The organism is Pseudonocardia asaccharolytica DSM 44247 = NBRC 16224, assembly GCF_000423625.1.
GTDB lineage: Bacteria > Actinomycetota > Actinomycetes > Mycobacteriales > Pseudonocardiaceae > Pseudonocardia > Pseudonocardia asaccharolytica.
Genome location: NZ_AUII01000004.1, coordinates 1 through 230,686 on the forward strand (window position 1 = coordinate 1; position 230,686 = coordinate 230,686).

197 protein-coding genes, 7 pseudogenes and 2 riboswitches (1 of these 206 cut by a window edge) are annotated in these 230,686 nt (G+C 72.7%); of the genes and pseudogenes, 113 read left to right on the forward strand and 91 right to left on the reverse strand.

The genetic code is table 11. The features are described 5' to 3' along the window. The 4 genes from G567_RS0105995 to G567_RS0106010 all read right to left on the reverse strand — a co-directional run. Window positions 1-615: transposase (locus G567_RS0105995; protein WP_028929273.1), on the reverse strand; the 615-nt coding region annotated here is incomplete at its 3' end. Window positions 616-790: 175 nt separating this feature from the next. Then, window positions 791-1,051: a type II toxin-antitoxin system RelE family toxin gene (locus tag G567_RS0106000; RefSeq protein ID WP_037056061.1), complete on the reverse strand. Its 261-nt coding sequence runs from the start codon at window positions 1,049-1,051 to the stop codon at window positions 791-793. After that, window positions 1,048-1,296 (reverse strand): type II toxin-antitoxin system Phd/YefM family antitoxin, encoded by a 249-nt coding sequence (locus tag G567_RS0106005; protein ID WP_028929275.1) that lies wholly within the window; start codon window positions 1,294-1,296, stop codon window positions 1,048-1,050. Before G567_RS0106005 ends, G567_RS0106000 begins: the two co-directional genes overlap by 4 nt. 152 nt (window positions 1,297-1,448) lie before the next feature. Then, window positions 1,449-2,846 carry a dihydrolipoyl dehydrogenase family protein gene (locus G567_RS0106010; RefSeq protein WP_028929276.1) on the reverse strand — a complete coding sequence of 466 codons (1,398 nt, stop codon included), beginning with the start codon at window positions 2,844-2,846 and terminating at the stop codon, window positions 1,449-1,451. A 163-nt stretch (window positions 2,847-3,009) separates the two neighbouring features. Here G567_RS0106010 and G567_RS0106015 point away from each other — a divergent pair, with 163 nt between their 5' ends. Continuing rightward, window positions 3,010-4,701: an ABC transporter transmembrane domain-containing protein gene (locus tag G567_RS0106015; RefSeq protein ID WP_028929277.1), complete on the forward strand. Its 1,692-nt coding sequence runs from the start codon at window positions 3,010-3,012 to the stop codon at window positions 4,699-4,701. Then, a complete protein-coding gene (locus G567_RS0106020; protein WP_028929278.1) occupies window positions 4,698-6,470 on the forward strand; it encodes an ABC transporter ATP-binding protein in 1,773 nt (590 codons plus the stop codon). Before G567_RS0106015 ends, G567_RS0106020 begins: the two co-directional genes overlap by 4 nt. 10 nt (window positions 6,471-6,480) lie before the next feature. Here the strand turns inward: G567_RS0106020 and G567_RS0106025 are convergent, their stop codons facing one another. Next, on the reverse strand, window positions 6,481-7,428 hold the full coding sequence (locus G567_RS0106025) for a methionyl-tRNA formyltransferase (protein ID WP_028929279.1): 948 nt from the start codon (window positions 7,426-7,428) through the stop codon (window positions 6,481-6,483). Between the two features lie 200 nt (window positions 7,429-7,628). Here G567_RS0106025 and G567_RS27005 point away from each other — a divergent pair, with 200 nt between their 5' ends. From G567_RS27005 to G567_RS0106045, 4 genes are all read left to right on the forward strand, one after another. Next, window positions 7,629-8,963, forward strand: a complete 1,335-nt coding sequence (locus G567_RS27005; RefSeq protein WP_037056063.1) for a lysine N(6)-hydroxylase/L-ornithine N(5)-oxygenase family protein — start codon at window positions 7,629-7,631, stop codon at window positions 8,961-8,963. 65 nt (window positions 8,964-9,028) lie between these two features. Beyond that, a complete protein-coding gene (locus tag G567_RS0106035; protein ID WP_051232401.1) occupies window positions 9,029-10,048 on the forward strand; it encodes an iron-siderophore ABC transporter substrate-binding protein in 1,020 nt (339 codons plus the stop codon). Window positions 10,049-10,056: 8 nt separating this feature from the next. Beyond that, window positions 10,057-25,272 (forward strand): non-ribosomal peptide synthetase, encoded by a 15,216-nt coding sequence (locus G567_RS0106040; protein WP_051232402.1) that lies wholly within the window; start codon window positions 10,057-10,059, stop codon window positions 25,270-25,272. After that, entirely contained in the window at window positions 25,269-25,484 is a 216-nt protein-coding gene (locus tag G567_RS0106045) for an MbtH family protein (protein WP_028929282.1), read from the forward strand. Before G567_RS0106040 ends, G567_RS0106045 begins: the two co-directional genes overlap by 4 nt. Before the next feature lie 4 nt (window positions 25,485-25,488). On the opposite strand, the gene G567_RS0106050 is transcribed toward G567_RS0106045, so the two are convergent. Beyond that, window positions 25,489-26,697 carry an extracellular catalytic domain type 1 short-chain-length polyhydroxyalkanoate depolymerase gene (locus G567_RS0106050; RefSeq protein WP_028929283.1) on the reverse strand — a complete coding sequence of 403 codons (1,209 nt, stop codon included), beginning with the start codon at window positions 26,695-26,697 and terminating at the stop codon, window positions 25,489-25,491. A gap of 56 nt (window positions 26,698-26,753) precedes the next feature. Further along, window positions 26,754-27,155 carry a CopG family transcriptional regulator gene (locus G567_RS0106055; protein WP_028929284.1) on the reverse strand — a complete coding sequence of 134 codons (402 nt, stop codon included), beginning with the start codon at window positions 27,153-27,155 and terminating at the stop codon, window positions 26,754-26,756. Between the two features lie 406 nt (window positions 27,156-27,561). Here G567_RS0106055 and G567_RS31825 point away from each other — a divergent pair, with 406 nt between their 5' ends. Further along, the gene (locus G567_RS31825) at window positions 27,562-28,113 is read left to right on the forward strand and encodes a hypothetical protein (protein WP_051232407.1); all 552 of its coding nucleotides are present in this window, start codon (window positions 27,562-27,564) and stop codon (window positions 28,111-28,113) included. 191 nt (window positions 28,114-28,304) lie between these two features. On the opposite strand, the gene G567_RS0106065 is transcribed toward G567_RS31825, so the two are convergent. Both G567_RS0106065 and G567_RS0106070 read right to left on the reverse strand, forming a co-directional pair. After that, entirely contained in the window at window positions 28,305-29,111 is an 807-nt protein-coding gene (locus tag G567_RS0106065; RefSeq protein WP_028929285.1) for an alpha/beta fold hydrolase, read from the reverse strand. Beyond that, on the reverse strand, window positions 29,108-30,352 hold the full coding sequence (locus tag G567_RS0106070) for an LLM class flavin-dependent oxidoreductase (protein ID WP_028929286.1): 1,245 nt from the start codon (window positions 30,350-30,352) through the stop codon (window positions 29,108-29,110). Before G567_RS0106070 ends, G567_RS0106065 begins: the two co-directional genes overlap by 4 nt. A 243-nt stretch (window positions 30,353-30,595) precedes the next feature. Here G567_RS0106070 and G567_RS0106075 point away from each other — a divergent pair, with 243 nt between their 5' ends. Further along, a complete protein-coding gene (locus tag G567_RS0106075) occupies window positions 30,596-32,890 on the forward strand; it encodes a DUF262 domain-containing protein (RefSeq protein WP_028929287.1) in 2,295 nt (764 codons plus the stop codon). Here G567_RS0106075 and G567_RS27015 read toward each other — a convergent pair. The 4 genes from G567_RS27015 to G567_RS36820 all read right to left on the reverse strand — a co-directional run bounded on the left by G567_RS27015 (window position 32,869) and on the right by G567_RS36820 (window position 42,758). Continuing rightward, complete coding sequence (locus G567_RS27015) at window positions 32,869-34,143, reverse strand: sigma-70 family RNA polymerase sigma factor (RefSeq protein ID WP_161631671.1); 1,275 nt, start codon at window positions 34,141-34,143, stop codon at window positions 32,869-32,871. The two genes, G567_RS0106075 and G567_RS27015, sit on opposite strands and share 22 nt — an antisense overlap. Before the next feature lie 100 nt (window positions 34,144-34,243). Beyond that, window positions 34,244-38,998, reverse strand: coding sequence for a DEAD/DEAH box helicase (locus G567_RS27020; RefSeq protein ID WP_051232411.1), 4,755 nt, complete (start codon window positions 38,996-38,998; stop codon window positions 34,244-34,246). A gap of 21 nt (window positions 38,999-39,019) precedes the next feature. Continuing rightward, entirely contained in the window at window positions 39,020-41,707 is a 2,688-nt protein-coding gene (locus G567_RS31830; protein WP_028929288.1) for a hypothetical protein, read from the reverse strand. A gap of 259 nt (window positions 41,708-41,966) precedes the next feature. After that, a complete protein-coding gene (locus G567_RS36820) occupies window positions 41,967-42,758 on the reverse strand; it encodes a DUF4352 domain-containing protein (RefSeq protein WP_051232413.1) in 792 nt (263 codons plus the stop codon). A gap of 265 nt (window positions 42,759-43,023) precedes the next feature. Here G567_RS36820 and drmD point away from each other — a divergent pair, with 265 nt between their 5' ends. Further along, on the forward strand, window positions 43,024-46,200 hold the full coding sequence (gene drmD, locus G567_RS0106100) for a DISARM system SNF2-like helicase DrmD (RefSeq protein WP_028929289.1): 3,177 nt from the start codon (window positions 43,024-43,026) through the stop codon (window positions 46,198-46,200). Further along, window positions 46,197-50,438, forward strand: coding sequence for an Eco57I restriction-modification methylase domain-containing protein (locus G567_RS35405; protein WP_028929290.1), 4,242 nt, complete (start codon window positions 46,197-46,199; stop codon window positions 50,436-50,438). The genes drmD and G567_RS35405 overlap by 4 nt, the downstream gene beginning before the upstream one ends. Window positions 50,439-50,521: 83 nt before the next feature. Here G567_RS35405 and G567_RS27045 read toward each other — a convergent pair whose 3' ends face one another. The 3 genes and pseudogenes from G567_RS27045 to G567_RS37045 all read right to left on the reverse strand — a co-directional run. After that, complete coding sequence (locus G567_RS27045; protein WP_051232415.1) at window positions 50,522-51,814, reverse strand: HNH endonuclease signature motif containing protein; 1,293 nt, start codon at window positions 51,812-51,814, stop codon at window positions 50,522-50,524. A gap of 324 nt (window positions 51,815-52,138) precedes the next feature. Beyond that, the gene (locus G567_RS0106120) at window positions 52,139-52,525 is read right to left on the reverse strand and encodes a PIN-like domain-containing protein (protein WP_161631676.1); all 387 of its coding nucleotides are present in this window, start codon (window positions 52,523-52,525) and stop codon (window positions 52,139-52,141) included. 199 nt (window positions 52,526-52,724) lie between these two features. Next, window positions 52,725-52,919, reverse strand: a pseudogene (locus tag G567_RS37045) (hypothetical protein); the annotation flags it as partial. Between the two features lie 62 nt (window positions 52,920-52,981). On the opposite strand from G567_RS37045, the gene drmA reads away from it, so the two are divergent. From drmA to G567_RS0106190, 11 genes and pseudogenes are all read left to right on the forward strand, one after another. Further along, window positions 52,982-56,830: a DISARM system helicase DrmA gene (gene drmA, locus G567_RS0106135; RefSeq protein ID WP_028929293.1), complete on the forward strand. Its 3,849-nt coding sequence runs from the start codon at window positions 52,982-52,984 to the stop codon at window positions 56,828-56,830. Next, the gene (drmB, locus tag G567_RS0106140) at window positions 56,827-58,713 is read left to right on the forward strand and encodes a DUF1998 domain-containing protein (protein WP_028929294.1); all 1,887 of its coding nucleotides are present in this window, start codon (window positions 56,827-56,829) and stop codon (window positions 58,711-58,713) included. Before drmA ends, drmB begins: the two co-directional genes overlap by 4 nt. Further along, window positions 58,710-59,537: a DISARM system phospholipase D-like protein DrmC gene (gene drmC / locus G567_RS0106145; RefSeq protein WP_084795908.1), complete on the forward strand. Its 828-nt coding sequence runs from the start codon at window positions 58,710-58,712 to the stop codon at window positions 59,535-59,537. Before drmB ends, drmC begins: the two co-directional genes overlap by 4 nt. Then, window positions 59,537-61,504 carry an N-6 DNA methylase gene (locus G567_RS0106150; RefSeq protein ID WP_028929296.1) on the forward strand — a complete coding sequence of 656 codons (1,968 nt, stop codon included), beginning with the start codon at window positions 59,537-59,539 and terminating at the stop codon, window positions 61,502-61,504. Before drmC ends, G567_RS0106150 begins: the two co-directional genes overlap by 1 nt. 1 nt (window position 61,505) lies before the next feature. Further along, complete coding sequence (locus tag G567_RS0106155; protein WP_028929297.1) at window positions 61,506-63,050, forward strand: serine/threonine-protein kinase; 1,545 nt, start codon at window positions 61,506-61,508, stop codon at window positions 63,048-63,050. Window positions 63,051-63,069: 19 nt separating this feature from the next. Next, on the forward strand, window positions 63,070-68,943 hold the full coding sequence (locus tag G567_RS27050; RefSeq protein WP_037056072.1) for a DUF3320 domain-containing protein: 5,874 nt from the start codon (window positions 63,070-63,072) through the stop codon (window positions 68,941-68,943). A 20-nt stretch (window positions 68,944-68,963) separates the two neighbouring features. Next, window positions 68,964-69,170 carry a hypothetical protein gene (locus G567_RS0106165; RefSeq protein WP_028929298.1) on the forward strand — a complete coding sequence of 69 codons (207 nt, stop codon included), beginning with the start codon at window positions 68,964-68,966 and terminating at the stop codon, window positions 69,168-69,170. Window positions 69,171-69,520: 350 nt separating this feature from the next. Further along, a pseudogene (locus tag G567_RS32840) lies at window positions 69,521-70,408 on the forward strand (IS110 family RNA-guided transposase); the annotation flags it as partial. 215 nt (window positions 70,409-70,623) lie between these two features. After that, window positions 70,624-70,818, forward strand: a complete 195-nt coding sequence (locus G567_RS0106180; RefSeq protein WP_147201063.1) for a hypothetical protein — start codon at window positions 70,624-70,626, stop codon at window positions 70,816-70,818. Beyond that, window positions 70,776-71,108, forward strand: coding sequence for a hypothetical protein (locus tag G567_RS27055; RefSeq protein ID WP_051232417.1), 333 nt, complete (start codon window positions 70,776-70,778; stop codon window positions 71,106-71,108). The genes G567_RS0106180 and G567_RS27055 overlap by 43 nt, the downstream gene beginning before the upstream one ends. A gap of 3 nt (window positions 71,109-71,111) precedes the next feature. Beyond that, a complete protein-coding gene (locus tag G567_RS0106190) occupies window positions 71,112-71,465 on the forward strand; it encodes a hypothetical protein (RefSeq protein ID WP_028929301.1) in 354 nt (117 codons plus the stop codon). Window positions 71,466-71,613: 148 nt separating this feature from the next. Here the strand turns inward: G567_RS0106190 and G567_RS0106195 are convergent, their stop codons facing one another. The 5 genes from G567_RS0106195 to G567_RS0106220 form a co-directional block, all read right to left on the reverse strand. Continuing rightward, window positions 71,614-72,285, reverse strand: coding sequence for a Dph6-related ATP pyrophosphatase (locus tag G567_RS0106195; protein ID WP_028929302.1), 672 nt, complete (start codon window positions 72,283-72,285; stop codon window positions 71,614-71,616). A gap of 52 nt (window positions 72,286-72,337) precedes the next feature. After that, complete coding sequence (locus tag G567_RS0106200) at window positions 72,338-72,535, reverse strand: PIN domain-containing protein (protein WP_028929303.1); 198 nt, start codon at window positions 72,533-72,535, stop codon at window positions 72,338-72,340. Window positions 72,536-72,601: 66 nt separating this feature from the next. Then, entirely contained in the window at window positions 72,602-72,925 is a 324-nt protein-coding gene (locus G567_RS33970; protein ID WP_147201061.1) for a hypothetical protein, read from the reverse strand. 53 nt (window positions 72,926-72,978) lie between these two features. Further along, window positions 72,979-73,254 (reverse strand): type II toxin-antitoxin system RelE family toxin, encoded by a 276-nt coding sequence (locus G567_RS0106215; protein ID WP_028929305.1) that lies wholly within the window; start codon window positions 73,252-73,254, stop codon window positions 72,979-72,981. Continuing rightward, window positions 73,251-73,523 carry a type II toxin-antitoxin system Phd/YefM family antitoxin gene (locus tag G567_RS0106220; RefSeq protein ID WP_028929306.1) on the reverse strand — a complete coding sequence of 91 codons (273 nt, stop codon included), beginning with the start codon at window positions 73,521-73,523 and terminating at the stop codon, window positions 73,251-73,253. The genes G567_RS0106215 and G567_RS0106220 overlap by 4 nt, the downstream gene beginning before the upstream one ends. On the opposite strand from G567_RS0106220, the gene G567_RS27060 reads away from it, so the two are divergent. The 8 genes from G567_RS27060 to G567_RS27075 all read left to right on the forward strand — a co-directional run bounded on the left by G567_RS27060 (window position 73,522) and on the right by G567_RS27075 (window position 81,379). Continuing rightward, a complete protein-coding gene (locus G567_RS27060) occupies window positions 73,522-73,923 on the forward strand; it encodes a helix-turn-helix domain-containing protein (protein WP_147201060.1) in 402 nt (133 codons plus the stop codon). The two genes, G567_RS0106220 and G567_RS27060, sit on opposite strands and share 2 nt — an antisense overlap. Before the next feature lie 53 nt (window positions 73,924-73,976). After that, the gene (locus tag G567_RS0106230; RefSeq protein WP_028929307.1) at window positions 73,977-74,678 is read left to right on the forward strand and encodes a type I restriction endonuclease; all 702 of its coding nucleotides are present in this window, start codon (window positions 73,977-73,979) and stop codon (window positions 74,676-74,678) included. Window positions 74,679-74,905: 227 nt separating this feature from the next. Further along, the gene (locus G567_RS27065; protein ID WP_051232421.1) at window positions 74,906-79,369 is read left to right on the forward strand and encodes an AAA domain-containing protein; all 4,464 of its coding nucleotides are present in this window, start codon (window positions 74,906-74,908) and stop codon (window positions 79,367-79,369) included. 33 nt (window positions 79,370-79,402) lie between these two features. After that, on the forward strand, window positions 79,403-79,729 hold the full coding sequence (locus G567_RS27070; protein WP_084795910.1) for an HNH endonuclease: 327 nt from the start codon (window positions 79,403-79,405) through the stop codon (window positions 79,727-79,729). Window positions 79,730-79,897: 168 nt separating this feature from the next. Then, window positions 79,898-80,179, forward strand: coding sequence for a type II toxin-antitoxin system RelE/ParE family toxin (locus tag G567_RS0106245; RefSeq protein ID WP_028929308.1), 282 nt, complete (start codon window positions 79,898-79,900; stop codon window positions 80,177-80,179). A 12-nt stretch (window positions 80,180-80,191) separates the two neighbouring features. Beyond that, a complete protein-coding gene (locus G567_RS0106250) occupies window positions 80,192-80,494 on the forward strand; it encodes a HigA family addiction module antitoxin (protein ID WP_028929309.1) in 303 nt (100 codons plus the stop codon). 57 nt (window positions 80,495-80,551) lie between these two features. Then, entirely contained in the window at window positions 80,552-80,896 is a 345-nt protein-coding gene (locus G567_RS0106255) for a hypothetical protein (protein ID WP_028929310.1), read from the forward strand. 150 nt (window positions 80,897-81,046) lie between these two features. After that, window positions 81,047-81,379 carry a flavoprotein gene (locus G567_RS27075; protein WP_084795911.1) on the forward strand — a complete coding sequence of 111 codons (333 nt, stop codon included), beginning with the start codon at window positions 81,047-81,049 and terminating at the stop codon, window positions 81,377-81,379. A 282-nt stretch (window positions 81,380-81,661) separates the two neighbouring features. On the opposite strand, the gene G567_RS0106265 is transcribed toward G567_RS27075, so the two are convergent. Further along, window positions 81,662-84,166 (reverse strand): GmrSD restriction endonuclease domain-containing protein, encoded by a 2,505-nt coding sequence (locus G567_RS0106265; RefSeq protein WP_028929311.1) that lies wholly within the window; start codon window positions 84,164-84,166, stop codon window positions 81,662-81,664. Between the two features lie 114 nt (window positions 84,167-84,280). Here G567_RS0106265 and G567_RS27080 point away from each other — a divergent pair, with 114 nt between their 5' ends. Beyond that, the gene (locus G567_RS27080; RefSeq protein ID WP_211223857.1) at window positions 84,281-85,036 is read left to right on the forward strand and encodes an HNH endonuclease; all 756 of its coding nucleotides are present in this window, start codon (window positions 84,281-84,283) and stop codon (window positions 85,034-85,036) included. 30 nt (window positions 85,037-85,066) lie between these two features. After that, window positions 85,067-85,327: a TroA family protein gene (locus G567_RS31835; RefSeq protein WP_028929312.1), complete on the forward strand. Its 261-nt coding sequence runs from the start codon at window positions 85,067-85,069 to the stop codon at window positions 85,325-85,327. Between the two features lie 87 nt (window positions 85,328-85,414). Here G567_RS31835 and G567_RS36005 read toward each other — a convergent pair whose 3' ends face one another. Together G567_RS36005 and G567_RS36010 are read right to left on the reverse strand one after the other, a co-directional pair. Further along, complete coding sequence (locus G567_RS36005) at window positions 85,415-85,714, reverse strand: methyltransferase (RefSeq protein WP_161631672.1); 300 nt, start codon at window positions 85,712-85,714, stop codon at window positions 85,415-85,417. Continuing rightward, the gene (locus tag G567_RS36010; RefSeq protein WP_161631673.1) at window positions 85,711-85,851 is read right to left on the reverse strand and encodes a hypothetical protein; all 141 of its coding nucleotides are present in this window, start codon (window positions 85,849-85,851) and stop codon (window positions 85,711-85,713) included. Before G567_RS36010 ends, G567_RS36005 begins: the two co-directional genes overlap by 4 nt. A 56-nt stretch (window positions 85,852-85,907) precedes the next feature. Between G567_RS36010 and G567_RS36015 the strand changes: the two genes are divergently transcribed. Further along, window positions 85,908-86,105, forward strand: a complete 198-nt coding sequence (locus tag G567_RS36015; RefSeq protein ID WP_028929313.1) for a hypothetical protein — start codon at window positions 85,908-85,910, stop codon at window positions 86,103-86,105. 190 nt (window positions 86,106-86,295) lie between these two features. Further along, window positions 86,296-86,664: a carboxymuconolactone decarboxylase family protein gene (locus tag G567_RS0106290; protein WP_028929314.1), complete on the forward strand. Its 369-nt coding sequence runs from the start codon at window positions 86,296-86,298 to the stop codon at window positions 86,662-86,664. Window positions 86,665-86,669: 5 nt separating this feature from the next. Here G567_RS0106290 and G567_RS0106295 read toward each other — a convergent pair whose 3' ends face one another. Continuing rightward, window positions 86,670-88,637 (reverse strand): M13 family metallopeptidase, encoded by a 1,968-nt coding sequence (locus tag G567_RS0106295; RefSeq protein WP_245585562.1) that lies wholly within the window; start codon window positions 88,635-88,637, stop codon window positions 86,670-86,672. A gap of 102 nt (window positions 88,638-88,739) precedes the next feature. On the opposite strand from G567_RS0106295, the gene G567_RS33975 reads away from it, so the two are divergent. The 5 genes from G567_RS33975 (at window position 88,740) to G567_RS0106310 (ending at window position 92,075) form a co-directional block, all read left to right on the forward strand. Continuing rightward, complete coding sequence (locus G567_RS33975; RefSeq protein WP_154667126.1) at window positions 88,740-88,907, forward strand: hypothetical protein; 168 nt, start codon at window positions 88,740-88,742, stop codon at window positions 88,905-88,907. Beyond that, window positions 88,904-88,993, forward strand: coding sequence for a DUF2695 domain-containing protein (locus G567_RS37050; protein ID WP_373865885.1), 90 nt, complete (start codon window positions 88,904-88,906; stop codon window positions 88,991-88,993). Before G567_RS33975 ends, G567_RS37050 begins: the two co-directional genes overlap by 4 nt. 57 nt (window positions 88,994-89,050) lie before the next feature. Further along, window positions 89,051-89,596 carry a hypothetical protein gene (locus G567_RS0106305; protein WP_028929316.1) on the forward strand — a complete coding sequence of 182 codons (546 nt, stop codon included), beginning with the start codon at window positions 89,051-89,053 and terminating at the stop codon, window positions 89,594-89,596. Window positions 89,597-89,599: 3 nt separating this feature from the next. Beyond that, complete coding sequence (locus G567_RS37055; RefSeq protein WP_147200950.1) at window positions 89,600-89,671, forward strand: SEC-C metal-binding domain-containing protein; 72 nt, start codon at window positions 89,600-89,602, stop codon at window positions 89,669-89,671. Window positions 89,672-89,792: 121 nt separating this feature from the next. Continuing rightward, complete coding sequence (locus G567_RS0106310; RefSeq protein WP_028929317.1) at window positions 89,793-92,075, forward strand: helicase-associated domain-containing protein; 2,283 nt, start codon at window positions 89,793-89,795, stop codon at window positions 92,073-92,075. 111 nt (window positions 92,076-92,186) lie between these two features. Here G567_RS0106310 and G567_RS0106315 read toward each other — a convergent pair whose 3' ends face one another. The 5 genes from G567_RS0106315 to G567_RS0106335 all read right to left on the reverse strand — a co-directional run bounded on the left by G567_RS0106315 (window position 92,187) and on the right by G567_RS0106335 (window position 96,219). Next, window positions 92,187-92,447 carry a metal-sensitive transcriptional regulator gene (locus G567_RS0106315; RefSeq protein WP_028929318.1) on the reverse strand — a complete coding sequence of 87 codons (261 nt, stop codon included), beginning with the start codon at window positions 92,445-92,447 and terminating at the stop codon, window positions 92,187-92,189. Between the two features lie 60 nt (window positions 92,448-92,507). Beyond that, complete coding sequence (locus G567_RS0106320) at window positions 92,508-93,089, reverse strand: rhodanese-like domain-containing protein (RefSeq protein WP_028929319.1); 582 nt, start codon at window positions 93,087-93,089, stop codon at window positions 92,508-92,510. Further along, window positions 93,086-94,459, reverse strand: coding sequence for an MBL fold metallo-hydrolase (locus G567_RS0106325; protein ID WP_028929320.1), 1,374 nt, complete (start codon window positions 94,457-94,459; stop codon window positions 93,086-93,088). The genes G567_RS0106320 and G567_RS0106325 overlap by 4 nt, the downstream gene beginning before the upstream one ends. Window positions 94,460-94,563: 104 nt before the next feature. After that, window positions 94,564-95,352, reverse strand: a complete 789-nt coding sequence (gene arsM, locus G567_RS0106330) for an arsenite methyltransferase (protein ID WP_028929321.1) — start codon at window positions 95,350-95,352, stop codon at window positions 94,564-94,566. A gap of 33 nt (window positions 95,353-95,385) precedes the next feature. Continuing rightward, window positions 95,386-96,219: a helix-turn-helix domain-containing GNAT family N-acetyltransferase gene (locus tag G567_RS0106335; RefSeq protein WP_028929322.1), complete on the reverse strand. Its 834-nt coding sequence runs from the start codon at window positions 96,217-96,219 to the stop codon at window positions 95,386-95,388. A 206-nt stretch (window positions 96,220-96,425) separates the two neighbouring features. On the opposite strand from G567_RS0106335, the gene G567_RS0106340 reads away from it, so the two are divergent. The 4 genes from G567_RS0106340 (at window position 96,426) to G567_RS27090 (ending at window position 99,607) form a co-directional block, all read left to right on the forward strand. After that, window positions 96,426-97,628, forward strand: a complete 1,203-nt coding sequence (locus tag G567_RS0106340; protein ID WP_028929323.1) for an MFS transporter — start codon at window positions 96,426-96,428, stop codon at window positions 97,626-97,628. Between the two features lie 76 nt (window positions 97,629-97,704). Beyond that, entirely contained in the window at window positions 97,705-98,070 is a 366-nt protein-coding gene (locus G567_RS0106345) for an ArsR/SmtB family transcription factor (RefSeq protein ID WP_051232425.1), read from the forward strand. Continuing rightward, window positions 98,067-99,158 carry an ACR3 family arsenite efflux transporter gene (gene arsB / locus G567_RS0106350; RefSeq protein ID WP_028929325.1) on the forward strand — a complete coding sequence of 364 codons (1,092 nt, stop codon included), beginning with the start codon at window positions 98,067-98,069 and terminating at the stop codon, window positions 99,156-99,158. Before G567_RS0106345 ends, arsB begins: the two co-directional genes overlap by 4 nt. Further along, a complete protein-coding gene (locus tag G567_RS27090; protein WP_051232426.1) occupies window positions 99,158-99,607 on the forward strand; it encodes an arsenate reductase ArsC in 450 nt (149 codons plus the stop codon). Before arsB ends, G567_RS27090 begins: the two co-directional genes overlap by 1 nt. Here the strand turns inward: G567_RS27090 and G567_RS27095 are convergent. From G567_RS27095 to G567_RS37060, 6 genes and pseudogenes are all read right to left on the reverse strand, one after another. Further along, window positions 99,585-100,388: a hypothetical protein gene (locus tag G567_RS27095; RefSeq protein ID WP_211223858.1), complete on the reverse strand. Its 804-nt coding sequence runs from the start codon at window positions 100,386-100,388 to the stop codon at window positions 99,585-99,587. The two genes, G567_RS27090 and G567_RS27095, sit on opposite strands and share 23 nt — an antisense overlap. Window positions 100,389-100,486: 98 nt before the next feature. Then, window positions 100,487-100,903, reverse strand: coding sequence for a CBS domain-containing protein (locus G567_RS0106365; protein ID WP_161631674.1), 417 nt, complete (start codon window positions 100,901-100,903; stop codon window positions 100,487-100,489). A gap of 41 nt (window positions 100,904-100,944) precedes the next feature. After that, the gene (locus tag G567_RS0106370; RefSeq protein ID WP_028929327.1) at window positions 100,945-101,718 is read right to left on the reverse strand and encodes a ribosome hibernation promotion factor; all 774 of its coding nucleotides are present in this window, start codon (window positions 101,716-101,718) and stop codon (window positions 100,945-100,947) included. A 289-nt stretch (window positions 101,719-102,007) separates the two neighbouring features. Beyond that, window positions 102,008-102,274, reverse strand: a complete 267-nt coding sequence (locus G567_RS0106375; RefSeq protein WP_028929328.1) for a hypothetical protein — start codon at window positions 102,272-102,274, stop codon at window positions 102,008-102,010. 311 nt (window positions 102,275-102,585) lie between these two features. Further along, complete coding sequence (locus tag G567_RS27100) at window positions 102,586-103,335, reverse strand: sigma factor-like helix-turn-helix DNA-binding protein (RefSeq protein WP_307724122.1); 750 nt, start codon at window positions 103,333-103,335, stop codon at window positions 102,586-102,588. Window positions 103,336-103,429: 94 nt separating this feature from the next. After that, window positions 103,430-103,594 (reverse strand): annotated as a pseudogene (locus G567_RS37060) (hypothetical protein); the annotation flags it as partial. Between the two features lie 90 nt (window positions 103,595-103,684). On the opposite strand from G567_RS37060, the gene G567_RS0106390 reads away from it, so the two are divergent. Continuing rightward, window positions 103,685-104,050, forward strand: coding sequence for a DoxX family protein (locus G567_RS0106390; RefSeq protein WP_028929329.1), 366 nt, complete (start codon window positions 103,685-103,687; stop codon window positions 104,048-104,050). A gap of 6 nt (window positions 104,051-104,056) precedes the next feature. On the opposite strand, the gene G567_RS27105 is transcribed toward G567_RS0106390, so the two are convergent. The 4 genes from G567_RS27105 to G567_RS0106410 form a co-directional block, all read right to left on the reverse strand. Continuing rightward, window positions 104,057-104,386 carry a DUF3040 domain-containing protein gene (locus tag G567_RS27105; RefSeq protein WP_037056079.1) on the reverse strand — a complete coding sequence of 110 codons (330 nt, stop codon included), beginning with the start codon at window positions 104,384-104,386 and terminating at the stop codon, window positions 104,057-104,059. Window positions 104,387-104,679: 293 nt separating this feature from the next. Continuing rightward, a complete protein-coding gene (locus G567_RS0106400) occupies window positions 104,680-107,283 on the reverse strand; it encodes a cation-translocating P-type ATPase (RefSeq protein ID WP_084795916.1) in 2,604 nt (867 codons plus the stop codon). 142 nt (window positions 107,284-107,425) lie between these two features. Further along, window positions 107,426-108,877 (reverse strand): catalase, encoded by a 1,452-nt coding sequence (locus G567_RS0106405; RefSeq protein ID WP_037056081.1) that lies wholly within the window; start codon window positions 108,875-108,877, stop codon window positions 107,426-107,428. Window positions 108,878-108,939: 62 nt separating this feature from the next. Next, a complete protein-coding gene (locus tag G567_RS0106410; protein WP_051232432.1) occupies window positions 108,940-109,317 on the reverse strand; it encodes a Fur family transcriptional regulator in 378 nt (125 codons plus the stop codon). Between the two features lie 127 nt (window positions 109,318-109,444). On the opposite strand from G567_RS0106410, the gene G567_RS0106415 reads away from it, so the two are divergent. Then, entirely contained in the window at window positions 109,445-110,446 is a 1,002-nt protein-coding gene (locus G567_RS0106415) for a zinc-dependent alcohol dehydrogenase family protein (RefSeq protein WP_028929333.1), read from the forward strand. Window positions 110,447-110,464: 18 nt separating this feature from the next. On the opposite strand, the gene G567_RS0106420 is transcribed toward G567_RS0106415, so the two are convergent. From G567_RS0106420 to G567_RS0106455, 8 genes are all read right to left on the reverse strand, one after another. Next, complete coding sequence (locus G567_RS0106420) at window positions 110,465-112,006, reverse strand: hydrogenase large subunit (protein ID WP_051232434.1); 1,542 nt, start codon at window positions 112,004-112,006, stop codon at window positions 110,465-110,467. After that, a complete protein-coding gene (locus G567_RS0106425) occupies window positions 112,006-113,490 on the reverse strand; it encodes a proton-conducting transporter transmembrane domain-containing protein (RefSeq protein WP_028929335.1) in 1,485 nt (494 codons plus the stop codon). The genes G567_RS0106420 and G567_RS0106425 overlap by 1 nt, the downstream gene beginning before the upstream one ends. Further along, entirely contained in the window at window positions 113,490-114,152 is a 663-nt protein-coding gene (locus tag G567_RS0106430) for a hypothetical protein (protein ID WP_028929336.1), read from the reverse strand. The genes G567_RS0106425 and G567_RS0106430 overlap by 1 nt, the downstream gene beginning before the upstream one ends. 11 nt (window positions 114,153-114,163) lie before the next feature. Next, complete coding sequence (locus tag G567_RS0106435; protein ID WP_028929337.1) at window positions 114,164-115,111, reverse strand: respiratory chain complex I subunit 1 family protein; 948 nt, start codon at window positions 115,109-115,111, stop codon at window positions 114,164-114,166. Continuing rightward, complete coding sequence (locus tag G567_RS36585; protein WP_028929338.1) at window positions 115,108-117,126, reverse strand: proton-conducting transporter transmembrane domain-containing protein; 2,019 nt, start codon at window positions 117,124-117,126, stop codon at window positions 115,108-115,110. Before G567_RS36585 ends, G567_RS0106435 begins: the two co-directional genes overlap by 4 nt. Next, complete coding sequence (locus G567_RS0106445; RefSeq protein WP_245585563.1) at window positions 117,123-117,611, reverse strand: NADH-quinone oxidoreductase subunit B family protein; 489 nt, start codon at window positions 117,609-117,611, stop codon at window positions 117,123-117,125. The genes G567_RS36585 and G567_RS0106445 overlap by 4 nt, the downstream gene beginning before the upstream one ends. Window positions 117,612-117,675: 64 nt before the next feature. After that, the gene (locus tag G567_RS0106450; protein ID WP_028929340.1) at window positions 117,676-118,053 is read right to left on the reverse strand and encodes an ArsR/SmtB family transcription factor; all 378 of its coding nucleotides are present in this window, start codon (window positions 118,051-118,053) and stop codon (window positions 117,676-117,678) included. Between the two features lie 187 nt (window positions 118,054-118,240). Then, window positions 118,241-119,395, reverse strand: coding sequence for an acyl-CoA dehydrogenase family protein (locus tag G567_RS0106455; RefSeq protein WP_028929341.1), 1,155 nt, complete (start codon window positions 119,393-119,395; stop codon window positions 118,241-118,243). Between the two features lie 88 nt (window positions 119,396-119,483). Between G567_RS0106455 and G567_RS0106460 the strand changes: the two genes are divergently transcribed. Then, a complete protein-coding gene (locus G567_RS0106460) occupies window positions 119,484-121,661 on the forward strand; it encodes a SpoIIE family protein phosphatase (RefSeq protein ID WP_147200943.1) in 2,178 nt (725 codons plus the stop codon). Between the two features lie 104 nt (window positions 121,662-121,765). On the opposite strand, the gene G567_RS34765 is transcribed toward G567_RS0106460, so the two are convergent. Both G567_RS34765 and G567_RS34770 read right to left on the reverse strand, forming a co-directional pair. Then, window positions 121,766-122,080: a PASTA domain-containing protein gene (locus G567_RS34765; protein ID WP_161631675.1), complete on the reverse strand. Its 315-nt coding sequence runs from the start codon at window positions 122,078-122,080 to the stop codon at window positions 121,766-121,768. 47 nt (window positions 122,081-122,127) lie between these two features. Further along, on the reverse strand, window positions 122,128-122,427 hold the full coding sequence (locus G567_RS34770) for a hypothetical protein (protein ID WP_028929344.1): 300 nt from the start codon (window positions 122,425-122,427) through the stop codon (window positions 122,128-122,130). 293 nt (window positions 122,428-122,720) lie between these two features. Here G567_RS34770 and G567_RS36590 point away from each other — a divergent pair, with 293 nt between their 5' ends. Together G567_RS36590 and G567_RS0106480 are read left to right on the forward strand one after the other, a co-directional pair. Continuing rightward, window positions 122,721-122,852, forward strand: coding sequence for a hypothetical protein (locus G567_RS36590; RefSeq protein WP_261763818.1), 132 nt, complete (start codon window positions 122,721-122,723; stop codon window positions 122,850-122,852). A gap of 28 nt (window positions 122,853-122,880) precedes the next feature. Next, window positions 122,881-123,420, forward strand: coding sequence for a bifunctional nuclease family protein (locus tag G567_RS0106480; protein ID WP_028929345.1), 540 nt, complete (start codon window positions 122,881-122,883; stop codon window positions 123,418-123,420). A 17-nt stretch (window positions 123,421-123,437) separates the two neighbouring features. Here the strand turns inward: G567_RS0106480 and G567_RS0106485 are convergent, their stop codons facing one another. Both G567_RS0106485 and G567_RS0106490 read right to left on the reverse strand, forming a co-directional pair. Then, complete coding sequence (locus G567_RS0106485; protein ID WP_028929346.1) at window positions 123,438-124,871, reverse strand: amidase; 1,434 nt, start codon at window positions 124,869-124,871, stop codon at window positions 123,438-123,440. A gap of 500 nt (window positions 124,872-125,371) precedes the next feature. Continuing rightward, window positions 125,372-125,752 (reverse strand): VOC family protein, encoded by a 381-nt coding sequence (locus tag G567_RS0106490; protein ID WP_028929347.1) that lies wholly within the window; start codon window positions 125,750-125,752, stop codon window positions 125,372-125,374. Between the two features lie 61 nt (window positions 125,753-125,813). On the opposite strand from G567_RS0106490, the gene G567_RS0106495 reads away from it, so the two are divergent. Further along, window positions 125,814-126,584, forward strand: a complete 771-nt coding sequence (locus G567_RS0106495) for a TetR/AcrR family transcriptional regulator (RefSeq protein WP_186814185.1) — start codon at window positions 125,814-125,816, stop codon at window positions 126,582-126,584. A 108-nt stretch (window positions 126,585-126,692) separates the two neighbouring features. Here the strand turns inward: G567_RS0106495 and G567_RS36595 are convergent. After that, window positions 126,693-126,830: pseudogene (locus G567_RS36595) on the reverse strand (DUF2795 domain-containing protein); the annotation flags it as partial. 134 nt (window positions 126,831-126,964) lie between these two features. Here G567_RS36595 and G567_RS0106500 point away from each other — a divergent pair. From G567_RS0106500 to cobF, 3 genes are all read left to right on the forward strand, one after another. Beyond that, window positions 126,965-127,855 carry an aldose 1-epimerase family protein gene (locus G567_RS0106500; RefSeq protein ID WP_028929349.1) on the forward strand — a complete coding sequence of 297 codons (891 nt, stop codon included), beginning with the start codon at window positions 126,965-126,967 and terminating at the stop codon, window positions 127,853-127,855. A 101-nt stretch (window positions 127,856-127,956) separates the two neighbouring features. Further along, entirely contained in the window at window positions 127,957-129,747 is a 1,791-nt protein-coding gene (locus tag G567_RS31840) for an HNH endonuclease signature motif containing protein (RefSeq protein ID WP_051232436.1), read from the forward strand. A gap of 44 nt (window positions 129,748-129,791) precedes the next feature. Next, window positions 129,792-130,559, forward strand: coding sequence for a precorrin-6A synthase (deacetylating) (cobF, locus tag G567_RS0106510; RefSeq protein WP_028929350.1), 768 nt, complete (start codon window positions 129,792-129,794; stop codon window positions 130,557-130,559). 83 nt (window positions 130,560-130,642) lie between these two features. Here cobF and G567_RS0106515 read toward each other — a convergent pair whose 3' ends face one another. After that, complete coding sequence (locus tag G567_RS0106515; protein WP_028929351.1) at window positions 130,643-131,245, reverse strand: TetR/AcrR family transcriptional regulator; 603 nt, start codon at window positions 131,243-131,245, stop codon at window positions 130,643-130,645. 5 nt (window positions 131,246-131,250) lie between these two features. Next, complete coding sequence (locus G567_RS0106520) at window positions 131,251-132,048, reverse strand: enoyl-CoA hydratase/isomerase family protein (protein WP_037056086.1); 798 nt, start codon at window positions 132,046-132,048, stop codon at window positions 131,251-131,253. A gap of 411 nt (window positions 132,049-132,459) precedes the next feature. Here G567_RS0106520 and G567_RS0106525 point away from each other — a divergent pair. Then, a pseudogene (locus G567_RS0106525) lies at window positions 132,460-132,720 on the forward strand (DUF5709 domain-containing protein); the annotation flags it as partial. Between the two features lie 10 nt (window positions 132,721-132,730). On the opposite strand, the gene G567_RS0106530 reads toward G567_RS0106525, so the two are convergent. Next, complete coding sequence (locus G567_RS0106530; RefSeq protein WP_028929354.1) at window positions 132,731-133,144, reverse strand: SsgA family sporulation/cell division regulator; 414 nt, start codon at window positions 133,142-133,144, stop codon at window positions 132,731-132,733. 359 nt (window positions 133,145-133,503) lie between these two features. On the opposite strand from G567_RS0106530, the gene G567_RS0106535 reads away from it, so the two are divergent. Together G567_RS0106535 and G567_RS36600 are read left to right on the forward strand one after the other, a co-directional pair. Then, the gene (locus tag G567_RS0106535) at window positions 133,504-135,201 is read left to right on the forward strand and encodes an AMP-binding protein (protein WP_028929355.1); all 1,698 of its coding nucleotides are present in this window, start codon (window positions 133,504-133,506) and stop codon (window positions 135,199-135,201) included. A 2-nt stretch (window positions 135,202-135,203) separates the two neighbouring features. Beyond that, window positions 135,204-135,335, forward strand: a complete 132-nt coding sequence (locus G567_RS36600) for a hypothetical protein (protein WP_261763820.1) — start codon at window positions 135,204-135,206, stop codon at window positions 135,333-135,335. Between the two features lie 23 nt (window positions 135,336-135,358). On the opposite strand, the gene G567_RS0106540 is transcribed toward G567_RS36600, so the two are convergent. Next, complete coding sequence (locus G567_RS0106540) at window positions 135,359-135,997, reverse strand: flavin reductase family protein (protein WP_028929356.1); 639 nt, start codon at window positions 135,995-135,997, stop codon at window positions 135,359-135,361. Window positions 135,998-136,060: 63 nt separating this feature from the next. Here G567_RS0106540 and G567_RS36025 point away from each other — a divergent pair, with 63 nt between their 5' ends. Together G567_RS36025 and G567_RS36030 are read left to right on the forward strand one after the other, a co-directional pair. Next, window positions 136,061-137,056 carry a hypothetical protein gene (locus G567_RS36025; protein ID WP_245585564.1) on the forward strand — a complete coding sequence of 332 codons (996 nt, stop codon included), beginning with the start codon at window positions 136,061-136,063 and terminating at the stop codon, window positions 137,054-137,056. Beyond that, a complete protein-coding gene (locus tag G567_RS36030; RefSeq protein ID WP_028929357.1) occupies window positions 137,053-137,991 on the forward strand; it encodes a cobalamin biosynthesis protein in 939 nt (312 codons plus the stop codon). Before G567_RS36025 ends, G567_RS36030 begins: the two co-directional genes overlap by 4 nt. 19 nt (window positions 137,992-138,010) lie before the next feature. Here G567_RS36030 and G567_RS27120 read toward each other — a convergent pair whose 3' ends face one another. Next, on the reverse strand, window positions 138,011-138,883 hold the full coding sequence (locus G567_RS27120) for an SURF1 family cytochrome oxidase biogenesis protein (RefSeq protein ID WP_084795923.1): 873 nt from the start codon (window positions 138,881-138,883) through the stop codon (window positions 138,011-138,013). An 84-nt stretch (window positions 138,884-138,967) separates the two neighbouring features. Between G567_RS27120 and G567_RS0106560 the strand changes: the two genes are divergently transcribed. From G567_RS0106560 to cobT, 10 genes are all read left to right on the forward strand, one after another. Beyond that, window positions 138,968-140,485, forward strand: a complete 1,518-nt coding sequence (locus G567_RS0106560; RefSeq protein ID WP_037056160.1) for a cobyric acid synthase — start codon at window positions 138,968-138,970, stop codon at window positions 140,483-140,485. A 70-nt stretch (window positions 140,486-140,555) separates the two neighbouring features. After that, window positions 140,556-142,637 (forward strand): putative cobaltochelatase, encoded by a 2,082-nt coding sequence (locus tag G567_RS0106565; RefSeq protein WP_028929359.1) that lies wholly within the window; start codon window positions 140,556-140,558, stop codon window positions 142,635-142,637. A 50-nt stretch (window positions 142,638-142,687) separates the two neighbouring features. Then, window positions 142,688-143,302: a cob(I)yrinic acid a,c-diamide adenosyltransferase gene (cobO, locus tag G567_RS0106570; RefSeq protein ID WP_028929360.1), complete on the forward strand. Its 615-nt coding sequence runs from the start codon at window positions 142,688-142,690 to the stop codon at window positions 143,300-143,302. Window positions 143,303-143,322: 20 nt separating this feature from the next. After that, the gene (locus tag G567_RS0106575; protein ID WP_028929361.1) at window positions 143,323-144,297 is read left to right on the forward strand and encodes an aldo/keto reductase; all 975 of its coding nucleotides are present in this window, start codon (window positions 143,323-143,325) and stop codon (window positions 144,295-144,297) included. A gap of 88 nt (window positions 144,298-144,385) precedes the next feature. Further along, window positions 144,386-145,759, forward strand: a complete 1,374-nt coding sequence (locus tag G567_RS0106580; protein WP_028929362.1) for a cobyrinic acid a,c-diamide synthase CobB — start codon at window positions 144,386-144,388, stop codon at window positions 145,757-145,759. Further along, window positions 145,756-146,166: a cobalamin biosynthesis protein gene (locus G567_RS27125; RefSeq protein ID WP_037056089.1), complete on the forward strand. Its 411-nt coding sequence runs from the start codon at window positions 145,756-145,758 to the stop codon at window positions 146,164-146,166. The genes G567_RS0106580 and G567_RS27125 overlap by 4 nt, the downstream gene beginning before the upstream one ends. A gap of 65 nt (window positions 146,167-146,231) precedes the next feature. After that, a riboswitch (cobalamin riboswitch) is annotated at window positions 146,232-146,298 on the forward strand. Window positions 146,299-146,367: 69 nt separating this feature from the next. Continuing rightward, window positions 146,368-147,582: a uroporphyrinogen-III C-methyltransferase gene (gene cobA, locus G567_RS0106590; RefSeq protein ID WP_211223860.1), complete on the forward strand. Its 1,215-nt coding sequence runs from the start codon at window positions 146,368-146,370 to the stop codon at window positions 147,580-147,582. A gap of 8 nt (window positions 147,583-147,590) precedes the next feature. Continuing rightward, window positions 147,591-148,217 carry a histidine phosphatase family protein gene (locus G567_RS27130; protein ID WP_084795924.1) on the forward strand — a complete coding sequence of 209 codons (627 nt, stop codon included), beginning with the start codon at window positions 147,591-147,593 and terminating at the stop codon, window positions 148,215-148,217. Next, window positions 148,210-148,411, forward strand: a riboswitch (cobalamin riboswitch). Its footprint overlaps the gene before it by 8 nt. 32 nt (window positions 148,412-148,443) lie before the next feature. After that, the gene (locus G567_RS27135; protein ID WP_037056091.1) at window positions 148,444-148,905 is read left to right on the forward strand and encodes an SAM-dependent methyltransferase; all 462 of its coding nucleotides are present in this window, start codon (window positions 148,444-148,446) and stop codon (window positions 148,903-148,905) included. Further along, window positions 148,902-150,632, forward strand: a complete 1,731-nt coding sequence (gene cobT, locus G567_RS27140) for a nicotinate-nucleotide--dimethylbenzimidazole phosphoribosyltransferase (protein WP_037056093.1) — start codon at window positions 148,902-148,904, stop codon at window positions 150,630-150,632. Before G567_RS27135 ends, cobT begins: the two co-directional genes overlap by 4 nt. Here cobT and G567_RS27145 read toward each other — a convergent pair whose 3' ends face one another. Next, entirely contained in the window at window positions 150,633-152,021 is a 1,389-nt protein-coding gene (locus tag G567_RS27145) for a DNA polymerase IV (protein WP_261763821.1), read from the reverse strand. A gap of 41 nt (window positions 152,022-152,062) precedes the next feature. Beyond that, complete coding sequence (locus G567_RS0106610; protein WP_084795949.1) at window positions 152,063-152,659, reverse strand: DsbA family protein; 597 nt, start codon at window positions 152,657-152,659, stop codon at window positions 152,063-152,065. On the opposite strand from G567_RS0106610, the gene nhaA reads away from it, so the two are divergent. Beyond that, window positions 152,649-153,989 carry a Na+/H+ antiporter NhaA gene (nhaA, locus tag G567_RS0106615; RefSeq protein ID WP_028929365.1) on the forward strand — a complete coding sequence of 447 codons (1,341 nt, stop codon included), beginning with the start codon at window positions 152,649-152,651 and terminating at the stop codon, window positions 153,987-153,989. The two genes, G567_RS0106610 and nhaA, sit on opposite strands and share 11 nt — an antisense overlap. 14 nt (window positions 153,990-154,003) lie before the next feature. Here the strand turns inward: nhaA and G567_RS0106620 are convergent, their stop codons facing one another. Next, entirely contained in the window at window positions 154,004-154,711 is a 708-nt protein-coding gene (locus tag G567_RS0106620) for a 4'-phosphopantetheinyl transferase family protein (RefSeq protein WP_028929366.1), read from the reverse strand. Window positions 154,712-154,807: 96 nt separating this feature from the next. Further along, entirely contained in the window at window positions 154,808-154,996 is a 189-nt protein-coding gene (locus G567_RS33980; protein WP_147200946.1) for a hypothetical protein, read from the reverse strand. 209 nt (window positions 154,997-155,205) lie between these two features. Here G567_RS33980 and G567_RS27150 point away from each other — a divergent pair, with 209 nt between their 5' ends. Together G567_RS27150 and G567_RS0106630 are read left to right on the forward strand one after the other, a co-directional pair. Continuing rightward, a complete protein-coding gene (locus G567_RS27150; protein WP_037056095.1) occupies window positions 155,206-156,339 on the forward strand; it encodes an NAD(P)/FAD-dependent oxidoreductase in 1,134 nt (377 codons plus the stop codon). A 33-nt stretch (window positions 156,340-156,372) separates the two neighbouring features. Next, entirely contained in the window at window positions 156,373-157,575 is a 1,203-nt protein-coding gene (locus tag G567_RS0106630) for a cytochrome P450 family protein (protein WP_245585565.1), read from the forward strand. Window positions 157,576-157,585: 10 nt separating this feature from the next. Here G567_RS0106630 and G567_RS0106635 read toward each other — a convergent pair whose 3' ends face one another. The 3 genes from G567_RS0106635 to G567_RS0106645 form a co-directional block, all read right to left on the reverse strand. Then, window positions 157,586-158,224, reverse strand: coding sequence for a CoA transferase subunit B (locus tag G567_RS0106635; RefSeq protein WP_028929368.1), 639 nt, complete (start codon window positions 158,222-158,224; stop codon window positions 157,586-157,588). Beyond that, complete coding sequence (locus G567_RS0106640; protein ID WP_028929369.1) at window positions 158,221-158,967, reverse strand: CoA transferase subunit A; 747 nt, start codon at window positions 158,965-158,967, stop codon at window positions 158,221-158,223. The genes G567_RS0106635 and G567_RS0106640 overlap by 4 nt, the downstream gene beginning before the upstream one ends. Window positions 158,968-159,082: 115 nt before the next feature. Further along, window positions 159,083-159,724 (reverse strand): HAD hydrolase-like protein, encoded by a 642-nt coding sequence (locus tag G567_RS0106645; RefSeq protein ID WP_028929370.1) that lies wholly within the window; start codon window positions 159,722-159,724, stop codon window positions 159,083-159,085. 48 nt (window positions 159,725-159,772) lie between these two features. Between G567_RS0106645 and pcaB the strand changes: the two genes are divergently transcribed. From pcaB to G567_RS0106665, 4 genes are all read left to right on the forward strand, one after another. Continuing rightward, a complete protein-coding gene (gene pcaB, locus G567_RS27155; protein WP_037056096.1) occupies window positions 159,773-160,909 on the forward strand; it encodes a 3-carboxy-cis,cis-muconate cycloisomerase in 1,137 nt (378 codons plus the stop codon). Between the two features lie 4 nt (window positions 160,910-160,913). Further along, window positions 160,914-161,681 (forward strand): IclR family transcriptional regulator domain-containing protein, encoded by a 768-nt coding sequence (locus G567_RS0106655; protein ID WP_028929371.1) that lies wholly within the window; start codon window positions 160,914-160,916, stop codon window positions 161,679-161,681. Window positions 161,682-161,817: 136 nt separating this feature from the next. Next, entirely contained in the window at window positions 161,818-162,873 is a 1,056-nt protein-coding gene (locus G567_RS27160; protein WP_037056168.1) for a winged helix DNA-binding domain-containing protein, read from the forward strand. Between the two features lie 131 nt (window positions 162,874-163,004). Continuing rightward, complete coding sequence (locus G567_RS0106665; protein ID WP_028929372.1) at window positions 163,005-164,378, forward strand: FAD-dependent oxidoreductase; 1,374 nt, start codon at window positions 163,005-163,007, stop codon at window positions 164,376-164,378. 155 nt (window positions 164,379-164,533) lie between these two features. Here G567_RS0106665 and G567_RS27165 read toward each other — a convergent pair whose 3' ends face one another. Next, window positions 164,534-164,812: a hypothetical protein gene (locus tag G567_RS27165; protein ID WP_037056097.1), complete on the reverse strand. Its 279-nt coding sequence runs from the start codon at window positions 164,810-164,812 to the stop codon at window positions 164,534-164,536. Between the two features lie 289 nt (window positions 164,813-165,101). Between G567_RS27165 and G567_RS0106675 the strand changes: the two genes are divergently transcribed. Then, complete coding sequence (locus G567_RS0106675) at window positions 165,102-165,860, forward strand: SDR family NAD(P)-dependent oxidoreductase (RefSeq protein ID WP_028929373.1); 759 nt, start codon at window positions 165,102-165,104, stop codon at window positions 165,858-165,860. A gap of 152 nt (window positions 165,861-166,012) precedes the next feature. Here the strand turns inward: G567_RS0106675 and qcrB are convergent, their stop codons facing one another. The 4 genes from qcrB to ctaE all read right to left on the reverse strand — a co-directional run bounded on the left by qcrB (window position 166,013) and on the right by ctaE (window position 170,380). Then, window positions 166,013-167,713: a cytochrome bc1 complex cytochrome b subunit gene (qcrB, locus tag G567_RS0106680; RefSeq protein ID WP_028929374.1), complete on the reverse strand. Its 1,701-nt coding sequence runs from the start codon at window positions 167,711-167,713 to the stop codon at window positions 166,013-166,015. Next, window positions 167,710-168,849 (reverse strand): cytochrome bc1 complex Rieske iron-sulfur subunit, encoded by a 1,140-nt coding sequence (gene qcrA / locus G567_RS0106685; protein ID WP_028929375.1) that lies wholly within the window; start codon window positions 168,847-168,849, stop codon window positions 167,710-167,712. The genes qcrB and qcrA overlap by 4 nt, the downstream gene beginning before the upstream one ends. Continuing rightward, a complete protein-coding gene (gene qcrC, locus G567_RS0106690; RefSeq protein ID WP_028929376.1) occupies window positions 168,846-169,703 on the reverse strand; it encodes a cytochrome bc1 complex diheme cytochrome c subunit in 858 nt (285 codons plus the stop codon). The genes qcrA and qcrC overlap by 4 nt, the downstream gene beginning before the upstream one ends. 74 nt (window positions 169,704-169,777) lie before the next feature. Further along, window positions 169,778-170,380 carry an aa3-type cytochrome oxidase subunit III gene (ctaE, locus tag G567_RS0106695; RefSeq protein WP_028929377.1) on the reverse strand — a complete coding sequence of 201 codons (603 nt, stop codon included), beginning with the start codon at window positions 170,378-170,380 and terminating at the stop codon, window positions 169,778-169,780. A gap of 135 nt (window positions 170,381-170,515) precedes the next feature. On the opposite strand from ctaE, the gene G567_RS27170 reads away from it, so the two are divergent. Both G567_RS27170 and trpD read left to right on the forward strand, forming a co-directional pair. Beyond that, complete coding sequence (locus G567_RS27170; RefSeq protein ID WP_051232441.1) at window positions 170,516-170,989, forward strand: response regulator; 474 nt, start codon at window positions 170,516-170,518, stop codon at window positions 170,987-170,989. Then, window positions 170,982-172,031 carry an anthranilate phosphoribosyltransferase gene (gene trpD, locus G567_RS0106705; protein WP_028929378.1) on the forward strand — a complete coding sequence of 350 codons (1,050 nt, stop codon included), beginning with the start codon at window positions 170,982-170,984 and terminating at the stop codon, window positions 172,029-172,031. The genes G567_RS27170 and trpD overlap by 8 nt, the downstream gene beginning before the upstream one ends. A gap of 60 nt (window positions 172,032-172,091) precedes the next feature. On the opposite strand, the gene G567_RS0106710 is transcribed toward trpD, so the two are convergent. Then, on the reverse strand, window positions 172,092-172,370 hold the full coding sequence (locus tag G567_RS0106710) for an Lrp/AsnC family transcriptional regulator (RefSeq protein ID WP_028929379.1): 279 nt from the start codon (window positions 172,368-172,370) through the stop codon (window positions 172,092-172,094). A 158-nt stretch (window positions 172,371-172,528) separates the two neighbouring features. Beyond that, window positions 172,529-172,726, reverse strand: a pseudogene (locus G567_RS36035) (exonuclease domain-containing protein); the annotation flags it as partial. Between the two features lie 164 nt (window positions 172,727-172,890). On the opposite strand from G567_RS36035, the gene G567_RS0106720 reads away from it, so the two are divergent. The 3 genes from G567_RS0106720 (at window position 172,891) to G567_RS0106735 (ending at window position 177,200) form a co-directional block, all read left to right on the forward strand. Continuing rightward, window positions 172,891-174,291, forward strand: coding sequence for an NYN domain-containing protein (locus G567_RS0106720; RefSeq protein WP_084795927.1), 1,401 nt, complete (start codon window positions 172,891-172,893; stop codon window positions 174,289-174,291). A 672-nt stretch (window positions 174,292-174,963) separates the two neighbouring features. Then, window positions 174,964-175,974, forward strand: coding sequence for an NlpC/P60 family protein (locus G567_RS0106730; RefSeq protein ID WP_028929382.1), 1,011 nt, complete (start codon window positions 174,964-174,966; stop codon window positions 175,972-175,974). A gap of 80 nt (window positions 175,975-176,054) precedes the next feature. Beyond that, complete coding sequence (locus tag G567_RS0106735) at window positions 176,055-177,200, forward strand: glycosyltransferase family 4 protein (protein ID WP_028929383.1); 1,146 nt, start codon at window positions 176,055-176,057, stop codon at window positions 177,198-177,200. Window positions 177,201-177,206: 6 nt separating this feature from the next. Here G567_RS0106735 and G567_RS0106740 read toward each other — a convergent pair whose 3' ends face one another. Further along, complete coding sequence (locus tag G567_RS0106740) at window positions 177,207-179,036, reverse strand: AMP-dependent synthetase/ligase (RefSeq protein ID WP_028929384.1); 1,830 nt, start codon at window positions 179,034-179,036, stop codon at window positions 177,207-177,209. 134 nt (window positions 179,037-179,170) lie between these two features. Between G567_RS0106740 and G567_RS0106745 the strand changes: the two genes are divergently transcribed. From G567_RS0106745 to G567_RS0106765, 5 genes are all read left to right on the forward strand, one after another. Beyond that, the gene (locus tag G567_RS0106745) at window positions 179,171-179,563 is read left to right on the forward strand and encodes a polyketide cyclase / dehydrase and lipid transport (RefSeq protein ID WP_373865884.1); all 393 of its coding nucleotides are present in this window, start codon (window positions 179,171-179,173) and stop codon (window positions 179,561-179,563) included. Window positions 179,564-179,662: 99 nt separating this feature from the next. Next, window positions 179,663-180,100, forward strand: coding sequence for an SRPBCC family protein (locus G567_RS0106750; protein WP_028929386.1), 438 nt, complete (start codon window positions 179,663-179,665; stop codon window positions 180,098-180,100). A 49-nt stretch (window positions 180,101-180,149) separates the two neighbouring features. Then, window positions 180,150-181,409: an ArsA family ATPase gene (locus G567_RS0106755; protein ID WP_028929387.1), complete on the forward strand. Its 1,260-nt coding sequence runs from the start codon at window positions 180,150-180,152 to the stop codon at window positions 181,407-181,409. After that, window positions 181,406-181,789, forward strand: coding sequence for a hypothetical protein (locus tag G567_RS27180; protein WP_051232446.1), 384 nt, complete (start codon window positions 181,406-181,408; stop codon window positions 181,787-181,789). The genes G567_RS0106755 and G567_RS27180 overlap by 4 nt, the downstream gene beginning before the upstream one ends. Window positions 181,790-181,854: 65 nt before the next feature. Next, complete coding sequence (locus G567_RS0106765) at window positions 181,855-182,805, forward strand: ROK family protein (RefSeq protein ID WP_028929388.1); 951 nt, start codon at window positions 181,855-181,857, stop codon at window positions 182,803-182,805. Here the strand turns inward: G567_RS0106765 and G567_RS0106770 are convergent. After that, window positions 182,802-183,248 carry a hypothetical protein gene (locus tag G567_RS0106770; RefSeq protein ID WP_028929389.1) on the reverse strand — a complete coding sequence of 149 codons (447 nt, stop codon included), beginning with the start codon at window positions 183,246-183,248 and terminating at the stop codon, window positions 182,802-182,804. The two genes, G567_RS0106765 and G567_RS0106770, sit on opposite strands and share 4 nt — an antisense overlap. Before the next feature lie 223 nt (window positions 183,249-183,471). Between G567_RS0106770 and G567_RS0106775 the strand changes: the two genes are divergently transcribed. Both G567_RS0106775 and G567_RS0106780 read left to right on the forward strand, forming a co-directional pair. Further along, a complete protein-coding gene (locus G567_RS0106775; RefSeq protein WP_028929390.1) occupies window positions 183,472-184,203 on the forward strand; it encodes a lysophospholipid acyltransferase family protein in 732 nt (243 codons plus the stop codon). An 88-nt stretch (window positions 184,204-184,291) separates the two neighbouring features. Beyond that, window positions 184,292-184,804 (forward strand): polyadenylate-specific 3'-exoribonuclease AS, encoded by a 513-nt coding sequence (locus tag G567_RS0106780; RefSeq protein ID WP_028929391.1) that lies wholly within the window; start codon window positions 184,292-184,294, stop codon window positions 184,802-184,804. Here G567_RS0106780 and G567_RS36045 read toward each other — a convergent pair. Beyond that, complete coding sequence (locus G567_RS36045) at window positions 184,797-184,931, reverse strand: GPGG-motif small membrane protein (protein ID WP_222595659.1); 135 nt, start codon at window positions 184,929-184,931, stop codon at window positions 184,797-184,799. The genes G567_RS0106780 and G567_RS36045 overlap by 8 nt on opposite strands. A 195-nt stretch (window positions 184,932-185,126) precedes the next feature. Between G567_RS36045 and G567_RS0106790 the strand changes: the two genes are divergently transcribed. Beyond that, complete coding sequence (locus G567_RS0106790; RefSeq protein ID WP_028929392.1) at window positions 185,127-186,515, forward strand: class II 3-deoxy-7-phosphoheptulonate synthase; 1,389 nt, start codon at window positions 185,127-185,129, stop codon at window positions 186,513-186,515. Between the two features lie 55 nt (window positions 186,516-186,570). On the opposite strand, the pseudogene cds1 reads toward G567_RS0106790, so the two are convergent. The 5 genes and pseudogenes from cds1 to pknB all read right to left on the reverse strand — a co-directional run bounded on the left by cds1 (window position 186,571) and on the right by pknB (window position 190,221). Next, window positions 186,571-187,673, reverse strand: a pseudogene (gene cds1 / locus G567_RS27185) (L-cysteine desulfhydrase Cds1). Beyond that, entirely contained in the window at window positions 187,670-187,828 is a 159-nt protein-coding gene (locus G567_RS36050; protein ID WP_245585566.1) for an OsmC family protein, read from the reverse strand. Before G567_RS36050 ends, cds1 begins: the two are co-directional and overlap by 4 nt. After that, the gene (locus tag G567_RS36055; RefSeq protein WP_028929393.1) at window positions 187,825-188,073 is read right to left on the reverse strand and encodes a hypothetical protein; all 249 of its coding nucleotides are present in this window, start codon (window positions 188,071-188,073) and stop codon (window positions 187,825-187,827) included. The genes G567_RS36050 and G567_RS36055 overlap by 4 nt, the downstream gene beginning before the upstream one ends. 22 nt (window positions 188,074-188,095) lie before the next feature. Then, window positions 188,096-188,257 (reverse strand): S-methyl thiohydantoin desulfurase domain-containing protein, encoded by a 162-nt coding sequence (locus G567_RS37065; protein WP_084795950.1) that lies wholly within the window; start codon window positions 188,255-188,257, stop codon window positions 188,096-188,098. A gap of 206 nt (window positions 188,258-188,463) precedes the next feature. Continuing rightward, the gene (pknB, locus tag G567_RS0106810) at window positions 188,464-190,221 is read right to left on the reverse strand and encodes a Stk1 family PASTA domain-containing Ser/Thr kinase (RefSeq protein ID WP_037056100.1); all 1,758 of its coding nucleotides are present in this window, start codon (window positions 190,219-190,221) and stop codon (window positions 188,464-188,466) included. Window positions 190,222-190,288: 67 nt separating this feature from the next. Between pknB and G567_RS0106815 the strand changes: the two genes are divergently transcribed. After that, on the forward strand, window positions 190,289-190,654 hold the full coding sequence (locus G567_RS0106815; RefSeq protein ID WP_028929395.1) for an Rv2175c family DNA-binding protein: 366 nt from the start codon (window positions 190,289-190,291) through the stop codon (window positions 190,652-190,654). Here G567_RS0106815 and G567_RS0106820 read toward each other — a convergent pair. From G567_RS0106820 to G567_RS0106835, 4 genes are read right to left on the reverse strand one after another with little or no spacing between them, the layout of a single operon-like run. Then, window positions 190,623-191,603, reverse strand: coding sequence for a phytoene/squalene synthase family protein (locus G567_RS0106820; RefSeq protein WP_028929396.1), 981 nt, complete (start codon window positions 191,601-191,603; stop codon window positions 190,623-190,625). The two genes, G567_RS0106815 and G567_RS0106820, sit on opposite strands and share 32 nt — an antisense overlap. Continuing rightward, the gene (gene mptB, locus G567_RS27190; RefSeq protein ID WP_245585567.1) at window positions 191,581-193,221 is read right to left on the reverse strand and encodes a polyprenol phosphomannose-dependent alpha 1,6 mannosyltransferase MptB; all 1,641 of its coding nucleotides are present in this window, start codon (window positions 193,219-193,221) and stop codon (window positions 191,581-191,583) included. The genes G567_RS0106820 and mptB overlap by 23 nt, the downstream gene beginning before the upstream one ends. Next, a complete protein-coding gene (gene crtI, locus G567_RS27195) occupies window positions 193,218-194,810 on the reverse strand; it encodes a phytoene desaturase family protein (RefSeq protein ID WP_051232448.1) in 1,593 nt (530 codons plus the stop codon). The genes mptB and crtI overlap by 4 nt, the downstream gene beginning before the upstream one ends. Window position 194,811: 1 nt before the next feature. Further along, window positions 194,812-195,966 (reverse strand): polyprenyl synthetase family protein, encoded by a 1,155-nt coding sequence (locus tag G567_RS0106835; protein WP_084795931.1) that lies wholly within the window; start codon window positions 195,964-195,966, stop codon window positions 194,812-194,814. Window positions 195,967-196,062: 96 nt separating this feature from the next. On the opposite strand from G567_RS0106835, the gene G567_RS0106840 reads away from it, so the two are divergent. Continuing rightward, window positions 196,063-196,977, forward strand: a complete 915-nt coding sequence (locus G567_RS0106840; RefSeq protein ID WP_037056102.1) for a methylenetetrahydrofolate reductase — start codon at window positions 196,063-196,065, stop codon at window positions 196,975-196,977. Window positions 196,978-196,989: 12 nt separating this feature from the next. On the opposite strand, the gene G567_RS27200 is transcribed toward G567_RS0106840, so the two are convergent. From G567_RS27200 to G567_RS27205, 3 genes are all read right to left on the reverse strand, one after another. Beyond that, window positions 196,990-197,709 (reverse strand): LppM family (lipo)protein, encoded by a 720-nt coding sequence (locus G567_RS27200; protein ID WP_051232451.1) that lies wholly within the window; start codon window positions 197,707-197,709, stop codon window positions 196,990-196,992. A gap of 71 nt (window positions 197,710-197,780) precedes the next feature. After that, window positions 197,781-198,377 carry an N-acetyltransferase gene (locus G567_RS0106850; protein ID WP_028929399.1) on the reverse strand — a complete coding sequence of 199 codons (597 nt, stop codon included), beginning with the start codon at window positions 198,375-198,377 and terminating at the stop codon, window positions 197,781-197,783. Between the two features lie 521 nt (window positions 198,378-198,898). Further along, window positions 198,899-200,065, reverse strand: coding sequence for an IS110 family transposase (locus tag G567_RS27205; protein WP_245585568.1), 1,167 nt, complete (start codon window positions 200,063-200,065; stop codon window positions 198,899-198,901). 337 nt (window positions 200,066-200,402) lie between these two features. Between G567_RS27205 and G567_RS0106860 the strand changes: the two genes are divergently transcribed. After that, window positions 200,403-200,720: a hypothetical protein gene (locus G567_RS0106860; RefSeq protein ID WP_028929400.1), complete on the forward strand. Its 318-nt coding sequence runs from the start codon at window positions 200,403-200,405 to the stop codon at window positions 200,718-200,720. A 22-nt stretch (window positions 200,721-200,742) separates the two neighbouring features. Beyond that, window positions 200,743-201,246, forward strand: a complete 504-nt coding sequence (locus tag G567_RS27210) for an SAV_6107 family HEPN domain-containing protein (RefSeq protein ID WP_245585569.1) — start codon at window positions 200,743-200,745, stop codon at window positions 201,244-201,246. Window positions 201,247-201,253: 7 nt separating this feature from the next. Here the strand turns inward: G567_RS27210 and G567_RS0106870 are convergent, their stop codons facing one another. Next, window positions 201,254-202,141, reverse strand: coding sequence for a ParA family protein (locus G567_RS0106870; RefSeq protein ID WP_028929401.1), 888 nt, complete (start codon window positions 202,139-202,141; stop codon window positions 201,254-201,256). A 43-nt stretch (window positions 202,142-202,184) separates the two neighbouring features. Here G567_RS0106870 and G567_RS0106875 point away from each other — a divergent pair, with 43 nt between their 5' ends. Beyond that, a complete protein-coding gene (locus tag G567_RS0106875; RefSeq protein ID WP_245585570.1) occupies window positions 202,185-202,943 on the forward strand; it encodes a class I SAM-dependent methyltransferase in 759 nt (252 codons plus the stop codon). A gap of 202 nt (window positions 202,944-203,145) precedes the next feature. Continuing rightward, window positions 203,146-203,526, forward strand: coding sequence for a DUF3040 domain-containing protein (locus tag G567_RS0106880; protein WP_028929403.1), 381 nt, complete (start codon window positions 203,146-203,148; stop codon window positions 203,524-203,526). Window positions 203,527-203,567: 41 nt separating this feature from the next. Here the strand turns inward: G567_RS0106880 and G567_RS27215 are convergent, their stop codons facing one another. From G567_RS27215 to G567_RS0106895, 3 genes are read right to left on the reverse strand one after another with little or no spacing between them, the layout of a single operon-like run. After that, window positions 203,568-205,823, reverse strand: coding sequence for a transglutaminase TgpA family protein (locus G567_RS27215; protein ID WP_051232453.1), 2,256 nt, complete (start codon window positions 205,821-205,823; stop codon window positions 203,568-203,570). Further along, complete coding sequence (locus tag G567_RS0106890) at window positions 205,820-207,040, reverse strand: DUF58 domain-containing protein (RefSeq protein WP_037056103.1); 1,221 nt, start codon at window positions 207,038-207,040, stop codon at window positions 205,820-205,822. The genes G567_RS27215 and G567_RS0106890 overlap by 4 nt, the downstream gene beginning before the upstream one ends. Before the next feature lie 5 nt (window positions 207,041-207,045). Next, complete coding sequence (locus G567_RS0106895) at window positions 207,046-207,957, reverse strand: AAA family ATPase (protein WP_051232500.1); 912 nt, start codon at window positions 207,955-207,957, stop codon at window positions 207,046-207,048. 435 nt (window positions 207,958-208,392) lie between these two features. On the opposite strand from G567_RS0106895, the gene mraZ reads away from it, so the two are divergent. The 20 genes from mraZ to ileS all read left to right on the forward strand — a co-directional run. After that, window positions 208,393-208,824 carry a division/cell wall cluster transcriptional repressor MraZ gene (gene mraZ / locus G567_RS0106900; RefSeq protein ID WP_028929405.1) on the forward strand — a complete coding sequence of 144 codons (432 nt, stop codon included), beginning with the start codon at window positions 208,393-208,395 and terminating at the stop codon, window positions 208,822-208,824. 264 nt (window positions 208,825-209,088) lie between these two features. Further along, the gene (gene rsmH, locus G567_RS0106905; protein WP_028929406.1) at window positions 209,089-210,075 is read left to right on the forward strand and encodes a 16S rRNA (cytosine(1402)-N(4))-methyltransferase RsmH; all 987 of its coding nucleotides are present in this window, start codon (window positions 209,089-209,091) and stop codon (window positions 210,073-210,075) included. A 67-nt stretch (window positions 210,076-210,142) separates the two neighbouring features. Continuing rightward, a complete protein-coding gene (gene ftsL, locus G567_RS33990; protein ID WP_147200949.1) occupies window positions 210,143-210,868 on the forward strand; it encodes a cell division protein FtsL in 726 nt (241 codons plus the stop codon). Window positions 210,869-210,981: 113 nt separating this feature from the next. Beyond that, on the forward strand, window positions 210,982-212,718 hold the full coding sequence (locus G567_RS0106915) for a peptidoglycan D,D-transpeptidase FtsI family protein (RefSeq protein ID WP_245585571.1): 1,737 nt from the start codon (window positions 210,982-210,984) through the stop codon (window positions 212,716-212,718). Window positions 212,719-212,974: 256 nt separating this feature from the next. After that, window positions 212,975-214,540, forward strand: a complete 1,566-nt coding sequence (locus G567_RS0106920; RefSeq protein ID WP_028929408.1) for a UDP-N-acetylmuramoyl-L-alanyl-D-glutamate--2,6-diaminopimelate ligase — start codon at window positions 212,975-212,977, stop codon at window positions 214,538-214,540. After that, entirely contained in the window at window positions 214,537-215,982 is a 1,446-nt protein-coding gene (locus tag G567_RS0106925; RefSeq protein ID WP_028929409.1) for a UDP-N-acetylmuramoyl-tripeptide--D-alanyl-D-alanine ligase, read from the forward strand. The genes G567_RS0106920 and G567_RS0106925 overlap by 4 nt, the downstream gene beginning before the upstream one ends. Beyond that, window positions 215,979-217,049, forward strand: coding sequence for a phospho-N-acetylmuramoyl-pentapeptide-transferase (gene mraY / locus G567_RS0106930; RefSeq protein WP_028929410.1), 1,071 nt, complete (start codon window positions 215,979-215,981; stop codon window positions 217,047-217,049). Before G567_RS0106925 ends, mraY begins: the two co-directional genes overlap by 4 nt. Window positions 217,050-217,175: 126 nt before the next feature. After that, on the forward strand, window positions 217,176-218,555 hold the full coding sequence (murD, locus tag G567_RS27225; RefSeq protein WP_037056104.1) for a UDP-N-acetylmuramoyl-L-alanine--D-glutamate ligase: 1,380 nt from the start codon (window positions 217,176-217,178) through the stop codon (window positions 218,553-218,555). Beyond that, on the forward strand, window positions 218,552-219,889 hold the full coding sequence (gene ftsW, locus G567_RS27230) for a putative lipid II flippase FtsW (protein ID WP_084795934.1): 1,338 nt from the start codon (window positions 218,552-218,554) through the stop codon (window positions 219,887-219,889). The genes murD and ftsW overlap by 4 nt, the downstream gene beginning before the upstream one ends. Beyond that, window positions 219,886-220,971: an undecaprenyldiphospho-muramoylpentapeptide beta-N-acetylglucosaminyltransferase gene (murG, locus tag G567_RS0106945; RefSeq protein ID WP_051232457.1), complete on the forward strand. Its 1,086-nt coding sequence runs from the start codon at window positions 219,886-219,888 to the stop codon at window positions 220,969-220,971. The genes ftsW and murG overlap by 4 nt, the downstream gene beginning before the upstream one ends. 23 nt (window positions 220,972-220,994) lie before the next feature. Further along, on the forward strand, window positions 220,995-222,461 hold the full coding sequence (murC, locus tag G567_RS0106950) for a UDP-N-acetylmuramate--L-alanine ligase (protein ID WP_373865928.1): 1,467 nt from the start codon (window positions 220,995-220,997) through the stop codon (window positions 222,459-222,461). A gap of 176 nt (window positions 222,462-222,637) precedes the next feature. After that, entirely contained in the window at window positions 222,638-223,318 is a 681-nt protein-coding gene (locus G567_RS0106955; protein ID WP_028929413.1) for a cell division protein FtsQ/DivIB, read from the forward strand. Between the two features lie 201 nt (window positions 223,319-223,519). Beyond that, window positions 223,520-224,869, forward strand: a complete 1,350-nt coding sequence (ftsZ, locus tag G567_RS0106960) for a cell division protein FtsZ (protein ID WP_028929414.1) — start codon at window positions 223,520-223,522, stop codon at window positions 224,867-224,869. Between the two features lie 99 nt (window positions 224,870-224,968). Further along, window positions 224,969-225,691, forward strand: a complete 723-nt coding sequence (gene pgeF, locus G567_RS0106965; RefSeq protein WP_028929415.1) for a peptidoglycan editing factor PgeF — start codon at window positions 224,969-224,971, stop codon at window positions 225,689-225,691. A gap of 24 nt (window positions 225,692-225,715) precedes the next feature. Beyond that, window positions 225,716-226,456, forward strand: a complete 741-nt coding sequence (locus tag G567_RS0106970; protein WP_028929416.1) for a YggS family pyridoxal phosphate-dependent enzyme — start codon at window positions 225,716-225,718, stop codon at window positions 226,454-226,456. A 52-nt stretch (window positions 226,457-226,508) separates the two neighbouring features. Then, window positions 226,509-227,273, forward strand: a complete 765-nt coding sequence (locus G567_RS0106975) for a cell division protein SepF (RefSeq protein ID WP_028929417.1) — start codon at window positions 226,509-226,511, stop codon at window positions 227,271-227,273. 4 nt (window positions 227,274-227,277) lie between these two features. Continuing rightward, window positions 227,278-227,571, forward strand: a complete 294-nt coding sequence (locus G567_RS36070) for a YggT family protein (RefSeq protein WP_028929418.1) — start codon at window positions 227,278-227,280, stop codon at window positions 227,569-227,571. Between the two features lie 47 nt (window positions 227,572-227,618). Further along, entirely contained in the window at window positions 227,619-228,497 is an 879-nt protein-coding gene (gene wag31, locus G567_RS0106985) for a DivIVA-like cell division protein Wag31 (RefSeq protein ID WP_028929419.1), read from the forward strand. A 71-nt stretch (window positions 228,498-228,568) separates the two neighbouring features. Then, a complete protein-coding gene (locus G567_RS31850) occupies window positions 228,569-229,726 on the forward strand; it encodes a hypothetical protein (RefSeq protein WP_051232461.1) in 1,158 nt (385 codons plus the stop codon). Between the two features lie 374 nt (window positions 229,727-230,100). Next, a protein-coding gene (gene ileS / locus G567_RS0106995; protein ID WP_028929420.1) for an isoleucine--tRNA ligase crosses the window boundary here: on the forward strand, window positions 230,101-230,686 show its 5' portion. The gene runs 2,633 nt beyond the window's last position; the window shows 586 of its 3,219 coding nt (coding positions 1-586); it begins with the start codon at window positions 230,101-230,103; the stop codon falls past the right edge of the window.

Genomic DNA, 230,686 nt, shown 5'->3' on the forward strand with positions numbered 1-230,686 from the left:
GTCCCGGTCGGCGGCGTCCCGGTCGGCGGCGCGCAGCAGGTACTGGGCGGCCTGCCCGGTGCCGTGTGCCGCGTCCGGATCGACGGCCATCCTCGCCACCTGGTCACGCAGCCACTCGGCGCCGCGGTCGGCCTGCAGCGACGCGTTCGCCGCGATCTTCGACCCGTCGATCGCGACCGTGCCCAGCCGGGCCAGCCCGGCCGCCCGGCCCGGCCGCAGCACCCGGGCGGACACCTCGGTGAACGCCTCCAGGTGCGTCCGGCGGAACCGGGAGATCACCGTGTGGTCCGGGGCGTCCTGGGCGCAGAGCACCCGGAACGCCACGTCGGTGCCGCACAACCGCTCGATCGCCCGGCTGGAGCGCGGCCCCACCGCGTACGCGTAGCGCAACAGGGTGAGCAGCATGTCCGGGTCATACCCCGCCCGCCCGGCCGCGGTGCGCCGGTCCCGCCCGTCGCGCCGCCGCGCCGCCCGCTGGTGGACCGCCGCGGTGTCCAGCGCGGCCACCGTGTCGATCACAAACCAGGCCAGATGGCCCTCCGGCAGCCAGTCGGACATGTTCGGCGGCAACAGGAACTCCTGGTCCCGCACCACCGGCCGGTACCCCTTCGCCACCGGCCAAGCATCCCGGGAAGAGGGGTCCACAGTGGATAGACGCGCTGATTCGCCAACAGCCTCCCCATGCGGCGTATGTCCCATTCTTGGTGATCATTGAGTGGGCCGGCGTGGTCAGCGCGTGTGCGACGCGGTTCGCGTGAAACCAGCACACTCAGTGAAACCGAGGATCCCGTCATTTGTCGTAGACGTCGCGCCGGTGCTCGAGCGTCACCACGACAACCAGTAGCACGTCGTCAGCCACCGTGTAGATGATGCGGTAGTCACCGACGCGCACGCGGAGCCCCGGCCGCCCCTGCAGTGCGCGCGCCGCCGGTGGACGTGGGTTGCGTGCGAGCAGCGCGATGGCGCCTTGGATGCGACGGCGCACCTGCGGATCGAGCTTGCGGAGGGCCCTGACCGCGGCTGGGCGAAGCTCGATGCGGTACGCGTTCACTCCCAGCCGAGGTCAGCCTTGACCTGGTCCCAGGGGATGTTGGGGCCTTCCTCGTTCATCGCGGCGTCGAAGGCCGCGATGTCCTCGGCGTCCTCCAGCGCGGCCATCAGCTTCTCGTACCGTTCGGGGCTGACCAGTACGGCTGCGGGGCGGCCGTAGCGCTCAATGAACACCGCCTCGGTGCGGGCCGTTTCAACCGCTTCGGGCAAGTTGTCCCGCGCTGCGCTGATGTTCATGGTGACCATGACACAAGCGTACAACTCTTTTCACATCTCGTACAAGATCGGTGGTTTCATTGCGACTCCGCCAGCGTGGGTGAGCTGGCCTTCGCGGCTCTCCCATTGTCCGGGCCGGCCTCGCGATCACCCGGCATGGCCGGAGGGAGACTCCGTCATGATCAGCCGGCGAGGTCGCCCAGCGCGTCCTCGATGGCGCGGTGGAAGGTCGGGTAGGCGTAGATCATCTGCTGCAGCCGAACGGTGGGCACCTCGGCATGGACGGCGACGGCCAGCGCGCCGAGCACCTCGCCCCCGACCGGTCCGGCCGAGGTGGCGCCGACGAGCACACCGCGGTCGGCGTCCTCGACGAGCTTGATCAGCCCGTCGTTGCCGGCCTTGTGGATCCACCCCCGCGCCGACGAGGGGACGCGGGCCAGCCCGGTGCGCACCCGCAGCCCGCCGTCGCGGGCGGCGGCTTCGGTCAGGCCCACCGACCCCACCTCGGGATCGGTGAAGGTGACCCGCGGGACCGCGCGGTAGTCGGCGCTCTCCCCGCCGCCCTCCTCGTCGTCGCTGTGCGGATTCAGGATGTCGGCGGCGGCGATCCGCGCCTGGTACATCGACACGTGGGTGAACGCGCCCTGGCCGGTGACGTCCCCGACCGCCCACACCCGCTCGGCGGCGCGCATCCGCTCGTCGACCGGGATGGTGCGGGCCTGCTCGTCCAGCCCGACCGCGCCGACCCCGAGCGCGGCCAGGTCGGTGCCCCGACCGGTGGCCACCAGCAGCCGCCGCGCGGCCAGCACGTCCCCGTCGTCGAGATGCATGCGGAACTGCCCGGCCGCGTGCTCGACGCGCCCGGCGGACACCCCGGCGCGCACCGCGATGCCCTCGGCGGCGAACACCCCGGCGAGCAACTCCGACGCCTCGGGCTCGTCGGCGGGCAGCAGCCGCTCCATCGCCTCCACCACGGTCACCGCGGTGCCGAAGCGGGCGAAGACCTGGGCGAACTCGCACCCGACGGGGCCGCCGCCGAGCACGATCAGCGCGTCGGGTAGCTGCTCGACCGCCACCGCCTCCCGGTTGGTCCAGTACGGGGTGCCGGCCAGGCCCTCGATCGGCGGGGCGGTCGGCTCGGTGCCCGGGTTGAGCACGATGCCCCTGGTGGCGCGGACCACCCGCGTACCGTCCGCTGTGGACACGGTGACCTCGCCGGGGGCGGTGATGCGCGCCCGGCCGCGGACGAACCGGCCGCCGGCCTTCTCGAACCGTTCGACCGCGACGGCGTCGTCCCAGTCGTCGGTGGCCTCGGCGCGGATCCGGGCGGCGACCGGCGCCCAGTCCGGCCGCACCTGGGCCGACCCGGCCAGCTCGTCCACCCGGCGGGCCTCGGCGAGCGCGTCTGCGGCGCGCAGCATCATCTTCGTCGGCACGCAGGCGTAGTAGGGGCACTCGCCGCCGAGCAGCCGGGCCTCGACGCCCACGACGGCGAGCCCGGCCCGGGCCAGCCGGGTCGCGGCGTCCTCCCCGCCCGGGCCCATCCCGATCACCACGACGTCCACGGTCACGGCCGGCATGGGTTCCTCCCCGCTGCTCGGTTGCTGGTCCAGCGCACTCGCCTCCGGCGTCACGACGCGCCACGGTGCAGCTATCCCCGGCCGGGACCGTCCTGAAACTCGCCCCGGATCCGACCGCTCCCGACCCTCCCTGCCTCGCGCATGGTAAGGCTAACCTTCCTTCATGAGCTCGGAGACGATCACCGAGGGCTCGGTGCTGCGCGCATCGGTGACCTCGCAGGCGCGCTACGTCTGTCTTGCGTCGGTGTTTCTCATCGGCCACCAGACGGGTGAGGCCCTCGTCCCGGTCCTGGTCGGTGCGGTCATCGACAACGCGGTCACCACGGGCGACGCCGGCGCGCTGGCCTTCTGGCTGCTGCTGCTCGGCCTGGACTTCGCGATGCTCTCGTTCAGCTACCGCTGGGGCGCCCGGCGGTCCTGGCTCGCCGACGTGCGCGCCGACCAGCGGCTGCGGCTACGGGTGACCGGCCGGGTGCTCGATCCGCGGGGCGGGGCCGAGTCGGGCCGGCTGCCCGGAAGTCTCGCGACCATCGCGGTGGCCGACGCCAAGCGGGTCGGGGTGGTCAACTTCGCGCTCCCGCTCGGGGTGGCGGCGGCGGTGGCGACCGTGGTCGTGGCGGTCGCGCTGCTGCGGATCTCGCTCCCGCTGGGGCTGCTCATCCTGCTCGGCACCCCGCCGCTGCTTCTGCTCGTGCACCTGCTGGGCAAGCCGGTGGAGCGGCGCAGCGGTCCGGAGCAGGAGCGTGGCGCCCAGGCCGCCGGGGTGGCCGCGGACCTCGTCGCCGGGGTGCGTGTGCTCAAGGGCATCGGCGCCGAACCCGCGGCGGTCCGCCGGTACGTCACCACCAGCCGCGAGGCCCTGTCCGCCACCCTGCGCGCGACCCGCGCCCAGGCGGGATACCAGGGTGCGGTGCTGGCCGCGAACGGGCTGTTCCTGGCCCTGGTGGCGCTGGTCGGCGGGCGGCTCGCGATGCAGGGGGAGATCAGCGTCGGCGGGCTCGTCGCGGCGGTGGGCCTGGCCCAGTTCCTGATCGGCCCGCTGCAGATCTTCGGCTGGGTCAACGGCCAGCTTGCGCAGGGGCGTGCCTCGGCCGCCCGCATCGCCACCGTCCTGTCCGCGCCGACCGCGGTCGGCGCGGGTTCGCGTCCGGCTCCCGTCGAACCGCGCGGCGAGCTGCGGCTGCGCGCCCTGACGCACGGCCCGCTCGACGGGTTGGAGCTGGCCGTCCGGCCGGGCGAGCTGCTCGGAGTGGCGGCCGATCCACACGCCGCCACCGCCCTGCTGCGCTGTCTGGGCCGCGAGGCCGAGCCCGACGATGGGGCGATCGAGCTCGACGGCGTGCCGCTCGCGCAGTACACCCCGGCCGACGCCCGCCGCCTCGTGCTCGTCGCCACCCACGACGCCGAGCTGTTCGCCGGGACGCTGCGGGAGAACGTGCTGGCCGGGGCGCCACCGGGCCGGGATCCGGCGCCGGCCATGGCCGCCGCGCAGGCCGATCAGGTGGCCGGGGTGCTCCCGGACGGAATGGACACCGCGATCGCGGAGCAGGGTCGCTCGCTCTCGGGCGGCCAGCGGCAACGAGTGGCACTGGCCAGGGCGCTGGCCGCGGACGTTCCGGTACTGGTGCTGCACGACCCCACGACGGCCGTCGACGCCGTCACCGAGGCCCGGATCGCGGCCGCGCTGCGCGAGGTCCGCCGCGGCCGCACCACCATCGTGCTGGCCACCAGCCCGGCCCTGCTCGGTGTCGCCGACCGCGTCGTCGTGCTCGAGCGCGGCCGGCTCCGCGCCGAGGGCACGCACCACGAGCTGCTGCACGCCGACGCCGGCTACCGCGCGGCGGTGCTCGGATGACCGAACCCCCCGCCTCTGGTGCGCAACGCGACATCCTGCCGATCGCCTCGGCCCGGCGCACCCGCGCCGTGCTGGGCGAGCTGCTGCGACCCTGCCGGGTCACGGCGACGGCCGCGCTCGGTGCGCTGGCCGCGAGCGCGGCCGTCAGCCTGCTCACCGCGCCGCTGCTCGGTCGCATCGTCGACCTCGTCGTGCAGGGCGGGACACCGGACGCCGTCACCGGGCCGGTGCTGGTGCTCGTCGCGGTGGCGCTGGGACAGGGCGTGGCGGCGGTGCTGGGCATCGCCGGGATCGCGCGCGTCGGCGAGAGCATGCTGGCCACGCTGCGGGAACGGTTCGTCGCGCACGCGCTCGGCCTGCCGCTGGAGCGCGTCGAGGCCGCCGGCTCCGGCGATCTGAGCTCGCGGGTCACCTCCGACGTCACGCTCGTCGGCGAGGCCGTCCGGGAGGCGGTGCCGGAGTTCGCCCGCGCGGCACTCGTCGTCGCGCTCACCCTCGTCGGTCTCGCCGTCCTGGACTGGCGGTTCCTGCTCGCCGCGCTCCTCGCCGTCCCGATCCAGGCGCTCACCGCGCGCTGGTACCTGCGCCGGTCCGCCCCGCTCTACGCCGAGCAGCGGGTGATCGGCGGGGCTCAGCACCAGCAACTGCTCGACACCGTCAGCGGGGCCGCCACGGTGCGGGCGTTCGGGCTGGCCGCGGAGCACCGCGAGCGGGTGCGGCGGCGCTCCGAGGACGTCGTGACGGCGGCGCTGCGCGTGGTGCGGCTGCAGACCGGCTTCTTCGGCCGGCTCAACCTCGCCGAGTTCGTCGGCGCCGCCGCGGTGCTCGCCACGGGCTTCGTCCTGGTCCGCGCCGGTGCGGTGTCCGTGGGCACGGCGACAGCCGCGGCGCTGTACTTCATCAACCTGTTCAACCCGATCAACCAGGTGCTCTTCCTGCTCGACACCGCGCAGTCGGCCGCCGCGAGCGTGGCCCGGATCGTGGGGGTCGCCGATCTGCCGGCCGAGCACCAGCCCGAGCGGCCGGCCCGCCCGGTCGACGCGTCGGTGCGCGCCAAGGAGCTCGGGCACCGCTACGTGGCGGGCCACGACGTGCTCGATCGGGTGAACCTCGACGTGGCGGACGGCGAGCAGGTGGTGCTGGTCGGGGGCAGCGGAGCGGGCAAGACGACGCTGGCCAAGCTCGTGGCCGGGGTGCACCGGCCCAGCCGCGGCAGCGTCGACATCGGCGGCGTGCAGCTGTCCGAGCAGGGCCCGGCGGTGCTGCGGGAGACGATCGCGCTGATCACCCAGGAGGTGCACGTCTTCGCCGGGCCGCTCGCCGACGACCTGCGGCTGGCCCGGCCGGACGCCACCGAAGGTGAGCTGCTGGCCGCCCTGCAGACCGTCGGCGCCCGCGAATGGGCCGAATCGCTGCCGGCGGGACTCGACACGGTCGTCGGCACCGGGGGGCATCCGCTGACGGTCGTGCAGGCCCAGCAGATCGCGCTGGCCCGCCTGGTCCTGGCCGACCCGCCCCTCGCGATCCTCGACGAGGCGACCGCCGAGGCGGGCAGCGCCGGGTCCCGGGTGCTGGAGGCGGCGGCGCGGCGGGCGCTGGCCGGCCGGACCGCCCTCGTCGTGGCCCACCGGCTGACCCAGGCCGCGAGCGCGGACCGTGTGGTGGTGCTCGAGGCCGGGCGGGTGGTCGAGCAGGGCAGCCACGACGAGCTGGTGGCCGCCGGCGGCCGGTACGCGCGGCTGTGGGCCGCCTGGCAGGACGCGCGCTGACGCTGCTGTATCAGGGCCGGGCGGTGAGATATCCGCCCATCGTGCGGAAGTACTCCGTCGCCGCGTACTCCCGCCCGTCCTCGGTGCGCACCCGCTCGACGACCAGCCCGGGCTCGCGGCCGGTGCGCGCCCGCGGGCCCGCCACGATCACCACCCCGTCGCCCTCGCGGAAGAAGATCCGCCCCGGGGTGCCGCCGTAGGGCCGCTCGGAGACCCGGGCGGACAGGATGCGCAGCACCGCACCGCGGTGGTGGGTGAACGCGTTCGGGTAGGGATCGGACTGCGCGCGCACCAGGTTGGCGATGTCGCGGGCGGACCAGTTCCAGTCGATGCGGCTGTCCTCGATCGAGCGCTTGTGGAAGAAACTGGCCCGGGAACGGTCCTGCGGGAGCCAGTCGGTGCGCCCGGAGGCGAGGAGATCGAGCCCCTCGACCGTGATCGGCCCGAACAGCTCGAGGGTGTGGTGGAACAGGTCGGTCGCGGTGTCCCGGGGGCCGACGGGCACGGCCCGCTGCATCACGATGGCGCCGGCGTCGAGCTCGGCGTCCATCAGGTGCGCGGTCACCCCGACCTCGGTCTCGCCGTTGATGATCGCCCAGTTGATCGGGGCGAAGCCGGCGTAGGCGGGCAGCAGCGAGTCGTGCACATTGAGCGTGCCGTACCGCGGCAGGTCGAACACCTGCGGCGGGATCCAGGTGCGCCAGTTCGTCGCCACGATGACGTCGGGCTCGGCCTCCTTGAGACGCCGGTGCAGCTCCTCGTCGTCGGGCTGGGTGCGCAGCAGAACCGGCAGGTCGTGCCGCAGGGCCAGCTCCTCGACCGAGTCACCCCAGATCCGTTCGTAGGCGTGGTCGCTGGGCGGGTGGGTGACGACGAGGGCCACCTCGTGTCCCGCCTCGAGCAGCGCCGCGAGCGTGCGGTGCCCCCAGGTCTGGTAGCCGAACATGACGACGCGCATCGAGCAGGCACCCCTTCCGTGACGGATCGAGCGCACAGTTAAGCGAGGCTTGCCTCACTACACAAGGGGTGGAGACTGTGTCGCTCAGCGGAGCCGATCTCCGCCATCCGGGCTAGCTCACCGCCAAGTCTTAGGTTAGGGTGCCCTCTGCATTGGCAAGGGCAGGCTCATGCCTGATTCGGGTTGACGAGGGGACTGGTATGTCCGTCACGACACGCGCCGCATCGCCGATTCACGATCTCATCGGCGTGGGCTTCGGCCCCTCGAACCTCGCGCTGGCGATCGCGGTCGCCGAGGAGGAGCCGGCGGACGCCGGAACGGGGTCGGCGTTGTTCCTGGAGCGGCAGCCGCGCTTCGGCTGGCACCGCGGCATGCTGATCGACGACGCGACGATGCAGGTGTCGTTCCTCAAGGACCTGGTGACGCTGCGCAACCCGGCGAGCCGGTTCAGCTTCCTGTCGTATCTGCACAGCCGCGGCCGGCTCGTCGACTTCATCAACCACAAGAACCTCTTCCCACTGCGCGTGGAGTTCCACGACTACCTGGAGTGGGCCGCGGCGCAGGTCGGGGACCTCGTCCGCTACGGCCACGAGGTCGTCGGCGTGCGCCCGGTGACGCTTCGCGGGACGGTCGAGGGCTTCGAGGTGACCACCCGCGGCCCCGATGACCAGCTCACCAGCCATCGCGCCCGCAACGTGGTGTTCGGGCTGGGGCTGCGGCCCAAGCTGCCCGACGGCGTCTCGGCCGGGCCCCGGATCTGGCACAACCGCGACCTGCTCCGCTCGGTCGACGGACTCGGCGCCACCCGGCCCTCGCGGTTCGTCGTCGTGGGTGCCGGGCAGAGCGCCGCGGAGGTCACCGCATTCCTGCACCGGAGCTTCCCGGAGACGGAGGTCTGCTCGGTCTTCGCGCGCTACGGCTACAGCCCGGCCGACGACAGCTCGTTCGCGAACCGGATCTTCGATCCGGAGGCCGTCGATCACTTCTTCGCCGCGCCCGAGCACGTCAAGCAGATGATGGTCGACTACCACGCCAACACGAACTACTCCGTGGTCGACATCGACCTGATCCAGGACCTCTACCGGCGCGTCTACCAGGAGAAGGTGCTGGGACACGAGCGGCTGCGTCTGTTCCCGGCCTCCCGGCTGGCCTCGGTGGTCGCCGACGCGGACAGCGTCGCGGTCACCGTCGAATCACTCACCACCGGCGAGGTGACGCGGCTCGACGCGGACGTCGTCGTCTACGCGACCGGCTACCGCCCGGCCGACCCGCTGACGCTGCTGGGTGAGCTCGGGGCCGCCTGCCACCGGGACGACCAGGGACGACTGCGCGTCGAGCGCGACTACCGCGTCGTCACCGAACCCGAGGTGCGGGGCGGGATCTACCTGCAGGGGGGCACCGAGCACACCCACGGGCTGTCGTCCTCGCTGCTGTCCAACGCGGCGGTCCGGGCCGCGGAGATCCTGCGTTCGATCTTCGCGAACCGGCGGCGGGCGCTGCCGATGTCCCGCGACTCGCTCACCCCGGCGGTCTAGATCCACCTCCGCGCACGGCGGAGCGGTCCGCCGGAGTTCAACCCTGCCCGAAAGAAGGATGCACCATGTTTCCCACCCGAACCGCCCGCCGGGGCCTGGGGGCCGCGCTCGCGCTGCTCCTCGCCACGCTCCTGGCCGCCTGTGGCGGCGCCGAACCGAAGGTCGACGCCGCGGCCGACACCCGGACGGGGGCGTTCCCGGTCACCGTCGAGCACAAGTACGGGAGCACGACGATCCCCGCGCAGCCGCAGCGGATCGTCACCCTGGGCCTCTCCGACCAGGACGCGGTGCTGGCGCTGGGCCACAAACCCGTCGGGGCGGTCGCCTGGTTCGGCGAGGAGCCGTTCGGCAAATGGCCCTGGGTGCGGACGCTGTGGGGCGCCGCGCCGCCGACCATCGTCGGTGAGCGCGACGAGTACAACATCGAGCAGATCGCCGCGCTGAAACCCGACCTGATCATCGCCCAGTACTCGGGGATGTCGCAGACCCAGTACGACCGGCTCTCCGGAATCGCGCCCGTCGTCGCGCAGCCCAAGGGATTCGAGGACTACCAGGCGCCGTGGCAGGACATGACGCGCGCGATCGGCAAGGCGCTCGGCCAGGAGCAGAAGGCGGACGAGCTGATCGACGGCATCGCCGACCGGTTCGCGAAGATCCGCGCCGAGCATCCGGAGTTCGCCGGGATGACCGCCGTGGTGGCCGAGAACTACGAGCCGGGCCAGTACACGGCGTTCTCACCGAAGGACCCGAAGATGATCTTCATGTCCGAGATGGGCTTCACCATGCCGCAGGCCCTGCAGCAGTTCATCGGCACGAAGAACCTCGTGGACTTCAGCGCCGAGCGGCTCGACCTCCTCGAGGCCGACCGGCTGGTGTGGCTGACCGGTGACGCGGGGACCGAGCCGCGGATCAAGGCCGACCCGCTCTACCAGCGGCTGCGCGTCGCGACCGAGCACCGCGAGCTGTTCGTGCCCTACGACGTTCCCCCGATCGGCGCGGCCCTGTCGTTCAACACGGTCCTGAGCATCCCGTACGCCGCCGACCAGCTCGTTCCGCAGCTGGCCGCCGCCGGAAAGCAGCAGTAGGAGCCAGGATGCACGGCGTCCCGATCCCACCCGACGTCCCGGCCGGCGCCCGGCCACTCACCGCCGCCCAGGACGGCATCTGGCGGGGCCACCGGCTCGACCCGGACACCCGCCGCTACACGATCGGCTGGTCGGTCGAGCTGCGCGGCGCCGTCGACCTCGATCAGCTGGCCGCCGCCGTGCGCCGCGCCGTCGCCGAGGCGGACGCGCTGCACGTGCGGGTCGAGGCGCGGGACGGGACGCCGTACCAGCACCCGGGGCCGCCGGCCGGCGACCCCGAGGTGCTCGACCTCTCCGGTGAACCCGACCCGGCTGCCGCCGCCGACGCGCTGGTCCGGGCGGACCTGGCCGCGCCGCTCGATCCGGCCCGGCCCCCGCTGCACCGCCACGCGCTGCTGCGCCTGGCCCCGGACCGGGTGCGCTGGTACCAGCGCTACCACCACGTGATCATCGACGCGCACGGCGTCGCGGCGCTGACCGCGCGGGCGGCCGCGCTGTATGGCGGGCCGGGGAACGACACGCCGGACTGGTCGCTGGACCGGCTCGTCGCGCACGACCGGGCCTACCGCGGCTCGGACCGGCACGCTGCCGACGTCGCCCACTGGAGGGCGCTGCTCGCCGACCGCCCGCGGCCCGCGCGGCTCGTGTCGCTCACCGACACCCCGGACCGGCCGCGGCGGCGCACCGTGAACCTCGACGCCGACGCGACGGTCCGGCTCTCGGCGGCGGCCGCCGCAGCCGGCGGAGGCCTGTCGCGGCTGCTGATCGCCGCCGTCGCCGCCTACACCCACCGGGTCAGCGGCGCGACCGATCTGGTCCTCGGGCTGCCGATGTCCGCCCGCGACGCCGAGATACGCGGCCTGCCCGCGATGGCTTCGACCGTGCTGCCGCTGCGGCTGGCGGTCCATCCCGGGCTCACCGCCCGCGAACTGCTCGCGGCGGTGGACACCGCGGTCGGCGCGGCGGCGGCGCACGCCCGCGTCCCCGGCGAGGAGCTGGCCCGCGACCTCGGCCTGGCCGGCGGGCTGCGCGAGCTGGTCGGGCCGACGGTCAACGTGCTGCCGTTCGACCGCGACCTGGCGGTCCCGGGGCTGGACGTCGACGTCGTCAACCACGCGCTCGGCCCGGTGCACGACCTGGCCGTCGCGTTCGCGCTGCGGCCCGGCGGCCGGGGCCTGCGCATGCACCTCGACGCCGACGCCGCGGCCTGCGACGAGACCGCACTCGCCGAGCACGAGCGCCGCCTGCGCACCGTGCTGGACGCGCTCGCGGCGGACCCGGACCGGCCGCTGGGCCGGATCGACCTGCTGTCCGCCGCCGAGCGCGCGGACGTCACCGCGCTCGGCGTGGGCGAGCCACCCGCGGTCGAGGACGTGACCTGGCCCGAGGCGTTCGCCCGGCAGGCCGCCGCGACCCCGGACGCGGTCGCGCTCGTCTGCGCCGACGAGACCCTCAGCTACGCGGAGCTGGACGCCGCCTCCGACCGGCTGGCGCGGCTGCTGGCCGCCCGCGGGACCGGCGCCGAGGACGTCGTCGCCGTCGCGCTCCCGCGCACTGCCGAGCTGGTCGTCGCGCTGCTCGGCGTGCTCAAGGCCGGCGCGGCCTACCTGCCGCTGGAGCTCGACCACCCCGCCGAGCGGCTGGGTTACACGGTCGAGGACGCCGGTGCGCGCACCGTCCTCACCGTCTCGGGCGTGCTCGCCGACCTCCCCGGTGGGCCGGAGCCGATCCTGCTCGACTCCGCCGCGGTGCGCGCCGCGCTGGCCGCGCAGCCGCCCGGCCCGCCGCCGGTGCGGATCGCGCTCGACCACGCCGCCTACGTCATCTACACCTCCGGATCGACCGGCCGCCCCAAGGGCGTCGTCGTGTCGCACGACGGCGTCGGCGCGCTCATCGCGACGGCCGCGCGACGGCTCGGGGTGGACGCGAGCAGCCGCGTCGTGCAGTTCGCCTCCGTCGGCTTCGACGTGGCGGTATGGGACCTGGTGATGGCGCTGTCCACCGGGGCCAGGGCGGTGCTGGTGCCCGCCGAGCGCCGGGTCGCGGGCCAGCCGCTGACCGGTTATCTCGCCGCGCACGGCGCCACCCACATGATCCTGCCGCCGTCGCTGGTCGCGGCGCTGCCCGCCGAGGCCGAGCTGCCCGAGGGCGCGGTGCTGGTCGTCGGCACCGAGACCGTGCCCGCCGAGCTGATCACGCGCTGGGCCAAGCGGCTGCGGGTGATCGCCGCGTACGGGCTCACCGAGGCCACCGTGAACTCGACGCTGTGGGCGGCGGAACCGGGCTGGTCGGGTCCGGTGCCGATCGGCGTGCCCGACCCCGGCACGCGGTGCTACGTGCTCGACGCCGCGCTGTGCCCGGTCGGCGTCGGCGTGGAGGGCGAGCTGTACGTGGGCGGGCGCGGGCTGGCCCGCGGCTACCACCGGCGGGCGGGCCTGACCGCGGAGCGCTTCGTTCCCGACCCGTTCGCCGGCCCTGGTGCGCGGATGTACCGGACGGGGGACCGGGCGCGGTGGCGAACCGACGGGTCGCTGGACTTCCTCGGTCGGGCGGACGCCCAGGTGAAGATCCGCGGCCACCGGGTGGAACCGGGCGAGATCGAGAGCGTGCTGATGGGGCACCCGGACGTCGCGGCGGCGGCGGTCGTGGCCGTCCGCGACCACCGCGGGACGCTGCGCCTGGCGGCGCACGTGCTCCCGGCCGACGTCCTCGACCCTCCGGACCCGGAGGCGCTGCGTGGGCACGTCGCCGGACTGCTGCCCGAGCACATGGTTCCCGCCGCGGTCCTGCTGCGCGACGCGCCGCTGCCGCTGACCCCCAACGGGAAACTCGACCGGGCCGCGCTGCCCGCCCCGGACCGAACGGCGACGACCGCCCCGGGGGCGGCTGCGTCGACCCCGGCCGAGCGCGTCCTGGCCGGGCTGTTCGCCGAGGTCCTCGCGTTGCCCGCGGTCGGCGTGCACGACAGCTTCTTCGCCCTCGGCGGCGACAGCATCTCGGCGATGGCGCTGGTGGACCGGGCGCGGCGGGCCGGGCTGGAGATCACCCCGCGCGAGGTGTTCAGCCACCGCAGCGTCGCCGCGCTGGCCGCGGTGGCGCGTCCCGCGCACGGCCGCGATGCCGCCGTCGCCCCGTTCCGCCTGGCCGAGCCGACGCCGACGGAGCGGGCCGAATCCGCGGACGTCCTGCCGGTGACCCCGCTGCAGCAGGGGCTCTACGTCCACGCCCAGCTCGACGCCGGGCGCTACACCGCGCAGATCGCGCTCGACCTCGACGGCGACCTCGACGCCGCCGCGGTGCGCCGGGCCGCCCAGCGGCTGGTGGACCGGCACGACGCGCTGCGCGCCGGGTTCGTCCAGCGGGCCGACGGCCGGGTCGTCCAGGTGATCGCCCGCGGCGCCGCGCTGCCATGGCGGGCCCTCGACCTGAGCGACCGGCCCGAGCGGGCCGCGGCGCTCGCCGCGCGCGAGCGCGAACAGCGCTTCGACCTCGCCCGGCCCCCGCTGATGCGCGTCACCCTGCTGCGGCTCGGGGTAGCGCGGCACCGGCTGCTGCTCACCGTCCACCACATCGTGATCGACGGCTGGTCGATCGCGGTGCTGGTGCGCGAACTGCTGACCGGGCTGGACGGCGACACCGCGCTGCCACCCGTACCGCCGCTGGCGGCGCACCACGGCTGGCTGGCCGCGCGCGACCGGGCCGCGGCGCGCGCCGCGTGGCGCGCCGCGCTGGCCGGACTCGACGGTCCGGGCCGGCTGGTCCCGGTCGCGGCCGGCCCGGACGGACCGGTCGCCGAACACCGCGTCCTGCTTGCGGCCGAGCTCTCCGCCGGGCTGACCGCGCTGGGCCGGGCCCACGGGCTCACCCTCGGCACCATCGTCACCGGGGCGTGGGGCCTGCTGCACGGGCGGCGCACCGGCGGCCATGACGTCCTGTTCGGCACCGCGACCTCGGGCCGCGACGCCGCGCTCGACGGCGTCGACGCGATGGTCGGGCTGTTCGTCACCACGGTGCCGGTGCGGATGCGCTGGCGGCCGGCCGAGCCGCTGCGGGTCGTGCTCGCCCGGCTGCAGGACGAGCAGGCCGCGCTGCTCGACCACCGTCACCTCGGACCCGCCGAGATCGCCAGGGCCGCCGGGCTGGACGCCGGCGAGGAGCTGTTCGACACCCTCGTCGTGCTGGAGAACCAGCCGGCCCCTGCACCCGATCCGCGGCTGCGCGGGATGCAGGTGCGCGACACCACCCACTACCCGCTGACCCTGACCGTGCAGCCCGGTGCGCGCCTCGAACTGCGGCTGGAGCACGACCCGTCCCGGCTCGACGCGGCCGCCGTGGCGGGGCTCGGCGACCAGCTCGTCCGGCTGCTCACCGCGGTCGCGACCGACCCGGACACCCCGGTCGCGGCCGTGGACCTCACCGGCGACGTCCCGGCGCTCGCCGGGCCGGTGCAGGAGGTGCCGGACGCGACGCTGGCGGGGCTGGTCGCCGCGCAGGCCGCCGCGACCCCGGACGCGACCGCCGTGATCGCCGGGGACATCGAGCTCAGCTACGCCGAGCTGGACCGGCGGGCGGCGGCGCTCGCCGAGCGGCTGCGCGCCGCCGGGCTCGGCACCGAGGACGTCGTCGGCGTCGCGCTGCCGCGCTGCCCGGAGCTGATCGTGGCGCTGCTCGGGGTGCTGCGGGCCGGGGCGGCGTACCTGCCGCTCGACCCGGACTGGCCCGCGCAGCGCCGGGAGCTGATGCTCGCCGACTCTCGCGCGCGGGCGCTGCTGAGCACCGCGGACCCGGGCGGTGTCACGCTGGAGGAGCTGCGGCCCGGCCGCGGGCCAACGATCGGGACACCCGACCCCGACGCCGCCGCATACCTGATCTACACCTCCGGTTCCACCGGGCGGCCCAAGGGCGTCGTGGTGACCCATCACGCGATCGTCAACCAGATCGCCTGGTCGCAGCGCGAGTTCGGGCTCGGACCGGACGACCGGGTGCTGCAGCTCGCGTCGGCGAGCTTCGACACCTCGGTGTGGGAGATCTTCTGGCCGCTCGCGACCGGGGCGGCCGTCGTCCTGCCCGCCCCGGGGGCACACGCCGATCCGGTGCAGCTGGCCGCGGAGATCCGCCGCCGCGCGGTCAGCGTCGTGACGTTCGTGCCGTCACTGGTCGAGGGCTTCCTGCACACCGCCGAGCTGACGGCCGATCCGGGCTGGGCGGCGAGCCTGCGCTGGGCGTCCTGCGGCGGGGAGGCGCTCGGCGCCGACCTCGCGGCGCGGTGGCGGGCGCTCACCGGGGTGCCGTTGGACAACTTCTACGGCCCCACCGAGGCTGCGGTGCAGGTCACCTACTGGTCCGCGGACGTCGAGGACGGTGCGTCGAGGGGGTCGGTCCCGATCGGCGGGCCGGTCGCCAACACGGTGGTGCACGTGCTGGACTCCTGTCTGCGCCCGGTGCCGCCCGGCGCGATCGGCGAGCTGTACCTCGGCGGGGTCCAGCTCGCCCGCGGCTACCACCGTCGCCCGGGGACCACCGCGGAGCGGTTCGTCGCCGACCCGTGCGGGCCCGCCGGGGCACGGCTGTACCGGACCGGAGACCTGGTGCGCCGCGGCGCCGATGGGACGTTGGTCTACATCGGACGGGCCGACCAGCACGTCAAGCTGCGCGGGCACCGGATCGAGCTGGGCGAGATCGAGGCCCGGCTGGACCGGGAGGCCGGCGTCGAGCGCTCGGTCGTCGTCGTGCGCGCCGACGGCGCGTCCGCCCGGCTGGTCGGGTACGTGGTGCCGGCCGCCGGTGCCCGTCCCGACCCCGCCGGGCTACGCGCGGCGGTGGCCGCGTCGCTGCCCGCCGCGATGGTGCCCGACGCGATCGTCGTGCTCGATGCGTTGCCGCTCACCCCGAGCGGCAAGGTGGACCGCCGGGCGCTGCCCGCGCCGGCCGTGGCGAGACCGGCCGGCGCGGGCCCGGCCGCGCCCGTCCCGGTCGCGGGCGATCCGGTCGCCGTGCTCACCGGGATCGTCGGCGACGTCCTCGGGCTCGACGCGGTCGGCCCGGACGACGACTTCTTCGCCCTCGGCGGCGACAGCATCCTCTCGATCGCCGTCGCGAGCCGGGCCCGCGCCGCGGGGCTGCCGATCGGCCCCCGCGAGGTGTTCACCCACCGCACCCCCGCCGCCATGGCCTCCGGCCTCGTGAGTGAGAAGGTACGCCCTGGCGTGACTTCTCGCTCACGGGCGCGTGCGCACCTGCTCCCGGCCACGCACTGGCTGCGCGAGCACGGCGGGCCGGTCGAGCGGTTCACCCTGCCGATGCTGGTCGCGACACCGCCGGGCGTCTGCGCCGCGTCGCTGGCCGCGGTGCTGCAGGCCGTCCTCGACCACCACGACGCGCTGCGCCTGCAGCTGAGCCGGGCGGGCGGCGCCTGGGCGCCGCGCCTGCGCCCACCGGGCTCGGTGCGCGCCGCGGACCTGCTGCACCGGGTCGACGCCACCGGACTGGACCCCGCGGGGCTGCGCGCCGCGATCGGCACCGCGTTCGACGCCGCGGTCGCGCGGCTGGACCCCGATGCCGGGATCATGCTCGCGCCGGTGTGGTTCGACGCGGGCCCCGGACGTCCCGGGCGGTTGCTGCTGGCCGCACACCATCTCGCCGTCGACGGCGTGAGCTGGCGGATCCTGTTCGAGGACCTGGCGACCGCCTGGGTGGCCGTCGCCGCGGACCTGCCGCCGCAGCTGCCGCCGGTGGTGACGTCGCTGCTCGAGCACGCCGGCGCGCTCGTCGACGAGGCGGCGGCACCGCGGCGACTCGCCGAGCTGGAGCATTGGGCGGCCACCATGGCGCCGGGCGGCGAGCTGGTGCCGGGCGCACCGGCCGCGTCCGGACCGGTGCGGCGCCTCGAGGTGCGCCTCGATCCGCGGACCACGGCGGCGCTGCTCACGGCCGTGCCGGCCGGGGTGCGCGCCGATATCACCGACGTGCTGGTCGCGGCGCTGCGGACGGCGGTCTCGCGGTGGCGGGACGGAGCCGGCGACCTGCTCGTCGACATCGAGCGCCACGGCCGCGAGCCGATCGAGCCAGGGACCGACCTCGCACGCACCGTCGGCTGGTTCACCAGCGTCGCCCCCGTCCGGCTGGCGGCCGGGAGCACGCTCAAACAGGTCAAGGACGCGCTGCGCGCCGCCCCCGACCGCGGAATCGGCCACGGCCTGCTGCGCTATCTCAACCCGCAGACCGCCCCCGTGCTCGCCGCGGCCGGCGCACCCCAGGTGCTGTTCCACTACTTCGGTCGCTTCCCCGCCCCCGCGCTCGCCGACTGGCTCCCCGCGCCCGAGTCCGATGTGCTGGACGGGCGGGGCGGGCTGGGCCCCTCGCATCTGCTGGAGATCAACGCGGTCGCCGCCGAGACCCCGGACGGGCCGCAGCTGCGCGCCGCGTGGAGCTTCTCCGGCGCGCTGCAGGCCGACACGGTCGCCGCCCTCGCGCAGGGCTGGCTCGGCGCGCTGCGCGAGCTGGCCGCCGACCCGCCCCGCGGCCTCACCCCGTCCGACCTCGATCTGGTCGCGCTCACCCAGGACGAGATCGACCGCGTCGAGCGGCTCGGCCCGGCGCGGGTGGGCGATATCTGGCCGCTCTCCCCGCTGCAGGAGGGCATGTTCTTCCATGCCAACCTCCAGGCCGGGCTCGACGACGGCGACGGGCTCTACACCGGCCAGGACGTCTTCGACCTGCGCGACCGGCTCGACGCCGCCCGGCTGGGCCGGGCCGCCGCGGCGCTGCTCGCCCGCCATCCCGGCATGCGCGCCGGGTTCACCGGCGACGGCCTGCGCACCCCGGTGCAGTTCGTCGCCGAGGACCTGCGGATGCCGCTGGACGTCGTCGACCTGACCGGGCTGCCGCCCGACGAACGCGAGTCCCGCGCCGAGGCGCTGCTGGCCGCGGACCGGGCCCGGCCGTTCGACCTGGCCCGCCCGCCGCTCGCCCGGCTGCTGCTGCTGCGCCTCGGCGAACCCGGCGGGGACGTCGTGGACCGGTTGGTCGTCAGCCACCACCTGATGGTGTGGGACGGCTGGTCGGCGGGACTGTTCCTCGAGCAGCTGTTCACGCTGTACGCCCGGGACGGCGACGAGGCCGACCTGCCCCGCCCCGGCACCTACCGCGACCACCTGGCCTGGCTCGCCGGCCAGGACGTCGACGCGGCCATGGCGGCGTGGCGCGACGCCCTCGGCGGGCTCGCCGAGCCGACGCTGGTCGGGCCTGCCGGGACGGATCCGGAGCCACCGCGGCGGCTGCGCGCCGAGCTGCCGGAGGAACTCACCGAGGCGCTGCGCGCCACCGCCCGTCGCGCCGGGCTCACCCTGAACACGCTGCTCTCCACGGCGTGGGGGCTGGTGCTCGCAGCCACGCTGGGTCGCGACGACGTGGTGTTCGGGGCGACGGTCGCGGGCCGTCCCGCCGAGGTGCCCGGGGTGGAGAGCATCGTCGGTCTGTTCCTCAACACCGTGCCGGTGCGGGTCGGTCTCGACCCGGCCGAGCCGGTGCGCGATCTGCTGCGCCGCGTCCAGGAGGCCCGCACCGCGCTGCTGGCGCACGAGCACCTCGGGCTGGGCGAGGTGCAGCGCCTGGCCGGGCACGCCCCGCTGTTCGACACGCTGTTCGTCCTGCAGAACTTCACCGGCGACGACGAGCTCGCCGCCTTCCGCGACCGGTTCGGCATCGTGGCCTCCCGCACCGAGGACGCCACCCATTTCCCGCTCACCCTGGTTGTCACCCCGGGCCGGCGGTTGCGGCTGTTGCTCGTGCACCGGCCGGGTGCGGTCCCGCCGGCCCGCGCGCGGGCGGTGCTGGACCGGTTCGCCGTCGTGGCGCAGCGGCTGGTGACCGCGCTGGACAACCCGGTCGGCAGGCTCGATCTGCTACTGCCCGGCGAGCGGGTCGCCCCGCCCGGCACCACCTGTGACGTTCCCGACGCCACGATCGCGGAGCTGCTCGCCGAGCGCGCCGCGGCGCAGCCCGACGATCCCGCGCTGGTGTTCCGCGGCGCGACGGTGCGCTACGCCGAGCTGGACGCCCGGGTCAACCGGCTGGCCCGGCTGCTGCTGGCCCGCGGCGCGGGCCCGGAGCGGATCGTCGCGCTGGCGCTGCCCCGTTCGGTCGAGATGGTGGTCGCACTGTTCGCGGTGCTGCGCACCGGCGCGGCGTATCTGCCGCTGGATCTCGACCATCCGCGCGAGCGGCTCGCCGGCATGGTGGCCGACGCCGACCCGATCTGCGTCCTGACCATGTCCGGGGTCTGGCCGGGCGGCACCGACACCCGCATTGCGCTGGACGACCCGGCCGTCGCGGCCGAGCTGGCCGCGCTGCCGGCCGGCCCGCTCACCCCTGCCGAACTGGGCGGTTTCGCCCCCGGCGTCCCCGGCCGGCTCGACCATCCCGCCTACGTCATCTACACCTCCGGGTCCACCGGCAGGCCCAAGGGCGTCGTCACCCCGTACCGGGGCCTGACGAACATGCAGCTCAACCACCGGGCGGCGATCTTCGGCCCGACGATCGGACGGACCGGGGGACGGCGGCTGCGCATCGCGCACACCGTCTCGTTCGCCTTCGACATGTCGTGGGAGGAGCTGCTCTGGCTCGTCGAGGGCCACGAGGTCCACGTCTGCGACGAGCAGCTGCGCCGCGACGCCGAGGCGCTGGTCGGCTACTGCGCGGCGCACCGGATCGACGTGGTCAACGTGACCCCGACCTATGCCCAGCTGCTGGTCGAGGAGGGTCTGCTCGACGGGCCGCATCGCCCGCCGTTGGTGCTGCTCGGCGGCGAGGCGGTGGCGGAGTCGCTGTGGACGCGGCTGCGCGAGACCGGCGGGGTGGAGGGCTACAACCTCTACGGCCCCACCGAGTACACGATCAACACCTTGGGCGCGGGCACGTCCGAGTCGGCGACCGCGACGGTCGGGCGCCCGATCACCAACACCCGCGCCTACGTGCTGGACTCGCGGCTGCGGCCGGTCCCGCCCGGCACCCCGGGCGAGCTGTACATCGCCGGAACCGGCCTGGCCCGCGGCTATCTGGGTCGTCCGGGGCTCACCGCGGAGCGGTTCGTCGCCGACCCGTTCGGTGCGCCCGGCGGGCGGATGTACCGCACCGGCGATCTGGTGCGGCTGGACGGCCACGGGCAGCTGGACTTCCTCGGCCGCACCGACGACCAGGTCAAGATCCGCGGCTACCGGGTGGAGCCGGGCGAGATCGCCTCGGTGCTGGCCGAGCATCCCGGCGTCACCCAGGCCGCGGTCGTCGCGGCTGGGTCCGGGGCGTCGGCCCGGCTCGTCGGCTACGTCGTGGCCCCCGGGACGAACGGCGCGGCGGTGCCGGACGGCCTGCGCGCGCACGCCGCCGCCCGGCTGCCCGGCTATATGGTCCCGGCGGCGCTGGTCGCGGTCGATCACTTGCCGCTGACGGTCAACGGCAAGCTCGACGTCCGTGCGCTGCCCGCGCCCGATCCGGTCGCCCCGACCGCCTACCGGGCCCCGCGGACCCCGACCGAGCAGACGCTCTGCGCGCTGTACGCGGAGCTGCTCGGGGTGGAGCGGATCGGGCTCGACGACGACTTCTTCGCCCTCGGCGGCCATTCGCTGCTGGCCACCCGGCTGGTCAGCCGGGCCCGCGCCGCGCTGGCCGCCGAGCTGAGCCTGCGCGACCTGTTCGAGGCGCCGACCCCGGCCGAGCTGGCCGGACGGCTGGTCAGCGGGGCGGTCCGCCCGCCGCTGGTCTCCGCCCCGCGTCCGCAGCACCCGCCGCTGTCCTCGGCGCAGCGGCGGCTGTGGCTGCTCGACCGGTTGGAGGAGGGCTCGACGGCCTACCACTTCCCGCTGGTGCTGCGGTTGCGCGGCGAGCTCGACGTCGTCGCGCTGGCCGCGGCGCTGGGCGACGTCGCCGCGCGGCACGAGGTGCTGCGCACGGTCATCGGCGAGCGCGACGGCGAGCCCTACCAGCGGGTGCTCCCGCCGTCCCGCCCGCATGTCGCGGTCCGCGCGGTGGAGCCGGATGCGGTGGCCGAGGCGGTGGCCACCGAGCTGGCGCGGCCCTTCGATCTCGCCGTCGAGCCGCCGCTGCGGGCCACCGCGCTGCGGGTCGCCCCGGACGAGCACGTGCTCGTGCTGCTGCTGCACCACATCGCGACCGACGAATGGTCCGACCGGCCGTTTCTGCGTGATCTGTCCGCCGCGTACGCCGCCCGCCGCGCCGGTACCGCGCCGGACCTGGCGCCGCTGCCCGTGCAGTACGTCGACTACGCCCGCTGGCAGCACGCGCTGCTCGGCGATCCGGTCGATCCGGACAGCCTCGCCGCCCGCCAGCTCGCGTACTGGGGGCAGGTCCTGTGCGGCGCCCCCGAGGAGCTGGAGCTGCCCACCGACCGGCCGCGCCCGGCCCAGCCCTCGTTCCGCGGCGACGAGCTGGAGCTCGACCTGGACCCGGCCGTCTGCGACGGCCTGCGGCGGATCGGGCGCGCGGCCCGGGCGAGCATGTTCATGGTGCTGCACGCCGCGGTCGCGGCCCTGCTGCACCGGCTCGGGGCGGGCGAGGACGTCCCGCTCGGCGCTCCGATCGCGGGGCGCACCGACCCGGCGCTCGATGATCTCGTCGGGTTCTTCGTCAACACCCTCGTGCTGCGCGCCGATCTGTCCGGCGACCCCGGCTTCGCCGAGCTGCTCGACCGGGTCCGCGCGCTCGACCTGGCCGCGTTCGCGCACGCCGACGTGCCGTTCGAAGCGGTTGTCGAGCGGCTCAACCCGGCCCGGTCGAGCGCCCGCACCCCGCTGTTCCAGGTGATGGTCGGCTACCACTGCCGCTCCGGCGAGCCCACCGAGCTGGCGGGGCTCGACGTCGGCTGGGAGCCGGTGCCGGCGGGCACCGCCAAGTTCGATCTGGTGTTCGCGTTCACCGAGCAGACCGGCGGGGTCGACGCGGGCCGGATCGGCTGCCGCATCGAGTACGCCACCGATCTGTTCGAGCGGGCGAGCGTGCAGCGGCTGGCCGGACGGCTGTCCGCGCTGCTCGCCGCCGTGGCCGCCGACCCGCACGCGCCGCTGCACACCGTCGAGCTGCTCACCCCCGACGAGCGGGAACGGTTGCTGCACACGGTGAACGCCACCGACCGCCCGGTGCAACGGTGTTCGCTGCCCGAGCTGTTCGCCCGCCGGGTCGCCGCGGCACCCGACGCGTCCGCCGTCGTCGACGACCAGGAGACGATCGGCTACGCCGAGCTCGACGCCCGCGCCGGCCGGATGGCGGCGCTGCTGGCCGGGCGCGGGGTCGACGCGGGTGATGTGGTCGCGGTGGCGTTGCCGCGCCGCGCCGGGCTGGTGGCCGCGGTGCTGGGCCTGCTGCGGCTCGGCGCGGTCTGGCTGCCGCTGGACCTGGCGCATCCCGCCGAGCGGCTGCGCTACCTGCTGACCGACTCCCGGGCCCGGGTGCTGCTCACCGACACCGAGACCGCTCCCCGGGTGCCCGCGGTGGACGGGATCGCGACCGTGCTGGCCGACGAGCCCGGGCCGGGCGGCCCCGTCCGCGCCGGGTTCCCCGATCCCGACCGGCCCGCCTACGTCATCTACACCTCCGGCTCCACGGGTCGGCCCAAGGGGGTCGTCGTCCCGCACACCGGGCTGGCGAGCCTCGCCGCCACCGCGGTGGACCGGATGGGGGTGACGGCGGCCAGCCGGGTGCTGCAGTACGCCTCGGTCGGGTTCGACGTCGTGGTGTTCGAGCTGACGATGGCCCTCGCCGAGGGCGCGACGCTGGTTTTCGCCCCCGACGAGGTGCGCGTCGCCGGGCCCGTGCTGGCCGATTTCCTTGCCGCGCAACGGATCACGCATATGATCCTGCCGCCGTCGCTGGTGTCGGCGCTGCCGGCCGACTGCGCGTTGCCCGACGACGCGGTGGTGCTCGTCGGCACCGAGACCGTCCCGCCGGACCTGGTCGGGCGGTGGGCGGGCCGGCTGCGGCTGTTCGGCGCCTACGGCCTGACCGAGGCGACGGTGAACTCGACGCTGTGGCCCGCCGAGCCGGGCTGGGACCGTGCGGTGCCGATCGGCTGGCCGGACCCGAACACCACCGTCCACGTGCTCGACGCGCGGCTGGCCCCGGTGCCGCCCGGCGTGGCGGGGGAGCTCCACGTCGCCGGTGACGGGCTGGCCCACGGCTATCTGGGCCGGGCCGGGCTGACCGCCGAGCGGTTCGTCGCCTGCCCGTGGGGCCCGCCGGGGGCGCGGATGTACCGCACCGGGGACCGGGCGCGCTGGGGCGCGCACGGGCTGGAGCATCTCGGCCGGGTCGACGGCCAGGTCAAGGTCCGCGGCGTGCGGGTGGAGCTCGGCGAGGTGGAGGCGGCGCTGGCCGCGCATCCCGGTGTGGCGCAGGCCGCCGTGGTGGCCGACCGCGGCGCCGAGACGGTTCGGCTGGTCGGGTACGTCGTGCCCGCGGGCGGTCCGGTCGACCCGGCCGGGCTGCGCGCCCACGTCGCCGCGCGGCTGCCCGAGCACATGGTGCCCGCGATGGTCGTCGCGCTGGACGGCCCGCTGCCGCTCACCCCGAACGGCAAGCTCGACCGCCGCGCGCTGCCCGCGCCGGACTGGGGGGCGATGGCCGGTGACGCGGCGCCGGAGACGCCCGAGCAGGAGGTGCTGGCCGGACTCGTCGCGGCCGTGCTGGGGCTGCCCCGGGTCGGGGTGCGCGACGACTTCTTCGCCCTCGGCGGGCATTCGATGGCCGCGATGCGGCTGGTCGGGCGGATCCGCGGGGCGCTGGGCGTCGACCTGTCGATCCGCGACGTGTTCGACGCGCCGACCGTCGCCGGGTTGGCCGGCCTGCTTGCCGAGCGCGGCGCCGGCGGGGCACGCCAGGGCCGGGCGGCGCGGCCGGCGTTGACCGCGGGTGAGCGGCCCGAGCCGCTGCCGCTCGCCCCGGCCCAGCGGCTGCCGTGGGAGCGGCACCGGCGGCGCCGGACCTGGGACCATGCGCTCACCCTGCGCTCCGAGGACGGTTTCGACCACGCCGCGCTGGCCGCCGCCCTGGAGGATGTGGTGGACCGGCACGAGCCGCTGCGCACCGCCGTGGACGGCGCCGTGCAGCGGCCCGTCGCACCGCCCGTGCTGGAGGTGGCCGCGGTGCCCGCGGGTGGGCTGGACGCCCGGATCGCCGCGCTGGCCGCCGGGGAACCGGACCTGGCCGCGGGGCCGCCGCTGCGCGCGGTGCTGCTGGTCGAGGACGGCGGGGCGGAGGTACTGGTGCTCGCCATGCACTACCTGGGCGTGGACGAGTGGTCGGTGGTGCCGCTGTTCCGCGATCTGCACACCGCCTACGCCGCCCGGCTCGGCGGCCGCGCCCCGGACTGGGCGCCGCTGCCGGTGTCCTATGCGGACTACACCCGGTGGGTGCACGAGCTGCTCGGCGACCCCGGTGATCCGGACAGCCGCGCCGCCGGGCAGCTGGAGTTCTGGCGCCGCACGCTGGCCGGGATGCCTGCCGAGCTGGCGCTGCCTGTCGACCGGGCCCGTCCCGCGACGCCCACGGGGGCGGCGGGCGTCGTCGAGTTCGCCCTCGACGCCGGTCTGCACGCGCGGATCGACCGGCTCGCCCGGTTGAGCGGGACCAGCCTGTTCATGGTGGTGCAGGCCGGCCTGGCCACCCTGCTCACCGCCCGCGGCGCGGGCCCGGACCTCCCGCTCGGCGTGCAGGTCGCCGGTCGCACCGAGGAGGCGCTGGCCGATCTCGTCGGCTGCTTCGCCGGGACCGTGCTGGTGCGCACCGACACCTCCGGCGACCCGACGTTCGCCGCGCTGCTGTCCCGGGTGCGCGAGGCCGACCTGTCGGCGCTGGACCGCCACGAGGTGCCGCTGCCCGACGTGCTCGCCGTCGCGCCCCCGGTGCCCATCGGGGTCCCGTGCCCGCAGGTCCTGCTCGTGCACCACGAGCAGGCCCGGCTCGCCGACCTGGCCGGTGACGCGGGTGTGTTCGGCGCCGTCCCGCCGGCGGCCACGACGGCCGACCTCACGGTCGGCGTCTACGAACCGCCCGGCGACGGGCCCGTTCCGGCCGAGCTGACCTACGCCGCCGACCTCTGCGACCCCGGCACGGCGCAGCGAATGGTCGCCGACCTGCTCGCTGTGCTCACCGCGGCGGTGGCCGACCCGCACCGTCCGCTGACCGAGATCACCGATGTCCTGGGGAGGACCCCGTGACCAACCCGTTCGACAACCCCGACGGCCGGTTCCTGGTGCTGGTCAACGACGAGGACCAGCACTCGCTGTGGCCGGCGTTCGCCGAGGTGCCGCCCGGCTGGCGGCGGGTGTTCGGCGAGGACACCCGCGACGCCTGCCTGGCCTACGTCGAGGAGCACTGGACCGATCTGCGCCCGCGCAGCCTGCGCGAACGCACCCGGGCCGTGGGCTGATCCGTCAGCCCTGGCCGGCCGTGCGGGAGTGCCCGGCGAAGAACCGCACCATCTCCGCCGACGCGTCCGGCCCGTCCGGATCGGTGTAGGAGCCGCCCGTGGCGCCACCCGACCACGCGTGGCCCGACCCGTGCACCGTCCACTGCTCGGCGACCGTCCGCCCGGCACGTTGCACCTGCGTGCGGCTGTAGGACCGTCCTGCGGCCCCGTGTTCCCTGACCGTCGTGGCGGTGCCGGCGGGCGCGAACTGCTCGACGACCCGCGCCGCGTTGACCGGGCTGACCACGGTGTCGGCATCGCCGTGAAACGTGATCACCGGGACGGTCCGGGTGAGTGGCGGCAGCGCCAGCGGCCCCTGCCGCATCGCGGCGAAGGCTGAGACGAGGTCGCGGGCGGCGCCGTACCCCAGCCCGGAGTGCACACCGGCGGCGGCGAAGACGTCGGGGTGGGTCGCTGCCATGACCGCGGCCATCGCGGCGCCGGCGGAGAAACCGGCGACGTACACGCGGTCCGGGTCGGCCGGGTGCTCGGCGAGCACCTGTCCGGTGATGCCCGCGATCAGCGACGGCTCGCCCGCGCCGCGGCGCTGGTCGCCGGGCTGGAACCAGTTCCAGTAGCGGCCCGGGTTGGCGGAGGTGACCTGCTCGGGATAGACGACGAGGAAGGTGTGCTCCTCGGCCCGCTCGTTCATCAGAGTGGCGGCGGCGAAGTCGGCAGGTGTCTGCGTCCCACCGTGCAGCATGACGATCAGTGGCACCGGCTGTCCGGTCCATCCGCTGGGCACGTACAGCGTGTAGGGCCGCTCGCCCGCGGGCCCCCGGTAGGTGCGGGACAGCGTCTCGCCGGGCAGTATCGGTCCGGTCGGGACGGTCGGGGCGAGGTCCGGCAGGCCCGAGGCGAGACCGGTCAGGCCCGGGAGGTTCCGCAGGTCGGGCATCGTCAGGCGCGGCGCCTTCGTCAGGCCCGCCGGCGGCGCCGCGACGGAGGCCTTGGACGGCCGCGACGTCGGGCGGCGGCCGACCAGCCAGCGGAGGGCGGCCGGTGTACGGGCCGACGGGCCGGGCCCCGCCGAGCCGGCCCCGGGGCCGCGGGACCGGTCGTCGACGGGCCGGCCGTGCAGGGTGCGCTGGATGAGTGCGGTGGCCTCGGTGAGCCGGCCCTCGCGGGTCAGCCGCGTCGCCTCGGCCATCGCGGCCATTCGCTGGTGGTCCATGGCATCTCCGATCTCAGCGGGTGAAGCTCGGACAGGCGGCCGGATGGCCACGCTGCTCAGACGATGCGCGGTCCGAGGGCGGTCTTGACGGCGGCGCTGGCGCGGAAGGCGCCGAGTACCTCGACCGACGCGATGGTGGCGAGGGCCAGTTCGGGCGGGACGTCCTCGGCGATGGTCGCCAGGCCGAGCACGCGGACGTCCACGGTCCGCCCCGCCGTGCGCAGCTCCTCGAGGTCGCTCCGGGACAGATGCTGCGTTCCGAGAACGAGCGTCTTGCGGGCGACCGTCTGGTCGACGGCGGTGGCCCGGGTCGCGAGCTGCGCGCGGACCGCGGTGCGGATGAAGTCGGCCCGGTTGGTGTAGAAACCCTCCTGCACCAGCAGGTCGATCTGGCCCAGGTCGACGAGCCCGAGGTTCACGGTGATCTTCTCGGTCTTCTCGACATCGCCCCGCGCCACAGACCCTCCCCTTGCCATCCATGCACCATCCATATGGATGGTGCATGGATGGCTGTCTCCACGCAAGCCGCCGCCCCCGGAACCCCAGCACGTTATGGCTCCACAACGTTGGGCACCAGGCCCGCCACCGCGTTATGGAGCCATAACGTCGTCGAACCCGTGAATCCGCCGTCCCCCACAGCGCGTTATCGCTCCATGACGCGGGTAGGGGCGGGGCTCGTGCGGCGCGGCCGGTGACGATCGGGGGAGTGACCGGAATCCCCGCGCGTCCTCCGGGTGGCCGCTGTACGGGGGCGGCCTGCGGAGAGACGATGCACTGGGCGCACTGCGCTCGGGGGGACAGGAGACTCTGATCGTTTCTTTCGCACGTGGCACTGCCCGTCGGCTGGCCGGGGCCACCGCGGTCGTGCTGAGCGTCGTCGTCATCACCGCCTGCGGGACGTCGTCGCCGCCGGCACCGGCGCCGCCACCACCGGCGCCGTCGGCCGCGCCGACCCCGCAGGCGTCTGCCGACGACCTCAGCGCGCTGCTCATCCAGCCCAGCGACGTCCAGATCCCGGGCCTGTCCCGTCAGGGGGTCCAGCAGGTCGGGGAGGGCACCCTGCGCGGTGTGGCCACATTCTTCAGCACCGAGGACGGCACCCGCCAGCTGGGCGAGACGATCATCCTGCTGCCGGACCCCGAGGCGGCTAGGTCGGCGGTGCAGGGGGCCGCGTCGATGACCCAGCAGCAGCGCCCGGGCGCCACCATGTCGGCGGTGCCGGTCGGTGAGGGTGCGGTGCTGTTCACCGGCTTCGAGCATGAGGGGACGGCGTCCACGCTGCTGCTGTTCAACCAGGGCGTGGCCTCGGTGGCCATGGACTTCCGCGGCCCGGCGGGTGACCCGGTGCCGCCGGACGTGGCCACCACGGCGGGAGCGCGCCAGGCCGCGCTGCTGGCGTCGGGCCTGCCGCGCTGACCGCGCCTCAGGTTCCCAGAGGCGACGGCCGGCGATGTCGGCGCCGCCGCCACAGCTCGGCGCCTCGCGGAAGGCTTCCCGTATGGGTCGTGATGATCCGGCCCTCGCTGCGCTGCACCGTCTCCTCCTCGGCGGTCCTGTGCGTGAGGAGTGCGGGGTGGCCGCCGCGACGACCACCCCGCACAATTCCCCTATTCGGCCAGGAAGTCCGCGACCAGCCGCGCCACCTGCTCGGTCTGCTCGAGCTGCGGCAGATGCGCGGCGTCCCGGATCCGCTCCACCCTGGCCCCGCCGATCCGGGACGCGAACTCCTCGGCGTAGGCCGGCGGGGCCAGCCGGTCCTGCTCGCCCCACACGATGAGGGTGCGGGCCCGGATCCGGTACAGCCGCTTGTGCAGACCCTTCTCCGGGAACGGCCACATGAACTTCCCGGTGCAGGCCTGCGCCCAGGTCGCGGCGATGAGGGCGTCGGCCATCTGTTCCGGGTCCTCGGGCATCCGCAGGAACTCCTGCGCCAGCTCACCCTGCGGATCGGCGAAGGCGATCTCGACGACCTCCTGCGGGGTCATCTGCAGGAACTGGGCGACCGGGATGTCGTCGCGCCACAACCCGACCGGGCACAGCAGCACCAGCCGGTTGACCCGCTCGGGGTTGGTGGCGGCGATCTCGGCGCCGATCATGCCGCCGAACGAGTGCCCGACCACCGCGGGCGCGTCCAGGTCCAGCTCGTCGAACAGGTCGTAGTGGTGCAGGACCAGGTCCCACAGGTCGTCCACGGCCTTGATCGCGTCCGGGTCCCCGGGGGTGGTCCCGGGATGTTCCGGCGCGTAGACGGTGTTGTGCTGGGCCAGCGCGTCGAGGAACGGGTCCCACTGCAGTCCCATCGCGCCGTGCAGGTACACCACCGGCGGGCCCTGCCCCGCGACGAGTACGCGCGGGTTGACCTGGCCGCCGAGGGTGGCGACACGGCGTTCGGCGACTCCCGCGGTCGCCGTCATGACAGCTGCTCCTTCTCCTTGTTGCGCAGCCGCTCGGGCCACCACTCGTTCTCCCACGGCTCGTCGTCCCACAGCGGGCGCAGGTGGGGCAGCACCTGCTCGGCGAACAGGTCGATGTTGCGCATGGTCAGGTCGTGCGGCATCGAGCCGATCTGCAACAGGACCATGAGGTTGCCGATGTGCAGGTTCCGGCAGGCCTCGATCAGCTGTTCGCGGACCGTGGCCGGGCTGCCGGCGATGACGAACTGCTTGTCGACCAGCTCGCGGTAGCTGTACTGCTGGGCGGCCTCCAGCTCCTGGCCGATCTTCAACGTCAGCCCGGAACGAATGCCCTTTTCCAGGCTGCGGTAGTCCTGGTGCCCGGGTGGGCCGAAGTAGTGCAGCGGGATGTGCATGCACTTGCGGTAGAAGTACTCGCAGTGCCGGGCGTAGTCGCGTTCGGCCTGCGCGTCGCTGTCGGCGACGACGACGAGCTGCAGGAACCCGGCGCGGTACGGGTTCTGCTTGAGCCCGAACTGGTCCACGAACCGCCAGAACCCGGCCATCGTCTGCTCGGCGGCCTTGGCGCCGAAGTAGCTGAGGAAGCAGTAGCAGTGGTCGTTCTTGGCCGAGAACTCCCAGGTGCTGTAGCTGCCGGTGCCCGGCACCCAGACCGGAGGGTGGGGCTTCTGCACCGGACGCGGCCACAGGTTGACCTTGCCCAGCTTGGTGTACTTGCCGTTCCAGGCGAACATCTCCTGCGACTGCCAGGCCTTGAGGATGAGATCGTGCGCCTCGTAGTAGCGCTCGCGCTGCTCCACCGGCGTGATCCCGTAGACCTGGCAGGCGTCCATCGCCGTCCCCAGCGGCATGCCCGCGATCAGGCGTCCGCCGCTGATGCAGTCCAGCATCGCGTACTCCTCGGCGATGCGGATCGGCGGCTGCGTGGTCGGCAGCGTGGCCCCCATCTGCACGATCGCGACGTCCATACCGTTGGTCTCGCGGGCCAGCGCCGAGCCCATCAGGTTCGGCCCCGGCATGAAGCCGTAGGCGTTCTGGTGGTGCTCATTGACACAGATGCCGTCGAATCCGACTCGCGCGGCGTGGACGAGTTCGTCGAGGGTCCAGTTGTAGAACTGGCCGATGCGGTCGGGATCGGCGAGCTCGGGGAACGGCGGGTCCACCCATACCGACTTGTACCGGCGCTCGAAGTCGTCCGGCAGCTCGCGGTGCGGCATCAGATGGAACATCGAGACCTTCATGGGGCGTCCTCCAGCATGGATCCTGCTGTGTCGGCGCCGATGTCGAGATCGGGGCGGCACCCCGTTGGCGTCCTTGTGAGTGATCCAGATCACGCGGCGCCGTGTCACCGACCCTGCGCGGTGCGTCGGCGCTGGTCAATAGGCCAGGCGGGCGGCACCGGACGCGGACGTTGGGTAGGTGCGCGGTAACGGTGGGTGATTCGGTGCCGATTGGTAGGCAGCAGGCGAGGGAGAGCGACCGTCATGACGAAACTGAGCACGATCCTGGACCAGATCGACGCGGGATCGATGCTCCTCCCGGAGTTCCAGCGCGGCTATGTCTGGAACCGCGACCAGGTCCGGGGGCTGATGCGTTCGCTGTACCACGGCTATCCGGTGGGCGCGCTGCTCGTGTGGGAGACTGAGGGCACCGGCCAAGCCGTACGGGGAGGCGGCGCCGTGTCCGGTCCGAAGCAGTTGCTGCTCGACGGCCAGCAGCGGGTCACCACCCTTTACGGCATCGTGCGCGGACGGCCTCCGTCGTTCTTCGAAGGTGATCCCGAGGCGTTCGCGGGGCTGCGGTTCAACGTCGAGACCGAGGCGTTCCAGTTCCATGCGCCGGTGAAGATGAAGGACGACCCGCGCTGGGTCGACGTCACCGCGCTGTTCGTGGACGGCCCGGGGGAGACGTACGCGGTACTCTCCGCACATCCGGAGACGCGCGAGCGGTTCACCGACTACGTCGACCGGCTGCAGAAGGTCCGCAACATCGTCGAGCGGGTCTTCCACATCGAGGCCATCACCGGCGTGGACAAGACCGTCGACGTCGTCGTCGACATCTTCAACCGGGTGAACTCCGGCGGCACCAAGCTCTCCAAGGGCGACCTGGCGCTCGCGCGGATCTGCTCGGAGTGGGGCGAGGCGCGCCCGACGATGCGGCGCAACCTCGATCGCTGGCGCGATGCCGGGTTCTCGTTCACCGCGGACTGGCTGCTGCGCAACGTCAATGCGGTCGCCACCGGCCGGGCGCCGTTCTCGGCACTGGAGGACGTGTCGGCGGCCGAGTTCCAGGATGCGTTGAACGCGACGCTGCACCACGTCGACCACTTCTTGCGGGATCTCGCCGTGGGTCGGCTGGGCCTGGACCACGACCGCGTCCTGATGGGGCGCTACGCCGTCCCGGTGATCTCCCGGCACCTGCACAACTGCGGCGGCCGGTTCGCCGACGGGGCGGAGGCCGACAAGGCTCTGTACTGGTATCTCCACGCCGGGCTGCGCGGCCGGTTCGCGGGCTCCACCGAGACGTTCCTGGCCAAGGACCTCGAGACCGTCGACAAGTCCGGGATCGACGGCGTGATCGCCACGCTGGCCCGCATCCGCAAGGGCAACATGGCGGTCGACGCGCAGGACTTCGAGGGCATCGGCCGTGGCTCGCGGTCCTACCCGCTGGTCTATCTGCTCGCCCGGGTCACCGGCGGGCAAGACCTGATCACCGGGCTCCCGCTGGGCTCGGACGCCTCCGCGGTCCAGGTGCACGAGATCTTCCCCAAGCCGGCGCTGAACAAGGCCGGCTACAGCCGCGCCGAGGTCAACCAGATCGCGAACTTCACCTTCGTCACCCCGTCGTCGGCGATGCAGTTCGCCGACCTGGACCCCGCGGTCTACCTCGGCTCGCTCGACCCCGCCACCTGCCGCTCCCAGTACATTCCCGAGGACCCCGCGCTCTGGCGGATCGAGAACTATCGCGAGTTCCTCGCCGCCCGTCGGGAGCTGCTCGCCGCCGCGGCGAACACGTTCCTCGACGAGCTGCTGGCCGGCAGCCGCCCGTGGGTCCGCCCGCTGGAGGCCATCGCCGTCTCCCCGGAGTCCGACGAGTCCGACGCCCGCGCGGCGCAGCTCAAGGCACTGGTCGAAGAGCTGGCCGGGATGGGCTACGCGCAGCCGGTGCTCGACACCGAGATCGCCGACCCGGACACCGGACGGCCGCTCGCGGTGGCCGAGGCGTTCTGGCCGGACGGGCTGCAGGTCGGGCAGGGCGCGCCGATCGTGCTGGAGCTGGATCCGGAGGAGGCGGATCTCCCGCGGCTGGCGGAGCTGGGCTGCGAGGTGTTCACCTCCGTGGATGCGCTGCGCGGCTATGCGCTGCGGCGCAGTGAGACGGCCTCGGGCGTGCGCGACGTCGCGGTCGGCGTCGTGGCTCCCGGGCTGGCACCCGAGGGCGCGGAGCCCACCGACCTGGACGAGCCCGCCGAGGCGAGCGGCCCGTTCGACCGGGCCGTCCTGGAGGTGATCGAGCGCTGCCGCACCGAGCTGCGCTACAACCCGCGCTACTTCCGGGTGATGGTCACCCAGCACGGCGCGCTGGGCGCAGCGCGGCGGCTGCTCGCCGCACCGGCGGTGAGCGACGGGTTCGTGACGCTGTGGGAGCGGCAGCGGCTGGACCTGAGCGTCGAGTCGCTGGTGGTGGACGAGCGCTTCGCGCACCTGTTCACCGAGGAGGAGCGGGAGACTGCGCGCAAGCGGCTCGCGGACTTCGGTTACGACCCGGTGCCGGAGTGACGGCCGTCTTCGGAGCCAGGGATGCATCGTAGTTCGCGAAGCCTATGAACGAGCTTCTTGAGTGCCTTGGACTCGATCTGCCGGATCCGTTCCCGTGTCAGTCTGAGCTCGTTTCCGATGGCCTCAAGGGTCTGCGGTTCACTACCGTGGAATCCGAACCGTCGAACGAGTACCAGTGTTTCGCGCCCTGAGCATTCTGCGAATGCTGAACGAATATCGTCCGGGGTCAGTCCCCACAGGTTCGGAGTGTGGTCGTGGTGGTAGCGGTCAGCCAGTCCGTGGACCTCTTCCTCGCCCAACTCGTCAAGGACGACGTCGAACGGCACGGTGGAGGGGAGGCCGTGCAGGAGTATCTCGACATCCGCGACGGGCATGCCCGATTCGGCCGCGACCGCGGTGGTTGTGACCGGACGGCCATCTTGCTCCAGTCGTCGGACAGCACCCAGCGCCTTGTCCAGATTCTCGACCACGTGTACCGGATATCGGATGGTCCGCGACTGGTCCGCGATGGCGCGCGTCATGGCCTGCCGGATCCACCAGGTCGCATACGTGGAGAACTTGGTCTCCTGCTGATGGTCGAACTTCTGCACCGCCCGGATGAGCCCAAGGTTTCCCTCCTGCACGAGATCGAGAAGGCCAAGACCCCGACCTTGATATTTCCAGGCGATCGACACCACGAGGCGGAGATTGGCGCGCAGAAAGATGGCGAACGCTTTCCTGCCCTGGTCCACCAGCTCCCGTAGATCGTGTCGCTCGCTGGAGGACAGCTCGGAACACACCATACGCTCCTGGGCCAGGACGCCCGCTTCAATCTGCCGTGCGAGCAGCCCTTCCTCGGTAGCGGTCAGCAGCGGGTACCGGGCGGCCTGCGAGCGATACACCGCCAGGATGTCCAGGGCTGGCGGATCTTCGTCCGGGTCGTCGTCCGTGTCGTCCGGTTCCGGCCGGCTGGGCTCCACCGCGGTGGCACCGCGATCGTGGTGCATCGCAGGAACGGGAACGGCGGGACCGATGGGTCCCAGCCCGAGGTGGGCGAGTGAGATCTCGGAGGTGTCGAGCTCCTCGTCTCCGCGCAGCAACCGCACGCCTGTCCGGGGTTCGGTGCGAGCAGGCTCGGGGCGACCGAGCGGCGATCGGTGAGCCGCCTGCGCTGCCGCCTCGGCCAGTACCGGGGGGAGACCGACCCCGATCTCGGCGAGCTCACGCAGCAGCAGCGCGATCTCCGCAGGAGGGAGGCCGTGCACCTGCACCACCGTCGAGATCATCGGGAACGACAGCGGCCGGCGCCCTGCGGCCACCGTGAGTGCGTGCAAGGCCGCTCGGCGGGCGTGGGGGACGGGCAGGCCGGCCTCGTCAGCGGCTGGGACCGGTACCACCGGCGACCCTCTCCTCCGGCAGGGGGACGAGCCGGCCCAGCAGGTCGAGCGCGGCGCGCCGGGACAGTTCCTCGTGATAGCGCTGGTTGCGATAGGCCCGGAGACAGCCGTAGCAACTCGTCTCCGCGCCGCACTCGCACTGCGCGACGTGGGTGACCGCGGCGGCGACGACCTCGGTGAGGTGGTCCGCGACCCGCAGCGTGTTCCCCGCTCCACCCGGGGTCGTGTCGAACAGCACGAGCGAGGGCATGCCGTCGGCTCCACGGTGCACCGTCCCGTCGATGTCGTCCCGACTGATCTCCAGGGTCAGAGCGGCACCTTCGAGGAGCGCGTAGACGGCGGAGCGCAGGTGAGCCGGCGTGGCGCCGGCGGCGACTATGGGGTCGAAGAGAAGCTGGATGAAGTCGGTCTGGTAGCTGTGCGCGAGCGAGTGAATCTGCAGCGGTCCCCGGCAGGCCCCGTCCCGGAGCAGGTGCTTGTGCTCGGTGGTCCGCTTGGCGATCGCGGAGGTTCCCCAGCCGCACCACTGACAGAGGCGGAACCCGGCCCCGCCCGGGCCCTCGCTGATGACCACGAAGCTGCCCCTGGCACCTGCACGCCAGGTCAGCGTCTCCCCGGTCGGGAAGACCGCCTTCCCCTCCTCGACGTCGGCATGGGAGTCCACGATGTAGGTCGCCCCGGACCAGGTCCGGCGGGGTGCCTGCGTGGCACCTTGCCGTTCGCTGGTCGAGGCCACGAAGCCGTAGGATGGCTCGATGTACGTTCGGGCGGTTCGGGTCTGGACGGCGCCACAGGCGGGGCACTCCGGGTCGGGCATCTCGACGTCCTCCCGATAGTGCCCGCAGGACTCGCAGACGGTGTAGTATCGGTTGACCAGGTCCCGGCCGGGAAGCCGGTAGACCCCACCCGATGTCCACCGCAGCCCGCCGGCGACGACCTGTGCCCCCGGGGCGTACTCGTTGATCGCGACGCTCAGATCCCGGGTGAGTTCCAGGACCCGGTCCCTTCCCCCGCCGGCGCGATCGGTCCGCAGCTCCACCGTGTCCACGGGGAAGCCGTACTTGGGCAGGACGTTGCGGGTGGCGAGATATCCGATGAGCGGCCGCTTCTGGAGGGTCCGGATGACCCGTTCGCACTGCTCAGCCAGCGAGTACTTCTTGTCCCGCACGGCGGCCTCCTGGCGGGTCTCGAACGCCTCGACGTCCTGTTCGAGCTGGGCACCCGCATCGCGGACCAGCCGCAGCAACTCCTCGACCCATCCGTCGTCGGCGACCCCGATCTCGTCCCGGACGGACTTGGGCAGGATCGCCTCGAGACTGGCCCGGACCGATCCTGGCACCTGCGCCAGGTACCGCTCGAGATGCTGCACGGGGCTGACCCAGTCCGGGGGTACCGGTTTCGGGGGAAGGAAGAACTCGCCCGCGTGGCGCCACGTCATATGGCGGTGCCGGGCCATCGTGCGGAAGAAGGCCGCCAGCGCGACGGAGTGCGCGTGCCGCCGGTCGATCCGGACGTTGTCGAGCGGGACGATCGGTGCGCGCATCTGGCCGGCGATCATCTTCTCCGGTTCGGTGAAGCGGGACAGGTCGTGGGACCGGCGCTGGGCATACGTCAGCACCAGCGCGGCGGAGTCCGAACGCCGCCCGGCCCGGCCGGCTCGCTGCACGTAGTTCGCGGTCGTGGGCGGCATGTTTCGCAGCACGACGGCCTGTAGCTCACCGACGTCGACACCGAGCTCGAAGGTCGTCGAACAAGACAGCGCGTTGACCTCGCCCCGGACGAACCGGCCCTGGATGTCGGCGGCCTTCTGGCTGGTCCACTGCGCGGTATGCTCCTGCACCCGCATCGGGACCGGCGACGACTCCAGGTAGAGGTGCCGGTAGTGGTCCCGCTCCGCCGAGGGCGTCGGGCGAGACCAGGGCTCGAGGCGGCCGTCGCAGCGCAGGGTGGGGCACACCGACCGCACCGAGACGCCGGCGAGGCGCCGGCACCGGTCGCAGCGAAAGAGCCGATCGTTCTCGGTGACGGCGCGCAACCGGAACTTCCGGTGGTTGATCCGCCGGACCGGGCCGATCTTCGGGAAGGTGTCACACCGGAACCAGTTGCGGGGTCCGTCTCCGCCGATGTTCGGGTCGAGGTCCTGCCAGAGGTCATCGAGCAGCGCTCGGGGATCGGCGTCGCTGCCGAGCACCGTCAGCATCCGGGACAGGTAGTCGACGCGACGGTTCGTGCCGGTGGTCGGCAACCAGCTGAGCACCTTGTTTCTCCGCTCCGAACCGTTGCCCCGTACGTAGATGGGGCCGCGCCGCGGGGCGAAGGCCTCGTCGCCCGGGTCGACCTCGTCCGGCATGTCGATCGCGCCCTGGGCCCGCAGTGTCCGCATCAGCTCCTGCAACAGAGCCCAGCTTTCCTCTTCGCTCAGCCCGAGGGCGAGGAGGCGCCGGGGCGGCACCCAGCCCGGCCTACGATCAAGCTCGATGCGGAGCAGGCCGACACCTTCCAGTGACTGCCGGTCGTCGTAGCTGATGATCTCGTGGATCGTCCACAGCGCCGCGCGGCGCTTCCGTTCGCTCCGCGAGGCGTCCTCGTCGAACACGCGAGCGGCGCGTGCGATGCGCTCGGTGTAGTCGACGAGATCGTCGACCGTAGCCGGCTCGGACCCTTCGTCGTGAGCCCATCGGCCAAGCGCCATCGTGATCATTCGGCGATGGGACACCCGCTGGTGCGTGTCCTCCAGATACGGGGCGAAGTACGCCGCCATCTGACGGCTGTCGCTGAAGAACAGCAGTTTGCGGCCCTGACCCGGCAGGTCGGCCGCCGGCCCGGTCATGTCGGGCGGAAGGGATTGGTAGAGCGAGGTGCCGAGCACGGAGGCCGAGGCCTCGCTTCCGCTCTCGAGCAAGCGGATGAGCCGGTTGCCGCGGGCCCCACAGCCGGCGCAGAAGCCGAGTGACTCGGACTGCGAATCGATCAGGTGGACCGGACGCTGCTCGGTGCCGGGGCAGGCGTCGAACGTGCACTGCGTCGATGGATCGGGGTAGAGGCATCCGCACCCGACGCACAGATGGTGCCGGGCGCCGCCGGCGTCCTTGATGTCCTTGCCCTCGAGCAGCGCGTCGTCCTCGTCGTGTCCGGTGGGTCCGCCGGCTGCCGTTGCGGCGTCCTCGAGCAGGAGCCAGACATGCCGGCGGTCGATGCCGGCCCGCCACGGGACGTGCCTGGACACCGGGCCCGCTGGGTCGAGCGCGCCGTGCAGGTGGACAGCCCCGCACCGGCGGCACCCGCCGAGCTCGAAGACCACCCGCGCGCAGCGATCGCACTGTTCGCGACGGCTGAGCGACAGGTGTGGCTCGGCGCCGCCGAGGCAGCTGAACGCGCCTTCGGTCGCCCGGACGAACAGGTGGAACCGGGAGGAGAGGACCGGGGACCGGTCGGGGTTTCGGATCCGACCGGCCAGCCGGACGAGATCGGTCAGCGATGCGGTGGCCGTGGTGGCCGGTTCGTCGGTGAACAGCTCGGCTGCGACGTCGTCGATCGGCCGTGGGCCGGAACGCAGTGCTGCACGTAGGCGGGAAATCCGGGCTTCGGATCGGAGTGCGTCGGGTGCGGTTCCGGGACCGTTCCAACCGTGGTCGCGGGCCAGGCCAGGAAGGACGGAGGCCGGATCAGGCTCGTCGACGAGTTCGGCATAGGCGGTGGGCGGCAGCGGACCCCAGACCGGCTCGTCGGGTACGGCGACGGGGACGGAGGTGACGAGGTCCTGCCGGCCGAGATCGTCGTCGTCCCAGGTGAACTCGAGCCCGAACAAGGCCGAGGCGAAGTCGGTGACGGCGCGGGGATCGCGATCGGCGCCCACGGTGGCGCTGGTCGCGATGGCCTGCAGCGCGTTGCCGGCGGCGACCCGGTCCGTCAGGCGGCGCAGCAGCATCGCGAGTTCGGCCCCCTTCGCGCCGTCGTACACGTGCGCCTCGTCGACGACGACGAAGCGCCAGCTTCCCGCGCTGTCGCCCTCGAACAGGTCCATGTCCTGCGGGCGGAGCAGCAGGTACTCGAGCATCGCGTAGTTCGTGAGCAGCAGATGCGGCGGTTCGGCTCGCATCGTCTGGCGGCTGAGCAGCTCGTTGGGCAGTCGGGGTTCGCCCGGGTTCAGCCGCTGGAACTCCTCCTCGGCCCTGCCCGGGTCCTCCTGGGTATCGCCGGTATAGCGGCCGAAGGTGATCTCCGGGGTGGCGGCAAGCAGTCGGCGGAGCCGCTTCATCTGGTCGTTGGCCAGGGCGTTCATCGGGTAGAGCAGCAGCGCGAGCACGCCCGGGCCGAGCGTGCCGGCCCTCGACTCCTTCATGAGGTGCGCGAGGATCGGGAGCAGGAAGCATTCGGTCTTGCCGGACCCGGTCCCGGTCGCGACGACGATGTTGCGACCAGCGGAGACCTTCCGGATGGCTTGTTCCTGATGCCGATACAGCGGACGATCGGCGGGCAGCTCGGGGCCGGTCACGGCGAGGAAACCGGGGTCGAGCACGCCCTCGTCGATGAGCTGACGGATCGTGGTTCCGGGTGCGTAGGCCGGGCTGGCCTCGAGCAGCGGCCCCTTGCTCAGCAACGGGCTGGAGTCGATGGCCTCGTCGAGCGCCGCCGCCAACTGCGGGTCGCGCAACGGGAGTAGCGAGCGCAGGTAGCGGCGATAGGCCTCGACGATCTCTGTGCTGGTGGAGAGGGGGTCGAAGGTGGTCATCGGGGTCCTCCTCGCTGCGGATCAGGCATGGTGTGCGAACCAGTTGGAGACGCGGAACTCGGCGAACACCAGGTCGTTCCCGGCATCTGCCGGTGCGCGCCCGGCGACCTCGACCCATACGTGGCGGGTCTGTCGCTCGATGGCCGCTGCGGCGGCATCTCCCTGGGCAGCGATTCGCGCGACCAGGGCGCAGCCGAGGGAGAGCGCATCCGGTGTCGGCTCCGGGACAGCCGTTGGAAAGTGGCCGAGCCGCTCGAACATCGGCGCGTATCGCGACGACCCGGCGAAGATCTGGATTCGCGCGAGCGCCTCGGCCCAGAGCTCCGTCGGCTCGCCGGGTTCGGGCGTCGATCCGTCGAGGCCACCCTCGCCGACCGGCTCACCCTGCACGCCTCCGGTGAGTAGCAGATCGGCATGTCTCGTCCCTGGAGCGTCACCCGTCAGGAGAGCGATCGCGCTGGAATCGCAACAGGAACGCACCGCTGCCAACAGCCGTCTCTCATCGTCGTCGAGTTCGGTGAGATCCCAGTCCTCGGAGCCGGCCAGGAACGGCAGCAGCGGGCTGGTCATCAGGAGGGCGGGAAATGGTGCGCTGTCCCAGAGCCGCCGGATCAGGTCCGGGCTGACCACTCGCCGGAACCGGTGGGCGGCCAACCCGGACCTGATCAGCGGCTCGATCAGCTCGGTGCTGGTCAGCCCGGCGTTCTCGGCCGCGAGCAGGGATGCCTCCGGGGTCACGCCGAGTCGCGACGCGCACTCCTGGGCGGTGAGAGCCCCCAGCCCGGGTTCGGCCACGGCCCCGATCCGGGCGGCGACGATCCACAGGAGACTCAGGGCGTCGGGGACCTCCGGCAGCGGTGCGACGCCCGCGAGATACCGCGCCATCGTCCGCTCAGCAGGAGACCCGAGATGCGGGATTCGGCCCGGCTCGCCGCAGCGGAAAACGAGATCCCGCCGCCGGTCCCACCCGGGTTCGGCACTGGAGACGGTCACCGAGAGCGGACCGCCATCGGAGTAGGGCGGCTCGAGTGCGAGCCGGTGCTGTCCTTCGTCGAGCTCGGCGCTCATCGGGGCGATCCACGGCGCGAGGGGGGAGCGGACCGTGACCCGAAGACGGACTCGACGGGACTGGCCATCGACATGCAGGTCACCGCCGTCGACCCGGACCGCGGTGGCGAGTGTGATGCCCTGCACCGTGGCGACATGGGCTTCCATTCCGGGCAGTCGCAGCCACAGGGTCATCGTGCCGATCAATCGCACCGTGTCGATCAACGCGCCCAGGCGGTATCGGCAGAGGTCCCGTCCGATACGGTGGCCGGCGATGCGTTGCCCTGCTTCGTCGTCGCTCGTGACTCCGGCGACGACGTCGGGGACGGTGCCGGCCGCTTCGAGGACTTCCGGGGGGAGCCGCACATCGAGGCAGACTCTCGCGCCGAGATCATCGAAACCGAAGGTCGGTGCTGTGATCTCCCAGGCTCCGGTTTCGTCCGCGAGTTTCTTTCGAATCGCGCAGTGAGGGAGCTCGACGCGAAGATCGAGCGAGGTTTCGCTGCCGGTGACGCGTAACCGGACGTCGCGGCGGATCTCCTCGGAGCCGAAACGGACCACCGAGGGTGACGGGCACAGACCCCGTGGGCCCTGGATCTGCACCCGGGCCGGCATGAGCCCCCCGTTCTCCCGGAGGAGACGGATCCTCGGGTCGGGCGAACATGTCAGTCCTTCGGCCACGGTGAACGTGCCTTCTACGGGTCGATTCCCCGGTGCCTGCGCCCGCAGGCGGAAGGTGCCCACGATCGGATGCGGCAGATCATCGAACGTGACCACCGAGTCACCTGGTGCGGTCCACCTGATCGGCGTCGGCGAGTCCAAGTCGCGGACCTCGATCGTCCAGGACTCCCCGGGCCCTCCGGGTAGCCGCAGCCGTGGTGGGCGGGCGTAGACGGCAGCGCCGTCGCGGTTGAGAATCCCGTTGATCGGGTCGTCGAATTCGAGGTCGGCATGCTCCGCGCCTGCCACGGACCACCAGGGTCCGTACTGGATACCGCTCCCGTTGTCCACAGCCGAGCGAATTGCCGTCACCGCGTTCAACGAGACACACCCCAGCCACCAGCGGGGCCATCCCACGGGCGGCACGGACTCTTCGAGGATGTGCCGCGGGCCGGCGAATGCCTCCACGGGTGGTTCGCCGAGGTGCATCAGCCATATCTCGTCGGCGGGCAACGGATGACCGGGCGGAATGAGGGCGCCCTCCCCGGTGAAGGCCAGCGGGTTCCGCGGGTCCGCGACCGGGACCCGATGTACGTTGCCGAAGACGTCATAGCACGTCGCGACCGGCACGGGACGGGGGATGACCCACCGGCCCGCTACCGATGGGCATGTGCCTCCCCCGGCCTCGATCCGCAGACCACGCCCGGAATCTCCGGGGAACACGATCACGAGGGCGCCGCTTTCCAGGTGGAGCCGCAACTCCGGCACCGGTACGCCGACGTCGTCGCCCGCGGAGAGCCGGAGCATCAGGGGTAGGCCGGGGATCTCGTCGACATCGAGAGCCGTCAGCCGCTCACCGATCATCCGGGCCCAGCAGTCGGTCCAGCCGCGCAACCAGGCCTGGGTTTCGTTGCGGCCTGCGCCCTGGAGGATCCGGCTCAGTTCGGCCGTGAACATCGTCGGATCGCCCGAGTTCGCCGCGAGCGCGACGAGTGCGATCACGGTGCATGTCGGCCAGCGTCGAAAGACCGCCTGCGGATCGGAGTCCGGCGCGTCTGCGATGCGGAGTCGCTCATAAGCACCTAACGCCTCCACGACGAGGCGCCGTCGATGCCTGGAATCCGAAGACTCGTCGCATCGAAGCCAGGCGGCGGGATCGGCCGCCCAGAGCCGCTCGCTCTCCTCGAGCAGCTCGAACGCGCCGACCTTCGCCCGGTCGCTGCTGCGTACAGGTCTCGTCAACAGAGACTCCGGCTGTGGATCAGCCTGTGAGCGCGACCGTGGCGCCGCCGGAGAACGCCGAGTCGTGCAGCTCGATCGCGGCGGGCGCCACGTCGGTGGGCATGTCGAACACGACCGTGCCGTTGACGCTGTTCCCCGGGTTGATGTTGTTGAGGAACGACTGGCTGTCGGGCAGGTTCATCACCGCGGCGCCGGTGTCGGCGTCGAACTCGCGGCCCTGGGCGTCGAGGAGCTTCTGGTTGCCGCCGCTGAACATCTGGGCATCCTTGCCGATGTTGGTCACGGTGAGGTGGACCAGCACGTAGTGGCCCTGCGCGGTCGACTTCAGGAACCCGTCACCCAGGGTCTTCACGCCCGGCTCGACCTTGGTCACGGTGAACGCGAACGAGCCGTCGCGGACCTCCTGGCCGAGGCCGGCGGTGGCCTGCGCGTCCCCGCTTCCCGTCGCGAGGGTGGTCCCCGGGGCGTCGGCGTCGGTGGTCGAGGAGGAGACGGCCGAGGCGAAGGCGGAGGCGTAGAGGATGCAGACCAGCAGGCCGAGCGCGGAGCACGCCAGGCCGGCGATCGCCAGGCCCTTGTTGGTCGCCCGGCCCGCTCTCGCCCGGGCCAGCCCGACCCCCGCGAAGATCAGACCGAGGATCACCAGCGGCCAGGCGATCACCCCGACCAGCGGGATGAAGGAGAACAGCAGCCCGACCAGCCCGAGCACGAAGCCGGCGGTGCCGAACCCGTTCTGCGGTGGTGCCGGCGGGGCGAGGTGGCCGGCGGGCTGCTGGTACGGCGGCGGGTACTGCGGGAACTGCTGGGTCACGATGCCTTCCTCTACAGCGGAGCCGGTGGCCGGCTTGGTTGCTTGTCGTCTCGGCCCGACGTGGCCGTTAGCTACGGACAGTCACGTTCTGGTCACGGGTGTCGCGCGGTCAGGCCCTGATGCGGACCTCCGGGACGCGATCGTGTGGTGAACGGCGAACAGTAGAGCACTCGTGAACTCAGTACACAAGTCTTCCGTCTGAATGTGCTGTGCTCAGATGTGTGTCGTAAGGTCTTCGGCGTCACATCGAGCGAGGGGAGCGCGGGTGTCCACAGCGACGCGCGCAGCGGGAACGGACGAGCTCGCGGTCGGCGCGCTCGTCCACGTCCGCGGGCGGAGATGGGTGGTCGGCGCGCTCGTACCGGCCGACGGGAGCACCTGCGTGACGCTGCAGAGCGTCGAGGACGGCGAGTACGGCCGCACCCTCGACGTGATCTGGGAGGTGGAGCCCGGCCGGCGGGTGCTACCCAGCGGCTCGCTGCCCGAGGTCACCGAGGGCGGGTTCGACCCGCCGGAGCGGCTGGCCGCGTTCCTCGACGCGGTGCGCTGGTCGGCGGTCACCTCCGCCGACGTGAAGACGTTGCAGGCACCCTTCCGCTCCGGCGTCGCGATCGAGGACTACCAGCTCGAACCCGTCTCCCGGGCGGTCGGGGCACCGCGGGTGAACCTGCTGCTCGCCGACGACGTCGGCCTCGGCAAGACCATCGAGGCCGGTCTCGTCGCGAGCGAGCTGCTGCTGCGCAACCGGGCCCGCCGCATCATGATCGTCTGCCCGGCGGGGCTGACGGTGAAGTGGCGTGACGAGATGACCGAGAAGTTCGGCCTCGACTTCACCGTGATCGACTCCACGCGCTGCGCCGAGGTGCGCCGCACCTACGGCAGCGCCGCCAACCCGTTCCATGTCTTCCCGCTCTCGATCGTCAGCCTGCCCTGGCTGCGCGGGCCGAAGGCGCAGCGGCTGCTCGACGAGGTCCTGCCCGCGGACCGGCCGGACGGCCACGCGCTCGGCCGGGCCTTCGACCTGCTGATCCTCGACGAGGCCCACCACGTCGCCCCGGCAGCGCCGCAGCAGGTCTACGCCGTCGACTCGCAGCAGACCAGGCTGATCCGCCGGCTGGCCCCGCATTTCACGCACCGGCTGTTCCTGTCGGCCACCCCGCACAACGGCTACCAGGCGTCGTTCACCGCGCTGCTGGAGATCCTCGACGACCAGCGCTTCGCCCGCGGCGTCGAACCGGACCGCGCCGCCGTGCGCCAGACCGTCGTGCGCCGCCTCAAGCGCGACATCGTGGGCGCCGATGGCTCCCCGCGGTTCCTCGCCCGGGAAACCCGCCCGATCCCGGTGGACTATCCTGAGGACGAGCGCGAGATCCACGCCCTGCTCGCCGAGTTCACGGCGTTGCGCCGCAAGCGCACCAGGCGGCTGCGCGGGCGCAGGGCCGCCGATCTCGTCACGATCCTGCTCAAGAAGCGGCTGTTCTCCAGCCCGGCCGCGTTCGCCCACACCGTCGCCGTCTACCTGGAGACGGTGCAGCGCAAGGCGGACCGCGGCGGTGTCGAGCCGAGCGACGACATCCCCGAGTGGATGGACGACCTCCTCGACGACCTCGCCACCTACGACGACGAGGCGCTCGCCGAGGCCGAGGACGACGCCCTGGACCGGGCGGTCCCGCTGCAGGCCGAGGCCGTGTACCTCGACGACGGGGCCGAGGACACCGCCGCGGAGGTCGCGCTGCTGCGCCGGATGGAGCGGTGGGCCCTCGCGCACGAGGCCGAGCCCGACGCCAAGGCCCGCGAGCTGATCAACTACCTGGCGGCGGTCTGCCGGCCCGACGGCGCGCACTGGACGAACCAGCGCGTGGTCGTCTTCACCGAGTACCGCGACACCCAGCGCTGGCTCGCCGGGCTGCTGCGCCAGCAGGGGCTCGCCGAGCCGCACCTCGCCCTCCTGCACGGCGGTCTGGGCGGCGACGAGCGCGAGCAGCTGCGGCTGGCGTTCCAGGCCGACCCCACCGAGCACCCGGTGCGGATCCTGCTCGCGACGGACGCCGCGAGCGAGGGCATCGACCTGCAGAACCACTGCCACCGGCTGGTCAACTACGACATCCCGTTCAACCCGAACCGGCTGGAGCAGCGCATCGGCCGCGTCGACCGCTACGGGCAGCGGCACGCCCCCGACATCCGGCATTTCGTCGGCACCGGCTGGCGTCACGCCGTCGACTCCTACGAGGCCGACCTGGAGTTCCTGGCCCGAGTGGCGACCAAGGTGGCGCGGATGGAGGCCGATCTCGGCCCGGTCAACGCCGTGCTCGCCGACGCGGTGCAGCGCCGGATGCTCGGCGAGCGCGTCGAGGTGGACGTCGAGACGGTGGCGCCGGCCGCCCCCGGGCTGCCGGTGGACGCCGACGTGCGCCGGCAGGTGGTGCGGTTGCGCGAGGAGCTCGACAAGACCGTCGACGACCTCGGCATCACCCCGCCCGCGATCCGTCGCGTGGTCTCGACGGCGCTGGAGCTGGCCCGCCAGCAGCCGCTGCGCCCGCACGTCGACGAGCGGTTCGGCGACGATCGGCTCTTCGCGGTGCCGCCGTTGACCGGTTCGTGGGAGCGGGCGAGCGCCGGGCTCACCGAGAAGCTGGAGATCGCCGACCGGCCGCCGCGGCAGCTGCCGGTCACGTTCGACCCGGAGGCGGCGCGCGGCCGCGACGACGTCGTGCTCGCCCACCTCAACCATCCGCTGGTCGCCATGTCCACCCGGCTGCTGCGCGCGGCGGTGTCCAACTCGGACATCGGGCTGAACCGGGTCACCGCCGTCGTGTCCGACGACCCGCAGCTGTCGGACGTGCTGGTCGGGGCGTTCTCCCGGTTCGTGCTGGTCGGCGCCGACGGGGTGCGGTTGCACGAGGAGGTGCTCCACGCCGGCGGCTGGGCACCGGAGCAGGGCCGGTTCCGCCGGCTGGAGAACCTCGGCGTGCTCGGCGGCATCCTCGACCGGGCGCTGTCCGCCGGAACGCCAGCGTCGCCGCCGGTGCAGGCCCGGCTCGTCGCGCGCTGGCCGCGGATCGCCGACGGCCTGCTGGCCGCGATCGACTGGCGGACGAACACCCGCGAGCAGGCGCTGGGGCGGGCGCTCGCCGGGCGGGCGCAGGACGAGCGCGACCGGATCACCGAGAGCTTCGCCCGGTTCGCCGCCTCGCTGCGCGGGGCGCTCGCCGCCGACGACGCCGAGGACGCGCTGTTCAGCCTTGTCGAGGCGACGCGGAACGACGCCGAGCGGGAGCAGTACCAGCGGGACCGCCGCTCCTGGTCCGAGCGGCTGGCGCGGCTGGACGAGGAACGCGAGCGGGAGCTCGCGGCGGTGGCGGCGCGGTACGCCGACGCGGCGCCGCACCGGTTCCCGGTCGCGGTGGTGTTCGTGGTGCCGAGGCGGGAGGCCGTGCGATGACGGGTGGATCGAGAAGGGGCGGGCGCGGCCGCCGGTTCGCCCCCGACCCGGTGCAACAGCACCGGGACTGGCTGGCTCTGGTCGAGGTCACCGGGCCGTTCCTGTCGCTTCCGGTGCTGCGCGCGACGTGGCCGTCGCTGGAGGCGATCGAGCCCGACGAGCGGGAGGAGCTGCGCCGGGCGCACGGGCGGTGGCGGCTCGGGGGCGAGCAGCGGGCGTGGGTCGAGTACGTGCTGCGCGAGCTGCTCGGCTGGGCCGGCGAGCTGCGCTGGGCCGATGGCGACGGGGACGGCCTGGAGCCGCTCGCCGTCGCGGTGCCGGAGCACGACACCACCGTCGAGCCGTCGTTCGCGCTGGTGGAGCCCGGCACCGGGGATGGCGCGGTGAAACCCGATGGAGTGCGGCTGCTGGGGATGGTGTGCGAACCCGGGGCGGCGCCCACGGCGCGGGTGCGTGACTCGGCGTGGGCGGCCACCCCGGTCGACCGGCTGGCGCAGCTGTGCCGCTACCACGGCGTCGAACTGGGGCTGGTCACCGACGGCCGCTGGTGGGCGCTGGTGTGGGCGCCGCGCGGTGGGGTGACCTCGACGGCGGTGTTCGACGCGGTGGCCTGGCCGGAGGCCGCCGAGCGCGACGTGGTGCGGGCGTTCCGTTCGCTGCTGGGTCGCAGGCGGTTCTTCGGCGTGCCCGAGGCGGAGCGGCTGGTGCCGCTGCTGCGGGCGTCGCTGGACAGCCAGGAGGACATCACCGAGGCCCTCGGCGTCCAGGTGCGCCAGGCCGTGGAGCTGCTGGTGGCCGCGATCGGCCGGGCGGACGTGCGGGAACGCCAGGCGGGCGGCCCCGGGCTGGAGCAGGTGAGCGCGCACGAGGTCTACCGCGGCGCGGTGTCGGTGATGATGCGGGTGGTGTTCCTGTTGTTCGCCGAGGAGCGCGGCCTGCTCCCGGCGGACAACGAGCTGTACGCGGCGGCGTACTCGGCCGGCCGGCTGTGCGCCGAGCTGGAGCAGCGGGCCCTCGAAGGCTCCGAGGAGGAGCTGGAGAACTCGCACGCCGCATGGCACCGGCTGCTCGCGCTGTTCACGGCCGTGTATCGCGGGATCGACCACCCACGGCTGCGGATGCACCCGCACAACGGCTCGCTGTTCGACCCGGACACCTACCCGTGGCTGTCCCCGACCTCCGTGACGCTGTCGATCGACGACCGCACGGTGCTGCACATGCTGCGCGCGGTGCAGTACGTCGAGGTCGGCTCCGGGCGCAACCGGGAGCGCCGCACGCTGTCGTTCCGCCAGCTCGACGTCGAGCAGATCGGCTACGTCTACGAGGGTCTGCTGTCGTTCGAGGGGTTCCGCGCCGACGACGTGGTGGTCGGGCTGGTCGGCAAGCCGGGGCTGGAGGAGGAGGTCGCGCTCACCGACCTGGAGCGGCTGGGCGCGGGGGAAGGCAGCACCGACATGTTGGCCGCCGCGCTCGCGGCGACGTACAAGCCCTCGGGCATCGGCACGGTGCGGGCGCTGGAGCGCCGGCTCGCCCCGCTCGGGCCGACCGAGCGGGAGGACGCGCGCAAGAAGCTGCTGGCGGTGACCGACGGCGACTACCCGCTGGCCGAGCGGCTGCTGCCGTTCTTCGGGGTCCTCCGCCGCGACCTGCGCGACCTGCCGGTGGTGATCCTGCCCGGCGCGCTGTATGTCACCGAGTCGGCGCTGCGCCGCAACACCGGCACGCACTACACGCCGCGGTTCCTGGCGGAGCAGGTCGTGGAGGGCGCACTGGAGCCGCTGATCTACCGCGTCGGTCCGCTACAGACCGCCGACCGGTCGCGGTGGGTGCCGAGGTCGAGCGCGGAGATCCTGGAACTCAAGATCGCCGATATCGCGATGGGCTCCGCGGCGTTCCTCGTGGCGGCCGCGCGGTACCTGGCCGGGGCGCTGATCGACGCGTGGGTGCGCGAGGGCGCGGTCTCGGGAGGCCCCGCCCCGGGGACGTCATGGAGCCATAACGTTGATGGGGAGCGGGTTTCGGGGACGTCATGGAGCCATAACGTTGATGGGGAGCGGGTTTCGGGGACGTCATGGAGCCATGACGCGGATGGGCCGGGGGCGGGGGTGGGGGCGGGTTCGCGGGCGCTGGACGCCGACGAGGACCCGCTCGTGGTCGAGGCCCGGCGGCAGATCATCGAGCACTGCCTCTACGGCGTGGACATCAACCCGATGGCCGTGGAGATGGCGAAGCTGTCGCTGTGGCTGGTGTCGATGGACCCGCAGCGCCCGTTCACGTTCCTGGACGACCGGCTGGTCGCGGGCGACTCGCTGCTCGGCATCACCTCGCTGGAGCAGCTCGAATACCTGCACATGGACCCGGCGAAGGGCCGGGAGATCCACCGGGACCTGTTCGACTGGACCGCCGGTGTGCGGCAGCAGGCCGCCGCGATCGCCGGGCTGCGCCGCGAGATCGGCGCGGTGGAGCTGGGCGACGACCCGATCGCCGCGCTGGAGCACAAGCGGGCGCTGCTGGAGGACGCGCAGCTGCAGGCCGGTCGGCTGCGGCTGTTCGCCGATCTGGCGGTCGGCGCGGCGCTCGCGCACGCCGGGCGCGGTGAGCGCGGGCTGGCCGCCGGATCGGTCGCCGCCGCCCGGCTGGCGGGCGACGTCGCGGCCGGGAAGGGCGAGCTGGCGGCGCGGGAGCAGCGGCGCGACTGGCTGCGCACCGACCAGCCCGACGGCGGTTTCGACCGCGACCCGCTGCACTGGCCGCTGGTGTTCCCCGAGGTGTTCGAGCGCGGCGGCTTCGACGCCATCATCGGCAACCCGCCCTTCCTCGGCGGAAAGAAGATCAGCGGTGCGACCGGATCGGCCTACCGCGAGTACCTGGTCGACGTGATCGGTCGAGCAGCACGAGGACATGCGGACCTCATCGCCTACTTCGTGCTGCGCGCCCACGACCTGCTCGACAACAGCGGGCAGACCGGCTTGATCGCGACGAACACGCTCGCCCAAGGCGACACCCGCGAGGTGGGGCTCGACCAGTTGGTGGCCGGCGGAGTCTCGATCCGGCAGGCGGTGAAGAGCGAGCCGTGGCCATCCAAGAGCGCCGTGCTGGAGTACTGCGCGGTGTGGACCAGCCGGGCGCCGCTCGGCGAGGCCGCCGAGCGACGGGCCGATGGGTTGGTGGTTCCGGGGATTACCCCCTCGCTCGACGCGGAGGCGCGGGTGGCGGGGAACCCACACCGGCTGGTGGCGAACGCGGGGCTGTCGTTCATCGGCTCGTACGTGCTCGGGCTGGGTTTCACGATGAAGCCGGAACAGGCCCAGGAATTGATCGCGGAGGATCCGCGCAACGCCGAGGTGCTGTTCCCCTACCTCAATGGGCAGGACCTCAACTCCGACCGGGAATGCATGGCCAGTCGGTGGGTCATCAATTTCCATGACTGGACTGAAGACCAGGCGCGGGGCTATCGGCGAGTTTTTGCGGTCATCGAGTCCGAGGTGAAGCCAGAGCGGCAGCGGTGCAAGCCAAACGGCAGCTATGCGTTGCGGACACCGCTGCCGCAGCGGTACTGGCACTACGCCGACAAGAGGCCCGCGATGGTCGAGGCGATCGCGGGGTTGAAGCGGGTCGTTGTGATCACGCTCGTGAGTAAGACCGTGATGCCGGCGCTGGTGCCGACCGGCCAGGTGTTTGCTCACAAGCTCGGCGTGTTCGCCACCGACGACACCGCGATGCTGGCGCTGCTGTCGAGCGCGCCGCACTACTGGTGGACTCGTTCGCGAACCTCGACCATGAAGACGGACATCAACTATTCTCCGTCCGATGTGTTCGAGACCTTCCCGCTGCCCACCCTCACACCCGAGCTGCGCGAGCTGGGCGACACGCTCGACACGTTCCGCCGCAATGTCATGGCATCCCGCCGGTCCGGCCTGACGAAGACGTACAACCTGGTCTTCGACCCGGGCGTCACCGATGCCGACATCGTCGAGCTGCGCGCCGTCCACGAGGCGATCGACCGGGCCACGGTGGCGGCCTACGGCTGGGACGACCTGCTCGACCGGCTCGACCACGGCTTCCACCCGGCCGGCCGCGACACCCGGTACACGATCGGCCCGGCGGCGCAGCGGGAGATCCTGGATCGGCTGCTGGAACTCAATCATGAGCGTTACGCGGAGGAGGTCACGGCCGGGCGGCACGCCAAGAAGGGCCGCAAGCCGAAGGCGGCGAAGAACGACGGGACCCTGTTCTGATGCGCCCCGCCGCGCACGCGCGCCGCGCACACCGCCCGGTATGCGCGGCGGTGGCGACGGCGTTGCGGCGTTGGGCAGATCGGCTAGGTTGCGGCGCTCGGGTGGGGGAGTGGTCGTCGCCGGGGTGCCTGGTCGGGGTCGATCCATTTCGGCGGGATGAACTCGGGAAGCCCATCGCGCAGGCGCACCACCCAGCCGGAATGGTGCACCATCCGGTGGTGGACGCGGCAGACCATCACCAGGTTGTCCCGTTTGGTCTCGCCGCCGCGTTCCCACGGCAGAATGTGATGCACCTGGCACCAGGACGGTGTTCTCCCGCACCCGGGAAACGCACAGCCGCCGTCGCGGGCGGCCACCGCGCGGCGCAGCCCGTCGGGAATCGTGCGGGTCGAGCGGCCCACGTCCAACGGCTGCCCGGCACCGCCCAGCACGATCGGCACGACGGCGGCGTCGCAGGCCAGCATCCGCAGCTCGGGCGGGGTGAGCGAGCCGCCGAAGTCCAGCACCGCAGACCGGGCCCGGGCCTCCAGGTCCTCCAGCCGGACCAGGACGTTCAGGTGCGGGCGGTGCCCGCCGCAGTCGGGCACGCCGTCGGCGTGGTCGAGCACGTACCCGCACACCTCGGCCAGCGCCTCGGCCTGGCGTTGCGGGGTGGACCGGTCGTCGTCGCCGGTGAGCGGCGCGGCCTTGGCGTCGATGACGGTGGCGATGGCATCGAACAGCGCCGCGTCGTCGAAGCGGCCGGTGAGGGTGCCGCCGCTGCCGTCGCGGTGCCGGGCCAGGTGCAGCTCGTTGACCGGGGCCGGCGGCTCGTCGTCGGGTTCGGGCCCGTCCTGATCCAACATCTCCACCAGCCGGCTGCCGTAGCCGGCCAGCTCGCCGGGGGTGTAGATCGTCGCCTTGTCCGCGAGGTCGTGCTCCGCCCCGGCCCACACCCGCGGGGTCAGCCGCCCGGCCGCCGGGGTGGCCAGGATCTTCGCGATCACCTCGACGTGGCGCAGCGTGGTGCGGCCCTCGGCGAAGACCGCGGCGGTGGCCGCCAGCCGCGGCGGCAGCTCGGCGCCGTCCAGCCCGACCCGGGGGCAGACCTGCTCGGCCGCCACCACCCGGCGGCGGGCCTCGGCCCGCTCGTAGCCCAGCAGATCCCCGAGCGCTGCGGCGGTGGACGGGTAGCCGCGTTCGGCGAACACCCCGCGCCGGGACAACGCCGCCACCGCGCTCACCACCAGCCGGTCCAGGCGGCGGGCCAGGCCCTCGCACAGGGTCAGCACCGAGACCAGCTCGTCGTCGCCCGCGCCCGGCCCACCCGCGGCGCACAGCGCGTCCAGCGCCTCGACGGCGAGGCGGTGCGCGGCGGGCAGCGGACTCTCGGACACGACCCCAGCCTACTCGAACTGATGTTCGACAGTCGGTCATTCGTCGCAGGTCAGAGGCATTCCAGCGCTACCGAACGGCCACTCGGCGGCGGTCGAACGGGGCTCCCCGGGCACGGGTGGACAGCGCGCACCGACCGCATCCCGCTTCGGTCGAGAGACGGACGGCCAACCCTGCTGGAACACCCAGCGCAACGGCTGGAGCCGGCACACCGGGTTCATCGTTCCGGCCATCGTGAGATCGACGGTGGCGATATCGGCCACCCACAGCCGCTCGGCCACCGCGATGATCGAGGCGTGAGCCAGGTGTGGATGAGGCCCGTCGGATCAGATGTCGTGGCAGTTCAGGACGAGCCGGTCGAGGCTGTGCTGTGCACCGCGGTACGCCCACGGCCCCGGCCGGCCTGCCGGCGCGCGGATCAGCGGGAGATTCGCCTCGAACAGCTCGATCATGCGGACCATGCGCATGTCGTTCGTGCCGAACACGATGTACCGAGCCCCGGCTCGGCGGATGGCGTGCCGCTCGAGCGGGTTGCGCAGGATGAAACGGTCGGCACCGACGAGGATGCGCCCATCTGCAGTGGCATCGGCGATCCAGCGGACGTCGGGAACCGTCTCGGCGGGCCGCACACCGTAGCGGTCGTTGATCGTCTCGACATCCGTGACGTGACGGCGAACCGCCTCGACGAACCGCCGCCCCCTGGGTGCTCCGATCGAGGAACAGCCGGAGCGGCGGCGGGGTGCTCACGCGGCGAGCACCCCCTCTCGCTGCGCGACCTCGGTGACCTCGTCGACCTTCAGGTCGAAGTCTCCGGCGACGTCCCCGATCGTCTCTCCGGCGCGGAGCAGGTCGCGCACGACGGCGAAGGGGGGTACCGGTATGCGTGAAGTAGGGCTTGCCGAAGTTGACGGACGGGCCGCCGCGCATCAGCGGGGGCAGCCCTGTGATCAGTGGCTTCCCGGTCACCGGGGGGCGGTCCGGGAACTCCCGGCGATATCCCTCGACCCAGGTGGCGAAGGTGGTCGGCGACATGTCGAGATGGCCGGCCGCCTCGGCAGAGGTGTGGAGCGGCACGGTGAACCGGACATCGTCCGAAGCCTCCGCCACAGCAGCAGGCCGGCGGGCCGCGACCGGCGGAACGCGGCGAATCGCGAGGAGGCCGAGGCCTGATGGCGAACCCCGAGCGCGGGCTCTTCCCGAACCCGCACGGCGAGCAGCCGCCGCTGCCCGACCGGCCCGACCCGCTCGAGTGCGCGCAGGACTTCACGCCCGCGACGTCCTACGAGGTCCGCGACGAGCTCCAGGAGCTGATCCGCCGCGACCTGCTCGGGCCGTGGGACGGCGAGCACGAGCAGTTCCGCCCCGGCGCGCAGGGCCCCCGCGAGCGGTACCTCGTCGGGATGCTCGGGCCCAAGCACACACCGAGGTCGGCCCGCGACGAGGCCGACCAGGTGCCCGACACCGAGTCCGGGGTGCAGGGCGACGGCGAGGCCGAGCTGCCCGAGGTCGTCACCCCGCAGAACCTCGGGCGGATCTGGGCGTCGTCGATGGGGCTGTCCTGCGCGGTCCGCGACGACGTCCACGCGCTCCACGTGACCACCACCTGGGGGCGGTACGCGAAGCAGGAGACCGAGGACGCCGACGGCAGGACGCGCAGCGTCTGGTTCCGCGAGCCGGTCGCCGACGAGCGAGAGGTGCGGTTCGACGGCGACCCGACCCGGCGCATCCCGCTCGACGGCGCCGACCCCGACGCCCCGGGCGTGCACCTCGCCGTCGACGTCCGCCCGCGCGACGGGCACCGCGTGGTGCAGCTCGTCCTGGTCAACGCGCAGCAGGAACCGGAGCGCAACGCCGACACCGCCTGGCTCTTCCAGCCCCGGATCGTCGTCACCGCGCTCGACGGGCAGGCCGCGGTCTTCACCCCGGTCGACGACCCGGCCGACGGGGGAGCCGGCGCCACCGAGGACGTGGAGGAGACGCATCTGCGCCTGCTCTACCGCCACCACCGCCGCTACGCCACCGGCCACAACGTCGCGGTCCACCCGCACGTCCGCGACGGCGACCGGCGGTGCGCGTGGAAGCTGGAGACGACCTGGCTGCCGACCCACGACGTCCCCTCGACGTCCGCGGCCGGCTCGGGGGCGCAGCTGTCCATGGACGCGCTCGCCGAGGCCGATCCCGCCGCGCTGCGCGCCGTCCTGGCGCCGCTGGTCGACGGCTACGACGAGTGGCTGGGGGAGCAGGACGCCGCGGTCGGCCGGCTCCCACCGGACCTCCAGCAGACCGGCGCCCACGCCGTGCGGACCGCCCGCGCCGCGGCGGAACGGATCCGCGCCGGTATCCGCCTGCTGACCACGCCGGGCGAGCCGGGCCACGACGACGCGCTGGCCGCGTTCGGGTTCGCCAACCGGGTCATGGCGCTGCAGCGCCGGCACACCGCGCTCGCCCGGCTGCGCCACGAGACGGGCTCGGGCGAGAAGGAGGGTCTGAGCTACGCCGACGCGCTCGCCCGCGTACAGGACCCGGCGAACGCGTCGTGGCGGCCGTTCCAGCTCGCGTTCGTGCTGCTCAACCTGCCCTCGCTCACCGACCCGGGCCACCCCGAGCGGGCGGCCGGCCCGGACGCCACCGTCGACCTGCTGTTCTTCCCGACCGGCGGCGGCAAGACCGAGGCCTACCTCGGCCTCACCGCGTACACGTTCGCGATCCGCCGGCGGCACGGCGTGGTCGGCGAGGGGGCCGACGCCCGCGACGGGGCCGACGGGGTCGCCGTCCTCATGCGCTACACGCTGCGGCTGCTCACCGCGCAGCAGTTCCAGCGGGCCGCGGCGCTGGTGTGCGCGGCCGAGGTGGTGCGCCGCGAGGACGAGGCCACCTGGGGGACCGCGCCGTTCCGGATCGGGCTGTGGGTCGGTGGCGGGGTCTCGCCGAACTGGTACCCCGACGCGCAGGAGCAGATCGCCGAGGCGCGCGAGGCCGGGAAGGGCCGCCGGGTCAACGTCCTGCAGACGCTCGCCTGCCCGTGGTGCGGGACCGCGCTGAAGGGCCACCGGGACCTGGAGCCGGACGAGGTCGCGCGCCGGGTGTTCCTGTTCTGCCCCAACGCCGAGGGCATCGATGCGTGCCCGTTCTCCAGGACGCGTTCCGCGGAGGGGCTGCCGGTCCTCACCGTCGACGAGGAGATCTACCGCTACACCCCCGCGCTCGTCATCGCGACGGTGGACAAGCTCGCCCAGCTGCCCTGGCGCGGCTTCGCCGGCATGCTGTTCGGCCGGGTGCGGGAGCGCTGCCCCCGCCACGGCTACCGGCATGCCGACCTCGACGCCCGCATCGGCTGCGCCGACCGGCACCACGCCAAGGGTTCGTGGCCCGCGGTCAAGAGCCGGCCCGTCGTCCGCCTCCGCCCGCCGGACCTGATCATCCAGGACGAGCTGCACCTGATCTCCGGGGCGCTCGGCACCACCGTGGGCCTGTTCGAGGCCGCCGTCGACGAGCTGTGCACCTGGACGGTGCCGATGCTCGGGCCCGCAAGCGACCCTTCGGTGCCGATGCTCGGGCCCGCAAGCGACCCTTCGGTACCGGACGGCAGCGAGACCGGTCCGAAGATCGTCGCCTCGACGGCGACGACGAAACGCGCCCGCGCGCAGGTGCTCGGGGTGTTCGGACGGCGGCTCGCGATCTTCCCGCCGCCCGTGCTCGACGTCACCGACACGTTCTTCTCCCGCCAGGTGCCCGTGTCGCCGGAGCGGCCGGGGCGGCGCTACCTGGGCGTCTGCGCGCACGGGGTGCGGCTCAAGTCCGCCGAGATCCGGCTGGCCGAGATCCTGCTGCTCGCCGGGCAGACGCTGCTCGACACCCACGGCGCGCCGGCCGATCCGTACCTGACGCTCGTCGGCTACTTCAACGCCACCCGCGAGCTCGCCGGCATGCGCCGCTACCTCGACGACGACGTGGCGACCCGGGTGCGTCGGCACGGCCGACACAAGGGGCTGTCCGATCGGATCGTCACCCGCACCGGGATGCTCACGATCACCGAGCTGACCTCGCGCATCTCCTCGGCCGACATCAGCCAGGCGCTCACGAGGCTGGAGGTCGGGTTCGACGAGCGCCTCGACACCTCGGCGCGCCGGCGCGCCGTCGCGGCGAACTACGCGGCGTCGCGCAAGGACGGGACACCGGTGCACCCACTCGCCCAGGAATCGTTCGCGCGCGGCGACAACGGGCCGGTGGACGTGGTGCTCGCGACGTCGATGCTGCAGGTGGGCGTGGACGTCTCCCGGTTCGGGCTGATGGTCGTCACCGGCCAGCCGAAGAACACCGCCGAGTACATCCAGGCGTCCTCACGGGTGGGTCGTGACGCGCGCCGGCCGGGGCTCGTCGTCACCCTCTACAACTGGTCCCGGCCCCGGGATCTCGCCCACTACGAGGACTTCGAGCACTACCACGCCACCTTCTACCGGCAGGTCGAGGCGCTGTCGGTCACCCCGTTCACCCGCCGTTCGCTCGACCGCGGCACGGCGGGGACGCTCGTCGCCGCCGTCCGCAACGTCGACGACGCCCACTCCCGCAACCGCGACGCGCACGACGTCCCGCTCGACGGGCCGGTGGTCGCCCGCGTCGTCGACCGGATGCTGCGGCGGGCCGCCGCCGTCGACGGGGACCGCGGCCGGCAGTACCTGGAGGAACGGATCAAACGGTTCGCCGACGTCTGGCAGCAGCTGCGGACGGCGACGGACACCCAGCTCGGCTACGAGGAGTCGAAGGGGGCCCAGCCGCTCCGCGGGCTGCTGCACCGCGCGGGCGACGGGAGGTGGGACGACCAGACCGTCGCCATGTCCATGCGCGAGACCGAGAACGAGATCAACCTGCTCGTCCCCGCCGACCTCAAGGCCCCGCCCTACGGGGAGCCGGAATGGTCGTTCGCGCCGCCGGACCCGGACGCCGGTCCGGACGAGGAGTCCCAGCCCGAGGGCGACGAGCTGGGGGACACCACGCTGACCGGGAAGGGCTCACGATGAGCGCGGGAGCGCACCGGAGGCGGGTCGGCTCGGTCCGGCCCAGCCACCTGATGTTCACCAGCGGCGTGGGCTCGCTGGTCGACCTGCCCAACTTCTCCGTGCTGGTGCGCGGCCTCGACGACTGGTCCGACCAGGACTCCGACCTGGGGCCGATCAACGAGCCGCGGCTGCTCGCCGCGGTCCGCGCGCTGCGGAACATGAAGACGGTCGACGCGCTGCGGCCCGCCCCGTGGCGCGACGGGATCGACACCGACCCGAAGGGGCCGGCGTCGCGGGTGGGCGTGCCGGTCACCCCGTTCCCCGCGTGGCTGCGCTGCACCGCGTGCGACGAGCTCGCCCCGGTCACCGGCGCGGTGTTCTCGTTCGAGAACGACAAGCCGCGCCGCCCGCACGACGCCCGCTTCTTCCACGCCGACTGCCCCAAGTCTCGGCGCCGGCCGCTGGCCGTCGCGGCCCGGTTCGTGCTGACCTGCACCCGCGGGCACCTCGACGACTTCCCGTACCCGCACTTCGTGCACCGGGGCGGCGACTGCCCGAAGGCGACGTTCCCACGGCTGAGGATGGACGACCGCGGCGGCAACCTCGGCGCCAACGTCGAGATCCGGTGCATCAACTGCAACGCGCGGCGCAACATCCGCCAGGCGCTGGGCAAACGCAACCAGCAGAACCTGCCGCGCTGCCGGGGCCGCCACGCCCACCTCACCTGGTTCGACCCGAAAGGCTGCCCGGAGGACCCGAAGGTGCTCGTCGTCGGGGCGTCGAACCAGTGGTTCGCCCGGACGCTGTCCGCGCTGGCCGTGCCGAGGACCGGGGCGAGCGAGCTCGCGACCAAGGTGGAGCAGCACTGGGTGGTGCTCGCGGGCCTGCCCGAGCAGATGCTGCCCTTCGCCCGGGCGAACGTGCCGGTGATGCGCGAGTTCGAGAAGTGGGACGACGACGAGCTCTGGGCCGCGGTCGAGGCGCACCGCACGGCGGCCGTCGACGAGCAGGAGCCGAGGACCACCGGATACCCGGATCTGCGCACGGCGGAGTGGGAGATCTTCACCGCGACGCCGGCTCCCGACCCGCACGAGGACTTCACCCTGCACCGACCCGGCGTGCCCGCGCAGCTCGACGGCGTGCTGGCCGACGTCGTGCAGGCCGAGCGGCTCCGCGAGGTCCGCGCCCTCGTCGGCTTCACCCGGCTCGACGCCCCGGACCCCGACGACCCCGACCTCGTCACCACCGCGCCCCTGGCGAGGTCGGCCCCGACCTGGGTGCCCGCCAGCGAGGTCCGAGGGGAGGGGATCTTCCTGCGGCTGCCCGAAGACCTGCTGCGCGACTGGGAGCAGCGGGTCGCCGGGACGGCCGCGGTGGCGGCGCACGAGGCGGCCTACGGCCGGTTCCGGGAGAACCGCTACTCGGACCGGATCAAGGGTCCCTTCGAGGCGATGGCGCACTGGCCCGGGGCGCGGTACATCGCGATGCACACGCTGTCGCACCTGCTCATCCGCACGATCGCGCTGGAGTGCGGGTACAGCTCCGCCAGCCTGTCGGAGCGGATCTACGCCGGGAACGAGGACGACCCGCGCGGCGGCATCCTCATCTACACGGCGGTGCCCGACGCGGAAGGCACCCTCGGCGGCCTGGTCTCGCTCGGCGAGCAACGGGAGCTGACCCGCCTGTTCCGGCGGGCGCTGGGCGACGCGAGGCGGTGCTCGTCCGACCCGCTGTGCGGTGAACGGCTCCCGGCCGCGCCCGCCGACTTCCTGCACGGCGCGGCCTGCCACGTGTGCCTGTTCGTCTCCGAGACGACCTGCGAGCGCGGCAACCGGTTCCTCGACCGGCGGTTCGTGGTGCCCGTCGACGAGCCGAAGCTGGCGCTGTACCCGGAACTGCCGTGAGCGAGCGGGCGAGCGAACCGTCGGCGCTGAGCGAGCGGGCGAGCGAACCATCGGCGCTGAGCCGTTTCGAGCGAGCGGTGGGGGAGACGGTCGAGGCGCTCGGGCCCGCCCGGCTGCACGCGCTCGCCGAGGGGATCGCCGGCGGACTGTCGGACACCGCGCTGCGCGGCGCGCTGCCCGTCGCCGGCTACGCCGAGGCCGTCCGGGCGGTGCGGGCCGGCCAGGCCGAGGCGGGACTGGCCGACCCGGTCGCCGTCGCCTACCTGCGCGGGGTCGCCGACGGCTACGGGCGCAGCGCCGCCGCGGAGCGCATCGAGTCGGTGTGGAGCGGGCCGCGCAGCCACGCCGTCCCGGTGCGCGCGACGGCACAGGTGCTGGCGGAAGTGGTCGGCGAGGCCACCGGGGAGCTGCTGCTGATGGCGTACTCGGCGCGCGAGCACCCGCCGGTGCTCGCCGCGCTGACCGCGGCGCGGGCCCGGGGGGTGCGGGTGTCGATCGTCGTCGAGACCCTGCAGGGCGCGGCCGGGGCGCTGGCCGGCACCGAGCCGGCCGCCGCGTTCCGCACGGTCCCCGGCGTCGAGCTGTGGCACTGGCCCCCGGGCGCGCGCCCGGAGCACGGCGCGTGGATGCACGCCAAGGTGGCGGTGGCCGACCGGCGGGCGCTGCTGGTCTCCAGCGCGAACCTCACCCAGTCCGGCATCGCGACCAACATCGAGGCCGGGGTGCTCGTCCGCGGTGGCCACGCCCCGCGACGGGCCGCCGAGCACATCGGCCGGCTCATCGCGGCCGGCGTCCTGGTCCGGCTCCATCCGGGAGGAAACTGATGAACAACGGCCAGTTGACCGACGCGACCGTCGCCGCGGTGGACATCGCCCGGCTGGCGGGGGTCGGGCGTGCCGCGGTGGGCAACTGGCGCCGCCGGTTCACCGACTTCCCCGAGCCGGTCGGGGGCACGGCGTCGAGCCCGCTGTACCGATTGTCCGATGTGGAGCAGTGGCTGACCCGGCACGGCCGCGGAATCCGCGTCTCGGCCGCGGACCGGGTGTGGCAGTGGCTGCGCACCGAGACCGACGACCTGCAACTCGGCGCGCTCATCGGTCACCTCGGGGCGTTCGTGGTGTTCGTCCACCGGGAACCGGCGACCTGGCGTGGCCTCGCGGCCGGGCCGGACGAGCAGCTGGGGGCCGCGGCCGGCGGCGCGGTGACCGCCGCGGTACCCGAGCTGCCCGGCAGGTTCCCGGACCGGTCCGACGCCGAGTGGATCGGTGCGCTGCGCACCGTCGCCGATGTCGTGGCGGAGCGCGGGGCGCCGGCGACCTTCGAGTTCCTCGTCGGCCGCTACCTCGACGCGCATTCGCGGCGGCTCTCGGTGACCTCGTCCGCGATCGCCGCTCTGATCGTCCGGCTCGCGCAGGTGCAGGGGCGATCCGTCCTCGACCCCGCGTGCGGCACCGGTGAGCTGCTGACCGCCGCGGACGCCGCGGGCGCGAGCACGCTGGCCGGGCAGGACCTCGCGCGCGCCGCGGCCAGGCTGACCGGCGCGCAGCTGCTGCTGCGCCGCTCCGGGGTGGAGATCGTCGCGGGCGACTCGCTGCGGGCGCCCGCCTTCGCCGACCGCCGGTTCGGCGCCGTGGTGTGCAACCCGCCGTTCGCCGACCGGGACTGGGGCTACGACGAGCTGGCCGGCGACCCGCGGTGGGAGTACGGGCTGCCGCCGCGCGGGGAGCCGGAGCTCGCCTGGGTGCAGCACTGCCTGGCGCACGCCGAACCCGGTGGCCTCGTCGTGCTGGTCATGCCGCCCGGCGCGGCGCTGCGCCGGCCCGGGCGCCGGATCCGCGGGAACCTTCTGCGTTCGGGGGCGCTGCGGGCCGTCATCGGGCTGCCCGCCGACGGCGGGCCTCAGCCGGACCTGTGGGTGCTGCGCCGCCCGCGGCCCGGCGACACGCCACCGTCGACGGTGCTCATGGTCGTCGCCCCGGACCTGGACCTCGTCACCGCCATCTGGGACGGGTTTCGCGCCGACCCTGCCCGCGGGGACACCGAGCACAGCCGCGCGGTGCGGATCATCGATCTGCTCGACGACGAGGTCGACCTCTCCCCGGCGCGGCACGTGCCATCCCCCTCGGCCGTCACCGAGACGAACTTCGACGAGGCCCGCGCCGAGCTGGTGGCGGCGCTCGTCGGCCTGCCCGGGCTGGTGCCCGAGCTGGCGACGTTGCCGACCCCCCGCGAGCTGCCGATGACCACGCTCGGCGAGCTGACGAAGGCCGGGGTCGTCGAGCTGCTGCAGGCACCGATTCGGACCACGCTGGACGAGGGCGACCTGCCGGTGCTGACGGTCAAGGACGTCACCGCCCGCCGCGGCCCCACCGGCCGGACCCGGGAGCAGCCCGGCATCGTGCTGCTTCAGCCAGGCGACGTGGTGGCGCCCGCCATGGCGGGACGGGACATGGCCGTGCGCGTGATCACCGAGCCCGGTGCGGTGCTCGGCCCGCGGCTGCTGTCGTTTCGCGCCGACCCGGACCGGCTGGACCCGTATTTCCTCGCCGGGTTCCTCAGCATCGCCGGGTCGTCGTCCGCCACCCGGGGCACGAGCGCGCTGAGCCGCACCGACGCCCGCCGGGTGCCGATCCCGCTCCTGCCGCCCGACGAGCAGCGCGGCTACGGCGAGGCGTTCCGCAGGCTGTTCGCGTTCTCCGACGCGCTGCGCCGGTCCACGAAGGCGGGGGAGGCGCTCATCAGGCTGGGGTTCGAGGGACTGGCCGGTGGTCGGCTGGCGGCGGAGCGGTGAGATGGCCCGCCGCAGAATCCTGAACGGCCGATACGAGCTCGACGAGCTGCCTGTCGGCAAGGGTGGAATGGGCGAGGTCTGGCTCGGACGCGATATCAGGCTGGAGCGCGAGGTCGCCGTCAAGCTGATCCGCTTCCCTGACGACGTCGCGGACGAGGAGCTCGTGCGCCGCTTCGTGCGCGAGTCACGCATCACGGCGCGCCTGGAACACCCGGGCGTGCCCGCCGTGTACGACGTCGGCACCCAGGCGGGCCGCCCGTTCATGGTCATGCAGCGGATCCGCGGGATCAGCGTGTCCGACCTCATCGCCGAGCACGGCCCGCTGCCGATCGGCTGGGCCGCCGCGATCGCCGCCCAGACCTGCTCGGTGCTCTCGGCCGCGCACCGCGAGTCGCTCATCCACCGCGACCTCAAGCCCGGCAACCTGATGCTCTGCTCCGATGGCACGGTGCGCGTGCTCGACTTCGGGCTGGCGGTCGCCCTCGCCTCCAGCGACTCCCAGATCACCCGCACCGGGCAGACGCTCGGCACGCCGGCGTACATGGCGCCCGAGCTGGTGCTGGCGGGGATGACCGGACCGCAGACCGACCTCTACGCCGTCGGTTGCACGCTGCATGAGATGTTGACCGGGCGCTGCCCGTTCCGCGGCGCGACCGCCTACGCGGTGATGACCAAACAGGTCGACGAGCGACCCCCGGCCGTCCGGTCGGTGCGCGGCGAGGTTCCCCCCGGGCTGGAGACGCTCGTCCTCGAGCTGCTGGCCAAGGCCCCCGAGGAGCGACCCGGCAGCGCCGATGCGGTCTACCGGCGGCTGCTGCCGTTCGTCGGTGAGCTCGGCATGCTGCCCGGGGTGCTGACGCCGCCGTCGGTGCCGAGTCCGGTTCGGATGTACGCCTCGGTGGTCGGGCGGGCGCTCAGCGTCTCTGAACCCGCCGCTCCGCCCCGCGAAGCTGCGGCCGCCCAGCCGCATGCGCCCCAGCGGTTCAGCCGCGGCGAACTGGAGCGGGCCCGCGCGGAGGCGGACTCACTGGTCCGCGAGTCGCGCTACAGCCAGGCCGCCGAGGTGCTCGCCGCCGTCGCCCAGCCCGCGACCCGGATGCTCGGCGCCGCCGACCCCGACGTGCTCAGCCTGCGCTTCCAGCTCGCGATCATCCGGTTCGACGGTGGCGACTACCGCCGCGCCGCGCCGACCTTCGCCGACCTCGCCGCCGATATCGCCGCGCACGTCGGACCCGACGAGGAGCTCGCGCTGCGCTGCCGGCGGCAGGAGGCCACCTGCAACGCCCTGATCGGCCAGACCTCCAAGGCGTTGCGGCAGCTCGGTGAACTGCTGGAGGTCGAGCGCGGACGGTACGGCGCCGATGATGAGCGCGTTCTGGAGCTGCGAAAACAGATCGGGTTGTTGCAGCTGGGGAGTGGGCGACAGGAGGCCGCGCAGCAGACGCTGCGCGGCCTGCTGGCCGATGTGGAGCGGGTGAAGGGGCCACATGATGCCGCGGTCGAGGCGATCCGCAAGCTCATCCCTCCGTCGACAATGGACTCATAGCGATCGAAAAGGAGCAAGGGTGAGCTCAGTACAGGACGAACAACCGATCTCGATCGTCCTCGAGGCCAGGCCCGTCCTCAGCTACGCGATGGCGCACAACGAGATCCCGGTCATCTCCCGGCTCGCGATCGAGAACGTGCCGGCCGACGCGCAGGGCGCGCGGCTGCGGCTGGACGTCGCCGACGCCGCCGGGTCGATCGGTGCCCCGCGGGAGATCCTGCTCGACCTGCACGCCGGGCAGCCGGCCGTCCTGAGCGATCTGAAGCTCGTCCTCGACCCCGCCGCGATGCTGCAGGTCGAGGAGCAGCGTCCGGGCGTGATCCGGGCGCGGTTGGAGATCGACGGCGTGGTTCGGGCGGAGGAGGTCGTGCGGACCGGGGTGCTCGCCGCGCACCAGTGGCTCGCGACGCCGCCGGCGCTCGCGCTGGAGATGCTCGCCGCACACGTCATGCCCAATCACCCGGCGGTCACCGCACTCATGGGTGAGGTCGCCGACTGCCTGCAGCGCAGCACCGGAAGTCCGTCGCTGCAGGGTTACCAGTCCGGTCCGGAGCGGGTCGACGAGATCGTCGCCGCGATCTATACGGCGATGCAGGCGCGGGGGATCCGCTACGCCGAGCCGCCGGCGAGCTGGGCCGATGTCGGCCAGAAGGTCCGGACGCCGGGGGAGGTGCTCGACGAGCGCATCGGCACCTGCCTCGACACCGTCGTCGTCATGGCGGCGGCGCTGGAACAGGCCGGGATTCGTCCGCTGATCTGGCTCGCCGAGGGCCACGCCTTCCTCGGCTACTGGCGGGAGGAGACCTCGCTCGGCACGGTCGCCGAGTTCGACGTCGGCGGGCTCGTCAACGATGTCGATCTCGGGCGGATGGGGCTCGCCGAGACCACCGCGCTGACCGTACGACCCGAGCCGATCCCGTTAGCCGAGGCGCGGCGGCTCCCCTACGCCGACCATCTCACCGGGGACCTCGGCCACGTCGTGGGTGTGGTCGACGTGCACCAGGCCCGGGTGGACCGGATTCTCCCGCTGCCGGCCAGGACCCGCGACGAGGACGGCCAGGTGATCGTCACCAGCTACACGCCACCCGCCGCGGGCGCATCGGTCTCCGCGCCGCGGGACGCGCCCGGACGGGTCGCGCCAGGGAGGCCGGCCGAGCCCCCGCGCGTGACCCGCTGGAAGAACGCCCTGCTCGACCTCAGCCTGCGCAACCGTCTGATCAATTTCACTGCCCGCTCCGCGCTGTCGCTGGCCATACCGGACAGGCACCTGGGGCTGCTCGAGGACCTCCTGCACCAGGGCGGCTCGATCACCCTGAATCCATCCGACGACCTCGCCGCGATCGACCGTGAGCGCGGGATCCGCCACGGGGGAGAACTGCCACTCGCCACGCTCATCGAGCTTCTGCAGGGCAAGCGCACCGCCTACGCCGACGTCACCGACGCGCAGTATCCGAGCCGCCTGCGCGGTCTGGCGTACAAGGCCCGGACGATCCTGGAGGAGACCGGCGCCAACAACCTCTACCTCGCCCTCGGCACCCTGGCGTGGGAGTTGGACGGCCGGGTGCTGCGCTCGCCGCTGATCCTCGTGCCGGTCACGCTGAGGGGCAACGCACGGGGCGGCCGGTACCGGCTCGTGCTCGACGAGGCGGGCTCTTCGACCCCGAACTTCTGCCTCGTGGAAAAGCTGCGGCAGGTGCACGGGATCGACATCCCGGGTCTGTCCGACCCGGTCACCGACAACGCCGGCATCGACCTCGACGCAGCCTTCGACGCGACCCGCCGGGCGATCGCCGAGCGCGGGCTGCCGTACCGGGTCGAGTCGACCGCGGACCTCGCCGTCCTGCAGTTCGCGAAGTTCCGGCTGTGGCGCGACCTCGACGAGAACTGGGCGACCTTCGTCGAGAACCCGCTCGTCGCGCACCTGGTCGAGACGCCGACCGAGGCGTTCGCCGACCCGGTTCCCCCGCCGGCGTCGCCCGACCTCGACGGTCTCGACGAATGTTGCCCGGTCCCCGCCGACGGTTCCCAGCTGCGCGCGATCGCCGAGGCCGTCGCCGGGCGCACGTTCGTCCTGGAGGGGCCACCCGGCACGGGCAAGTCCCAGACCATCACCAACCTGTTGACGCGGGCCGTGGCCGAGGGCAAGCGGGTGCTCTTCGTGGCGGAGAAGCGGGCCGCTCTCGACGTCGTCCAGAAGCGTCTCGATGCCATCGGCATGGGGCCGCTGTCGCTGGATCTGCACGACAAGGGCAGCAAACCCGCCGCCGTTGGCGAGCAGATCAAGCGCGCGCTCGAGCACGCCGCCCCTGCCGACATCCAGGACCACGGCATCAGAACCGAGGAGCTGCGCGCGGCCAGACGCGTACTCACCCGATACGCCGAGAAGCTCCACGAGTCCAACGCCGCGGGCCTTTCCCTGTACGAGGCGCGCGGCGCCGCGCTCGCGATCGGGGACGACGTTGCACCGATGCCGGTCCCCGATTCCCTGCTGACGGGCGCGAGCCCGGACACGGTGGCCCGGCTGCGGCACCTGTTCAGCACGCTGCCCGACATCGCCGACCTCGCACACCCGGGGGCCGGTCATCCGTGGGCCTTCGTCGACGATCCCGCGGCCGTCGACGTGTCCGCCGCGCATCTCGCCGCCCGTCGGCTCGACGCCGCGCTGCCGGCGCTGCCGCCGGGGCTCGGGCCGGCCCTCGCGGCGGTCCACGTGCCGGACGATCTGGCCGTCCTGGCCGATCTCCTCGAGATCGCAACCCCGCTGCAGGTGCTCGACGAGGCCCGTGCCCCGCGCTGGCGCCAGGCCGTCGAGGGCGCCCTGCGCGCGGTCGAGCAGTTCGCCTCCGCCCCGCACCCGGGTCTCGAGCTGGTGACGAGCGGCGTCCTCGATCTCCCGGTCACCGAGATCCACGAGGAAGCGTCGGCGGCCGCCGCGTCCGGCTTCTTCGGCCGGAAGAAGCGCCTGATCGCCGTGCGCGATCGGCTGGCGCCGGTGATGCGGGATGGCGCCACGATCAAGCCGAAGCGCCTCACCGAGCTGACCGCCACGCTCGCCGATCTGCAGGAGGAGGTGCACGCCCTGGCCGGCCGGGTGTGTGCGATCCCGGGCCTGGCCCTCCCGCCGGGTTGGAACCCGTTCCGCGAGGACGACCGGCGGGCGCTTGCCCAGCGGGTCGAGCGGCTGCGGTGGGCGGCCGGTGCCGTCGATCCCGCGCATCCCGACCCGGCCCGTGCGCGTTTCGTCGCGCCGCTGCGCACCGTTCTCGCCCAGGCGCCCGAGACCGATCCGCGGTCGGTGCGGGAGGCCGCCGCCGCGGCCGACGAGCTCCTGCGTGTCTGCGGCGTCACGACCGCAGCCCTCGCCGCGTGGGCGGGTGGCGCCGGTCTGCCCGACCGCTGGCGGGCGACGGCCGCGGCGCGCGGGCTCGGCGATCCGCAGCTCGGCTCGCTGCGACACTGGCTCGACTTGCTCGGCCATCTGGAGCCGCTGCGCGCCGAAGGCCTCCACGAGGCTCGGACCGCGATCCTCGACGGCACGCTCGATCCGGATGAGGCCCGTCGCAGCTTCGAACTAGGGCTCGCCCGAGCTTCGATCGACGAGCGCCTCCGCACCACCGGCCTCGATCGGTTCGACCCGTCGGCCCACGACCGCTCGATCAGCCGGTTCGTCACCGCCTCGGGGGGCGTCCGCGACCACCTTGCGACCGTCGTGCCGCACCAGGTCATCGCGGCGCGGGACTTCGAGCCGCGCGCCACCGGCGGAGAGGTCGGGCGGTTGCAGCGCCAGCTCACCATGAAACGCGAGGGTATGAAGGTGCGGGAGCTGATGACCAGGTTCGGGGACCTGATCACCCGGGCGCTGCCCTGCGTGCTCGTCAGCCCCGACTCGCTCGCCCGGTTCTTCCCTGCCACGGCGGGGCTGTTCGACATCGTCGTCTTCGACGAGGCCTCGCAGGTGCGCGTCGCCGACGCGATCGGGGCCATGGGGCGCGCGCGCTCCGTGGTGGTGGTCGGCGACAGCAAGCAGATGCCGCCGACGTCGTTCGCCGAGAGCAGCTTCGCGAGCGACGACCTGGATTCCGACGGTGCGGAGGAGATCGTCGAGGACGAGGAGTCCATCCTCATCGAGTGTGTCCAGGCGCGGGTGGAACGCCATCGGCTGTCCTGGCACTACCGCAGCCAGGACGAGTCGCTCATCGCGTTCAGCAACCATCACTACTACGACGGCAAGCTGTCGTCGTTCCCGGCTCCGGCGGCGTCGGGAACGGGGGTGTCGCTGGTCCGGGTCGACGGGACGTTCCACCGCTCGGGCCCACGCGTTACGTTGCGCACCAACCCGGTCGAGGCCGAGGCTATCGTCGCCGAGATCCGGCGCCGGTTCGCCGCGTCCCCGCAGGTGCCGCCTTCTCTCGGCGTCGTGACCTTCAACCAGCAGCAGCGCGCGTACATCGAGGGTCTGCTGCGCGACGCCGGGGACCAGCGGCTGCTCGACGCCCTGGAAGATCCGGACGGGCTGTTCGTCAAGAACCTCGAGAACGTCCAGGGTGACGAGCGCGACGTCGTGCTGTTCTCGACCGCGTTCAGCGTCAACGAACGCGGTGTGCTGCCGCTCAGCTTCGGGCCGCTCAACCGGGTGGGTGGGGAGCGCCGGCTGAACGTGGCCGTGACCCGCGCCCGTCGCCAGGTGATCGTCTACTCCAGCTTCGCCCCGGCGCAGCTCCGTACCGAGGAGACGTCGTCGGTCGGGCTCCGGCACCTGCGCACGTACCTGGAGATGGCCGCGAACGGGCCCGCCGCGCTGCCGCGCGATGCGCGGCCTCGAGCCGTGCCGGACCGGCATCGCGCACAGATCGCGGATCGGTTGCGCGACAAGGGAATCGTAGTCCAGACGAACGTCGGGCTCTCCGGATTCGTGATCGACCTGGTGCTCGGTGATCCCGACGAGCCGCGCGTCGCGGTCCTGCTCGACGGCCTGCCGTGGTCGAAGCGGCTGACCGCCCGGGACCGGGACGCGCTGCCGCGCGAGGTCCTGACCGATGTCCTCGGCTGGCCCGCGGTCGAGCGGGTGTGGCTACCGGACTGGCTCTCCGACCCGGAGGCGGTCCTCGATCGGCTGGTCGCGTCCCTGGCCGCCGCCCCGCGTGTGGTGAGGCGGCCTTCCGCCGCGGTGCCGGCACCTGTCCCCGAGCCGCAACCCTCGGCCTCGGTTTCCGCGTCACCGCCCCCGGCGCCGGAGCCGCCGCGCTCGCAGGCGCGCTCCGCCGCCGCCTCCGAGGGACTGGCCCCGACGCTCGTCGCCTCCGCCGCGATCCCTGCACCGGTGGACGAAACGGAGCCATTCGGCGCCGATGTGTTCGTGCCGTGGGAGATTTGTCCACTTGGGACCGTCGAGGTGCTCGATGCTCTGCCGACGCGGTGGGCCGCTGCCCGGGTGGCCGCCGCGCTCGAGGAGGTGGTGGAGGCCGAGGGCCCGATCCATACCGATCGTCTGGCGCGACTCGTGGCAAACGCCTTCGGGCTGACGAAGGTCCATGGTTCCCGCAAGAAGGCCATTCTCCGGCACCTGCCCCGGGAGCTGCGCAAGGACCCCGACGAGCCGGTGATCTGGCCGGCCGGGCGGACACCGGAGGAGTGGGTCGGGTTCCGGACGACGCCCGACGGCACGGGGCGCCCGATCAAGGAGATCCCGTTGCGGGAGATCGTCAACGCCATGGCGGCGTCAGCGCCGGCAGCGGCCGGTATGTCACCTGATGAGCTCCACATCGAGATGAAGGCCGTCTTCGGCTGGGGCCGCCTCGGCACCGACATCTCCCAGCGGTTGAAGGCCGCGCTCGCGTTGGGTCTGCGGTCGGGCCGGCTGCGGATGGAGGACGGGATCGTGACGGCGTGCTGACTCGTCCCCAGCGCGGACATGTGCAGATCACCGCCCGCGGCAAGGAGGTGCTGGCCGAGCGGCCGGAGCGGGTCGACATGCAGTTGCTGAGCAGGTTCGACGATTACCTGGACTACTGGGCTCGGACAAATGTCACTGTGAGACTCGAAGTGGTCGCTCAAGCCATGAGCGCCTCCGGTGCTCGCGCCGGCCGTGAAGGGGCTGACCTTCTCCCGACACCGCGATGAGCGGTGCGATTCCTCTTCGGGTTTGTCGTCTTGATGCGGTCGTCGCGATCCCGGGCTTGCGACACGCAGTCCGGCAACCGCTGGCCTGCCGCGGTCACTCGTTGATCGCTGCCAGGCTCGGTGCCGGTGACCACGACTGACCCGAAAGTCTCACTGGCCGAGAACGTGTCGTGCCTTCGCGTTGGATATGTCGTCGTTGGTCGCCGGCGCCGGCCTGGCCCACCGAACCGCTGGCCTGATCAGAAGCCTGGCCGACCTGTGGGTCGTGCCTCATCACAGTCCTGCCGCGCGGTGACCGCACCCAGACCGGCGCCGACTCATCGGCCCCTACCGGAGGGAACCGCATGTCCATGCTGACAGGACAGGTCGAGGTCGTCATCGGCGTCGACACCCACCGCGACACCAACACCGCCGCGCTCGTCGACGCCGCCACCACCGCCGTCCTCGCCCACACCGACTGCACCACCGACGCGCTGGGCTACAAGCGGCTGCTCGCCTTCGTCGACAAGCACGGCCACGGCCGGCGGGTCTGGGCAATCGAGGGCACCGGCAGCTTCGGCGCCGGGTTGACCACATTTCTGCTCGAACGTGGCGAGTGGGTCGTGGAGATCGACCGGCCGGCGCGGCGCAATGGCGCCAAGTCCGACGAGCTCGATGCCGTCCGCGCTGCCCGGGAGGCCCTCGCACGCGAGCACTTGGCCGCGCCACGAGCCCGCGGAGACCGCGAAGCCATGCGGGTGCTGCTGGCCGCTCGCCAAGGCGCCGTAGTGGCCCGCACCCGGGCCATCGGGCAGCTCAAAGCGCTGATCGTCAACGCCCCCGAGGCCCTGCGCGAGCAGCTGCGCCGCGGCACCACCGACCAACAACTTGACCGCTGCGCCCGGCTGCGCACCCTGCCCAGCCACAGCATCGAGCACCGCGCCACCGTCCGCGCGATCCGCGCCGTGGCCCGCCGCGCGCTGATGCTCGAAGCCGAGGCCGCCGAACACGAAACCGAACTCGAAGAGCTCGTCACCGCGGCCTGTCCCGGCCTGCTCGAGCTGCCCGGCGTCGGTGCCATCACCGCCGCCCAGTTCCTGGTGTCCTGGTCCCACGCCGGCCGGCTGCGCAACGAAGCCGCCTTCGCCGCCCTCGCCGGGGTCGCACCCATCCCGGCCAGCAGCGGCAAAACGGTCCGGCACCGGCTCAACCGCTCCGGCGACCGCCAACTCAACCGCGCCCTGCACACCGTCGCACTCTCACGTCTACAACATCACCCGACGACCAAGACCTACGCAGCCCGCCGCACCACCGAGGGCAAGACCCCCGCGAGATCAAACGCTGCCTCAAACGAGCTATCGCCCGCGAGATCTACCGACTCCTCGAAGCCCACGCCAAAGCCGAAAAGAAGATCAACCAGGCGGCTTGACAGTCATAGAAGCATCTTCGAACGAACCCTCGGGCGACCGTGGACGTGGCCGCGACGGACCGCGGCACCCCATTGGAAGCGGTCGCCGAGGCCATTCGAGAGAGTAACGAGGCACTGGCGGCCGAGGTCCTGCAGCGCGTGCTCGACCAACCGCCCGCGTTCCTGGAGCAGCTCGTCCTCACCCTGCTCAGCGCGCCATGGGATACGGCGGTCGGGCTGGCGCGAGCACCGAGCACCTGAGCCGCTCGGGCGACGGCGGGATCGATCCGGACGAGGCTGCGCTGGAGTCGCTGACCGAGGAGTTCCCCTGGGTCGACCTGCTGCCCGACGACGATCGCCGACGATTCGCCGTGGACTTCGTCCGGGCGGTGCAGGCGTCAGCGGAGCTGGGCCAGTGGTCGGTGCTGGCACAGGTGCTCGTCGAGTGGAGGGCGACCGCCGCGATCCATGCGGACCCGGCCCTCGCCGAGGAGCTGTCTCGGCTGATCGACGGGGACTTCGGCCCGGTCCCGGCACCGGACGGGAGCTGATTCATGCCCGCGAAGCGTGGCGACCGCGTCGCTCCGCCCGCGCGTTCCGGGGGTTGGGAGGCTCGGTTCGCGACGTCGGAGGCCGCGAAGGGCTGGGAGGAACTCCGCCGGATCGCGCGGGCGAACACCTGGGAGGCGTGGGTCGTGCTCACCGAACGGCCTACCCGTCCCGAGAACCCGGCTCGCCAGCACCGGCTCCGGGGGCAGCTCGCCGAGCGCGTGATCGGAGGCCGGACTCTGGAGCAGTGGCAGTACGAGGTCACTGCGGGCGGGCGGATCTGGTACTGCCCGGATGCCGAACGTCGCATCGTCTGGGTCGTCGCCGCCGGACCTGCTCACCCCAAAACCACCGAGTAGCGAGTGCGCCCGCGGGGTCAGCGTGGCGGGTGGACATCTGCGCGGGACCCCACGCGCAGCACCGTGATAACCCGCGCATCCTCGTCGATGCTCACTGTCCGTCCCGCTCGCCGAGATCGAACGGCGGCCCGGGCGGTTGCGTCGTGGCTCACCTTGCTGCCAGTTCGGCAACGACGAAGCCGTCCCGCTCCACCGGCGGCCCGACCGCCACGTCCACGGGCACGGTGAAGCCCGGGCCGTCGACGACGAACGTGTGGAACTCGCCGCGTTCCCCGCACGGGTCCACCCCGTCGGGCAGCCCGTCGAGGAAGGCCTCGTCGAACCACCGGCCGGCCAGTTCGGCGGGTGCCTGCGCGGGGTCGACGCAGGTGACGACGGCGCGCAGCCCGCAGCGCAGCATCTCGGCGGCCAGCTCCGCGGTGGGGCGGCCCCAGAGCGGGAACATCGGCGCGACGCCGGAGTCGGCGATCGACCGCTCCCGGTACTCGCGGACGTCACGCAGGTGCAGGTCGCCGAACACGAGCCGCTCGACGCCGGCGCGGCCCGCCGCGGTGAGCGCCTCGTTCGTGCGCGCTTCGTAGATGTCGTTCGGGCAGGGCCACGGCAGGTCGACGGTGTGTAGCGGCAGGCCGAGGGCATCGGCCTGGGCCTGCACGAGTGCGTGCGGAACGGCGTGCACCGGGACCCGGCGGGTTGCGGCGTTCATCGTGGTGAGGAGGCCGACGACGTCCACGGCGCGGGTCTCCCGGACCGTGTGGAGGGCGAACGCCGCGTCCTTGCCGGAGGACCAGCTGACCCAGCCGCGGGTGGGGTTTGTCATCGCCGGAGAACCTACCCGGCGGTCGAACCTGCTCACTCTACCGATCGGACGGCTACCAGATGACCGGAACGACCCCGGCCGAGGAGATGGCCCGATCCGCCGTGACCAGGGGTGTGCGCAGCTGCGCGGCCGTCGCGAGGATGAACCGATCGAATGGGTCGGGCAGCTTATCGAGCAGGACCCGGTCGAAGTGCTCCGTGGTCTCGGCCATGATCGGGGCCACGTCGAAGTTGGTCGCCGGGTCGAGCACGGTCCGCCGGAGGGGCTCGAAGGCCCCCGGGGCCGAAGATCAGGACGTGCGAGTCCGCGACAACCTTCATCCCTGCGAAGCGGCTTCGCTGTACTGCGCCACGCGCTCGGCCTTCGCCTCGTCGAGTCCTCGAATCAGGGCCTCGACCGCCTCGGCCGAGACGGTGCCCGCCAACGCTCCGGCCATGCGCTTGCGCTCCGCCGGGCGCTGCTCCGGGACCAGCCGCAGGTGAGCACAGGGTCGCAGGCCAAGCCGGGCCAGCTCGCTCGCCGGACCGGGTTGTCGGACCAGGTCGTGATCCGCTGGCTGCGGATCCTCCGGCAAGAGGGACGGGTCGAGCCCACCGAGAGCGTGAAGAGCCCGAACGTTGAGGAGATCGACGACGTCCATGGTGCCGGCCTCCCGGACCGCGTGGAGGGCGAACGGGCGAGTGCAGCGGCGGGTCAGCGTGGCCGGTAGACGTCCGCGCGGTGCTCCACGCGCAGCACGGTGATGAGCCGCTCGTCCTCGTCGATCCGGTAGATGATGCGGAACGAGCCTCGCCGCGCCGCGTATCTGCCTGCGAGTTCCCTGCGAAGCGGTTTGCCGACGCGGTGCGGGTTGATGCGGAGACTTCCGGTCACGAACTCGATGACGGCTGCGGCCACACTCTCGGGCAGCTTGTCCTGGAGCATCCGGACCGCACTCGACGAAAGCTGGACCTCGTACGGATTTGTCACCGTCGCGGCCGGAGCGCCCGGATCGCGTCAACCCCGCGGACCACTTCGCCGCGGGCGGCCTCGGCCTCGGCCTGCCGGATATCGGCGAGGGCCTCGGGGTCGCTGAGGATGTCCAGGGTCTCCTCAAGGGCGGCGAGGTCCTCATACCCGATCAGGACCGCCGCGGGTCGGCCGTTGCGAGTGACAATCACGCGCTCGTGTTCCCGTTCGGCACGGTCGACGAACTCGGACAGATGGTCCCGGACGGTACGCAGCGACTCGATCGTCATGGCCACAATTGTGGCACATACAGAGCTTCTCGGACGGCGATTCCGTGCTGCGGACGGCGCCTACATCGAGCTGTCGGAGGAGTTGTACGAGGTCCTGAAGGACGTCGTGACAGCGCTGTCCCAAGGCCTGGCGATCACTGTTACTCCACAGCACACCGTGCTCACCACCAGCCAGGCCGCTGATCTGCTTGGCGTGTCGCGGCCGACGCTGGTTCGGTTGCTCGAGGCTGGGAAGATCCCATTCGACAAGCCCGGTCGGCATCGGCGGATCCGGCTTCGTGATTTGCTCGCCTACCAGCAGCGGGTGCGCCGGGCCCGCGCGGCTGGGCTCGAGGAGATGGTGCGGGCATCCGAGGACGCCGGGCTGTACGACCCTATCGAGGACGCCGGGAGGATTTGAGGGGTGAGCGTCCACAAGGAGATCGCGTTCGAGGACGCGCGATCGAGCGGGCGATGCTGGAGTCCGGCTGGCGGCAGGGACAGCCCGCCCACTACCGGCGCGAGCTCGGCCTCGACACCGCCGAGCTGTTCGCGTTCATCGGCGCCACCCAGATCGACAAGTGGAACCAGCTCGTCGCGTTCGAGAGCGGCGATCCCGACGCCGCTCAGCGGACGTTCGCCGAGCGCGTCGCCCGCGAGATCGACGCCCGCGGCACGCTCGACGTCCTGCGCCACGGTGTGAAGGACCGCGGTCAGCTGTTTCGCCTCGCCTACTTCCGGCCCGCCCACCCGCTCGCCGACGATGCACTCGTCGAGTACGAGAAGCACCGCCTGACCGTCACCCGGCAGCTGTACTACTCGCAGAAGTCGCCGGAGCGCTCGCTCGACCTCGTCCTGTTCGTCAACGGGTTCCCGGTCGCCACCGCCGAGCTGAAGAACCCGCTCACCGGGCAGACCAGCGACGCTACGTACCTGGTGCCGGACGGCGATGGCGACGAGGACGGTGACCCGCTCACCGCGTCCGCGCTGGCCCGTGGCCGTCACGAAACACTGTCCTATTTCGCCTTCACCGCGACCCCGAAGGCCAAGACGCTGCATCTGTTCGGCACGCCGCGTCCCGTCACGGGCAATCCGCAGCCGTTCCACGTGTACTCGATGCGCCAGGCGATCGAGGAGGGCTTCATCCTCGACGTCCTGAGCAGCTGCGTCACCTAGCTGACACGCCAGCTCATTCGCGTCGACGGTACGGCCGTGTGGTGTGAGTCGACACCACTGGACTGCGTCCGGATCCCGGTGATGGGTCGCACCGCCTCAAGATTGTCGGCGCTCCGTGTGATCCTCTAAGGATGCCCCGTGATGATCGCGGATGCCGATCAGCCGGTCTCGGCCGATCGCACTGCACCCGGGCGGGTCGGGGCACGACAGATGGGGAGAGCTGCACGATGCCGGAGTGGGATCCGCTTCTTCGCGACCAGGTCACCCGCCTCATGGGCGTACTGCGCCAGCTCGCCGTCACACGGAACAGCCCCATCCGGCACACGTCGGGATACGACAAGGTCATGTGGTTGGACGATGTGCAGAAGCACCGCACCGTCCAGATGCCGACCGGGCCCGGAGATGAGCTGCTGCGCGTGCAGCGCGTGCAGCTCGAGCCAGAGCCTCCGGCGCCCCGGGAGCTGGTGCACTGGATCCAGCGGCCGGCGGACACGGACGGAACCCGAGAGCCAGCGTTGCGACAACACGGGTCCCTGCCCGGCATCGGGCAGGTCGACCTCGACGATGCGCCGGAGATCCGCGCGGCGTTCGACGAGTGGATGACGCTCTGGCGGCCGTGGGCCGAACGTGAGCGGCGTCGCCGTCCGTACCGGCGGATCTTCCAGACGCTGTTCGACCTGCACCGGATGGCGACGGACCGGCCGGAGTCGGTGGAGCTCGTCCTCTCCGCCGGTCTGCTGCACCTCCCGGCGCCCGCCGGGGAGCAGGGCGTGCACGTGCACCTGCTCACCCAGCCCGTCCGGGTCGAGCAGGATCTCGAAACGGGCGAGATGGTGTGCACGCTCGCTGACGACACGGGGTTGCGCCTGGAAGACGACGAGCTGCTGTCCGGTCGGCCGGACTACGACCCGTCCGGATCGGCTGTGCTGCGAGACCGGCTGCTGGAGCTGGCCGAGACCCCGATTGACCCGGCCATCGCGGTGTTCCTCAAGGAATGGGCGGAGCGCGCGCTGCGGGTCGTCTGCACCGTCGAGGACACGGGGGACGAACCGTCGGGCGATCAGGCCCGGCTGAGCGTGGCGCCTGCGATCGTCGCGCGCCGTCGCGGCGCCTTCGCGTTGCGCGAGTACTACGGCGCGATCTCGCGTTCGCTGACCGACTCGTCGCAGCCGCTCCCGCTGGGGCTGGCGCAGCTCGTCCGGCCCATCGAGCCCGAGGACCGCATGGCGTGGCTCGAGCGCTCCGGTGGGCTGGCGCCGGTCGACCTCGCCGAGCAGCCGTTGTTCCCGCTGCCGGCGAACGAGGAGCAGTCGCAGATCATCCGCAGGCTCGGCTCGGACACCGGCGTCGTCGTCGAGGGCCCACCGGGAACCGGCAAGACCCACACCATCGCCAATCTCGTGAGCGCCCTGCTGGCCCGCGGGCAGCGCGTGCTCGTCACCAGCGAAAAGGCCCAGGCGTTGCGGGTGCTGCGGGAGAAGCTGCCGCACGGCATGCAGGAGCTGTGCGTCTCGATCACCGACGTGTCCCTCAAGGGCAAGTCCGACCTGCAGAAGAGTGTCGCGACACTGGCCGGACGCAAGAGCGACTTCAATCCCGATCGCGCCGACCGCCTGATCGCCGACCTCATCACTCGTCGCGACGACGTGCAGCGCAAGCGGGCGCTGCTGCTGGAGGACATCCGCGCACTGCGCGAGACGGAGACCTATCAACACCCGCAGATCGCTCCCGGCTTCCGCGGAACGCTGTCCGAGATCGTCCGGACATTGACGGCGACCGCTGAGCAGGACGGCTGGGTCGGGCAAGGCGCCCGCGGTGAGCTACCGCTCACCACCTCTCAGATGGACGAGCTGCTGCGGCTGCTTCGGGAACGCAGCGACCGGCGCGCGTCCCGACGCCACCAGCAGCTCCCCGAACCCGGCGAGCTCCTCCCCTCGGACCGGTTCGCCGAGCTCGCGGAGGCCATCGCGTGTGGCGACGAAGCCCGTTCCGGCGCCGAGAGCGGCCTCGTCGGCGCACTGCAGGACCTGCCACCCGACGCCCTCGGGGAACTCGCGCCCGTCTGCGCGGAGATCTCGGAAGCGACGGTCGAGCTCCGGAATCTCCCGGCTCAGGCGTCCTGGGCGCTGTCGATGGCCGACTCCCTGCTCGCCGGCAGCGCGGAGCATCTGTGGCAGCGCGCAGTCGAACAGCTCCCGGCCGTCGACGCCGCCGTCGACCACGACCGCGCGGCAGGCTTCTCACGCATGACCGTTGCCGCTGACATCGACGCTTCCGACGCGGCACGGGTGTTCGAGCGGTTCGCCGAATATCTCGCCAACGGTGGCTCACTGCGTCGGATGTTCAAGAGCGCGGAGCAGAAGGACGCCGAGCGGTTCGGAGAGAACGTCCGTGTGGAGGGCGCGGCTCCCGTGACGGCGTCGGCTGCCGGTGCCGCAGCGAAGCACCTGCGCGTGCTGGAGATCGCCCGCGTTGTCGACAGCGCATTCCAGCCGCTCCGGATGGGGATACCGCTCGATGCGGACCGATCCGTGCTCGTCAATGCCATGGTGGAGCTGCGCCGCAGCTGCACGGCGGTCGACCGCGTGCTGCGAGCCGCCGACGCGCTGCGCCGGCTGTTCGCGGCGCTCCCGCCCGGTGAGCGTCCGACCGTGGTCGGCGTGCCCGAGCTCGAGCGGATCGCCACGATCGCGGTCGCCGTCACGCAGGCGCGGGTCGCCGCGCTCGCCCGCGCCGAACTGGACGCCGCCGCAACTGCCCTGCTGAACGCGGTCCCGTCGCCGGCGCGCAGCCCCGAGCTGACCGGCATCGTCGACGCGTACCGCCGCACGGATCCGGCGAGATACGAGCAGGCATTGGTCGCGCTCGACCAGGCCCGGTGCGAACAGCGTGACCAACACCGGTGCGATGAGTCGCTGAGCCGGTTGCGCTCGGCCTCGTCCGCCCTGGCCGACGAGGCCGAGACGCGCCCCGGCGACACGATGTGGAACCAGCGGCTGGCTCGGTGGCCGCAGGCGTGGGCCCACGGCTGCGCCGCGACGTGGCTTGTAGAGCAGGCTACCCCGGGGCGAGAGCAGCGTCTGGAAGGCGAGCTGGACATCGCGGTCAAGGATCTGCTCAAGCTGACCGGTGAGCTCGCCGCCGCGAAGGCATGGCGATCGTGCCTCAGCCGAATGACCGCGGAGCAGGTGCAGGCCCTGCAGTCGTACCGCAACGAGATGATCAAGGTCGGCAAGGGCACGGGGAAGTTCGCCGAGCGCAGCCGCCAGGCGGCACGGGAGGCGATGGCCGTCGCTCAGTCGGCCGTGCCGGCCTGGGTGATGCCGATCCAACAGGTCCTCGCCTCGGTGCCGCCCAAGGCCGGATCCTTCGACGTCGTGATCGTCGACGAGGCGAGCCAGGTCGACCTGACCAGCGTGTTCCTGCTCTGGCTGGCCCCTCGGGTGATCGTGGTCGGCGATGACAAGCAGTGCACGCCGTCAGAGGTCGCGAGCGGGGCCCTCCAGCCGATCTTCGATCGGCTCGACGCTGAGCTGCACGACATACCGACGTATCTACGATCGGCGTTCACTCCGAAGGACAGCATCTTCTCGCTGCTGCGCAGCCGCTTCGGTCAGGTGGTCCGGCTTCGCGAGCATTTCCGGTGCATGCCGGAGATCATCACGTGGTCGTCGAACATGTTCTACCGTGACGCCCCGCTGGTCCCGCTGCGTCAGTTCGGGGCCGACCGGCTGCCCCCGCTCCGCGCGACCCACGTGGCCGGCGCCGTCACCGAACCCACCCGAGGATCCGTTGCCAACCGCGCGGAGGCCGCCGCCATCGCCGCGTCGATCCGTGCGTGTCTCGACGATCCTGCATACGGGGGTAAGACGTTCGGCGTGGTTGTCCTGCAGGGCCATCCGCAGGTCGACCTCATCGGTGACGAGATCAAGAAGCTCGTCTCACCCGAGGAGTGGCGCGACCGAAGGTTGCGGATCGGGGCGCCTCCCGACTTCCAGGGCGACGAGCGCCACGTCGTGTGGCTGTCCCTCGTGGTCGCGCCGAACTCGCCGCGCACCGCCTTGACGAGACTGAACTTCGAACAGAGTTTCAACGTGGCGGCGTCACGCGCCCAAGATCAGCTGTGGCTGTTCCACTCCGTCACCACGGATCTTCTGCGTCCGGCGGACCTGCGGCGGTCGCTGCTGGACTACATGACCTCGGCCGGTTCGAGCGGGATCGAGCCGGTCCTCACCGACGTCGACCCGGACCGGCGGCACGATGCGTTCGACTCGCTGTTCGAACAGCGCGTGTTCCTCGACCTCGTCGCCCGTGGCTATCACGTCACCCCGCAGTTCGAGACGAATGGGCGACGCATCGACCTGGTCGTGACCGGGACCGCGGGGAAGCTGGCCGTCGAGTGCGACGGCGAGGCGTTCCACACCACGCCGGAACAGCGGGAGGCCGACCTACACCGCGAACAGGAGCTCAAGCGGTGTGGCTGGACATTCGTACGCATCCGGGAGTCGATCTACTACCTGAATCGGGAGGAGGCTCTCACCCCGGTGTGGGCGGCGCTGGATCGGTTGGGGATCGGCCCGTTCGGCGAGATGGCGAACGGGACGTGGATCCCGCGGTCGCAGACGCTGGACGGCCCCGAAACATCCACGTTGGAGGGCCGGCTACCGGCGGAGCCGCCGCGTGAGCGCTGAGTTCGACTCGCTGGTGCGCCGGGAGGCCCAGCGCTGGCTCACGCTGCGCACCAACGACGGGCAGATGCGGCGCACATCGTGCCGGACCGGGACGAGGCCGGGATCGCGGCGGTGCGCAACGGCCTGGCCCTGTGCAAGATCCACCACGCGGCCTACGACAGCCTGGTGCTGGGGATCCGTCCGGACCTCGTCGTCGAGATCCGGGCGGACCTGCTGGAGGAGATCGACGGGCCGATGCTCGAGCACCGGCTGAAGGGCCGGCACGGCCAGCGGCTGATGGCCGTGCCGAAGGTCAGGGCCGAGCGTCCGGACGTCGAGCTGCTCGAACAGCGGTACGCGACCTTCCGGGCGGCCGGCTGACCGTTGTCCGGGCCGGACGTGACGTCCCGATGCGGCTCGGACAATTGCGTTGCGGGGCATCTCGCTGCCGGTTCGGCGGGTGCCAGCGCGAGGGGCCGCAGCGGGTACAACCCGATATCCGATCCAACACAGGACAGCTGGCATAACGCGTTGCGTTATGCTGGGGTGGTGCTGCGTTCGTTCGCCGACAAGGACACCGAACGGGTCTGGCGACGTGAACGATCACGCCGGCTCGACCAGCACACCCAACGCGCAGCGCTGCGCAGGCTGCTGATTCTGGACGCGGCCGAGACCCTCGACGACGTGCGGGTCCCGCCCGGCAACCGCCTGGAGAAGCTGCGTGGGGACCGAGCCGGGCAGCACAGCATCCGGGTCAACCAGCAGTGGCGCATCTGCTTCCGCTGGACCCCGGCAGGACCGGAAGACATCGAGATCATCGACTACCACTGAAGGAGGCTCCCCATGGGCACCGCCCCGGCCATGACCCCCATCCATCCCGGCGAGGTCCTCGCCGAGGAGTACCTCGCCCCGCTGGGCATCACCCAGCACCGGCTCGCCGTGGCCATCCACGTCCCTCCGCGCCGGATCAACGAGATCGTGCACGGCAAGCGGCGTATCAGCGCCGACACCGCGCTGCGGCTGGCCCGCTACTTCGGAACCTCCGAGCGCTTCTGGATGAACCTCCAGAGTCGCTACGACCTCGAGGTCGAACGCGACCGCCTCGCATCCGCCCTGGACGACATCCAGCCACTGGCCACCGCCTGAGCCGAGCGTGCGCTGCTCCCGACTCCGCGGGCGGAGCTGGCGGAGGAGCTGTCGGTCGTGTCTGCGACTCAGCTGGAGGACGACACCGATCCCGCGGTGTGCAGCGTGGCAGGCGCGCTCTGGCTCATCGGCGCGGTCGCGGCCGTCGACGTCGATCGTCTCCCAGAGGAGCTGCGCAGCCGCCGCGTTCAGGTCCAGCTGGATATCGCGTGGGCCCGGGCGCAGCGACGGCGCGACGCAGCGGCGCTGGTGGCGTTGCTCGAGATCGAACGGTCTGCGCCACAGGTCACCCGCCGGAACGTCGTCGCCCGCGACACGATCCGCCGGCTCCTGGCCCGGGCTCGCGGTTCGAACGGTGTCGCGGTGCGGGGTCTCGCCCACCGCGCCGATGTCGCCCTCTGATGGCCGGGCAATCGCTGACGCTCGTGGTGTGCGGGGCGCCGCTGGCGGCCCGCGCGGCCGAGATGGTCGATGCGCTGAGCGGTCGGTGGAGCGTTTCGGTCGTCGCGACCGACGCGGCGGGCCAGTGGTTCGCCTCGCCGCCGGACCGCGATCGGCCGCGTCCCGGATGCCCTCGTCGCCTGCCCGCTGACGTTCAACACGGCCAACAAGGTCGCGGCGGGGATCATGGACACCAGCGCGGCCGGGGTGCTGTGCGACGCGCTCGGGGCCGGGGTGCCGATCGTGGCGGTGCCCATGGTGAACGACCGGCTCTGGGGCCACCCGGTGTGGACGACCACGCTGCGGACGCTCGCGGCGGCGGGTGTGCGGCTGGTCGACCCGCGTTCGGGGCAGGTCGGCGATCCGACCCCCGTGTCCTCGGGGACCGGGCCCGAGGTCGTCGCCGCGTTCGACCCGTCGTGGGTAATCGAGGCCATCGGCTGAACCCGCACCTTTGTGCGGGTCGCACCATCGTGCGGGTCCGAAGAGGCCGTCGGCGGTGTGCTGGTGCAATGATCATTTTCGACGATCTCGCACGCGTCCTCGCCGACGGGGATCCGCTCGTCTGGCAACGGCTCCTGCGGGAGCACTTCCCGAGTGCCGACGGGCGCTGCACCCTGTGCTCTCTCGGCGCCGGCCAGGGACGTCCGCACTGGCCGTGCCGCCTGCACCTCGCCGCGGAGGCGGCCGCCGAACTCGTCCGCCGCCGCGGTGGGCCAAGCGGCGTCATGCCTCCAGTTGCGCGCGGAACCAGGAAAGCTGCGCGTTGAGCAGTTCCCGGCCGCTCGCCGTGCGGAGAACGGCGAGCGGGAAACTCGGGCGCAGCTCGATCTTCGCCGCGGGCAGGTCGATGCCGTCGATCGTGTTGAGCCGCTGCCGCAGCTGTTCGCGCAACGCCGGATCGTCGAAGGGCGGGCGCCGGGTGAGATACTGGAACACCACCTCGCAGCGGCCGCTCGGGTAGATCGTCAGCGGCCAGATCTCCGGCCGCGATCCCGCGCCGTTGGCCGATATGAGGAAGCACGACGTCTGGTCGCCGGCCCCGAAGCTGAGATACCCGCCGAGTTCGGCCCACCGGCCCAGGACACGGCGCACACCGTCGACGATCTCGGGTGGCTGGAACTCGTCGAGCTGGGCGAAGAACTTCTCCCTGCGTTGGTCGTCCGCGGTGGCCGCGGTGTCGAGATCCAGATCGTCGACGGCGACGAGCTGGGCGAGCTCGGCGGCCGTCATCCGCTGGTTCGGATGAGCCCGGCCGTGCTCGTCGAACGCGACACCCTCCGCGCGCAGCAGCTCGATCGGATCGGTGGTGATCGACGGGTCCGGCCAACGGAAACCAGGGGAGATGGTGCCGTCGGCCCGCAGCACACGGTGAGCGTTGGGGGTCGGGTGGTTGGCCAGCCGTTCACCCACCGGGACGGGGTGACTGCCGATCAGCGCGGCCAGGTCGCCGTAACTCGTCCAGGCCCCGGGGGGAAGTTCGGTGAGGGCCTGATCGAGCAGCTCCCACCGGGCGGGGGCGCTGCGCTGCGGCTGTGGGCGCACCGGCCCCGGCCAGATCGAGATGGCCCGGTCGGCGATCCGGGTGGCCCGGTCGCGGATCTCCGCACGACCCCAGCGGTCGAGCTGGGCGATCTCCTGGTTCATCGCGATGCCGCTGGAGGCGAGCGTCGCGCGCTTGGCGGCGAACTCGCCGTTACCCAGCTCGGAGTTGTACCCGGTGAGGGTGAGGTTGCCGAGCGTGTGCACGCTCGACTCGTACACCTCGTCGAGGTATTCGTCCGGGCCCAGCTCGGCCTGCAGCACGGCGTTCCACCCGGCCGTCGGTGTCTGCGGGAGGATGTGCTCGATCGTCAGCGTCTCCGGGTCGACCGGTTCCTTGCTGCCGTATGACTCCTCCAGCCACTGCAGCACGAGGGCCCGCTGCTGCGGGCGTCCGTTGAGATAGAACGGCACACTCGCCACGGCTGCCCGGACCTCGTCGTCGGAGGCGTAGTACTTCCGACCGGTCGAGAGATAGCCGCGCACCGCGTCGTCGACCGGCTGGTTCTCGTCCATCTCGGTGACGATCGACAGCAGAATCCGGTTGATGTTCGCTGTGGCGCGCCCGATCAGCAACCGCCGCACAAAGAAACTCTCGACGTACAGCATCGCGGTGGCGATCTGCTCGGACATTGCGGTTCCCCGCGCGCGCCGCTCGAACAGGTGCAGCAGAAGGGGATAGACCGTCGTCGTGCCCCAGCCGTTGAGCCGCCGCAGGCGCCGGCGAACCTGCTTGTCGGGCTCGCACGAGGGGTGGAGGATCGTGGCCAGCAACGACCCCAGCTCGGTAAAGCGCGCGACCTCGGCCTCGATCTCCTCCTCCGTCTCCAGCCGGTCCAGCCGAGCCTGCTGTCCGGCGTAGATCTCCGACTGCTTGATCCGTGCGTCGCGCTGGACGAGATCCAGCCAGAACAACAGCTCCAGGTCGGCGGCCGTCAACGTTCGTTGCAGCGGCAACCACAGCGAGTGGTAGACGGCGTCGGCGCGGGTCGGTAGCCGCATGAACAGGTAGTTGCGCAGCAGGTCGCCCTGGGTGAGCCGCAGGCCGGTGTTGTTCAGCGACTCGAAGATGCGATGGGCGTTGTCGCCCTGCTGCGCGGTGACCGAGACGAGCGAGAGCCCCGCGATCACCGCGTCCTCGATCCGCTCGATATCGGCCGGGTCGTCCGGATCATCGACGTCGATCAGCCGGGCGGAGAAGAAGCGGTACGCGGTCCCGATCGGGTCACTCCCGCCGGCCTGAACCGTCGCGTGGACACACGCCCGATACGCGTCGCGGTCTGCCTGCGTCGGCAGCAGCTTCAGCCGGTGTCGCTCGGGCTTCCAACGGTTCGTCAGGTACTGCTGATCGATGCGCTCCCGATGCTCGGGACTCTCCGTCTTCGCCCGATGGTCACGGATGGCACACAACAGGATCGACAGGGTGGTGAGGCGTTGCTGACCGTCGACGACGAGGTACTCGGCCACGCCGGCGGGCCCGTTCGACGGGCTCGGCGCAAGAACCAGCGACCCGATGAAGTGGGTGAGGCCCGGTCGCTCGACCCGGTCCTCGGCGAGCTGCCGGACGTCCTCCCACAGCCGCGCGAGCTGTGGCTTCGTCCATGAGTAGGTGCGCTGGTACAGCGGCACCTGGTACTGCTTCGAGCCTTCGAGGAGTTCCTGCAACGTCGTCTCACGAGCCGCGACCACCGGGTCACTCTATTGGGCGTGGTGGACTGGATCGCCAGGACCCGAACGGTTGCATGAGGGAACTTGTCCTTTATGGACAGTTCCCCTCGCGGCCCCGGGTCCTGCTTACTCCTGGTGAGCATTGCAAAGGTTCGTCGGAAGGGCCCCGGCCGTCAGCCGGAGCAGCCGCGTGGCGGCACCCGAACCGGGCCGGAGGACCCTGTCCGGGCGGACGGGTTGCTGCGCTACAAGTGGCGCGGCGACGACCCCGATCACGCCGAGAACCGGGCGCTGCGCACTGCCATGCACCAGGCGGTGCCGCTGATCTGGTTCTTCGGCATCGCGCCGGGCGTCTACAAGCCGATCTACCCGGTGTACCTGCTGTGGGAGGAGCCGCAGCACCGGCAGTTCGTCATCGACCCCGACGTCGCCCGGGGCCTCGTCGCGCCGGGAGAACACGTCGCCGAGCATGTCCGCCGCTACATCCTCCGCGAGATGAAGCAGCGGTTGCACCAGCCGGTCTTCCGGGCGACGGTGCTGCGTGCCTACGCGACGCGGTGTGCGGTGTGCGCGCTGCGGCACGCGCAGTTGCTCGATGCGGCACACATCGTGCCGGACCGGGACGAGGCCGGTATCGCGGCGGTGCGGAACGGCCTGGCGCTGTGCAAGATCCACCACGCGGCTTACGACAGCTCGGTGTTGGGAATCCGCCCGGACCTCGTCGTCGAGATCCGCGCCGATCTGCTGGAGGAGATCGACGGGCCGATGCTCGAGCACGGGCTGAAGGGCCGGCACGGCCAGCGGCTGATGGCGGTGCCGAAGGTCAGGGCCGAGCGCCCGGACGCCGAGCTGCTCGAACAGCGATACGCCACCTTCCGGGCCGCCGACTGACCCGATGAGCGCCTATCGAAACGTCATCCGATGACGGGCCCGGTCGAGATCCCGCGCACGCCGCGGCGGATCGTCACCCTTGGTCGCGAGGCCGAGGTGGTGCTGGCACTTGGCCTGACACCGCTGGGTATGCCCAGGAGCTACTACGGCGGTGACGTCGAGCCGTACCTGCGGGATCGAATCGCCGGAGCGGACGTCACGCTCCTCGACGTGGCGGACGGGATCCCCTACGAGCAGGTCGCGGCGCTGAAGCCGGATGTGATCCTCGCCGGGACCTCCACGGGGTCGTAGCGGAGAAACCACGGTCGTCGCAGTTCGCGCCCGTCATCACCTACCGTCGCGGCTCCTATGTGGACACCTGGCAGGAACAGGCCACGCTCATCGCCGAGGTGCTCGGCGAGCAGGAGCGCACGGCGTCGGTCGTGCGCGACCTCGAGGCGCGCATCGCCGACGTCGCCGCCCGGCACCCCGTGCCCGCAACGCCCGTACCCGCGGAGGGCCCGCCGCCGTGTTCGTCGCGAGGATCCGGCGCGCCCGCTCGTCGTCCCAGTCGTGCAGGATCCGCTTGAGCAGGTACAGATCGCCCTCAGGTGCCTCGGCGAAGAAGCCAGCGCCGACCAGCTCGATCCGCTGGGCCGCCGGGGAGCCCGAGATCCGTCGGCGCGCCCCGTCGATCACGTGCGGCCGGTCAACCGGGTCACGAACCCGAGCAGCGGTGTGTAGTACTCCCGGTACAGGTTGATCGCGCGTTCGGCATCGTCGCGGCGGGCGCCGGCCCGTTCCGCCGGTTCCTCCGTTGCCTCTTCGGGCGGCATATCCGCCCGGCCCCAGCCCAGGTACGGCCGGGCACCTCCCCGAGCCGTACCTGCTCGTGGCGGGCGGCCCGGTCCCGGCACCGGAGCTCGCGGCCCCCACCGCGGCGACCCTGGGTCGCGTCCGCGGCGCGATGGCTGTGCACGGCAGCGGCCGGAGCCCGCCGAACTTCGGCGACGACGCCGCGGCGATCTATCCGCCGACCGTGCTCGCCCGGCTGCGGGGATCAAGCGCTGCCGGGACCGACATCCGGTGATCCGCGGGAACCGGCCGCTCCTGCCCGCTGCCCAGGCCGGGCGGTAAGGGCGGGAGCCGAAGGTCGATACCGACCAACGTCACCAACAACCCAGCCAATCTCACGAAGAACTTGCCGAGGAGCTTTGCGAGGATCAGTGGTTGGGTGCGACTCCACGCACCAGATCACAACAGACGGAGAGACAGCGACGATGGGATACGGCAAGGCGGTCCAGGACGAGCTGCGCGGCCCCGCCCGTGAACTCAGGCGGATGATCCCCAAGGTCTACGCGGGCTTCGGCAACCTGGCCGAGGCGGCGCTCAGCCCCGGGGAACTGGACGCGAAGACCAAGGAACTCATTGCGCTGGCGCTTTCGGTCGGACTCGAATGCGACGGATGCATCGCCGCGCATGCCCGTGGCGCCGCGCGCCACGGCGCCACGCCGGAGGAGGTCGCGGAAGCCATCGGCGTCGTAATCCTTATGCACGGCGGCCCGGGCACGGTCTACGGTCCGCGCGCCTTCGCGGCGTTCCAGGAGTTCCACGACGACGGGAAGGCCGGCGACCGGACCGCCGGCTGACCCGTTCACCAGATGCGGACGCGCCGCTCCGGCGGCGTGTACAGCGCATCGGCCTCCTGAACGTCGAACACCTCGTGGAAGGCGTCGAGGTTGGTGACCACGGCGTTGCAGCGCAGGTCGGGCGGGGAGTGCGGGTCCACGGCCAGCCTGCGGATGGCCTCGGCGTCGCGGGTCACGGCCCGCCACACCTGCGCCCAGCCGATGAGCACCCGCGCCACGCCGGTGAGCCCGTCGAGCACCGGCGCCTCGTCGTCACCCAACGCGATCTTGTAGGCCTTGATCGCGATGGTCAGACCGCCGAGGTCGCCGATGTTCTCCCCGACGGTCAGCGCGCCGTTGACCTTGTGGTCGGACAGCCCGGCCGGGGAAAGGGCGTTGTACTGCTCGATCAACGCCTGGGCCCGGCGGTCGAACTCGGCGCGGTCCTCGGGCTCCCACCAGTCGGTCATGTTGCCCTCGCCGTCGTAGCGCGAGCCCTGGTCGTCGAACCCGTGGCCGATCTCGTGACCGATGACGGCGCCGATGCCGCCGTAGTTCGCGGCGTCGTCGGCGTCGGCGTCGAAGAACGGCGGCTGCAGGATCGCGGCGGGAAAGACGATCTCGTTCATCCGCGGGTGGTAGTAGGCGTTGACCGTCTGCGGGGTCATCAGCCACTCGTTCCGGTCGACCGGCTTGCCGATCTTGGCGAGCTCGAAGTCGGTGGCCCACGCGCCGGCGCGCAGCACGTTGCCGAGCAGGTCGTCGGGGCTGATCTCCAGGGCCGAGTAGTCCTTCCACTCGTCCGGGTAGCCGATCTTCGGGGTGAACCGCTCCAGCTTCGCCAGCGCCCGCTCCCGCGTGGCCGGTCCCATCCAGTCCAGCTGGCTGATGCTCTGCCGGTAGGCCTCGACCAGGTTCGCGACGAGGGCGACCATCCGCTCCTTCGCCGACGTGGGGAAATGCCGCTGCACATACAGCTGGCCCACGGCCTCGCCCAACGCGCCCTCGACCAGCGAAACTCCGCGCTTCCACCGCTCGCGAAGCTGCGGCGTGCCGGACAGGGTCCGGCCGTAGAACGCGAAGTCCTCCTCGACGACCGCGTCGTTCAGATGGTCGGCGCAGGCGGACGCCGTGCGGATCGCGAGCCACGCCCGCCACTGCTCCAGCGGACGCTGCGCCCACAGCCGCGCGGCGGCGGCGACGAAGCTCGGCTGCCGGACGATGACCTCGTCGAACGCGCCCGACGGCGCCCCGAGGGCCGCGAGCCACGGCTCCCAGTCGAACTCCGGCGCGTTCTGCCGCAACGCCGGCAGCGTCATCAGGGTGTAGGTCTTCTCCGCGTCGCGGTTGGTCACCCGGTCCCAGGAGGCTGCGGCCAGCGCCGTCTCCAGCTCCATCACGGTGTCGGCGAGCCGGGCCGGTTCGGGCAGCCCGACCAGCTCGGCGAGCCGTGCCAGATGTTCCACGTAGGCCTTGCGGATCTCGGCGTAGGCGTCCTCGCGGTAGTAGGACTCGTCCGGAAGGCCGAGGCCGGACTGCGACAGATGCACCAGATATCGCGTGGAGTCCTTGGCGTCGGTGCTCACGAAGGCGCCGAACAGCGCCGTGCGGCCCTCCCGCTGGCGCCGGCCCAGCACCGAGGCCAGCTCCGTCCTGTCGCCGGCGCCCGCGATCTCGTCCAACAGCTTCTGAAGCGGCGCGGTCCCGAGCGCCTCGATGCGCTCGACGTCCATGAACGAGGCGTAGAGATCGGCGATCTTGCGGGCCTCGCTGCCGGGCTCGCCGTCGGCCTGCTCAACGATCGCGTGCACGTCGGCCTCGGCGCGGTCGCGCAGCGCCCGGAACGCGCCGTCCTGCGCCCGGTCCTCGGGGATCTCGTGGGTGCGCAGCCATCGGCCGTTCACGTGACCGAACAGGTCGTCCTGCGGGCGGGTTTCGGGGTCGACCCACCGCAGGTCCAGGCCGGCGCGGGTCGGTTGCGTCGAGATGGTCACACCACATCATGCCCTGCCGGTGGGATTCACGACTGCAAACGAAGTCGGGGCGTGGGTCCGCGCCGGGCCGGAATCGTCGGTGCCGGGTGCCACCGTCGGTGCATGACGAATTTCTTCGACGGCCGGGCCCCGAGGTGGGACCCCGACGACGTCGAGTTCCGCTCCGACGATGACGACGACGTGTTCGCCCGTCCCGTCCTGGGCCTCAGCTCGGGACGAGCGACGGCACCCTGCGCGCGGCGCAGGAATGGGCGGTTCGCGAGGGGCTGAACTGGCCCGAGCTGGGGGAACGCCTGTGCGGCCGCGGGGGCTACTGCGACTGCGAGGTGTTGCTCAACGCGCTGGAGCCGGACTGACCGGCGCCGCCGGCATACGCCATCCCCGGGCGGCACCGTGCTCGATAGGGTTCCGCCATGACGGCGGCGGATGCCGATCTCGCGGCACGGCTCGAGACCGAGGCCCAGGAGTATCCGGACGAGCGTGGCGAGATCCAGCTGGAGGCCGCGCAGGCGTGGATCCGGGCCGGGAATCTCGAGCGCGCCACCCGCCTGCTCGGCGACCTGATCGGGGCGGGCGGTGAGGACGGCTGCTACGCACGCGTGGAGATGGTCGAGCTCCTGTTGAAGGACGACCGCGACGCCGAGGCGGAGGGTCAGCTCGCCGCGCTGGCTCGGGATCCGGCGTTGCATGACGGGCACTGCCAGCTGGTTGCCGAGCTGCTGGCCGAACGCCGGGATCTGAACGGGGCGCTGAAGTGGTACGACCGGCTGGTCGCCCGCCTGTCGTCCGAGGAGATCGAGGCCGTGCGTGGACCGGAAGGCTGGCTGGCGTTCGCGTCGATCCCGCTCCGCGGCCGGCGCGAGGTTCGCCGGGAGCTCGGCCTGGCCCCGGACGCGACGGATTCCGCGGTCCGGGCCGACTACGCCGGCGTGGTGCCCAGGGAACAGACGATTCCGTGACCCCTGCCGCGCAACGAGGCGTGCTGGTGCGGCTCGGGCAAGAAGTACAAGAAGTGCTGCGGCGCCGTCCGTTGATCCGAACTCGATCACCTGGTGTTCCGGCCGGCCGGGGATGTGAAACGGACGCGGCGTGCGCACCCCCGAGGCCGGCGCCGGTGAACGCCCCGAGCGAGACCGGGGTCGCCGCCGTGATGCGATGGAGACCGTGACCTTCGCTGAGGCCCTCGTCCGGCTGGGTGCCGAGCGCCTGACCGCGTTGCTGCAGGCCCGGCCCGACGTGCTGGTCGAGCCGATACCGCGCAGTTTCGAGCAGCTCGCGCGGCGGCTCAACGGCGTCGAGTCGCTCTCCGCCGCGCTCGAACTCTGCACCGGCGACATGATCGTCAGCGGCCGGGCGGTCGCGCTGCTGAATGCCGGTGCGACCGTGCCGGCGGTGGCCGAGCTGCTCGGATCGCCGGAGCCGCTGGTGACCGAGGCCGTGGACGAGCTGTGCACGCGGGGCCTGGCCTGGCGGGACGGCGAGCGGATCGCGCTGCCGGACCGGCTCGCGGCGCATCTCACCCAGGACGTGGACACGTTCCGGCCGGTCGCGGTGATCGCCCGCCAGTCCGTCGTCGACGACCTGCGGGCTGCGGTACGGGCCCTCGGCGGGACAACCGAGGGCCTGCGCAAGCCCCAGCTGGTCGCCCGGCTCGCCGAGCTGATGGCCGACCGGGACACGATCGGGCGGGCGGTCGCCGGTCTGTCCCGCCAGGCTCGGCGCCGGTTCGACCTGGTCCGCCAGGGCCACGGCTTCTACCTCCCGTTCTACGGGACCGACCCCACGCAACAGGAGGATGTGCTGGTGCGGGCCGGGCTGCTGCTGCCGGTCTACGGCACCGGGGAACTTCCGCGGGAGGTCGCGGTCGCGGCGTGGGGGATCGAGCTGAAAGCCGCCCTGACCGGTCCGCCGGGGCTCCCCGACGCCGAACCCGAGGCCGCGAACGTGGCCCGGTCCGCGGCCGAGGACCTGCTTCGCGGGCTGACCGGGCTGCTCGACGAGGCGCGCGCCTCGGGCCTCACCGCGCTGAAGAAGGGCGGCGTCGGAACCCGTGAGCGGGCCCGCCTCGCCAAACGGCTCTCGGCGGCACCGGAGGACATCGGGTTGTGGATCGACCTGGCGAGCGCCGCCGGGCTGCTGGCCCGCGCCGGCAGCCGGTACGCGCCCACGGCCGGGTACGACCAGTGGCGGGAGTCCGCGCCCGGCGACCGGTGGGCGGCGGTCGCGCGCGCGTGGTGGGATCTCGAGTTCGCCCCCACCTATCGCAAGATCGATGACGATACCGAGGCGCCACCGCCCGTCCCGCTGGCCTCCGAGGCCGGCATGATCCGCCGGGCGCTGCTCAGGGCCGCCGCGGGCGGCCGGTCCGTCGAGGCGGCCGGCATGCATATCGGCTGGTTCTGTCCGCTTCAGCACTACCCGCGGGACGAGATGGCGCTTCGCGTGCACGCCGCGGTCACGGAGGCCCGGTCGCTCGGCGTCGTCAGCGGAGATCGTGTGTCGGACCCCGGTGAGCATCTGGTCGCCGGTGGCGATGACCTCGGGCGGCGGTGCGCCGCCCTGCTCCCCGAGGCGCAGGGGATGCTCGTCCTCCAGTCGGACCTCACCGCGGTGGCATCCGGGCAGCCGAGCGCGGCCGCGGCCCGGCTGCTGGCCGCCGCGGCGGTCCCGGAGAGTCATGGTGTGGCCGCCACCTGGCGGTTCTCGTCGGCGAGCGTGCGGGCGGCGTTCGACGCCGGCTGGAGCCCCGACGAGCTGCGTGCCGAGCTGCGCGCCATCTCCGACCGCGAGCTGCCCCAGCCGTTGGACTACCTCATCTCCGACGTCGCCCGCCGGCACGGCAGCGTGCGGGTGCGGGGCCTGGCGTCCTGCATCGTCGGCTCGGAGTCCGAGATCGCCGAGATCCTGCACACCCGGTCGCTGCGGAAACTCCAGCTCAGTGCGCTCGCCCCCACCGTGCTGGCCAGCCCCTTCGGGACCGACCGGGTGCTCGCCGGGTTGCGGAAGGCCGGGTTCGCGCCGCTGGCCGAGGACGCCGACGGGGTGGTGATCGTGGAGAAGCGCCCGGAGAAGCGGGCTCCCACCCCAGCCGCTGCGGTTCGGAGCCGACCGCGTGCCACGGCGGCCGAGCTCGCCCGCCTGCTGCTGGGTGGCCCCGGTGAGGACGGTGATGACCATGAGCCGGAGTCCCCGACCCACGCCGCGCTGGCCGCGCTCACGTCCCCGCTCGACTCCGCCGAGCTCGCCCTGCTGGCCGATGCGATCGACAACCAGCGCGACGTGTCGATCCTGTACCGGGACAAGCAAGGGAACCGCACGGTCCGCGACATTCGGCCCCGTGAGCTGTACGGGCGGTGGCTGGACGCGTGGTGCCACCTCAAGAACGCGCAGCGCGACTTCGCGGTGGCGAATATCGAGGCGGTCGCGCCCGCGGGGTAGAGCCGGGAGCGGGCCGCCGCACACCGTGACCCGATCGGTTCCCCGGCGGGACCTCACCACCCCCGGTGAGTGCGTAACAGTGTTGGAACACTGTTACGCACTCACCGGGGGTTAGGCCAGGGACAAGAAGAGGCGCTCCAGCTTGGCCCGGTCGACCTCGCCTCCGTCGCCGGCCGCGATACACTTCTGCAGCCCGGAGGAGATGATCGCGAAGCCGGCCTTGTCGAGGGCCCGGGAGACCGCGGCGAGCTGGGTGACCACGTCCTCGCAGTCGCGGCCCTCCTGCAACATCCGGATGATCCCGCCGATCTGGCCCTCGGCTCGGCGCAAGCGATTGATGACACTGCCGACGACGTCGTCGTCCAGCTGCATCGCCCACTCCTCCTCACTCACTCTGCTACCGGCCCTCAGCGCTGATGTTCGCCCCGCCGCTCAACGCGATTCGGCGAGCTGGCCGATCACCGCCTGTGGATCGTAGGACGACGGGCGGTTCCAGGGCATCTTCGCCAGCAGCATCGCCATGCCGCAGGTGCCGGTGGCGCCGGCGAACACGAGTCCGGCGCCGATCGCGCCGGACAGCCACTTCAGGCGCGGTACGGCGATACTGCCGAGCACGCCGCCGAGGACGAGGGAACCCGCGGTGAAGCGGACCTGACGTTCGAGATCCCAGCAGTCGCGGCCCCGGTTGACCGTCCCACCGACGGCCTCCCAGCCGGACATGCCGCCGGTGAGCACCTGCACACCGGGGAGTCCGGCCTCGGCCAGGGTCCGCTCGGCCTGTTCGGCGCGCTGCCCGGAGCGGCAGACGAGCACGACATCGGTGTCGAGGTGGTGGCGCAGCTCGTCACGGTGCTCACGCAATGTGTCCAACGGGACGTTGTAGGAACCCGGGATGTGGACCGCGGCGAACTCGGCGGGGGTGCGGACGTCGAGCAGCCGGGGCGGGTTGGCCGAGGCGAGGCGCTCCTGCAGCAGCGCGCAGTCGAGGCGGACGGTGTCGGTGGCAGCGGTCATGCAACTCTCTCCTGCTTGGTTGGGGTGATCAGCCCGATCTCCTGGGCGTGTTCGATGGCGTCGTCGATGGTGACGACGTCGTGGCCGCGCGCCGACAGCAGGGCCGCGACGACCCCGGCTCGATAACCGCCTGCGCAGTGCACCCAGACCGGGCCCGCGGGCACCTCGGTGAGCCGGTCGAGGACCTCGTGGATCGGGATGTGCACCGATCCGGGCACATGCCCCTCGGCCCGCTCCTGGTTGCGCCGCACGTCCAGCACCGCGGGCGGTGCTGGACGGTTCAGCGCCTCGGCCAGTTCGGCGTACGTGGCCCGTGGCAGCGACGCCAGCGGGGCGGTACCGGACCACTGCTCGGGGCCTCCGGTGGCCATGGCGGCGGGCCGGTCGATCCCGATGCGAACGAGCTCGCGCTGGGCGGCGGCGACCTCCTCGGCGGTCGCGCCGAGCAGCGTGATCGGGGTGCCCCAGGGCACCAGCCACCCGAGGTAGGTGACGAACGGCCCGTCGAGCGGGAAGGAAAGGCTGCCCGCGAGATGTCCGGCGGAGAACGCCGTGCCGTCGCGCAGGTCGACCACCCATTCGCCGGCCTCGATCCGGGCCCGGAGCTCGTCGGGATCGGCGATCGCGGGCGGGGACAGGTCGGGGGCGGACGGGCCCGCGCTGTTGGCCGGGTCCATGTGCGCGTAATAGGCGGGGTAGGCGTCGAGCCCGGCGAGCAGCTCGCGGACGTAGCTCTGCTCGTCGCGGGTCAGCGCCGGGTTGCCGAGCTTCTCCTGGCCGATGGTGCTGGACGTGGCCTCGCTCTGGCTCGCCGAGCAGAAGCTGCCGAACCCGTGGGTCGGGTAGACCGCGGTCGCCTCGGGAAGCTCGTTCGCCAGCCGCTGAGCCGAGCGCCACTGGGCACGCACCAGCGTGTCGGTGTGGTCCGGGCCGAGCAGGTCGGGCCGCCCGGTGGACCCGTACAGCAGCGAACCACCGGTGAAGACCGCGACCGGTTCGTCCCCTTCGAACAGCGCGTAGGACAGGTGGGTGTGGGTGTGGCCCGGGGTGTGCAGCACCCGCACGGTCATCGCCCCGACGTCGATCACGTCGTCGTCACGCACCCCGGTGCGCGCGAAGGACACCGGGTCGTCCGCGTTGAGCAGGTAGACCGCGCCGGTCGCCTCGGCGAGCGCGAACCCGCCGGTGACGTAGTCGTTGTGGATATGGGTCTCGGCCACGTGGGTGATCCGCACGCCTTCGGCGCGGGCGAGATCAAGCACCCGGTCGATGTCCCGCTGCGGGTCCACCACAAAGGCGACCTCGCCGTCGTGCGCCAGATAGCTGCGGTCACCGAGCCCGGTGGTGTCGAGCGGAAGGACGGTGATCATCAGAGCTCCTCTCGGGTCCTGGGGGTGGCCGCGGTTGGCGAGAATACCCCCTCGGGTATCTGCCTCAACCGAGGATACTTCCTGCGGTATTCCCGAGATCCGGGTCATGTAGACGACGGCTTGCGCGCGCGGATGATCGCCGAGGTCGCCTGCGGGTGCACCCGGTGTGTCGTGGTGATCTCGACGTCCGTCAGGCCGGCGGCGGCCAGCGCCTGCTCGAACTGCTGGCGGGTGAGGGCGCCTGCGATGCAGCCGGTCCACTGCTCCATATCGGCCCGAGTGGCCTCGCCCAGATCGGGGTCCGCGAGCACGTCGGAGACCGCGAACCGGCCGCCCGGGCGCAGCACCCTGGCCGCCTCGCGGAGCACGATCGGCTTGTCGGCGGCCAGGTTGATCACGCAGTTGGAGATCACGACGTCCACGCTGGCGTCGGGCAGGGGGAGATCCTCCAGATAGCCCTGCAGGAACTCGACGTTGCCGACGCCGGCCGCGGCGGCGTTGCGCCGGGCCAGATCGAGCATCTCGGGCGTCATGTCCAGCCCGATGGCCCGGCCGTCGGGGGCGACCCGGCGCGCGGAGATGAGAACGTCGGCTCCGGCGCCGGACCCGAGGTCGAGGACGACCTCGCCCGGCCGCAGGTCCGCGACCGCGGTCGGCACCCCGCAGCCGAGCGAGGCTGCGATCGCGTCGTCGGTGGCACCCTCCACCGCCTCGCCGGCGTAGAGCGTCGAGCCGAACACCTCGTCCTGCTGCACGTCGCCGCAGGAGCCCTCGGGCGAGCAGCAGCCCAGCTCGGCGGCCTGGGCCCGCTCGTGCTCGTCGGCCGCGGCGTGCGTCGCGGCCGCGGCATAGCGGGCGCGTACGGCCTCGCGGATCTCGGTCCGGTCGGTCATGGTGGCTCCCTTGTTCGGAGGTGATCCTGCTGGTCAGTCGATGGCCCGGCGGCGTTCCATGAGGACGGTGTCGCGCCACCGGCCGTGGTGGCGCCCGATGCGTTGGCGGACGCCGAGGGTGCGGAACCCGGCGGACAGGTGCAGGGCGATGCCGGCCCGGTTCTCCGGGAAGACCGAGCACTGCAGGGTCCACAGCCCGGCCGTGTCGGCGGCGGTCACCAGGCGGTGGAGGAGGGCCCTGCCGACCGCGCGGCCCCGGTGGCCGTCGCCGACGTAGACGGAGGTTTCGGCGACGCCCGCGTACACCGGCCGGCGGGAGACGGCCGTGGCAGCCGCCCAGCCGACGACCTGATCGTCGATCTCCGCCACCCACCGGTGCCCGTCCAGCCAGGACCGGTCGAGCGCGCGCCGGCCGGGAACCTCGGTTTCGAAGGTGGCGTCCCCGGCGGCGATTCCCTCCGCGTAGATTCGCCGCACCGCGGGCCAATCCATCGGTTCCAGGGCGCGGACGGTGGTGTCGGCGGGAAGACCCTCGGGACAGCACCGCCGCGGCGCAAGCATTCCCATCACCGCGTCCGCCGCATGGGGCAATCCGGTGCAGCACTCCGGGTTCACCGAGACCAGCGTCGCGGTCTTCTCCTTGCGCAGCACCAGGAACCCGACGTCCGCGAGCTTACGAACGTGGTGCGAGCAGGTGGACTGGCTGATCCCGAGCTGCTCGGCAAGCTCGCCCACGGGCACCGCGCCCCCGGCGACCGCGACCGTGTGCAGCAGGCGGACCCGGGTCGGGTCGGCCAGGCAGGCGAACCACTCCGCGTAGGTGGCGACGTCCCGGGGGGACAGCTGCGCCGGCTGGCTCGGCGGCATCACGGTGCGGGCAGCCTCGTGCTCATGAGGCAAGTATCGACATACATCGATGGACATATCAATCGATGTATGTCGATATAGTCGTGCCCGGTCAATCGGCTTGCGTCGATGGAGATGGTTCCCATGGAGGGACCGCGGGTCCGCTCCGTCGTCGCCCCGCCAGGCAACCTGGAGAGATGACCGCGGAAGAGAGGATGGCGGCAGAGATGACGGCGAAGCCTGGCACGTTGACTCGGTCCGGGCTCCGGCGTGTGCTCGCCGTCCTGTGCGTCACCGAGATCGTCAGCTGGGGCGTGCTCTACTACGTCTTCCCCGTGCTCGCTCCGAGCATCGCCGCCGACACCGGCTGGTCGCTCTCGACGATCACCGCCGCGTTCTCCACCGGACTGGTCGTCTCCGCCGCGGTGGGTATCCCGGCCGGGCGCTGGCTGGACCGCATCGGGCCCCGGCCGATCATGACCGTGGGATCGATGCTCGCGGTCCCCGCCGTGCTCGGCATCGCGACCGCGCCGACGCTCGGGTGGTTCTTCGCCGCCTGGGTCCTCGCCGGGATCGCCATGGCCGGCACGCTGTACCCGCCCGCCTTCGCCGCGCTCACCCGCTGGTGGGGGCCGCACCGGGTCACCGCGCTGACCGCGCTCACCCTGCTCGCTGGGCTGGCCAGCACGATCTTCGCCCCGCTCACGGCCACACTGCTGGGGCATCTCGGCTGGCGAGCGACCTATCTGGTGCTGGTCGCCATCCTCGCCGCCGTCACGATCCCCGCGCACCTGTTCGGGTTGCGCGGGCCATGGCCCGGCGCCGACCGCCCCGCCCGCCCTGCGCATCCCGACCATTCGCCCGATGCGATCGCCCGCAGCCGGCCGTTTCTGCTGCTGGTCGCGGCGATCGGGCTCGGCTCGTTCAGCGCGTTCGCCGTCATCGTCAACCAGGTGCCGCTGCTCATCGAGCGCGGGCTGTCGACGAGCGCCGCCGCCTGGGCGCTGGGGCTCGGCGGGCTCGGGCAGGTTCTCGGCCGCCTCGGGTACGGCCGCCTTGCCGCCGCGACCAGCGTCCGTGGCCGAGGTGTGCTCATCCTCGCGCTCGCGGCCGTCGCCACCGGCCTGCTCGCCGTCCTTCCCGGGCCTGCGGCACTGCTGATCGCCGCGGCGATGCTCACCGGCGCGGCCCGCGGCGTGTTCACCCTCCTGCAGGCCACCGCGGTCAGCGACCGATGGGGCGCCACCCACTACGGACGGCTCAACGGTCTGCTCTCCGCCCCGGCCACGTTCGCCATCGCCGTCGCCCCGTGGGCCGGGGCCGCCCTCGCCGAGGCGCTCGGCGGCTACCCGGCCGTCTTCGTGGTGCTTGCCCTCGCCGCCCTGGTTGCGGCGGTCCTGGCCGCGGGAAGCGTCCCGCGGCGGGCGTAGCGAGCCGGGCCTGCGCGCCGCGCCGCACAGGTGACTCCACATTGCCGGCTGTTTCGACAGCTGTAAAGATAGGCGCGTGTCGAATCAGGAGATCGGCTTCGGGGACCGATGCGATCCCGTTCCGCTGGCCCGTCCCGCGTTGACCGCTGACGAGGCCGCCGCGCTGGCGGCCGGATTCAAGGCCGTCGCCGACCCGACCCGGCTGCGGCTGCTCAGCCTGATCGCCGCGCATGCGGGCGGGGAGGTCTGCGTCTGCGATCTCACCAGCGGGTTCGACCTGTCCGGCCCGACGATCAGCCACCACCTCAAGGTCCTGCGTGAGGCCGGACTGATCACCGGCGACCGGCGCGGCACGTGGATCTACTACCGGATCGTCCCCTCCGCCCTGGCCACCCTCGCGCAGGTCCTCGCCCCTGCCGCCGACCTGGAAGTGAGCGCATGAGTACCACCCCTGCACTCGATGCGCCCGTCGCCGCCCGGCTGTCGACCCTGGACCGGCTGTTACCGGTGTGGATCCTCGCCGCGATGGTGCTGGGTCTGGTCGCCGGCAGGCTCGTGCCCGGGCTGGGCGGGGCCTTGGACGCGATCGCGATCGACGGCATTTCGCTGCCGATCGCACTCGGCCTGCTGATCATGATGTATCCGGTGCTGGCGAAGGTCCGTTACGACCGGCTCGACACCGTCACCGCCGACCGGCCGCTGCTGGTCGGCTCGCTGGTGCTGAACTGGGTGCTCGGGCCGGCGCTGATGTTCGCGCTGGCCTGGCTGATGCTGCCCGACCTGCCCGAATACCGCACCGGGCTGATCATCGTCGGGCTGGCCCGCTGCATCGCGATGGTCATCATCTGGAACGACCTGGCCTGCGGCGACCGCGAGGCCGCCGCCGTGCTCGTCGCCCTCAACTCGGTGTTCCAGGTGATCGCGTTTGCCGGGCTGGGCTGGTTCTACCTGGATGTGCTGCCCGGCTGGCTCGGCCTGCCCCAGACCGCGCTGGATGTCTCCGCATGGCAGATCGCCAAGTCGGTCCTGATCTTCCTCGGGATCCCGCTGCTGGCCGGCTACCTGAGCAGGCGCCTCGGGGAGCGGGCCAAGGGCCGGGAGTGGTACGAGAGCCGCTTCCTGCCGAAGGTCGGGCCGTTCGCCCTCTACGGACTCCTGTTCACCATCGTGATCCTGTTCGCGCTGCAGGGCGATGCGATCATCGGCCGGCCGCTCGACGTCGCCCGTATCGCGCTGCCGCTGCTGGCCTACTTCACGATCATGTGGTTCGGCTCGCTGGTGCTCGGGCGCGCGATCGGGCTCGGCTACGAGCGCGCGACCACCCTCGCGTTCACCGCGGCGGGCAACAACTTCGAGCTGGCCATCGCCGTGGCCATCGCGACGTTCGGAGTCACCTCGGGGCAGGCGCTGGCCGGGGTGGTCGGCCCGCTCATCGAGGTGCCCGTCCTCGTCGCGCTGGTCTACGTCTCCCTCGCCGTCCGCCGCCGCTGGTGGGACGGCGTCCCGACCCGATCCGCCCAGGAGTCCTGATGGCCGGCAAGCCCACCGTCCTGTTCGTCTGCGTGCACAACGCCGGCCGGTCCCAGATGGCCGCCGCGCTGCTCGCCCACCACGCGGCCGGGGCGGTCGAGGTCCGCTCCGCGGGCTCCGCGCCCGCCGACACGATCAACCCCACGGTCCGTGAGGTCATGGCCGAACTCGGCATCGACCTGTCCGGGCAGCAGCCCAAGGTGCTCACGACCGACGCGGTGCAGGCCTCCGACGTCGTCATCAGCATGGGCTGCGGTGACGCCTGCCCGATCTTCCCGGGCAAGCTCTACCTCGACTGGCAGCTCGAGGATCCGGCGGGCAGGAGCATCGAGGAGATCCGGCCGATCCGCGACGAGATCGACGCGCGAGTCCGGTCGTTGCTGGCCGAGCTCGTTCCTGCCCAGGTCGCCGGCCGGGCGACGGTGATCACCCCGCCCGGACGGCCGTGATCGCGAACTCCTCGACGTCGGCGACGTGACCGCCGGTGGACACGACGAGCGTCATCGGCCCGGCTCCGGCATCGGTGAAGGGAACCGTCGCCGACCACCGGGCGGACTGGCCGCCCGCGGGCACGCAGCAGAACTCGCCGACCGGGGTGTCCCGGCCCAGTGTCCGGAGCTGCAGCCGCAAGCTCTCGTCGACGCCGGTGATCGTGCCGCCCGCCGTCACCGGTGAGGTGACCGGGCTGCCATAGGCCGGGGTGTCCACGACCAGGGTTTCGTCGCGGGTCCCGACGACCTCCCACGGGGCGTCGAGGCCGTCGCCGAACCGGGCGAGATGCAGCACCGACGCGGTGGTCTCCCGGCCGTTGGGCAGTGCGAAGCCGACACCGACCCACGCATCGGCCCCGTTCTCGGTGTAACTCGTGACCCGGTCGATGCCGGTGAAGCCGAGGTAACCCTGGGTGAACCCGAGAGCCGTCGCCTCGGCGTCCAGGTGCCAGGGCTGCTGACCGCCCGTGCGATGGGCCTCCTGCCAGGCGCGAACCGCGTCGAGGTCCGGGAACGGCCACAACGGCTGGTGGTCGAATGCCGGGACGGTCGGCGTCGGGCCGCCGGGGCGGTCCGGGGTCGGCGCGGGTGAATCGCTCGGCGCCGTCGTTGACGGGTTTGTGGTGGCCGGCGCAGCGCCCGGGGCGTCGGTGTCCGGTTGGCCGCAACCCACCGCGACGAGAAGCACCAGCAGCAACGAGATGGGAAGCGCCGAACGCCTCCCCGGTCGGATCCGCACCCCGGTAGCCTGGCCGAGGGATCTGATCAAGGGAAGAGGCGATCGGCCCCTTCCCTCGGTCAGGGCCCCTGTGAGTGCGTAACAGTGTTAGAACACTGTTACGCACTCACCGGGGGCTCGAGCAGGACGGCTAGGACGTCGCGCATCGACACCAGGCCGACCATGTCGTCGCCGTCCTTGATCACGATATGCCGCACTCCGGCGTCGAGCATCAGCCTGCCGACCGACTCGATGCTGTCCTCGCGCCGGGCGGTCACCAGGTCCGTGGTCATGACGTCCGCGGCCTGACGGGTGTCGAGGTCGCCCCCGGTCGCCTCGACGGTGACGAGGTCGCGTTCGGAGATCAGCCCGAGCGGCTCGCCCGTCGAGGTGACGACCACGGCGCCGACCTCATCGGCGACGAGCTCCTGGGCAACCGAACGCAGCGACTCGTCATATCCGACGGTGGCGACCAACTCGGCCATGATCTTCTTCACCGGATCTGCGGGAGTGGCGCTCTCGACCATGGGGGGCATGATGATCTCCTTAGGCGGTTGAGGTTCGTCGACGTCCGGCGTCACTCGTCGGCCAGCGGCTCGATCAGCCCGTAGTTGCCGTCGTAGCGGTGGTAGAGAACGCATCCGCGACCCTGGTCGGCGTCGACGAAGAACAGGAACGGCAACCCGGTCAGGCGCAGCCGCTCGACGGCCTCGGACACCTCGCACCGCGGTGCGGGATGGGGGCTCAGGGTGATCGGCGTGGTGACCGGGGCGAGCAGATCGGTCCGGCCATCGGCCTGCGCGACCCGGATCTCGCTGCAGCCCGTGCGATAGACGACGCTGTCCACCCCGCGGCCGGCCTCACGGAACAGGTGGAAGTCGTAGTCGAGATCGTCCATGTCCGTGATGGCCTCGTCCACGCCGCGGCGGGCGGGGCTGACCGTCTTGTGCCGCACGATCTCCCGCTCTTCCGGGGGCAGGGAGAGGAAGACGTCGTGGCGCTGTTCGCGGTCCAGCCGGTCGCGGTGGGCCTCGCGCCCGAGCGCCACCCGTTCGAGGCGGTTGCGGAGACGGTCGACGAGGAGGTCCACGGCCTCACGCGGGGTCGTCGCGTCCGTCTGAACTCGGACGAGCCTGCCATCGAGATCGATATTGACCTGTGCGGTGACCGGCCGCTCGCGACCCGGGTTGTCATGGCGGACCACACGGACCCGGGCGTGCAGCACCGGCCGACCGGTATGGGCAAGCACAGCTTTGATCTTCTTCCGGGCGTAGTCCGGGAGGTCCTCGGCCACCCTGCCCTGCAGCTCGACAACGATCTCCGGCGCTGCGGCGCTCTCCCTGGTTCGCATACGCCCACTCTCCTCGCCGAGCGCGTGCCGGGACAGGGCCGACCGGACCGCCGAGGGCCGGACAGAAGTCCCGACGGGGGTCGGCGCGGGAGTGCCAGGTGGCTCGCGAGGGGTTTCGACGGGGCAGCGGGGGGCGTGAACCGCCGCCCGAGCCTGGATTCACCGTCGAGGTTCCTGGGTATCGGTAGCTGATCTTGAGCGGGTGGTGCCGGTGATGGGGCATGGCTGATCCGCCGGTCTGCCCGGCTCTTCCGCTGGTGGCCTCCGGTCGGGGCCTCGGGGCGGGTGGTCAGGCCGTGATGGGGAGGGGATCGTGCAGGGTGTGGCGGAACAGTTCGTCGAGCCCGTCCTCCCAGGGCCAGTCCCGCGGCAGGTGCCGCACCAGGCGGTGTGCGGCGCGGGCGAGCCGGGCGGGGACGCCGATGAGGTGGGCGCGGATGGTGCCCTGCTTGACGTAGCCGTAGGTTCGGCGGACGGTGTCGTCGAGGTCGACGAACGCCACCTTCGCGGCGCCGGCCAGGATCGGGGTCGCCGCGGCGCAGCAGGCCCAGGTCACTGATCGAGTCCGCGCCGCAGATCATCCCGCCGATCACCGGCAAGACCTTCGCGATGGCGTTCGCGCCGCCCGCAGCCGCGATCGCGACCCGCTCGGCCGGCAGCGCCGGCAGGCCGCACCGGGCGGCCAGCGCCATCGCCGCCGCCAGGCCCGCGCACGACACGAGATCCGGCTCGTCGAACCGCACCGACATGACGCGGCGGGCGTGAGAGAGTCGCACTCAACGGATGCCTTCTGGATGGGACCGATCGGACCTTCAGCAAGCCCTATCGTCCCAATTCAGGAGGGCATTCGTGCGTTACGACGCACCCTCACCGACTCATTTCGACGGTGCATCCAGGCTGAGAGCTCGGGGTGAGCGGACGGATTCCGGTGAACTTGTCCGGATTGCCGATGAGGTGAATATCGACGATTCGCTGCCGGTCGTCCAGGTCGAGCTGCGCGACGGTATAGGGCCCGGCAGGGGTGAGGAACACGGCAGCGGGTGCGCCGTTCATCTCGTGGTACTCCACCCGGGTGTCGGGGAGCAGGCCACCGCGCGCCCCGACGAAGAAGCGGGCGACCCGGTCGGCGCCGTGAATCGGATTCCGTGGGGCCCGGACCTTTCCGCCACCATCGACCTTCAGGGTGGCGTCCGGGGTGAGCAACTGAACCAGTTCGTCGATATCGCCGTTCAGGCAGGCGGCCAGAAACCGCTCGGTGACCGCGCGTCGAAGGTCGGCATCGGGTTCGAAACGGGGCCGGCGGGCCTGGACGTGCTGCCGGGCCCGGTGGGCGAGCTGCCGGACCGCCGGCTCGCCGCGTCCGAGGAAATCCGCGATCTCGGCATAGGAGAACGCAAACGCCTCGCGCAGCACGAACACGGCGCGTTCCAGCGGTGAAAGGGTTTCCAACACCACCAGCATCGCGAGCGACACCGATTCCGCGTACTCGACGTCGTCGCCGTCCTCGGTCGTCAACAGCGGCTCGGTCGTCAACAGCGGCTCGGGCAGCCAGGGCCCGACATACGTCTCGCGACGTGCCCGGATCCGGCGTAGCCGGTCGATCGCCAGCCGGGTCACCGTCCGGGCCAGGAACGCGCGGTGCAGCGACCTCGTCGGTGTCGGTCCGCGCCCAGCGCAGCCACGCCTCCTGGGTGACGTCCTCGGCCTCGGCGACGCTGCCCAGAATGCGGTACGCGAGGCCGACCAGCAGCCTGCGGTGCGCCGCGAAGGTCGCCGTTGGGTCGTCCGCTGCAACAGCCCGCTGTTCCGACATCGTCATCCCCTCGTCGCGATGGCCTCCAACGTGACGACGCGCGGCACGGCCGATGTGTGACATCGGGCGGTGCGGCAGGCGATGTCACATCCGGAGCGGCTCGATGCGTCTGGTGGATGACCAATCCAGCGCGCGGAGGAAAGAGGTACCGCCGTGAACCTCGCCCTGTGGGTCTGCCAGGCCCTGCTCGCCGCGATCTTCCTGGCTTCGGGAAGTGCGAAGATCTCCCAGTCCAAGGAGCGGATGCTCGCCACCGGTCAGACCGGGGTCGCCCCCTTCCCGCTGCCCGTTATCCGGATGACCGCCCTGTGCGAACTGCTCGCCGCGTTCGCGCTGGTCATCCCGTGGGCCACCCGAACCGCCCCGCTGCTCACGCCGATCGCCGCATGCGGGCTGGCCGTCGTCATGATCGGCGCAGCGATCTCGCACAGCGGCCTGCGGGAGCCACGGAACGTGCTCGTCAACGTCGGGATCATGGTGGTCTGCGTGTTCGTCGCCTACGGCCGGTTCGCCTTCTGAACGCCGTCAGGGGAACGACTCGTCGCTGCCCGGTACCGGTCTCGTGTCCGACGGCCATGCCCACCGCCGGCGCAGCGGGAACCGGCGCCGCCGCCAGTGGAACACCAGCACCGCGACGGCACCCGCGGCGAAGCCGGAACCCACCTCACCGAGCGCGAGGCACAATCCGGCGAGGAGTACGGCGAGCACGACGACCGCGTCATATCCGCGACGGAGCCACCGCCTGGTTCTGGCCGACTTCGCTCGCTCCAGCATGACCGCCAGCCGGGGATCCTCGGCCTGGAGGTGCTGTTCGATCTCCTGCAAGCTCTGCCGTTCCCACCGAGAGAGCATCATGACCTCCCGACTTCGCCGCCACCCTCGTTCGCCGCCGGCCTTCACGGGTTGCCCTGCCGGGCCGGGCCCGTAGTCGCTGATCCCAGCCTAGACCCGGTTCGGGGCCCGGATGGGATGAGCGTGTCGCCCAGATCAGCGAACCGTAGTGCGGATCCGCACCTGCCCGCACCGCGCGACGGGGCGGGGGCCCGGGTACGCGGAGCGCTACCGCACCGACCCCGGCGGGCTTCGCCTTCCACGACCCGCGGGCGCTGGACGGGGCGCACGCGCTGCCGAAGTTCTGACCTCGCCCGTCAGCCGATCCCCGCCGCGACGACCCCGCGGGCCCGATCCTCGCGCCGCGCCCTGACGAGCTCGACCAGCTCGATCAGGATCGCCGGGACGATCCCGATCGCGGCGCACAGGCCGAGCTCGAGGCCGTCGAGCGGCACGGTCCCGAGCAGGTCGGACAGCCCCGGCAGGTAGATCCCGGCGATCGTGGCGGCCAGGCTCCCGGCGATCGCGGCGAACAGGAACGGGTTCCCGTGCGGGGACATCCGCCAGAACGGAATGCGGTCCGAACGGGTCGTGAGCGCCACCCCGAGCTGGGTGAGGGCCAGCGTCGCGAACAGCATCGTCTGCCACGGCCTGCCGTGGGTCCCCGCCCAGACCGCGAGACCGAGACAGCCGACGGTGATCAGGGTGCCGATGGCGAGGACATCACCCCAGGCCTGCCGGGTCAGGACGCCCTCCCGGGGCGGTCGCGGCGGGCGGCGCAGGACGTCGGTCTCGGCGAGCTCCGATCCGATCGCGACACCGGGCAGCCCGTGCGTCACCAGGTTCACCCAGAGGATCTGCCCGGGCAGCAGCGGCAGCGGCATCCCGAAGAACGGGCCGACGAGCATCACCAGCAGCTCCGCGAGCCCGCCGGAAAGGCCGTACCGCACGAACCTGCGGACGTTGTCGAACACCCGCCTGCCCTCGCCGATCGCGGCGACGACCGTGGCGAGGCGGTCATCGGTGAGCACGATGTCGGCGGCCTCCTTGGCCACCTCCGTGCCGCGGTGCCCCATGGCCACCCCGATATCGGACGCCCGCAGCGCGGGTGCGTCGTTCACCCCGTCGCCGGTCATGGCCACGAGGTGCCCGGCCCGCTGCCACGCGGTGACGATGCCGAGCTTTCCGCCCGGATCCGTGCGGGGATAGACGGCGCGCAGCCCGCGCTCCGGGTCGTCGGGGGGATCCTCGTCGGTGCTCACCCCGGTCGCCCTCGCGATGGCGTGCGCGGTGGCGGGGTGATCCCCGGTGATCATGATGGGCCGGATGCCCGCCGTCCGCGTGGCGAGGATCGCGTCGCGGGCGTCGGGACGCACCGGGTCGGCCAGTGCGAGCAGACCGAGCAGCCGGGTCGCGCCCGGCGGGCCTGCCGCGACCGCGAGCACCCGCCGCCCGCTCGACGCCCAGTCCGCGACGGCGGCCTCCGCGGTGGGATCGGCGGCGGCGTCCAGCAGCACCTCGGGTGCGCCCTTGACGACCTCGATCTCACCCGCGGGCGTCGCGTGCCGGGTGAGCATCGAACGGCGCACGGAGTCGAACGGGATCACATGGGTGCGGGGGAGCTGTGCACGCAGCCCCTCGACGTCGAGACCGCCGGTGAGCGCGGCGGTGAGCAGGGCGCCCTCCGTGCCGCTCTCGCCGGGGTGGGCGTCGTTGCACAGCGCCGCCGCCTCCAGCAACGCCCGCGGGCCGGTACCGGTGACCACACCGGGGCCCGCGGCGGCGCGCGGGTCGTCCGGGGTGAGCTCGCCGCTCTCCGGGGTCCAGAACGCGACGCAACTGATGCGGCCGGTGGTGAGCGTGCCGGTCTTGTCCGAGGCGAGCACGGTCACCGAGCCCAGCGCCTCGACCGCGGGCAGCGACCGGACGATCGCCCCCCGCTCGGCCATCCGCCGGGTCGCCGCGGCGAGAGCGAGCGCGACCACCGCAGGCAGCGACTCCGGGATCACCGCGACGGCCAGGCTGATGCCGGCCACGACCATCAGCTCCCACGGCTCGCCGCGTACCAGCCCGAGCAGCACGACGACGGCGCTGCCGATCGCCGCGGCCGCAGAGAGCCGTCGCCCGAGCGCCGCGAGCCTGCGCTGCAGCGGGGTGTCCGGGGCGGTCCGCTCGCGCAACAGGCCCGCGATCCGGCCGAGCTCGGTGCGCGCGCCGGTACCCACGACGACGGCGGTGCCGGACCCGTGCGTGACCAGGGTGCCGCCGTGCAGCATCGTCTTGCGGTCACCCACGCCCGCCGAGGCCGGGCATTCGCCGGTCGGGTCGCGTTCGACCGGCTGCGATTCGCCGGTGAGCGGCGACTCGTCGACCTGCAGGTCGTGTGCGGTCAGCAGGCGGGCGTCGGAGCCGACGATATCGCCCTCGGCGACCCGCAGCACATCGCCGGGGACGAGCTCGGGGGTCGGCACCCGGCGCGCCCCGCCGTCGCGGATCACCGTGGCGACCGGTGTCGTGAGCGAACGCAACGCGGCGACGGCACCCACGGCGCGCCGTTCCTGCACCACGCCGACAGTGGTGTTGACGGCGATGACCAGCAGGATCACCGCGCAGTTGGTGAAGTCGCCGGTCACGGCGGTGAGCACGGCGGCGGCCAGCAGGACCAGGATCATCGTCTGGCCCAGCTGCGCGAGCACCGAGCGCAGCAACGTCCGTGGCGGCTTCTGCGGGAGGTCGTTCGGGCCGACGTCGCGCAGCCGGGCGGCGGCCTCAACCTCGCCGAGGCCGACCTCGGGGTCCACCCCGAGCGCCCGGGACACCGTCGCGGCCCGCAGCGACCACGGGGCCTCGGACAGCTCGTCGAGGTGGGCGGCGGTCGAGCCGTCGGCGATCGCACCGTCGGTGCTCGGGCGGGACCTCATGCGGATTCCTCCACGGCCCGGAGTCTGTCTGGAAACCCGCCCGAGCGGTCCGGCCGAACGTCCCGGTACCGAGGTGCGGAGGACCCGACGAACGCGCCGGTGGCCGGCCGCGATGCGGCCGGCCACCGGTCAGAAAGCAAGCTCAGCCGAGAGCGGCGATCGCCTTGGCCACACCGTCGCCGTAGGCGGGGTCGGCCTTCGAGCAGTTGTCGATGTGCCGCTGCTGGATCTCACGCGGAACACCGGCGATGGCGCGGGCCGTGTTGTCGAACAACGCCTGCTGCTGCTCGGGGCTCATCTTGCGGAAGAGGTTCCCCGGCTGGGTGTAGTAGTTGTCGTCGTCCTCGCGGAAGTTCCAGCGGTCGGCGCTGTCCCCGACGGCCTGGGCCGGCTCGCGGTACTCGGGCTGCTCCTGCCACTGGCTGTAGCTGTTCGGCTCGTAGGCCAGGGTGCTGCCCTGGTTGCCGTCGACGCGCATCGCCCCGTCGCGGTGGAAGCTGTGCACCGGGCAGCGAGGCGCGTTGACCGGGATCTGGTGGTGGTTCACGCCGAGTCGGTAGCGTTGGGCGTCGCCGTAGGAGAACAGGCGGCCCTGCAGCATCTTGTCCGGGGAGAAACCGATCCCCGGCACCACGTTCGCGGGGCTGAAGGCGGCCTGCTCGACGTCGGCGAAGTAGTTGTCCGGGTTGCGGTTGAGCTCCCACTCGCCGACCTCGATCAGCGGATAGTCGCCCTTCGGCCACACCTTGGTCAGGTCGAACGGGTGGTACGGAACCGTCGCCGCGTCGGCCTCGGGCATGACCTGGACATACAGCTTCCACTTCGGGAACTCGCCGCGCTCGATGGCCTCGTAGAGGTCCTTCTGGTGGCTCTCGCGGTCGTTGCCGATGAGTTCGGTCGCCTCGGCGTCGGTGAGATTCTTGATTCCCTGCTGGGTGCGGTGGTGGAACTTCACCCAGAACCGCTCGCCCTCGGCGTTGATGAAACTGAAGGTGTGCGAGCCGAAACCGTGCATATTCCGGTAGGAGGCCGGGATGCCGCGGTCGCTCATCACGATGGTGACCTGGTGCAGCGCCTCGGGCAGCGACGTCCAGAAGTCCCAGTTGTTCCGCGGGCTACGCATGTTCGTGCGTGGGTCGCGCTTGACCGCGTGGTTCAGGTCGGGGAACTTCAGCGGGTCGCGGAAGAAGAAGACCGGGGTGTTGTTGCCGACGATATCCCAGTTTCCTTCTTCGGTGTAGAACTTCACCGCGAAGCCGCGAATGTCGCGCTCGGCGTCGGCCGCGCCGCGCTCACCGGCCACGGTGGAGAACCGCGCGAACATCTCGGTCTTCTTGCCGACCTCGGAGAACAGCTTCGCGCGAGTGTAACGGGTGATGTCGTTGGTGACGGTGAAGGTCCCGAACGCGCCGGAACCCTTGGCGTGCATACGCCGCTCGGGAATGACCTCGCGGTCGAAATGGGCGAGCTTCTCCAGGAACCAGACGTCCTGTAGCAGCATCGGGCCTCGTGGGCCTGCGGTGATGCTGTTCTGGTTATCGGGGACCGGGGCACCTGCGACGGTGGTGAGTTTCTGGGGCCTTTTCTCACTCACGACGATCTCCTTTGGTTCGTGCCGAGTGGATGGTGGGTGGGTGCCATTCGGCGATATATGCGTCATTCGGACTGGCAGTCCGGGCAGATCCCCCAGTAGATGACCTCTGCTTCCTCGATCCGGAATCCTTCTGGATCACTGGCCTCGAGGCAGGGGACTTCACCGACGGCGCAATCGACGTCACTGATCGCGCCGCAGCGCCGGCACACGACGTGATGGTGATTGTCGCCGACGCGGACCTCGAAACGGGCCGGGGAGTTCGCCGGCTGGATCCGGCGCACCAGGCCCGCCTCGGTCAGGGCGCGCAGCACGTCGTAGACGGCCTGTGTCGATACCTTGCCGAGCTGTCGTCGCACCCCCTTCGCGATCGCATCGGCATCGGCGTGCGGATGCCGATGGAGTTCGGCGAGGACCGCCAGCCGAGGCGCGGTGACCCGCATCGATGCACCCCGCAACTGAGCGCTGTGATCGACCTCTGCGGACACGGCCAGAGCAAACCAGCTTTTCTGGAATGAGTCAAGACTAGGGCTCGGGCGGGCGGTGCCGGTCCCGTGCCAGAGTCGGGGCATGCGCGGATGGATCGTGGAACGGCCGGGACCGATCGACGGCGGACCGCTGCGAGCGGTGGACCTGCCCGAACCCGAACCGGGCCCCGGCGAGGTCAGGGTGCGGGTGTCGGCGTGCGGGATCTGCCGGACCGATCTGCATCTCGCCGAGGGCGACCTGAACCCGCGGCGGCCGCATACCGTGCCCGGCCACGAGGCCGTCGGTGTGGTCGACGCGCTCGGCCCGGATGCCGCCCGGTTCGCCATCGGCGACCGGATCGGGATCGCGTGGCTGCGCGGGACCTGCGGCCGGTGCCGCTGGTGCCGCACCGGGCGGGAGAACCTGTGCCTCGCGGCGAGGTTCACCGGCTGGGACGCCGACGGCGGATACGCCGAACGGGCGCTCGTCCCGCAGGCCTATGCCTACCGGCTGCCCGCGGGGCTCACCGACGCGCAGGCGGCGCCGCTGCTGTGCGCAGGAATCGTCGGCTACCGGGCGTGGCGTCGCGCCGAGCTACCGCCCGGCGGACGGCTGGGCATCTACGGCTTCGGCGCATCGGCGCACGTCGTGGCGCAGGTGGCGATCGCCCAGGGGGCGACGGTCCACGTCCTGACGCGCTCGGCGGCCGCCCGGCGGCTCGCGCTCGAACTCGGCTGCGCCTCGGCCGGTCCCGCGGCCGCCGCACCGCCCGAGCCGCTGGACGCGGCGATCCTGTTCGCCCCGGCCGGCGAGCTCGTTCCGGTCGCGATGCGGGCGCTGACGGCGGGTGGCACCCTCGCCGTGGCGGGAATCCACCTCTCCGACATCCCCCGGCTCGACTACGCCGCCGAGCTGTTCCGCGAGAAGCAGCTGCGCAGCGTCACCGCCAACACCCGGGCCGACGGCGAGGAGTTCCTCCGGCTGGCCGCCACGCTCGGGGTGCGGCCGAGGGTCACCGAACGGCCGCTCGACGAGGCCGACCGGGCGCTCGCCGACCTCGCGGGCGACCGGATCACCGGTGCCGCGGTACTCGTTCCCGGCTGAGGTCCCGGCGCCGGCGGATCAGAGGTCGTTACCCGCGTAGGACAGGTTGAAGCTCTTGTTGACCAGGGGGAAGTCGGGAACGATCGTGTCGGCCAGCGCGACCGGCAGTGCGGGCCAGTTGAAGAAGCTCGGATCGACGATCTTGACTCGGCTGAGCCTGCCACCGGCGTCGAGCTCGATGCGGTGCGTGATCGTTCCGCGCCAGCCCTCCACGATCCCCACGCCCGATGATCCGGGGCCGCCGGAGGGAACGGCCGGCGTCGGCGGCGCCGATCCGAGGTCCCCGTCGAGCTCCGCGACGAGCCCGGCGATGACCTCGACCGAATGGGCGATCTCCTCTGCCCGGACGCAGAACCGGGCCAGCACGTCACCGCCGGTGTGGCTGTGTTCGGGCCGCGGAATCGGCGTGCTCAGGAACGGGTGGTCGTATCGGGCGTCGATCCGCAGCCCGCTGGCGCGGGCGACGTAGCCGAGCGTGCCGATGTCGGTGGCCTGCTGCCGGGTGAGGATCGCGGTTCCGGCGAAGCGCTCGCGCACCACGCTGTGTTCGAGGGCGAGGGCGACGACCTCCGCGATGTCCTCGGCGATGGTGCGCAGCAGGCTCGGATCCGGCAGCACCCGCAGGACCGCGCCCCCGGGGCGGATCGCGCCGCGCAGCAACCGGTGGCCGGTGACCTGCTCATTGAGCCGCAGCAGCTGTTCCCGGATGCGCTGGGCCTGGGAGTTGAGGATCGAGTGGGCGACGTCGTTGCACAGCGCGCCGAGGTCGGTGATGTGGTTGTAGAGCCGTTCCAGCTCGCAGGCGACGGCCCGGCGCTGCCCGGCCGCGCGCGGGACGTCCAGACCGAGGGCGTCCTCGATCGCGAGACAGAAGGCGAGCGTGTGGCCGACGGCGGTGTCGCCGCTGACCCGCTCGGTGAGCTCCAGCGCCTCCACCACCCGGCGGCCCTGGAACAGCTTCTCGATCCCGCGGTGCACGAACCACAGGCGGGCCTTGAGGTTGAGGATGGTCTCGCCCACCACCGAGAAGCGGAAGTGCCCCGGTTCGATCATTCCGGCGTGCACCGGGCCGACCGGGATCTCGTAGACGCCAGGGCCCTCCACGGTGCGGAACGGATACGGCTCGTCGAGGTCGCCGAACGCGGGCGGGTCCCCGGCCTCGGCCAGCATCGGGTACCAGCCCCGGGGCCAGTGGAAGTGCCGGACCAGCCGCTGGGGGAGCGGGTGGTTGTCCGGCACGATCCCGAACAGGTCGCGCATCTCCCGTTCGAACCGGCCGGCCGGAAACGACAGGGCCGCCAGGCTCGGCACGTGTGGATGCCCGGGATCGAGGGGGACGTGCAGTTCGACGCGGCTCTCGGCGTCCCTCTCGCCGGTGGCGGTGAACAGGTAGACGGCTCGCAGCGCGTCCCCGTCGTCGTGGCCGGCGACGAGCGCGATCCGGTACCCGCCGCCCAGCAGGGCCTGCGCGTGCCGGGGCAGCTCGTCCGGTGCGATGATCCGAGTCGTGCGAGAGCGGCCGGCCGCGGCGGCCGGCCGCGCCGGGTCGTGGAGGGTCATCATGCTCCTGCGAGGATGTCGGCGGCGAGCTGCAACAGGTCGGAGAGCGGACCGGCACTGATCCCGAGCGCCGCCGACCCGAGGAGCCCGAGGATCATGGCGGCGGCGGCGAGCACCGGCAGCCGAGCGGGCGCGGTGGCCGCGCCCGGCCCGTCCGGCGCGGGTTGCGAGCCGAGCAGCATCCGGCTCGTGTGCGAGATCAGCGCCGCGGCGATGATGACGACCAGGACGAGACCCGCTCCCATCGCCCAACCCACCCCGTCGGCGAAACCGGCCCTGGCGATGCCCAGCTCGCTGGCGAACACACTGAACGGCGGAAGTCCGATGAGGGCGAGGACCCCGAAGCCCACGACACCGGCGAGTACCGGCTGCCGGACCACCAGCGCGCGCACCTCGCCGATCCGGGACGAGCCGGTGACCTGCAGAACCCGGCCTGCGCCCAGGAACAGAACGCTCTTGACCAGGCCGTGGCCGAGGATGTGCAGCAGCACGGCGGCCATGGCCAGCGGTCCGCCCGCGGCGGCGCCGAGCGCGAGCAGCCCCATGTGCTCGATGCTGGAGTAGGCCAGCATGCGCTTGTAGTCCCGCTGCGCCAGCAGCAGCGAGGCCGCCACCAGCAGCGAGGCCAGGGCGGCGATCACGAGCAGGGCTCGGATGAAGTCCGGACCCAGCGCGGCGTCGGCGATCACCTTGATCCGCAGGACGGCGTAGAAGGCGACCGAGAGCAGGACCCCCGACATCAGCGCCGACACCGGCGCTGGGGCCTGGCTGTGGGCGTCCGGTAGCCACGCGTGCAGCGGCGCCAGGCCCGCCTTGGTGCCGAACCCGATGACCAGCAGGACCACGGCGAACCGGGTCACGGCAGGGTCGAGATGCTCGGCGGAGGCCACCAGCCCGGACCAGTCCAGGCCGGAGCCGGAACCGGCGTGCTGCGCGGCGAAGGCGAGCAGCACGAGGCCGAGCAGCGCGAGCGCGATCCCGGCCGAACAGATGACCACGTACTTCCAGGCGGCCTCGACGGCGTCCCTGGTCCGCTGCTGCCCGACGAGGAAGGCGGTGACGATCGTGGTGGCCTCCACCGCCACCCACAGCACGCCCAGGTTCGCGGCCAGCACGGCGAGCGCCATCGTGGCCAGGAACGACTGCACCAGCGCGCTGTGCCGGGTGGCGGTCCGGCTGCTCGCCCGCCCGGCGGCGATCTCCGCGCGCAGATAGGCGGGGGTGGCCAGCGCGGCGATCAGCCCGATCGCCCCGATCACGATCAGCATGAACGCGCTGACCGCGTCCGCACGGATGATCCCGGCCCATGCGCTCTGTGGTCCGGTCGCGACCACCTGCGTCGCGGTGGCGATCGCGGCGGCCAACACGAGCGCCGCACTGAGGGACCCGACCCAGGCCGTCGCGGCGCGCCACCCGAACGCGACGTAGCCCACGGCTCCCAGCGCGGGCACGAGGACCGGGGCGGCCAGCAGCAGTGAGTTCATCAGTCCCTCAGCTCTCGCAGGTCGTCCAGATCGGTCGCGCCGAACGTCTCGCGCATCCGGCCGGTCAGGACCTGCAGCACCAGCACCACGAGCACCACGTCCAGCGCGACGCCGACCTCGACGATCAACCCGATGCCCGCCCCGGTGAGGAAACCGACCGCGGTGATGCCGTTGTCCATCAGCAGGAACCCGACCAGCTGCGACAGCGCTCGGCGCCGGGTGACCAGCACGAAGAACCCGATCAGCACCACCGCGAGCGCCACCGGGACGGCGTGTATGGCCGGTTCGGGGGAGAGCCGCACCAGCGGCTGCGACACCGCGTAGGCCAGCAGCGTCAGCGCGGCGGCGGCCAGCAGCGAGGACGCGACGTTGACCACCGGACGAGTCTCCCGACGGTCGGCGCCGCTGGTGGCCAGCGCCCTGCGCAGCAGCCATGGCAGCACGCCCACGCGCACCACGAGCACCCCGACGGCGACGGCGACGAGCTCCGCGGACCCCTCCCGCGCCGCGAGCACCCCGACCAGGCCGGCGAGCGCAAGGCCCTGCACGGCGAAGACCCGGATGATCACGGACAGCTCGCGCCGCCACAGCGCCAGCACGGCGGTGAGCAGCAGCCCGCCCGCCGCGAGGTTGAGCAGCTGGACGTACAGCGCATCGCTCACTCGGACCCCCATCAGCCCAGGAAGTAGGACGCGCCCGCAGCGAGCAGCGCGAGCAGGAACGACCCGGCCAGCAGCTCGGGCACCCGGAACAGCCGCAGCTTGGCCAGGAACACCTCGGTCGTCGCCAGCGCCGCCCCCAGCACGGTGACCTTGACCGCGAACGCGACCACTCCGCCGAGAATCCCCAGGACGCTCAGCTCGGTGGCGATCCCGATGGGGAAGAACAGGTTGGCCAGCAGCCCGAGGTACACCGACAGCCGCATCGCCGAACCCAGCTCGATCAGCGCCAGATCCGGTCCCGCGTACTCGAGGACCATCGCCTCGTGCACCATCGTGAGCTCCAGATGCGTGGCCGGGTTGTCCACCGGCAGCCGCCCGGTCTCCGCGACGATCACGATCATGAGGGCGACGGCGGCCAGCAGGCTCGCCGAGGAGAGCACCTGCCCCGGGTCCTCCAGCGTCGCCGAGACGATCGCGGGCAGGTTGGTCGACCCGACCCGGACCGACAGCGCGAAGATCGCCACCAGCAGGGTGGGCTCCACCAGCGCCAGGATCGTCGTCTCCCGGCTGGCGCCCATCCCGCCGAACGCGGTGCCGGTGTCCAGGCCCGCCAGCGCCACCGCGACGGTGCCCAGCGCGAGCAGCGCCACCACGGCGAACAGATCCGCCACCGGGCCCACCGCAGAGGTGATGGTGACGAACGGGGCGACGACCGCGACCACGAGCGTCGTGGCCACCAGCAGCACGGGTGCGACCCGGAAGACCTCGGTGGTCCCCCGGGGGGTGATCCGCTGCTTGCGCATCAGCTTGCGCAGATCCCGCCACGGCTGGCCGATCCCGGCGCCCCTGCGGCCTTCCAGGCGCGCCCGGATCTGCCGCATCACGCCGAGCAGCAGCGGGGATCCGGCGAGGATCAGCAGCGGCTGCACGACACCGCCGACGAGGCCGAGCGGGGTCATCTCATCACCACCAGTGCGATCAGCAGCGCGCAGAGCGTGTAGAAGCCGTAGCCGAGGTAGCGGTGCACGCTGCCGGTTGCCAGCCGCCGTCCGGCCCGGCCCCAGCGGGCCACCGCGAGCAGCACCGGCTCATAGAACCGGCGTTCGATGCGGTCGGGTATCTGGCGGCGGTACTCCACGGCCTGCACGAGGTACCGCGACTCCTGGTAATGGGTCACGTCGACGTCCTGAACGGGTTGGACGACGTTGTCGAAGACCCGCTGCAGCGGTTCGGCGAACGACGTCGCGGTGTACTCCATCCGCGCCGACATCGGTCCCGCACCGCAGTCCCAGAGCCGGGCCTCCTGGCGCCGCGGTCGCGCCGCGGCGACCCGGAGCGCGACCACCACCAGCACAGCCGCCGCCAGCAGCGCGACGGTGAGCAGGAACGGGGAGAGGGTGCCGGTCACCTCCGCCAGCTCGATGGTCAGCGCACCGGTCGCGGGTGCCGTCTGCGTTCCCGCGATCCCGCCCGCGACGCGGCCGATGAGCGGCAGGGCCAGCCCTGGGACCAGCGCCAGCGCCACGCAGGCCACCCCGGCCAGCCCCATCCCGGCCAGCATGGTGGCCGGGCTCTCCGCCGCGTTCGCCGCGGCGTCGCTGCGGGGCCGGGCGAGGAACCCGACCCCGAAGGCCTTGACGAAGGTCGCCACGGCGAGTCCCGCGGTCAGCGCCACCGCGGCCACCGCCACCGGTAGCACGATCGACGTCGCGATCCCCGCGTTCGGCAGACCCTGGATGAGCGACTGGAGCAGCAGCCACTCGCTCACGAACGCGGTCCCCGGCGGCAGCGCCGAGGCGGCCAGTGCCCCGAGCCCGAACGCCGCCGTGGTGGCGGGCATGCCGCGCCGCAGCCCGCCGAGCGCGTCGAGGTCGCGGCTGCCGGTCGCGTGCAGCACCGAGCCCGCCGCCAGGAACAGCAGCGTCTTGAACGCGGCGTGGTTGCACACGTGCAGCAGCGCGGCCGCCATCGCCAGCGCCGCGAGCACGGTGTTCCCGGCCGAGGCGAACAGCCCGCTCGCGCCGACCCCGACGAGCACCAGACCCATGTTCTCGGTGGTCGAATAGCCCAGCAGCCGCTTCACATCGGTGGACATCGCGGCCTGCAGGATTCCGTAGACCGCCGACAGCGCGCCGAGCAGCAGCACCACCAGCCACCACCACCGGGCGCCGCCGCCGAGCAGGTCGAACCCGACCCGCACGATGCCGTAGACGCCCGCGTTGACCATGGCCGCCGACATCAGTGCCGAGACGTGACTGGGCGCCTCGGGGTGGGCCCTGGGCAACCAGGCGTGCAGCGGCAGGACGCCGGCCTTGGACCCGAAACCGACCAGGATCATGAGGAACACCAGGCCCGCGACCGCGGGTGACAGCGTCGCGGCGGCCGCCCGCAGCGCGGGGAAGGTGTCGTCGGCGGCCTGCGCGGTGAACACCAGCAGCCCGATGAGGATCGCCATGAAGCCGAGGTGGGTCATGATCGCGTACCAGCGCCCGGCCTCGCCCACCTGCGCCCGCCGCCGATGCTCGGTGAGTACCAGCAGCAGCGAGGTGAGGGCCATCAGCTCCCAGCACACCAGGAACGTCCCGACGCTCGCCGCGATCGGGACGATCAGCAGTGTCAGGACGAACAGCGGAAGCACGGCCTGCGGCGCGCGTCCGTCGGCGTGGTGGCGGGAGTAGCCGATCCCGTAGATCGCGGCGACCGCGGCAACCGCCCCGGCCACGGCGAGGAACAGGCCGCCGAGCGCGTCGACCTCGAGGAACACCCCGGCGATCGGCAGCAGTTCGGGTGCCGCCATCGACCAGGTCTGGCCGGTCATCGCCGCGATCCCGGCCAGCACACCGGCCGCGCCGGTGACCGCGCTGCCCAGCCCGACCGCCGCGGCGCGCGCCGGCCTCGGCACCAGCAGCCCCATCAGCGCACTCGCCACACCCGCCCCGGCGGCCGCGCCGAGGCCCAGAGCCACCAGGTTCATCGGCCGGTGAGGCTCCGCAGCGCGGCGACGATCGCCTCGGGACGGGGCGGGCAGCCGGAGATCTCGACGTCGACCGGTACGACGTCGCGCACCGCTCCGGCCACCCCGTACGAGCCCGCGAAGACTCCACAGTCGCGCGCGCAGTCACCCACGGCGACCACGACCTTGGGCTCGGGTGTCGCCTCGTAGGTCCGGCGCAGCGCCACCGCCATGTTCCGGGTCACGGGCCCGGTGACCAGCAGCGCATCGGCATGCCGGGGTGCGGCCACCAGCCGGGCGCCGTAGCGCTCGGCGTCGTAGACCGGGCCGAAGGCCGAGCCGATCTCCACCTCACACCCGTTGCATGAACCGGCGTCGACGTGCCGGATCTGCACCGAGCCGGCCAGCTCCGCCACGGCCGGTCCCGCCGCGGCGTCGGGCGGTGGGGGAGCTGGCTCCGCCACGCGTCCGGTCCGGCGGATCTTCCGCCACAGGCTCAGCACCACACACGCTCCGAACTCGTTCCTCGTCAATACGGTCGCCCCGGTGAGGGGAAGGACCGACCGTGGCTCAGCGCCCCGGTTCGCGTATTCGTCGCTCCGACGGCGCCGCCGTGAGCGGTGGCGTGCCGCGGAGGTCCTCCAGCAGCTCCACCTGCCCGGACAGCATCCCGCTCAGGATCGAGCGGGCAACCGCCAGCAACTCGGCCACCTGCGGGCTGGTCAAGGAGTAGTGGACGGCCGATCCCTCCTTGCGCGACACGACAAGCCCGGCCCGTCTCAGCACGGCAAGCTGCTGGGACAGGTTCGCCGCCTCGATCTCCACCTCCGTCAACAGCTCCGACACCGCATGCTCTCGCTGGCTCAGCAGCTCCAGCACCCGGATTCGGACCGGATGGCCCAACGTCTTGAAGAACTCGGCCTTCAGCTGGTAGAGCGGTTCGCTCAACGCCACTGACACTCCCCGGGACCGATGTGTGTCACACCTGCGGTCCCTCCGGCCATCGCTCGCTCCTCGTCGTTTCGTCCGGGGCGGCGACTGCCGATCGGAGAGCAGGCCGGGCTGGACCCGCGGATTCCGCCGACCAACCCTTGCAGACCTTAGCAAGTCGTTAAGTCAGTGCCTCGCGGGGTGGTCAGTCGATGCCACCGCGTTTGATCAACTGGTCGGTGATGATGTTGCGCTGGATCTCGTTCGTGCCCTCGCCGACGATCATGAGGGGGGCGTCGCGGAAGTAGCGTTCGACGTCGAACTCGCATGAGTAGCCGTAGCCCCCGTGGATGCGAATGGCGTTGAGGGCGATGGTCATCGCGCTTTCGGAGGCGAAGAGCTTCGCCATTCCGGCCTCCATATCGGCGCGCCGGCCGGTGTCGTATCGGCGGGCGGCGTGGAGGGTGAGCTGGCGGGCGGCGGTGAGGGTGGTGGCCATGTCGGCGAGGTAGTTGCTGATGGACTGGTGCCGCCAGATCGGCTTGCCGAAGGCCTCGCGCTGCTGGGCGTAGCGCAGGGCGTCGTCGAGGGCGGCCTGGCCGACGCCGAGGGCCCTGGCGGCGACCTGGATACGGCCGGTTTCCAGGCCTTTCATCATCTGCCCGAAGCCGCGGCCCTCGACGCCACCAAGCAGACAGGTGGTGGGGACGCGGTAGTCGTCGAAGGTGAGCTCACAGCTCTCGACGCCCTTGTAGCCGAGTTTCGACAGGTCCTTGGAGATCGTGAGCCCGGGGCCGTGTTCGACGAGAAGAATGGAGATTCCCCGGTGTTTCGGGGTGGCGGCGGGATCGGTTTTGCACAGCAGCGCGATGAGCCCGCAGCGGCGGGCGTTCGTGATCCAGGTCTTGGCGCCGTTGATGCGGTAGTGGTCGCCGTCGCGGCGGGCGACGGTCGTGATGGCCTGCAGGTCGGAGCCCCCGCCGGGTTCGGTGAGGGCCATCGTGGCACGGACCTCGCCGGTGGCCATCCGGGGAAGCCAGCGGTCCCGCTGCTCGGCGGTGCCGAAGGCGAGCAGGAGCTTGGCGACGACGGTGTGGCCGCCCATGGCACCGGCCAGGCTCATCCAGCCGCGGGCGAGCTCGGCGGTGACCAGGGCATAACACGGCATCGAGACCGGTGCCTCGCCCCATGGCGGCGGGATGGCCAGGCCGAAGATCCCCAGCTGTTTCATCTGCTCGATGAGCTTCTCGGGGTAGGTGTCGCTGTGCTCGAGCTCGCGGACGACGGGACGGACCTCGCGATCGACGAACTCGCGCACCGTCGCGACGACGGCCTGCTCCTCGGTGCTCAGAACGCTCACGATCGGACCTTTCCGCAGTCGGTTCCCCCGCGAATATAGGAACGACAAGCCGTCGCGGGGAGTGGTCGATGGCATCTAACCTGTGCGGATGCCGACGGGGGACTTGCTGTCGGATCCGGAGCGGTTGGCTGCGGTCGACCAGGCGCTACCGATCGCTCAGGCGGACCGCGCCGCACTGGACCGGCTGGCCAAGCTGGCCGCACTCGTGCTCGACGCCCCGGTCGGGGTTGTCACGCTCATCGCGACGGCGCAGCAGTACCTCGTCGGTCTCACGGGCCTGCGTGAGCCGTACGCGACCCTGCGGCGGATGCCGGTCGGGACCGGATACTGCCCGGCGACCTTGCTGGCCGGGGGGCCGCGCTATATCGAGGACGCCGCCAAGGACCCCGAGCTGAGCGGGTCGTCCGGACATGCCGAGCTCGGGTTCGTCGCCTATGCGGGCGTCCCGCTGCGCGATGCCGCCGGGCATCTGATCGGCACGCTGTGCGTGGCCGATACCCGCGCCCGGCGCTGGCGGCCGGTGGACCGCCGGGCACTGGAGGCGCTGGCCGAGTCGGTGGTCAGCGAACTGGCGCTGCACGGGGACATCGATCGGCGGCAGCGGCTGCTCAAGGCGTTCGACAACGCTCCGGCCGCAATCGCGGTGACCCACGGACCCGATCACGTGCTGGAGTACCGCAACCCGGCCTATCGGACGATCTTCGGCGAGCGGCCGCCGGCGGGCCTGCCGATCGCGGTCGCCCACCCCTGGCTCTCGGGCCCCTTCCGCACGGTGCTGGACCAGGTCCTGGCCACCGGGGAGACGTTCTCGGCGACCGATGTGTCGGTGACCCTCGTCTGGCCCGGTGAGCAGCGTCCGCGGCAGCGGTTCTTCGACTGCTCCGCGATCGATCGTGACCTGGGTCTGCGCCGCGGCTCGGGTGTCGGTCGGGTCAGCGCGGCCGACCGCGGCCTGCTCGTGGTCGCGGTCGAGGTCACCGACCGCGTCGAGGCGGTCCGCGACCTGCAGCGGCGCGCCCGGCATCAGGAGCTGCTGGCGCGGGCCAGCGCAACCCTGAACCGGAACCTGGATACGGCCGCGGAGTTGCGCGAGCTCGCCAGAGTCGCGGTGCCGGAGCTGGCCGACCTGTCGATCGTCCACCGGCTGGCCCGCCCGGTTCCTCCGGGGCGGATGCCGCCCCTGCCTGTGTTCACCGACCGGGTGGCGGCCGCGGCCATCCCCGGGATCGAGCTGCCGCCCCTCGCGACACATGTGCGATGGACCGGCGATGGAAACCCGATCATCGAAACGATCCAGGAGGGACGGATGTTGCGCCGTCCCATCGCCACCCCCGCCGTGCCGCGGTGGTCGCTGCCCCCGAGCGCGGCGGCCACGATCCACAGCGGGCTGAACTACGTGGTGGCCGCCCCGGTGATCGTGGACGGGCTGGTGGCCGCGATCGTGGTGTTCGGGGTGTGCCATGACCGGCCGCTGTGGACCGACGACGAGCTCGGCGCCCTCGGCGAGATCGCCCGCTTCGCGGGAAGGGCGCTGGAACACGGGCTCTCCTACGAGCGCACCCGCGCCTCCGCGCTGGTCCTGCAACGCAGCCTGCTCACCGACCCGCCCGAGGTGCCCGGCCTCGAGCTGTCCGCCCGCTACCAGCCCGCCGGTCACGACGAGGTGGGCGGGGACTGGTACGACGCGTTCCCGCTCGGCTCCGACAACGGGCTGGCGGTGGTGATCGGCGACGTCGTCGGCCACGACATCACCGCCGCGGCGGCCATGGGCCAGCTGCGGGCCAGCCTGCGCACGCTGGCCCTGGACCGGGCCGACGGACCTGCCGGTGTCCTCGACCGGCTCGGTGTGATCAACGACCGGCTGCGCATCACCCAGTTCGCGACCCTCGTCCATGCCGAGCTCAGCCAAGCCGGTGACGGATGGCGGATGCGCTGGGCCGTCGCCGGACATCCGCCCCCGTTCTTGGTCACGCCGGGGGCGCGGCCGCGGCTGCTAACCGAGGCCACGGGCATGGCCCTGGTCGCGGGCCTGGCCCGGCCCCGGACCGAGGCCGAGACCGCGCTGCCGCCGGGGTCGACGTTGCTGCTCTACACCGACGGGCTCGTCGAACGGCCCGATACCGACCTGTACCGCAGCATCGTCGCGCTCGAGGTGCGCGCTGCCGCCGCGATGGAGCTCCCGATCGAGAAACTGTGCGACGAGCTGCTGCGTGGCGCGCCGACCACCGACGACGTCGCACTGCTCGCCATCCGCGTCCCGGGGTGACGTGCCGGCCCCATGACGCGCCCTCAACGTTATGGCTCCCATGAGGCGCAGAGCGGTGGGGCGGATTGAACGTTATGGCTCCATGACGCGCTGACGGCCCGCTGCTACTTGGTGCCGGCAGGTTTGGGCGGGCGCGGACGGGGCCCGAGCCGCCACCAGCGACCGCCGCCGCCACCACCGTCGTCCCCGTCGGTGTCGTCCTGCTCGGGGCCGGCGTCGACCCAGATCGTGACCGGATCACCGGGGTTGACCTGGGTACCCGCGGTGGGTCGCTGGGCCACGACCGCACCGTGTCGGGCCGGGGGCGTGTCGGGGTCGGGGTTGACCGCGATGACACCGGCGTCCAGGGAGAGCTGATGCGCCTCGCGCACGTCCAGCCCGACCAGTGCCGGGACCAGCACATGCCGGGGCTCCTTCATGTCAGTCAGGGTAGTGACCGACCAGCCGCGGCGATGTCCGCGCAGGCTCAGCGATGGGGATCGGCGACGGGCCTGACCCTCGCTGCGGACGGCGTCGGGTAGGGGATCGGAGGCAGCGCGGCGATGCTCCGGGCCAGCCGGTGCGCGGCGCCGGCCACCTGCCGAGGGAGGCATTCGGGATTCTCGGCGAGTGCCAGGCTCAGGGTCTCGAGGAGCCGGCAGGTCGCCTGCGCGGTGCGCTCGTCGTGCGCCGGGAGATGCAGCTGGCGGCGGGTGTGGCGGCGCAGCAGATGGGAGGCCTGGAGGCAGGCCTGGGCGAGATCGGAGGTGGCGGGGGCGGGATGCATCGCTTCTCCTCACCTGCTCCCCGGTCCGGCGGTCGGATCGGCACGACCGGGGAGGTCTGCTCCGCTCAACGCCGGTGATCTACGCCGGGAGTTGTTGAATTTCTGTGCCAGCTATCTTAGCTATACGTCGTGTCCGACGTCACCTCCACGTCCGGCGGGCCGGGTCGCGGAATAGCGGGTACCTGGCGGATCCCGGCGGCCGACTTCCTTCTCGTGGAGAGCCGATAGGCGGCGTTATTCTCGCGGTGTGACGTGGGGTACCCGAGATCCGCGCCGCGCCGAGAGGAGCAGCAGTGGGTGTGCGTGACCTGGACGACGAGGACCACCCGGGCTGGTCGATGGGCCGGGCCGTGGAGCTGTTCGGGGTCGAGCCGGCATTCCTGCGCAGCCCCGACGCGGCCGACGTGCCGGCTGCGGCCGGCTGAGCGGACGCGGTGACCCGCGATGACACCCATGGCCGAGATGCGAGTGGTCGGAGTCGGATCCGGTTCCACGGTTGCCCAGCGGGTGCTCGTGCTGGGCACCCGGCAGCACGATCTGGCACCGGATCGCTACCTGGTGCTGTGGATCGGCGAGGCCGAGGCGGCGGCCATCGAGATGGAGCAGCGGCGGGTGACCCCGCCCCGGCCCGCGACACATCAGCTGATCGCCCAGGTGATCATGGCGCTGGGCCATGAGCTGGCCGAGGTACGGGTCGTGGCGCTGTGTGACGAGGTGTTCCACGCCGAACTTGCGATGCGGTCGGGAGCGGTGGTCTCCGCGCGACCCAGCGATGCGGTCGCGATCGCGCTGCACAGCCGGGTGCCGATCATGGCGACGCGGGAACTGCTCGACCAGGCCGCCGTGCCCAGCCTGGCCGGCATCACCCTGGTGCGCGCGTCGCCGCCCGCGCCATCCGAGCCGCGACGGCAGGCCGCGACCGAGGAACAGGAGATCGAGCGCTTCCGCAGCTTCCTCGAATCGGTTCGGCCCGAGGACTTCGATCCCTCCTGAGCCGCACGGGCGGACGGTCAGTCCGCGACGACCGCCGGTCGCCGATCGGACCAGGGCATCGCCCGCTCCAGATCCGCCGCCAGCGCGAGCAGGGTCGCCTCCCCGGCGAGCCCGGCACCCAGTTGCACGCCGATCGGCCAGCCCTCGGCCGAGGAGCCGAGCGGCAGCGAGATCGCCGGCATGCCCGTCACGTTCGACACCGCGGTGAACCCGGCGAAGCTGAAGATGCGGTCGTACCAGCCGCGAGCGTCCAATCCCGAGGCGTTCGCGTCGAGGTGGCCCAGCGGGGTGTTCGGCGCGCACGTCGTCGGGGTGAGCAGCACGTCGTGCTCGGTGAAGAACGCCGCGACCGCGCGGGTCGTCGCGTTGAACACCCGGTCCGCCGCGTACAGGTCCGCGGCGCGCAGCGTTCGGCCGTGCTCCGCGCAGGCAAGCGTGGTCGCCTCCAGGGTGTCCGGGCCGGGCGTGACGCCCACCGCGGTGGCGAGCTGATCCACCGCGTCGGCGAGGAAGCTGGTCCACGCCACCAGGTTGGCGTCGTCGAAGGCCGCGGCGTCGATCGTCGGGGCGGCCTCGACGACGGTGTGCCCCATCGACTCCAGCTGCTCGGCGACCCCGCGCACAGCCGCCACGCACTGCGGGTCGACCGAACCCGGGCCCGACGACGGCGTGGTACTCACCGCGATCCGCAGCGGGCGGCTGCCGGCTCGTACCTCCTCGGCGAACGGACGCTCCGGGGCCGGCAGCAGATAGCGGTCGCCGGGCTGGGCGCCGTGCACCGCGTCGAGCAGCCGCGCGCAGTCGCGCACCGTGCGGGTCACGGCGAACTCGATCGCCAACCCGAGCAGCAGGTCGCCGTAGTCCGGGCCGGGCGTCGTCCGCCCCCGGGTCGGCTTGAGCCCGACCAGTCCGCAGCATCCCGCCGGGATCCGGATCGAGCCGCCGCCGTCGTTGGCGTGCGCCATGGGCAGCGCCCGCGAGGCGACCAGGGCCGCCGAGCCACCGCTGGATCCGCCCGGGCTGCGCGTGGTGTCCCAGGGGTTGCGCACCGGTCCGGTGGCCACCGGCTCGGTGCTGGCGTTGAAACCCAGTTCGGGAGTCGCGGTGAGCCCCATCGTCGCCAGCCCCGCTGCCCGGAACTGGGCCATCAGGTAGCTGTCGCCCGGCATCGCGACCCCGTCGCCCAGCAGCCGGCTCCCGGCCCGCTGCGGGATACCGTCGGCGTGCAGGACGAGGTCCTTGATCGCGAACGGCACACCGGCGAACGGACCGTCCGCGGAGTACGCCAGTGGTTCGGCGAACCGCTCACCGACCAGGGCGTTGAGCTCGGGCTGCACCGCATCGAGCGCGGCGGCCGCCGCCTCCGCGACCTCATCGGGCTTGACCGCACCCTCGCGGATCAGCTCCGCCAATGCCGTCGCGTCGTGCGACACGTACTCGTCGACCCGCATGGGTTCCTCCCTCAGCTGAACGCCCGGCGCGGTGACGGTCGGTATCCGGGCGCGGGCAGCCATCGGCAGATCGACCGATGTCCGAACGCCGGATCCACGCTCGGTTCGCCCACCGTAACGTGGCGGGGGTGATGTCGCACACATCCTCGCCGTCCAGTTCGGCGATGCCCACCCGGTCGCGCCCGGCAGGCCGGTGCCGGGCGGGCAGGGCGACGACCCGCTCCTCGTCGAACACCTCGTCGAATTGCAGCGGCGCGTGTCGGACCTCGACTTTTGCGGTTACGCGCCTGCCTGCGCCCATGCCAGGTGCACCTCCCGGATTTCCTCTTCGGGTCTGGCGTCTCGCACGGTGGCGTTCGTCTGGCCGTACACCTACACCGCGGAGCGCGCGGCCGAACTGCTCGCCCCCGAACTGGCCAGGGGGCCTGCCGTGACCGGCGGCGTCGCTCAGGTGACGGGGCGGCGATCTGACCGCAGGGCCCGCCGGGCCCTGCGCTTGATCAGCCTGCGTTCCAGTCGACCAGTTGCACGATCACACCGTTGGGGTCGCGTACCTGGAACGCTCGCTCGCCCCATTCCTCGCTGGTCAGCGGCATCGTGATGGCGACGCCCTCGGTCTGCAGCCGGGTCAGCTCGCCCTCGAGATCGTCGACCGTGAACGCCAGGATCAGCCCGGAGGCGTGGTCGTCGCGCTGGTCGGCGGGCAGGGTGGAAAGGCCGCGACGCAGGAAGACGACGTTCATCCCGGCGTCGTCGCGGGTGAGCGAGGCGAAGCCGGGCGCGGCCATCTCGGTGCGGAAGCCGAAGTGATCAACCAGGAAGGCGGTGGAGGCCTCGACGTCCTCCACATTCAGCGAGACGGCGGATGCGGTGATCTTCATGCGGTGCTCTCTTCCATCGTACTTAGTACATTGTACACTGTACGCTAAACGCTGCGCCACAATGGTCCCTGTGTCAAGTGACCGCAGCAGCGCCGGTGACCCGGACCGGACCCTCTCCCTGCTGTGGCGCGACGCCTCCGCCATCCCCCGCCGCGGACCGCGGCAGGGACTGGGCATCGACGTGGTCGTCGGCGCGGCGACGCGGCTGGCCGACGCCGAGGGGCTGGCGGCGGTCACGATGCGACGGGTGGCGCAGGCCCTCGGCGTCGCGCCGATGACGCTCTACACCTACGTGCCCGGAAAGGCCGAGCTACTCGACCTCATGCTCGACGCCGCCTACGCCGCGATGCCGCGCACCGACACCGCGGGCCGACCGTGGCGGGAGCGGGTCGTCGCGATCGCCGAGGAGAACCGAGCCCTGTTCGAGGCGCACCCGTGGGCGGCCACGATCTCCACCTGCCGTCCGCCGCTGGGGCCGGGGCAGATGGCCAAGTACGAGCACGAGTTGCGGGCGCTCGACGGGCTCGGCCTCTCCGACGTCGACATCGACGCCGCGCTGGCGCACCTGCTCGGCTTCGTCCGCCTGCACGCCCGCGACGCGGCCGACGCCCGCGCCGCCCAGCGGGACAGCGCGATGGACGACGAGCAGTGGTGGGCGCTCAATGCTCCGCTGCTGGGCCGAGTGTTCGATGAGGCCGTGTACCCGACGGCCGCCCGGGTCGGGGCGGCGGCCGGCGCCGCCCACGGCAGCACCTGGAGCCCCGACCACGCCTGGGAGTTCGGGTTGCGCACGGTGCTCGACGGGCTGGCGGCACTGGTGGAGCGGCCCTGACAGCCCATCCGATCTGGGCCGGCGGTCCGGAACTGCGCGATATCTCGCCGGGGACCAGCTGTCCGCCGGGCTGCCGAGGTGCTCGGAAATCCGCTTCATGACCTCGTTCGGGCCGTCGACCTCGGGTAGCCCGCGCAGCACCGACACGAGGTCCTCGCCGGCCCCGTTGCGCTGAGCGAGGTCGGCGAGTTGTGGACCGGTCATCGGGTAGTCCGCACCGTGGAGGTAGCGCTGCACCTCGGTCACCTGGAACGACGTGTCCGCGGGCTACCCCGTGCAGGCCGGATACACCTCGGCTCGGCTGCGGATCGTCCGCGTGTGGTCCAGGCTGGACGGATCGGTTCCGAGTCCGGGTACCAAGGAGGGTGACGATGCCGCCGATGCCCCCGACCGGTCGGCAGTTCGTGATCGCGGCAGGCCCGGCCCGGGCGATCGTGACCGAGGTCGGGGCCGGGCTGCGCGCCTTCGACGTCCACGGGCGGGCCTACTGCGAGACCTTCCCCGAGGATTCTCACCCTCCGCTCGGCTCCGGTGCGCTGCTCGCGCCGTGGCCCAACCGGGTCGCGAGGGGATCCTGGGTGTGGCGTGGCCGGCCTCAGCAGCTCGCGCTCACCGAACCCGCGGCCGGGAACGCGATCCACGGGCTGCTGCGTCACGTGCTGTGGGGAATCGTCGAACATGCCAGCGACGCCGTCGAGCTCGCCGCGGTCGTCACGGCGCAGCCGGGCTGGCCGGAGCCGGTGCGGGTGACCGCCCGTTATGCAGTATCCAGCGACGGACTCGCGGTGACCGTGACCGCGGAGAACCGCGGCGCGCGCGACGTCCCGTTCGGACTCGGCGCGCACCCGTACCTGCGGCTCGGTGACGTGCCCACGGAGGATTGCGTGCTGCACCTGGCCGCGACCGAGCGACTGCCGTTGGACGGCCAGCTGCCCGCCGGGCCGTTGCGCCCACTCGCCGTCGAGGACCGCGACCGGCCGCTGCGCGGCGCTCGCCTCGACGCCACCTTCGGCGGCTGCATGCCCGCGGTCGGCGACGACCGGGTGCGTCACCGGCTGTTCGCACCCGGGGCCGGGCTCGAGCTGTGGGCCGATCCGGATTTTCGCTGGGTGCAGGTGTTCACTCCGGACGACTTCCCTGGTCGCGGGCGGGCCGTCGCGGTAGAACCGATGACGTGCCCACCCGACGCGCTCAACGCGGGAACCGACCTCATCGTCCTGGCACCCGGTGAACGGTGGAGCGGTGGCTGGGGGCTGCGGCTCTTGGGCTGATCCCCGTTTCTGGGTATATGCCTGTTCGCGATGGTGAAGTCTTCGGTGGGAGACGGGCAGATGGGTGGACGAGGGGCGGGTGGCGAACGTACGTTCGATATATGGCGACGGGCGATGCGGCGGGTTGGGGCTCGGCGGAGCCCGGACCCGGCCTGGCCGCCGCCCTGAATGCGCTTGATCTCGCCGCCGTACCCAACAGTGAGATCGTGGACGTATTGCAGGCCTCCTGGCGGCAGGTGTCGCACTCCTACGCCCGGTTCCTGGCGGCTATCGTCGAGGTCAGCAGGACCGCCTCGGTCCCCGACGATCCCGCGGCCGAGGGTGCGGTGCGTCGGTCGCAGGCTGTGGGGGACTGGGCATCCGCCGAGATCGGCGCCGCGTTGACGTTCACCGGTCGCCGGGCGGATGCGGAGCTGGCGTTCGCGCAGACCCTGGTGCTGGATCTGCCGATGGTGTTCGCGGCGCTGCTGGCCGGGCGGATCGACCACCTCAAGGCTCGCGTCTTCGCGGACTACCTCGGTGATCTCACCGCCCAGCAGATCGCGGTCATCTGCGAGCGGACCGTGCCCTGCGCACCGAGCTGGACCACCGGGCAGCTCGCCCTGCGTCTACTGCGCGAGGTACAGAACATCGACCCGGACGCCGCCCGTCGCCGTTATCAGCGAGCGGTCCGGGAACGCGGGGTATCGGGATACCTGGATTCGACGGGGACCGCGCGGATCACCGCATATGGCCTGCCGCCTGCGGAGGCCGCCGCGGCCGCGGAGCGGTTGGAGAGACTGGCCCGCTCGGTGAAGGCCGCGGGGCATTCGGCCCCGGAGCGGATGCTGCAGGCCGATCTGCTGCTGCGGCTGCTGGACGGGCGATACGACGGGCTGAGCCGGGAGCAGATCATCGCGGCGATGCTTGCCGACCCGTCCACGTTTCCCGACCAGGACGCGAAGGGCGGTTCCGGTGGAGCGACGACATCGGCTCGGCGCGCGGGGGCCGCAGGCTCGGTCGTCCTCGCCCGTGCGGCAACTCGGCGGCGTTCCCGGCGCGGCGGCACGACAGGGCCCGCTTCCCGCACTCGACGTGCCTCGCGGCGCGAGGCTGCGACAACCCGGCGGCCGCATCCCGAGGGTCCCCCGGCGATCCGCTCGCGCGCCGGGGTCGAGGTCCGGATCGGCTTGTCCACCCTGCTCGGCCTGAACGAGAACACCGCTGAGCTGCCGGGATGGGGCCCGATCGTGGCCGCGGACGCTCGCACACTGGTCGCCTTGCAGCACGCCGGGGAGTGGCGGATCGCGATCACCGACGACGAGGGCTACCTGGCCCATGGGGCGATCACCCGGAAACGCCCTCGCGGGCATTCGCTCGACGATTCGGCCCGCGGCGGGGTGGTTGAGATCCACGTTCAGGCTCGGTTCCTGGAGCGGCTCACGGCCGGCGAGGTCGACCTGGACGAGACGACGGCTACCGCCTGGGCCGGGGTGATCGCCGACATCGCCGCGCAGTACCGGGATCGCGGGTCCGCCCTGCGGCGAATCGAGGCGCACCCCCGGGATCGGTTCGCCCGCGCGGCGTTGCGCCGGTACGTGCAGATGCGTGATCGAACCTGTGTGGCACCCGGCTGCTGGCGACCGGCCCTCAAGACCGATACCGACCACACCCGCGACCATTGGCTGGGCGGCGACACCGTCAGCGGAAATCTCGAACCGCTGTGCGAACAGCACCATCTGATGAAACAGGCCGGCTGGACGTTGATCCAGACCGCGCCGGGAACCTTCCGGTGGCGCAGCCCACTCGGGCAGGTTTACCTGACCCGTGGTGACCCTATTGCGGCGGATCTGCCGGAGCCGGTGCCGCGCGAACCCGAACCGGGCTCCGGCGAGCCGCCGGAGCCCGACTGACCGGTCACGGCATCCGGTTCGAGGGCATGATCTACCGTTCAAGCGTGCGGAAGGTGTACGTCATCGGGATCGGCGCGGGGAATCCGGATCACATCACCGTTCAGGCCGTCAAGGCGATGAACCGGGTCGATGTGTTCTTCGTGATCGACAAGGGTCACCTCAAGGACGATCTGGCCGGACTCCGGACCGAGTTGCTCTCCCAACACGTCGAGCACGGCCGGTACCGCGTCGTCGAGGCGTCCGACCCAGAACGCGACCGGACCGCCGACGCCTACCGCGACGCCGTCGTCGACTGGCAGGATCGGCGCGCCGAGATCTACCAGCAGATGATCCTCGAGGAGCTCGGAGAGGACCAGACCGGCGCGTTCCTCGTGTGGGGCGACCCTTCGCTCTACGACGGCACGCTGCGGCTTCTCGATCGCATCGCGGCGCGCTCTACGATGTCGTTCGAGGTCGAGAGCATCCCGGGGATCAGCAGCGTGCAGGCCCTGACGGCGGCGCACCGGCTCATCCTCAATCGCATCGGCCGCCCGGTGCTGATCACCACTGGACGCCGGCTCGCGGCGGGGATGCCCACCGACGTCGATGACGTCGTCGTGATGCTCGACGGCGGTTCTGCCTTCGCCGACCTACCCGACACCGACGTCGATATCTATTGGGGCGCCTACGTGGGCTCGCGCGACGAGGTGCTGGTGAGCGGCAACCTGCAGCAGGTCAAGGATGACATCGTGCGAATCCGTGCCGAACAGCGTGAGCGTAAGGGCTGGATCATGGACACCTATCTCCTGCGGCGCCGTCCCGAGGAACGCTGAGGCATCAGACCGTCGTCTCCGAATGAGACGCCGAGTTGCTGTTCCTGGTGTTCACCGGCCGGGGATGAGGGTGCGACGGGCGGTCACCTCGAGGGAGCGGATGTCTCCAGCAACGCGGGAGCAACGCGCATGACGTGCGCGGTGATGGCCTGGGGGTCCGCATGGGCCAGTGGCTCGGTCTTCAACACGGTGCGCAGCAGCCCGATACCGAGCAGCCAGGCCATCAGCAGGTTGGCCCGCACGGCCGCGTCTGCGGGGTCGTCGGTATCGGCCAGCGAGGCGAACGCTCGGCCGTAGCTGGTGCTCAGCTCGTCGCGGACCGCGGCGGCGGCCTCGGAGTTGCCGGCCGAGCGGAGCACGGCGTAGAACAGCTCACCACCCGAGGCATCCTCGGACAGCATGCTGTCGAGAATCCGGGGCAACAAGCTCTCCGGCGGACCCGCGTTCAGCACCTCCATCGCCTGCCCCGTGACGGCCTCCGCGAACAGCGCCTCCTTGTTGCCGAAGTGCCGGAACAGCAGCGCCTGGTTCACGCCGGCGCGGTCGGCGATCGCGCGGACCGTCGTCGCGTCGTAGCCGACCGTCGCGAAGAGCTCGCTGGCCGCCGCCAACAGCGCCTGACGGGTGGCTGCCGAGTCCCGCGGACGGCGGGGTCGGCCGGGCGCGGTGTCCGATGCGGTGCCCATGACGCTCAACGCCCGATGAAGCGCGGATCGCGACGCTCGAGCGACGCCGCGACGCCCTCGCGGAAGTCCGCGGTCTCGCGCAATCTCCGCTGTTCGGCGGCCTCGTGTTCGGTGATCGCGGCAACTTCCTCGGCGAGCCCGGCTCGCATGGTGGCTCGGATACTCCGGACGGCCAGTGGTGCTGCGGCTGCGACCTCGGCGGCCAGCGCGACCGCTCCGGCCCGGATCTCCTCGTCGCCGACGAGCCGGTCGACCAGCCCGAATCGCAGCGCCTCCTCTCCGCCGACCCGGCGGCCCGTCAGCAGCATGTCCAGCGTGTGCTGGGCGCCGACGACGCGCGGGAGGCTGACCGAGAGTCCGAAGCCCTGGTGAAGTCCGAGCCGGGCGAAGTTGGCGGCGAATCGGCTGCCGGGCCCGGCGACCCGGAAGTCCGCCGAGACCGCGAGCCCGAGCCCGCCGCCGATCGCGATGCCCTGCACCGCGGCCACGACGGGCGTGGCCACCGAGAACAGTCGTACGGCCTCGGCGTAGAGGGCGTTCGCGACCTCGGTGGTGACCGCTTCACTGCGGCTGCCGTCGCCACCGAAGTTCGCACCGGCACAGAAGTTGCGGCCCTCGCTGCACAGCACGATCGCCCGGACCGAGTCGTCGGCGTCGAGTTCGGCGTGGATATCAGCGAGCGCGCGGACGAGGGGCAGGTCGAAGTAGTTGTGCGGGGGCCGGTGCAGCTCGACCAGCGCGACACCCTCTGCGGCGCGATCCACGGTGATCGGGGCGGCGGTCGGCTCGGCGAATGATGTCATGGGTCCTCCTCGTTCTTCCGACGATCAGAACACATTCGGCCTGCCTGACCGGGCTGCGCGTCCCCATCACCACTCGACCGGTGTGCGCGCGGCGCGTCCGGGGTACGCGGAGGACGACCCGGACGACGGCGAGAGGAGCGGGAACGGATGGCTCAGCGTGACTACCGCGAGCAGTCCGAGGCCGCCGACCTAACCGACGGCCTGCACCTGGAGACGGCCGAGGTCCTGGTCTGCCCCGCCGGGGACGGCGACGCCCTGGACTCCGGATACGCGACCGCCGGACCGGCCCTACGGTCTCGACGAGGACGGTGTGACGGCGGCCGGCGCGCCGGCCGGCGACACCATCGACGAGCGCCTCCATCGGGAACGGCCCCAGGCGGAGCATGCTGCGGCTGACCGACCCGGGCAGGGCGGCCGGTTGCGGCCGCCTCGACGGGTGAGCCCATGGACGACAACGACGCGGCGGACGTCGGCATCGACGGGGGCACGGCTTCGGCAGAGGAGGCCGCCGTGCACGATGTCGACGGGGATATCTCAATAATTCCTGAGGATTCGCGGGTGGACGACCCCGAGATTGCCGCCGCACTTGACGACGGACCGCGCGTCGAGCAGGCGTGGCGGGATGCCGCCCGTGACGCCGGGGCCGACGCCGGTCCGAAAGGGACGGTGTAGCCGGCGCCGACTACCCTGCGCAGCTTCTGGTGATCTTCGCGAGCTCCTTGTCGAGATCCATCCGCATGGCCTCGTGGCCGAGAGCGACCACGTCAATGCTCGAGTCGATGAAGCGTCGGAGCAGGGCGCGGTCGACCTCCAGGACTGCACGGCCGCCCGTGGACCGGGCCTCGAACTCCACGATGTCGTATCCGGCGACCAGCTGGGGGCTCATCCGGATGTCCCCTTCGCCCGCCGGCCCGTCGAACGCCGCGACCACGAGATCGCGGGCGACGAACCACTCGATCCAACGATCGTTGCGGGTCTGAACGGCGAACGAGACCGCGAAGGGGTCGGACGCGTCGTAGGTCCACCGGGTCACGACCGGCACCGGCTCCCCGTGCAGCACGGTGAACATGTCCTGCTGGATGGACTCGATCGGCATCGCCGTCGCCCCCTTGTGGATCTGCGCTGCCCATGGCTGGGCGGGTTCATCAGGCAATCGCACACCGGGCGCCAAACGCTGCAATCGGCGTACGTGTCTCACCTGAACAGGTGACGGTTCGCACCTTCGACGCCGGCGACCACCGCTCGGTTGCAGGCCCCGGCAGCCCGCCTGCGGGCGGGGCCGCCGGGGCCGCGGAGGCGGCGAATTACCCCCTTCGGGGGTGAGGCCCTCTCCGGCGGGGCTGGGCCGACCTGGTGATCGCCGCAGGCGGTGGGGATCACGCGACCGTGTCGGCACCGGCCCTCGTTAGGGTTGCGCCAAGCAGTGCAGCTCTTCCACGACTCGCGAGGTGCGACATGAGCGAAACGGGTGCGCAGGCCTTTTACGCGGCGCGGGACTTCCTGCTCGACCATCGCGAGGACTACGAGACCGCCTATCGGGATTTCCGCTGGCCCGAGCTCGGCGAGTTCAACTGGGCGCTGGACCACTTCGACGCCGTCGCCGCCGACCCGGAGCGCGGTGCGCGCCGTGCGTTGTGGATCGTGGAGAGCGCCGGCGCGGAGGCCTCTTGGACCTTCGCCGAGCTGTCCGCGCGCTCCAACCGGGTCGCGAACTGGCTGCGCGCGCAGGGCGTCTCGCGTGGCGATCGGATCATCCTCATGCTGGGCAACCAGATCGAGCTGTGGGAGACACTGCTCGCCGCGATGAAGCTCGGCGCCGTCGTCATCCCCGCGACGACACTGCTCAACGCGGCCGACCTGCGGGACCGGGTGGACCGCGGACATGCCAAGCATGTGATCGTCGGGGGCGGAAACGCCGAGAAGTTCGACGACGTCGCCGGCGACTACACGCGCATCGCCGTCGGCAACCCACCGTCGGGGTGGCTCGACTACAGCGACGCCTACTTCGCCGCCGACACGTTCGCCCCGGACGGTGTGACCAAGGCGAGTGACACCCTGCTGCTCTACTTCACCTCGGGCACCACGGCCAAGCCGAAGCTCGTCGAGCACAGCCACGTGTCCTACCCGGTGGGTCATCTGTCCACGATGTACTGGATCGGGCTGGAGCCCGGCGACGTGCACCTCAACATATCCTCGCCGGGCTGGGCAAAGCACGCCTGGTCGAACGTGTTCGCCCCGTGGATCGCCGAGGCGTGCGTGCTCGTGATGAACTACGCCAGGTTCGACGCGGAGAGCGTGCTGGGTGTGCTCGACCGCTGCGGGGTCGACAGCTTCTGCGCTCCGCCGACCGTGTGGCGGATGCTGATCCAGGCCGACCTGTCGGGCCTGAAGAACCCGCCGCGGAAGGTCGTCGGCGCGGGCGAGCCGCTCAACCCCGAGGTCATCGAGCAGGTGGAGAAGGCCTGGGGGGTGCGGATCCGCGACGGGTTCGGGCAGACCGAGACCAGCGTGCAGATCGCCAACCCGCCCGGCCAGCCGATCAAGGCAGGGTCGATGGGGCGGCCTGCGCCCGGCTTCGTCGTCGAGCTGATCGACCCGGCCACCGGCGAGAAGGCCGAGGAGGGCGAGATCTGTCTCGATCTGTCGCAGCGCCCGGCCGGCCTGATGGTCGGTTACCGCGACGACCCCGAGCGCAACGCCGAGGCCATGGCGGGCGGCTACTACCACACCGGGGACGTCGGGGCTCGCGACGAGGACGGCTACATCACCTATGTCGGTCGGGCCGACGACGTGTTCAAGGCCAGCGACTACCGGATCTCGCCGTTCGAACTGGAAAGTGTGCTCATCGAACATCCCGCGGTGGCCGAGGCGGCCGTCGTGCCCTCACCGGATCCGGTCCGCCTGGCCGTGCCCAAGGCGTACATCGTCCTCGCCGCCGGCTACGAGCCGAACGAGGAGACCGCGCGGTCGATCCTGGAGTTCGCGCGCGACAACCTGGCACCCTACAAGCGAATCCGGCGGCTGGAGTTCTTCGAGTTGCCGAAGACCATCTCGGGGAAGATCCGCCGGGTGGAGTTGCGGGGCCGTGAGGATGGGCTGCGCAGCGACGGTGGGGCCACCCCGGTTTCGCCAAAGGGCGAGTACACCCTCTGACCGTGACGGGCGCGAACCCGCCGGGGATCACCGGCGGGCCGATGGCCGCCATGCTCGCGGATATGGCTGAGGTGTGGCGGCGGCTGCTCGCCGAGCATGCACCAGATCGCGGTCGCGGCCCGCGCCGTGCATGAGTGGGGGTGTCCGGGCTGGCGCGTCAGGGTCCGGGCGGGGTGAAATGCCCCGGCCAGTCCTGGTGCGCGATCCGCGTGATCGATAGCACTTCCCCGATCGTGGACCATTCGTTGCGGCCCAGCCGGGCGAGCGGCCGCAGCTTCTCGATCGCCGGCAGGCTGTTGCCCCGCTCGTCGACGACGAACACGTCCTCGTCGACCGCGGCGTGCAGGACCCGGCCGATCACGACCGTCGAGTCGCCGAGCTCCAGGTCGCGCTCGAGCCGGCATTCGAATGCGACGGGCGACTCGGCGACGCGGAACGGCGCGACGGTCCGGCTGGGCTCGGAGGTCAGGCCGACCGCGGCGAACTCGCTGATCTCGGCGGGGAAGTCGGTGGCCGTCGCGTTGATCTTCTCGAACATCGGTTCGCCGGCCAAGCAGATGACGAACTCGCCGGTGGCGCGGATGTTGCGCAAGGAGTCTTTGGTGCCGACGGAGGTGAACTGCATCATCGGCGGGTCGACGCACGACACCGTGAAGAACGAGTGCGGGGCGAGATTGTCGACCCCGGCGGCGGAGCGGCTGGAGACCCAGGCGATCGGCCGGGGGACCACGGTGGCGGTCATCAGCTTGTAGAACTGGCGGGCCCCGAGATCGGCGGGGTCCAGGTCGGTACGCATGACCCGATCTTCCCTCCTGGCCCCCGTCGCGGGGTCGGGACCGGTTCTGCCACTGTAGGTCGGGTGAACCCCGTGAGCCGTGGTCGCAAGCCGAAGAAGAAGACCTCGCGCCGGGAGCGACGAGATGGTACGCAGCAGAATCCCCCGGATGTCCTGTTCGCCCAGATGGTCCGCGAGGTCGGCCATGGCCTGGAGCGGAGCGATGAACCGCTCGACGCGGAGTTGTGTGTCTCCGAGCTGTTGGGACAGGGGTGGAAGCAACCGGGGGTCGATCCCGAGGTCGCTGATGTTCTCGGCGAGGGCCTGATCCGCCGTACCGCGGGCCGGCGGGCGCCCGGTGCGCTGGCCCTGCTGCGCGTCCTCGCCGAGCTGGCCGGCCCGGGGCAGCGTGAGCCGGCCGCCGACTCGTTGGCCGCGCGCGGGGTGCGCGCCCCGGGCTGGGTGGACCAGCTGGGTGACTGGGCACCGGCGAAGGCATGGGCCCACGGCGATGTCTACGGCGATCAGGTCGGCGTGGCTGTCGGTTTCGACCGATCCGGCAGCGCCCCGCATGCGGTGATGGTCCTCGTGGACCATGCGCTCGGCGGGGTCGTCAAGGATGCCATGGTCGTGGACGATCCCGAGGGCACGCTGCGCGAGGCCCGGCAGTTCGGCGACGAACAGTTGACCTGGCTGCGCGAGATCCCGCCCGCCGAGGCGCGCGCGATGCTCGAGCCGGCCTTCGCCGCGACCGAGGAGCTGGTCCTCGCGCCGCTGTCCGAGCAGCTCCGGGAGACCCGGGCGCTGGCACTGGCCCGGCTGCGCCTGCTCCCCGAGCCTGCGGACGAGGTGGTCGCCAACCAGCTCTGGGACGACGACCCGCCCGAGGCGTGGCGTGCCGCGCAGCGACTGACCGCGGCCGGCGTGGACCGGCACGACGTGCTGCACAAGCTCGCCGAGGTGGCGGCGCATCACACGCATGCGGTGCTGACGATGTCCGAACCGGTGGATCCCGATGTGCTGCGGGCCGACCTCGACGCGCTGGCCGCGCCCACGCGGCGGCGCGGCCGCAGGCCGTGACCGGTCGGGCCCGCGCTGCCGGGCTGCTCCTCGGGGTGGCCGCCGACGCGGTGTTCGGTGACCCGCGCCGGGGACATCCGGTGGCGGCGTTCGGCGCGCTGGCCTCGGAGCTGGAGCGCCGCGGGTACGCGGACACCCGCGCCGCGGGTATCCGCCACGCCGGCGCGCTGGTGGGGGCGGCGGTGCTGCTGGGCGCGGTTGCCGAGCGGGCCTGCCGGCGGCGGCCGGTCTTGCGGGGCGCGCTCACCGCGGTCGCAACCTGGGCGGTGCTCGGGGGTGCCTCGCTGGCTGGGGAAGGCGTCGCGCTCGCCGGGGAGCTGGAGCGCGACGATCTGGACGCGGCCCGGCGCCGGCTGCCCAGCCTGTGCGGGCGCGACCCCGCGTCGCTGGATGCGGACGGCATGGCCAGGGCCGGGGTGGAGTCGCTTGCCGAGAACACCTCCGACGCCGTCGTCGCGCCGCTGCTCTGGGGTGCCATGGCCGGGGCGCCGGGGCTGTTGGCGTATCGCGCAGCCAACACCCTGGATGCGATGGCCGGCTATCGGTCGGCGCGCTACGCGCGGTTCGGCTGGGCCTCGGCCCGACTCGACGATGCGGCGAACCTGGTTCCCGCGCGGGTCGCCGCGCTGCTGTTCGTCGCGCTGGCCCCGGCCGTCGGCGGTTCCCCGCGGGCCGCGCTGACGGCGTGCCTGCGCGATGCGCGGGCTCATCCCAGCCCGAACGCGGGCCCGGTGGAGGCTGCGGCGGCGGGCGCGCTGGGTGTGCGGCTGGGTGGGCGTACGGTGTACGCGCACGGGGTCGAGCAGCGGCCGACGCTGGGGTCGGGGCGGGCGCCGAGGATCGCCGATCTGCGTCGGGCCGCGCGGCTGTCCCGGCTGGTGGGGGTGGCGGCGGCGCTGTCCGCCGCGGCCGCCCTGGCGCTGGGCCGCCGCTGAATCCCCGCGGGCGGGGGTCTCAGCGGCGGCCGTAGCGGTCGGCGAGCGGGGTCTCCCGCGGGCCGTCGTCCGCACCGCCGCCGGCCGGGTCCGGGGAGCCGATCGACTCCTGGTCGCGGCCGGCCAGCGCGTCGCGGAGTGCGTCCTTGCTCCGGGCCCCGCCGCGGCGTTGCAGCACCTCGAGCCGGATGAAGTACCCCAGGGCGACTAGGGCGATCACCCCAAAGGTCAGCCACTGCAGCGCGTAGGACAGGTTGGAGAAGGGAGCGCCGCCGGTGGGTGTGGTAACGGCGAGCGGGGCGAGCACGCCGGGCTGGTCGGCGGAGAGCTGGATGTAGCCGGGCATCAGGTCCAGCCCGGTGGCCGCGGCGAGCGGGCGGGAATCGGCCGCGTACAGCTGCCGGCGACCGTCGATCGTGAGGATCGGCCGGTCCTGCGGGTCGGTCTCGTTCACCCGCAGCCGACCGGTCACCGTCACCGTGCCCGGGGGCGGCGCGGCGTAGGCGGGAACGCCCTGACCAGTGCTCGTCACCGAACCGCGGTTGATCGTGATCAGCCGGCCGTCCTCGGTGCGCATCGGGGTGAGCACCTCGAACGCGGGCTTCCCGTTGACGACCTGCAGCCGCACCAGGCTTTCGTCCGCGGGCAGATAGGTGCCGGAGATGCTCACCTGGCGCCATTCGACGTCGCGGGTGACCGCACCGTCGGCCGGCACGAGGTCCTGGAGCGGGGCAGGTGGAATGGCGTAGGAGGTGTCGATGGCTTGCTGCTGGGCGTCCCGCTGAGCCTCGCGGTTGAACTGCCACGGCGCGAGGAAGGTGTAGCAGGCGATCACGAACCCGACGACCGCCACGATGAGGGCGAGCCAGCTCGGCCGCAGCAGGAAGCGCATATCCCTACGGTAAGCGGTCCCGCCACGGCGGCGGCGGTCACGTCGTGGTCCCGACCGGTGATACTGACGCGCGTGTCCGGTGGGTTGACAGGTGCGCTGCTGGTGGCGGGGACCACGTCGGACGCCGGGAAGAGTGTCCTGGTCGCAGGGCTCTGCCGGTGGCTGACGCGACGCGGCGTCCGCGTTGCCCCGTTCAAGGCGCAGAACATGAGCAACAACTCGGTCGTCACCGTCGACGGTGGGGAGATCGGCCGGGCGCAGGCGATGCAGGCGCAGGCGTGTGGGCTGGAGCCGAGGGTCGCGTTCAACCCGGTGCTGCTCAAGCCCGGCGGCGACCGGACGTCCCAGGTGGTCGTGTTGGGCAGGGCCGACGGGCAGGTGAGCGCGCGGTCCTATCGGGATCGGACCGCCGGATTGCGGGAGGTCGTGGCCGCGACCCTGGCCCGGTTGCGCGCGGAGTTCGACGTGGTCGTGTGCGAGGGTGCCGGATCGCCTGCGGAGATCAACTTGCGTGCCACGGATCTGGCCAACATGGGCCTGGCGCAGGCCGCGGACCTGCCCGTCGTCGTGGTAGGGGACATCGACCGCGGTGGTGTGCTGGCGCATCTGTTCGGCACGGTTGCTGTGCTCGACCCCGCCGACCAGGCCCGGATCGCCGGGTTCGTGATCAACAAGTTCCGCGGCGATCCGGCGTTGCTCACCCCGGGGCTCGCCCGGCTGCGTGAGCTGACCGGACGGCCGACGTTCGGTGTGCTGCCCTGGGCGGAACGGTTGTGGCTCGACGCAGAGGATTCGCTGTCGGCCGTCGCGGACGGGATTGTGGGCCGCCCGGCGCCGCCGCACGGATCGGCGTGGCTGCGGGTCGCGGTCGTGCGTCTGCCGCGGATCTCCAACGCCACCGATGTCGAGGCGCTGGCCTGCGAGCCGGGTGTCGCGGTCCGGTACGTGACGGAGCCGTCGCGGCTGCTCGACGCCGACGTGGTGGTGCTGCCGGGGTCGAAGGCGACCGTGTCGGACCTGGCCTGGCTGCGGGCGTCCGGGTTGGCCGATGCGGTGGTGGCGCACGCGGACGCGGGCAGGCCGGTGCTGGGGATCTGCGGCGGCTACCAGATGCTCGGCAGACGGATCGCGGACCCGCTGGGGGTGGAGGTTCCCGGTGGTTCGGAGGTCGCCGGGCTCGGGCTGCTCGATCTGGAGGTGGAGTTCGACGCCGAGAAGCACCTGGCCCGGCCGTCGGGGGCCGAGCCGGGAACCGGCTACCAGATCCATCACGGGCGGGTCGTGCGCTCGGGGGACGCGTTCCTGCTGGCCGACGAGGGGTCTGATGCCGGGGTGGTGCTCGGCACCCACTGGCACGGCCTGTTGGAGGACGACGCGTTCCGCCGGGCGCTTCTGGAGCGGCTGGCCGCGCAGGCCGGGCGGAGCGGGTTCCGGATCGCGCCGGGCACCAGTTTCGCCGCGGAACGTGCCGCACAGCTCGATCTGCTCGGTGACCTCGTCGAGACCCACCTCGATACACGTGCACTTGAACATGTCATCAGTCACGGTTCGCCGGCCGAGCTCCCGATGATCGAGTGCGGTCTGGCAGGCTCCCACCCGTGAGCGAGCGTGCGCGCTCGATGGCGACCGCGGCGTGGCGGCTGCGGACGAGGAACGTCAGCGAGGAGATTGCGTGATCGACCCGGCCTTGCGGCCCGCGCCGCACTTCCCGTTCTCCGCTGTCGTCGGTCACGACGACCTGCGGCTCGCGCTGCTGCTCAACGCGGTGCATCCGGGGGTCGGCGGAGTGCTGGTGCGCGGGGAGAAGGGCACCGCGAAATCGACGGCCGTGCGGGCGCTGGCCGCGCTGCTGCCCGGGTTGCGGGTGGTCCCGGGTTGCCGGTTCGGCTGCGCGCCCGAGGATCCGGACGCCGGCTGCCCCGACGGGCCGCACCCGATCGGCGGCACCGGGGAGGTCCGGCCCGCCCAGCTCGTCGAGCTTCCGGTGGGGGCGACGGAGGATCGGCTGGTCGGGTCGCTGGACCTGGAGCGCGCGCTGTCCGAGGGCGTGCGGGCCTACCAGCCGGGCCTGCTGGCCGACGCGCACCGCGGAGTGCTCTACGTCGACGAGGTCAACCTGCTGCACGACCATCTGGTCGATCTGCTGCTCGACGCCGCCGCGATGGGCCGCGCCCACGTGGAGCGCGACGGGGTGTCGGTCTCGCATGCGGCCCGCTTCCTGCTGGTCGGGACCATGAACCCGGAGGAAGGGGAGCTGCGCCCGCAGCTGCTGGACCGCTTCGGGCTGACCGTCGAGGTGCGCGCGGCGCGCGACGTCGACACCCGGGTGGAGGTGGTGCGCCGCCGGCTGGCGTTCGAGGCCGACGCGACCGGCTTCGCCGCCGAGTGGGCGGGGACGGAGGCCGAGACGGCCGAGCGGATCGCGGCGGCCCAGCAGCGGGTCGGGTCGGTGCGGCTGGACGACCGGGAGCTGCGCCGGATCGCGGCCGTCTGCGCGGCGTTCGACGTCGACGGAATGCGTGCCGACCTGGTGATCGCGCGGGCGGCGACGGCGCATGCGGCCTGGCGCGGCGCCGACGCGGTGGCCGAGGAGGACGTCCGGGTGGCGGCGCGGCTGGCGCTGCCGCACCGGCGCAGGCGTGACCCGTTCGACGAGCCCGGCATCGACGACCAGACCCTCGAGGAGGCGCTGCGCGACGCCGCGCAGCAGCTCGACCCGCAACCGCCCGACGGCGGGGGCGGGGGAGCGCCCGACACTCAGCCCGAGGACCTGCGCGACGACGCCGCGAGCCCGCAACAGGACGGCCGCGACGACGGGTCGGCAGGTCCGCCGCCGACCGCCACCGGCGATCCGGCGGAGCCGGGCGAGCACCCGGGCGACGCCGGCCAGGCCCGTCCGGCCGGCGATGGCCCCGGCCGGCTCGCCCCGCCGCCGGCGAGCCCGTTCCGGGCGCGGCGGCTCGAGGTTCCCGGTATCGGGGAGGGCGCGCCCGGACGGCGGTCGCGGGCCCGCATCGACACCGGCCGGGTCGTCCGGCCGTCGGATGCCACCCCGTTGCGCGCCGCCGACGTCCATCTGCCCGCGACGATCGTGGCGGCCGCGCCGTACCAGCGGGCTCGTGGCCGGATCGGCGCCGGGCTCCGGTTGCGGCACGACGACCTGCGCCACGCGGTCCGCGAGGGTCGCGAGGGCAACCTCGTCCTGTTCGTCGTGGACGCGTCCGGCTCGATGGCCGCGCGCAGCCGGATGGGCGCGGTGTCGGGTGCGGTGTTGTCCCTGCTGCGCGACGCCTACCAGCGCCGCGACAAGGTCGGCATGGTCACCTTCCGCGGGCTCGGCGCCGAACTCGTGCTGCCCCCCACCTCGAGCGTGCCCGCCGCACAGGCCCGGCTCGGTTCGATGCGCACGGGTGGGCGCACCCCGCTGGCCAGCGGACTGCTGCGGGCGCGCCGCGCGCTCGCCGCGGAGCGGCTGCGTGACCCGCGGCGTCGCCCGCTGCTGGTCCTGCTGACCGACGGCCGGGCCACGATCGCCGCCCGGGCCGGGGGCGATCCGGTGGTGGACGCCTGCCGCGCCGCCGGGTTGCTGGCCGCCGACGGCGTGCACTCCGTCGTCGTCGACTGCGAGCGCGGGCCGGTGCGGCTGGGTCTCGCGGGCCGGATCGCGCTGGCCGCGGGCGGCCCGCTCGTCACCCTCGACGAGCTGTCCGCGGACAGCGTCGCCGGCGTCGTCACCACCGCCGTGAGCGCGTAACAGTGTTCTGACACCGTTCCGCACTCACCGGCCGACCGAAGGAGGCACATATGCCGCAGGGTCGCGTCACCGTGGTCCCCGAGGACGGGCTCACCACCCGGCAGCGTCGCAACCGGTCGCTGCTCGTCGTGCACACCGGAGAGATGAAGGGCAAGTCCACCGCCGCGTTCGGGCTCGCGCTGCGCGGGTGGAACCAGGGCTGGTCCATCGGGGTGTTCCAGTTCGTGAAGTCGGCGAAGTGGAAGGTCGGCGAGGAGGCGGCGTTCCGCGCCCTGGGTCGGCTGCACGAGCAGACCGGCGAGGGCGGCCCCGTCGAATGGCACAAGATGGGGCACGGCTGGAGTTGGATCCGCAAGGAGGGCGGTGAGGACGATCATGCATTGCAGGCGGGGAACGGCTGGGCGGAGATCCGCCGCCGGATCGAGAATCAGGTCCACGAGGTCTACGTGCTCGACGAGTTCACCTACCCGATCAAATGGGGCTGGGTGGACGTGCGCGAGGTGGTCGACGTGCTCGCCGCGCGCGAAGGTCGCCAGCACGTGATCATTACCGGCCGGGACGCCGCGCCGGAACTGATCGAGGCCGCCGACCTCGTCATGGAGACCACGAAGATCAAGCATCCGATGGATGCCGGTCAGAAGGGCCAGCGTGGCATCGAATGGTGACGCCCGAGTAGACAGGTTTCATGGAGTACACCCGACTGGGCTCGACCGGACTGGAGATCTCGCGGATCTGCCTCGGGATGATGAACTATGGCTCGCCGTCCTGGCGGGAGTGGGTGCTCGACCTCGACGACGCCCGCCCGCTGGTGCGCAGCGCCGTCGAGCGGGGAGTCACGTTCTTCGACACTGCTGACGTGTACTCGTTCGGTGCCAGCGAGGAGGTCACCGGCAGGCTGCTGACCGAGTTCTTCCCCGACCGCGACGACTACGTGCTGGGCACCAAGGTCTTCATGCCGATGGGGGAGGGGCCGAACAAGCGCGGGCTGTCGCGCAAGCACATCCTGTCGGGCATCGACGCGTCGCTACGCCGGCTCGGGACCGACCACGTCGACCTCCATCAAATCCACCGCTGGGACCCGCACACCCCCATCGAAGAGACGATGGAGGCGCTGCACGACGTCGTCCGCGCCGGCAAGGCCCGCTATATCGGCGCGTCGAGCATGTACGCGTGGCAGTTCGCCAAGGCCCAGCACGCGGCCGACCTCGGTGGCTGGACCCGGTTCGTGGCCATGCAGGACCACTACAACCTGCTCTACCGCGAGGAGGAGCGGGAGATGCACCCGCTGTGCCGCGACCAGGGCGTCGGGGTGATCCCGTGGAGCCCGCTCGCCCGCGGTGTGCTGGCCGGCAACCGCACCCGCGACGTGCGGAACACGACCAGGGCCAGCACCGACTCCTTCGCCGACCAACTCTACGCCGAGGCCGACTTCGCGGTGGTCGACGCGGTGCGCGCGCTTGCCGAGCAGCGCGGGCTGCCGCCCGCGCAGATCGCGCTGGCCTGGCTGCTGCACAAGGAGGCGGTGTCGGCGCCGATCGTCGGGGCGACCAAGCCGGGGCATGTCGAGGACGCGGTGGCCGCGGTCGGCGTGGAGCTCGGCGCCGACGAGATCGCGGCGCTGGAGAAGCCGTACGTGCCGCATCCGGTGCTCGGGCATTGAGCATGACGGACGCTCCTGCCGCGAACGTCGAGAGACTGCTGTTCGATCACGCCCGGCACAGGGTTCCCGCAGCGGCCGGGCCCCGGCCATGACCGCGCGCGCCCTCGTCGTGTCCGCGCCCGCGTCGGGCAGCGGCAAGACGACGATCGCCACCGGCCTGATGGCCGCCCTGCGCCGCCGGGGTACGCCGGTGGCGCCGTTCAAGGTCGGCCCGGACTACATCGATCCCGGCTACCACACGCTCGCCGCCGAGCGACCGGGCCGCAACCTCGACCCGGTGCTGGTCGGCCGGGACCGGATCGGTCCGCTCGTGCGGCATGGTGCGGCGGGCGCCGAGGTGGCCGTCGTCGAGGGTGTGATGGGCCTGTTCGACGGGCGGTTGTCCGACGGCGGCGGCTCGACCGCGCAGGTCGCGGGCCTGATCGGGGCGCCCGTGGTGCTGGTGGTCGACTGCCGTGGACAGAGCCGCAGCCTCGCGGCGCTGCTGCACGGCTTCCGTTCCTTCGACGACGAGGTGCGCGTCGCGGGGGTGATCCTCAACCGGGTGGGCAGCGCGCGGCACGAGGCCGTGCTGCGCGCGGCGGCCGACGAGGTCGGCCTGCCGGTGCTCGGCGCGGTCCCTCGGCGGGCGGAGCTCGCCGTGCCGTCGCGGCATCTTGGCCTAGTCACCGCGGTCGAGCACGGCGCGGCGGCCACGGCGGCGGTGGACGCGATGGCGTCGCTGGTGGCCGAGCACGTGGATCTGGACGCGGTGGTGCGGCTCGCCCAGCCGCTGCCGGCCGGCCCCGCCTGGAGCGCGGTCGACGCGGCCTGTGAGTGCGTAACAGTGCTAGAACACTGTTACGCACTCACAGGCACGGAGCGTCCGGTGGTCGCCATCGCCGGGGGACCCGCGTTCACGTTCGGGTACGCCGAGCACGTCGAACTGCTCGAGGCAGCGGGCGCGCGGGTGGTGGTGGTCGATCCGCTGCGCGACGAAACGCTTCCCGAGGCGACGGCGGGACTGGTGCTGCCCGGCGGGTTCCCGGAGGAGCACGTCGCCGCGCTGAGCGCGAACGCCTCGCTGCGAACGGCCGTCGCGGCACTCGCCGCGTCCGGGGCGCCCGTGCACGCGGAGTGCGGGGGTCTGCTCTACCTGTGCGCCGACCTCGACGGGAAGCCGATGTGCGGGGTGCTGCCCGCATCCGCCGGGATGAGCGGGCGGCTGACGCTGGGCTACCGCGAGGCGGTCGCCCTGACCGGCTCGCCCGCGTTCGCGGTGGGGCGGCGGGTGCTCGGACACGAGTTCCACCGCTGCGCGGTGACTCCACGGGCCGGGACGACGCCGGCGTGGGGATGGCGCGGGGCCGACCCGGAGGGGTTCGTCTCCGCGGGCGTCCACGCCTCGTTCCTGCACACCCACCCGGCGGGCGTGCCGGACGCCGTCGCGCGGTTCGTGGCCGCCGCGGCGCGACCGCGGTGAAGGGTCCGCTCGTGGTCGGGCTTGGTTCGGCCCGCGGGGTCTCGTCCGGGGCGGTGCGGGCGCTGCTGCGGCGGATCTACGACGGACACGACCTCGATCCCCGCCTGGTCTGCGCCTACGCGAGCATCGACCGGCGGGCCGCCGAGCCGGGCCTGCTCGCCGCGATCGCGCCTGCGTCGCTGCGCACGTTCCCGGCTGCGAGGCTCGATGCCGTCGCGGTGCCGCACCCGAGCGAGCGGGCCCGCGCCGCGGCCGGCACCGGCAGCGTCGCCGAGGCGGCCGCCCTGCTGGCCGCGGCCGAGGTCGCCGCCGGGGACTGGGCGCGGGTAGCACTCATCGTGCCGAAGACGGCGGGGGATCGGGTCACCGCGGCCGTTGCCCGCATCCGCCCCCCGCATCGGATGTGACGTCCGGCGCCGGGCTGTCTGCGCCGCAGGCCGGGGCGGTTATGCTCCCCTTCGCTCGGCTGCATGGGAACCCGGTGCGATTCCGGGGCGGTCCCGCCGCTGTGACCCGGATGCTCTCCTGGGAGCCAGACCCCCTGCGGCCGCTGACCGTCCCCGCTGGGGACACCGGACCGGGCGTGGACCCCCGGGGAGGGACTGGCCGTGAGCGCGCATACCGAGCAGTACCTGGTCGGCCTGAATCTGGCCGGTCGCCGCGTCGTCGTCGTCGGCGGTGGACCGGTCGCGCAGCGCCGGATGGTGCGGCTGCTCGCGGCGGGTGCGCTCGTCGAGGTCATCGCCCCGGAGGTGACGCCGGCGGTCGAGGGCATGGCCGCGGCCCGGGAGCTGATCTGGACCGAGCGGCGCTACGTCGAGGGCGATCTCGACGGCGCGTGGTACGTCCTCGCCTGCACCGATGATCCGGACGTCAATGCCGCGGTGGGCGCCGAGGCCGAGCGGCGCAGGGTGTTCTGCGTGCGCGCCGACGACGGCGCCGCCGGTACCGCGGCCACCCCGGCGACCGGGACGTACGACGGGCTGACCGTCGGGGTTCTGGCCCGGGGTGCACACCGGCGTTCCGCCGCCGTGCGCACCGCGCTGGTCGAGGCGCTGCGGGCGGGTGTCGTCGACGACGCCGCCGACGCGGTGCGGCCCGGGGTGGCGCTCGTCGGCGGCGGACCCGGCGACCCGGAGCTGATCACCGTGCGGGGACGGCGGCTGCTCGCGCGCGCCGACGTCGTCGTCGCCGACCGGCTCGGGCCGCGCGATCTCATCGACGAGCTCGGGCAGCACGTGGAGGTGATCGACGCCTCCAAGATCCCCTATGGACGGGCGATGGCCCAGCAACGGATCAACGAGCTGCTCGTCGAACGGGCCAGGGCCGGGAAGTTCGTGGTCCGGCTCAAGGGCGGCGATCCTTTCGTCTACGGCCGCGGGTTCGAGGAGGTCATCGCCTGTACCCAGGCCGGGGTGCCGGTGACCGTCGTCCCCGGTATCACCAGCGCGTTCGCGGCGCCCGCCGTCGCCGGGGTGCCGGTCAGCCACCGCGGCGTCGCGCACGAGATCGTCGTGGTGTCCGGGCACGCCACGCCGGGTGATCCGCGCAGCCTCGTCGACTGGGCGGCGCTGGGCAGGCTGCGCGGTACCGTCGTGCTGATGATGGCGGTCGAGCGGATCGCCGAGATCGCCGCCGCGCTCGTGGAGCACGGCCGTCCGGCCGATACACCGGTCGCGGTCATCCAGGACGGCACCACCCGGATCCAGCGTTCGCTGCGCGCGACGCTCGCCACCGTCGCGGCGCGGATCCGCGACCACGAGATCAGCCCGCCGGCGATCATCGTCGTGGGCCCGGTGGCCGGGTTGAGCGCGCACGGCTGAGCCCGGCGGTGCGCGCGCTCCCGAAGGGCCGGCGCCACGCGCCGACCACCCTCTACCTCGTCCGCCACGGCGAGAGCACCTGGAACGCCGCGGGCCTGCTGCAGGGTCGCACCGCGATCGTCCCGCTGACCGAACGCGGCCGGGCACAGGCCGCGCGGGCAGCCGCGGCGCTGGCTGACCGGCCCATCGGCGCGGTGTGGTCCAGCGATCTGCTGCGGGCCCGGCAGACCGCCGCGCTCGTCGCGGCGGCACACGGGCTGCCTGTCCGCACCGTGCCCGCCCTGCGCGAACAGGGCCACGGCGTCTGGGAGGGGCGCCCCGCCGCGGGGCGCGCCGAACGCCTCGCCGCCGCCGGTCCGGACTGGGCGCCACCGGGCGGGGAAAGCGCCCGCGCGCTGCACACCAGGGTCAGGATGTTCCTCACCAGAGCGCTGCGGGAGCCGCCGACCGGCGAGCTGGTACTGGTCACGCACGGCGAGACGATGCGCGCCGCGCTGGCCGCGCTGCTCGGGGCTCCCGCCGAGGCGATGCCGCGCGCGCTGCCCGGCAACGGCGCCGTGCTCGGCGCCCGCCGCGACGGCCCGGGCGGGCGCTGGCGGTTGCTCGCCGACGTGGCGTCCGCCCCGCGTACTTGACCCCGCCGGGTGCGCTGTGGTCGAGTCCTGATCTGACGGCAGTGGAGGAAACCGGTGCGAATCCGGCGCGGTCCCGCCACTGTCACCGGGGAGCGCGTCCCCACCGTGTGGCCACCGTGGCGCAGCCGCGGGAAGGCCGGGCGGCGCCGCGGCGATCCGGGAGCCAGGACACTCGCTGCCGTCGTGGATCCGGACGGGAGGGCGCGGACCCTCCGAGGAGGCGACGATGGACGGTCACCGTCCCCGGCCGCGCCGGCGCGGCCCTCACCTGCAGCCCTGTCCCCGCGTCCCGCGGCGCCGGTACCGGGGCATCCTGATCGGTCTGGGCGTGGGGCCAGGGGAGTCCGACCGGCCGCCCGACGGCGTCGACCGGCTGGCCCGCGCCGACGTCGTGTTCGCGCCTGCGGCCGCGGAGACCACGGTGCTGTTCTACGCCGAGGCGTGGCGGGTGGAGCAGGTCGGCGGCCGGTCCGGGTGTCGGGTCGCCGAATGGTTCGCCGCACATCCGGGCGGCACTGCGGTCTTCGCCACCCCCGGCGACCCCGCCGATCATCGCCCGTTCACCGACCTCGCCCGGCGGCTGCCCGGGGTGCGGGTCGAACACGTTCCCGGGGTGACGATCACGCCGCCGCGGCGCAGTCCCCTGCCCTGGATTCCCGAGGCTCCCCTGCACCGGACCGCGGAGTGACCGCGGACGCGCAGGCCCTCTACCGGGTGATCGCGGCCCGCCGCGACGTGCGGACGGGGTTCCGCCCGGAGGTCCCGGTCGCCGACGCGGTGTTGGACCGGGTGCTGGCCGCCGCGCACGCCGCGCCCAGCGTCGGGTTCTCCCAGCCGTGGGACTTCGTGATCCTCCGGGACCGTGCGGTGCGGGAACGGGTGCACGCGCTGGTGGCCGCCCACCGCGCGGCCTACGCGGCCTCGCTGCCGAAGGCGCGCGCGGCGGCATTCGGTGCGATCAAGATCGAGGCGATCCTCGACACCCCGGTGAACATCGTCGTGACCTGCGATCCGACCCGGGGCGGCCGGTACACCCTCGGCAGGCTCGCCCAGCCGCGGATGGCCCCGTACTCGACGGCGCTGGCGGTGCAGAACCTGTGGCTGGCCGCCCGCGCGGAGAGGCTCGGGGTCGGCTGGGTGAGCTTCTTCAGCGACGCCGGGGAGCGAGAGCTGGCCGGGCTGCTGGGGCTGCCCGGGCATCTGGAGATCGTCGCGTATCTGTGCATCGGACATGTCGAGGCGTTTCCGGCGCAGCCCGAGCTGGCCGCGGCCGGGTGGGCGCGACGGCGGCCGCTGGGCTGGGCCGTGCACCACGAGACCTACGGGCGCAGGGCGCGCCCCGGAGAGGAACCGATGGACCTGCTCGCCGAGACGGTCGCCACGATCACCCCCGCTTCGGCGCAGGCGCGCGCCGCGGCGTGCGACCGGCTGGACCGGATGACCAAGCCGCGGGGTTCGCTGGGGCGGGTCGAGGACGTCGCCGTCGCGCTGGCGGGGATGGCCGGGGAATGCCCGCCGCCGCTGCCCGAGCCGGCCGCGGTCGCGGTGTTCGCGGGCGACCACGGCGTCCACGCCCAGGGTGTGACCCCCTGGCCGCAGGAGGTCACCGCGCAGATGGTGGCGAACTTCCTGGCCGGCGGCGCGGTGGTCAACGCGTTCGCCCGCCAGCTCGGGGCCGAGGTGTGTGTGGTCGACATCGGGGTGAACGCGCCGCTGGACCCGGTGCCCGGGCTGCTGCCGCGCCGGATCGCCGCGGGCACCGCCGACATGACCGCGGGGCCGGCGCTCACCCCGGCGCAGGCCAAGGCCGCCGTCGAGGTGGGCATCGAGGTGGCGCGCGACCTCGTCGCCGCCGGCAACCGATGCCTGATCACCGGGGATATGGGCATCGCCAACACGACCGCCGCGGCCGCGCTGATCTGTACGTTCACCGGGGCCGATCCCGCGGTGGCCACCGGGCGCGGCACCGGGATCGACGATGCGACGCTCGCCCGCAAGACCGGGGTGGTGCGCAGCGCGCTGGAGCGCCACCGGGTCGGCGCCACCGACCCGCTCGGGGCGCTGGCCGCCTTCGGCGGGCTCGAGCACGCCGGGCTGACCGGGTTCGTCCTGGGCGCTGCGTCGCTGCGGGTTCCGGTCATCCTCGACGGGGTGAGCGGCGGGGCCGCCGCGCTGGCCGCCGCGGCGTTCGCGCCGGACGTCGTCGACTACTGCCTCGCCGGGCATCGCTCTGCCGAGCCCGGGCACGCGTTCACGCTCGCGCGGCTGGGCCTGGAACCGCTGCTGGACCTGGGGATGCGACTGGGGGAGGGGACCGGAGCGCTGCTGGCGTTGCCGGTGGCCCAGGGCGCCGCGCGGGCGCTGCACGACGTCGCCACCTTCGATGCCGCCGGAGTCGCCGAGAAGGAGGTCTGATCAGCGACGGGCGTCGGTCGGCCACCAGCTGTCGCGCGGGTCGGCTCTGGTCAGGTCCTGCTCGTCGACGGCGAACGTCCGCGCGACCCCCGGGCCGTTGGCGCGGGTCTCGAACCGCACGGTGACCCGCCCGTGCCCGGCACCCTGCACCCAGCCGTGTCCGAGCTCGGCGTGCCGCACGTCGTCGCCGGCCCGCCAGCGCCGGTCGTCCCGCTCCGGATCCGCACCGCCGTCGTCCGCCGCCGAGCAGCCCGCCTCCTCCGCCGCGGGCTGGGGCTCGGTGCCGGGGGGGACCGGAACCCAGCCGTCGGCGGAGGCCACGGCGTCGAACAGGGCCGGCGGGGGGCTCTCCCCCAGCCCCGACAGCGACACCCCGATCAGCCGCACCCCGCCGTCGGGTACCGCCGAGCGGGCCAGCCGCTGCGCCACCGCGGTCAGCGTCGCGAGGTCGGTGCTGGCCACCGCGGTGGTCTCCGAGCGGCTCGCGGTCGTGAAGTCGGCGCTGCGCGCCTTCACCGTCACCGTCCGTGCGGCGCGACCCGAGGCGATCAGCCGCCGGTGGGCGGCCGCGGTCATCCGGCGCACCGCCTCGTGTACCTCGACCATCGCCGTCAGGTCGGTGTCGAACGTGGTCTCCGCGCTGACCTGCTTCGCCGCGCCGCGCGGGGCGACCGGCCGATCGTCGACACCGCGCGCGAGCCGGTGCAGTTCGGTGCCGATCGCGGCGCCCAGCAGCCCGGTGACCTCGCGCGGATCCATCGCCGCGAGCTGGCCGACCGTGGTCACGCCGACCTTGTGCAGCGACGCCTCGGCGACCGGGCCGACGCCCCACAGCACCCGCACCGGCAGCGGGTCCAGCACGGCGCGTTCGTCCTCGGGGGCGACGACGCGCAGCCCGTCGGGTTTGGCCAGCTCGGAGGCGATCTTGGCGAGCTGCTTGCCGGATCCGGCCCCGACCGAGGCGGGCAACCCTGTCCGGTCCCGCACCGCCGCCCGCAGGGCCGTGCCGAACGCGGCGACCTCGGCACCGCCGGCGCCCGCCAGGTCCGGCGGCTCGAGGAACGCCTCGTCGAGCGAGACGGGCTCGAGCACCGGCGCGGCCTCGCCGAGCACGGCCATCACCTCGGCGCTGATCGTCTGGTAGAGCCTGAACCTCGGGGGCAGCACCACCGCCTGCGGACAGCGCCGGCGGGCCTGCGCCATCGGCATCGCCGATCGGGCGCCGAATATCCGCGCCTGATAGCTCGCCCCGGCGACGACCCCGCGCGGCCCGGTTCCCCCGACCAGCACCGGGCGGTCGGCCAGCGTCGGACGGGTCAGCTGCTCGACCGACGCGTAGAACGCGTCCATGTCGAGGTGCAGCACCCACCGCTGCGCCGTCCCTGCCACCGGCTCATTCTGACCTCGAGCCCCGACATCCCGGGCGTCCGCTACGAGGCGGAGGCCGGGCTCGGCTGCAGCGCCGCCAGCAACGCCGGGACGGTGACCGGACCGCGGTATCGCTCGCCGTTGACGAAGAAGGTGGGGGTGCCCCGCACGCCGCTGCGGACGCCGGAGTTGAAGTCGGCCTCCACCCGGTCCTCCACGAACCGGGTGGCGGGCCAGGTCACCTTCTGCGGGGGCACGCCGATCTCCTCGGCGTAGCGGCGCAGGTCGGTCTGGGTCAACGCGGGCTCGTCGCCGGCGTAGAGCTTGGCGTGCATCGTCCAGAACCGCCCCGCGAGGCCGGCCGCCTCCGCGGCGGTGGCCGCGGCGAGGGCGAACGGGTGCACCTCGGCCAGCGGGAAATGCCGGAACGCGAACACCAGCCGGTCGCCGAGGGCGCGGCGTACCCGCTCGATCACCGGGACGGCGGCCCGGCAGTAGGGGCATTCGAAGTCCCCGTACTCGACCAGCGAGAACGCGGCCCCGAGGACACCCTCCAGGTGGTCGTAGGGTCCGATGGGCGGGTCGAGTCGTGACGTGCCGATCGTGCTCCTCCTCGCCGCGCGCCGCCGCTCGGGGCAGGATCCTGGGGTGGCGGTCACGACACTAGCCGAGCGTGGCGAGCTGAGCCGTGCCGCGCGCTCGTTCCTGCGCACCGAGTCGGGTTCGGCGGTCCTGTTGCTGACCGCGGCCGTGCTGGCGCTGCTGTGGGCCAATCTCTCGGAAAGCTACGAGGCCCTCTGGCACGCGGAGCTCGCGCTGCGCCTCGGCGGCGCCGAGTTCGCCAGAGATCTGCGGCACTGGGTCAACGACGGGTTGATGGTGCTGTTCTTCTTCAGCGTCGGGCTGGAGATCTCCCGCGAGATGACGCTGGGCGAGCTGCGCGGGATGCGCGTGCTGGCGGCGCCCGCGCTGGCCGCGGTCGGCGGGCTGGTCGTGCCCGCCGGGCTGTATCTGCTGTTCAATGCCGGGGGCGCCGGGGCGGACGCGTGGGGGATCGCGATCTCGACCGACACGGCGGTGCTGCTCGGCGTGCTCGCGCTGGTGGGTCCCCGCTGCCCGGACCAGCTGCGGATCTTCCTGCTGGCGCTGGCGATCGTCGACGATATCGGCGCCGTCGCCGCGATCGCGATCTTCTACACCACGCGGGTGAACGGCGCGGCGCTGCTGCTCGCCGTCGCCCTGATCGCGGCGCTGCTCGCGCTGCGCTTCGCGCGGTTCTGGCGGACCCCGGTCTACGTCCTCATCGGCGTGGTCCTGTGGGCGGCGGTCGTGGAGTCCGGGGTGCACCCGAGCGTCGTGGGCGTCGTGCTCGGGCTGCTGGTCAACGCCTACGCGCCGACCCCGCGCGACATGGCGAGGGCGCAGCTGCTCGGACGCAGCTTCCTGGTCGACCCGACCCCGTCGCGCGCACTGGCCGCGCAGAGCGCGGCGGCCGAGGCGGTGTCGCCCAACGAGCGGCTGCAGCTACGCATCCAGCCGTGGTCGAGCTACGTGATCGTCCCGCTGTTCGTGCTGGCCAACGCCGGCGTGGTGCTCGACGCGACGACGCTGCGCGCCGCGCTGGGCTCGCCGATCACCTGGGGCATCGTCGTCGGGTTGACGGCGGGCAAGCTCTTCGGCGTCAGCGCAGGCACGTGGGTGGCGCTGCGGACAGGTATCGGGCGGGTGCCCGACACGCTGCGCTGGGGCCAGCTCGTCGGCGGCGCGGGTTTGTGCGGCATCGGGTTCACCGTCGCGCTGTTCGTCACCGATCTGGCGTTGGACGACCCGGCGCTGCAGAACCAGGCGAAGATCGGCATCCTCGGCGGCTCGGTGCTGGCCGCGCTGATCGGCTGGTCGATCTTCCGGCTGCTCGGCGAGCGCGGCGGCCAATGCGCCCCGAGCGGCCTTCCGGTGCTGCCGCCGCGGCCGTGGCGCCCGGTCGCGTGAGCGGCGCGGATCGATCAGCGGGGCATCCAGCCGAGGAGCAGCGGGTCGCCGTCGAACTCCTGGATCGACGGCGCCGTCCCGAATCCGGCGACGGCCGCGGGGTGGTCGGCTGCGGGCAGCAGATCCGCGAGCCAGACCGTCTCCCGCGGGGCGCCGTCGCCGGTCCAGGCCTCGACGGCGGGCGGCCGCCACGGCGGGCTCAGCGTGATCGATGACATCGGCCGGGACAGCCCCTCGCCGGTGGCCTTGAGCAGCGCCTCCTTGCGGGTCCAGGTGGTGAGGAACGCGCGTGGGCCGGAGGGCCGCGGGCGGGCCAGCTCGGCGGGGGAGCAGACGTGGGCGGCCATGGCGGCGAGGTCGGACAGCGGCCGGTGCTGTTCCACGTCCAGGCCGACGGCGCGGTCGAACACGGCGAGCCCCACGAGGTCCCCCGAGTGGGCCAGCGAGAAACCGGGGCCGTCGCCGGCGAGTCGTGGCTTGCCGTGTTGCTGGCCGCAGCGGCAGGTGCGGTCGAAGCGCAGCCCGGCCGGGTGCGTCCCGAGGCGATGACCGAGCACGAGGCGGGCGAGCGCGTGTGCGGCAAGGTAGCGGGCCCGGTCGGCGGGCCTGCGGAAGGACTGCAGCCGGGTGCGCTCGTGCTCGTCGAGCAGGGCGAGGAGTGCCGGGTGGGCCTCGGGATCGATCGGCCGGGCCCACCAGACACCGCACTCGCCGCACCTCACCGGGCCAGCCTGGCATGTCCGCCCCGGCCGCGACGCGACCGGGCCGTGCGGGCGCGGGAGGTGGCGCGGTGCCCCCTCCCGTGCCCGGCCGCGGTGTCAGCCGCGGCGGCGCACCGCGTAGTCGGTGCGGGTATGCACCGGCTTCAACCGCGCCGCCGCGCCTGCCGCGCGTCCGGCGCGTACCGCCAGTTGTGGCGGCAGCGGCTGTCGGGTGTCCTTCCCGCGTGCCCGGCGGGCGGCGCGGTTGGCGGCGGGCGACGTGCTGGACGAGTTCTGGGTAGGCATATGAACCTCCGGGAAGGACGGGGCCGACCAGCTGGCGGACGGCGAGGGCCGGCCGGATGGGCTGGGACGGTGATCTCCCCCGGGGATCGCGACGCGACGAGCGGGGGCGGCGGGCCGGTGGCCCGCGTCATCTCAGAGGAACAGGCGCGTGACCGGGACCGTAGCGGCCGCTCCGCCCGCCGCGCGACCGAATTACTAGGGTCAGGTCCATGTCTCCCGATCTTGTCGTGATCGGCGGCGGTATCGCCGGGGTCTCGATCGGCTATGAGCTGGCCGCGATGCGACGAGTCCTGGTGGTGGAGGCCGAGCCGACGCTGGCGGTGCATTCGACCGCCCGCTCGGCGGCGACCTACATCCCCGGTCACGGCGTGCCCGCCGTCCGGGCGTTGATCACTGCTAGCGGCCCGCGGTTCGCCCTGCTCGCCGGCGAGCTCGACGCGCCCCCGCTGCTGACCCCGCGCCCTGTCCTGTGGGCCGCGTTCGATGACGTCGGTGAGAGCGCTCTGGAGTTGCTGCTCGCCGAACGTGCGGGCGAACCCGACGCGCCGGTGCCCGTGGACGCCGCCGAGACGGTCCGCCGCTGCCCGGTGCTGCGGCCCGCCGTGGTGCGTGGGTCGGGGCTGACCGAAGCGTCCGCCGATGTCGACGCGATGGCGCTGCACCAGGCCTACGTGCGCGGCCTGCGCCGGCGCGGGGGAGCGGTGCGGTCGGACGCAGCGGTGACCGGGCTGGCGCGGACGGGCTCGGGCTGGCGGGTGCGGATCGGCGGGACCGACCATGTGGACGTGCCCGATGTCGTCAACGCGGCGGGGGCGTGGGCGGACGGGCTCGCGGCGCTGGCGGGGGTGCGGCCGATCGGGCTCAGGCCGCTGCGCCGCACGATCGCGCTGGCCAGGGTGCCCGAGCCGGAGCGGCTGCGGCCGCCGGACGGGTCCGCGCTGCCGATGGTCATCGAGGTCGGCGAGCGGTTCTACTTCAAGGCCGAACCCGGGCATCTGCTGGTCTCGCCCGGCGACGAGACCCCGGCCGAACCCGGCGATGCCCGGCCCGCGGACCTGGACGTCGCGCTCGCGCTCGAACGGGTCGAGGCGGTCACCTCGCTCGGGCTCCGCTCGATCCAGACGGCGTGGGCGGGCCTGCGGTCGTTCGTCCCCGACCGCGGCCCGGTCGTCGGGTCCTGGCCCGAGCACCCCGGGTTCCATTTCTTCGCCGGTCAGGGCGGATCGGGTATCGAGTCGGCGCCCGCGCTGGCCGTGCTGGGGGCGGCCATGATCACGGGCGGGCCGCTTCCCGCCGATGTCTGCGTCGATCCGGATCTGGTGAGCACCTCACGATTGATGTAAGCGCCTGCTCACTTTCGCTGGCATCATGAAACCATGACGAAAACGATGCCGGCAGACGCCCCCGAGGTGGAGGTCTTCACCGGGGCCTTCTGGAACGACCCGTACCACGCCTACGCCGTCCTGCGCGCGACGCAGCCGGTCCGCGAGGTGCGGCTGCCCGACGGCCCGCTGTGGCTGGTCAGCCGTTACGACGACGTCAAGGCGGCGTTCAGCGATCCGCGGCTGAGCAAGGACTGGCGGCACGCGCTGCCGCCAGAGCAGCGCGTGGACGCGCCGAGTACACCGATCCCGATGATCATCATGATGGATCCGCCGGACCACACCCGGCTGCGCAAGCTCGTGAGCCGGTCGTTCACCCCGCGCCGGATGGCCGCGCTACGCTCCCGCGTCGAGCAGATCGCCGAGGGGCTGCTCGACGCCCTGCCGGCCGAGGGTGTCGTCGACCTCATCGCCGAATACGCCTTCCCGCTGCCGGTACAGGTGATCTGCGAGCTGCTCGGGGTACCCGCCGCCGACCGCGACGAGTTCGGTCACTGGTCGTCGGTGATGATCGACGAATCGCCGGCCGAGGAGAAGATGGCCGCCTCGGAGAGCATGGCCCGGTACCTGGGTGCGCTGATCGAGCGCAAGCGTGCCGAGCCGGACCACGCGCTGCTGGCCGCACTGGCCCAGGTCAGTGACGAGGACGGCGACCGGCTCTCGCCCGCGGAGCTGGTCGGGATGGCGATGCTGCTGCTCATTGCCGGGCACGAGACCACGACCAACCTCATCGGCAACGGCGTCGCCGCCCTGCTCGCCCATCCCGATCAGCTCGTGCTGCTGCGCGAGCGGCCCGCGCTGCTGCCCGGCGCGATCGAGGAGATCCTGCGCTGGGACTCGCCGGTCGCCACCGCCCCGGTGCGGTTCGCCGCCGAGGACATCGAGATCGCCGGGACCACCATCCCGGCCGGTGCCACGGTGGCGCTCGGGGTGGCGGCGGCCAACCGCGATGAGCGCCGGTTCCCCGACGCCGAACGGTTCGACATCACCCGCGACGCCGGCGGTCACCTCGCCTTCGGGCACGGCGTGCACTTCTGCCTCGGCTCGCATCTGGCCCGGATCGAGGGCGAGGCTGCGATCGGCGCGCTGCTGGCGCGGCGACCCGGGCTGCGGCTCGCCGTCGACCCCGCCGACCTGGAGTACCGGCACAGCACGGTGGTCCGCGGGTTGCGCTTCGCGCCCGTGCGCGTGGGGTAACGCCGGGGCGTTACTGGGCACCCACGAGCAGCGAAGCCGCGGTTCTGGCGCGGACCTCGGCCTCGCTCACGCCGGGGGCGAGCTCGACCAGCACGAGTCCCTCGCCGGTGACGTCGATGACCGCGAGATCGGTGACGATCCGGTCGACGCAGCCGAGCCCGGTGAGCGGCAGCGTGCACTCCTCGACGATCTTGGGTGAGTCGTCGCGGGAGACGTGGTCCATCACCACGATGACCTGCCTCGCGCCGTGCACGAGGTCCATCGCCCCGCCCATACCCTTGATCATCTTGCCCGGGATGGCCCAGTTGGCCAGATCCCCGCGCGCGCTGACCTGCATCGCGCCGAGCACGGCGACGTCGACATGGCCGCCGCGGATCATTCCGAAGCTCGCGGCGGAGCCGAAGTAGCTCGCCCCGGGCAGCACCGTGACGGTCTCCTTGCCCGCATTGATCAGGTCTGGGTCGACCTCGTCCTCGGTCGGGTACGGGCCGACGCCGAGGATGCCGTTCTCCGAGTGCAGCACCACCGTCCGTCCCGGCGGGATGAACCCGGGAACCAGCGTGGGCATCCCGATGCCGAGGTTGACATACGACCCGTCGGGCAGCTCCGCGGCCACCCGGGCGGCGAGCTCGGTGCGCGTCCAGCTCATGAGCGCACCGTCCGGAACTCGACCGGCTTGTCCTCGTCGGGAACGTGTACCACGCGCTGCACGTGGATGCCGGGGGTGTGCACGGCGTCGGGGTCGATCTCGCCGGGTTCCACGAGATGCTCGACCTCCGCAATGGTGATCCGCCCCGCGGCCGCGCAGTCGGGGTTGAAGTTGCGGGCGCTGCGCCGGTAGACGAGGTTGCCGTGCCGGTCGCCCTTCCAGGCGTGCACGAGCGCGAAGTCGGTGACGATCGAGCGCTCCAGCACGTAGGTGCGGCCGTCGAACTCGGCGGTCTGCTTCGGTGGCGACATCACTGCGACCGAGCCGTCCGGGTGGTAGCGCCATGGCAGCCCGCCCTCGGCGACCAGGGTGCCGACGCCCGCGGGAGTGTAGAACGCGGGGATCCCGGCGCCGCCCGCGCGCAGCCGTTCGGCCAGAGTGCCCTGCGGGGTCAGCTCCAGCTCCAGCTCCCCGGCCAGATACTGGCGGGCGAACTCCTTGTTGTTGCCGACGTAGGAGCCGATGGTGCGGCGGATGCGGCCTGCCGCGAGCAGGGTTCCCAGTCCGAACCCGTCGACGCCGAGGTTGTTGCTCACCGTCTCCAGATCGGTGGCGCCCTGTTCGAGCAGGGCGGCGATCAACGCGGTCGGCACCCCCGCCATCCCGAACCCGCCGACCGCCAGGGATGCCCCGTCCCCGATGTCGGCAACCGCCTTGGCCGCGGTCGCGACCACCTTGTCCATCACCAGCCCATCACCGGCCGATCCCCGGCAGGTCGCCCCGGTTCGCAGCAGCACGTCGCATGCCGCCAGGTTAGCCTTTTGTGCGAGTCACGTACAATCGTTCACAATGTGAACATCAGCGAATGAGCATCGGGCCGAGCGCCGCCGGGGACTCCACGATCGCCACCGCGCCGGCTGCGGCGAGCTCATCGGGCTCCCCGTAGCCCCACCCGGCGCCGAGGCAGTCGATTCCGTGGGCGCGGGCGCCGACGACATCCGTGCGCCGGTCGCCGATCATGACGGCGCCGTCGTGACCCCCGAGCCGGGCCAGCGCCTCCGCGATGACCGCGGCCTTGGTCGGCAGGCCCGCGTCCAGCGTGTCGCCGACGATCTCGGCGAACAGGTCACTCCAGCCGAGGTTCTCCAGGATCACCCGGGCATGGACCTCGGCCTTGCTCGTCGCGAGCGCGAGCCGGGCACCCCGACCGGCCAGCTCGTGCAGCAGCTCGGCGATGCCGGGGTAGGGGATGGACCGGTGCAGTCCCTCCTCGGCGTAGCGGCGCCGGTACGCCTGCATGACCGCGCGGGTGGCCTCGGCGCCGATGATCGACGGCAGCGTCTCGTGGAGCGGCGGGCCGAGGATCGCCGGGCCCACCGAATCCTCGGGCCAGGGCACGCCCAGCTCGTCGAACGCATCGCGCAGCGAGCCGAAGATGCCGGCGGCGGAGTCGACGAGGGTGCCGTCGAGGTCCAGCAGAACGGTGTCGAAGTCACTCACCCCCTCATCCTTCCCGACCGCGCCGACGCATCCCGTACCGTCGTTCGCATGACGAACGCAGCGGCGCTGTTCGACGCGCTGTCCGGCGCGGATCGGGTCTCGACCCGGCTCGACGACGCGGCGTGGATCCGCGCCCTGCTCGCGGTCGAGGTCGCGCTCTCCCACGCCGCCGCCGCCCACGGCCTCGTCCCGGCCGCCGACGCCGACCGGATGGAGCAGGCCGCGGCCGGCCTCCACATCGACCCCGCCGCACTGGGCCGGGCCGCCGTCGAGGGCGGGAACCCGGTGATCCCCCTGGTCCGGCTGCTGCGCACCGCGGCGGGCGCCGCCGCGGCCGCCGTACATCCCGGGGCCACCAGCCAGGACGTACTGGACACCGGGCTGGTGCTGCTCGTCCGGTCCGCGGCGGACGTCGTGCTCGACGATCTCGGCGCCGCCGCCGACGCCGCCGCGGTTCTGGCCGCGGCGCACCGGGACACGCCGATGATCGCCCGAACCCTCGGCCAGCAGGCGCTTCCCACGACGTTCGGGGCGGTCGCCGCGGGATGGTCCGCCGGGCTCGACCGGGCGCGGCGCCGGCTGAGCGCGGTCGTCGGCGGGCTGCCGGTGCAGTTCGGCGGCGCCGCGGGCACCCTGGCGGCCTCCTACCCGCACGGGCCCGCCGTCGCCGACGCGCTGGCCGACCGGCTCGGGCTCGCCCGCCAGGGCGTGCCATGGCACACCGAGCGGACCCGGATCGGCGAGCTCGCCGGCGCGCTCGGGGTGGCCGCCGGGGCGTGCGCGAAACCCGCGGCCGACGTCGTCGCGCTGGCGGCGACCGAGCTGGGCGAGGTCAGCGAGGCCGCGCCGGGAGACTCCTCGTCGATGCCGCACAAGCGCAACCCCATCGCCGCGATCACCGCGCGCGCCTGCGCCCGGCGGGCCCCCGGTCTGGCCGCGACACTGCTTGCGGCCATGGAGCACGAGCACCAGCGCGCCGCGGGCGCCTGGCACGCCGAATGGGAGAGCCTCACCGACCTGCTGCGCGCCACCGGTGGGGCGGCCGCCCGGCTGCGCGTCTGCCTGTCGGGGCTGCAGATCCACCCCGAGGCGATGGCGCGCAACCTCCGGCCGAACGCCGCCGAACCCGGCCGCCATCACGCCGCAGACCTCGTCGACCGGATCCTGGCCGCGCGAGCCTCGTGACGTCATGACACTGCCGCGCACCGACTACGTCCAGTCGCTGGCCCGCGGGCTGGCCGTCATCCGCGCGTTCGACGCCGAGCACCCCGAACGCACCCTCTCCGACGTCGCCCGCGCCACCGATCTCACCAGGGCGGCGGCGCGGCGGTTCCTGCTCACCCTGGCCGAGCTCGGCTATGTGCGCACCGACGGCCGGTTGTTCGCGCTCACCCCTCGGGTGCTGGAGCTGGGCTATTCCTACCTGTCCAGCCTCACGCTGCCCGAGGTCGCCGCGCCACATCTGGAGGCGCTGTCGCGGGCGGTGGGCGAGTCTGCGTCGATGTCGGTGCTCGACGGCGGCGACGTCGTGTACGTCGCCAGGGTGCCGACCTCACGGATCATGACGGTGGCGATCACGATCGGGACCCGGTTCCCCGCCTTCGCGACGTCGATGGGACGGGTGCTGCTCGCCGCGCTGCCGCCCGCCCGGCTCGACGAGGTGCTTGCCGAGCTGGAGCTCCGGCAGCTCACCGCGCACACTCTCACCGACCTCGACGCGCTGCGCCGCGAGCTCGAGACGGTCCATGCGGCCGGGCATTGCCTCGTCGACCAGGAGCTCGAGCTGGGCCTGCGTTCGGTGGCCGTCCCGGTGCGGGACCGGTCGGGCACGGTGGCGGCGGCCGTGAACGTCAGCACCCAGACGTCCCGGGGCACGCCGGAGGACCTGCGGCGCGACATGCTGCCCGCGCTGCGGGCCTGCGCCGTCGCCATCGAAGCCGACCTGCGCACCACCTGACCCCCCGTGAGTCGCGGTATTTCCGAGCGCGAGTCGGGGTGTTTCCGTGACCGAGCCGGGGTGTTTCCGCGAGCGAACCGGCCCGCCGGCACGGGTCGTCGCCGCCGAGACCGTGGACCCGAGGCACACTCGCCGGGTGGCCGAACGAGTCCTGACCCGACGCCGACTCAACCGGGCCCTGTTGGCCCGCCAACTGCTGCTGGACCGCGCGGCGCTCACCCCGGCCCGCGCGGTGGAGCGGGTCGGCGGGCTGCAGACGCAGTACGCCCCATCGGGCTACATCGGGTTGTGGTCGCGGCTGGCGGGGTTTCGCCGCGCGGATCTCACGCGGGCGCTGGAGCGGCGCCGGATCGTCCAGGGCTGGGTCATGCGCTGCACCATCCACATGGTCTCCGCGCGCGACTACGTCCCGCTCATCGAGGCGGTCCGCGCCGAGCGGCGCCGCTGGTGGCTGCGGACGCACAAGGAGCTGGCCGTGGTCGGCATGCCCGCGGTCGCGGCCGCGGTGCGTCGCCACCTCGCCGACGGCCCGCGCAAGCAGGCCCAGCTGGTCGAACTGCTCGCCGCGGACGGGTTCCCGCGGGAGGTGTTCCCGGGCGCGCAGCTGTGGGTCGACCTCGTCCGCGTCCCGCCCGCCGGCACCTGGGAGAGGCCGCGGGCGCATGTCTACGGGCTGGCCGAGCAGTGGCTGCCGGACGGCGCCGCCGACCGGCAAGCGGCCGAGGAGCTGCTGGTCACCCGGTACCTGCGCGGCTTCGGCCCGGCCTCGGCGAGCAGTATCGCGCGGTTCTGCGGGTTTCCGGTGACCGCGACCCGGGCGGTGCTCGGCCGCCTCGAGCTGCGCCGGTTTCGCGCCGAGTCGGGGGAGGAGCTCGTCGATCTACCCCGTGCTCCGCTGCCCGACGCGAACACCCCGGCGCCGGTGCGTTTCCTGTCCACGTTCGACGCGGTGCTGCTGCTCGGGCATGCCCGGCGCGCCGGAATCGTGCCCGAGGAGCACCGGTCGAAGCTCTTCGACCCCGCGAGACCGCAGTCGGTGCCGACCTTTCTCGTCGACGGCCGGGTCGCCGGCACCTGGCGCTGGGCAGACGACCGCGTGCGGTGGGAGCCGTTCGACGAGCTCGCGGCGCCGGTGCGCAGGCAGGTGGCGGAGGAGGCGGAACGGCTGGCCGCCTTCCACACCGATACGTGAGCAGCTCATGCGCCGCCCGATGACGCTTGCGGCGCTCAAACGTCGGTGCGGGACGAGCCTTACGGGTCGATTGACCGGGCAGGTAAGAATGGACGGACCATGACCACGGATCGGCGCCGCAAGGAGACTGCATGACGCCCCCTCAGCCACGAGTGGCGGTGATCGGGGCCGGTCCGTCCGGGCTCTACGCCGCCGCGTCGCTGCTCGGATCCGGCCTCGACAGCGGGATCAGTGTCGACGTGATCGACCGCCTTCCCGCTCCCTACGGTCTCGTCCGCTACGGGGTGGCGCCCGATCACGTGAAGATGAAGTCGGTCATCCGGGTGCTGCGCAAGCCCTTCGACCTGGCCGAGGTAAGCTTTCTGGGCAACGTCCGGGTGGGTCGCGAGCCAGGGGTGCCGTTCGACGAGCTACGCGAACATTACCACGCCGTCGTTTACGCCACCGGCAGCACGGTCGACCGCACCCTCGGGGTCCCCGGCGAGCAGCTCGCCGGCAGCCTGGGCTCGGGCGAGTTCGTCAGCTGGTACTGCGGGCATCCCGACTTCGTCCGGCTCGACCCGCCGCTCGACCACCCGGGCGTCGCGGTCGTCGGGGCCGGCAACGTCGCGCTCGATGTCGCGAGGGTGCTGGCCAAGAGCCACGAGGAGATGTCCTCGACCGACATCCCCGACCCGGTGCTCGAGGCGCTCACCCACAGCCGCGTCCGCGATGCGCATGTGCTGATCCGCCGCGGCCCCCAGCATGTCCGGTTCACCCCCGCCGAGCTTCGCCAGATCGGTGAGCTGGCCAACGCCGACGTCATCGTGCACGACGACGGGCTGTTCGCGGCCGGGGCCATCGACATCGAGCAGATCGACGAGCGCCGGCAGCGGCAGAACCTCGAGATGCTCAGCGCATGGGCCGCGAAGGGCACCGCGGGGACCGGTAAGCCGCGGCGTATCCACCTGCGGTTCCTGCGCAGTCCGGTGCGGTTGCACGGGGAGAACGGCCGGGTGTCGTCGGTGGTCGTCGAGCGCAACGAGATCGTCGACGGACGGGTGGTCGGCGGCGGGGAGCAGGAGAGTCTCGACGTCGGCCTGGTCGTCCGCGCGATCGGCTACGCCGCCGAACCCATCCCGGGGCTGCCCTTCGACGAGGCCACCGGCACCGTGCCCAACGAGGGCGGCCGGGTGGTTCGCGACGGCGAGCCGGTGCCGGGCGTGTACGTCGCCGGGTGGATCAAACGCGGGCCGACCGGTGTGATCGGCACGAACAAGGGCGACGCCGCCGAGACCGTCGCGGCGTTGCTGGCGGATCTGCCCACGCTGCCCGAGCCCAAGCAACCCGACCGCGACATGCTGCTGGCGACGTTGGCCGGGCACGGCGTCCAGCCCGTCGACTGGAGCGACTGGCTCCGCCTGGACGCCGAGGAGATCCGGCTGGGCGAGGTGCGCGGCGGCGCGGAGCGGGTGAAGGTCGCCGAGCTCAAGGAGATGCTGGCGGTCTGCCGGCCCGCAGGGTAGCCGCCCGGCCGTGGGCCGTCCCGGCCCGATGAACCCACCCCGCGTGATGATCGTTGTTCGGGAGCCGGTAGCCGCGATATTCGCGGCTACCGGCTCCCGAACAACGATCACAGCGGGAAGCGGGTCGGGCAGCGCAGGTCAAGCGGGTTCGCGGCTCAGCCGGGGTCGACGGCGATGACAGCGGGGACGGAGCACAGGCGGGCGACGAGCCGCTGTGCCTCGTCCGCGGTCATCGAGATCGTGCAGCTCAGCGAGCCATAGGCGACGCCTTCGCGGACATCCACGGAGAAGTCGCGGACCGGCAGGCCACAGTCCTGCAGCACGCCGGCAACCTGCATGACGCCGGTCATGCCGCCGGAGGTGAGGATGTTGTGCCTGCGGTGAATGCGCGCGGCGATATCGGGGAACGGGCGGGTCTCGGACAGGATGCTCATGAACAGGCTCCGGCGGGTCCATGGGGAGGGAACCCGAGCCAGGTCTCGGTGATCACGAGGCGCCGCGGGGGTGGGCGGCGAGGGCGCGCGGGCAGCCTGGCTCAGCCGGCGCGCGAGGGTACTACCTCCGCGCGCGGAGCGATGGGCTCAACGATGCGCATGACCCAACCCTACCAACGGCCGCCGTCCCGCGGAACCCGGGCGGCCGAGGCGTCCCGGCTCCCGCGACCGCCATGGGTAGCATCCGCCAGGCCGTGCGGCAGCGGCCGGGACGAGTGATGGGAGATCGATGTCGAGGCTGACGGGGTCCGTGGTGATCGTGACCGGCGGCGGGCGGGGGATCGGGGAGTCGATCTGCACCGAGCTGGCGAGCCAGGGCGCGGACGTCGCGGTCGCCGACCTCGACGAGCGCGCTGCCGCCACCGTCGCGGCCTGCCTCGCGCAGCGGTACGGCGTCCACACGCTCGGGGTCGGGGCCGACGTGACCGATCCCGGCGCCGTGCGGGCCGTGGTCGACGCGGCGGAGTCCGAGCTGGGTCCGGTCACCGGCCTGGTCAACAACGCCGGCATCGACGTCATCGGCCGCTTCGTCGACTCCACCCCGGACACCTGGGACCGGCTGATCGACGTCAACCTCAAGGGGACGATCGGGGTCACCCGGGCCGTGCTCGACGGGATGATCGCGCGTTCCGCCGGGCGTATCGTCAACATCGCCTCCGACGCGGGCCGGGTCGGTTCCTCGGGGGAGGTCGTCTACTCCGCGACCAAGGGCGGTGTGATCGCTTTCTCCAAGGCGCTGGCCCGCGAGGTCGCCAAGGAGCACATCACGGTCAACGTGGTCTGCCCCGGCCCCACCGATACCGCCCTGCTCGATCAGGTCGCGGAAGCCAGCCAGAAGCTCTACGACGGCCTGGCGAGGGCGGTTCCGATGCGCCGGATCGCGCAGCCTGCCGATATCGCGCCCGCGGTGGCCTTCCTGCTCTCGCCCGGCGCGGGCTACATCACCGGCCAGACCCTGTCGGTCTCCGGTGGCCTGACCATGGTCTGAGGTCCGGTCGCGCACCCCGCGAACCGGGCGGTGGCGACGGTCTCGCCGGCGGCGTCGGTCAGCACGAGCTGGGCCGCCGGAGGCTGCCGGTATCGAGCTGGGCCCCGCCGGATCACGCCGGCGGGGCCCAGCTGCGCGCTACGGCCGAACCGTCAGTCGGTCGTGCCCTTCGGGCGCCCGCCATCGGGGCGGCCGGCGAGCGCGGCCCGCTCATGGTCGATGGTGTCGCCCTCGATGCTGCCGTAGCGGGTCTTCTCGGCGGCCACCTCCTCGGCCCTGGCCCGTTCCAACGCCGCAGACTCCTCGACCGGGTCGGGGGTGAGCAGCGATCCGGGCACCGGGGCGCCCGCCGAACCCAGCTGGTTCATCCGCTTGGGCACCGGGGCGCCCTGGTATTCCAGCGGGATCGGGTGGCCGTGGGAGTCCACCCCGGCCAGCGGCTGGTGCACCTCGATGAACGCGCCGTGCGGCAGCCGCCGGATGATGCCGGTCTCGATGCCGTGCTCGAGGACCGCCCGGTCGTGGCGCTGCAGGCCGAGGCAGATCCGGTAGGTCACCCAGTAGGCGATGGGCGGGACGAGCAGCGCGCCGATCCGGCCCGCCCAGGTGGTGGCGTTGAGCGAGACGTGGAAGAAGTAGGCGATCCAGTCGTTGATGCCGCTGAGCACCAGCACGGCGTAGAACGAGATCGCCATGACGCCCAGGGCGGTCCGCACCGGCGCGTCCCGCGGCCGCTGCAACAGGTTGTGCAGCGCGTTGTCCTGGGTGAACTTGCGTTCGACCGCCGGGTACACCGCGGCGAGGACGAACAGCAGCGGCAGGAACGCGGCCGTGGCGAGGAACGCGCCCGGGATCGTGTAGTTGCCGAGGTAGAACTCCCACGGCGGGAAGATCCGCGCCATGCCCTCGGTGAACAGCACGTACCAGTCCGGCTGCGAACCGGCCGAGATCTGCGCTGCGTTGTAAGGACCGATATGCCAGATCGGGTTGATCTGGAAGATACCGGACATCATCCCGATGACGCCCACGGTGACGGCGAAGAACGCGCCGCCCTTGGCCGCGAACGTCGGCAGGATCCGCACCCCCACCACGTTGTTCTCGGTGCGGCCCGGGCCGGGGAACTGGGTGTGCTTCTGGTACCAGACCAGCCCGACGTGCACGGCGATGAGCGCGAGCAGGATCCCGGGCAGCAGGAACACGTGCGCGATGTAGAACCGCGGGATGATCTCGTTACCGGGGAACTCGCCGCCGAACAGCAGCCAGTGCACCCAGGTGCCCATGACCGGGACGGTCATCGTGATACCGGACATGATCCGCAGGCCGGTACCCGAGAGCAGGTCGTCGGGCAGCGAGTAGCCGGTGAGGCCCTCGAAGAACCCGAGCAGGATCAGCACGACGCCGATCATCCAGTTCGTCTCGCGCGGCTTGCGGAACGCGCCGGTGAAGAAGGTGCGGAACATGTGGGCGACCATCGCGGCCATGAACAGCAGCGCCGACCAGTGGTGGACCTGCCGTACGAACAGCCCGCCGCGGACCTCGAGGGAGATCTGCAACGTGGTCTCGTAGGCCCGGGACATGGTCACGCCGCGGAGCAGGTCGAGCGGCCCGTCGTAGACGACCTCGGCCATCGAGGGGTCGAAGAACAGCGCGAGGTAGGTGCCCGAGGCCAGCAGCACGATGAACGCGTAGAGCGCGATCTCACCGAGCATGAACGACCAGTGCGTCGGGAAGACCTTGTTGAACTGCCTGCGCATCCCGGCGGCCGGATGAAACCGCTGGTCGAGCTCGTCGAGTGCGGCTGCGGCCTTGGCTGCGCCGCCGGGGCTGCCGGTGGGGGTGGTGATCGAGCTCATGGTCTCCGCTCCCAGAAGGCCGGGCCGACGGCTTCGATGAAGTCACTGCGGGCGACGAAGTAACCCTCATCGTTGACCGTGATGGGCAGTTGTGGCAGGGGCCGGGTGGCCGGGCCGAAGATCGGCTTGGCGTACTCGGTGGCCAGGAACTGTGACTGGTGGCACGGGCACAGGATGCGGTTGTCCTGCGCCTGGTACAGCGAGGTCGGGCAGCCCAGGTGGGTGCAGATCTTGGAGAAGGCGTAGTAGTCGCCGTAGTTGAAGTCCTCCTGGCCGGGCCGCTTGACGACCTGCGTTCCCGGGCGCAGCCGGATGAGCATGACCGGGGTGTCGGAGGCGCGCTGGGCGTGCAGCAGGGCCTCCTTGTCGCCGCGCTCGGACTCCCGGAACGGGAACACCGTCTGCATCGAGCCCGGCGCCATGTCCTCGGGCCGGATCCTGGCGATCTCGCCGAGCACGCCGGTGTCGGTGCGCAGGTAGACCGTCTCGCCGTTCACCGGACGCCAGGGGGTGACCCACAGGGCGGCCTGGTCCCCGCCTTTCCACGGGTTGCGGACCAGGGGGGCGATCGCGGCGATGCCCAGCCCGATGCCGAACAGCCCCGCGGCGGCACCCGCAGACCGCTTGATCATCGAACGGCGGCCGATCGTGGTGTCCTTGCCGGCCTGCACCAGCTGGGCCACCACGGTCTTGCGCGCCACCTCGTCCGAAGGGCCGTCGTGGCGCTGCTGCACCGAGACCTCGTCCGGGAAGAACTTCTTCACATACGAGATGACGGCGATGCCCAGCGCCAGCACCGCGAAACCGAACGTGAACCCGATGACCGGGGTGTAGAGGCTGTAGAGCGTGTGGCCCGGCTCGAAGGGGCTGACGTACTCGTGCGGCCAGGCGATGAACGCGACGATGAACGCCAGGCCGGAGAGTGCCGACAGGATGAACCACGTGGCGACCGTGCGCTCGGCGCGCTTCTCGGCTCTGGTGCCGGGGACCGGGAACTTGCGCGTGTTGTGGACGACCTCGACGTCGTCGAGCTCCGAGGCGAGGCGGGCGAGCTGCTCCTGCGACATGTCCTCGAGCTCGTGCTCAGCAGGATGGCCGGTTCCGCCACCGGACCCGTGCGGGCGTCCTGTGGTCATGACTTCGCTCCCAACCACATCGCGACTCCGACGAGCGCCGCCAGGCCCACGATGAACGCGATCAGGCCCTCGGAGGTCGGACCGATGCCACCCAACGGGTTGCCGCCGGGGTTGTTGTTGCCGTTGGTGACGGACTTGACGAAGGCGATGATGTCCTCCTTCTCCGTCGGCGTGAGCTGGCGATCGGAGAACTTCGGCATGTTCTGCGGGCCGGTCAGCATCGCCGTGTAGATCTGCTCCTCGGTGACGCCGTCCAGCGTCGGGGCGTACTTGCCCGAGGACAGCGCGCCGCCGCGGCCGGTGAAGTTGTGGCAGGACGCGCAGTTGAGCCGGAACAGCTCGCCGCCGCGCGCCGGGTCGGAACCGCGCAGCGCCTCACCGGTGGCCGCCGGATTCTCCGGACCGCCGCCGTGGGCCTGCACGAACGCGCCGAGCGCCTCGAGGTTCTGCCTGCCCTCCGGGGTGTCCTGGTCGAACTGCGGCCTCGGAGGCTTGCGCTGAGCCTGGGCCTCCTGGCGGGCCAGCGGCATCCGCCCGGTCGACACCTGGAAGTAGGTCGCGGCCTCACCGACGCCGATCAGGCTGGGCCCCTTGTCCTGAACACCCTGCAGGTTCGAGCCGTGGCAGCTGATGCAGGCGGTGTTGTAGAGGTCCTGACCCTTGGCGATCAGTGCGGCGTCCGCCTGCGCGGTCGCGACCTGCGGCTTCGGGGTCAGGACCGTGTAGAGTCCGCCGACCGCCAACAGGCCGAGGCCGAGGGCGAGTGCGGCGGCCAGCCTGCGCCGGAGCTTGCCGTGCGGCCGCCTGCCCCGGCGGCCCCGGGGCGGCGGTGGAGTGGTGGTCTCGGTGGTCATCGTCGGCGTCTTCCAACCCTTGCGGTCGTGGCGGTCTGTCCGTGCAGGTCGTGATCGGATCGTGCGGGTCCGCGCTAGCGGATGAAGTAGATGACGGCGAACAGGCCGATCCAGACCACGTCGACGAAGTGCCAGTAGTAGGACACGACGATGGCGGCGGTGGCCTGGGCCGGGGTGAACTTGCTGAGCTTGGTGCGGATGAGCAGATAGACGAACGCGAACAGGCCGCCGATGACGTGCAGCGCGTGGAATCCGGTCGCCATGTAGAAGACCGTGCCGTAGGCGCTGGAGGAGATCGTCGTCGCGTGGTCGGTGACCAGGACGCGGTACTCGTTGGCCTGGCCGACGACGAAGATCGTCCCCATCACCAGGGTCAGCGTGTACCAGCGCCGCAGCCCGAACACGTCCCCGCGCTCGGCGGCGAACACGCCGAACTGGCAGGTGAACGAGGAGGCAACCAGCACGATCGTCACCACAAGGGCGTAGGGGACGTCGAGGTGGGTCGGCGGTGGCGGCCACTCACCGACGTGTTGGGCCCGCGCGGTGAAGTAGATCGCGAACAGCCCGGCGAAGAACATCAGCTCGCTGGACAGCCAGACGATGGTGCCGATGCTGACCAGGTTCGGGCGGTTCAGCGAGTGGATCCGCGCACTGATGTTAGGAGCCGCTGTCGTCACGCGGGCATTATGACCCGGGCCAAACTTCTACAGGCTGTCGGGGCTGGGTCGGGGCCCCTTCAACGCAACGGGCCGCCCGTCGAACGAGTTCCCGCGCGCGCGGCCCGGACGGGCTGCTGACTACCATGACCCCCCGTGAGCAGCCCCGTAAGCAACTCCCTCGGCCACCCGGACCAGCGGCGGACCCGGACGATCCTGGTGTTCAGCCACCGGCCCGAGGTGCGTGAGGGAATCATCACATCCATCGGCCGGCGGCCGGCTCCGGATCTGGGCCGGGTCAGGTTCACCGAGGCCAGTGGGATCGCCGAGGTACTCGCGGCGTTCGACGGGGGCCAGGTCGACCTGGCGATCCTCGACGGCGAGGCGCAGCCGACCGGCGGAATGGGGCTGTCCCGGCAGCTCAAGAACGAGATCGCCGACTGCCCACCCGTGATCATCACGGTGCGCCGCCGTGACGACCGCTGGCTCGCGACCTGGTCGCAGGCCGATGCCGTGCTTGTGCACCCCCTCGATCCGCTGACGGCCGCGGAGACGGTTGCCGAGGTGCTGCGCCGCTCCCGCGAGGTCTCCGCGGACCTCACCCTGGGCGGCGCAGGCGGGCATGGCTGACGCGGGGGGGCGCACCTGGCCCGGCGTGCTCGGCAGGCTGATCGCCCGGCACGACCTCGATGCCGCGGACACCGCGTGGGTCATGGACCGGGTGCTCTCGGCCGAGGCCACTCCGGCCCAGCTCGCGGGCTTTCTGGTGGCGCTGCGCACCAAGGGCGAGACGGCCGCCGAGATAGGTGGGCTGGCCGAGGCGATGCTGCGCCACGCCCTCCGGGTCTCGGTGGCCGGGCGCGCCGTCGACGTGGTGGGCACCGGTGGCGACCAGGCCCATACGGTGAACATCTCCACGATGTCGGCGATCGTCGTCGCGGCCGCCGGGGTGCCGGTGGTCAAGCACGGCAACCGGGCCGCTTCGTCCAGGTGCGGGGCGGCGGACCTGCTCGAGGAGATCGGGGTCGCGATCGACCTGCCGCCCGACGCGGTCGCGGCCTGCGTCGCCGAGGTCGGTATCGGGTTCTGCTTCGCGCCGGTGTTCCATCCGGCCATGCGTCACACGGGCGGGGTGCGCCGCGAACTGGGCGTGCCCACGGCGATGAACGTGCTGGGGCCGCTGACCAACCCGGCCCAGCCGTCCGCCGCCCTGGTGGGCTGCGCCGACGCGCGGCTGGCACCGGTGCTCGCGGAGGTGTTCGCCGCCCGCGGGGCCTCCGCGCTGGTCGTGCGCGGCGACGACGGCCTCGACGAGCTGACCACCACGACCACCTCGACGGTCTGGGTGGCCGGTGGTGGCGGGGTCCGTACGGAGACGCTCGACCCCGCCGCGCTGGGGGTGCCCGCGGCGACCCGGGAGGAGCTGCGCGGCGGCGACCCGGCCGACAACGCCGCGGCCTGCCGGGCGGTGCTCGCCGGCGACGGCGGGCCGGTGCGCGAGGCGGTGCTGCTCAACGCCGCGGGTGCCCTGGTCGCGGTGGACGGCCCGACCGCCGACCTCGCCGACGCGCTGGGAGCGGCTCGGGAGCGGGCCGCCAAGGCGATCGACTCGGGCGCCGCCGCCGCGCTGCTGACCCGCTGGGCCGAGGCGTCGACCCGGCTCCGGAGCTGAAGCCACCCGCCGCACGTGCCGCCACCCGCCACGTGAGCGGCGCAAGCGTCGCTCGGCGGGTCAGTCGAGACCGACCGAGAAGGTGGCCTCGATATCGGCACGGGAGTAGGAGCGGAAGGCGATATGGGTGTCGGTGCGCCGCACGCCCTCGATCTTGCTGAGCCGCCCCGCGATGACGTCGGCCAGCTGCTCGTGCTCGGCCACCTTCACCACCGCGATGAGATCGACGTCGCCGGCGCACGAGTAGACCTCGCTGACCCCGTCGAGGTCCGCGATGGCCTGCGCGGTCTCGGGGATCCGGTCGGTGGCGGTATGCACCAGGACGATCGCGGTGATCAACGTTTCTCCTCCTTGGACGGTGGCCCGCGGGTGGATCGCGCGCCGTCGCAGGTTAGTCAAGCACCGCCGCCCCCGGGTCGGGGACGGGTCGGGGACGGGCCCGCGCCGCCCACGCGCCCCACGCCGCGGCCCCGGCGCGGACGGGGGGTGCTCGGCGAGCGCGCGGTGCACAGCACGGGAGGGCGCGGCCAGGGGTGGCCGTGGCGTTCGCAGGTGGCGCGCAGGAACCCGGCGTCGAACGGCGCGTTGTGCGCGACCAGGATCGCCCCGGAGAGGAACTCCAGCAGCGACGGCAGGACCTGGGCCGGTTGCGGGGCGGTGCGCAGCATCGCGGTCGTGATGCCGATGAGGGCGACGCTATCCGCACCCCCCGACATCCCCGCGAGTCGGGGTGTTTCCACGACCGAATCGGGGTGTTTCCGCGATCGAGTCGGGGACCGGGGAGGCCGTGACGCCGGCCGCGACGGGGCCTGGCGGGACGGCGGTCGCCCGTTCGGTTCAGCGCGGATAACCTGGTGCGATGTGCCCCGACGCGCGCCCTTCGCCCGACCGTGGCGACGCGTCGTCCTCTCGTCCCGAAACCGGCGAGGCGCCCGCCCCGATCGGCGCGGGCGACACGGAGGCCGCCGAGCGCGCGCCTGGCGTCCTCGACTGGGATCGGCTGCCGGATCCGGTCCGCGGCAGGCTCGCCGAGGTGGCCGCCGTTGCCGTCGGTGGGCTCCCGATCTCCAATGTGCCGGTTCCCCTGCGCAGGCTCGCCCGGTTCACCCCGGCCAAACGGGCTCGGCTCGGCGCCGGGCCGTTGCTCGCCGAGCTGAGGGCCTCCGCCGTCTTCCGTTCCGCCGTGCTCGCGTGGTGGGCCGAGCAACGGCCCGGCGAGCTGGATGTGCACTGCGAGGAACCGTTGAGGGCGGCCGCCGCCGCGGTGCTTTCCGGTGCACCGGAGACCGACGAGGTGGTCGCGGCCGCCGCCCGCCGCGGCGAGGTCGCGGAGCTGCGGGCCGAGCGGGATGCGGCGCTCGCCCGCGTGGACAAGCTGACCGTCGAGCTGGAGCGGCTGCGCGCCGAGCTCGCCGACGCCCGCGAGCAGGCCCGCTGCGCCGACCAGCTGCGCGACGCCGAGTTCGCCCAGCTGCGTCGCCGCGTCAGCGAGCAGGGCGCGAAGCTGCGGGTGGCGCTCGATGCCCGTGTCGCCGCGGAAACGACGGTCGAGGAGCTGCGCGGCAGTGCCAGCGCCGAGTTGGCTCAGGCGCTCGCGGAGCGCGACCGGGAACGGGCCAGGGCAGAGGAGGAGCGCAGGCGAGCGGCCCGCGCCACCGCAGAGATCGCCGCGGCCCGGCAGGCGGCCCGCGAGGCGCGGCAGGCCGACGAGGTGCGTCTGGGCCTGCTCATCGACACTCTCTCCGGCGCGGTGGCGGGACTGCGCCGCGAGCTCGCCTTCGGCGGGGGCGGCCCGCGTCCCGGCGATCTGGTGGCCGGGGCGCATGGCGCCCGCGCAGGCGCCCCGGTCGACGATCGCGCCGCGCTCGACGCGTTGCTCGCTCTGCGGACCGTGCACCTCGTCGTCGACGGCTACAACGTCAGCAAGACCGGCTATCCGGAGCTGCCGCTGGCCGATCAGCGCACCCGGCTGGTGCGTCAGCTCGGCGCACTCGCCGCACGCACCGGTGTCGAGATCACCGTTGTCTTCGACGGTGCCGGGGTGGTGGCGGCTCCGACGCGCGGCTCGCGAGGGGTGCGGGTGCTCTTCAGCGACGCCGGGGTGCTCGCCGATGACGTGATCCGCTCGCTGGTCGCGGCCGAGCCCGAGGGCAGGCCGGTCCTCGTCGCCACGTCGGACCGGGCCGTTGTGGAGTCGGTACGCCGCAGGGGCGCGCACGCGCTTCCCTCGGCGGTGCTGCTGGCCCGGTTGCGGGGCTGATCGCGGGTCTTGTACGCGCGCCCGGCGCCGAATGTCGGTGCCGAGTCGTAGCGTCCGCGGCGTTCGGATGTTCGACCCGTCGAGGAGCGCGTAATGATCATCGACTGCGAACGGTGCGAGGTCCGCGAGATCGCCTGCGACGACTGTGTCGTCGGCGTCCTGCTCGGTGCGCCCGAACCGCGGATACGGGGTGGCGAGGTGCCGTCCGGCGCGTCGGTCATACAGCTCGACGCACCGGAATGTCGCGCGCTCGACGCTCTGGCCGCTCACGGCATGGTGCCGCGGTTGCGGCTGGTGGCTGGTTCACCGCGACGAGTGACATCTGATCCAGAGAGTTTCCTCCAAGATCGCGACGCTGGGTAACGAAACGTCGTCGTAGAACGTCGAACGGGTACCGAGGGTGAACCCTCGAGGTTCGTCTCGTCCGGATTCTCCGGTGCTGGACGCTCTGTCGGTGTCTCCGTAATCTCCCCGCGACCTTGCGGAGAGTCAGCCATTCAGGTCGGAGTGGCGACGCAGGGTCACCGCACGTCGGCCGTCCGGATGCCCGCTGCACGCGAGGGCCGAGCTGCGGGACGAGGAAGGAGACCCGTTCGCGTGGTGTCGCCTCGGCGCGGTGGAGACGGAGGAAGCGCCGTCCGGCGCAACGGGCGACGATTCGGTCGCTCGGCTTTGCTGGCCGCCCCCATGGGCGTCGCCGCGGCGCTGGTCATCGGGGTGAGCGCCACCCCCGCGATCGCCCAGCCCGATCCGCCGCAGACCGCTTCCGACGCACGGTCCCAGCTGGACCAGGCGCAGCGCGAGGCGGAGGCGCTCACCGAGCAGTGGCACGCCGCCACCGACGCGTTCACCGCCAGCCAGGCCGAGGCCGACACGGCGCGGGCGGCGATCGAGCCGGCCCGGGTGGCCGCCGAACAGGCTCGGGCCGACGAGGACCAGCTGCGTCAGCAGATCGACATCGTGGCGCTGTCGACGTTCGAGAGCGGCCGGCTCGACCAGTTCAACGCGCTGCTCGTCAGCGACTCGCCGCAGCACTACCTCGACCAGATGTCGGCGCTGGAGTCCCTCTCGGCCGATCACAAGGCCCAGCTCGACGAGCTGCTCGCCAGGGTCGCGGCGACCCGCCGCGCCCAGGCCGACGCCGACGACGCGGTCGGACGCGCTCAGGAGGCCGCGGACGCGGCGCGTCGGGCCGCCGACGAGATCGATGCCCGCAGGCGCGCCGCCGAGATCCGTATCACCGAGGTCGAGCGGCTGCTCCGGCAGCTCAGCCCGCAGCAGCGCGCCGAACACAACGGCCCCGACGCGGGCGCCCCGTCCGGCGGGTTCAGCGGCAGCGGGGTGGGAGTGCGCGCGCTCCAGGCGGCCGCGACCAAGCTGGGCAAGGCCTACCGGTGGGGCGCGAGCGGCCCGAACACCTTCGACTGCTCGGGTCTCACGTCCTGGGCGTTCGCGCAGGCCGGAGTGTCCCTGCCCCGATCGAGCAGCGCCCAGGCCACGGTCGGCAAGGCCGTCTCGTGGAACGAGCTGCGGCCCGGTGACCTGGTCTTCTACTACACCCCGGTCAGCCACGTCGGCATCTACGCCGGAGAGGGAAAGATGATCAACGCCCCGCAGTCGGGCGACGTCGTGAAGTACCAGACGGTCTCCCGGAACGCGTTCAGCGGCGCGCGGCGCCTGTAGCCCCCCGATCTCGTCCGCTCCCCGCGCCGGGCACCGGCCCGCCTGCCGCCCGCTCCCCGCGCCCGATAACGTCACCGTTCGTGCCCCGCACGCTGCTCGTCACGAATGATTTCCCGCCCCGCACCGGTGGAATCCAGAACTACCTGCAGGCCCTCGCGGACCGGCTGCCGGCAAGCGAGCTCGTCGTCTACGCTCCGGCGTGGTCCGGTGCCGCCGGGTTCGACGCCACCCGCGGCTACCCGGTGTACCGGCACCCCACCTCGCTGATGCTCCCCGTCCCGACGGTCGCGCGGCGCGCCGTGCGGATCGCCCGCGAGCGCGACGCCACGACCGTCTGGTTCGGGGCCGCGGCACCGTTGGCCCTGCTCGGGCCGGTGCTGCGCCGCCGGGGCGGGATCGAGCGCGTCGTCGCCAGTACGCACGGCCACGAGGTGGGCTGGTCGATGCTGCCGGGTGCGCGGCAGGCGCTGCGCCGGATCGGTCGCGACGCCGACGTGCTCACCGTCATCTCCCGCTATACCCGCGGACGCGTCGCCTCGGCGTTCGGGCCGGAAGCGGCCCTGGAGCTGCTGCCGTCGGGGATCGACGCCGAACGGTTCCGGCCGGACCCCGCCGCCAGGGCCGAGCTGCGCGCCCGCTATCGGCTCGGCGACGCACCGGTGGTCGCGTGCGTGTCCCGGCTGGTGGCCCGGAAGGGCCAGGACATGCTGATCCGGGCGCTGCCCGAGATCCGCCGCCGGGTGCCGGGCGCCCGGCTGCTGATCGTGGGCTCGGGGCCGGATGCCGCTCGGCTGCGTGCGCTCGCCGCCCGGCACGACGTCACCGGCCCGGTCGTGTTCACCGGCGCCGTACCGGCCGACGAGCTGGCCGCGCACCAGGCCGTCGCCGATGTGTTCGCGCTGCCGTGCCGGACCCGCGGCGGTGGACTCGACGTCGAGGGCTTGGGCATCGCGCTGCTGGAGGCGTCGGCCTGCGGGGTGCCGGTGGTGGCGGGCGACTCCGGCGGCGCTCCCGAGACGGTCCTGGAGGGCCGCACCGGACACGTCGTCGGCGGCCGCGACCTCCCTGCGCTCACCGGCGCCGTCGCCGGTCTGCTCGCCGACCCGGACCGGGCCCGCGCGATGGGCGCGGCAGGCCGCGAGTGGATGCTGCGCGACTGGTCCTGGCCTGCGCTGGTCCGGCGGCTTCGCGGGTTCCTGGAGGGTGCCCCGGTTCCGGTGAGCTGAGCGCCGTCAGGCGTTCTGCCTGGTCGTGGTGTAGATCGCCGCGATCTCGGCGGCGTACTGCGTCGCGACGACGCTGCGCTTGACCTTCATCGTCGGGGTCAGCTCGCCGCCGGCCTCGGTGAAGTCGTCGGGCAGGATCCGGAACTTGCGGATCTGCTCGGCCCGCGAGACCGCCTGGTTCGCCTCTTCGACCGCCGCCGCGATCTCCCCGCGCAGCTCCGGGTCCTCGACCAGGTCGGCGGCGCCGTCCCCGGCGGGTTTGCCGGCCCGTTCCCGCCACGCGGGCAGCGCCTCCGTGTCGATGGTCACCAGCGCCGCGATGAACGGCTGCCCATCGCCCACGACCATGCACTGGCTGACCAGCGGATGCGCCCGCAGCCGGTCCTCGAGCACGGCGGGGGCGACGTTCTTGCCTGCGGCCGTCACGAGAATCTCCTTCTTGCGGCCGGTGATCGTGAGGAAGCCGTCGACGTCGAGCTCGCCGATGTCGCCGCTGTGGAACCAGCCGTCGACGATGGCCTCCTCGGTGGCTGCGGGGTTGCGCCAGTAGCGGCGGAACACGATGCCGCCGGACAGCAGGATCTCCCCGTCGTCGGCGATCCGGACCGCGTGCCCCGGGATCGGGCGGCCCACGGTGCCGACGCGCTGCGCGGACAGGGTGTTGACCGTGATCCCCGCCGCGGTCTCGGTGAGGCCGTATCCCTCGAGGATCGGCAGCCCGGTGCCGCGGAAGAAATGGCCGAGCCGCTCACCGAGCGGGGCGCTGCCCGACACCGCGGCGACGACGTTTCCGCCGACCGCGGCGCGCAGCTTGCCGTACACGAGCTTGTCGAACAGCGCATGCTTGAGCCGCAGCGGCAGGCCGGGACCGCCGGTGTCGAGGGCGCGGCTCCAGGCGATCGCGGTCTCGGCGGCGGCGTCGAAGATCTTGCCCTTGCCCTCGGCGTGGGCCTTCTGCCGCGCTCCGTTGTAGACCTTCTCGAACACCCGCGGGACGGCGAGCAGGAACGTCGGGCGGAACGAGGCGAGGTCATCGAGCAGGTGGGAGACGTCGGGGGTGTGTCCGACGACGCTGCGGTTGGCCACGGCGCCGCACTGGATCACCTTGCCGAACACGTGGGCGAGCGGCAGGAACAGCAGCACCGAACCGTGCTCGGAGAGCAGCTCGGGGAACAGCTGGCTGACCGTCTTGACCTCGGTGACCAGGTTGCGGTGGCTGAGCTCGACGCCCTTGGGCCTGCCCGTCGTGCCCGAGGTGTAGATCAGCGTGGCCAGGTCGTCGGCGGTGACTGCGCGGTGGCGGGCGTGCACCTCGTCGTCCCGGATGTCGGAGCCGAGCGCGGCCAGTTCGTCGACCGCACCGGGGGTGCCCGGTGCCTGGGCGAGCGCCTCGATCTGCCAGATCCGCTTCAGTGTGCCGATCGACCCCGCCACGCTCTCGACCAGCGCGCGGTGCTTGTCCGACTCGACGATGATCGCCGCGGCCTCGGAGTTCGACAGGATCCAGTCGATCTGGTCGGCCGAGGAGGTCTCGTAGATCGGCACGGTGACCGCGCCCGCGGCCAGGATCGCGTAGTCGAGCAGAGTCCACTCGTAGCGGGTGCGGGAGAGCAGCGCCACCCGGTCTCCCCGTTCGATCCCGCTCGCGATCAGGCCGCGCGCGACCTCGGTGACCTGCTCGGCGAAGCGGGCGGCCGGGACATCGGTCCAGCCGTCGCCGTCGCGGCGTCGGAACAGGACGGCATCGGGGTGCCGCTGCGCGTGCTCGAAGACCGGATCGACGAGGTTCTCCTCCGCACCGACGCGAACCGTTGTGGGCACGCTGTACTCACGCACTGTCTCGACCTCCTGGCCCGGTGCTGGCAGGTTCCAGCCGATCGATGCCGAATCTATCGCGCGTTCGCTGGGTACGCATCGACCGGTTTCGACCGGTTTTCGCCGGTACGGCGGGGTGCGGGAGGCTGGGCGGCGTGCCGTCGGTGGATGTCGTGGACGAGACGTTCCTCGCCGTGCCGCGAGCCCGGGTGGCAGCCGAGCTCGGCGAGCCTGCGTGCTGGCCGCGGCTGTGGCCCGACCTGCGGCTGGAGGTCGTCGCCGACCGGGGCGAACAGGGCGTGCGGTGGACGGTGGGAGGTGCGCTGGTCGGGAGCATGGAGATCTGGCTGGAGGAGGTCCTCGACGGGACCGTGCTGCACTACTACCTGCGCGCCGATGCGGCTGGCGCGCAGGGCAGACCGGCCCCGCAGTCGCCGCGCAGGGCGGCGGCGGAGACCCGGCGGCGGCAGCGGGCGGCGAAGGCGATCGCGTTCGAGCTCAAGGGCCGGCTGGAGGCGGGCCGGGCGCCGGGCGAGCCGCCGGCATGACCGCGACTCGGTCACGGAAATGGCGCGGCTCGCGGGGTGGCGTGAGGGTTGCGGCCCGGGAAGGTCGGTGGCGCTGCCGCGCAACGGTAACCTCCGCGCATGGCCGACGCGACCACCTCCTCGATCTCCATCGCCGCGAACCCGGAACGGGTGATGTCGGTGATCGCCGACTTCCGCGCCTACCCCGAGTGGGCGGACCAGGTCAAGACCGTCGAGGTGCTGGTCACCGGGCCTGACGCTCGGGCGGAACGGGTCCGGTTCACCATGGACGCCGGCCCGATCAAGGACTCCTACACCCTCGACTACGAGTGGGCGCCCGATGGGTTGTCGGTCAGCTGGAACCTCGTGAAGGGGCAGATCCAGAAGGCGCAGAACGGTTCGTACCGGCTGGTCGCCGAGGGCGATTCGACGATGGTGACGTACTCACTGGCCGTCGACCTGAACATCCCGATGATCGGCATGCTCCGGCGCAAGGCCGAGAAGGTGATCATCGATACCGCGTTGAAGGGGCTCAAGCGCCGCGTCGAGCGCGGCTGACCGCCCGGGGCGCGAACGGTCCGTGGGCTCGGACGGCTACGCTCCGGCGGTGCGCGTGGTGCTGTTCACCGGCAAGGGAGGCGTCGGTAAGACCACTCTTGCCTCGGCAACGGCCGCCCGGCTGGCGCGGTCGGGGCGCAAGACCCTGGTCGTCTCCACCGATCCGGCGCATTCCCTCGGCGACGCACTCGAGGCCGAGCTCGACGACGAGCCCCGCGAGCTGGGCGGGGAGGCCAGAGGGCTGTTCGCCGCCCATATCGACACCCGGGTGCTCCTCGGCGGTGCGTGGGGCCGATTGCAGGGCCACCTGCGGGTGCTGCTGGCCGGCGCCGGGGTCGACGACCTGGTGGCCGACGAGCTGACCGTGCTGCCCGGGGTGGAGGAACTGCTCGCGCTGACCGAGGTGCGCAGGCTCGCCGAGACCGGCCCCTGGGAGGTGGTGGTCGTCGACTGTGGGCCGACCGCCGAGACCCTGCGGCTGCTCGGCCTGCCCGAGGCGCTGTCGAGCTACCTCGAACGGCTCTTCCCCGCCCACCGCCGTGCAGTGCGCGGGTTGCTCGCCGGGCTGGCCGGCAAGCGGGAGGCGACGGAGTCCGCGGCCCGCTTCGACCGGGCGATCGACGCACTCGACGGGCTCGCCGAGCAGCTGGCGGGGCTGCGCGCGCTGCTTGCCGACCCCGGACGCACGAGCATCCGGCTGGTCCTGACCCCGGAGCGGGTGGTCGCCGCCGAGACCCGGCGGATGCTCACCGCGTTCGCGCTGCACGGCCTTCGGGTCGATGGCCTGGTGGCCAACCGGATCGTGCCCGACCCCCCGCCGTCGCTGCGCGGGCCCGCCGCGCGCTGGCTGCGCGAGCGGCACGCCGAGCAGCAGACTGTGCTCGCCGAGCTCGTCGAGCTGTGCGACGGGGGCCCGACGCTGCGCACCGCCGACTACGCCGCCGCCGAGCCGACCGGCGTTCGCGCGTTGCTCGAGCTGGCCCGGTCGGTGTACGGGGACGACGACCCGGTCGCGGCCGGGCACCCGGCGCCCCCGGTGCTGGGGGTCCGGCGCACCGCGGGCGAGGGCACCGCGCTGGACTCGGAGTTCGAGCTCGCCGTGCGGCTGCCCGGCGCCGAACGGGGGCCCGTCGAGCTGGCCCGGATCGGCGACGAGCTCGCGATCACCATCGGGCTCACCCGGCGGATGGTCGACCTGCCGTCCGTGCTGCGCCGCTGCACGGTGGAGTCCGCCCGGCTGCAGGGCGCCGGAACGCACGCCGAGCTGCGCGTCGTGTTCCGGCCCGATCCCACGGTCTGGATGCGATGAGCTCGGGAACGGGAGCACCCGGCTGCGACCACGGCGGGCTGGCCGAGGATCTGCGCGCCGCCGCGCTACAGTTGCTGGACCGGTTACAGCCGGCCGTCGAGCGGCTGCGTGCCGCGGGCGCCGTCGGCTCCGGCGGCCCCACGGACACCCCCGCGAGCTGCGCGGCCTGTCCGGTATGCGCGTTGATCACCGCGCTGCGCGGGGAGCGCCCGGAACTCGCCGGCCGCATCGCCGAGCACACCGCAGGACTGCTTGCCGTGCTGCGAGCCGCGCTTGTGGAAGGGGCAGGCTCGTCGGACGGCTCGTCGGGTAGGCCTGCCTCGGAGAGCGCGCCGTCGTCGGCCCGCAGGGTCCAGCACATCACGGTGCGGCGCGGATGACCCTGCGCGGTCGGCTCCCGGCGCACCGGTGCGGGGCCGGCTCGGCAGCGTTGGATTCGGCCTCGCTGCTGACGGTGGGCGTGGACGTCGGCGGCACGAGCGTGCACGCCGGCGTGGTCGATGCCGACGGCACGGTGCTCGACAGCACGCGGACCGCCACCCCGGCGAGCGCCGTCGCGCTGGAGGACACGATCACGGCCGCGGTCGGTGAGCTGGCCGCGCGGCATCGGGTCGCGGCGGTCGGACTGGCGTTGGCCGCGTTCATCGGACCCGACCGCAACACCGTCCGGTTCGCCCCGCATCTGCCCTGGCGCGACACCCCCGTCGCGGAACGGTTGTCCGCGCGGTTCGGCCTGCCCACCGTCGTCGAGCACGACGCCAACGCCGCCGCACTCGCCGAGCGCCGGTTCGGCGCGGCCGCGGGCGCCGCGACGTCGGTGTTCATCGCGCTGGGCACGGGCATCGGCGCCGCGCTGCTGATCAGTGGCGAGCTCTATCGCGGCGCCCACGGGGTGGCCCCCGAGCTGGGGCATCTGCGGGTCGTCCCGGAGGGCCGGCCGTGTCCCTGCGGCAAACGCGGCTGCTGGGAGCGCTACTGCAGCGGAACCGGGCTCGCCGCGACCGCCGTCGAGCTGCTCGCCGCCGATTCCGGGGTGTCGCTGCTGGCCAGACAGGCGGCCCGCGACCCCGAGTGGGTCACCGGTCAACGGGTGGCGGCGGCCGCCCGGGAGGGCGACCGGCTCGCCCGCCGGGCGATGGCCGACCTCGGCCGCTGGCTGGGGGAGGGTCTCGCGATCGTCGCGGACGTGTTCGACCCGGAACTGGTGGTGATCGGGGGCGGGGTCGCCGACTCGGCCCCGCTGTTCCTCGACGAGGCCCGCGAGCACTACGCGCGCACGGTGACCGGGGCGGGAAACCGCCCGCTGGCGCGGATCCGGACCGCTCAGCTCGGCGCGGCGGCCGCGGTGGTCGGGGCCGCGCAGCTGGCCCGCGACCACCGCGGCGGCCGGCATTAGAGCACGGCGCCGTCGTCCTCGTCGTCATCGCGCGCCGGTGCGGACGGCCACAGCCGCAGCACCAGCCACCCCAGCCCGGCGGCCAGCGACAGCAGGCCCAGCGGCAGCCCGTGGCCCGAGGACAAGCCGATGATCTCGGGCGCGGTGACGAGAACCAGGCCCAGTACGAGCAGCGCCAGCCCGACCACGGCGGGTGGGCCGAGCCGCGGCAACGGCGGCGGATCGGGCGGGACGAAATGGTCCTCGTCGTCCGGCACGGGTGGCAGCGGACCGGTCGCCGGCTCGGCGGTGGCGCCCTCCCAGTCGTCGACCACCTCCTCCGACGGCCACTGCGGGACCGAACCCTCCTGCCGCCACCCGGCGACGATCTGCTCGAACTCGTCGCGGAGCGGATCCGGTTGATCGGTGTCGTGACGGCGGCGTTCCTCGGGATCGCGGTTCATCCCGCACCGCCCGTGCTGACGACGGTCCAGGCCTGCCCGACATGCGCGTCGAGGGGCATCGGCGACCTCCCCTGGTGCCGTCGGCGACGGCGCGGAGGACATCCTGACATGTTCCTCACCCATCCGGACATGGCGTTGCGGGGGGAAGTCGGTGAGCAACCCGTTGTCGGCGCCCGGACGCCGTCCGTAGGCTGGCTTCGTCGCGAGAGGGGAGCACGCGCAGGTGCTGTACTGGTGGTCGAAGTACGTGCTGCTCGGCCCGCTGCTGCGGCTGTTCTGCCGGCCGACGATCGAGGGGGCCGGACACATCCCCGAACGCGGGCCCGCGATCCTGGCCAGTAACCATCTCGCCGTCGTCGACTCGTTCTTCCTGCCGCTGCTCGTCCCGCGCCGGATCACGTTCCTGGCCAAGCGCGAGTACTTCACCCAGCCCGGCCTGGTCGGCTGGCTGAAGAAACAGTTCTTCGCCGGCGTCGGGCAGGTTCCGGTCGACCGCTCGGGCGGGTCCGCGGCTCGGGCCGCGATGGACACGGCGGTGCGGCTGCTGGGCGAGGGCAGGCTGCTGGGCATCTATCCGGAGGGCACCAGATCCCCCGACGGCAGGCTCTACAAGGGCAAGACCGGGGTGGCCCGGATGGCGCTGGAGGCCGAGGTCCCGGTGATACCGGTCGCGATGATCGGCACCGACCAGGTCAACCCGATCGGCTCGCGCATGTGGCGGCCGCACCACGTGCACGTCAAGATCGGTGAGCCGCTGGACTTCTCGCGCTACGCCGGGATGCAGGGCGATCGGTTCATCGAGCGGTCGATGACCGATGAGATCATGTACGCCCTGATGGAGCTGTCCGGGCAGACCTACGTCGACCTGTACGCGGCCTCGGTCAAGGAGAAGGCCGCCGCGGCCGTGCCGGACGGCCGGGACGCCTTCCGCCTCCCCGACACCAAGGCGGGTTGACCGCTCGATCCGGCCGCCGATCGCCGTGCGCTGCCCCGGCGGACATAGAGTGACGCCGAGGGCGCCTGCCGGCAGGAACGGGACGGATATGCGGTTCTTCTACGACTGCGAGTTCATCGAGGACGGCACCACGATCGATCTGGTGTCGATCGGGGTCGTCGGGGAGGACGGCCGGGAGTTCTACGCCGTCTCCACCGAGTTCGACCCCGGCCGCGCCGGCGCCTGGGTGCGGGCCAACGTGCTGCCCAAGCTGCCCTCGCCCGCCGACCCGGCGTGGCGGTCGCGGGCCGGGATCCGCACCGACCTGCTGGACTTCCTGACCTCGGGGCCCGGCGAGGTCGAACTCTGGGCGTGGATCGCGGCCTACGACCACGTCGCGCTGTGTCAGCTGTGGGGCGCCATGCCCGCACTGCCGCGCGCGTTGCCTCGCTTCACCCGGGAGCTGCGCCAGCACTGGGAGGACGCCGGGCGGCCGCTGTTGCCCGCGCCCACGGCCGACGCGCATGACGCGCTGGCGGATGCCCGGCTCAACCTGAAGCGGTGGGAGGCGATCAAGGCGGCGACCGTCGCCGATCGGTCGCGCCAGGCGCAGCTCAGGTGAAGACGCTCACGCCCCCGAGGAGCCCGACGATGATCAGCACGATGCCCCAGAGGAGTTGACGGCGGACGATCGCGACAACGCCGGCAACGACGAGGATGGCGGCGAGAATCCACAGTAGAATTGCCATGCCTGGTCCGTACCAAGATGATCCGATGTGGAATCGGGCCGTTCGGGTGGCCGCGAGAGCCGTCCGGGTACCAAAGGTTACTGCTGTACGGTGAATTTCGCCTCCGCGCCGCGGGCGCGATCCCTGGCCCGCGATCGCCGGCGGGCGACAACCCACCCCGTCCTCGCCCCCCGGTCGCCCGTAGTCTTGGCGACTGTGAACTGGACGGTCGACGCCCCGGTCGAGGCGCTGCCAGAGCTGCCGCCGCTGCCCGCCGAGCTACAGGCCCGGCTCGATGACGCGCTCGGGCGCGCCGCCGCCCAGCAGCCGGAGTGGCCCGACCCCGCCAAGGTCGCCCACGTGCGCACGGTGCTGGAGAGCGTCCCGCCGGTGACCCTGCCGCCCGAGGTCGACCGCCTGCAGGACCGGCTCGCCGCCGTCGCCGAGGGGAAGGCGTTCCTGCTGCAAGGTGGCGACTGTGCCGAGACGTTCGTCAAGAACACCGAGCCGCATATCCGCGCCACCATCCGTACGCTGCTGCAGATGGCGATCGTTCTCACCTACGGTGCCTCGACGCCGGTGGTGAAGGTCGGCCGGATCGCCGGGCAGTACGCCAAGCCCCGCAGCTCGCCCATCGACGCGCTGGGGTTGCCGTCCTACCGCGGTGACATCGTCAACTCGCTGGTTGCCGACCCGGCGGCCCGGGTCCCCGACCCCTCGCGCATGATCCGTGCCTACGCCAACGCTGGGGCCGCGATGAACCTGGTCCGCGCGCTGACCGCGACGGGCATGGCGGACCTGTCGATGGTCCACGACTGGAACAAGGACTTCGTCCGCACCTCGCCCGCCGGGGAGCGCTACGAGGCGCTGGCCTCGGAGATCGAGCGGGCGCTTGGCTTCATGAACGCCTGCGGGGTCGAGGACTACCGCATGCACACCACCGAGTTCTACGCCAGCCACGAGGCGCTGCTGCTGGACTACGAGCGCTCGATGCTGCGGCTGGACTCCTCGGGCGAGCCCCCGCGGCTCTACGATCTCTCGGCGCATTTCCTCTGGATCGGGGAACGCACCCGCCAGCCGGACGGGGCGCATATCGCGTTCGCGGAGCTGCTCGCCAACCCGATCGGGCTCAAGATCGGCCCGACCACCACGCCCGAGCAGGCCGTCGAGTATGTCGAGCGCCTCGACCCGCAGGGCATTCCCGGGCGGCTCACGCTGATCAGCCGGATGGGCAACACCAAGGTGCGCGACGCGTTGCCGCCGATCGTGGAGAAGGTCACCGCGTCCGGCCACAAGGTCATCTGGCAGTGCGACCCGATGCATGGCAACACCCACGAGTCGACCACCGGCTACAAGACCCGGCACTTCGACCGCATCGTCGACGAGGTGCAGGCCTTCTTCGAGGTGCACCGCAGCCTGGGCACCCATCCCGGGGGCATTCACGTCGAGGTCACCGGTGAGGACGTCACCGAATGCCTCGGTGGTGCGCAGGAGATCTCCGACCACGATCTGGCCGGACGCTACGAGACCGCCTGCGATCCGCGGCTGAACACCCAACAGTCCCTCGAGTTGGCGTTCCTCGTCGCCGAGATGCTCCGCGGCTGACCACCCACCCTCTCCCGCGAGTCGGGGTATTTCCGCGAGCGAGTCGCTCCTCGGCTCAGGTGTCGACCCACATCCCGGTGTCGAAGGCCCGTTCGATGACTCGCCGGTACGGATCGATGTCGAGGTGGTTGTCGCGTAGCCAGGCGTCGTCGAAGTAGGACTGAGCGTAGCGTTCCCCGGCGTCGCACAGCAGGGTGACGACGCTGCCGGTCTGTCCGGTGGCGCGCATCTCGCAGACGATCCGGAGCGCGCCGTAGAGGTTGGTGCCGGTCGACCCTCCGGCGACGAGCCCGGTTCGGTCGCGGAGCAGGCGAATCGCGGCGATCGATGCGGCATCCGGGATGCGGATCATGCGGTCGACGACGCTCGGGACGAAGCTGGGCTCGATCCGGGGCCGGCCGATCCCTTCGATCCGGGATCCGATGTCGGTGCGCAGATCCGGGAGATCATCGGCCCAACCCGGGAAGAACGCCGAATTCTCCGGGTCGACGACGCAGAGCCTGGTGGCATGGCCGCGGTAGCGCAGGTATCGGCCGATGGTCGCGCTGGTGCCCCGGTCCCCGCGCCCACGACGATCCAGCGAGGTTCGCTGTGCCGTTCCAGCCGCATCTGCTCGAAGATCGACTCGGCGATGTTGTTGTTGCCGCGCCAGTCGGTCGCCCGCTCGGCGTGGGTGAACTGGTCCATATAGTGCCCGCCGAGGCCGGCCGCCAGCCGCCGGGACTCGTCGTAGATCGACGACGGGTCGTCGACCAGATGGCAGCGCCCGCCCTGTTGTTCGATCAGCACGATCTTCTCGGGGCTCGTGGTGCGCGGCATGACGGCGATGAACGGCAGACCGAGCATCCGAGAGAAGTAGGCCTCGCTGATCGCGGTGGAGCCGCTGGACGCCTCGACGACGGGTGATCCCTCGGTGAGCCACCCATTGCAGAGGGCGTAGAGGAACAGGGACCGCGCCAGCCGGTGCTTGAGACTTCCCGTCGGGTGGGTCGACTCGTCCTTGAGGTACAGGTCGGTGCCCCAGTCGCACGGGAGGGGGACGCTGAGCAGGTGCGTGTCCGCGGACCTGTTCGCGTCCGCCTCCACGAGCCTGACGGCCCACGCCTGCCAGCTTCGGTCGCGTTCGGACCAGCGATCGACGTCGGCCGCGGCCGTCACGAGCGGCTCGCGAGCGAGGTCGTGGAGACGATGAACTCGGGGTGGTTCTCGATGGTGTTGTGCACCTTGCACCGGTTGCCCGCGCGGACCAGAGCCTGCACCTGCGTCTCGGTGAGCGTGCCGGGAAGCTCGTAGGTGACGTGGATGCGGTTCATCCGCATCGGCCGGGTTGCGGTATCCCCGAGACGCTGACTCCGACGCCGCACACATCGAGGGCATGCTGCTGGGTGTGGTCGACCGAGGTGGCGAGCGTGCAGGCGCCGAGGCCGGCGAGGAACGGTTCGGTCGCCAGCAACGACCGGTCGGCAGGGTCCCAGTCGGTGGTGAGGGTGGCGCGGCCATTGCTCACCTGGAACGAGAGCGCATCGCTGTGACGCACGGTGACGGTGTAGTCCGGCATATCGGGCCTTCTTCCGAGGTGATCAGTTCGCGGCGAGCGCCGAAGTGGCGACAAGTTGTTCAATGGGAACGTAGTCATGGTGGTAGCCGAAGTAGCCGGGGCCGACGAGAGCGAGGCCCTCCGGTGAGCGCCACCGCGGGTGGCACAGAAGCCCGAGCACGACCACTCGGAAACCGAACCGCAGGGCACCTGGTCGAGGCTGATGACGGACACCGGCCCGGTCTGGGCCACGACCTGCTCGGCGAGCAGCCTGCCCAGATGCGGGTCGCCGCCGCCACCGGCGCCGAGAAGGGCGGCACCCGGGCGATATCGGCAATCTCGTTGACGGTGATGTGGTTCATCGTGTTCCTCATACCGCGACTCGCGCGCGAAATACCCCGACTCGCGGGGTCAGAGGGTGGTGAGGGAGACGGCGGTGCCCGGAGGGACCTCGGCGCCGGGGGCCGGGCTTTGCGCGACGACGCGGCCGTTCTCGCGCCGTCCGAACGGGAAGTTCGACTCCACCACGACGCGCAGACCGGCGTCGGACAGCGTCTCGGCGGCCGAGCGAGCCTTGTCACCGAGCACGTTAGGCACCTCGACGAGCATCGGCTGGGGTTGGGCGCCCTTGCTCACCACGAGCGTCACCGAGCCACCGATCGACAGTTCGGTGCCCGCGGCGGGGCCGGTCCGGATCACGGCGCCCTCCGGCACCGTCGAGCTGAACTCGCGGGCGTCGGTGCTGCGCACCGGAACGAGGCCTGCGTCGCGGACGGCCTGTTCCGCGGCGGCGACGGTCGCGCCGGGCGCCACCGGCGGCACCACCGGACGTCCGGTGGAGATCGTCAGGCGCACCTCGCTGCCGCGCAGCAGCCGGGAGTCGGGGGCGGGTTCGGCCGCGGCGACGAGGTCTGCGGCGACCGAGTCGTGGTGCTCCTCGGTGATCGAGACGACGAGGTCGGCGTCGGCGAGCAGCCGCTCGGCCGTCGGCCGGTCCAGGCCGATCACCGACGGCATGGCCGTCCAGCGTCCGGTCCCCAGCCACCACGCCGCCGTCCCGACGATCAACCCCAGCACCAGCAGCACAGCGATCCAGACCGCGAAGACGCGGCGGCTGCGCCTGCGCGCCACCCGATGATCGGCCGGCGCCTCGTCCGGCGCCTGCGGTAGCGCCATCACCTCGGACGGACGCTCCAGCGCCCGCGTCCCGCCCGGCCCCGGCCCTGGCGCGGATCGGGGCGGGTACGGCTCCGCGGGCACGGTGTCCTGCTCGTCGATGGGACGCGGCGGTGGTACCGGGACCGGTACCCGAGGCACGGCCAGCCGGTCCCGCAACCGGAGCAGCTCGTCGAGGAAGGCTCCCGCATCGGCCGGGCGGGCGTCCGGATGGCGGCGGGTGGCGCACCGCACGAGCTCGTCGAGCTCCGGCGGAACCTCGGTCGCGATCAGCGACGGCGCCGGTACGTCCTCGTTGACGTGCCGGTAGGCCACCGACATCGCGGTGTCCCCGGTGTACGGCGGGACACCGGTCAGCAGCTCGTAGAGCAGCACACCGGCGGCGTAGACGTCGCTTCGGGCGTCGGCGGCACCGGTGGTGATCTGCTCCGGCGACAGGTACGCCATCGTCCCGAGGATCATCCCGGCATGGCTCGCGCCGGCCTGGGCCGCTGCCGTGACCAGCCCGAAGTCGGCGACCTTGACCTCGCCGCCCCGACTGATCAGAACATTCTCCGGTTTCACGTCGCGATGGACGAGCCCGAGCCGGTGTGCCTCGGACAGCCCGGCCAGCACCGGGCCCATGACCGCCAGCGCGCCGGGCACCCCGAATGCGCCGCGGGCCCGCAGCACCTCGCGCAGCGTGCCCCCCTCGACCAGCTCCATGACCAGGAACAGCGTCGGCTCGGGGCCGCTCAGGTCGTCACCCTGGTCGTGCACGTCGACGACCGCCGGGTGATCGATCCGGGCGGCCGAGCGGGCCTCGCGCTCGAAACGGGTGCGGAAAGCCGGATCGGCCGCCATCCGCGGGTCCATCACCTTGATCGCCACCGGCCGGTCCAGCCGGGTGTCGGTGCCGCGGTAGACCGTCGACATGCCGCCGCGCGCGATCACCGGCCCGACCCGGTAGCGCGCATCGAGCAGCGCGCCGGCGGCACCGGTGGGGGCGTTCACGAGAACGACGGTACCGTCCGGTCGGAGTCTGCCGATCCGGCCCGGTGCTGTGGCAGGGTGGTGCGTTGTGAGTGAGGTGTCGGGAGCCCCCGCAGTACTCTTCGAAGACATCACGACGATTCCCATCGCCGACGTCGCACAGGCCCTTTCGATCCCGGTGACCCGCGTCCACCAGCTGGTGCGCGACGGTCAGCTGCTCTCGCTGCGCCGCAGCGGGGCCACGGTGATTCCCGCCGACTTCCTGGACGGGTCGGCCATCGTCAAGGGTCTGCCTGGCACGATCACCGTGTTGCGCGACGGCGGCTATCAGGACGACGACATCCTGCGCTGGCTGTTCACCGAGGACGACTCGCTGCGCGGCGCACCGATCGCCGTGCTGCGCGCCGGCCGGCACCGCGAGGTCAAGCGCCGCGCGCAGGCGATGGCGTTCTGACCCGCCGGGTCGCGCGGAGCCGGGCCGCGAGGGCGCGGGCCACCCCGGGGAGTGCGACGGCCGCCCGGCGCCGAGCCGGGACGGCGACCCGGCGGTGCAGCACCGCGTAGCCGGAATCAGCGATCTCGTCGAGGATCTCCCTGTAGAGGGTGGCCGCGCAGGCCACGCACGCCCGGGACACCGGCTCGAGCATCCCGATCCCGGGTGTGGCGCGCCGGTACACCGCTCGGGTGCGGGCGGCCATGTGCGCGAGTGCGCGGCGGACCCGTGGGTCGGTGCGGCGGACCCGCCGGCACCAGACGAGCAGGCCGCGGTCGACACCGAAGGCCGCCAACTCGTCGGCCGGCAGGTAGATCCGGCCGCGGTCGAGGTCTTCGCCGACGTCGCGCAGGAAGTTCGTCAGCTGGAAGGCGACGCCGAGCGCGGCGGCGTGCGGCGTGGCCTCGGCGCGGGGCACGACGGTGCCGAGTACCGGAAGGACCTGCAGGCCGATCACGGCGGCGGAGCCGTGCACGTAGCGGGCCAGGTCGGCATAGGCCGGGTAGTCGGTGACGTCGAGATCCATCCGCATGGAGGCCAGGAAGTCGATGAAGTGCTGCCGTTCGATGTCGTAGCGGCGCGCGGTGTCGGCGACGGCGGCGAGCACGGGATGGGCGGCGGGCCCGCCGTCGAGCGCGGTGCCGAGCGAGACGGCCAACGAGCCGAGTTGTGCGGCGCGGTCGGCGAAGGAGCGGCCGTCGCCGAGGTCGTCGACGATGTCATCGGCGTGCCGGGCGAAGCCGTACAACGCGTGCACGGCCGGTCGGCGCGCGGCCGGGAGCAACCGGGTGGCCAGGAAGAACGTGCGACCGTGGACGGCGTTCAGCTCGCGACACGCCGCATAGGCGGCCCTCAGCCCCGGGTCGACGATCCCCGCGGCGTCGAGCTCAGCCCGACCGTTGCGGGGCACCGCGGTCGGCGACGGGGGCTGTGGCGACGGGGGCTGTGGCGGCGGCCGACCGGTTGCCCAGACGCAGCGGGTCGGGGTGGTGCAGGGAGTACGCGGCGAGCGCGCACAGCGCGGCGCAGACCGCGAGATAGCTCCAGTTGTACAGCGCTGCCTCGCCGTTCGGGTAGTAGACGATCACCAGCCACAACGAGCCGAACACCAGCCAGGTCAGCGCCCTCGGGCTCCAGGCGGCCATCGCCAGCAGCGCCATGCCCCAGCTGACGTACCAGGGCAGGGTGGCGGGGGAGAGCACGGCCACCGCGAACAGCACGATGCCGGCCCTGCGGATCGCATCGGGGCCCCCGTCGCGGGCCGCCCACCATTGCCGCGCCGCGATGTAGACGAGCGCCGCGGCGCCGATGATCCTGGCGACGTTGATGAACGGCTGCTTGGGAACGTTGAAGACGATGTTCACCAGGGCGTGCGCGAGCTCGCCCACCCCGGTGGGCAGCGACAGCCAGTTGACGATCATGGACGGGGCGCTGAGCGCGGGCAGCCAGCCGAACCCCACCTGCGCGGCCAGGGTGATCACGCCGAACACGGCCACGAACACGCCCACCCCCGCGGCGCCGGCCTTGAGGATCCGCATCGGCCGGGAGCCGCTCAGGTGCTTCGCCCAGACGAGCACCAGGAACGGCAGCGCGATGCCCGCGCTGGCCTTGACCGCCATCGCGGCGGTGACCAGGACGATGCCGGTGATGTGCCGGCCGCGGAGTGCGGCGAGCGCACCGGTGGCGAGCAGCCCCATGACCAGCAGGTCGTTATGGCCACCGCCGACCATGTGGATGATCATGACCGGGTTGGCCACGGCGATCCACAGCGCGACGGGGACCCGGCCGCCGAGCCTGCGGGTCAGCTCGGGCAGCGCCCAGACGAGCAGGACCAGACCCGGGAGCATCAGCAGCCGCATCCCGACGACGCCCAGGATGATGTGGTCGCCGATGGCGGCGGCCATGCCCTTGGCCAGCAGGATGAACAGCGGCCCATAGGGGGCGGGCGTGTCCTGCCAGAAGTAGTGGACGTTGTCGGAGAGGATGCTCGGCATCACCTCCGGGCCGACGTCGTACGGATCGAACCCGGCGAGCGGGAGCGCCCCCTGGGCCAGGTAGCTGAACACGTCACGGGTGAACAGCGGCGGTGCGGCCAGCATCGGGGTGAGCCAGACGACCGCGGTGCTCAGCACCGCGCGGCCGCCGACGCGACCGGCCAGCACGTCGCGGCCCAGCCGCACCCACGCCCAGCCGAGCAGCGCCACCCCGAGGTAGATCAGCGCGGTGGCCAGCTCATGGCCGTGGCCGTAACGCCAGAAGCCCACCGGGCTGTTGGTCAGCAGCGGATCGCGCACCAGGACGCCGCCCGCCCCGAAGGCCCCGATCGCCATGAGCAGCGAGGCACCGAGGCCGAGCAGCAGGGGGCCGCGTGGCGGATCGCCGAACCACCCCCGCCGGGCGGAGGTCGCGGTGTCCCCGGAGGCCGGCTCGGCGGCCTGGTCGGGGCCGTCTTCCGCGCGAGGCGCAGGGTCCGAGATCCGCTCGGGCGACGTGGGCCGAGGGACGGGGGGCGAAGGCTGCGCGGTCATGTCGGCGACCATGCTCGCACGGCTGGTGCATTCGTGGTGCCGGGACCCTGAGGTGTGTGCGCGCGGCCGGGGCGCGGGCCGCGAGCTGCGGTGATTCGCTGGGCGGCCAGCCGCCCGGAGATCAGCACCGGAGGGATGCCGACACCGGGGGTGGTCCCGCATCCGGCGAGCACGGCGTTGTCCAGCCCGGGCAGCAGGTTGCGGGGGCGGAACGGACCGGTCTGGGAGAAGGTGTGCGCGAGGGAGAACGGGGTACCGGCGGCCATTCCCGCCGCGGTCCAGTCGGCGGGGGTCACCAGGCTCGAGACCTCGATATCGGTGCGCAGGCCCGGCAGCCCGCGGTTCTCCAGGACGGTGAGCAGCTCGTCGCGGTAGGCGGGCCCGATACGGGGCCAGTCCAGCCGGGCACGGTCGGTGTTCGGACAGGGTGCCAGGACGTAGAGGAGGTCATGCCCGTCCGGCGCCAGGCTCGGATCGGTGGCGGTGGGCCGGGTGATCAGCAGCGAAGGGTCGCTCATCAGGAGGCCCTCGCGGGCGATCTCGTCGAAGGTCCGGTCCCAGGCCGCACCGAAGCAGACCGTGTGGTGCGCGAGCTCGGGCCGGGTCCGGGCCAGGCCGGCATGCAGCACGACGGCGCTGGGGGAGTACCGCGGCGGGACCGGCCGGCGCGGGCGGTGTCCCAGCAGCCGGTGGATGACCGGCAGGTCCGGGGTGAGCACGACGGCATCGCAGGGCAGCCGTTCGGTATCGGATCCGGGCTCGCCCGCGTGCCTTACCGCGGTGACCCGGCCGCAGCGCCGCTCCAGCCCGGTCACGGTGCGCCCGTAGTAGATCTTCGCTCCGGCGTGCACCGCGGCGTCGGCGAGGGCGTGGCTCACCGCCCGCATCCCGCCGCCGGGAAAGTACACCCCGGCGACGGTATCCATATAGGCGATCACCCCGTAGGCCGCGAGCGCGCGCCGCGGCGGCACACCGGCATACAGCGACTGGAAGGTGAACACGCGGCGCAGCCGCTCGTCGGGGATCCGCCGGGCCACCTGCGCGCCGAGCCTGCCGAATCCGCCGAGCGCGACCAGCCGGACCAGGTCGCGGTTGAGCAGGTCCAGCGGCGAGTCGAAGTTCGCGCCGATGAACGTCTCGATCTCGACGTGGTACAGCCTGGTCAGCCAGTCGCGCAGCGTGCGGTAGCCCGCGGCGGCGCGCGGGCCGCAGGTGCGGCGCACCTCCTCCTCCATGGCGGCGGCGTCGGTGTGCACGTCGATCGTGGATCCGTCCGCGAACCGGGCCCGGTAGGCGGGTTCGAGGGCGACCAGGTCGAGCCGGTCGCCGAGACGCTCGCCGACCGCGTTCAGGGTCTCGTCGAGCAGTTCGGGCATGGTCAACACGGTGGGGCCGGTATCGACCCGGAAGGTGCCCGAAGGGCCCTGCAGGTCGAGTTGCCCGGCGCGGCCTCCCGGATGCCCGGCGCGTTCGACGACGGTGACCCGACGGCCCGCGCCGAGCAGGTGCAGGGCCGCCGACAGGCCGGCGAACCCCGCACCGACGACCACGACGTGGTCGGTGCGGCCAGGCACCGTACGCGGGGGCATCTCAGCTCCGGCGGCGGGTCGCGGTGACGGCCAGTTCGGCGAGCCTGCTCGCCGCGGGCTCGGCGATGTCGGCGGTGGTGAGCGCGTCGAGCGCAGCCCCGGCGAGCGCGGCGATGCGCTGCTCGACGGCCTGCGCCGCGCCCAGTTCGCAGAGCACGTCCCGGATCCGCTCGACCGCGGCGGCGTCGAGGTGTCGATCGCCGAGCGCGTCGGTGAGCACGGTGCGGGCCGCGGTGGCGCCGCGCTCCTCGGCCCGCTCCAGGGCCAGCGCGACGAGCAGCGTGCGTTTGCCCTCGCGCAGGTCGTCGCCCGCGGCCTTGCCGGTGACCGCGGGGTCGCCGAAGACGTCGAGCAGATCGTCCCGCAACTGGAAGGCGACGCCGATATCGGCCCCGAACCGGCGGTAGGACCGGACGAGTGCGGGCGCGGCGTCGGCGATCGCGGCACCCAGGTGCAGCGGCCGCTCGACGGTGTAGGCGGCGGTCTTGAACCGATTGATCCGCAGCGCGCCGTGGGTGGAGGTGTCGGCGCTGGCCTGCCCCAGGACGTCGAGGTACTGACCGGCGAGCAGCTCGGTGCGCATCGACCGCCACGGCTCGGCCGCGCGACGCAGCGCCGCGGCGGGTAGCCCGGCATCGCGGAGCATGTCGTCGGCCCAGGCCAGCGCGAGGTCGCCGAGCAGGATCGCCGCGGCGGCCCCGAACCGGGCGGGGCGGCCCGCCCAGCCCGCGTCCGCGTGCCGGTCGGCGAACGCGACGTGCACGGTGGGACGGCCGCGGCGGGTGGCCGACGCGTCGATGAGATCGTCATGCACCAGCGCGCAGGCCTGGATGAGCTCGAGCGCGCTGAGCGCGCGCAGCACCGCGGGCGTGATCTCGTCGTCCGGGTCGCCGCCCGCGCCGCGCCAGCCCCACCACGCGAAGGTCGGGCGGATCCGTTTGCCGCCGCCGAGCACGAAGCCGCGCAGCGCCTCGGTCGCCGCGGCGAATGCCGGGTCGATCTCGGCGGCCTCGGCCCGCCGCCGGTCGAGATAGGCGGCCAGTTCGGCCTCGATGCGGCGCAGCAGGTCCCGGTCGGTGTCGTGCCGGTCGGCCCTGGGCCCGCGGTCGGCGGCCTGCGCCACACCCGGGACGCCGCCGACGCCGGTGTCGGCCATCAAACGGATCCTCGCCGGACGGGAGTGGAAGCAGCAGACACGCACCCGAGCCTAACTGCAGGCCGGTGCGGTGGCTGGCCCCGTAGGCTGACCCGGGTGAATGGGAGCACTTCACGGCGCGAGACGGTGATCGAGCGGATCAGCCAGGACGGGCCGGTCTTCTCTGTCGAGTTCTTCCCACCGAAGGACGAGATCGGCGAGGCCGAGCTGTGGCGGGCGATCCGCAAACTGGAGCCGCTCGACCCGGCGTTCGTCTCCGTCACCTACGGCGCGGGCGGATCGAGCAGGGAGCGCACGATCCGGACGACGGCGGGAATCGCCACCGACACGACCCTCGTCCCGATGGCGCACCTGACCGCGGTGGCGCATTCGCGTTCGCAGCTGCGGCATGTGATCGGGGCGTATGCGGGCGCGGGCATTCGCAACGTGCTCGCGGTGCGCGGCGACCCGCCCGGGGATCCGCTCGGCGAGTGGATCCCCCACCCCGAGGGCCTCACCTATGCCGAGGAGCTGGTCGACCTGGTGCGCAGCCTGGGTGACTTCTGCGTCGGCGTCGCGGCCTTCCCCTACGGCCACCCGCGCTCGCCCGATGCGGAGTCCGATCTGCGCCACCTCGTGGCGAAGATCCGGGCGGGCGCCGACTTCGCGATCAGTCAGCTGTTCCTCGAGCCCGAGGGCTTCCTGCGGCTGCGTGACCGGTTCGTCGCCGTCGGCAGCGATGTCGCCGACGTCCCGCTGCTGCCCGGGGTCATGCCGCTGACGACGCTGCGCACGCTGCGTCGCGGACCGGAGCTGTCCGGGGCGCCGCTGCCGCCGGAGCTGGTCGAACGGCTGGAGCGGTATGCCGACGACCCGGTGGCCTTCCGCGCCGCCGGGTTGGACGCCACCGCCGAGCTGTGCGGGAAGCTGCTGGCCGAGGGCGTGGACGGGCTGCACTTCTACACCCTGAACCGGTCGTCGGCGACCGTGGAGCTCGTGCGCCGGCTCGGGCTGGTCGAGCATCGGCGCTGACGCCACCCGCGTTCAGCGCGACGGGGTGTCCAGCGGGGGGTTGCGTTCGCGACGTGCCAGCACCACCACGGCCGCCGCCGCCCCGGCGACCAGCACGCCCAGGGCGAAGGTCCACCCGGCCGCCGAGGGAGCGTTGGGATCGTCGTAGGCCACGGCAGCGCTGATGTCACCCACGGTGCCGGGGGTGAACTTCCAGCTCACGGTGCCGGAATCGGCGTCGCCGTTGGTGTCGAGGACCTGGCCGGGAAAGCCGATCTTGAGTTGGAAGTCGGCAAGGTCGACCGGAACTGTCGTGAGGTCGACCTTGCCGGTCACCAGCACCCGGTTACCGGCCCGGCGCAGGTTCAGTACCGCCCGCTCGCCGGCCGTACCCGCGGTCCGGCTCAGCAGCGCGACCTCGTCGAATGTCAACCCGGAGAACCGCAGCACCGAACCGGTGTAGCCGTCCTGGCGGTAGGACGAGATGTCGATCTCGCGTTTGAGCTCGCGGGGCACCGTCACCTCGGGGCCGGTGTCGTCCGGGCCCCGTTCCGGAGTGGCCAGCACGATCTCGCCGTTGACCGTGTCGTTCGGCTGGACGGCGAGCGCGGTTCGCACCCGGGCACAACCGCTCGTCAGGCCGACGATCAGCATCGCGAGCAGCAGCACGGGGAGCGCGCGGCGGCGCGCGGCGGCGCGCGGTCGGGCGTGCGGCGGTCGTGGACGGGGAGGGCAGGGGGCCGGGGACGGCATGGTCGACATCGTGCCATTGGGCCGGATCGCGATCTGCCGCGATCCGGCTCACCCGATCCGGCGTCCGCGGCTCAGCGCAGCGCCGGACCCGATGAGGCCGGGTCGAGCGGCAGCTCCCGGCCGAGCACGGCGAAGGGCCTCGTATCTCCGGTGAACCGGTGGTCGCGCAGCACGTCACGAAAGCGGGTTCGCCGGTAGAGCCGCCATGCCCGGCCGGGGGGCCGCGACCCGTACTCGGGCGTCGAGAGCAGCACCCTGCTGCGGCCGGTTCCGGTCAGCAACGCGCGCAGCAGGCCTTCGCCGAGCCCGGCGCCCTGCGCGTCGGGACGCACGTGCAGCTCGGTGAGCTCGAAGTAGTCGTCGAGCCAGGGATGCTCGTCCAGGCGGGCCTGGCGCAGGCCGCGCCGAACCTCCTCGTACCACCACTGGCCCGGGCCGCCGGCATAGCCGTAGGCGATGCCGAGCAGCGAGCCCGCCGGGTCGAGCCACCCCGCCGCGCGCCAGCCGGGGCGGCGGCTGTGCTCGAGCCACAGGGTGCGCCGCTGGCGACCGGTCCCGGGCGGGTAGCCCATCGCGGCGACGTAGACGTCGAGGGCCTCGGCAAGCCGGCCGGCCAGCTCGCCCGCGGACAGCGCGACCAGCCGATTGCGCGGCGGAGCGGCCGTCACGGGCCGACCGACCCGCTCCGCCGGGTGGGTCCGCCGGTCCGTGCTCGCCGGCGCGTGTTCGTCATCGGTTCATCTCATCACGCCGGGGGCCGCCGGTCACAGGGCCTACTCCGGATATCCCGGAAGGGCCCGGATGGGCGTTTGGTCCGGGACTTGACGCGACGGCCGGGATGCGCTCTACTGAGGTCGTCGAACAAACGTTCGACGATGGTCGGCCCGGAGTGGGGGAAGCACCCCGCCACCGGGCCACCGCCCCGCGGTCGGGAGGAGAGCGGTCACGTGAGCGGCCTCGCGAGCGCATATCCGGCACAACCGCGCTGGCAGCGCGATCGACGGGACGCCCGCGAGGAGGACTCATGAGTTGCCCTGTGTCAATCCCGGGGTCCTTCCCTCGTCGGGGAGTGTGCGCCCTCGCTGGTCGGGGTCAACGTCGTTCGTCCTCGCTGCGCTGCGGGCGCTCCACGTTGACGCCTCCGGCGCTCGGGCGTAGATCGGCCGGGACGGGGCAATGGACGGTGTGGTCAGGCCGCTGCGGCCCGCTGGGCGAGCAGGGTTTGCAGGACTTTGTGCTTGGTCGGGTCGTAGGCCACACCTTGTTGCCCGCAGTGCCGGATGACATCCAGCCAGGCGCGGGCCAGGAGGCGCACTGCGTGGGGGTGGTCGTGGCCTCGGGCGCGGGCTCGGTCGTAGAGGTCGGCGGCCCAGGGATTGGCGCGTCGGCTGTCGGCGGCGAAGTCGCACACGGCGTCGCGCAGCTGCTTGTCGCAGACCCAGCGGAAGCCGAGGGCGCGGATCTTGCCGGACTGCCGGGTCGAGGGGGCGGCGCCGGCCAGGCAGAACAGGGCCTCCGGGGTGGGGAAACGGGCCCGGCAGTCGCCGATCTCGGCGAGCAGTCGGGCGGCGCGGACGCGGCCGGAGCGGGGCAGGCTGGTGAAGATGTGCGCGTCGGCGTGCAGGGCGAGCTGTTCGCCGATCTGGGTCGACAGCGCCTTGATCTGCTCGACCGGGGTGACCAGCACGGCGAGCAGGGCGCGGGTGAGGTGGGCTTCGGCGGCGCCGTGCTCGCCGACCGCGCCGCGGGGCGCGGCGCCGAGCCGGGCGTGCAGCACGGCCGGCTCGACCCGGCCGCAGTGGCCCACGCGCGACAGCCAGGCCGCCAACCGCTTGACCGAGAGCCGGTCGGCGCGGTCCTGGCAGTCGAAGCGGTGCAGGAACGCCAGGCTGATCGGGGAGTCGAGCTCGGCGAACAGCCCGACCGCGCCGGGGAACACCCGCTGCAGGTGCGCGCGCAGCTGGTTGGCGACGCCGACCCGGTGGGAGACGAGGTCCTTGCGGGCCCGGCAGGCGCGGCGCAGCGCCGGCGTGGCGTCGCTGTCCGGGATGAGCGGGCGCAGCCGGGCCCGGTCGGTGCGCAGCGTGTCGGCCAGCAGGTAGGCGTCGAACCGGTCGTCTTTGTTGCCGGCCGAGCCGTAGCGGCTGCGCAGGTGGCGGAGTTGGTTCGGGCTGATCACGACCACGGTGACCCCGGCGTCGGGCAGCGCATCGATCACCGGCCCGTCCGGGCGTTCGATCGCCACCTCCCGCGCACCCGGGCGCGTCAGCACCGCGACCAGCTCGGCCAGCCCGGCCGCGCTGTGCGCGACGGTGCACCGGTGCACCTGCCGCCCGCGGGCATCCACGACCGACACCGCATGATCGTCGCGGCCCAATCCACGCCAGCGGTCAGGCCACCGGGCGGTTCCTCCGGCAGGATCGGTGGGGCAGACTTCATCACGGCCTCCTCGCTGCTCATCCCAGTGGGGAGGCACTCTTCGCCGGCGCCGGGACGCGGCTGCCGGTTCGCTCACTGTTCGGCGCTCGATGGCGCTCAGCCCTGTCGACGGTCCGCGCGCCCCGGGCAACCGCTGGACCCCGCGGAACTCATGAGGGACGTCAACAGCGTCGAGCGAGCAGGGCGGTGGCCCAGCGGCGCCTCGGGTGCATCGGCGACCCAACCACGATCACCGACACAAGGATGGTGCACCAGTGAGCACGTTCACCAAGGTCTTCGGAGCGCGGCGGCCTGCGCCGGTTCATGTGCGCTGGCAGGACGGCGAACCCGTGGAGTTCCAGCGACGCCCGGTACGGCGCGGAGCGCGCTATCTCATCACCGACGTTCGTGAACGCTGGATCGAGGAGTCGCCGTGGCCGTTCCCGTCGCCGAAGCCCATCGGAGGCGACCGGTTGAGGTGCTGGCGCGTTGTGGCGTGCTCCGCCGGGGAGCCCCACGCTCCGGCCCAGGAGTTCGTGCTGCGCATGCGCGCCGGCCCCGGGGTGTGGGACCTCGTGCGGGTGGTGCAGTGAGCCGACACCGACAGGAGCCAGGATGACTGCAACGTTCTCGACCGGGACCTTCTCGATGGCCGGGTCGAAGGCCGCGACGATGACGCTTCCGATGATGCCGGTGCCTCGCACACCGCGTTCGCCTCGTGGGGCTCGAGGACCCACCGGTGCCGCGCCGCCCTCCCGGCATGCCCTCGGGCTGCTCCGGCAGGCTGACGACGGTCTGGCCGAGGGATACCGCAACGAGGACCCGCTCTCGCGCTACCCGGCCGCGTACCTTGCCGCCCTGCGGGCCGGCGCCGCGCTGCTCGCAGTGCGCGCCCGGCCGCGTCCGCGGCGCGGAGCCTCGCGCAACGTGTGGGACCTGCTCGCAGAGGTGGCGCCGGAGCTGGGGGAGTGGGCGGCGTTCTTCGCCTCCTGCTCCGGCACCCGGGCGGCGGCCGAGGCCGGAATTGCCCGGCGGGTGAGCCGCCGGGAGGCCGACGACCTGCTGCGCCAGGCCGAGCAGTTCGTGGGCCTCGTGCGCGGCATCGTGCCGCGGTCGTGACCGGCGCTCAGGTGATCGGCGGCGCCGCGTGCTCCGCCTGGCTCCGGGGCTGTGACCGGCTGCCACTGCGCAGCACGCGCCCCAGCAGGGCGGTGAACACCGCGGAAACCTCCCTGGCCCCGGGGGTGTCCCAGGCCTGGATGGGCATGCACGCTCCCTGTGCCTGCTGGATGGCCGAGCGGTCGGGGAGCACTCCGCTGAAGACCAGCGGGCCGAAGATCTCCCGCAACTCCTCGATGCGGAACTCGTGCTCGGAATTGCGCGGGCGCACACGGTTGATCATGACACCGAGTGGCTGGAGACCGGGGTTGCTGCGTTGACGCTCGGTCTGGACGGCATCGAAGGCACGCTGCACGCCGGACACCGCGAACATCGTGGGATCGGTGACCAGTACGGCGCGATCCGCCGCGGTGAGTGCGCTGCGGGTCAGCTGGCCCAGGGAGGGCGGACAGTCGATGATCACAAGCCGGTAGGGGCCCGGGCCGTTGGTGGTCCCGGGTTCGCCCGCGGGGGAGCCCGGCTCGCCGCCGTCGGTCGCGTCGTCGTCCGTCCGCAGCCGGCTCAGCGCCCGCGCGAGCTTGATCAGCTGCTTGGCACCGGGTTCGGGGTGGTTGTGCCGCTCGGTCTGCTCGGCCCCCACCAGCACGTCGAGACCATCGCCCCACCCGCTCGGGGCGATCGCGCGGCGCAACACCGACCGGCGCGGATCGTCGAGCACCTCGGCGACGGTGGCCGCGGTCGCCGGGACATCCGTCGCTATCGTCACGTTGGCCTGCGGGTCGAGGTCGACGAGCAGCGTGCGGACCCCATGGTGGAGCGCGGCCCCGGCAAGGCCGAGGGCCACGGTGGTCTTGCCGACCCCACCCTTGAGGCTCAGCGTGGCGACGACCTGCACGGGATCAACCTACTCTGTCGGGTGGCGCACTACGCTGCGGTATGTGACTACGGCGGCGGGAGATCTCCTGGGAGCGACGCGCGGCGGTCAGGTACAGCGGGTTCTCGATGCGGAGCTGGCCGCGGTTTCGAGGGCACACCCCGACCGTCGACCCCGGATTCTGGATGTTGGCGGCGGCAGCGGGGCGTGGGCGGTTCCGCTGGCGGCGAGCGGCTGCGCGGTGACGGTGGTCGACACAAGCCCGAATGCGCTGGCCACGCTGCAGCGGCGGGCGCGCGAGGCGGGGGTCGACGAGCTGATCACCGCGGTGCAGGGCGATGTCGACGCGCTCATCGAGGTCGTCCCGCCCGAGTCTGCCGATCTGGTCCTCGGCCACGAGCTCCTCGAGGTGGTCGACGACGCTCCCAGGGCCCTCGCGGCGATGACGGTGGCCGCGGTCCCCGGCGGGGCGGTGTCGGTGCTGGTGACAGGGCGTCATGCGGCGGTGCTGGGCCGGGTGCTGGCCGGGGAGCTGACCGAGGCGCGGATGGTGCTCACCGATGCCGAAGGACGTTTCGGCCCGGCCGACAAGCTGCGCAGGCGGCTCGACGCGTCGGCTCTGCGGGCGCTGCTGGACGCCGAGGGACTGCACCTGGAGGTGCTACAGGGTGACGGGGTGCTCGACACCTGGGTGCCTCGCGCGGTGCGCGATGGCGGACCCGCTGCCACCCGCGCGGTCGCGGAGCTGGAGGCGCTGGCCGCGGACGTGCCGGCGCTGCGCGAGGTCGCGGTTCGGCTGCACGCGCTGGGGCGCCGAGTCTAGGGCAGCCGCTCGGCTCTCGCCGCGTCCGTGACCGTTGGAAGATCGACGAGGTAGATCGATGGGCCGGTTGTCGACGCCGGGTAGAGGAGCTGGCCTCGGGCTCGTATCCTCTCGGTTGAACGCCCAACCCGGGTGCTCGTCGTGTCGTTCCGGCACCATGGAAGATGACCCGACCGGAATACCGTGTGCCGGAGGCGAAGCCATGCCCCTCTCCGAGCACGAGCAGCGGCTGCTCGAACAGATTGAGCGTGCTCTCTACGCTGAGGACCCGAAGTTCGCATCGACCGTCCGCGGCGGTCGGCTGCGCAAACCCACCCGGCGCCGACGAGTCCAAGGCATCGTGGTGTTCATCGTGGGCCTCGTCCTGCTGGTCGTCGGAGTGGCCGTACCAGCGCTCTGGCTGGCCAGCGTCCCCGTGCTCAGCGTGGTGGGCTTCTTGGCGATGCTCGCCGGAGCCGTTCTCGCCGTGACCTCCATCGGATCATCCACCCCCGGGGCCCCGGCCAAGGAGGCCGAGCCGGACAAGAGCCGCTTCACCGGTCGGATGGAAGAGCGCTTCCGGCGCCGGTTCGAACAGGAGTGAACGCGCAGCGGTGACGCGCGACGGCCAGGGTGAGTGCGGGCTCATCCGCCGTCCGGGTGCCCCTCGGCCGCCGCGGGCGTGGTGTCTCGACGCAGGACCGAGCGGGGCAACAGCCGCTCGCGCAGGCTCAGCCTGCTTCCCGCCGCGATACCGGCCGCGACCGTGCGGACCACCGCCCCGAGTTCGCCGGCGACCTCCGGCGTCTCGTCCGGTCGCTGCTGGCCGTACCAGCTTGCCTCGACAGCCCTGACCACCGTGCGCAACGCCTGCTGGGCGTTGTCATCGAGCCGATGCTCGCGGATCAGCCGCCGCGCGGCCGCGCGGACCGTGTCGCTCGACCGGACCAGGACACCCCGGTCGGTCGACTCGGCCAGCAACTCCTCCCAACCGGCGACGGCGGCCCCCGGCCCGCCCGCCGCGACGGCCGCGAGCCGTCGCCGCCGCAGCAGGACGCGCAGCCCCGCCGGGGCCAGGCCGAGCATCGCCACCACCAGTACGGCCACGGGCAGCACCAGGGAGAATCCAGGGCCCGCCGGCGTCGGCCCGCCGATCTCGACCGGAGGTGCCGTCGGCGGTTCCGGCGTCGGACCGCCATCGGCGCCGGCGAGCTCACCCGGGGTGAGGTCATCGTCCTGGTTCTGGGATCCGGTTTCCCGCTCCTGGTCGCGGACTTCCTGCACGTACGGCGGGACGAGCGCTCGGCCGTCGGTGAGCGGGGTCGGGTCGAACGTCGTCCAGCCGTGGCCGGGGAAGTAGGCCTCCACCCAGGCGTGCGCATCGGCCGTGGTCACCGACCGGTAGCCGGTCGCCGCGGTACCCGCGGTGAACCCGACGGCGACCCGGGCGGGCACCCCGACCGTGCGCAGCATGATCGCCATCGCCGAGGAGAACTGCTCGCAGTAGCCGGTCCGCCCGACGGTGAGGAACTCGACGAGGGCGTTGTCGCCCGCCCCCGGCGTCGTCTGCAGGCTGTAGCTGAACCCCGAATCCGGTGCGGTGAAGAAGCCGACGAGGGCGACCGCCTTGTCGAAATCGGTCCGGGCGCCGCGGGTGGCGTCGACGGCCAGCGCCGCGGCCCTCGGGTCGACACCCTCGGTGGACAGGTAGGCGCGATCCACATCCAGCGGGCCGGTGGCCGCGCGCAGCTGCGTGGCCGTCGGCGCCGGCAGCACCGCCTGCTGCTGCCAGTCGTCCTCCTCGCGGGCGTGGCGGTTGTATGCGGTGCCGCTGGCCGGATCGAACCGCCAGTCGTCATCGGAAAGGCCGGTCACCTCCTGCGGGTGGCCGTAGAGCGGAAACCAGTAGTCGCGAAAGCCGACGTTCTCCACGTCGATCACGGCCCGTTCGCCACCCTGGCCGGCGCCGGCCGGTAGCGGCCCGTCGAGCGGGACACCCGGCGCGGGTGCGCCTACCTGGAAACCGGCCTGCGGGACGAAGTCGCGCAGCGTGATCGCGCGAAGGTACTGCGGCCGGGGCAGCCCGCTGACCCGGAACAGCTCGGTCGGGCTGTCCCGGATCAGCTGGCCACGCAACGAGGTGAACGGGTTGAGCCCGATCGATCCACCCGAACCGCCGGTGCCGGAACCGCCGGCGAACCGACCGCCGGTGCCGACCATCGTCGCGGCCGAGCCGAGCAGCAGCGCCACCACGATGGCCGCGGCCGTCACCGCGACGCCCGCGGGGAGCTGTCGGCGCGCGCCCTCGCGGGTGAGCAGCAGCAGCCCGAACCCGGCCGCGGGCGCGGTGATCGCCCACCACGGGAGTGCCGAGCCGGCCAGCGCGGTGGGCACGGCGAACACGACGAGCAGCGGGATCCCGGCGATCGCGGGCGCCGCTGCCGAAACCGAGATGGCGTACCCGACGACGGTGACCAGCCCGAACGCGCCGGTGACCAGGAGCAGGATCTCCGGGGTGGCCGCCACCGGCGGCAGGCCGGTATCGATCTGGCCCGCCGCGCCGGCCAGCAGGTTGCCCAGCTCCTCGGCGGCGGCCGGACCGGGCAGTATCTGGTCGCTGAACAGCGCGACGAGCAGCTCGAGCACGGCCGCGAGCTGGGCCAGCGCGACCACTACGGGATGGGTCCGGCGCAGCGCGAGCCCGACCGCGACCACGAGCCCCACGACGCCTACGGCATATCCGAACCAACCCGGGCCCTGCGCGATCGATGCGACGGGGGCGCCCGACAGCAGCACCGCCGCGCCCGCGGCGGGCGGGGCCACCCAGCCGACACGCCGGCGCGGCCGTTCCCGCGTCGCCCGCCGCGGCGCGGGAAGCCGATCCAGAACCGGCGCGGTCACGCCGGGCCTCCGGTCAGCTCGGCCCACGCCCGGTCGGGCGTGCTGTCCGCGGCGACCACGACGACGTGCCAACCGGCGCGGCGCAGCGCGGCGGCGGACTGGTCGGGCGCGGGGGTGGCGGAGCGGCTGGCCGGGTCCCAGCTGCGGACGTCGAGCAGCACCGCGTTCCCGCCGCTCGACCGTCGCGCGAGCAGTTCCTCGATCTCGTTCGGCTCGAGCGCCCCGAGCACTGCGACGATGTCCGTCGCGGCCAGCGGCGACCCGGCAAGACCGGCCCGGGCCGAAGGGCGAACCGCCGCGAGGGCGTCGAGCATCGGGTCGAGGCCGGCGTCGGCACCGACCGGCTGCAGTCCGTCCTCGGTGACCAGCGTGACCGGTTCGCCGCGGGAGGTGAGGTGCGCGCAGATGCTCGCGGCCAGGCTGACGGCGAACTCGAGGCTGGATTCGGCGCCCCGGCCGCGGTGCGCGGCGTCGCGGCGGTCGAGCAGCACCGTGATCTGACCGCGGCGGGGCGGCTCCTCCAGCCGGACCATGAGCTCGTCATGGCGCGCGGTGCTGCGCCAGTGCACCCGGCGCAGCTCGTCGCCGGGACGGTAGGGCCGGATCATCGCCTCCGGGGCACCGTGCCCATGGTGCCGGGCGACCGCGGGACCCGGGGTGTTCTCGCGGCCGCCGAGGGCGGGTGGCATACCGCGCAGCCCGACGATCGCGGGCAGCACGAGCAGCTGTTCGGCGGGACGCAACTCGCGGGGGAACTCGGCCAGCCCGAGCGGGTCGTTCACCCGGCCGACCAGCGGGCCGATCCGGTGCGACCCACGCAGCACCGGTCGCAGCGGGTAGCTCAACCGGATGCCGGTGCGGACCGGCAGCCGGTGTACGGCGAACCGGGGTGGCGACCCGGGCAGCGGCCCCGCGGAGTCGGGAACGGCATCGGCCACCCGCAGGGTGGCCAGCAGCGGGCCGCCGGCCAGCTCGATCGACACCTCCGCGGGCGTGCCCACCGGGACCCGGTCCGGGGCGATCGTGCGCTCGACGCGCACCGACCGCCGGACGCGGGCGGTGAGCAGCAGCGCCAGCAACGGCAGGGCCGTGACGAAGATTCCGATGGTCAGCAGGTCGCGTTCGTCGACGACGACGGCGCACATCGCGGTGGCCATCCCGGCGGCGAGCACCGAGCGGCCGGTGGTGGTGAGGCCGGAGAGCCGGCCGGCTGCCACGGCCCTCAGCCGCCGGAGCGAGACGGCGCGGGCACCGGCAGCCTGCCGACCAGCCCGTGGACCAGATCGGCGGTCGAGCGCCGGGCCGCATGTGCCTCCGGGGTGAGCAGCAGTCGGTGCGCGAGCACCGGCACCGCCAACGCCTGCACGTCGTCGGGGACGACGAAACCCCGCCCGGCGAGCGCGGCCTGGGCCCGCGCGGCGCGTACCAGGTGCAGGGTGGCCCGGGGCGAGGCGCCGAGGCGCAGCTCGGACTGGTGCCGGGTGCTGGTGACCAGATCGACGCAGTACTGGCGGACCTCCGGCCCGACATGGATCCGTCGCACGGCCTCGATCACCGAACGCACGGCGCGCGCGTCGGCAACCGGGCGCAGGGTGTCCAGCGGCTCGGCGGCGGCATGCTCGTCGACCATGGCGAGCTCGGCGCTCGGATCCGGGTAGCCGAGCGAGACCCGCATGGTGAACCGGTCGCGCTGGGCCTCCGGCAGCGGGTAGGTGCCGTCCATCTCGATCGGATTCTGGGTGGCGACCACCAGGAACGGGCTCGCGAGCTGGTAGGTGCGGCCGTCGACCGTCACCTGATGCTCGGCCATGCACTCCAGCAGCGCCGACTGGGTCTTCGGTGAGGCGCGGTTGATCTCGTCGGCGATGACCACATTGGCGAACACCGGGCCGGGCCGGAACTCGAACTCGCCGGTCTGCCGATTGAAGATCGAGGTCCCGGTGATATCGCCGGGCAGCAGGTCGGGGGTGAACTGCACCCGGCTGACCGAGCAGTCGATCGAGCGGCCGAGCGCCTTGGCCAGCGACGTCTTGCCGACGCCCGGAACGTCCTCGACGAGCAGGTGCCCCTCCGCCAGTAGCGTGACGAGCGCGATCCGCACCACCTCGGGCTTGCCGACGATGATGCGCTGCATGTTGGCGGCGATGCCGGCGGTCAGGTCGGCAACGGCGGCCAGGGCCGTCTCGGGGTCCGCGCCGGGGTGTCCGGACCGGCTGCTCGTCGTGGTCACCCGACCTCCTCGCGCTCGCGGTACCCGGGGAGTGCATCGGGACCGTCGACCAGTCTGTCAAACGTTCGCGGCCAGCCTCTCGCACGCGTTGCCCACTCCTCCCCACGGAGGTCTCGAATCGACCGCGATCGACCGTCCGTCCGCCTGGTTGACGGGTGGATGGGCGTCGCGCGGCTGGGTGGAGCCCTCGCGTCCTCCCACTCTGACCCACCCCTCCTGACCTGCATCGATGCGCGCGTCGAGGCAAAAAGACGGGTCCGTCGCGGTTTGACCGTGGTAGAAAGTGGGGTAGTGTGGGGGCCACTGGGGCGAACGGGGCCGCAGGTGGAGGTGGGGCCGATGTTCCTCGGCACCTACACCCCCAGGCTGGACGACAAGGGGCGGCTCACGTTGCCTGCGAAGTTCCGCGATGAGCTGCGAGGCGGGTTGATGATCACGAAAGGCCAGGACCACTGCCTTTACGTGTTCACCCGCGACGCCTTCACGGAGATGGCACGCAAGATCGCGGCGGCCCCGCTGACCAACGAAGCGGCTCGGGTCTTCCAGCGCAACCTCTTCTCCGGCACCGATGAGCAGAACCCGGACGGGCAGGGCCGGATCATGATCACTCCCGAGCTGCGCCGCTACGCGGGCCTGGCCAAGGACTGCGTCGTGATCGGTGCCTTCACCCGGGTCGAGATCTGGGACGCGCAGGCCTGGCAGCAGTACCAGGCCGACCACGAGGACGAGTACGCGAAGGCGCGGGAGGGGGTCCTTCCCGGACTGATCTGAAGGACCCGGTGAACGACGGGTGGACACGACTTGGCGGCGTCCCCATCCGGATGTCGGCGCACCTCCGCGCGCCGACGGCCCTGGCGCACCTTCCCCGGTGCCAGGTCCGTCGGTACGAGGCGGGACGCGGGCATCCGGATGGGGCACCGCCGAAACGGCTCGGCTGGGGAGCGCGAGCCGGACTCGCGGCGGCAGGGGGCTCGGCGGCTCCTACCGCTGCGGATGCGAGGCACGGCGCGCGGGTGAGAAGTTGGGGGGTGAGCCGTGGAGCAGCGCTCGGAGAGCGGGGACGGGCCGGCTGGGGCCAGGCACGTCCCGGTGCTGCTTCCGCGGGTCACCGAACTGCTCGACCCCGCGCTGTCGGGGCGGCCGGCGGTTCTGGTGGACGCGACCCTCGGCCTCGGCGGGCATTCCGCCGCGCTGCTGGCCGCCTACCCGCAGCTCACCCTCGTCGGACTCGACCGGGACCCACAGGCGCTCGAGCTGGCCGGGCGCAGGCTCGTCGCGCACGCCGGCCGCAGCCACCTCGTGCACGCGGTCTACGACCGCATCGCCGAGGTGCTCGGCGAGCTGGACGTGCGCCGGATCGACGGCGCGCTGTTCGATCTCGGCGTGTCCTCGCTGCAGCTCGACGCCACCGAACGCGGCTTCTCCTACGCGCGCGACGCCGACCTCGACATGCGGATGGACGCGTCGACGGGCCCGACCGCCGCCGAGGTGCTCAACACCTACCCGATCCCGGAGCTGGCCCGGATCCTGCGCGAGTACGGGGAGGAGCGGTTTGCGAGCCGGATCGCGGCGGCGGTCGGCCGCCGGCGGTCCCAGCAGCCGTTCACCCGCAGCGCCGAGCTCGTCGAGCTGCTCTACGACGCGGTACCCGCGGCGTCCCGGCGAACCGGCGGACATCCGGCCAAACGGACGTTCCAGGCGCTGCGGATCGAGGTCAACGGCGAGCTGGACGCGCTGCGGGCGGCGCTGCCCGCAGCGATCGATGCTCTCGCGGTCGGCGGCCGGATCGTGGTGCTGTCCTACCACTCGCTGGAGGATCGCATCGTCAAGCGGGAGCTGGCGGCGCGTTCGACCTCGCGGACACCGGCGGGCCTTCCGGTCGAGCTACCCGGGCACGGCCCGCAGCTGCGATTGCTGACCCGCGGTGCCGAGGTCGCGCCCGAGGACGAGATCACCGACAACCCGCGGGCCGCCTCGGTGCGGCTGCGGGCAGCCGAGCGCATCCGGGAGGTAGCCGCGTGAGTACCCGTACCCACTGCGTGACGGGGACACGCCGCGCCTCCGGCCGACGGACGTCCGGAGGCGCGCGATGAGTGCCCCGGTCACCGAACGGCAGGGCTCGGCCGCGGCCCGCAACCGGACGGCGAGCGTTCCCACCCAGCGTCGAACGGCGGGGGGCCGCACGGCAGGGGGCCGGTCCGTGCCGGTCATCCCGGCCCAGCGCGGCGCGGGACGGCCGGTGGCGGCACAGCGGGCCTATGCCCGCCGTGACGACCGGGTCCGCCGGATGCTGGGCGGGCGGCAGGCGAGGACGATCGTTCCCGCGGGGCGCGCCCAGTTCATCCTGCTGGTCATGGTGCTGCTCGGCGCCGGCTTGGTCGCGACGCTGTGGCTGTCGACGGCCGCCGCCGCCGACTCCTACCGGCTGCAGGACGCGCGCGCCGAGGCCCGCGCGCTGACCGAGCAGAGCGAGCGGTTGCGCCGCGAGGTCGCCACCATGTCCGCGGCCCCGGCGCTCGCCCAGCGGGCGAGCGAGCTCGGCCTGGTCCCGGTGCAGGACCCGGCCCGGCTCGTCGTCGGGCCCGACGGGTCGGTGCAGGTCGTCGGGACACCGAAGGCGGCGGTGGCGCCGGCCCCACCGCCCCCACCGCCGCCGCCCCCTGCTCCGGAACCCGCCCCCGACCCCGCCGCAGGCACCGACGCGGCGGCCGCCGAGCAGCCACCGGCCGCCGACACCGCCGGCGAGCAGCCACCGCTCGCCGACACCGCCGGCGAGCACCCACCGGCGGGCGCAGCCGGCGGCGGAGCCGGCTGATGCCCGCGGCCCCGCCCCGGTTCCGTCCCGCCAGTGGGGTCCGTACTCCCTCCCCGCGCAGGCCCGCGTCTCCGCGGCGACCGGCCCCGCGGCTGGGCGACCACCAGCGCCGGATGAAGATCGCCCGGATCGCGCTCGTGGTCGTGCTCGCGCTGGCCGGGCTCAAACTCATCGGGGTGCAGACCATCCAGGCGGGCGAGCTCAAGGCCAGGTCGGCGAAGCAGAGCATGACCAGGATCACACTCACCGCGGAGCGCGGCGCCATCCTCGACCGGGCGGGCAACCAGCTCGCGTTCAGCACCGAGGCCCGCGCCCTCATCACCAATCCGCGACAGATCGACTCCGCCAAGGGCGACGCCGCGCCCGAGTACAAGCAGCGGATGGCCGAGGAGGTCGCGCGGCAGACCGGCGGCGACCCGAACGCGCTGCTCGAACTGCTGAACAGCGACCGCGGCTATGCCGTCCTCGATCGGCTGGCCGACCCCGGCGTGGCCAGGACGCTGCGCACGCAGTTCCCGGAGATCACCGAGGAGCGGCGCGAGGCGCGCCACTATCCCGGCGGGACGCTCGCCGCGAACGTCGTCGGCGCCGCGTCGTGGAACAGCGCCGAGAAGAAGATCACCGGCCTGGTCGGGCTGGAGAGCTCGCAGGACAACCTGCTGGCGGGCGCGGACGGCTTCCTGGTCGTCGACACCGCCGAGGGCAGCGACACGATCATTCCGGGCAGCACCCGTGCCGAGCAGGCGGCCGTGCCCGGCTCGGACCTTCAGCTCACCCTGGACTCCGACCTGCAGTTCACCGTTCAACGGCAGCTGGGCGACTATGTGGCCAAGACCGGGGCCAGGGGCGGCTCGGCGGTGGTGCTCGACGCGAAGACCGGTGAGGTGCGTGCGCTCGCCAACGGCCGGACCTTCGACCCGCGCAACCTGGCCGCGGCCGATCCGACGACGCTCGGGGACGCCGCGGTGACGACGCCGTTCGAGCCCGGCTCCGTCAACAAGATCGTGACGATGGCCGCCGCGCTCGAGTACGGGGTGGCCGAACCAGGCACCGTGCTGTCGGTGCCCGGCCAGATCAAGATCGCCGACCGGACCGTCAGCGACGCCTGGCGGCACGGCACCGAGCAGTACACCCTCACCGGGGTGCTCGCCAAGTCCTCCAACGTCGGCACGATCATGACCGCCCAGCAGGTCGGCGAGGACCGTTTCGCCGATATGCTCGCTCGATTCGGCTTGGGCCAGAAGACCGGTATCGGGTTGCCGGGGGAGAGCGCGGGCCGGGTTCCCCCGCGCGAGTCGTGGTCGGGTTCGACCTTCGGCAACCTCCCGATCGGCCAGGGCCTTTCGATGACCGCGCTGCAGATGGCCGGGATGTACCAGGCCGTGGCCAACGACGGGCTGCGGATACCGCCGCGGATCGTGGCTGCCACGATCGGTCCGGACGGGACCCGGACCCCGGCCCCGGCGCCCGAGCCGGTCCGGGTCGTCTCGCCGCAGACCGCACAGCAGCTGCGGACCATGCTCACCGCGGTCACCCAGGACGACCGGGGCCAGCGCGGCACCGGGCCCGCCGCGGCGGTGCCCGGCTACGAGGTGGCGGGCAAGACCGGCACCGCCCAGCAGGTCGATCCGGAGTGCGGCTGCTACTCCAACTCGACCTACTGGATCACCTTCGCCGGGATGATGCCTGCGCAGGATCCGCGCTTCGTCCTCGGGATCATGCTCGACGCCCCGGAGGGGGGCGCCAGCGCGGCGCCGCTGTTCCATGACATCGCGAGCTATCTCGGCCAGCGCGAGCAGTTGCCGGTGCGCACCGATCCGGCCCCGGTGCAGACGCTCGTGGTCTCCTGAGCGGAGCTTGCGGAGCGAACGATCAGCACTGAGCGGAGCTTGCGGAGCGAACGATCAGCACTGAGCGGAGCTTGCGGAGCGAACGATCAGCACTGAACCGGCGGGGCGCCCCGACGACCACCGGCTGTGTCGCCGGTCATAGCGGGTCGCCAAGATCGACCACAGGTGGGTCGGCTGCGCCGGATGTGACGACACGGAAGGCACTGAGGCCGGTGCGCCGCAAGCCGACGCGGCGACGCCGGTAGCCTTCCGCGACGTGCCGTCCGCCAGCTCAGCCGCGCCCTCGGTGACCTCCCAGCCGCCGCGACCGGCGCTGGTGCGACCACTGGCCCCGGCCGTGCTGGCCGCGGCCGCCGGGGCCGAGCTCCGCCATCCCGCGGCGGCCCGCCCCGTCACCGGGGTCACCCTGCGCGCCGCCGAGGTCCGGCCCGGCGACCTGTTCGCCGCGGTCGCCGGCGCCCGCGCGCACGGCGCCGACTTCACCGCCGCGGCACTGGCCGCGGGCGCCGCCGCCGTGCTCACCGACCCGGACGGGGCCACCCGGCCCGCGCTCGCGTCCGGCGCGGTCGCGGTGCTCGTGCACCCCGACCCGCGCGCGGCGCTCGGTGAGCTCGCCGCGCGGATCTACGGCGACCCGACCGTGCGCCTGAAGGTCATCGGCGTGACCGGAACCAGCGGCAAGACCACCGTCGCGCACCTGCTGGAGGCCGGGCTGACCGCGGCGGGGCGCAGCAGCGGGCTGCTCGGCACCGTGCGCACCCGCATCGGCGAGGAGAGCCTGCCGAGCGCGTTCACCACCCCCGAGGCGCCCGATCTGCAGGCGGTGTTCGCGCTGATGGCCGAGCGCGGGGTGACCGATGTGGCCATGGAGGTCTCCAGCCACGCCCTGGCCCTCGGGCGGGTCGCCGGAACCCGCTTCGCGGTCGGCGCGTTCACCAACCTCTCGCAGGACCATCTCGACTTCCACCGCGACATGGCGGACTATTTCGCGGCCAAGGCCCGGCTGTTCGACGGGCGGGCCCACCGGCACGTCGTCTGCATCGACGACGAATGGGGCCGCAGGCTGGCCGCGGCGACCCCCGGCGCGGTGACCGTGTCGACCACCGGTCCGGCCGCCGACTGGCGCGCGACCGGCGTCGCCGGCGACCCCGACGGCAGCCAGCGCTTCGTCGCGGTCACCCCCGACGGCGGCGAGCTGCCGGTGCATCTGCGGCTGCCCGGCGCGTTCAACGTCGCCAACGCGCTGGTCGCGCTTGCCTGTCTGGACGCCGTCGGGGTGCCCGCCGCGGTGGCCGCGGAGCGGTTCGAGCGGCTCGCGGTGCCCGGCCGGATGCAGCGCGTCGATGCCGGCCAGCCGTATCTCGCTGTCGTCGACTACGCCCACAAGCCCGCCGCGGTCGGCGCGCTGCTGGATGCGCTGCGCGCCCAGGTTCGCGAGGCGGGGGGCGGGCTGCTGGTCGTCCTCGGCTGCGGCGGCGACCGGGACCGGGGCAAACGCCCGCTGATGGGCGCGATCGCGGCGGCCCGCGCCGAGCTGCTGATCATCAGCGACGACAACCCGCGCACCGAGGATCCCGCCGAGATCCGCCGCGCGATGCGGGAGGGGGCGGTGGCCGAGCCGGGTCGCGGCGAGGTGCGCGAGATCGGGGACCGGCGCGCCGCGATCGCCGCCGTCGTGGCCAGGGCCCGGCCCGGCGACGCGGTCGTCGTCGCGGGTAAGGGGCACGAGAAGGGCCAGGAGATCGACGGGGTCGTCCACCCCTTCGACGACGCCGACGAGCTGCGCGCCGCGATCCGGGCGAGGCACGGAGCCCAGCGATGATCGAGATGAGCCTGGCCGAGATCGCCGCCGTGACCGGGGGCCGGTTGCACCGCGCCACCGGCGCCGAACGCGTCACCGCCGTGGAGTTCGACTCGCGCGCGATCCGCCCCGGCGGGCTGTTCCTCGCGCTCCCCGGCGAGCGCGCCGACGGGCACGACTTCGCCGCCGCCGCGGTCGCCGCCGGCGCGGCCGGGGTGCTGGCGGCCCGCGAGGTCGACGCGCCCGCCGTGGTGGTCCCGGCCGCGGCCCCCGCTGCGACCACCCCCCTGGCCGGCAGCTACCTGGCCGGCGCCGACCCCGACGGCTCCGGTGCGGCGGTGCTGGCGGCGTTGGCGGCGCTGGCCAGGCACGCGGTGGCGGCGCTGCCCGCGCTGTCGATCGTCGGGGTGACCGGCAGCTCCGGGAAGACCTCGACCAAGGACCTGCTCGCCGCGGTGCTGGCCCCGCTCGGCCCGACCGTGGCTCCGCCCGGGTCGTTCAACAACGAGCTGGGTCACCCGTGGACGGTGCTGACCGCCGGGCCGGACACCCGTCACCTCGTGCTCGAGCTGTCCGCGCGCGGGCCGGGACATATCGCCGCACTGTGCGCGGTGGCGCCGCCGCGGATCGGCGTGGTCCTCAACGTCGGCCGCGCGCATCTCGGGGAGTTCGGCTCCGCGGAGGCGATCGCGCGGGCCAAGGGCGAGCTCGTCGAGGCGCTTCCCGCGGATGGGGTGGCCGTGCTGAACGTCGACGATCCGGTCGTCACCGCGATGGCCGCGCGCACCGCGGCGCGGGTCGTCACCGTGGGCCGCTCGCCCGACGCGACCGTGCGCGCGCAGGACGTGCGGCTCGACTCGGGCCGCGCCCGGTTCCGGCTGACGGCTCCGTCGGGTGCCGTCGACGTCGCGCTCCGGCTGGTCGGCGAGCACCACGTCGGCAACGCGCTGGCGGCCGCGGCGGTCGGGCTCGAGCTCGGCGCGTCGCCTGCGGCCGTGGCGGCGGCGCTCTCGGTCAGCGAGACGGTGTCGCGATGGCGGATGGAGGTCACCGATCGCCGCGACGGGGTGACCGTCGTCAACGACGCCTACAACGCCAACCCGGAGTCGATGCAGGCCGCGCTGCGCGCGCTCGCTGCGATCGGGGCCGGACGCCGCCGCACCTGGGCCGTGCTGGGCCGGATGGCCGAGCTCGGCGAGCAGAGCGCCGCCGTGCACGCCGAGATCGCCGGGCTGGCCGCCGAGCTGGGCGTCGACCGGCTGATCGCCGTCGGCGAGACGGCATACGGCGACCGGGCCCGGCAGGTGCCCGATCCGGCGGCGGCGCTGTCGTTGCTGCGCGCCGAGCTGCGGCCCGGGGATGTGGTGCTGGTGAAGGCTTCCCGGGCGGTCGGCCTCGATCGTGTGGCCACCGCGCTGCTGCCACCCCATGAGGAACAGGAGAACGAGCTGGTGTCCCGGTGAGAGGTGTCTTCGTCGCCGCCGGCGTCGCGTTGGCGGTGTCCATCCTGCTGACCCCCTATCTGATCCGCTTCTTCGCCAGGCAGGGATTCGGCCAGGAGATCCGCGCGGACGGCCCGCAGAGCCATCAGAGCAAGCGCGGTACCCCGACCATGGGCGGTGTGGCGATCCTGCTCGCCATCTGGCTGGGCTACCTGTTCGCGCACCTGCTCACCAGCGAGCCGATGACGGCCTCGGCGCTGCTGGTGCTGTTCCTGACCACCGGGCTGGGGATCGTCGGTTTCGTCGACGACTTCATCAAGATCCGCCGGCACCGCAACCTCGGCCTCAACAAGACCTCCAAGCTGGTCGGGCAGCTGATCACCGCGGTGGTGTTCGCCGTGCTGGCCCTGCGCTTCGCCAACGCCCGCGGCCTCACCCCGGCGTCGGACAAGCTCTCGTTCGTCCGGGAGATCGCGGTGCTGAGCTTTGGTGCGCTCGGTTTCGTGCTGTTCTGCTATCTGGTCGTCTCGGCGTGGTCGAACGCGGTGAACCTCACCGACGGCCTCGACGGGCTCGCCGCGGGTACCTCGGCGATGGTGCTGGCCACCTACGTGATCATCGGTTTCTGGCAGTTCCGCAACAGCTGCGCCATCGCCGCGGCCGCGGGGTGCTACGAGGTCCGCGACCCGCTGGACGTCGCGCTGGTCGCCGCCGCCGCGATGGGCGGCTGCATCGGCTTCCTGTGGTGGAACGCGGCGCCGGCGCGGATCTTCATGGGCGACACCGGTTCGCTGGCCCTCGGCGGGCTGATCGCGGGGCTGTCGATGGTGACGCACACCGAGCTGCTGCTCGTCGTCATCGGTGGGGTGTTCGTGGTCGAGGCGCTGTCGGTCGCGCTGCAGATCGTGGTCTTCCGGACCACGCGGCGGCGGCTGTTCCGGATGGCGCCGTTCCACCACCACTTCGAGCTGGCCGGCTGGGCCGAGACCACGGTGATCATCCGGTTCTGGCTGCTGGCGGCGATCTGCGCGGCGCTGGGGCTGGGCATGTTCTACAGCGAGTGGCTGACAGCCTCGGCGGGCTTCTAGGTGAGCGTCATGCGTCCTCCGCGCCCGCGCCGCGCCCGCTGCCCCAGCCGCATTATGGAGCCATGACGTGGCCGGGCGGCGGCGTTCATGCGCGTTATGGAGCCATAACGCGCACGGGGGCGGGGTGTGAGCGCGTTCACCGGGCGCCGGGTGCTGGTCGCCGGCGCGGGGATCTCGGGGGTCGCGGCGGCCGAGGTGCTGCTCGCGCACGGGGCGCTGGTCACCGTGACCGACGACGACCCGGCCCGGCTGGCCGGGCTGCCGGCCGGTACCGAGGCCGCAACCGGGGGCATCCCGGAGGGCACCGCGCTGATCGTCACCAGCCCGGGCAGGCGGCCCGGCCACCCGCTGGTCGCGCAGGCTGCCGAGCGGGGCATCGAGCTGGTCGGGGAGCCGGAGCTGGCGTGGCGGATCGGCGCGGCCGCCGCCGAGCCGCCGGCCTGGCTGGTCGTCACCGGGACCAACGGCAAGACCACGACCACCGGCATGCTCGCGGCCATCCTGCAGGCCGCCGGCCTCGATGCCGTGGCCTGCGGCAACATCGGCGATCCCGTGATCAGCGCGGTGGCCGAGGGCCACCGGGTGCTCGCCGTCGAGCTGTCGAGCTTTCAGCTGCACTGGTCGCCCTCGGTGCGCCCGGTCGCCGGTTGCGTGCTCAACGTCGCGCAGGACCACCTCGACTGGCACGGCGGGATGGACGCCTACGCAGCGGCCAAGGCCAGGGCACTCACCGGTGACGTCGCCGTCGCCGTGGTCGACGACGTCGCCGCCGCGGGCCTGCTCGCCGCGGCGCCCGCCCCGCGCCGGGTCGAGGTCACCCTCGGCGAGCCCGGGCCGGGCCAGCTCGGTGTCGCCGGCGGCACGCTGTGTGATCGCGCGTTCGCCGAGGCGCCCGTTCCGCTCGTCGACGCGGATCAGGTGACTCCCGGCGGCGCGCCCGGGCTCGCCGATGCCCTCGCGGCGGCCGCCTTGGCCCGCGCGTACGGGGTCGGGGCCGAGGCCGTCGCGGCGGGCCTGGCCGGGTTCCGGCCCGGCCCGCACCGCGCCGAGACGGTCGGGACGGTCGGCGGCGTCCGTTACGTCGACGACTCGAAGGCCACCAACCCGCATGCCGCCGACGCCTCGCTGTCGGCCCAGGAAGGCTCCCGGGTCGTGTGGATCGCCGGTGGGCTGCTCAAGGGCGCCTCGGTGGCCGAGCTGATCGCCCGGCGGGCGCCCGCGCTGGCCGGGGTCGTGGTGATCGGAATCGACCGGGTGGAGATCGTCGGCGCGCTGGCGCGACACGCCCCGCACGTCCCCGTCGCCGAGGTCGGCACGGGCGAGGATGATCCTATGACGACCGCAGTGCGCCGCGCCGCGGCGCTCGCCCGGCCGGGGGACGTCGTGCTGCTCGCCCCGGCCGCGGCGTCGATGGACCAGTTCCGCGACTATGCCCATCGCGGGGACGCCTTCCGGGCCGCGGTCCGGGCGCTGGCGACCCCCGGCCCGGCGGGAACCCGGGGATGAGCGGACGCGGCGTCGGCGCGGCGCGCCGCGGAGCACCGGCCACCCGTCGGACCCGGCCCCCGGCCGCCGGCTGGCGCGCCGCGCTCGGTCGCGCCGGGGCCGCGCTGGCACAATGGCTGCGTCGCCCGCTGACCTCGCTGCACCTCATCCTCGGCGTGTTCGGATTGCTGACGCTGTTCGGCCTGGTCATGGTGCTCTCGGCGTCGTCGGTCGAGGCGATCGCCGCGGGCGAGTCGTCGTACTCGGTGTTCGCCCGCCAGCTCCTGTTCTGTGTGATCGGCCTTGTGCTGTTCTGGGCGGGCCTGCGGATCTCGCCGAAGCGGCTGCGGGCGCTGAGCCCCGCCGCGCTGGTGGTGTGCGTCGGACTGCTCGTCGCGGTGCTGGTCCCCGGGATCGGCGAGGTGCGCAACGGTGCCCGCCGCTGGTTCGACCTCGGCTCGTTCACCGTGCAACCCGCCGAGCTGGCCAAGGTGGCGCTGGTGATGTGGGGCGCGCACGTCCTCGTCCTGAAACGGGCCGTGGTACACCAGTGGAAACACGCGCTCCTGCCGGTCGTCCCGGTTGCGCTGGTCATCTGCACGCTGGTCGTGCTGCAGCCCGCGCTGAGCACGACGGTCGCGCTGGGCATCGTGCTCGCCGCGCTGCTGTTCTTCGCGGGCGCCCCGATCCGGCTGCTGGTGACGATCACGATCGGTGGCGCGTTCGGCGCGCTCATCCTCGGTTTGACGGCGAGCTACCGGCACAACCGGATCGCCGCCCTGTTCGCGGGCGACGACGCCGATCCGCTCGGCTCCGCCTACCAGTCCACCCAGGCGATGTACTCGCTGGCCGACGGCGGGCTCTTCGGGGTCGGGCTGGGCCAGGGCCGGGCGAAGTGGAGCTACCTGCCCAACGCCCACAACGACTTCATCTTCGCGATCATCGGCGAGGAGCTGGGACTGGTCGGGGCGTTCGCGGTGCTCGCGCTGTTCGCGACCCTCGCCTACACCGGGCTGCGGATCGCCGCCCGCAACACCGACCCGTGGCTGCGCATCGTCTGCGCGACGGCGACGGTGTGGCTGGTGTCGCAGGCGTCGATCAATGTCTCGTACGTTGTGGGCCTGCTGCCCATCACCGGGCAGCAGCTACCCCTGATCTCATCCGGAGGAACTTCGATCTTGGTCACGATGTTCGTGTTCGGGATCCTCGCGAACGCCGCCCGGCACGAGCCGGAGGCCGTCGCGGCACTGCGGGCGGGCGGCCAGGGCCGCATCGCCCGGCTGCTCGGGCTGCGCCCGCCGGAGCCCTACCGGGCATCGGCCGCTCGCCCGCAGGCCCAGCGAGTGCGCCGGTGACCCAGCCGCAACCGCCGCTGTCGGTCGTCATCGCGGGCGGCGGCAGCGCCGGGCATATCGAGCCCGCGCTGGCCTTTGCCGACGCCGTTCGCCGGCTACGGCCCGGCGCGGAGGTGACGGCGCTGGGCACCGAGCGCGGCCTGGACACCCGGCTCATCCCCGCCCGGGGGTACCGGCTGGAGCTGATCCCGCCGGTCCCGCTGCCACGCAGGCCCAGCGGGGATCTGCTGCGGCTGCCCGGGCGGGTGCGCACCGCGATCGGGCGGGTCCGCGAGGTGCTGACCGAGGTCGACGCCGACGTGGTCGTCGGGTTCGGCGGATACGTCGCACTGCCCGCCTACCTGGGCGCCCGCGGCCGGGTCCCGATCGTGGTGCACGAGGCCAACGCGCGGGCCGGGCTGGCCAACCGGGTCGGCTCCCGGTTCGCCGCCCTCGTCGCGACCGCGGTGGCGGGCAGCGGGCTGCCCGACGAGCGGGTCGTCGGGATGCCGCTGCGCCGCGCGATCACCGGGCTGGACCGGGCCGCGTTGCGCGCGCGGGCCCGCGCCCACTTCGGGCTGCCCCCCACCGGGCCGGTCCTGCTCGTGTTCGGCGGTTCGCAGGGGGCGCGCACGCTCAACACGGCGCTCGCCGCGGCGCTGCCCGGCCTGCTGCACGCCGAGGTCGCGGTGCTGCACGCGCACGGCCGCACCGGGACCTCGGCGGCGCCCGCGCCTGGCTACGTGCCGCTGCCCTATATCGAGCGGATGGACCTTGCCTACGCCGCCGCCGACGCGGTGCTCGGCCGCTGCGGGATGACCACGGTCGCCGAGGTCACCGCGGTCGGGCTGCCCGCGGTCTATGTGCCGCTGCCGCACGGCAACGGGGAACAGGCGCTCAACGCGCAGCCGGTGGTGGCCGCGGGGGGCGGCACCCTCGTCCCCGACGACGAGCTGACCGGAGAGCGGGTGCTGGCCGAGCTGCTGCCGCTGCTGGCCGACCCGCGGCGACTGGCCGCGATGGGCACCGCCGCCCGCGCCTGCGGGCACGGCGATGCCGATGAACGGCTGGCCCGTCTCGTGCTCGAGATGATCGCCCGATGAGGCCCGCGGAGGCCGCCGGACGCCTGCGGGCCCGGCGTCGGGGCGTAGCGTTGCGGTCCAGGCGGGGGGCAGCGATGACGGGTCTTGGGCAACGGGTGCATCTGATCGGCATCGGCGGCGCCGGGATGAGCGGGATCGCCCGGATCCTGCTGGCCCGCGGTGTCGCGGTGTCCGGATCCGACGCCAAGGACTCCCGGACCGTGCTCGCGCTGCGCGCGCTGGGCGCCCAGGTGCAGGTGGGACACGACGCCGCGCATCTCGACCTGCTCGGCGGGCCGCCCACGGTCGTCACCTCCACGGCGATCCGGGCGACCAACCCCGAGCTCGCGGCGGCCCGCGCCCGGGGGCTCACCGTCGTCCATCGGTCCGAGGCGCTGGCCGCGCTGACCGAGGGACGCCGGCTCGGCGCGGTGGCCGGCACCCACGGCAAGACCTCGACGAGCTCGATGCTGACCGTCGCGCTCCAGCACTGCGGTCTGGACCCCTCCTTCGCGATCGGCGGTGACCTGGCGACCTCGGGGTCGGGCGCCCATCACGGCGCTGGCGACGTGTTCGTGGTGGAGGCCGACGAGAGCGACGGTTCGTTCACCGCGTTCGCCCCGCGGGTCGCGGTCGTCACCAACGTCGAGCTCGACCATCTCGACCACCACGGCGACGAGGCCACCTACCGGCGCGTGTTCGAGACGTTCGTCGAGCGGATCACGCCGGGCGGGTCGCTGATCGGCTGCGCCGACGACCCCGGCGCCGAAGCGCTGGCCCGGTACGCCGAACAACGGGGGCTGACGGTCCGCCGCTACGGCCGCACCGCCACCGGCGCCGCCGACGCGACGCTGCTCGACTTCCGTCCCGAGGGCTCCGGCGCGCTGGTCAGGGCGCGGCATCGGGACGTCGAGCTGGCAGTGCGGCTCGCGGTCCCCGGCGAGCACATGGCGTTCAACGCGCTCGGCGCGTTCCTGGCCGGTGTCGAACTCGGCGCGCCCGCCGACGGCCTGCTGGCCGGGCTCGCCGCGTTCGACGGCGTCCGCCGCCGGTTCGAGTACAAGGGCCGGGCGGCCGGGGTGGCCGTCTACGACGACTACGCCCACCACCCCACGGAGGTCGTGGCGACGCTGCGGGCGGCGCGGGAGGTGGCGGGCCCGGCGGGCGGACGGGTCGTGGTGGCGTTTCAGCCGCATCTGTACTCCCGCACCCGCGCCTTCGCCGCCGAGTTCGGTGCCGCGCTCGCGCTGGCCGACGAGGTCGTCGTCCTCGAGGTGTACGGGGCCAGGGAGGATCCCCAACCCGGCGTCACCGGCGCGCTGGTCGCCGACGCGGTCCGGTTGCCCGCCGGGCGGGTGCGCTACGTGCCCAGCTGGTCGGAGGTGCCGGTGGTGCTCGCCGGGCTGGCCCGATCGGGTGATCTTGTCATCACCATGGGTGCGGGGGATGTCACCCTGCTCGGGCCCGAGGTGCTGCTGGAGGTGGAACGGCGAGCGGGAAGGGCGGGATGACCGGCCCGGCGCCGGAACGGTCCGCTGCCGCCCGCACCGCGGCGCCGCGGGCGGGCACCGGGCGTCCGGGCCGCCTTCGCCGGGCCCGCCCGGCCAGCGGCCCGCACAGGGGGAGACGCAGAGGCCCGCGCCGGCTCCGCCCGACTCCCGCGCCGCATCACCTGCGCCGCCGCAGGGTGGCGCTGCTCGTCGTCGTCCTGGTGGCGCTCGCCGGGCTGGCTGTCGGGGTGCGGGCGCTGCTTTATGACAGCGGGCTCGTCGATGTCGACCGGGTCGAGGTGACCGGGGCGTTCACCGTCGACCCGGCCGCCGTGCTGGCCGCCGCGGCTGTCGAGCGGGGCGCGCCGCTGATCGCGGTCGACACCCGCGCCGTGGCTGGCCGCGTCGCGCTGCTTCAAGGCGTGGCCCGGGTCGAGGTCACCCGCGACTGGCCACACACCGTGACGATCGGGGTCACGGAGCGGGTCGCGGTCGCGCTGGCCGAGACCCCGGAGGGCCGCCTGCTCGTCGACGACACCGGGGTGCCGTTCCGGCCCGCTCCCGAGGTGCCGCCCGCGCTGCCGCGGCTGGTGTTCGGCGCCGTCGGCCCCGATGACCCCGCGACAAGGGCGGCGCTGGAGGTTCTCATGGCGCTTCCGGAGTCCGTGCGGGTCCAGACCCAGACGATCGACGTGGCCGCGCCGGCCGCCGCGAGCGTGGCGCCGACAGTGATCCTGGGCCTGACCGAGGACCGCCTGGTGCGCTGGGGGTCGCCCGAGCGGTCGGTCCGCAAGGCAGCGGTGCTCGTCCCACTGTTGACCCAGGAGGGCACCGTCTACGATGTGGCGAGTCCAGAGCTGCCCACCGTGCGTCGCTGACCAGATACAACCAGTAGTGAGAACGATCCGATGGTGGCCAGTGTCCCACCGGGGGTCGGCCACGCGCGGCGCGCCTAATGGACCGCCGCTGGAACCGCACCTAGCGTTCCCGCGGGAAGGCCCGGGCCAAGCCGGAGCCGGACCGAAGTGCTCGACTCAACTGGGCTCGACTGAAATGGGCTGGACTGGAAGGTGCCGCGCATGACGCCCCCGCACAACTACCTGGCCGTGATCAAGGTCGTCGGCATCGGTGGCGGCGGCGTGAACGCCGTCAACCGAATGATCGAGGTCGGCCTCAAGGGCGTCGAGTTCATCGCGGTGAACACCGATGCCCAGGCCCTCCTGATGTCCGATGCCGACGTCAAGCTGGACATCGGTCGCGAGCTGACCCGTGGGCTCGGTGCCGGCGCGAACCCCGAGGTCGGGCGCAAGGCGGCCGAGGACCACCGCGAGGAGATCGAGGAGGTCCTGAAGGGGGCCGACATGGTCTTCGTCACCGCCGGCGAGGGCGGTGGTACCGGCACCGGCGGCGCCCCCGTGGTGGCCAGCATCGCGCGCAAGCTCGGCGCGCTGACCATAGGCGTCGTCACGCGCCCGTTCACCTTCGAGGGCAAGCGCCGGGCGGGGCAGGCCGAGGACGGCATCCAGTCGCTGCGCAACGAGTGCGACACCTTGATAGTCATCCCCAACGACCGGCTGCTGCAGCTGGGCGATGTGGGCGTCTCGTTGATGGATGCCTTCCGCTCGGCGGACGAGGTGCTGCTCTCCGGCGTCCAGGGCATCACGAACCTGATCACCACTCCGGGTCTGATCAACCTGGACTTCGCCGACGTGAAGAGCGTCATGTCCGGCGCGGGCAGCGCGCTCATGGGCATCGGTTCCTCGCGGGGTGAGGGCAGGGCCGTGCAGGCGGCGGGCAAGGCGATCAACTCGCCGCTGCTCGAGGCCTCGATGGACGGCGCGCAGGGCGTTCTGCTGTCCATCGCCGGCGGTTCGGACCTCGGCCTTTTCGAGATCAACGAGGCCGCGTCGCTGGTCCAGGAGGCGGCGCACCCCGAGGCCAACATCATCTTCGGCACCGTGATCGACGACTCGCTCGGCGACGAGGTACGGGTCACCGTGATCGCGGCAGGCTTCGAGGGCGGCACCCCGACCCACAAGAAGCTCGATCCCTCGGCGTTCCGGACCGGCGAGGCCGCCGCGGCGTCCGGCCCAGCCGAACCCGCGGGCGGCTCGGCGCAGACCGGCCATGCCCCGCCGCACAACGGCACCGGCGCCCCGCCGCCCACGCAGAGCGCGTTCGGCACGGGGCCGAACCAGACCGGTACCTTGCCGCCGGCGGCGCCGTACGCGCCGCCGGTTCCGCGTCGGCCCGAGGCGCCGCGCTACGACCCCGCGTTGCCCGAGCCCAGCCACCCGGCCGGCACCGAGCCGCCGTCTGTGCCGCCTGCGTCGTCCCCGGGGATCGGGTCGCCGCCGGCCACGGCCACCGGGGCGACGTCGCCCGACGCCGACGACGACGTCGACGTACCCCCGTTCATGCGGCGCTGAGCGGAGCTTGCGAAGCGAACATGAGGGCTGAGCGGAGCTTGCGAAGCGAACATGAGGGCTGAGCGGAGCTTGCGAAGCGAACATGAGGGCTGAGCGGCGGTGCGTGTCCGGCGGGTGGTGACCACCCGGGCCGGCGGCCGGTCCAGGGGCGCGTTCACCAGTTTCAACCTGTCCCTGGGGGTTGGCGACGAACCGGCGGCCGTGGCCGCGAACCGGCGTCGGCTGGCCGATGAGCTCGGGCTCTCCCGCGGCGGGGTGGTGTTCCTGCAGCAGGTCCACGGCACTCGGGTGGCGACCGTGCGGGGCCCGGTCGGCCCGGCCGATCCGGATCTCCCGGGGACCGATGCGGCCGTGACGGCGACACCGGGCGTCGGGCTGGCCGTGCTGACCGCGGACTGCGTGCCGGTCCTGCTGGCCGACCCGCGGGCCGGTGTGGTGGGCGCGGCACACGCGGGCCGGGTCGGGGCTGCCGCCGGGGTGCTGCCCGCGACGGTGGCGGCGATGACGGCGCTGGGCGCCCGGCCCCCGTCGCTCGAGGTGCTCCTGGGCCCCGCGGTCTGTGGCGCCTGCTACGAGGTCCCCGTGGCGATGCGCGACCAGGTGGAGGAGGCGTTGCCCGGCAGCGCCTCGCGCACCCGCCGCGGGACCCCCGGGCTCGACATCCGGGCCGGGCTGTATCGCCAGCTGGCCGCGCTCGGCGTGGCGCGGGTCGGGGTCGATCCGCGCTGCACCCTGGAGGACCCGGATCTCTACAGCCATCGTCGTGGGGCGCCCACGGGCCGTCAGGCGGCCGTGACGTGGCTGGACCCGTCCGCCCGGTGAACACAAGGGCGGGAGAATGTGCCGGTGAGCGAAGAACGACGCGCGGAGCTTCAGCGACGGCTGGCGGCGGTGCGGGGGCGGATCGAGGCGGCCTGTGCCGCGGCGGGCCGGGACGCGCGCGAGGTCGCGCTGCTGGCCGTCACGAAGACGGTGCCGGCCGCGGACGTCGCGATCCTGCTTGATCTCGGGCTCGCCGCGTTCGGTGAGAACCGGGCTCAGGAGGCGGCGGCGAAGGTCGGCGAGGTCGCCCGGCTGCGTCCGCTCGCCGATCCGGCATGGCATTTCGTCGGCGTCCTGCAGCGGAACAAGGTGCGGATGGTGCTTCCGTGGGTGACCAGGGTGGAGTCGGTCGACTCGGCCCGGCTGGTCGACACGCTCGCCACCGCGATACGCCGGGCTCGCGACGAGGGCGTCCGGAAGGACCCGGTGCGGGTCCTGCTGCAATACAGTGTGGACGGTGATCCGGCGCGTGGCGGGGTGCGGCTGGAAGGCCCTGACGGGCTGCTGGCGCTCGCCGAGCACGTCGCGGGCCGCGCCGAGTTGCAGTTGGACGGGCTGATGTCCGTCGCGCCGCTGGATGCCGATCCGGACGTCGCGTTCGCCGATATCGCCAAGGCCGCCGTCCGGCTGCGCGCCGAGCACCCCGGGGCCACGGAGCTGTCGGCGGGCATGAGCGGTGACCTGGACGTGGCCATTCGTTACGGATCAACGGGGGTGCGTGTCGGAACGGCGCTTGTGGGGGAACGGCGGATAGCCTCGCAGTGACCGTCGATCGCGGGGGCGAACGGCGACGGGGGCGTCGATGATGGGAGCGCGAATGGGCGCGATGTACCGGCTCAAGGCTTACTTCGGAATGGTGCCCGCCGAGGAGATGGGGGAGTACGTCGACGAGCACGTGCCCGGCTACGGGGGCGCTCGCCGGGCCCCCGACGAGCGCTATGCCTCAGCCCGGTACGACTATGACGACCGGGTCGAGGAGCTCTACGGCGGTCGCGGCGACGAATGGGACCGCAGGCCGGGCCGTCCCGGCGGAATGGAGCGAACCCCGCGTGACCTCCATGGCGACTCTCGGATCGACCGGGAGGTCTCGCGCGGGCTGAGCGGAGCGGGGGGCCCCGGCCCGGCCGCGGTGCGCGGCGCGCTGGCGGTCGACCCGGATGCCGCGATGCGCAATCCCATCCGAGACCCGACCCTGCGCGAGGCCACAATGAGAGAAACGACACTCCGCGATCCGATCCGCTCCGCCGAGCGGTCGCCGGCCGGAACCTCGGTGCCCGAGCAGCGCGACCGCGGCGCCGTCGCGCTGGCGCGGATCACCACGCTGCAGCCGCGCAGCTACAAGGAGGCGCGGACGATCGGTGAGCACTACCGCGATGGCCAGCCCGTCATCATGAACCTCACCGAGCTCGATGCCGCCGACGCCAAGCGTCTGGTCGACTTCGCGGCGGGCCTGGCGTTCGCGCTGCGCGGCTCGATCGACAAGGTCACGAACCGTGTTTTCCTGCTCACACCCGCGGATGTGGAGGTCTCGGCGGACGACGCGCGGAAACTCGCCGAACGCGGGATGTTCCGCCAGGATTGACGGCGTGCCCCTCGTCGTTCAGTTCGTCATCTACTACGTGCTCTTCTTCTTCTGGCTGCTGCTCATGGCCAGGATCGTGGTCGAGCTCGTGCGGTCCTTCGCGCACCAGTGGGTGCCCAGCGGGCACAGTGCGGTGGCCCTCGAAGTGATCTTCACGGTGACCGATCCACCGGTGAAGTTGTTGCGGAGAGTGATCCCAGTCGTCCGGATTGGGGGCGTGGGACTGGACCTGTCGATTATGGTTCTGCTGCTGGTCGTGTTCATACTGATGAACGTTGCCCAGCCGATGCCGGTGTGAGCCCCAGTCACCCGGCTTCGCCGCCGAGGACTGCATGAGGTGATCCGATGCCGCTGACACCCGCCGACGTGCACAACGTCGCGTTCAGCAAACCGCCGATCGGCAAGAGGGGATATAACGAGGACGAGGTCGACGCGTTCCTCGACCTGGTCGAGGCCGAGTTGGCCCGGCTGATCGAGGAGAACGAGGACCTGCAGGAACAGGTCGCCCAGCTCGAGCAGCGGCTCGGCAACGCCCAGGCCGACCTGGAGGACGCGCGCTCGCGGCCACAGGGCGCCGGAATGGGTGTGCCGCAGGCGCCGCCGACCCAGCAGATGCAGCGCACCGTGGAGCCGATGCAGCGCCCCATGGAGCCGCAGCGCTCGCTCTCCGCCCCGCCGCCGCAGATGGCCGAGGGCGGTGACCTCGGTGGCGGCGACCACCACGTTCAGGCCGCGAAGGTCTTGGGCCTGGCGCAGGAGATGGCCGATCGGCTCACCGCCGAGGCCAAGAACGAGGCCGACACCATGCTGGCGGACGCCCGGACCAAGTCCGAGCAGCTGCTGTCCGAGGCTCGAACCAAGTCCGACGGGCTGGTCAACGACGCGCGCTCGCGCGCCGAGACGATGCTCAACGACGCCCGCACCCGGGCCGAGACCCTGGAGCGGCAGTCGCGAGACAAGGCTACGTCCCTGGTCAGCGAGGCCGAACGGAAGCAGACCGAGATCATCGGGACGATCCAGCGCGACAAGTCGGTGCTGGAGAAGAAGATCGACGAGCTGCGGACGTTCGAGCGCGAGTACCGAACTCGCCTGAAGACCTACCTGGAATCCCAGCTACGAGACCTGGAGGGCCGTGGTTCCGCGGCGCCATCGGACGGCCGGGCCAACCCGAATGGCGGTTATGCCGCCACCGGGTACGGTCAACGTGCCGACGCCGGTAGCTGACGGTTCCCGCCCGATTGCCTGACCGACCGGGCGGACGGCCCGACGCTGCGCCGCCGCCCAGGGAGTGAATCGTGCTGCTGCTGGTCCTGATCCTCGTCATGATCGCGTTCGGCCTGCTGGTCGTCGCGCTGCTCTCCGGCAGCGTGCTGTGGGCCTGGGTGTCCGTCGCGGTGAGTGTCGGCGCCGCCGGGGTGCTGCTCGTCGACTGGATGCAGCGTCGCGCGGCGGTCAAGGCCGGTGCCGATGCCGGCCGGTCCGTCCCACCGCAGATCCCCACCGCCATCGCCGAGCCGGCCACCGAGATCATCCCGATCGTGCCCGCTGGCGGGCCCGCGCCCGGGGCGCCCGCGGGTGCCGGTCACGGTGGTAGCGGCCGGGGAGACGATCCGGAGGTCGACGCGTCGGCCTCCGAGGCGACCACCGTGCTTCCGGTGATCCAACCGCCCGGCTCTGCGGACCGACCGTCCGGCGCTGGTGAGGACATCATCCCATCGGGCATCTTTTCCTCACCCAGCGTGACCGAATCCTGTGTGGATGTTCCGGGCCCGGGAGTGGGCGCGGCCGCCGAACCGGAAGCCTCCGAGAGCGGCCCAGCCGCGGACCGCCCCGCCGAGCCGGGCGCGGACGACGAGTCCCGGACCTCGGCACCGGCCGTTGCCGGGTCCGCTGCCGACCCCTCCTCGAACGGGGCGTCGGCCGGCGGCGCGCCGAAGGCGGATCTGGGCGCCGAGGAGATCGACGGGCCCACCCTGGCGGTGGCCCCGGCGAGCAGCGCCGGCCCGGCGGCCGGTCAGGAGGCACCCGACGCACCGGACGCGGGTGAGGTGCCGAAGCAGCCCGCGGCCACCACCCAGGTCCGCGCGGGTGACCCACCGATGGCCCAGTCGGAGCGGTGGCGCGGCCCCCAGAACGGACCGCCGCCACCCGATCTCCGGCGCGGCACCCCGCAGGACGCCCGCGGTGGTCTCCCGCCGCCGCTCGGGCCGGGCGGCGAGCCGCCCGAGGAGCCGCGCAACGCCGACGCCGCGGCGCTGGTGGCCGAGCTCGAGGACGAGGTCGTCGTCGTCGACGAGCTCCCGCGCTATCACCTGGCGGGTTGCCGCTCGCTGCCGGGCAAGCCGATCATCCCGCTGCCGGTCCGCGAGGCGGTCGAGCTCGGCTTCACCCCGTGCGGCTGGTGCACCCCCGACCGGGTGCTGAGCGGCCGGCATCCGGCGCAGGTGCGCTGAGCGGAGCTTGCGGAGCGAACATCAGCGCTGAGCGGAGCTTGCGGAGCGAACATCAGCGCTGAGCGGAGCTTGCGGAGCGAACATCAGCGCTGACCCGGGCGGGGAATATCGGCTGCCGCCCGCGCGCTACCCTTGGCGCACACGCACGACCACAGGTATCGATCCGGCCATCACCGGGGAGCCTCCGGAAGAAACGGGTGCCCAGAGCGTCTGCGCATCCGGAGTAGAACCGGACGGGAGCGGCCCGTCACAGCCGTCGAACGAGAGGCCGTCCGCGTCGGTGGACGGCAAGCGGGGTGGTACCGCGGCACCCGAGAACGGATGTCGTCCCCGTGCAGGCAGATCAAAATCGCCGCACGAGGAGCACCATCGCGATGGCCGAACCGCAGTCCCCGTCCTACCCGAGCGTCCCCGCGCATCCGTCGTTTCCCGCCCTGGAGCGGGAGGTCCTCGACTTCTGGGAGGCCGATCAGACCTTCGTCGCGTCCGTCGAGGCGCGACCGGCCGGTGAGAACGGCAGCAACGAGTTCGTCTTCTACGACGGCCCGCCCTTCGCCAATGGCCTGCCGCACTACGGCCACCTGCTCACCGGATATGTGAAGGACGTCGTCCCACGGCACCGCACCATGCTCGGCCGCCGCGTCGAGCGCCGGTTCGGCTGGGACACCCACGGGCTGCCCGCCGAGGTCGAGGCCGAGCGTCAGCTCGGGATCAAGCACAAGTCCGAGATCGAGGAGATGGGCGTCGCCGCCTTCAACGCGGCCTGCCGCACCTCGGTGCTGCGCTACACCGACGAATGGCGAGAGTACGTCACCCGGCAGGCCCGCTGGGTCGACTTCGACCACGACTACAAGACCCTCGACCTGGACTACATGGAGTCGGTCATGTGGGCCTTCAAGACCCTGTGGGACAAGGGTTTGGTCTACTCCGGGTTCCGGGTGCTCTGGTACTGCTGGCGCT

Bases quoted from the DNA above. Each gene is read 5' to 3' on its own strand.
- G567_RS34770 (WP_028929344.1), bottom strand. From the start codon at position 122,427: ATGCATCCCGCCCCCGCCACCTCCGATCTCGCCCAGGCCTGCCTCCAG.
- G567_RS0106075 (WP_028929287.1), top strand. From the start codon at position 30,596: ATGACGAAACTGAGCACGATCCTGGACCAGATCGACGCGGGATCGATG.
- G567_RS0106655 (WP_028929371.1), top strand. From the start codon at position 160,914: ATGACACTGCCGCGCACCGACTACGTCCAGTCGCTGGCCCGCGGGCTG.
- G567_RS0106535 (WP_028929355.1), top strand. From the start codon at position 133,504: ATGAGCGAAACGGGTGCGCAGGCCTTTTACGCGGCGCGGGACTTCCTG.
- G567_RS0106195 (WP_028929302.1), bottom strand. From the start codon at position 72,285: ATGACAAACCCCACCCGCGGCTGGGTCAGCTGGTCCTCCGGCAAGGAC.
- G567_RS0106575 (WP_028929361.1), top strand. From the start codon at position 143,323: ATGGAGTACACCCGACTGGGCTCGACCGGACTGGAGATCTCGCGGATC.
- G567_RS27120 (WP_084795923.1), bottom strand. From the start codon at position 138,883: ATGCGCTTCCTGCTGCGGCCGAGCTGGCTCGCCCTCATCGTGGCGGTC.
- G567_RS0106460 (WP_147200943.1), top strand. From the start codon at position 119,484: ATGCCGACGGGGGACTTGCTGTCGGATCCGGAGCGGTTGGCTGCGGTC.
- G567_RS27090 (WP_051232426.1), top strand. From the start codon at position 99,158: ATGGCCGGCAAGCCCACCGTCCTGTTCGTCTGCGTGCACAACGCCGGC.
- G567_RS0106915 (WP_245585571.1), top strand. From the start codon at position 210,982: ATGAAGATCGCCCGGATCGCGCTCGTGGTCGTGCTCGCGCTGGCCGGG.
- G567_RS0106580 (WP_028929362.1), top strand. From the start codon at position 144,386: ATGACCGCGCGCGCCCTCGTCGTGTCCGCGCCCGCGTCGGGCAGCGGC.
- qcrB (WP_028929374.1), bottom strand. From the start codon at position 167,713: ATGAGCTCGATCACCACCCCCACCGGCAGCCCCGGCGGCGCAGCCAAG.
- G567_RS31835 (WP_028929312.1), top strand. From the start codon at position 85,067: ATGACGGGCCCGGTCGAGATCCCGCGCACGCCGCGGCGGATCGTCACC.
- G567_RS0106150 (WP_028929296.1), top strand. From the start codon at position 59,537: ATGAACAACGGCCAGTTGACCGACGCGACCGTCGCCGCGGTGGACATC.
- G567_RS0106520 (WP_037056086.1), bottom strand. From the start codon at position 132,048: ATGACATCATTCGCCGAGCCGACCGCCGCCCCGATCACCGTGGATCGC.
- G567_RS35405 (WP_028929290.1), top strand. From the start codon at position 46,197: ATGACGGGTGGATCGAGAAGGGGCGGGCGCGGCCGCCGGTTCGCCCCC.
- G567_RS0106665 (WP_028929372.1), top strand. From the start codon at position 163,005: ATGACGCCCCCTCAGCCACGAGTGGCGGTGATCGGGGCCGGTCCGTCC.
- G567_RS36055 (WP_028929393.1), bottom strand. From the start codon at position 188,073: ATGCCGGACTACACCGTCACCGTGCGTCACAGCGATGCGCTCTCGTTC.
- G567_RS0106495 (WP_186814185.1), top strand. From the start codon at position 125,814: ATGGTCCCTGTGTCAAGTGACCGCAGCAGCGCCGGTGACCCGGACCGG.
- G567_RS0106050 (WP_028929283.1), bottom strand. From the start codon at position 26,697: ATGGACCACCAGCGAATGGCCGCGATGGCCGAGGCGACGCGGCTGACC.
- trpD (WP_028929378.1), top strand. From the start codon at position 170,982: ATGGCTGACGCGGGGGGGCGCACCTGGCCCGGCGTGCTCGGCAGGCTG.
- G567_RS0106065 (WP_028929285.1), bottom strand. From the start codon at position 29,111: ATGACGGCGACCGCGGGAGTCGCCGAACGCCGTGTCGCCACCCTCGGC.
- G567_RS0106540 (WP_028929356.1), bottom strand. From the start codon at position 135,997: ATGCGTACCGACCTGGACCCCGCCGATCTCGGGGCCCGCCAGTTCTAC.
- G567_RS27005 (WP_037056063.1), top strand. From the start codon at position 7,629: ATGTCCGTCACGACACGCGCCGCATCGCCGATTCACGATCTCATCGGC.
- G567_RS0106515 (WP_028929351.1), bottom strand. From the start codon at position 131,245: ATGGGCACCGCATCGGACACCGCGCCCGGCCGACCCCGCCGTCCGCGG.
- G567_RS33970 (WP_147201061.1), bottom strand. From the start codon at position 72,925: ATGGACGTCGTCGATCTCCTCAACGTTCGGGCTCTTCACGCTCTCGGT.
- G567_RS36045 (WP_222595659.1), bottom strand. From the start codon at position 184,931: ATGGCAATTCTACTGTGGATTCTCGCCGCCATCCTCGTCGTTGCCGGC.
- qcrA (WP_028929375.1), bottom strand. From the start codon at position 168,849: ATGACCACAGGACGCCCGCACGGGTCCGGTGGCGGAACCGGCCATCCT.
- G567_RS36585 (WP_028929338.1), bottom strand. From the start codon at position 117,126: ATGAACCTGGTGGCTCTGGGCCTCGGCGCGGCCGCCGGGGCGGGTGTG.
- G567_RS27150 (WP_037056095.1), top strand. From the start codon at position 155,206: ATGTCTCCCGATCTTGTCGTGATCGGCGGCGGTATCGCCGGGGTCTCG.
- G567_RS0106010 (WP_028929276.1), bottom strand. From the start codon at position 2,846: ATGCCGGCCGTGACCGTGGACGTCGTGGTGATCGGGATGGGCCCGGGC.
- G567_RS27210 (WP_245585569.1), top strand. From the start codon at position 200,743: ATGACTGCAACGTTCTCGACCGGGACCTTCTCGATGGCCGGGTCGAAG.
- G567_RS0106410 (WP_051232432.1), bottom strand. From the start codon at position 109,317: ATGCGGGTCACCGCGCCTCGGCTGGCGGTCCTCGCCGAACTCCATCGG.
- G567_RS0106020 (WP_028929278.1), top strand. From the start codon at position 4,698: ATGACCGAACCCCCCGCCTCTGGTGCGCAACGCGACATCCTGCCGATC.
- G567_RS0106530 (WP_028929354.1), bottom strand. From the start codon at position 133,144: ATGCCGATCGAGTCCATCCAGCAGGACATGTTCACCGTGCTGCACGGG.
- G567_RS0106040 (WP_051232402.1), top strand. From the start codon at position 10,057: ATGCACGGCGTCCCGATCCCACCCGACGTCCCGGCCGGCGCCCGGCCA.
- G567_RS0106485 (WP_028929346.1), bottom strand. From the start codon at position 124,871: ATGCGGGTCGACGAGTACGTGTCGCACGACGCGACGGCATTGGCGGAG.
- G567_RS0106925 (WP_028929409.1), top strand. From the start codon at position 214,537: ATGATCGAGATGAGCCTGGCCGAGATCGCCGCCGTGACCGGGGGCCGG.
- G567_RS0106750 (WP_028929386.1), top strand. From the start codon at position 179,663: ATGGCCGACGCGACCACCTCCTCGATCTCCATCGCCGCGAACCCGGAA.
- G567_RS0106400 (WP_084795916.1), bottom strand. From the start codon at position 107,283: ATGAGGTCCCGCCCGAGCACCGACGGTGCGATCGCCGACGGCTCGACC.
- G567_RS27105 (WP_037056079.1), bottom strand. From the start codon at position 104,386: ATGATGCTCTCTCGGTGGGAACGGCAGAGCTTGCAGGAGATCGAACAG.
- G567_RS0106015 (WP_028929277.1), top strand. From the start codon at position 3,010: ATGAGCTCGGAGACGATCACCGAGGGCTCGGTGCTGCGCGCATCGGTG.
- G567_RS27055 (WP_051232417.1), top strand. From the start codon at position 70,776: ATGGGATACGGCGGTCGGGCTGGCGCGAGCACCGAGCACCTGAGCCGC.
- G567_RS34765 (WP_161631675.1), bottom strand. From the start codon at position 122,080: ATGAAGGAGCCCCGGCATGTGCTGGTCCCGGCACTGGTCGGGCTGGAC.
- G567_RS33975 (WP_154667126.1), top strand. From the start codon at position 88,740: ATGACGAATTTCTTCGACGGCCGGGCCCCGAGGTGGGACCCCGACGAC.
- G567_RS0106190 (WP_028929301.1), top strand. From the start codon at position 71,112: ATGCCCGCGAAGCGTGGCGACCGCGTCGCTCCGCCCGCGCGTTCCGGG.
- G567_RS0106370 (WP_028929327.1), bottom strand. From the start codon at position 101,718: ATGCGAACCAGGGAGAGCGCCGCAGCGCCGGAGATCGTTGTCGAGCTG.
- G567_RS0106070 (WP_028929286.1), bottom strand. From the start codon at position 30,352: ATGAAGGTCTCGATGTTCCATCTGATGCCGCACCGCGAGCTGCCGGAC.
- G567_RS0106435 (WP_028929337.1), bottom strand. From the start codon at position 115,111: ATGACCCCGCTCGGCCTCGTCGGCGGTGTCGTGCAGCCGCTGCTGATC.
- G567_RS0106035 (WP_051232401.1), top strand. From the start codon at position 9,029: ATGTTTCCCACCCGAACCGCCCGCCGGGGCCTGGGGGCCGCGCTCGCG.
- G567_RS0106315 (WP_028929318.1), bottom strand. From the start codon at position 92,447: ATGCAGCTGGACGACGACGTCGTCGGCAGTGTCATCAATCGCTTGCGC.
- G567_RS0106310 (WP_028929317.1), top strand. From the start codon at position 89,793: ATGGAGACCGTGACCTTCGCTGAGGCCCTCGTCCGGCTGGGTGCCGAG.
- G567_RS0106220 (WP_028929306.1), bottom strand. From the start codon at position 73,523: ATGACGATCGAGTCGCTGCGTACCGTCCGGGACCATCTGTCCGAGTTC.
- G567_RS0106415 (WP_028929333.1), top strand. From the start codon at position 109,445: ATGCGCGGATGGATCGTGGAACGGCCGGGACCGATCGACGGCGGACCG.
- G567_RS0106305 (WP_028929316.1), top strand. From the start codon at position 89,051: ATGACGGCGGCGGATGCCGATCTCGCGGCACGGCTCGAGACCGAGGCC.
- G567_RS0106975 (WP_028929417.1), top strand. From the start codon at position 226,509: ATGGGCGCGATGTACCGGCTCAAGGCTTACTTCGGAATGGTGCCCGCC.
- G567_RS0106290 (WP_028929314.1), top strand. From the start codon at position 86,296: ATGGGATACGGCAAGGCGGTCCAGGACGAGCTGCGCGGCCCCGCCCGT.
- G567_RS33980 (WP_147200946.1), bottom strand. From the start codon at position 154,996: ATGCCTACCCAGAACTCGTCCAGCACGTCGCCCGCCGCCAACCGCGCC.
- G567_RS0106365 (WP_161631674.1), bottom strand. From the start codon at position 100,903: ATGCCCCCCATGGTCGAGAGCGCCACTCCCGCAGATCCGGTGAAGAAG.
- G567_RS0106780 (WP_028929391.1), top strand. From the start codon at position 184,292: ATGCGGTTCTTCTACGACTGCGAGTTCATCGAGGACGGCACCACGATC.
- G567_RS0106335 (WP_028929322.1), bottom strand. From the start codon at position 96,219: ATGCCGCCGAGCCAGCCGGCGCAGCTGTCCCCCCGGGACGTCGCCACC.
- G567_RS0106230 (WP_028929307.1), top strand. From the start codon at position 73,977: ATGCTGGAGTCCGGCTGGCGGCAGGGACAGCCCGCCCACTACCGGCGC.
- G567_RS0106340 (WP_028929323.1), top strand. From the start codon at position 96,426: ATGACGGCGAAGCCTGGCACGTTGACTCGGTCCGGGCTCCGGCGTGTG.
- G567_RS27065 (WP_051232421.1), top strand. From the start codon at position 74,906: ATGCCGGAGTGGGATCCGCTTCTTCGCGACCAGGTCACCCGCCTCATG.
- G567_RS0106835 (WP_084795931.1), bottom strand. From the start codon at position 195,966: ATGGCCGACACCGGCGTCGGCGGCGTCCCGGGTGTGGCGCAGGCCGCC.
- ftsZ (WP_028929414.1), top strand. From the start codon at position 223,520: ATGACGCCCCCGCACAACTACCTGGCCGTGATCAAGGTCGTCGGCATC.
- G567_RS0106640 (WP_028929369.1), bottom strand. From the start codon at position 158,967: ATGGACAAGGTGGTCGCGACCGCGGCCAAGGCGGTTGCCGACATCGGG.
- G567_RS0106320 (WP_028929319.1), bottom strand. From the start codon at position 93,089: ATGACCGCTGCCACCGACACCGTCCGCCTCGACTGCGCGCTGCTGCAG.
- G567_RS27165 (WP_037056097.1), bottom strand. From the start codon at position 164,812: ATGAGCATCCTGTCCGAGACCCGCCCGTTCCCCGATATCGCCGCGCGC.
- drmB (WP_028929294.1), top strand. From the start codon at position 56,827: ATGAGCGCGGGAGCGCACCGGAGGCGGGTCGGCTCGGTCCGGCCCAGC.
- G567_RS0106325 (WP_028929320.1), bottom strand. From the start codon at position 94,459: ATGATCACCGTCCTTCCGCTCGACACCACCGGGCTCGGTGACCGCAGC.
- qcrC (WP_028929376.1), bottom strand. From the start codon at position 169,703: ATGACCACCGAGACCACCACTCCACCGCCGCCCCGGGGCCGCCGGGGC.
- G567_RS0106025 (WP_028929279.1), bottom strand. From the start codon at position 7,428: ATGCGCGTCGTCATGTTCGGCTACCAGACCTGGGGGCACCGCACGCTC.
- G567_RS0106895 (WP_051232500.1), bottom strand. From the start codon at position 207,957: ATGCAGCGCATCATCGTCGGCAAGCCCGAGGTGGTGCGGATCGCGCTC.
- pcaB (WP_037056096.1), top strand. From the start codon at position 159,773: ATGACGAACGCAGCGGCGCTGTTCGACGCGCTGTCCGGCGCGGATCGG.
- G567_RS0106250 (WP_028929309.1), top strand. From the start codon at position 80,192: ATGGGCACCGCCCCGGCCATGACCCCCATCCATCCCGGCGAGGTCCTC.
- G567_RS27020 (WP_051232411.1), bottom strand. From the start codon at position 38,998: ATGACCACCTTCGACCCCCTCTCCACCAGCACAGAGATCGTCGAGGCC.
- ftsW (WP_084795934.1), top strand. From the start codon at position 218,552: ATGAGCGGACGCGGCGTCGGCGCGGCGCGCCGCGGAGCACCGGCCACC.
- G567_RS0106425 (WP_028929335.1), bottom strand. From the start codon at position 113,490: ATGAACTCACTGCTGCTGGCCGCCCCGGTCCTCGTGCCCGCGCTGGGA.
- G567_RS0106880 (WP_028929403.1), top strand. From the start codon at position 203,146: ATGCCCCTCTCCGAGCACGAGCAGCGGCTGCTCGAACAGATTGAGCGT.
- G567_RS31840 (WP_051232436.1), top strand. From the start codon at position 127,957: ATGGCGACGGGCGATGCGGCGGGTTGGGGCTCGGCGGAGCCCGGACCC.
- arsB (WP_028929325.1), top strand. From the start codon at position 98,067: ATGAGTACCACCCCTGCACTCGATGCGCCCGTCGCCGCCCGGCTGTCG.
- G567_RS0106630 (WP_245585565.1), top strand. From the start codon at position 156,373: ATGACGAAAACGATGCCGGCAGACGCCCCCGAGGTGGAGGTCTTCACC.
- G567_RS0106675 (WP_028929373.1), top strand. From the start codon at position 165,102: ATGTCGAGGCTGACGGGGTCCGTGGTGATCGTGACCGGCGGCGGGCGG.
- crtI (WP_051232448.1), bottom strand. From the start codon at position 194,810: ATGCCCCCGCGTACGGTGCCTGGCCGCACCGACCACGTCGTGGTCGTC.
- G567_RS27200 (WP_051232451.1), bottom strand. From the start codon at position 197,709: ATGCCGTCCCCGGCCCCCTGCCCTCCCCGTCCACGACCGCCGCACGCC.
- G567_RS0106420 (WP_051232434.1), bottom strand. From the start codon at position 112,006: ATGACCCTCCACGACCCGGCGCGGCCGGCCGCCGCGGCCGGCCGCTCT.
- cobO (WP_028929360.1), top strand. From the start codon at position 142,688: ATGCCGCAGGGTCGCGTCACCGTGGTCCCCGAGGACGGGCTCACCACC.
- G567_RS36010 (WP_161631673.1), bottom strand. From the start codon at position 85,851: ATGCCGCCCGAAGAGGCAACGGAGGAACCGGCGGAACGGGCCGGCGCC.
- G567_RS27060 (WP_147201060.1), top strand. From the start codon at position 73,522: ATGGCCACAATTGTGGCACATACAGAGCTTCTCGGACGGCGATTCCGT.
- G567_RS27180 (WP_051232446.1), top strand. From the start codon at position 181,406: ATGAGCTCGGGAACGGGAGCACCCGGCTGCGACCACGGCGGGCTGGCC.
- G567_RS0106770 (WP_028929389.1), bottom strand. From the start codon at position 183,248: ATGAACCGCGATCCCGAGGAACGCCGCCGTCACGACACCGATCAACCG.
- wag31 (WP_028929419.1), top strand. From the start codon at position 227,619: ATGCCGCTGACACCCGCCGACGTGCACAACGTCGCGTTCAGCAAACCG.
- arsM (WP_028929321.1), bottom strand. From the start codon at position 95,352: ATGACCGACCGGACCGAGATCCGCGAGGCCGTACGCGCCCGCTATGCC.
- G567_RS0106500 (WP_028929349.1), top strand. From the start codon at position 126,965: ATGCCCCCGACCGGTCGGCAGTTCGTGATCGCGGCAGGCCCGGCCCGG.
- G567_RS0106720 (WP_084795927.1), top strand. From the start codon at position 172,891: ATGTGCCCCGACGCGCGCCCTTCGCCCGACCGTGGCGACGCGTCGTCC.
- ftsL (WP_147200949.1), top strand. From the start codon at position 210,143: ATGAGTGCCCCGGTCACCGAACGGCAGGGCTCGGCCGCGGCCCGCAAC.
- G567_RS0106155 (WP_028929297.1), top strand. From the start codon at position 61,506: ATGGCCCGCCGCAGAATCCTGAACGGCCGATACGAGCTCGACGAGCTG.
- G567_RS27135 (WP_037056091.1), top strand. From the start codon at position 148,444: ATGGACGGTCACCGTCCCCGGCCGCGCCGGCGCGGCCCTCACCTGCAG.
- G567_RS0106635 (WP_028929368.1), bottom strand. From the start codon at position 158,224: ATGAGCTGGACGCGCACCGAGCTCGCCGCCCGGGTGGCCGCGGAGCTG.
- G567_RS36050 (WP_245585566.1), bottom strand. From the start codon at position 187,828: ATGAACCGCATCCACGTCACCTACGAGCTTCCCGGCACGCTCACCGAG.
- G567_RS0106480 (WP_028929345.1), top strand. From the start codon at position 122,881: ATGGCCGAGATGCGAGTGGTCGGAGTCGGATCCGGTTCCACGGTTGCC.
- G567_RS0106005 (WP_028929275.1), bottom strand. From the start codon at position 1,296: ATGGTCACCATGAACATCAGCGCAGCGCGGGACAACTTGCCCGAAGCG.
- mptB (WP_245585567.1), bottom strand. From the start codon at position 193,221: ATGACCGCGCAGCCTTCGCCCCCCGTCCCTCGGCCCACGTCGCCCGAG.
- mraZ (WP_028929405.1), top strand. From the start codon at position 208,393: ATGTTCCTCGGCACCTACACCCCCAGGCTGGACGACAAGGGGCGGCTC.
- G567_RS0106490 (WP_028929347.1), bottom strand. From the start codon at position 125,752: ATGAAGATCACCGCATCCGCCGTCTCGCTGAATGTGGAGGACGTCGAG.
- drmA (WP_028929293.1), top strand. From the start codon at position 52,982: ATGGCGAACCCCGAGCGCGGGCTCTTCCCGAACCCGCACGGCGAGCAG.